Origin of the sequence: Prevotellamassilia timonensis (assembly GCF_900106785.1) — a bacterium.
GTDB classification, from domain to species: domain Bacteria; phylum Bacteroidota; class Bacteroidia; order Bacteroidales; family Bacteroidaceae; genus Alloprevotella; species Alloprevotella timonensis.
This window is the reverse complement of record NZ_LT629843.1, coordinates 173,015-349,035: the sequence shown is the minus strand read 5'-3', so window position 1 is coordinate 349,035 and position 176,021 is coordinate 173,015. Positions and strand designations below refer to the sequence as shown.

Annotated in this window: 128 protein-coding genes, 7 tRNA genes, 1 rRNA gene and 1 pseudogene (1 of these 137 cut by a window edge); 95 read left to right on the top strand and 42 right to left on the bottom strand. The window is 53.1% G+C overall.

Annotated features, from left to right (window positions below):
* From rrf to rplQ, 31 genes are all read left to right on the top strand, one after another.
* Positions 1-81: ribosomal RNA gene (gene rrf, locus BQ5453_RS14770) — 5S ribosomal RNA — on the top strand; the annotation flags it as partial.
* 429 nt (positions 82-510) lie between these two features.
* Positions 511-1,392, top strand: coding sequence for a hypothetical protein (locus tag BQ5453_RS05465; protein ID WP_022101018.1), 882 nt, complete (start codon positions 511-513; stop codon positions 1,390-1,392).
* 593 nt (positions 1,393-1,985) lie between these two features.
* Entirely contained in the window at positions 1,986-2,603 is a 618-nt protein-coding gene (gene rplC / locus BQ5453_RS05460; RefSeq protein ID WP_022101017.1) for a 50S ribosomal protein L3, read from the top strand.
* A 3-nt stretch (positions 2,604-2,606) separates the two neighbouring features.
* Positions 2,607-3,236 carry a 50S ribosomal protein L4 gene (rplD, locus tag BQ5453_RS05455; RefSeq protein ID WP_022101016.1) on the top strand — a complete coding sequence of 210 codons (630 nt, stop codon included), beginning with the start codon at positions 2,607-2,609 and terminating at the stop codon, positions 3,234-3,236.
* Between the two features lie 15 nt (positions 3,237-3,251).
* Complete coding sequence (rplW, locus tag BQ5453_RS05450; RefSeq protein WP_022101015.1) at positions 3,252-3,542, top strand: 50S ribosomal protein L23; 291 nt, start codon at positions 3,252-3,254, stop codon at positions 3,540-3,542.
* A 7-nt stretch (positions 3,543-3,549) separates the two neighbouring features.
* The gene (gene rplB, locus BQ5453_RS05445) at positions 3,550-4,374 is read left to right on the top strand and encodes a 50S ribosomal protein L2 (protein ID WP_022101014.1); all 825 of its coding nucleotides are present in this window, start codon (positions 3,550-3,552) and stop codon (positions 4,372-4,374) included.
* A 33-nt stretch (positions 4,375-4,407) separates the two neighbouring features.
* Complete coding sequence (gene rpsS / locus BQ5453_RS05440; RefSeq protein ID WP_022101013.1) at positions 4,408-4,677, top strand: 30S ribosomal protein S19; 270 nt, start codon at positions 4,408-4,410, stop codon at positions 4,675-4,677.
* A 44-nt stretch (positions 4,678-4,721) separates the two neighbouring features.
* Entirely contained in the window at positions 4,722-5,120 is a 399-nt protein-coding gene (rplV, locus tag BQ5453_RS05435) for a 50S ribosomal protein L22 (protein ID WP_022101012.1), read from the top strand.
* 5 nt (positions 5,121-5,125) lie between these two features.
* Positions 5,126-5,854, top strand: coding sequence for a 30S ribosomal protein S3 (gene rpsC, locus BQ5453_RS05430; protein ID WP_022101011.1), 729 nt, complete (start codon positions 5,126-5,128; stop codon positions 5,852-5,854).
* 22 nt (positions 5,855-5,876) lie between these two features.
* On the top strand, positions 5,877-6,302 hold the full coding sequence (gene rplP, locus BQ5453_RS05425; RefSeq protein WP_009348414.1) for a 50S ribosomal protein L16: 426 nt from the start codon (positions 5,877-5,879) through the stop codon (positions 6,300-6,302).
* A 2-nt stretch (positions 6,303-6,304) separates the two neighbouring features.
* A complete protein-coding gene (gene rpmC / locus BQ5453_RS05420) occupies positions 6,305-6,499 on the top strand; it encodes a 50S ribosomal protein L29 (RefSeq protein ID WP_022101010.1) in 195 nt (64 codons plus the stop codon).
* 2 nt (positions 6,500-6,501) lie between these two features.
* Positions 6,502-6,768 carry a 30S ribosomal protein S17 gene (gene rpsQ / locus BQ5453_RS05415; protein WP_074027642.1) on the top strand — a complete coding sequence of 89 codons (267 nt, stop codon included), beginning with the start codon at positions 6,502-6,504 and terminating at the stop codon, positions 6,766-6,768.
* A 2-nt stretch (positions 6,769-6,770) separates the two neighbouring features.
* Positions 6,771-7,136, top strand: coding sequence for a 50S ribosomal protein L14 (rplN, locus tag BQ5453_RS05410; protein WP_022101008.1), 366 nt, complete (start codon positions 6,771-6,773; stop codon positions 7,134-7,136).
* 20 nt (positions 7,137-7,156) lie between these two features.
* Complete coding sequence (rplX, locus tag BQ5453_RS05405; protein ID WP_022101007.1) at positions 7,157-7,477, top strand: 50S ribosomal protein L24; 321 nt, start codon at positions 7,157-7,159, stop codon at positions 7,475-7,477.
* Positions 7,477-8,028, top strand: a complete 552-nt coding sequence (rplE, locus tag BQ5453_RS05400) for a 50S ribosomal protein L5 (protein ID WP_022101006.1) — start codon at positions 7,477-7,479, stop codon at positions 8,026-8,028. The genes rplX and rplE overlap by 1 nt, the downstream gene beginning before the upstream one ends.
* A gap of 9 nt (positions 8,029-8,037) precedes the next feature.
* Positions 8,038-8,340: a 30S ribosomal protein S14 gene (gene rpsN / locus BQ5453_RS05395; protein WP_022101005.1), complete on the top strand. Its 303-nt coding sequence runs from the start codon at positions 8,038-8,040 to the stop codon at positions 8,338-8,340.
* Positions 8,341-8,408: 68 nt separating this feature from the next.
* Positions 8,409-8,804, top strand: coding sequence for a 30S ribosomal protein S8 (rpsH, locus tag BQ5453_RS05390; RefSeq protein ID WP_071122416.1), 396 nt, complete (start codon positions 8,409-8,411; stop codon positions 8,802-8,804).
* 15 nt (positions 8,805-8,819) lie between these two features.
* The gene (gene rplF / locus BQ5453_RS05385) at positions 8,820-9,389 is read left to right on the top strand and encodes a 50S ribosomal protein L6 (protein ID WP_022101003.1); all 570 of its coding nucleotides are present in this window, start codon (positions 8,820-8,822) and stop codon (positions 9,387-9,389) included.
* A gap of 17 nt (positions 9,390-9,406) precedes the next feature.
* Entirely contained in the window at positions 9,407-9,751 is a 345-nt protein-coding gene (rplR, locus tag BQ5453_RS05380; protein ID WP_022101002.1) for a 50S ribosomal protein L18, read from the top strand.
* Positions 9,752-9,759: 8 nt separating this feature from the next.
* Positions 9,760-10,266 (top strand): 30S ribosomal protein S5, encoded by a 507-nt coding sequence (gene rpsE / locus BQ5453_RS05375; protein WP_022101001.1) that lies wholly within the window; start codon positions 9,760-9,762, stop codon positions 10,264-10,266.
* Positions 10,267-10,272: 6 nt separating this feature from the next.
* Positions 10,273-10,449, top strand: a complete 177-nt coding sequence (gene rpmD, locus BQ5453_RS05370; protein ID WP_022101000.1) for a 50S ribosomal protein L30 — start codon at positions 10,273-10,275, stop codon at positions 10,447-10,449.
* Positions 10,450-10,470: 21 nt separating this feature from the next.
* Positions 10,471-10,917 carry a 50S ribosomal protein L15 gene (gene rplO / locus BQ5453_RS05365; RefSeq protein WP_022100999.1) on the top strand — a complete coding sequence of 149 codons (447 nt, stop codon included), beginning with the start codon at positions 10,471-10,473 and terminating at the stop codon, positions 10,915-10,917.
* A 14-nt stretch (positions 10,918-10,931) separates the two neighbouring features.
* The gene (secY, locus tag BQ5453_RS05360; protein WP_022100998.1) at positions 10,932-12,281 is read left to right on the top strand and encodes a preprotein translocase subunit SecY; all 1,350 of its coding nucleotides are present in this window, start codon (positions 10,932-10,934) and stop codon (positions 12,279-12,281) included.
* A 15-nt stretch (positions 12,282-12,296) separates the two neighbouring features.
* Positions 12,297-13,091, top strand: a complete 795-nt coding sequence (gene map, locus BQ5453_RS05355) for a type I methionyl aminopeptidase (protein WP_022100997.1) — start codon at positions 12,297-12,299, stop codon at positions 13,089-13,091.
* Position 13,092: 1 nt separating this feature from the next.
* Positions 13,093-13,311 (top strand): translation initiation factor IF-1, encoded by a 219-nt coding sequence (gene infA, locus BQ5453_RS05350; RefSeq protein WP_022100996.1) that lies wholly within the window; start codon positions 13,093-13,095, stop codon positions 13,309-13,311.
* A gap of 10 nt (positions 13,312-13,321) precedes the next feature.
* Positions 13,322-13,438, top strand: a complete 117-nt coding sequence (gene rpmJ / locus BQ5453_RS13725) for a 50S ribosomal protein L36 (protein ID WP_007368863.1) — start codon at positions 13,322-13,324, stop codon at positions 13,436-13,438.
* Positions 13,439-13,466: 28 nt separating this feature from the next.
* Positions 13,467-13,847 (top strand): 30S ribosomal protein S13, encoded by a 381-nt coding sequence (rpsM, locus tag BQ5453_RS05345; protein WP_022100995.1) that lies wholly within the window; start codon positions 13,467-13,469, stop codon positions 13,845-13,847.
* Positions 13,848-13,856: 9 nt separating this feature from the next.
* Positions 13,857-14,246, top strand: a complete 390-nt coding sequence (rpsK, locus tag BQ5453_RS05340) for a 30S ribosomal protein S11 (protein ID WP_022100994.1) — start codon at positions 13,857-13,859, stop codon at positions 14,244-14,246.
* A gap of 35 nt (positions 14,247-14,281) precedes the next feature.
* Positions 14,282-14,890 carry a 30S ribosomal protein S4 gene (gene rpsD / locus BQ5453_RS05335; protein WP_022100993.1) on the top strand — a complete coding sequence of 203 codons (609 nt, stop codon included), beginning with the start codon at positions 14,282-14,284 and terminating at the stop codon, positions 14,888-14,890.
* Between the two features lie 20 nt (positions 14,891-14,910).
* Positions 14,911-15,903 carry a DNA-directed RNA polymerase subunit alpha gene (locus BQ5453_RS05330; protein WP_022100992.1) on the top strand — a complete coding sequence of 331 codons (993 nt, stop codon included), beginning with the start codon at positions 14,911-14,913 and terminating at the stop codon, positions 15,901-15,903.
* A gap of 8 nt (positions 15,904-15,911) precedes the next feature.
* Positions 15,912-16,397: a 50S ribosomal protein L17 gene (gene rplQ / locus BQ5453_RS05325; protein WP_022100991.1), complete on the top strand. Its 486-nt coding sequence runs from the start codon at positions 15,912-15,914 to the stop codon at positions 16,395-16,397.
* A gap of 498 nt (positions 16,398-16,895) precedes the next feature.
* Here rplQ and BQ5453_RS05320 read toward each other — a convergent pair.
* Together BQ5453_RS05320 and BQ5453_RS13715 are read right to left on the bottom strand one after the other, a co-directional pair.
* Positions 16,896-17,363 (bottom strand): annotated as a pseudogene (locus BQ5453_RS05320) (alanyl-tRNA editing protein); the annotation flags it as partial.
* Between the two features lie 376 nt (positions 17,364-17,739).
* On the bottom strand, positions 17,740-17,910 hold the full coding sequence (locus BQ5453_RS13715; protein WP_022101343.1) for a DUF362 domain-containing protein: 171 nt from the start codon (positions 17,908-17,910) through the stop codon (positions 17,740-17,742).
* A 201-nt stretch (positions 17,911-18,111) separates the two neighbouring features.
* Between BQ5453_RS13715 and porT the strand changes: the two genes are divergently transcribed.
* The gene (gene porT / locus BQ5453_RS05310) at positions 18,112-18,846 is read left to right on the top strand and encodes a type IX secretion/gliding motility protein PorT/SprT (protein ID WP_022101342.1); all 735 of its coding nucleotides are present in this window, start codon (positions 18,112-18,114) and stop codon (positions 18,844-18,846) included.
* A 1,329-nt stretch (positions 18,847-20,175) separates the two neighbouring features.
* Here the strand turns inward: porT and BQ5453_RS05305 are convergent.
* From BQ5453_RS05305 to BQ5453_RS05240, 14 genes are all read right to left on the bottom strand, one after another.
* Entirely contained in the window at positions 20,176-21,873 is a 1,698-nt protein-coding gene (locus BQ5453_RS05305; protein ID WP_071122413.1) for an InlB B-repeat-containing protein, read from the bottom strand.
* Positions 21,874-22,023: 150 nt separating this feature from the next.
* On the bottom strand, positions 22,024-29,514 hold the full coding sequence (locus BQ5453_RS05300; protein WP_143033302.1) for an InlB B-repeat-containing protein: 7,491 nt from the start codon (positions 29,512-29,514) through the stop codon (positions 22,024-22,026).
* Between the two features lie 370 nt (positions 29,515-29,884).
* Positions 29,885-34,039: a leucine-rich repeat domain-containing protein gene (locus BQ5453_RS05295; protein ID WP_071122411.1), complete on the bottom strand. Its 4,155-nt coding sequence runs from the start codon at positions 34,037-34,039 to the stop codon at positions 29,885-29,887.
* Between the two features lie 884 nt (positions 34,040-34,923).
* Positions 34,924-35,442, bottom strand: a complete 519-nt coding sequence (locus BQ5453_RS05290; RefSeq protein ID WP_071122410.1) for an OmpH/Skp family outer membrane protein — start codon at positions 35,440-35,442, stop codon at positions 34,924-34,926.
* Positions 35,443-35,460: 18 nt separating this feature from the next.
* Positions 35,461-38,115, bottom strand: a complete 2,655-nt coding sequence (locus BQ5453_RS05285) for a BamA/OMP85 family outer membrane protein (RefSeq protein ID WP_071122409.1) — start codon at positions 38,113-38,115, stop codon at positions 35,461-35,463.
* Between the two features lie 119 nt (positions 38,116-38,234).
* On the bottom strand, positions 38,235-38,951 hold the full coding sequence (locus BQ5453_RS05280) for an isoprenyl transferase (protein WP_071122408.1): 717 nt from the start codon (positions 38,949-38,951) through the stop codon (positions 38,235-38,237).
* Between the two features lie 37 nt (positions 38,952-38,988).
* Positions 38,989-39,816, bottom strand: a complete 828-nt coding sequence (gene porG, locus BQ5453_RS05275; RefSeq protein ID WP_235860036.1) for a type IX secretion system protein PorG — start codon at positions 39,814-39,816, stop codon at positions 38,989-38,991.
* On the bottom strand, positions 39,807-41,180 hold the full coding sequence (locus tag BQ5453_RS05270; RefSeq protein ID WP_071122407.1) for a DUF6242 domain-containing protein: 1,374 nt from the start codon (positions 41,178-41,180) through the stop codon (positions 39,807-39,809). The genes porG and BQ5453_RS05270 overlap by 10 nt, the downstream gene beginning before the upstream one ends.
* A 225-nt stretch (positions 41,181-41,405) precedes the next feature.
* Positions 41,406-43,244 carry a M6 family metalloprotease domain-containing protein gene (locus BQ5453_RS05265; RefSeq protein WP_071122406.1) on the bottom strand — a complete coding sequence of 613 codons (1,839 nt, stop codon included), beginning with the start codon at positions 43,242-43,244 and terminating at the stop codon, positions 41,406-41,408.
* Between the two features lie 212 nt (positions 43,245-43,456).
* Complete coding sequence (locus tag BQ5453_RS05260; RefSeq protein WP_022102854.1) at positions 43,457-43,921, bottom strand: NfeD family protein; 465 nt, start codon at positions 43,919-43,921, stop codon at positions 43,457-43,459.
* Between the two features lie 662 nt (positions 43,922-44,583).
* Positions 44,584-45,531 (bottom strand): ribosome small subunit-dependent GTPase A, encoded by a 948-nt coding sequence (rsgA, locus tag BQ5453_RS05255; protein WP_022102855.1) that lies wholly within the window; start codon positions 45,529-45,531, stop codon positions 44,584-44,586.
* A gap of 125 nt (positions 45,532-45,656) precedes the next feature.
* Positions 45,657-46,217: a ribosome recycling factor gene (gene frr / locus BQ5453_RS05250; protein ID WP_022102856.1), complete on the bottom strand. Its 561-nt coding sequence runs from the start codon at positions 46,215-46,217 to the stop codon at positions 45,657-45,659.
* Between the two features lie 171 nt (positions 46,218-46,388).
* Positions 46,389-46,799 (bottom strand): phospholipase, encoded by a 411-nt coding sequence (locus BQ5453_RS05245; RefSeq protein ID WP_071122405.1) that lies wholly within the window; start codon positions 46,797-46,799, stop codon positions 46,389-46,391.
* A gap of 395 nt (positions 46,800-47,194) precedes the next feature.
* Complete coding sequence (locus tag BQ5453_RS05240) at positions 47,195-48,451, bottom strand: 3-phosphoshikimate 1-carboxyvinyltransferase (RefSeq protein ID WP_071122404.1); 1,257 nt, start codon at positions 48,449-48,451, stop codon at positions 47,195-47,197.
* A gap of 521 nt (positions 48,452-48,972) precedes the next feature.
* Between BQ5453_RS05240 and BQ5453_RS05235 the strand changes: the two genes are divergently transcribed.
* A tRNA-Pro gene (locus BQ5453_RS05235) sits at positions 48,973-49,047 on the top strand.
* Between the two features lie 125 nt (positions 49,048-49,172).
* Here BQ5453_RS05235 and BQ5453_RS05230 read toward each other — a convergent pair.
* Positions 49,173-51,194: a cation:proton antiporter gene (locus BQ5453_RS05230; RefSeq protein WP_235860035.1), complete on the bottom strand. Its 2,022-nt coding sequence runs from the start codon at positions 51,192-51,194 to the stop codon at positions 49,173-49,175.
* Positions 51,195-51,477: 283 nt separating this feature from the next.
* Between BQ5453_RS05230 and BQ5453_RS05225 the strand changes: the two genes are divergently transcribed.
* Positions 51,478-52,488 (top strand): aspartate-semialdehyde dehydrogenase, encoded by a 1,011-nt coding sequence (locus BQ5453_RS05225; RefSeq protein WP_071122403.1) that lies wholly within the window; start codon positions 51,478-51,480, stop codon positions 52,486-52,488.
* A 729-nt stretch (positions 52,489-53,217) separates the two neighbouring features.
* Here BQ5453_RS05225 and BQ5453_RS05220 read toward each other — a convergent pair.
* The 6 genes from BQ5453_RS05220 to BQ5453_RS05195 form a co-directional block, all read right to left on the bottom strand.
* Positions 53,218-54,123, bottom strand: a complete 906-nt coding sequence (locus tag BQ5453_RS05220; RefSeq protein ID WP_071122402.1) for a cation diffusion facilitator family transporter — start codon at positions 54,121-54,123, stop codon at positions 53,218-53,220.
* Between the two features lie 562 nt (positions 54,124-54,685).
* Positions 54,686-57,871 (bottom strand): family 20 glycosylhydrolase, encoded by a 3,186-nt coding sequence (locus tag BQ5453_RS05215; RefSeq protein ID WP_143033301.1) that lies wholly within the window; start codon positions 57,869-57,871, stop codon positions 54,686-54,688.
* Positions 57,872-58,176: 305 nt separating this feature from the next.
* Positions 58,177-59,079, bottom strand: coding sequence for a carbohydrate kinase family protein (locus BQ5453_RS05210; RefSeq protein ID WP_071122400.1), 903 nt, complete (start codon positions 59,077-59,079; stop codon positions 58,177-58,179).
* A 27-nt stretch (positions 59,080-59,106) separates the two neighbouring features.
* Positions 59,107-60,255: an MFS transporter gene (locus BQ5453_RS05205; protein ID WP_071122399.1), complete on the bottom strand. Its 1,149-nt coding sequence runs from the start codon at positions 60,253-60,255 to the stop codon at positions 59,107-59,109.
* 133 nt (positions 60,256-60,388) lie between these two features.
* A complete protein-coding gene (locus tag BQ5453_RS05200; RefSeq protein ID WP_071122398.1) occupies positions 60,389-62,227 on the bottom strand; it encodes a glycoside hydrolase family 32 protein in 1,839 nt (612 codons plus the stop codon).
* A 13-nt stretch (positions 62,228-62,240) separates the two neighbouring features.
* The gene (locus BQ5453_RS05195; RefSeq protein ID WP_071122397.1) at positions 62,241-64,574 is read right to left on the bottom strand and encodes a TonB-dependent receptor; all 2,334 of its coding nucleotides are present in this window, start codon (positions 64,572-64,574) and stop codon (positions 62,241-62,243) included.
* A gap of 691 nt (positions 64,575-65,265) precedes the next feature.
* On the opposite strand from BQ5453_RS05195, the gene BQ5453_RS05185 reads away from it, so the two are divergent.
* The 5 genes from BQ5453_RS05185 to BQ5453_RS14765 all read left to right on the top strand — a co-directional run bounded on the left by BQ5453_RS05185 (position 65,266) and on the right by BQ5453_RS14765 (position 76,073).
* Positions 65,266-66,000 (top strand): (Fe-S)-binding protein, encoded by a 735-nt coding sequence (locus BQ5453_RS05185; RefSeq protein WP_071122395.1) that lies wholly within the window; start codon positions 65,266-65,268, stop codon positions 65,998-66,000.
* Entirely contained in the window at positions 65,993-67,378 is a 1,386-nt protein-coding gene (locus BQ5453_RS05180; RefSeq protein WP_071122394.1) for a lactate utilization protein B, read from the top strand. The genes BQ5453_RS05185 and BQ5453_RS05180 overlap by 8 nt, the downstream gene beginning before the upstream one ends.
* Complete coding sequence (locus BQ5453_RS05175) at positions 67,368-67,988, top strand: LutC/YkgG family protein (protein WP_071122393.1); 621 nt, start codon at positions 67,368-67,370, stop codon at positions 67,986-67,988. Before BQ5453_RS05180 ends, BQ5453_RS05175 begins: the two co-directional genes overlap by 11 nt.
* A gap of 725 nt (positions 67,989-68,713) precedes the next feature.
* Positions 68,714-72,562 (top strand): choice-of-anchor J domain-containing protein, encoded by a 3,849-nt coding sequence (locus tag BQ5453_RS05170; RefSeq protein WP_161942400.1) that lies wholly within the window; start codon positions 68,714-68,716, stop codon positions 72,560-72,562.
* Between the two features lie 379 nt (positions 72,563-72,941).
* Complete coding sequence (locus BQ5453_RS14765) at positions 72,942-76,073, top strand: hypothetical protein (protein WP_071122391.1); 3,132 nt, start codon at positions 72,942-72,944, stop codon at positions 76,071-76,073.
* A 574-nt stretch (positions 76,074-76,647) separates the two neighbouring features.
* Here BQ5453_RS14765 and BQ5453_RS05160 read toward each other — a convergent pair.
* Both BQ5453_RS05160 and BQ5453_RS05155 read right to left on the bottom strand, forming a co-directional pair.
* A complete protein-coding gene (locus BQ5453_RS05160; RefSeq protein WP_071122428.1) occupies positions 76,648-79,350 on the bottom strand; it encodes a calcium-translocating P-type ATPase, PMCA-type in 2,703 nt (900 codons plus the stop codon).
* A gap of 216 nt (positions 79,351-79,566) precedes the next feature.
* Positions 79,567-80,145, bottom strand: a complete 579-nt coding sequence (locus BQ5453_RS05155) for an outer membrane beta-barrel protein (protein WP_071122390.1) — start codon at positions 80,143-80,145, stop codon at positions 79,567-79,569.
* A 393-nt stretch (positions 80,146-80,538) separates the two neighbouring features.
* On the opposite strand from BQ5453_RS05155, the gene priA reads away from it, so the two are divergent.
* The 10 genes from priA to BQ5453_RS05105 all read left to right on the top strand — a co-directional run bounded on the left by priA (position 80,539) and on the right by BQ5453_RS05105 (position 95,846).
* Positions 80,539-83,028 carry a replication restart helicase PriA gene (gene priA / locus BQ5453_RS05150; RefSeq protein ID WP_071122389.1) on the top strand — a complete coding sequence of 830 codons (2,490 nt, stop codon included), beginning with the start codon at positions 80,539-80,541 and terminating at the stop codon, positions 83,026-83,028.
* A gap of 302 nt (positions 83,029-83,330) precedes the next feature.
* On the top strand, positions 83,331-84,437 hold the full coding sequence (locus BQ5453_RS05145; protein WP_071122388.1) for a sulfotransferase family protein: 1,107 nt from the start codon (positions 83,331-83,333) through the stop codon (positions 84,435-84,437).
* Between the two features lie 101 nt (positions 84,438-84,538).
* Positions 84,539-86,086, top strand: coding sequence for a T9SS response regulator signal transducer PorX (gene porX / locus BQ5453_RS05140; protein WP_071122387.1), 1,548 nt, complete (start codon positions 84,539-84,541; stop codon positions 86,084-86,086).
* A 125-nt stretch (positions 86,087-86,211) separates the two neighbouring features.
* Positions 86,212-87,093, top strand: coding sequence for an RluA family pseudouridine synthase (locus BQ5453_RS05135; RefSeq protein WP_071122386.1), 882 nt, complete (start codon positions 86,212-86,214; stop codon positions 87,091-87,093).
* A 552-nt stretch (positions 87,094-87,645) separates the two neighbouring features.
* Positions 87,646-88,266 carry a transposase gene (locus tag BQ5453_RS05130; protein ID WP_071122385.1) on the top strand — a complete coding sequence of 207 codons (621 nt, stop codon included), beginning with the start codon at positions 87,646-87,648 and terminating at the stop codon, positions 88,264-88,266.
* 1,105 nt (positions 88,267-89,371) lie between these two features.
* Positions 89,372-89,875, top strand: coding sequence for a TlpA family protein disulfide reductase (locus BQ5453_RS05125; protein ID WP_071122427.1), 504 nt, complete (start codon positions 89,372-89,374; stop codon positions 89,873-89,875).
* A gap of 157 nt (positions 89,876-90,032) precedes the next feature.
* On the top strand, positions 90,033-91,823 hold the full coding sequence (locus BQ5453_RS05120; protein ID WP_071122384.1) for a DUF6029 family protein: 1,791 nt from the start codon (positions 90,033-90,035) through the stop codon (positions 91,821-91,823).
* Positions 91,824-91,875: 52 nt separating this feature from the next.
* Entirely contained in the window at positions 91,876-92,691 is an 816-nt protein-coding gene (locus BQ5453_RS05115) for an Omp28 family outer membrane lipoprotein (protein WP_071122426.1), read from the top strand.
* Between the two features lie 117 nt (positions 92,692-92,808).
* Complete coding sequence (locus BQ5453_RS05110) at positions 92,809-93,513, top strand: T9SS type A sorting domain-containing protein (protein ID WP_143033300.1); 705 nt, start codon at positions 92,809-92,811, stop codon at positions 93,511-93,513.
* A gap of 62 nt (positions 93,514-93,575) precedes the next feature.
* Positions 93,576-95,846: an Omp28-related outer membrane protein gene (locus BQ5453_RS05105; RefSeq protein ID WP_071122382.1), complete on the top strand. Its 2,271-nt coding sequence runs from the start codon at positions 93,576-93,578 to the stop codon at positions 95,844-95,846.
* A gap of 458 nt (positions 95,847-96,304) precedes the next feature.
* Here the strand turns inward: BQ5453_RS05105 and BQ5453_RS05100 are convergent, their stop codons facing one another.
* Positions 96,305-97,003, bottom strand: coding sequence for a peptidylprolyl isomerase (locus BQ5453_RS05100; RefSeq protein WP_022103123.1), 699 nt, complete (start codon positions 97,001-97,003; stop codon positions 96,305-96,307).
* 273 nt (positions 97,004-97,276) lie between these two features.
* Complete coding sequence (locus tag BQ5453_RS05095; RefSeq protein WP_071122381.1) at positions 97,277-97,993, bottom strand: glycosyltransferase family 2 protein; 717 nt, start codon at positions 97,991-97,993, stop codon at positions 97,277-97,279.
* 154 nt (positions 97,994-98,147) lie between these two features.
* Here BQ5453_RS05095 and cysD point away from each other — a divergent pair, with 154 nt between their 5' ends.
* The 12 genes from cysD to BQ5453_RS05040 all read left to right on the top strand — a co-directional run bounded on the left by cysD (position 98,148) and on the right by BQ5453_RS05040 (position 115,369).
* On the top strand, positions 98,148-99,059 hold the full coding sequence (gene cysD, locus BQ5453_RS05090; RefSeq protein ID WP_071122380.1) for a sulfate adenylyltransferase subunit CysD: 912 nt from the start codon (positions 98,148-98,150) through the stop codon (positions 99,057-99,059).
* 44 nt (positions 99,060-99,103) lie between these two features.
* Complete coding sequence (locus BQ5453_RS05085) at positions 99,104-99,655, top strand: CvpA family protein (RefSeq protein WP_071122379.1); 552 nt, start codon at positions 99,104-99,106, stop codon at positions 99,653-99,655.
* A 1-nt stretch (position 99,656) separates the two neighbouring features.
* Positions 99,657-101,102 (top strand): Fe-S cluster assembly protein SufB, encoded by a 1,446-nt coding sequence (gene sufB / locus BQ5453_RS05080; protein WP_022103127.1) that lies wholly within the window; start codon positions 99,657-99,659, stop codon positions 101,100-101,102.
* 80 nt (positions 101,103-101,182) lie between these two features.
* The gene (locus tag BQ5453_RS05075) at positions 101,183-102,055 is read left to right on the top strand and encodes an aldose 1-epimerase family protein (protein ID WP_071122378.1); all 873 of its coding nucleotides are present in this window, start codon (positions 101,183-101,185) and stop codon (positions 102,053-102,055) included.
* 157 nt (positions 102,056-102,212) lie between these two features.
* A complete protein-coding gene (locus BQ5453_RS05070; protein ID WP_022103129.1) occupies positions 102,213-102,761 on the top strand; it encodes an OmpH family outer membrane protein in 549 nt (182 codons plus the stop codon).
* Positions 102,762-102,850: 89 nt separating this feature from the next.
* Entirely contained in the window at positions 102,851-103,555 is a 705-nt protein-coding gene (locus BQ5453_RS05065; protein WP_071122425.1) for an ABC transporter ATP-binding protein, read from the top strand.
* Positions 103,552-104,394, top strand: coding sequence for a CvfB family protein (locus BQ5453_RS05060; protein WP_022103131.1), 843 nt, complete (start codon positions 103,552-103,554; stop codon positions 104,392-104,394). Before BQ5453_RS05065 ends, BQ5453_RS05060 begins: the two co-directional genes overlap by 4 nt.
* A gap of 738 nt (positions 104,395-105,132) precedes the next feature.
* Positions 105,133-107,901 (top strand): DNA gyrase/topoisomerase IV subunit A, encoded by a 2,769-nt coding sequence (locus tag BQ5453_RS05055; RefSeq protein ID WP_083361127.1) that lies wholly within the window; start codon positions 105,133-105,135, stop codon positions 107,899-107,901.
* An 854-nt stretch (positions 107,902-108,755) separates the two neighbouring features.
* Positions 108,756-111,134 (top strand): hypothetical protein, encoded by a 2,379-nt coding sequence (locus tag BQ5453_RS05050; protein WP_071122377.1) that lies wholly within the window; start codon positions 108,756-108,758, stop codon positions 111,132-111,134.
* Positions 111,135-111,167: 33 nt separating this feature from the next.
* Complete coding sequence (locus BQ5453_RS14330) at positions 111,168-111,338, top strand: hypothetical protein (RefSeq protein ID WP_154668738.1); 171 nt, start codon at positions 111,168-111,170, stop codon at positions 111,336-111,338.
* Between the two features lie 1,300 nt (positions 111,339-112,638).
* Positions 112,639-113,418, top strand: coding sequence for a 3'(2'),5'-bisphosphate nucleotidase CysQ (gene cysQ / locus BQ5453_RS05045; RefSeq protein WP_022101655.1), 780 nt, complete (start codon positions 112,639-112,641; stop codon positions 113,416-113,418).
* 388 nt (positions 113,419-113,806) lie between these two features.
* Positions 113,807-115,369, top strand: a complete 1,563-nt coding sequence (locus BQ5453_RS05040; RefSeq protein WP_143033299.1) for an SLC13 family permease — start codon at positions 113,807-113,809, stop codon at positions 115,367-115,369.
* A 1,011-nt stretch (positions 115,370-116,380) separates the two neighbouring features.
* On the opposite strand, the gene BQ5453_RS05035 is transcribed toward BQ5453_RS05040, so the two are convergent.
* From BQ5453_RS05035 to surE, 4 genes are all read right to left on the bottom strand, one after another.
* Positions 116,381-117,349: a coiled-coil domain-containing protein gene (locus BQ5453_RS05035; protein WP_071122375.1), complete on the bottom strand. Its 969-nt coding sequence runs from the start codon at positions 117,347-117,349 to the stop codon at positions 116,381-116,383.
* A 144-nt stretch (positions 117,350-117,493) separates the two neighbouring features.
* The gene (locus BQ5453_RS05030) at positions 117,494-117,964 is read right to left on the bottom strand and encodes a hypothetical protein (RefSeq protein ID WP_022102010.1); all 471 of its coding nucleotides are present in this window, start codon (positions 117,962-117,964) and stop codon (positions 117,494-117,496) included.
* Between the two features lie 150 nt (positions 117,965-118,114).
* Positions 118,115-119,245 (bottom strand): lipid-A-disaccharide synthase, encoded by a 1,131-nt coding sequence (gene lpxB / locus BQ5453_RS05025; protein ID WP_071122423.1) that lies wholly within the window; start codon positions 119,243-119,245, stop codon positions 118,115-118,117.
* Between the two features lie 189 nt (positions 119,246-119,434).
* Entirely contained in the window at positions 119,435-120,190 is a 756-nt protein-coding gene (gene surE, locus BQ5453_RS05020; protein WP_071122422.1) for a 5'/3'-nucleotidase SurE, read from the bottom strand.
* A 258-nt stretch (positions 120,191-120,448) separates the two neighbouring features.
* Here surE and BQ5453_RS05015 point away from each other — a divergent pair, with 258 nt between their 5' ends.
* The 4 genes from BQ5453_RS05015 (at position 120,449) to BQ5453_RS05000 (ending at position 124,630) form a co-directional block, all read left to right on the top strand.
* A complete protein-coding gene (locus BQ5453_RS05015) occupies positions 120,449-121,216 on the top strand; it encodes a ParA family protein (RefSeq protein ID WP_022102007.1) in 768 nt (255 codons plus the stop codon).
* A 2-nt stretch (positions 121,217-121,218) separates the two neighbouring features.
* A complete protein-coding gene (locus tag BQ5453_RS05010; RefSeq protein ID WP_022102006.1) occupies positions 121,219-122,115 on the top strand; it encodes a ParB/RepB/Spo0J family partition protein in 897 nt (298 codons plus the stop codon).
* A gap of 141 nt (positions 122,116-122,256) precedes the next feature.
* On the top strand, positions 122,257-123,132 hold the full coding sequence (locus BQ5453_RS14535) for a DUF5683 domain-containing protein (RefSeq protein WP_235860034.1): 876 nt from the start codon (positions 122,257-122,259) through the stop codon (positions 123,130-123,132).
* A 73-nt stretch (positions 123,133-123,205) separates the two neighbouring features.
* Complete coding sequence (locus tag BQ5453_RS05000) at positions 123,206-124,630, top strand: lytic transglycosylase domain-containing protein (RefSeq protein WP_071122420.1); 1,425 nt, start codon at positions 123,206-123,208, stop codon at positions 124,628-124,630.
* 505 nt (positions 124,631-125,135) lie between these two features.
* Here the strand turns inward: BQ5453_RS05000 and BQ5453_RS04995 are convergent.
* Positions 125,136-126,782, bottom strand: a complete 1,647-nt coding sequence (locus BQ5453_RS04995) for a fumarate hydratase (protein ID WP_071122374.1) — start codon at positions 126,780-126,782, stop codon at positions 125,136-125,138.
* 271 nt (positions 126,783-127,053) lie between these two features.
* Between BQ5453_RS04995 and BQ5453_RS04990 the strand changes: the two genes are divergently transcribed.
* Positions 127,054-129,888 carry a beta-N-acetylglucosaminidase domain-containing protein gene (locus tag BQ5453_RS04990; RefSeq protein ID WP_161942399.1) on the top strand — a complete coding sequence of 945 codons (2,835 nt, stop codon included), beginning with the start codon at positions 127,054-127,056 and terminating at the stop codon, positions 129,886-129,888.
* A 609-nt stretch (positions 129,889-130,497) separates the two neighbouring features.
* Here the strand turns inward: BQ5453_RS04990 and dacB are convergent.
* The 3 genes from dacB to BQ5453_RS04975 all read right to left on the bottom strand — a co-directional run bounded on the left by dacB (position 130,498) and on the right by BQ5453_RS04975 (position 132,388).
* Positions 130,498-131,733, bottom strand: a complete 1,236-nt coding sequence (dacB, locus tag BQ5453_RS04985) for a D-alanyl-D-alanine carboxypeptidase/D-alanyl-D-alanine endopeptidase (RefSeq protein WP_071122372.1) — start codon at positions 131,731-131,733, stop codon at positions 130,498-130,500.
* Between the two features lie 471 nt (positions 131,734-132,204).
* Positions 132,205-132,277: transfer RNA gene (locus BQ5453_RS04980), tRNA-Phe, on the bottom strand.
* Positions 132,278-132,315: 38 nt separating this feature from the next.
* Positions 132,316-132,388, bottom strand: a tRNA-Phe gene (locus BQ5453_RS04975).
* A gap of 163 nt (positions 132,389-132,551) precedes the next feature.
* Between BQ5453_RS04975 and BQ5453_RS04970 the strand changes: the two genes are divergently transcribed.
* Positions 132,552-133,454, top strand: coding sequence for an AraC family transcriptional regulator (locus BQ5453_RS04970; RefSeq protein ID WP_071122371.1), 903 nt, complete (start codon positions 132,552-132,554; stop codon positions 133,452-133,454).
* A 71-nt stretch (positions 133,455-133,525) separates the two neighbouring features.
* Positions 133,526-133,984: a copper resistance protein NlpE gene (locus BQ5453_RS04965; RefSeq protein WP_071122370.1), complete on the top strand. Its 459-nt coding sequence runs from the start codon at positions 133,526-133,528 to the stop codon at positions 133,982-133,984.
* A 987-nt stretch (positions 133,985-134,971) separates the two neighbouring features.
* Here BQ5453_RS04965 and BQ5453_RS04960 read toward each other — a convergent pair.
* Together BQ5453_RS04960 and BQ5453_RS04955 are read right to left on the bottom strand one after the other, a co-directional pair.
* Complete coding sequence (locus BQ5453_RS04960) at positions 134,972-135,832, bottom strand: 4-hydroxy-3-methylbut-2-enyl diphosphate reductase (RefSeq protein ID WP_071122369.1); 861 nt, start codon at positions 135,830-135,832, stop codon at positions 134,972-134,974.
* A gap of 329 nt (positions 135,833-136,161) precedes the next feature.
* Positions 136,162-136,956, bottom strand: a complete 795-nt coding sequence (locus BQ5453_RS04955) for an energy transducer TonB (RefSeq protein WP_143033297.1) — start codon at positions 136,954-136,956, stop codon at positions 136,162-136,164.
* 351 nt (positions 136,957-137,307) lie between these two features.
* On the opposite strand from BQ5453_RS04955, the gene BQ5453_RS04950 reads away from it, so the two are divergent.
* A complete protein-coding gene (locus BQ5453_RS04950) occupies positions 137,308-137,892 on the top strand; it encodes a type IV toxin-antitoxin system AbiEi family antitoxin domain-containing protein (protein ID WP_071122367.1) in 585 nt (194 codons plus the stop codon).
* Positions 137,889-138,752, top strand: a complete 864-nt coding sequence (locus tag BQ5453_RS04945; protein ID WP_071122366.1) for a nucleotidyl transferase AbiEii/AbiGii toxin family protein — start codon at positions 137,889-137,891, stop codon at positions 138,750-138,752. The genes BQ5453_RS04950 and BQ5453_RS04945 overlap by 4 nt, the downstream gene beginning before the upstream one ends.
* A gap of 637 nt (positions 138,753-139,389) precedes the next feature.
* Here BQ5453_RS04945 and BQ5453_RS04940 read toward each other — a convergent pair.
* Positions 139,390-139,971, bottom strand: coding sequence for a hypothetical protein (locus tag BQ5453_RS04940; protein WP_071122365.1), 582 nt, complete (start codon positions 139,969-139,971; stop codon positions 139,390-139,392).
* Positions 139,972-140,412: 441 nt separating this feature from the next.
* Here BQ5453_RS04940 and BQ5453_RS04935 point away from each other — a divergent pair, with 441 nt between their 5' ends.
* The 9 genes from BQ5453_RS04935 to BQ5453_RS04895 all read left to right on the top strand — a co-directional run bounded on the left by BQ5453_RS04935 (position 140,413) and on the right by BQ5453_RS04895 (position 146,678).
* Positions 140,413-141,168: a hypothetical protein gene (locus BQ5453_RS04935; protein WP_071122364.1), complete on the top strand. Its 756-nt coding sequence runs from the start codon at positions 140,413-140,415 to the stop codon at positions 141,166-141,168.
* A gap of 81 nt (positions 141,169-141,249) precedes the next feature.
* Entirely contained in the window at positions 141,250-141,627 is a 378-nt protein-coding gene (locus BQ5453_RS04930) for an ISAon1 family transposase N-terminal region protein (protein WP_143033257.1), read from the top strand.
* Between the two features lie 34 nt (positions 141,628-141,661).
* Positions 141,662-142,705, top strand: a complete 1,044-nt coding sequence (locus BQ5453_RS04925) for a transposase (RefSeq protein ID WP_074027632.1) — start codon at positions 141,662-141,664, stop codon at positions 142,703-142,705.
* Positions 142,706-142,874: 169 nt separating this feature from the next.
* Positions 142,875-143,252, top strand: coding sequence for an ISAon1 family transposase N-terminal region protein (locus tag BQ5453_RS04920; protein ID WP_143033257.1), 378 nt, complete (start codon positions 142,875-142,877; stop codon positions 143,250-143,252).
* Between the two features lie 34 nt (positions 143,253-143,286).
* Entirely contained in the window at positions 143,287-144,330 is a 1,044-nt protein-coding gene (locus BQ5453_RS04915; protein ID WP_074027632.1) for a transposase, read from the top strand.
* A gap of 33 nt (positions 144,331-144,363) precedes the next feature.
* A complete protein-coding gene (locus BQ5453_RS04910; protein ID WP_143033295.1) occupies positions 144,364-144,912 on the top strand; it encodes a hypothetical protein in 549 nt (182 codons plus the stop codon).
* A gap of 665 nt (positions 144,913-145,577) precedes the next feature.
* Positions 145,578-146,123, top strand: coding sequence for a hypothetical protein (locus BQ5453_RS04905; protein ID WP_143033294.1), 546 nt, complete (start codon positions 145,578-145,580; stop codon positions 146,121-146,123).
* Between the two features lie 27 nt (positions 146,124-146,150).
* Positions 146,151-146,336: a hypothetical protein gene (locus BQ5453_RS04900; RefSeq protein ID WP_071122361.1), complete on the top strand. Its 186-nt coding sequence runs from the start codon at positions 146,151-146,153 to the stop codon at positions 146,334-146,336.
* Between the two features lie 138 nt (positions 146,337-146,474).
* Positions 146,475-146,678: a hypothetical protein gene (locus tag BQ5453_RS04895; RefSeq protein ID WP_022101276.1), complete on the top strand. Its 204-nt coding sequence runs from the start codon at positions 146,475-146,477 to the stop codon at positions 146,676-146,678.
* A 362-nt stretch (positions 146,679-147,040) separates the two neighbouring features.
* Here BQ5453_RS04895 and BQ5453_RS04890 read toward each other — a convergent pair whose 3' ends face one another.
* Both BQ5453_RS04890 and BQ5453_RS04885 read right to left on the bottom strand, forming a co-directional pair.
* Positions 147,041-148,201: an IS110 family RNA-guided transposase gene (locus tag BQ5453_RS04890; RefSeq protein ID WP_071122046.1), complete on the bottom strand. Its 1,161-nt coding sequence runs from the start codon at positions 148,199-148,201 to the stop codon at positions 147,041-147,043.
* 1,787 nt (positions 148,202-149,988) lie between these two features.
* Positions 149,989-151,503: a sulfatase-like hydrolase/transferase gene (locus BQ5453_RS04885; protein WP_071122359.1), complete on the bottom strand. Its 1,515-nt coding sequence runs from the start codon at positions 151,501-151,503 to the stop codon at positions 149,989-149,991.
* Between the two features lie 114 nt (positions 151,504-151,617).
* Between BQ5453_RS04885 and pyrE the strand changes: the two genes are divergently transcribed.
* The 14 genes from pyrE to BQ5453_RS04815 all read left to right on the top strand — a co-directional run bounded on the left by pyrE (position 151,618) and on the right by BQ5453_RS04815 (position 164,401).
* The gene (gene pyrE / locus BQ5453_RS04880) at positions 151,618-152,250 is read left to right on the top strand and encodes an orotate phosphoribosyltransferase (protein WP_071122358.1); all 633 of its coding nucleotides are present in this window, start codon (positions 151,618-151,620) and stop codon (positions 152,248-152,250) included.
* Positions 152,251-152,855: 605 nt separating this feature from the next.
* Complete coding sequence (locus BQ5453_RS04875) at positions 152,856-155,081, top strand: S9 family peptidase (RefSeq protein WP_071122357.1); 2,226 nt, start codon at positions 152,856-152,858, stop codon at positions 155,079-155,081.
* Between the two features lie 106 nt (positions 155,082-155,187).
* A complete protein-coding gene (locus tag BQ5453_RS04870) occupies positions 155,188-156,228 on the top strand; it encodes an asparaginase (protein ID WP_071122356.1) in 1,041 nt (346 codons plus the stop codon).
* A gap of 97 nt (positions 156,229-156,325) precedes the next feature.
* Complete coding sequence (locus BQ5453_RS04865) at positions 156,326-157,444, top strand: ABC transporter substrate-binding protein (RefSeq protein ID WP_071122355.1); 1,119 nt, start codon at positions 156,326-156,328, stop codon at positions 157,442-157,444.
* Between the two features lie 3 nt (positions 157,445-157,447).
* A complete protein-coding gene (locus tag BQ5453_RS04860) occupies positions 157,448-158,437 on the top strand; it encodes a FecCD family ABC transporter permease (RefSeq protein ID WP_071122354.1) in 990 nt (329 codons plus the stop codon).
* A 416-nt stretch (positions 158,438-158,853) separates the two neighbouring features.
* On the top strand, positions 158,854-160,110 hold the full coding sequence (gene hflX / locus BQ5453_RS04855) for a GTPase HflX (protein WP_022101425.1): 1,257 nt from the start codon (positions 158,854-158,856) through the stop codon (positions 160,108-160,110).
* Positions 160,111-160,342: 232 nt separating this feature from the next.
* Positions 160,343-161,551, top strand: coding sequence for a sugar MFS transporter (locus tag BQ5453_RS04850; protein ID WP_022101424.1), 1,209 nt, complete (start codon positions 160,343-160,345; stop codon positions 161,549-161,551).
* 153 nt (positions 161,552-161,704) lie between these two features.
* Positions 161,705-161,777 (top strand) — tRNA-Gly (locus BQ5453_RS04845).
* 84 nt (positions 161,778-161,861) lie between these two features.
* Positions 161,862-161,945, top strand: a tRNA-Leu gene (locus BQ5453_RS04840).
* Between the two features lie 17 nt (positions 161,946-161,962).
* Positions 161,963-162,035 (top strand) — tRNA-Gly (locus BQ5453_RS04835).
* A gap of 8 nt (positions 162,036-162,043) precedes the next feature.
* A tRNA-Leu gene (locus tag BQ5453_RS04830) sits at positions 162,044-162,128 on the top strand.
* Between the two features lie 310 nt (positions 162,129-162,438).
* Complete coding sequence (locus tag BQ5453_RS04825; RefSeq protein WP_143033293.1) at positions 162,439-162,804, top strand: hypothetical protein; 366 nt, start codon at positions 162,439-162,441, stop codon at positions 162,802-162,804.
* Between the two features lie 281 nt (positions 162,805-163,085).
* Complete coding sequence (locus BQ5453_RS04820) at positions 163,086-163,442, top strand: LytTR family DNA-binding domain-containing protein (RefSeq protein WP_022101791.1); 357 nt, start codon at positions 163,086-163,088, stop codon at positions 163,440-163,442.
* Complete coding sequence (locus BQ5453_RS04815; protein ID WP_071122352.1) at positions 163,439-164,401, top strand: phosphodiester glycosidase family protein; 963 nt, start codon at positions 163,439-163,441, stop codon at positions 164,399-164,401. Before BQ5453_RS04820 ends, BQ5453_RS04815 begins: the two co-directional genes overlap by 4 nt.
* Before the next feature lie 185 nt (positions 164,402-164,586).
* Here BQ5453_RS04815 and BQ5453_RS04810 read toward each other — a convergent pair whose 3' ends face one another.
* Both BQ5453_RS04810 and BQ5453_RS04805 read right to left on the bottom strand, forming a co-directional pair.
* Entirely contained in the window at positions 164,587-165,600 is a 1,014-nt protein-coding gene (locus tag BQ5453_RS04810; protein ID WP_071122351.1) for a glycosyltransferase family 2 protein, read from the bottom strand.
* Positions 165,601-165,714: 114 nt separating this feature from the next.
* Positions 165,715-167,226: an oligosaccharide flippase family protein gene (locus tag BQ5453_RS04805; protein ID WP_071122350.1), complete on the bottom strand. Its 1,512-nt coding sequence runs from the start codon at positions 167,224-167,226 to the stop codon at positions 165,715-165,717.
* A 211-nt stretch (positions 167,227-167,437) separates the two neighbouring features.
* Between BQ5453_RS04805 and purL the strand changes: the two genes are divergently transcribed.
* Complete coding sequence (gene purL / locus BQ5453_RS04800) at positions 167,438-171,142, top strand: phosphoribosylformylglycinamidine synthase (protein WP_071122349.1); 3,705 nt, start codon at positions 167,438-167,440, stop codon at positions 171,140-171,142.
* A 374-nt stretch (positions 171,143-171,516) separates the two neighbouring features.
* Positions 171,517-176,021, top strand: partial view of a glycosyl hydrolase family 95 catalytic domain-containing protein gene (locus BQ5453_RS04795; RefSeq protein WP_083361125.1) — the 5' portion only. It continues 1,177 nt past the right edge of the window; the window shows 4,505 of its 5,682 coding nt (coding positions 1-4,505); the start codon lies at positions 171,517-171,519; its stop codon lies beyond the right edge, outside the window.

Below are 176,021 nucleotides of genomic sequence, written 5' to 3'. Positions count from 1 at the left end.
CTTCCCATTCCGAACAGAGAAGTTAAGCCCAACCGCGCCGATGGTACTGCACACCCGCGGGAGAGTAGGTCGCCGCCAACTTTATTTTCACAGCCTCTTTCAGTGTCACAACTGAGAGAGGCTTTTTATTGTCCCAACATCTCTGAGCGTTTGCACATCTGCACACTCATCTGCACTTCCCCAAGCACAAAACGCTACCACTAATGGGGGCGACGCGTCCCGCGTCGGGAAAAGATGCAGTTATTATTTAGTAGATCTTTAATTAGCCCGACGCGGGACGCGTCGCCCCCATTAGTGCTTGCGTTTAGAACTAGCGTTTAGAGGTAGCGTTTAGTGCTTGCGCTTTCATTCAGATTGACAGGTTAAAGGCTGTTTCAGGACGCAAGCATTGCTTATCTGTACATTTGCACTTCTGCTTGCGACAGCGGGTACTGGTGTTTGCTCATCATTTTGTATATTTGCAGTGGCATTACACATTATATTATTATCATTTACTGACGTAACAAAGCAATGAAACATTCAACTATACCTTATTATATAGCCACGGCCATGGTGTGGCTCTGTGGTGTGGCGGGCGTCAAGGCCCAGCCGCAAGGCTTTACGTTTAACATGATAACTCCGCGCAGCTTTGTGGTGGCCGGTTGTAATTGGCCGGCCATGCGGACAAAGCCGTCGGCCAAGGCTGCCAAGGTGGCCGTGAAGCGTGCTTACAAGGACGATTTGTTTGCGCTGGCTGGTGCGGGCAATGCCAAGTGGTATAATATTGAGACGGTGGGGGCCAAGGGGCAGCATGTGAGTGTATGGGCACTGAAGAGCCTTTTCCGTTTGCTGCGTGTCAAGCCTGTTGAGACGTGTACCATGCCTCCGGCTTATGAGGTGGAGGGCCCCGACGGCATGGGGGTGGTTGAGGGCCCAGACGCACAGTTCCAGGTGCGTGAGGCGGGCAAGTACCGTATGTTGCCCTTTACGGTGGGTCACCCTTCGGGCAGTGACAACTGGACTGTGCAGTTTATGGTGGCAGGCACCGACCCAAGTTATACGTATGTGATACCGGCCTCGTTCGTGGTGAGCCAGGTGGCCGACAAGAAGCCGTCGATGTCGCTTGAACGTGATGTGGAGAACGGGCGTGTGACGTACGAGGTGCTGTATATGAATGTGCCTGCCACGGTGCCGGCTGGTGAGCGTGACGGTTACATCATGAACTATTTGCTGGAGTGCCCCGATGCGGAGTTTGCCAAGATTGTGTCCGTGGCGATACCTGCCGACGGACGTGTGCGTGATGTGGCGCTCTACTTCATGGGAAGTGACGGCAGGCGCCATGTGTATCATTATGATGGGAGTTTGCCCACGTCGTGTGCTTATAGCACGTTCCGCTGGGAATTTAAGGAATAGGTGTGGCGGCTGCCTGGCGCTTGTTGTGCGCGGGCGGTGGCCTGGTAGCGTAAGGGTGGTTCTGACAGTTCTGTTTTTAGAGTTCTGCTATTCTGAAATGGGGATTTGCAGGCGCTCAGAAGTGTCTTTTTGAAAGTTTGTTCGGTTACACGGCACGCTATACTCCCTCCCGAACTTTCAAAAACACACTTTGGACAGTGTACAAAGAGCTATTTCAGACTTATTAGAACCACTCTGAATGTGCAGCCGCGGGCAGCCTCGATGGGGGTGCTTGCGGCTGTGTGTTGTGGTGTGTGGGGCGGTGTGTGGGGCGGTTTTTGAGGTGCCAGGGTGTTAATTATTGTAATTGTGGCGTGGAAGGGTGCGTGTTTGGTGCTTAAATCGTTGATTTTAAGAGAAAAAAGTGGGAAATGTTTGTGGTGTAACAAAAAAGTGGTAACTTTGCACACCGAAAGTAGGAAACATAAGAAAACTGCTTTGTTTTGAGGGAGTTGCGACTCCCAGGTTAGTAATAACCCTCCGACCCATACCTGAGACGGGACATTGGGCGACGGAACATAAAACAATTTTCATATTATTTTCATAAGACTGAAATGCCAGGATTATTAGGAAAAAAAATCGGAATGACATCCGTTTTCAGTGCCGAGGGCCAGAATGTGCCATGCACTGTTATCGAAGTAGGTCCTTGCGTGGTAACGCAAATTAAGACCGTCGAGAAAGATGGCTATGCAGCCGTTCAGGTTGGTTTCCAGGAAGCTAAGGAGAAGAACACTTCTGCTCCTTTGATGGGCCACTTTAAGAAGGCTGGTGTTACCCCCAAGCGTCACTTGGCTGAGTTCAAGGGCTTTGATCAGGAATTGAACCTGGGTGACACTCTTACAGTAGAGCTGTTCAATGACGCTGCTTTTGTAGACGTGATTGGTACCTCTAAGGGTAAGGGTTTCCAAGGCGTTGTGAAGCGTCACGGTTTTGGTGGTGTAGGCCAGAGCACTCACGGTCAGGACGACCGTCTGCGCAAGCCCGGTTCTATCGGTGCTTGTTCTTACCCCGCCAAGGTTTTCAAGGGTCTGCGCATGGGTGGCCAGATGGGTGGCGACCGCGTGACTACTCAAAACCTGAAAGTGTTAAAGGTAATCCCCGAACATAACCTGCTCCTTATCAAGGGTTCTGTTCCCGGTTGCAAAGGTTCAATCGTAATTATCGAGAAGTAAGCAATGGAAGTTAGTGTATTCAATATCAAAGGTGAAGATACCGGCCGCAAGGTGACACTGAACGACAGTGTATTTGGCATTGAGCCGAACGACCACGCTATCTACCTCGATGTGAAGCAGTATCTCGCTGCTCAGCGTCAGGGTACAGCTAAGTCGAAGGAAAGAAGTGAGATGAGCGGTTCAACCCGCAAGCTCGGCCGTCAGAAGGGCGGTGGCGGCGCACGCCGTGGTGATATCAACTCACCCGTACTCGTAGGTGGTGCACGTGTGTTCGGTCCGAAACCCCGTAACTACAGCTTCAAGCTCAACAAGAAGATGAAGGCTCTCGCACGCCGCAGCGCTCTTAGCTACAAGGCTCAGGAGAATGCTATCGTAGTGGTTGAGGACTTTACTTTCGAAGCTCCTAAGACAAAGACTTTTGTTGAAACCTTGAACAACCTTAAGGTTGCTGACAAGAAGGTTCTCTTTGTTCTTCCCGGTGCCGATAAAAATGTATATTTGTCAGCTCGCAACATTCAGAACGCTAAGGTGGCTATCGCCTCTGACATCAACACTTATGGTGTGCTCAACGCCGCTTCAATGGTTGTGACAGAAAGCGCTCTTTCAGCAATCGAGTCTGTCTTAAACAAGTAATAATAGCAACAGAAAATGGCATACATTATCAAACCCCTCGTGTCTGAAAAGGCCAATACGCTTACTGACAAGCTGAACCAATTCAGTTTTATCGTGCGTCCTGAGGCTAACAAACTTCAGATTAAGGCAGAAGTTGAGGCATTGTATGGTGTGAGCGTGTTGAGCGTGAACACAATCAAGTATGCTGGCAAGTCTAAGGCCCGCTACACTAAGGCCGGCCTCGTGCGTGGCCGCAGCAATGCTTTCAAGAAGGCTATCGTAACCCTCAAAGAGGGCGAAACCATCGATTTCTACAGCAATATCTAAATAAATAATGGCAGTACGTAAATTTAAGCCCACTACACCGGGCCAGAGACACAAGATTATTGGTACGTTCGAAGAAATTACTGCATCCGTACCAGAAAAATCTCTCGTTTACGGTAAGCGCATCTCAGGCGGCCGCAACAACACTGGTAAGATGACTATGCGTTATCTTGGTGGTGGCCACAAGAGAAAGTTCCGCTTCATCGACTTTAAGCGTGAGAAAGATGGTGTACCCGCAGTTGTGAAGACAATCGAGTATGATCCTAACCGTTCGGCTCGCATCGCATTGCTCTTCTATGCTGATGGTGAAAAGCGTTATATTATCGCTCCTAATGGATTGAAGGTTGGCGACCAGCTCATGTCTGGTGCCGAGGCTGCTCCCGAAGTTGGTAACGCACTTCCCTTGCAGAACATTCCCGTCGGTACCGTTATCCACAACATTGAGCTCCGTCCTGGACAGGGCGCTCTGCTCGTTCGCTCAGCTGGTAACTTTGCACAGCTTACTTCACGTGAAGGCAAGTATTGTGTGATTAAGTTGCCCTCAGGCGAAACTCGCCAGATCCTCAGTGCTTGCAAGGCTACAATCGGTAGCGTTGGTAACTCAGATCATGCTCTCGAATCTTCAGGTAAGGCAGGTCGCTCACGCTGGTTGGGACGTCGTCCGCACAACCGTGGTGTTGTAATGAACCCTGTTGATCACCCGATGGGTGGTGGTGAAGGCCGTCAGAGTGGTGGTCACCCACGTTCACGTACAGGTTTGTATGCTAAGGGCTTGAAGACAAGAGCTCCTAAGAAGCAGTCGAACAAGTACATCATCGAAAGACGTAAAAAGTAACAAGCGTAACAAGCACTAAAACAAGAAGAATTTATGAGTCGTTCTCTTAAAAAAGGCCCGTACATCGCAGTCTCTCTCGAAAAGAAGGTTCTTGCCATGAACGAAAGCGGTAAGAAAAACGTGGTGAAGACATGGGCCAGAGCTTCAATGATATCGCCCGACTTTGTTGGTCATACCATTGCTGTTCACAACGGAAACAAATTCATCCCTGTTTATGTTACTGAAAACATGGTCGGCCACAAGCTCGGTGAGTTCGCACCCACCCGCAAGTTTGGCGGTCATGCTGGTAACAAGAAGAAGTAAGCAGGACCTTTCAATCCACAGATAATAAAAAGAAACAATAAATAATGGGAGCAAGAAAAAGATTAGCGGCTGAAAAAAGAAAGGAAGCCCTGAAGACCCAATATTTTGCTAAATTGCAAAATGTTCCCTCCTCACCCCGCAAGATGCGCTATGTTGTTGACATGGTTCGCGGCATGGAGGTGAATCGCGCCCTCGGCACACTCAAGTTCTCTAAGAAGGCTGCTTCTGAAGTACTCGAAAAGCTGTTGCGTTCTGCAATCGCTAACTGGGAACAGAAGAACGATCGCAAGGCTGAAGATGGCGAATTGTATATAACCAAGATTTTTGTTGACGAGGGTGTTACGCTCAAGCGCATGCGTCCGGCTCCGCAGGGTAGAGGTTATAGAATTCGTAAACGTTCAAACCACGTAACTTTGTTCGTGGGTACTAAAACAAATGACTAATCGATATGGGACAGAAAGTAAATCCGATAAGTAACCGACTTGGTATTATTCGCGGTTGGGATTCTAATTGGTTCGGTGGCCGTAACTTCGGTGACAATATCCTCGAAGACAGCAAGATCCGCAAGTATCTCGACGCTCGCTTGGCTAAAGCCAGTGTATCTCGTATCGTTATCGAACGTACTCCGAAGCTCATCACCATCACTGTGTGCACCTCACGTCCGGGCCTTATCATCGGTAAGGGCGGCGCTGAAGTTGACAAGTTGAAGGAAGAACTGAAGAAGATTACCGACAAGGACGTTCAGATTAATATCTTCGAAGTGAAGAAGCCTGACCTCGATGCTAACATCGTGGGTAAGAGCATTGCCCGCCAGGTTGAAGGCAAAATCGCTTACCGCCGCGCTATCAAGATGGCTATTGCCAACGCTATGCGCATGGGCGCTGAGGGTATCAAGGTGCAGATCTGCGGCCGTTTGAACGGCGCTGAAATGGCACGTAAGGAAATGTTCAAGGAAGGCCGTACTCCGCTGCACACGCTGCGTGCCGACATCGACTACTGCCAGTGTGAGGCTCTCACCAAGGTGGGTCTGCTCGGTATCAAGGTATGGGTTTGCCGTGGCGAAGTTTATGGCAAGCGCGACCTCGCTCCTAACTTCACTCAGGAGAAGGAGTCACGTGGCAACGGCAACTTTAACGGTGGCCGCAAGTTCCGCAACAAGAGAAACAACAATCGCTAATCAGATTTTCAGTTAGAGTATTATGTTACAACCGAAAAGAACAAAATACAGAAGACCGCAAAAAGGCCGTTGCAAGGGTAACGCACAGCGTGGCAACCAGCTTGCTTTTGGTAGCTTCGGCATCAAGAGCCTCGATACGCACTGGCTTACCGGTCGTCAAATCGAAGCAGCCCGTATCGCTATGACACGCTACATGCAGCGTGAGGGTCAGAGCTGGATTCGTATCTTCCCCGACAAACCAATCACCAAGAAGCCTGCCGATGTACGTATGGGTAAGGGTAAGGGTGATCCCGTGGGCTACGTATTCCCCATCACTCCGGGCCGTATCATCTTCGAAATCGAAGGTGTGCCTTTCGAAGTGGCCAAGGAGGCTCTCCGCCTGGCTGCTCAGAAGCTGCCCGTTACTACTAAATTCGTTGTTAGACACGACTACGACAAAAACGCCTAAGCATGAAGATTTCAGAAATTCGTCAAATCCCCGCAGCAGAGCTGTCACAGCGCATTGCTGAAGAGGTTGCAAAATACAATCAGTTGGTGCTCAACCACAGCATCTCTCCTCTGGAAAATCCTTCACAGATCAAGGCCGCTCGTCGCACGATCGCGCAGATGAAGACAGTGTTGAGAGAAATCGAACTTAACAAGTAATAATGGTCCAGATGGAAGCTAGAAACTTAAGAAAAACAAGACAGGGTGTTGTTATTAGCAACAAAATGGACAAAACCATTGTTGTGGCTGCTAAGTTCAAAGAGAAGCACCCCATTTACGGTAAATTCATCTCCAAGACAAAGAAGTATCACGCTCATGATGAGAAGAACGACTGCAACGTGGGCGATACAGTGCTCATTATGGAGACTCGTCCCTTGAGCAAGACTAAGCGTTGGAGAGTTGTTGAAATTGTAGAAAGAGCTAAATAATTATGATACAAGCAGAATCAAGATTGACAGTTGCCGACAACAGCGGCGCACGCGAGGCTCTCTGCATCCGCGTTCTCGGTGGTACGAAGCGTCGTTACGCTTCAGTCGGTGATGTGATTGTCGTTTCTGTAAAGAACGTGATCCCGTCGAGTGATATTAAGAAAGGTGCCGTATCAAAGGCTTTGATCGTACGTACTAAGAAGGAAATCCGTCGTGCTGATGGTTCCTACATCCGTTTTGATGACAATGCTTGCGTTCTCCTTAACAATGCAGGCGAACTGAGGGGTAGTCGTATCTTCGGCCCGGTGGCTCGTGAACTCCGCGCTGTCAACATGAAGGTCGTGTCTTTGGCACCTGAAGTACTTTAATCAAGATTTCAAAGAAAGTAATGAGTAAGTTACATATCAAAAAAGGCGACACCGTTTATGTAAACGCCGGTGAAGACAAGGGCAAGACTGGTAAGGTTACCAAGGTCCTCGTAGAAAAGCAGCGTGCTATCGTTGAAGGCGTTAACATGGTGTCTAAGAGCCAGAAGCCAAGCGCAAAGAACCCCCAGGGTGGCATCGTTAAGATGGAGGCTCCCATTCACATTTCTAATCTGAACGTAGTTGACCCCAAGACTGGCAAGCCCACTCGCATCGGTCGCCGCAAGAACGATGAAGGCAAGTTGGTACGTTTCGCTAAAAAATCAGGAGAGGAGATTAAGTAATGAATACAGCACAACTTAAGAAGGAATATGCAGAGCGCATTGCCCCGGCTCTGATGAAGCAGTTCAACTATTCTTCATCAATGCAGATCCCCGCACTGAAGAAGATCGTTATCAACCAGGGTCTTGGTATTGCTACCGCTGACAAGAAGATCATCGACGTGGCTATCAACGAACTCACTGCCATCACTGGCCAGAAGGCTGTGGCTACGGTGTCAAAGAAGGACGTTGCTAACTTCAAGCTTCGTAAGAAGATGCCTATCGGTGTAATGGTTACACTGCGCCGTGAACGTATGTACGAATTTTTGGAGAAGCTCGTACGCGTGGCTTTGCCCCGTATCCGCGACTTCAAGGGTATTGAAAGCAAGTTCGATGGCCGCGGTAACTATACGCTCGGTATTCAGGAGCAGATCATCTTCCCTGAAATTAACATCGATACTATCGACCGCATCCTTGGTATGAACATCACCTTCGTGACTTCGGCTCCGACTGATGAAGAGGGCTATGCTTTGCTCAAGGAATTTGGTCTCCCTTTCAAAAACGCTAAAAACTAATTCGAAACTATGGCAAAAGAGTCAATGAAGGCACGCGAGGTTAAGCGTGCCAAGCTCGTCGCTAAGTACGCCGCCAAGCGTGCAGCGCTCAAGGAAATTGTCAATAAGTCGAATGATCCCGTGGAGGCTTACGAGGCTGCTCGCAAGCTCCAGAAGATCCCTCGCAACGCCAATCCTATCCGTCTGCACAACCGCTGCAAGATTACGGGTCGTCCTAAGGGTTATATCCGCCTCTTCGGTTTGTCTCGTATCCAGTTCCGCGAAATGGCTTCTAACGGCTTGATCCCCGGCGTAAAGAAGGCCAGCTGGTAAAGAACAACAATCCACTTATTATTTAATATTGTCGGGGTAGCCCCGATTAATTAAACAATTCAATTAAAATGACTGATCCTATAGCAGATTATCTTACGCGCTTGCGTAATGCTATCCAGGCAAAGCACCGTGTGGTTGAAGTGCCTGCGTCAAACTTGAAGAAGGATATCACTAAGATCCTCTTCGATCAGGGTTATATCCTCAACTACAAGTTTGAGGAGGATGGTGCTCAGGGCACCATCAAAATCGCCCTCAAGTACAACCCCCAGACTAAGGTGAACGCTATCAAGAGCCTCACTCGCGTTTCAAAGCCTGGTATGCGTAAGTATACTGGCTACCGCGAAATGCCCCGTGTTATCAACGGCCTTGGTGTTGCCATCATCTCTACTTCGAAGGGTGTAATGACAAATAAGGCTGCTGCCGACTTGAAGATCGGCGGCGAAGTTCTTTGCTACGTATACTAATAAAGGAGGAACAAAATGTCTAGAATAGGTAAATTGCCGATTAACATCCCTGCAGGTGTAACAGTTACCCTGAAGGATAATGTAGTGTCTGTAAAAGGACCGAAGGGTGAGCTCAGCCAGGCTGTTGATCCTTCCATCATCGTCACAATCGAGAATAACGAAATCACTTTCGCTATCGATGAAGCTAACGACACTGTTGAACAGAAGCAGAAGCAGGCTTTCCACGGCTTGTACCGTGCCCTGGTAAACAACATGGTTGTTGGTGTTTCTGAAGGTTACAAGAAGGAAATGGAACTCGTAGGTGTAGGTTACCGTGTGTCTAACCAGGGCAACCTCGTTGAGTTCGCTTTGGGTTACACTCACAGCATCTTCCTTCAGTTGCCGCCCGAAATCAAGGTTGAGACGAAGTCTGAACGAAACAAAAACCCGTATATCTCTCTCGAGAGCTGCGACAAGCAGTTGCTCGGTCTTGTATGCGCAAAAATCCGTTCTTTCCGCAAACCTGAACCTTACAAGGGTAAGGGTATCCTCTATGTGGGCGAGCAGATTCGTCGTAAGTCTGGTAAGTCCGCTGGTGCTAAGTAATTTAAATCTCTAAGATTATGACTACGAAAAAAGAACAAAGACGCGTAAAAATTAAATATCGGGTTCGTAATAAGATCTCTGGCACTGCTGCTCGTCCCCGTTTGACTGTATTCCGCAGCAACAAGCAGATCTACGTACAAATTATCAACGACGAGACCGCTTCAACTCTCGTATCAGCCTCTTCACTCGGCATGGAGACCATGCCTAAGAAGGAGCAGGCTGCCAAGGTAGGTGAGGCAGTAGCTGCCAAGGCTATTGCTGCTGGTATCACCGAGGTCGTTTTCGACCGTAACGGCTACCTCTACCATGGTCGTGTTAAAGAAGTTGCTGATGGTGCCCGCAAAGGCGGACTTAAATTCTAATTAAGATTATGGCAAACAGAGTAAACGTAAATACAGAAGAGTTAAAGGATAGACTGGTTGCTATCAATCGTGTTGTCAAGGTTACCAAGGGTGGCCGTACTTTCACTTTCGCTGCTATTGTAGTGGTTGGTGACGGTAAGGGTGTCATTGGTTACGGCCTGGGCAAGGCTGGCGAAGTTACTGCCGCCATTGCCAAGGGTGTTGAGGCAGCAAAGAAGAATTTGGTCAAGGTTCCCGTTCTCAAGGGTACAGTTCCCCACGAGCAGGCTGCTCGCTTCGGTGGTGCCGAGGTGCTTATCCTCCCCGCCTCTGAAGGTACCGGTGTTGTGGCCGGCGGCGCTATGCGTGCCGTGCTTGAGAGTGCAGGTGTGAAGAATGTGCTCGCTAAGTCGAAGGGTTCTTCAAATCCTCACAACCTCGTTAAGGCTACAATCTTGGCTTTGAGTGAAATGCGTGATGCACGCACGGTGGCTCAGCACCGCGGTGTATCTTTGGAAAAAGTATTCAGAGGATAAAGAATTATGGCAACGATTAAGATACAACAGACGAAGAGCCGTATCGGTGCTCCCAAGGACCAAAAGCAAACTCTCGATGCGCTTGGTCTCACCAAAATGAACCGTATCGTTGAAAAGGAGGACACTCCCCAGGTACGCGGTATGATTCGCAAGGTACACCACTTAGTAACGGTCGTAGAATAATTTTCAAACAAACGAAGCTTTATGAAATTACATACTTTAAAGCCTGCTAATGGTGCTACCAGTTCACGTAAGCGCATCGGCCGTGGTCCCGGTTCGGGCATGGGCGGTACGTCAACACGTGGCCACAAGGGTGCCAAGTCTCGTTCAGGTTATAGCAAGAAGATTGGTTTCGAAGGTGGTCAGATGCCTTTGCAGCGTCGTCTTCCCAAATTTGGTTTCAAGAATATCAACCGTGTTGAGTACAAGGCTATCAACCTTTCAACTCTTCAGGCTCTTGCCGAGGCAAAGAACCTTGAAAAGATCGGTGTAGCTGAGCTTCACGCTGCAGGTTTTATCTCTTCTAACCAATTGGTGAAGATACTTGGAAATGGTGAACTCAAGGCCAAGCTGGCTGTAGAGGCTCACGCATTCTCTAAGTCTGCCGAAGCTGCCATTACTGCAGCAGGCGGCACCGCTACAAAAATCTAATCAATCCTACTTCGATGAAAAAAATAATCGAGACCATCAAGAACATCTGGAGAATTGAGGATTTGCGTACGCGCCTCCTCATCACCATTCTCTTTGTTGCTGTATACCGTTTCGGCTCGTTCATCGTGCTCCCGGGCATCGACCCCGCACGTTTGCAGGCTCTGCAGAGCCAGACGAGCGAAGGTTTGATGTCTTTGTTGAACATGTTCTCGGGTGGTGCTTTCTCAAACGCTTCGGTGTTTGCACTGGGTATCATGCCTTACATTTCGGCATCGATCGTCATTCAGCTTCTCGCCATGGCTGTGCCTTACTTCCAGAAGATGCAGCGCGAGGGTGAGAGTGGTCGTAGAAAGATCAACCAGATTACACGCTGGTTGACGATAGCAATCTTGCTCTTCCAGGCTCCAACATATCTGATTAACCTCAAGGCTCAGACCGCGGGTTCGGGTGCTTTCCTCGTTGGAGACGGATTATGGTTCATGATCTCGTCTACGATTATCCTTGCGGCAGGTAGTATGTTTATCCTGTGGCTTGGCGAACGTATCACAGACAAGGGCGTTGGCAACGGTGTGTCGCTGATCATCATGATTGGTATCATTGCCCGTATGCCGAGTGCTTTTGTTGCAGAATTCGTTACTGCGTTCAGCGGTGCCGAAGGTGGTGGCTTGATCAAGTTCCTCTTCGAGATTATCGCTCTGCTCTTTGTGATGGCACTGGCCATCATGCTTGTAAAGGCCACCCGCAAGGTGCCTGTGCAGTACGCTCAACGAATTGAGGGCAACCGCGCCGTGGGTGGTGCACGCCAGTACATCCCCCTCAAGCTCTTCGCAGCTAACGTGATGCCTATCATCTTCGCACAAGCTATCATGTTCATTCCCCTGACTCTTGCTCAGACCGTTTCGAAAAACGGTGGTAGCTGGGCACTGAATCAGTTCTTGGATCATACGAGCGTTCTCTACAATGTAGTGTTCGTCATTCTGATTGTATTGTTTACTTACTTCTACACAGCCATCACTTTGAACCCCGTTCAGATGGCTGAGGATATGAAGCGTAATAATGGTTTCATTCCGGGTGTCAAGCCCGGCAAGCCCACAGCCGATTACCTGGACGATGTGATGTCACGCATCACTTTCCCCGGCTCTCTCTTTATCGCTTTGATAGCCATTCTGCCTGCATTTGCCGGTTTGTTTGGTGTGAAGCAGGAGTTTGCCCAGTTCTTCGGTGGAACATCTTTGCTGATCCTTGTGGGTGTAGTATTGGACACACTGCAACAGATTGAAAGCCACCTCTTGGTGCGTCACTACGACGGACTGCTCAACTCAGGACATGTTCGCACACGTTCAACGAAGGTAGCTGCCTACTAAAATTCTTTAGTCTGAATGATTTATCTGAAGACCGACGATGAGATAGAGCTGTTGCGCAAGGCCAACTTGTTGGTAAGCGCAACGCTCACTGAAATAGCTAAAATTGTTGAGCCGGGTGTCACAACCCGCCAGTTGGACACCCTGGCTGAGCAATTTATCCGCGACCACGGTGCGGAGCCCACTTTCAAGGGCTTCCCCAATCCGTACGGCGGACCATTCCCAGCCTCAATCTGCACCTCTGTCAACAATGTGGTGGTGCACGGCATACCAAATGACGAGCCATTGCATGATGGCGACGTTGTGTCGGTGGATTGCGGCACATTTATTGACGGCTTTTGCGGTGACTCTTGCTACACTTTTTGTGTGGGCGAAGTCAAGCCCGAGGTCAAGGAGCTCCTGCGTGTGACAAAGGAGTCGCTTTACAAGGGCATTGAGCAGGCTGTTGTGGGACACCGCCTCGGCGACATTGGCCATGCAGTGCAGCAGCATTGCGAGCGTCACGGATATGGTGTAGTGCGCGAGTTTGTAGGTCACGGCATCGGACATGAGATGCACGAGGACCCTCAGGTGCCTAACTATGGCAATCAGGGCACGGGCAAGCAGTTGAAAAACGGTTTGTGCATAGCCATTGAGCCAATGATAACGATGGGCAGTCATGAACTGGCCATGCTTGACGACCGCTGGGGCGTAATAACCCGCGACGGCAAGCCGGCCGCTCACTTCGAGCACACCATAGCCATTCACCATGGCAAGGCTGACATCATGTCATCGTTTAAGGAAATTGAGGAAATAGAAAGACAAAAACATTAGTATGGCAAAAGAAGCTGCTATCGAACAAGACGGGACAATCGTTGAAGCATTGAGCAATGCTATGTTCCGTGTAGAATTAGAGAACGGACACGAAATTACCGCTCACATCTCAGGCAAGATGCGCATGCATTACATCAAGATATTGCCTGGCGACAAGGTGAAGGTAGAGATGAGTCCGTACGATCTTTCGAAAGGAAGAATTGTGTTCAGATACAAATAAACAAAACATAATGAAAACAAGAGCATCATTAAAGAAACGGTCTGCAGATTGCAAGATTGTACGTCGCAAAGGCCGTCTGTTTGTGATTAACAAGAAGAACCCTAAGTTCAAAATGCGTCAGGGTTAACCAAGTTCCGCAATAAACAAAAAAAAATATGGCAATAAGAATTGTTGGTGTAGACCTCCCTCAGAACAAGCGTGGTGAGATCGCCCTGACCTACATCTACGGTATAGGTCGTAGTAGCTCGGCAAAAATCTTGGACGAAGCCGGCATTGACAAAGATATCAAAGTGAAGGACTGGACTGACGACCAGGCTGCCAAGATCCGTGAGATCATCGGTGCCGGTTACAAGGTTGAAGGTGACCTCCGCTCTGAAATCCAGCTTAACATCAAGCGCCTCATGGACATCGGTTGCTACCGTGGTGTTCGCCACCGTAATGGTCTCCCCGTACGTGGCCAAAGCACAAAGAACAATGCTCGTACTCGCAAGGGTCGCAAGAAGACCGTTGCTAACAAGAAGAAAGCTACTAAATAATAAATAGATATGGCAAAGAAAACAGTTGCAGCAAAGAAGAGAAACGTGAAGGTTGACGCTATGGGTCAGCTCCACGTTCACAGCTCTTTCAACAATATCATTGTGTCTCTTGCAAACAGCGAGGGTCAGATTATTTCTTGGTCTTCTGCCGGTAAGATGGGTTTCCGTGGTTCTAAGAAGAACACTCCTTACGCAGCCCAGATGGCCGCTCAGGATTGCGCCAAAGTAGCTTACGACCTTGGTCTTCGCAAGGTGAAGGCATACGTTAAGGGTCCGGGTAACGGCCGTGAGTCAGCTATCCGTGCCATTCATGGTGCAGGCATCGCAGTTACCGAAATTATCGACGTAACTCCGCTTCCCCACAACGGTTGCCGTCCTCCGAAGCGTAGAAGAGTATAACACACGTAGTTTAACGTAAAAGAAATAATAATACAATGGCAAGATATATTGGCCCTAAGTCTCGTATCGCCCGTAAGTTTGGTGAGGCTATCTTCGGTGCCGACAAGGTGTTGGCAAAGCGCAATTTCCCTCCTGGCCAGCATGGTAACAACCGTCGTCGCAAGACTTCAGAATACGGTGTCATGCTCGCTGAGAAGCAAAAGGCTAAGTACACATACGGCGTGCTCGAAAAGCAGTTCCGCAACCTCTTCGACAAGGCTGCCTCTGCAAGTGGCATTACTGGTGAAATCCTTCTCCAGAGCCTCGAGTGCCGTCTCGACAACGTAGTATACCGCCTCGGTATTGCTCCCACACGTGCGGCAGCGCGTCAGCTCGTCAACCACAAGCACATCACCGTAGACGGCCGTGTTGTTAACATCGCCTCTTACAGTGTAAAGCCTGGTCAGATTATAGCAGTACGCGAGAAGTCAAAGTCTCTTGAAGTAATTGCCGATGCATTGGCAGGCTTCAACCACAGCAAGTATCCTTGGATCGAATGGGATGAGACTTCAAAGAGCGGCAAGCTCCTTCACAAGCCCGAACGTGCTGACATCCCTGAGAACATCAAGGAGCAGTTGATCGTCGAGTTGTACTCTAAAAACTAATCAATAATTCCCTTACATTCATGGCGATATTAGCATTTCAAAAACCTGACAAAGTAGTAATGTTGGAAAACGACCCCAAGTTCGGAAAGTTTGAGTTCCGTCCTTTGGAGCCAGGTTTCGGCACCACTGTCGGAAATGCATTGCGTCGCATCCTGCTTTCCTCACTCGAGGGCTTCGCTATCAACACCATCAAGATTGAAGGCGTTGAGCACGAGTTTGCCACCGTGCCTGGGGTAAAGGAAGACGTGACCAACATTATACTCAACTTGAAGCAAGTACGCTTCAAGCAGATTGTAGATGAGTACGAAACAGAGAAGGCTACTATCACCATCTCTAACTCTACCGAGTTCAAGGCTGGTGATATCAGTAATTTTCTCAATGGATTTGAAGTGTTAAATCCTGAATTAGTGATTTGTCACTTAGATTCTAAAGCCACGATGCAGATAACAATCTCTATCAACAAGGGCAGAGGTTATGTTCCCGCCGACGAGAACCGTGAGTTCTGCCAGGACGTTCACGAGATTGCTATCGACTCAATTTACACTCCTATCCGTAATGTAAAGTACGCTGTTGAGCCTTTCCGCGTTGAGCAGAAGACTGACTACGACAAGCTTGTGCTTGAAATTACTACGGACGGTTCCATTCACCCGAAGGACGCCCTTAAGGAGGCCGCTAAAATCTTGATTTACCACTTCATGCTCTTCTCAGACGAGAAGATAACCATCGAAGACAAGAGCGAGGCTGACAACGAAGAGTTTGATGAAGAAGTTCTTCACATGCGCCAGTTGCTCAAGACCAAGTTGACCGACATGAACCTCTCGGTACGTGCCCTCAACTGCTTGAAGGCAGCTGATGTTGAAACCCTCGGCGAACTTGTACAGTATAACAAGAACGACCTGCTTAAGTTCCGCAACTTTGGTAAGAAATCGCTCACTGAGCTTGATGATTTGCTCGAGAGTCTGAATCTGTCGTTTGGAACTGACATCTCTAAGTATAAATTAGATAAAGATTAAATTCTGAAATGAGACACAATAAGAAATTCAACCATCTGAGCCGTACTGCTTCTCACAGAAGCGCCATGCTCTCAAACATGGCTTGCTCTTTGATCAAGCACAAAAGAATCACTACGACTCTGGCCAAGGCTAAGGCGCTGAAGAAGTACGTTGAGCCCCTTATCACTAAGAGTAAGGACGACACTATGAACTCACGTCGCGTAGTGTTCAGCTATCTTCAGGACAAGGTTGCCGTTACAGAGCTTTTCCGCGAAATCCGCGTGAAGGTGCTTGACCGTCCCGGTGGCTACACCCGCATCATCAAGACTGGTTTCCGCGCAAGCGATGCCTCTGAGATGTGCTTCATCGAACTCGTAGACTTTGATGAAAACATGGCCAAGACTAAGAAGAAGGCAACTCGCACTCGCCGTAGCAAGAAGGCCGCAGCCACAGCTGAAGCCCCTGCAACTGCTGAAGCTACTGAAGCCCCTGCTGAAGAAGCAAAGGCTGAGTAATATTGCGAAACTTGGCTCAAGGGTGTGTCCAAGCACCCTTGGCTCTTTATTCAATACTAAGCGCAACCTCTCAAAGTGGAGGTTGCGCTTTTTGCGTATATTGCGCTCAGGTAAAACGTAAACATGCTAACGGACGCAAGCTCTTAACGCAAGCAGTTAACGCAATCTCTTAATGCAAGCACTTAACGCAAGCACTAAACGCTACCTACAAACGCTACCTCTAATGGGGGCGACGCGTCTCGCGTCGGGAAAGGGAAAGGAGGGAAATACAAACTCTGCTAAATAAAAGCTGCCTCTTTTCCCGACGCGAGACGCGTCGCCCCCATTAGAGCTAGCGTTTGGTGCTAGAGTTAAGAGCTAGCGTTTAGAGCTAACGTTTGGTGCTAGAGTTTAGAGCTAGAGTTTAGAGATAGCATTTAGCGCTTGCGTATAGTACTTGCATTCAGTGTTTGCGCCCGTTCGTCCGTTTACGTTTAATATGACGGCAATATTTCGTTGTCAATCCTTGTTGCCGGTGGCGCCCAGTTTGAAGCGAAGGCGGAAACTGTGGCGCTCGGGGTCCCAGTTAGTGCCGAGCAGTATAAATTCGTGCAGTTCGGCCGTGCTCGCCACGTGAGCCCCTATACATGGGCACACATCATACTGCCCTATGCGCACAATGCGCAGCGTTTCGCTGGCATTGTCGGGCAGTCGGTCGAGTTTCACCCCCTCAGGCACATTGTCGGCCGTCACAAATTCGTAAGTCACAGGCAAGTCCTCGGCTATCAGTTCGTTCATTTTAGCCACTATGGCATCAACCTGCGCAGCTGTAGGTTCGGCAGGCAGGTCGAAGCTTATTTTGCTCTTCTTGCGCTCGATATGAGCGTTGCGCGAGCGTTCACAGCCAAACATGCGCACCATGGTTTGGTTGAGCAGGTGTTCAGCCGTGTGCATAGGCGGATATTCAGCCTTGTTGTGAGAGTTAAGTTCCATTGTGTTTATATGTTTAACAAGTTGACAAGTTGACGAGTTGAAAAGTTGACGGGTAAACAGGTAAGTTTGCCATGCTTCTTAAATTCCTTACCATTCAAACATTAACATAATAAGTAGCGTATGGCATACCAACTTGTTAACCTGACAACTTGTAAACCCTTTAACCGGCAATTCCGCCAACGGGTAGAAAGTGTCAAAGCCAGGGCGCACAACGCCCCTTTGCTCGTTATTAGCCCTTAGTGTTGCGCGTTTCAGCCAGTCCTCCAAGGCACCGAGGGTGCGGAGCTTTGGCACAAAAAAAAGCTGCTGCCTTGAAAAGCAAGACATGCAGCTCTTGAGTGAGTTAAGTTGACGTGTGTTGCACGACGAATTATTCGCCCGGAGCGATAGCGCCAGAGGGGCAAACATCAGCGCAAGTGCCGCAATCAACACAAACGTTAGGGTCGATAGAGTACTTTTCGCCTTCAGAGATAGCACCAGAAGGGCATTCGTCGATGCAGGTACCGCATGCGATGCAGTCGTCACCAATTACGTAAGCCATAATAGTAGAATTTAATAAATTGTTGTAATTTGAGTTGAGTTATTGTCCTTGCTCGCCACGTTGCGCACAGGGCGCAGCACGAGGTTTGCGGAGCAAAGTTACACAAATCTTTGAAAGGAGAGAATAAAGGCGCAAAAACTTTTTATTACTTTTGCACCACCGCCCGCGGCAATAAATTGCGTCACGGGCCGTTATTAAGATATGCAAATCACACTACGACACATAATCAGCCTGTTGTGCATAGTAGCCCTGAGCCATGTAGCGGCCCTGGGGCAGCAGCGACGTGTGCAGAACAAGCCCTTCATCGACGAGCGTCGCTTCCATTACGGCTTTTTTGTAGGCGCCCACGACCAGTCCATGCAGCTGCAGGGCAATGGTTACCAGGCCCCCGCCTCAGCCGGCAGTGTGGCAGGCCAGCAGTGGGTGGCACAGACCGACCAAACCAACTTCGGTTTTTCGGTGGGTGTGCTTGGCGAGTGGCGCATGTCGCGCTATGTGGCGCTCCGAGTTCAGCCGTCGCTCCATTTTGGCTCGCGCCACATCACCTTCCGTGAGCTTGGCACGGGTCAGACCGAGCAGCAGGACATGAAATCGTGCTACATCGGTGTGCCCGTCGACTTCAAAATATCCGCCCCGCGTTTCAACAACTACCGCCCCTACGTGGTGGCCGGTGTGGCGCCCATGTACGACCTCATCACCAGCAAACAGTCAAAGCTCAAGGCCAAGCCGCTTAACGTGATGCTTGAGGCCGGTTTGGGGTGCGACCTCTACATGCCCTTCTTCAAGTTTATACCCGAACTCAAGTTTGGTTTCGGACTTAACAACATACTGCAAAAGAACCGCCGCGACATAACCGACCCCTCGCAGCTAATCTTTACCCAGAGTCTCGACAAGGCCACAGTAGGCATGGTGATGCTGACATTCTATTTTGAGTAAGCAGGGTGGCAATTCTTTGCAGCACCAAACGCAAGCTCTAATGGGGGCGACGCGTCTCGCGTCGGGCATGAAAGCAAAGGCTCACAGACAGGCGTGTAATTAGTGCTGTCTGTGAGCCTTTATTAAGTGTATGAGCATGGTTATTTTTCCCAATGCGTATCGAGTCTGCTGAGAAAACCGACGCGGGACGCGTCGCCCCCATTAGAGGTAGCGTTTTGTGGTAGTGTTTGATGGTAGTGTTTGGTGCTGCAATGAAACGCAAGCACTAATGGGGGCGACGCGTCCCGCGTCGGGCATGAAAGCAAAGGCTCACAGACAGACGTGTAATTGGTGCTGTCTGTGAGCCTTTATTTGGTGTATAAGCATGGCGTTTTCCTCGACGCGTATTGAGTCTGCTGAGAAAACCGACGCGGGACGCGTCGCCCCCATTAGAGCGCAATTTCCTGACATAACAGTTCTTTACATGGCTTCAAATCCGCTTTTTAACCTATCAATCTGATAGGAAACGCAAGCACTAATGGGGGCGACGCGTCCCGCGTCGGGCATGAAAGTAAAGGCTCACAGACAGACGTGTAATTGGTGCTGTCTGTGAGCCTTTATTAAGTGTATGAGCATGGCATTTTCCTCGACGCGTATTGAGTCTGCTGAGGAAACCGACGCGGGACGCGTCGCCCCCATTAGAGCGCAATTTCCTGGCATAACAGTTCTTTACATGGCTTCAAATCCGCTTTTTAGCCTGTCAATCTGATAGGAAACGCAAACACTAATGGGGGCGACGCGTCCCGCGTCGGGCATGAAAGCAAAGGCTCACAGACAGACGTGTAATTAGTGCTGTCTGTGAGCCTTTATTAAGTGTATGAGCATGGTTATTTTCCCAATGCGTATCGAGCCTGCTGAGAAAACCGACGCGGGACGCGTCGCCCCCATTAGAGCGCAATTCCCTGGCATAACAGTTCTTTACATGGCTTCAAATCCGCTTTTTAACCTGTCAATCTGATAGGAAACGCAAGCACTAATGGGGGCGACGCGTCCCGCGTCGGGCATGAAAGCAAAGGCTCACAGACAGACGTGTAATTAGTGCTGTCTGTGAGCCTTTATTTGGTGTATGAGCATGGCGTTTTCCTCGACGCGTATCGAGTCTGCTGAGAAAACCGACGCGAGACGCGTCGCCCCCATTAGAGGTTGCGTTTTGAGGCAAGAGCTGGTGAGGTGCGGAAAAAACTGTTGCGGGAGAAAGAAAAAACAATAACGGGAGATAGAAATTACTGTTTGATTGACAGATAATTCTATCTCCCGTTATTGTTTTATAGTAACGCTACATCAGTGTCGTTAGCGGACGATGCGCACCTTTCGGCCGCCAATCAGGTATAAGCCGTTAGGCAGCGCCTTGACGTCAGACAGCGTGGCCTGGCGCATGATAAGACGGCCCTCGATGTTGTACACATCGGCACGCCCCGTGCTGCCAAGCGCCTGCATGATAGCCGTTACCTTGGTAAACTCACCCGTCACCTCCACATCATGTGCTGGCATTGTGGCCGGTATTTCGCTCCAGCCCATAAATATGTAGCCCTCCTTGGTGGGAGCTTCTTCGGGGGTGATGGCAGTGCCATAAGTCACGTCAATTTGCTTGTACACCTCACCGTCCACCTTGTAGACGAGTTTGTAAGTGTTCACCGTAAAGCTACCCGTCACCTCCACATCATTTGCAGGCATCGTAGCCGGTATTTCGCTCCAGCCGCTGAAAGTGTAGCCCTCCTTTTCGGGAGCAGCCTCGGTGGCGGGGGCAGTGCCATAAGTAACCTCGGTGGTCTTGTACACCTCACCGTCCACCTTGTAGACGAGTTTGTAAGTGTTGGCCGTAAACTCACCCGTCACCTCCACATCGCGTGCAGGCATCGTAGCGGGTATTTCGCTCCAGCCGCTGAAAGTGTGGCCTTCTTTGGTGGGAGCCTCTTCGGGAGTGATGGCAGTGCCATAAGTAACCTCTGTGGTCTTGTACACCTCGCCGTCCACCTTGTAGACGAGTTTGTAAGTGTTCACCGTAAAGCTACCCGTCACCTCCACATCGTGTGCCGGCATCGTGGCGGGTATTTCGCTCCAGCCGCTGAAAGTGTGACCCTCCTTGGTAGGATTGGGCTCGGGGGTGACAGCATCACCATAGGTTACTGGCACCATTGTGTACGTCATGCCGTCCACATTGTAGATAAGGTTGTAGGTGTTGATTTGCCACTGCGCAGTGAGTGTGAGGTCGCGTGCCGGCATGGTGGCGGGCAGTTCCTCGTTCCAGCCTATGAAGCTATAGCCCTCGCGTGTGGGCGCGTCGGGAGCCGTGATGGCGGTGCTGTAGTCCTGCGTGATGGGCGCCACCTCGCTGCCACCGTTGGCGTCGAAGGTGATGGTGTATTGGTTGATTACAAACTCACCCGTCACCTCCACATCGTGCGCCGGCATGGTGAGCGGCAGTCCTGTCCAGCCGCTGAAAGAGTGGCCCTCGCGTTCGGGGTATTCGATGGGAGTGAGTGTTGTGCCGTATGGCACCTCCTCAGTATAGTGTTCCTCGCCACCGACTATGTATGTCAGAGAGTAGCTGCGTGCAGCGTTGAGCACCAGCGGACTGCCGGGTCGGCCGCCTAAACCTTGCGACTCGAAGGTGATGTCACCGCTCTCGGGCTGCAGGTTGAGCACCTCGCCCGTGTCGGTGTCGCGCAGGCGCAGAACGATGTTCTCGCCCTGCGGCTGATTGCTGCGCACGCGCAGGTAGAGCCATTGCGCCTCGTCCTTGGTTTGCACCTCGGCCGTGCCGCGGCATTCGTCGCCCACAAAGGCCCCCACCTGGTAGTGGCTGAAGTCGGTTATAGGCGTGCCGTCAAATACGATGTTGGCGTAGAGCGTCATGTCGTATTTGTAGTCGTGCGGATTGACCGTCCATGGCGCATCGCTGCCGCTGTTTTGGGCGCGTGCGCCGAACACGCTGAGCAGCAGTGTGGCTATGAGCAGCCACAGGCTTTTCGTGTGTATATGTGTCATGTTTGTGTCTGTATTTATTGTTGGTTGACTGGTTTACGGGTTAACGGGTTGACAGGTAAGTATGTTTTGCATTGTCAATATGCAGATAGTGTAACGGCATTTGGCAAGATGTACAAACTTACCCGTCAACTCATCAACTCATTCCCCAGTTTACTTCACCACTTGCTTGCGCACGGTGGTAGAACCGTCAAGTCCGGTAGTCTTGATAATGTAGAGTCCCGGCTGCGTCACGTTGTTCACACGCTGTCCGCCCACGGTATAGATGCCGTTTGGCAGGTTGGTGTGCGAAGTCACGTTACCGTCAATGCCAGTGGCCGTGCCATCGATGTGCAGCACATAAGGCACTCCGGTAGTGCCGAGCATGTCGGCCGCAAAGGTCGTCGTGTTGCTGATAGGCATCATTTCGCCCGAAAGTGCGTCGTAGGCAGCAAAGTTAATGGTTTCGTTGCCCAAGCCGTACACAGCGAGGAAAATCATGCCGTCGGCCTCGATGTTGGCAATGCCTCGGCATTCGCCCTCGCTCAGAGCCACCACCTGGCTGCCCTCGCTCAGTGTGGCGCCACTCAGTGTGGCCACAATGGGCATCATGTTGGGGTAGCGGTGTCGGTTAAGCTCGTAGGGCGCAGCCTTAGCCTGCAGGCGGTGCTGACCATAGAGCGCTTGCGCGTTGGCCACCGACGATACGGCATTGTAAGCAAAGCTCTTGTCAGAGCCCGACTTGTACAGATAGCCGCGTCCGGGCTGCATGAGCTGCAGTGAACCAGTCCATTCGCCGTCGGCAGTGTAAGTGGCAAATCCGCCATCGAGCGTTTCGATGCAGTCGTCGGTGTCAGGTTCGAGCAAGGCAAGCGCATCGTTGAGCGACAGCGCCGTGCCGAGCGGATAGCCGAGCCAGTTCCAGCCGCGCACCAGTTCAATTTGTGTGGCGGTGGGGTTATACTGTTCGCCGGCGAAAGCCTTCTCGGCCGTGGCCGGAGCGAGCAGTTTCATTGTTTCGGCAGCATTGATGCTAAGCAGGTTGCCCACCAGTCCGAGGTCGGGGTCGGCAATGGCCTCCCGCTCCTGCGTCACGATGCGCGTAGCCACACCGTTCAGTTCGGTAGTGGCAAGCGGCGATGCCAAGTCATGCGAGTTCCAGTTCCAGCCCTCGGCCAGCAGCAGTTTCACGTTGCTCTGTCGAATGGTGTAGTCAAAAGTCTGCACATCGCTCTCGTCGGCATTGATGCCCATGGCCATAGCCTTGATGGTGACAGCATCGTTGATAACGATGGGTCGCTCATACTTGATGCGTGTGGCAGCGTCGCAGGGACATGAGCCATCGGTGGTGTAGTAGATGGTAGCCCCCTCGCTCTCGGTAGTGAGTGCGATGGTCTGTCCGCGATATACCGCCGTGCCGCTCAGTCGTGAGGCACGTGGCGCCTTTACTGCGTTGAGCAGTGCGGGATCCACCACATTAACCATGGTAGTAGCCTCGAGCCCGGCGTCGGGCATGGCATACTTGATGGCTGTGGCACCCGGCAGTTGTGCGTTGATGGTAAAGGTAGCGTGTCCGTCGGCATCGAGTGTAAGTTCGGTGGCGTCGGTAGCCGCAATGAGGTCAGAAGCCGAGCCAAGCGTGATAGTCTTGCCAGCGGCAGCCTCGGCAGGCTGTGCTGCCACACTTACGGTGAGTTGTGCGTTGTAGGCAATGTTCACCACATTGTCCACCACAATTTCGCGCACCTTCTTCTCCACGTCGAGTTGCTGTTCAAAGTTGTCGGTCATGCCAATGCCGGCATAGCTCTGCACGTTGCGCGACACGATGATGCGAGCCTCGTCGTAGTAGCCCAGTCGGTCGGTGGCCAGTCGCAGGCGCGATGCGTACTGCTGTTCGCTGCCCTCAATGGCCGCTTCGGCGTTGAGCAACTCAATTTGTGCGTCGGTAATGAGCACCTCGGTGTCGGCCGACTTACACTTGATGTAGATGTTGTCGGCATTGAGCGTGGCGGGGTCCATATATTTAGAGAACTGCAGTTCCACGCCGTCCTCGTAGGCGCGTGCGCTCACCACCTCGGGTTGTGAGTTTTGCACCATGCCAATGTTCACGTCCATTTGTGGCGGTGGCACTGGCAGCCATTCCGACTGTGCGGGCTGGTAGCCCTCCTTTTCAAATCGCACTTGCCACAAGCCTTGTGGCACGTCCCACTGGTACATACCGTTTTCGTCGGTAAAGAGCGGGTTCTGCTGTGCATATTCCTCAGCGTTCCACAGCACAACGTTCTCGTGCAAGTCGCCGTACATGTCCTCCACCGTCTCCTTGTAGTAGCAGGTGGCAGTTACGCCTTGCAAGCGGTTAGACGACACACCCTCGTAGACGTAGCCTGAGGGGTCGACAATCGGGTTGACACCTGAGTGAGTGGGGTCTTTGCGCTTGTGTTCCTCGCCGTACTTGCCGCCGCACTTGAGTTTCTTGATGGCAATCTTGTATTGCTTCCAAAGCGTGTTGAACTTCTGTTCAATGCTGAAGTACTTAGAGCATTCGGCATAGCCGTTGAGTATGCCAGAGGTGAACCACAGGCCGAGTTCGAGCGGCGGGTACTCCCAGCTTACGAGTGAGGCAATGTCAACTCCGATGGCACCCGCTTCGGCACCGAGAATACGCTTGTAGTTGTTGATGAGGTCGCAGCCGTCGGCAAAGATGTTGTCGCGCAGCGCGATAGCAGCCTCTTCGTTACCCTTGCAAGGTATACGCTTGATGATAGCGTCAAGCAGACCAATCCAGTCGTTTATATCTTGACTGGCCGCATCGAGGTCGTCGTAATAGGTGAGCAGTTCGAGGAACACGCCGAAGCCGCCAATCAGCTTGCCGCCAACCTTGGCATACTTGCCAAGCTTGCTGCCGCCCTTAACGGGAGACTTAGGCAGTTTGTCGAGTGGCTTCTTAACAAGGTTGTAAGTCTTTTGTGCCACTTTCTGCATGCTCTTGAAATCACCGATCTGCTTTTCAAGCTTCTTGGCGTACTGGGCCAGCTTTCGCATCTCGGCTTTGTATAGTTTGACCGTTTCAATGTTGGCTTCGCGCTTTGCGGTGAGCTGTGCTATGAGTTCGGTGTTGTCAGCATTTTGCGCAATTTGATAGTTGATGTTAACGTTCTCGTTGATCAGATCCTTTATGAGCTTTTTTCTGAATGCAATCGCTTGGTGAGTGTTAACAAGTTCCTGTTGGCGTGCAGCGATTTTGCCAGTCACTCTGGCCTTTGCCTTGTCGAGTGCGCTGACAATTTTGGCGTAAGCCGCTTTCAGTCCTTTTTCGTATACGCAGCACAGGGCATCCTTGATGTCGAGCGTCAGTTGTGCGTTGGCGCGCCATTTTGGCAGTGCATCGTCGGCGTTGGTGCCAGTACCTAAAGCCACCAGTCTGTTGGTGAAGGTAATCATCGTGTTGATGCAGTCGGTCCAGTCGTTCACGCCCTCGATAAACTCGTCAAGCTTTCGGCTCTTGGTGGCAGCGACAGTGTCTGTTACCTCAATTTTGTAAAGCTTAGAGTTGGCTGGGTCAATGAAGGTGGCACCTCTGTCGGCCAGCAAATAATATATTTTGGTGCTGTCGCTCATCTGAAGTGCAGTGTAATGCTGTGCAATGAGCTGCGCCTCGTCCACAGTGGCGAGTGTTTGAGAGGTAATGGTGTATTGCTTGCCATTATTCTCAAACGAAGCGTTGATGTCGCCCTGGGGCACTTGTGCCTTGATGATGTCGGGGTTGAAGCCAAAGTCGTAGAGCAGCGAGTCGGCCCCGGTGGTTTGCATATAGGCCCCCCAATCGGCATATTCGGCATCAAAAGCCGCGGCACGGCTGTCAATTTCGTCGAAGAAAGTATCCGACGGTTCCACGGGCTCGGCATCACCCACCACCTTGCTTACCGCGGCACTGAGTTGCTCCTCGTCCACCTCATCACTTTCGAGCAACGCCTCGAGGTCGCTGCAAGCCTGTTCTTCAGCCGTGGTTTCGGGGTTGAGCAGTTCGTTTTTGAGCTGCGTTACCTGCTCCTTGGTGTCGTTGAAGTCGGCCTCGACAAAGGCTGTGGCATCTTGAATGAAAGTGCGCGAGCCAACGATGGGGCTGAAGAAGTTGTAGTCGACACTGATGTTGGAGGGCAGTGCGCTGGTGTCGAAGTTGTGCGAGCCAACCCATTTGCCCTGCTGTGCGCTGTAACGGCACGGCACTTCAACCACCTTGCCATTGTTGGTAAACACGTTGACAACCACGTCGCTGATGCCAGTAGAGTCGGGCTGGGTGAAGGCCACTACAAAGGTGAAGAGCGCATCGCCTGCAAACGAGTAAGAGCTGGCGTCGGTGGTGTTGTTGGCAAAGTTCCAGGTGATGGTGTTGTTCTGACCAAGCGTGTAGAACGACATGGCCACCGACTTAACCTCGGTGTATTGCTCGTCGTAGGTGCAAGTTTTGGTCTCGGTAGCCATTTCCATGCCGTTGCTGGTAACAATCTTGGCACTGATGTTGTGGTCGGTAAGGTTGTAGGCCGATGCTATGAGGCAGTTGGCCGACCAATAGCCGTTGGCCAGAGCCTTGGTGCTGCCTATGAGTTCGGTGCCATCGTAAATTGACACCTCGGCGCGCGACTGTGCCACACCGCTCACTACAATCTCGCGGGTGCGGGTGCGCTCGGGCACACGTATCGACACGTCCTGCACGGCATACTGTGCCGAACCGATGGGCTGCACCATGTCCTTGCCCTTGAGGCGGAAAGCCACTGAGGCGTTGGGGGCGAAGGTGCCGCTCTGGGTGGGAATGACGCAGAAGCGCACGCGGTCGGTTATGTGACTGTTGTCGAGCGGCACGGTGATGGTGCGGCCGTTGAGCTGGTAGTACGACACTGTGGAGCCAATCATGAGCGAACCGTCCACCATGTTGGTGCCCTCGGGCAGCTCAAACTGCAACTTGACACCCGACACATTGTCGCGGTAGACACTCTTAAAGTCCACTTTGGCTGTGAGGGTGAGGTAGTTGCCAGCCACGATGCTGCTCTTGTTGGCAGTGAACGAGGTGTTGGCGCCGGTGTAGTAGAACTTGCTCTCGTCGAAGTAGGGCACCACGGCGTTTTTGGCCGGTGTGATGAGGCCGCTGCGCACTGTGACGCGGTTGGCCACATAGTCGGTGCCGTTGATGAGGCCCGCCTGGTCGAACTGGCTGAGGTTGTACACAGAGTTGAAGAAGTCGCTCTGTCCCATGGTGACGAGGGTGTATTCTCCGTCCTTGAGTCCGCTGATGGTGAGGTCGGCGGCGGGGTAGGTGTAACGGTTGAGCAAGTTGCCCTGTGCGTCGTAAAGAATGGCCAGCACGGTGGGGTTCTCGGTGGTGGTGTACACGGCGCGTATGCCGCCCAGCTGGGTGATGGGCACCTCGACGGTGAGTGCAAGGTCGGCCGTGATGCGTCCGCCTGTGGTGACAGGCATAAAGGCATCGGTCTTGCTGCTGGCCGTGATGGTGAGCGAGTCGCCCTCGTTGACGTCCTCGAGCAGCACGATGTCGGGGTACTGCACGTTGAAGTGGGTGATGGCGCGCTGTGCGGTTTGGTTGTAGATGGTGTAACTTACGTTCTGGTAGTCGTCGTAATAGTCCTTCACCTCAGGCTGCACGCCCTGTGCCACGCTGTTGGTGTAAGCGTAGCGTGTGGTGATGCGCGCGCCCTGAATGGGCTTGAGCAGCACGTCGGGCAGTTGTGCCGCGGCCACGGCCTGCAGACTGTCGGGCAGGGTGTCGGTGCGGCTCACGTAGTCGGTAAGGGCGTAGGTGAGCACCGATGGTGCGCCGTTGCCGCTGAGGGTGTACTGTCCGCGTTGGTCGGTGCGGGCGGTCACGGCCTTGGTGTAGCGGCTGTTAAGCGTCTGGCTCATGGTGACGGTCACACCGCTCACGCCCTGCTGGGTGGTGCGGTCGATGACGCGGCCCGTGAGGGTGAGTGCCGGCAGCGGCTGGAGCGCAATGTGCAGGGCGTTGTCGGCCTCGACCACCTGGTAGAGGGTGTCGGCGGGCAGCGCATACTGCATGGCCACGCTCTGCGGCACGCTCACGGCACACATGACGGCGGTGCCGGCCACCTGGTTGGTGAGCTCGTTGCCCTGTGCCAGGTAGTTGCCGCTGGCGTCGAGCCAGTTGACGGTGGACTGCGCGGTGATGTCGGTGGTGCCGGCCGTGATGGTGGCCGCCACGGTGCGCAGCTGCTTCATGCGGTCGAGGTTGAACGAGATGCTTTGGCTCTCGAGTTCAATCTTTACGGTGTCGGTGCGCGCCAGTTCGGTGCCCTGCTGGTTGCGGAGCACGGCCACATAGCGTGTGTCGCGCATGAGGGTGTTGAAGGTGTAGTTGAGTCGGTCGGTCACCACGTAGCGGTAGCGCTGTCCCGTCTTGACATTGATAAGCTCGAGGGGCATGTTTTTGTAACGGCCATCGGCGCATGCCTCGGGCAGATTGACCTCAAGACTTGCCACATTGTGCTGCACGGGCATGATGATGATGGTGCCGTTGCTGACGTAGTCCTTCCAGCCCTCGGCCTGTTCGTATATCTCGACCGAGGCTTTGGGCACGAACACGATGAGGCCCTTGTTCACGCCGTCGAACACGTAGCTGTCGAGTGTGGGGGGCGTGGTGGCGAGGCAGGTGAGTTCGGCCAGTGCGGTGGCGCCATTGAATGCGCTGTAGCCAATGCGTGTGATGCACGATGGCAGCATGATGCGCGTGAGGTGGTCGTTGCCATACCAGCATGAACCAGGCACGGTGGTGATGCCGTAGGTGCGGCTGAGGTCGACCACGGCGCAGGTGCTGAAGTTGTTGGCTATCTGGAAGTCGTTGTTGTTGACGTTGCCGGCCACGATGATTTTGCTCAAGGCCGAGGTGTTGCCACCTGTCACATCGTTGATGGCCTGGCTTGCGTTGCCCGGCGTAAAGTCGTCGATGATGGCTATGCCCTCGTCAGCGTCGTAGGCGTTGCGGCCCGGATTTTTGGGGCTTGAGGGGTTGTAGCGGTAGTGGCCGTAGAGCTGCACGGGTGCCGCGGGCATGGTGTAGTAAAGGTTGCGCGCGGTGGACAGGGTGTCGCCTGTCGCGTTGGTCCAGCACACAAACTCGAAGTTGGTGTTGGCGTAGGCGGTGAGGCTCACCTGGGCGCCAGCCAGGTAGTTGCGTCCGCCACCACTGAATGAGCCTGCCCCAGCGGGTTTGGTGCTGGTGCTGAGCAGGTAGGTGGGTGCCTCGCCCTCGGGAAATGCGGGGAGCGAGGGGCTGCCGGGCTGGTATTTGAACACGGCGGTGATAACTACATTGTGTGCGGGCATGGTGTAGTAGAAACTGGTTGAGGTGGAGAGGGTTTTGCCCTCGCCGTCAACCCAGTACTGGAACTTCATGCCGTTGTTTTGGCTGGCGCTCAGATAGACGCTCTGGCCGGCGGTGTACTTGTTGCCGCCCGTGGTGTTGAGCCCCGATGTGGCGGGCGAGCTGACCACGCGCAGTGTGTAGTAGTGCGTGGTGTCGCTGTCCGTGGTGGGGAAGTTTGGCAGTGGCGGATTGCTTGGGTCGTACCCTTCGGTCTGCGCCAGGGCAGTGAGGGTGCTGAGCCATGCCATTATGATGAATAATAATCTGTTCATATATTTATTGTTTTTGGTTGACGGGTTTACGGGTTAACGGGTTGACAGGTAGGTTTGTCTGCCTGCTTGTCCGTTAGTTCGTAAACTAATTGAAGCTTTGGATTTAGGTTCGCACGGTCTGTTAGGCACTGCGAAGAAACGCTACCTCTAATGGGGGCGACGCGTCCCGCGTCGGGATAGAGATAGAGATAGGGGTCAGACACGAACGCTACTGCTGCTAATAATAGTTGCATGTTTTCCCGACGCGAGACGCGTCGCCCCCATTAGAGGTAGCGTTCGGTGCCTTTGGCCGCACCCGTCTAAACCCGAAACTTGAGTAAACTAACTTACCCGTCAACTTGTAAACTCGTCAACTTGTAAACCAATTATCCTACTTGATAACCTTCTTTCCACCCTTGATGTAGAGGCCCGGTGCCGTGGGGGTGTTCACCTTGCGTCCGTCGAGGGTGTAAGTGTCGTCGTTGCGGTCAGCCTCGTTGGTAGTGGCGGCATTGATGCCCGTGGCCACAGCGTCGAAGTGGAGCACAAAGCGGTCGGTGCTGTCGCCGGCCTTGGCTGTGAAGCTGTAGCCTGCGGTGCCGTTGAGCTGCAGCTTGGTGCCAGTGAGGCGGTCCTCAAGTGTGATTTGGCCGTCGGGCTGATTGCTGAGGCCGATGGTGTAAGTGCCATCGGTGCCGAAGTGCAGACCGAGCAGGGCCTGGCCATTGTTGAGCGGACGCTCGTTGATGGCGTAGCGTGTGGCGCCGTTGATGGTGAAGATTTGCGACACGGCAGGTTCGGTGCCGGTAAACTTGGCGGCATCGCGGCTGAGGTCGTACTGCATGGTGGCAGCCTCGTTGATGACTACGCGGGTGCGGTCGGCCTGCTGTCCGTCCTTGGCCAGTGTGATGTTGAACACGGTGCGCTGTGCGGCGGTGTGGGTGTTGCTGTCGTAGGCAGCCCTGATGCGCTGCGGTGCGCTGGCCGGCTCTTCCTCTACAAGTGTGCGGGCGTAGCGGTCGGTCTGGCGTCCGTCCTTGAGGAAGGTGATGTTCTCCTGGTCGACGGGGCGCTGCACGAAGAAGGCCTCGGCGGGTGCGAGAATGTAGCTGTCGTCTACCGGACTGTAAGCCTCGTAGTTCTGGTTGTTGCTGTTCCACACCATGAAGGGCGCCCCGAAGTCGAGGAAGCGGGTGTCGAAGTAGCTTGGGTAGGGATTGCCAATGAGGTTCCAGCTGCGGTTGTGCTCAAACTCTGCGAGGTGCTCCTCAAGTGCCACGGTGCGGTTGTCGGCATTGAATATTTGCTGACGGTTGACGGTGGTGGTGAGGGGGCGCACGGTGAATTGGGCGGCGTAGTAGTTGCCGTTTTTGTCGTCAGGCTTGTAGCACTGCATGATGTAGCCCTTGCCAGCTTGCAGCACATCGTCGGCTGAGAGGTTCTGCCATACGGCAGCGGTGTTGCCTGCTGCGCGCTCGGCACCCGAGTGGCCGCGTATTACCCATGAGGTGGTGCTGTCGACGGGTACAATGTCGCTCACCTTGACATCGAAGGGGAATGACACGAACTGCCAGCGGTTGGTGGCGTTCCAAAGGTTGATGGTGACGTTTTCGGCACGCATCTCGCCCTTGACAATGAGGCTGGTTGGGCGGAGGTATCTATAATTGTCATTGTAGTAATACCCATCTCCCCCCTCGTAAGCGTACTTGGTATACGGCGAGAGCACCATGCTGAAGTCGTTGACAGCGAGTTTGCTGCGTCCGCTGATGGTGAGGTTGCCGTGCTGGTAGTCGGTGTTGTCGTGCGAGTCGGTAATCTCGTTATTGGTGACGGTAAGTTCGATGTCGGGACGGTAGTCGGGGTCGAGCTCGTCGCGCAGGGTGAAGTAGAAGTCCTTGTTAACCTTGACGTACTGCGGCATGAAGTCGGAGGTGCGGAAGGTGTAGAACTGGTTCCAGCCTGTGGCCAACTGATACTCGGAAAGGCTCCATACGGGCACGTAGAGTGCGGCCTTGGTGAGGTCTGTGCCAGTCAGGGGACAACCGCCGTCGGTGTTGGGGGGCATGACAGAGCGTGCCTCGATGGTGACGAGGCTGTCGCAGTCGTCGAAAGCAGACTGAGAGCAATATTCCAACGAACTGGGAAGTACGATTTCTGTGGCCTTGTTGTTAGCTAATGCATACACTTCAATGCGTGTCAGTCCCTCGTTAAGGTTTATTTGACTCAGATTACGGCAGCCAGCAAATGCGCCGTTATATATATTGCGTAGGGTAGAGGGGCAGTTGAGGGTGTCGATGGCTGTGTTTTGGAAAGCATAAGCCCAAATGTCGATAAGTTCCTCGTTGAGTGTCACTTTGCTCAGATTTGTATTTTCTGCAAAGGCTCTTCCGCCAATCCATGTGGTTGATTTGGGAAGTGTTATTTCGCGGAGGTCGCAGCTTCTGAAAGAATAATCGCCAAAGCCTGTTATGCTGTCGTGCAGTTCGACACTTTGCAGAGATTTACAACCGTCGAAAGCATACCACGGAATCTCTTTAAGTTTGGTGGGTATCTTGACTGTACGCAAACTGCGGCATTCTGCAAATGCGTAGCGGCCTAATGATGTAAGACTGTCTGGCAGATGCACTTCTTGCAGTTGCTTTATTTGACGAAAAGCAGCTTCCTCGATGGTCTCGACATTGTCGGGGATATTGACTGATGTCAGTGAGGTCCTTTGGAAGGCATAGCTGCCAATCTTTTTGAGAGTGGGCGGCAGCACCACTTTGTCGATGGCCCCACGCTCGTTGAATGCATAGCTTGGTATTTCGTCAATCAGGGCTTTTGACAGGTCGAGCTCGGTGAGGTTGGTCATTTGCCCAATCTTGCTCCAGTCGTCAGCGTTGAGCTCGCCCTCAATGATGAGTTTGTTCACCTCTTGCAGATAGCCGGCCTCTTCTACTACTACATGGCCAAGGTCGCCAGCGGCAATTTTGCCTGTGCTGACAGTGATGCCTTCGTCGCCACCGATGAGCACGTTGTAGTCGGTGTTCCATGCACTGACAAGGCGGTAGGCGTGGAAGCTCTCGCGGGGGATAACTATTCTGAGGTGACGGTATGCTGTGTAACCGTCTTCATAGTAACTGTCAACACCTAATGACCCCAATGTGGGCGGCACCTCGGCATTGACCTTGATGCGCTGCAGTTGTGGGCAGTCGTTCACAATGTAATCGCCCATGCGCTCCACATTGGCGGGGATTTCGAGGTCGGTAATGGCGCGGTAATCAGACAATCCCCCGTCGTTGATGTGGCGTAAGGTGCGGGGCAGGGTGAGTGTGCGCACTTTGTTTTGGTTGTAACGGTTGTCGTAGAGGGCCACGACGGCATAGGTAACGCCGTTGTAGCGCACAGTGGAGGGTATGACGAGGTTGGTTACATCGGCATCTTCGGTTTGCAGGCCGGTGCAGGCTGCCACCTTGTGCTCTTGGTCGAGGTAGTAACCCATGTTGTCGATGGTGTAGCGTTGGCTGGTGTTGAACGCCCAGTCGTCGATTTTTTGGTTGCTCGACACTTGTACGGCAATGCTCGTTTCGAGCGCGTTGAATGCAGCCAGGTAGTCGGCACTTGTTGAGGTGTTGACATCGATGGCGCGGCCAAGGGCTACGGCTTCGGATATGTCGACATAGGCGCCTTCGTTGAGGATAGAGTCGGCTACAACGATGTCTTTTTGAATGAGCGGATAGTACGATACGGCTTTGCGCACATCGTTCAGTGTGGCGGCCATGGTGTTGTAGAGTGCCTCGTCGTCGGGGGCAGCGTTATAGTTGTCGAGCGCTGTTTGCAGCTCTTGTTTGAGGCCAGGGAAGTCTGCAAGGGCACCAAGGTAGGCTGTGGCGTTGGACTGGGCATCGTCGGTGGCTATGTCGCTGATGGCGGCGTAACAATAGGCTTCGTCTTCAAGATCGTATTGATTTCCGTAACGTGTGTTGTATGATGCTTTTAGCACATGGCGACCTGCGGGCAAGTCTATTTGATAGAGTTCTCTCTCGGTTGAACTCCAGCGATCTCTACTGATGATGGTACTGTCATTCAGTGTGACTTGGAATGTGCCGTATGCATTGTAGTTATTGCAGGCATAGTTGAAGGTGAGCTTGGTGGGGCGGCTGCAGATGATCTCCCACGACTGTTGGGTGGTGGTGCCGGCTTCTTTATTAGTAGAAAGCCAACTATTGTGCTTCAACAGTTGCTCATACGGAATGGTATCGGGCAGTACCTCTTCGGTGTCGCCCGCCCCGCCATTGTCGATGGAGTCGGTGGGTGCGGTGGTGCCTTGGTCGGGCAGCACGGGGCTGACTACTTCGGAACTGTCAGCAACGGCGAGGCGCGGTGCACGGCTGGCCATGACCTGCACGGGGCAGAACATGAGGCCGAACAGGGCGAGGGCGCCCACGTGGCGGGCGCAGGCTGCGAAATAACTGCTTGAGGCTATGCCCACGGCGGGCGTGCCTTTACTTAACGGTAACACTTGCGTAGCCTTGTGACTACACATCTTGGCGTTTGTTTTTCCCATAGTAGTGTGTGTTAGTGTTAGGAAAGTTATGTTTGTTGTTCTCTCTATAATTATTATCTCTATCGGGCACTTAACTGGTGTGTATGTGCCACATATTGTCAAGCACAAATTTACGGGAAATAAACAAACGTTTCAATAGCTTAAAGGCGTAGTGTGCGTAAGTGGTCGATTTTCGGGTTTAAGTGGCGCGTTTATGGGTATGAGTGGCAAAGTTTTTTTGATTGTAGCCATACGACACGGGCAGACATGTACCCGTCTGGTTGTCAGCCTGTTGGTGCATGTCTGCCCGTTGTCATTATTATTGATGATGTGTGTGGGTGGGGTTGGTGCTTGAAGAAACGCGATCACTAATGGGGGCGACGCGTCTCGCGTCGGGAAAGCAGGCCTCAATTATTAGCAGTAGAAGCGTTTGTATTTAACTTTTGTTTCTATCCCGACGCGAGACGCGTCACCCCCATTAGAGGTAGCGTTTGTTGGTAGGGAGGCGGGGTTGGTGCTTGAAGAAACGCGATCACTAATGGGGGCGACGCGTCTCGCGTCGGTAAAACAGGCCTCAATTATTAGCAGTAGTAGCGTTTGCATTTAACTTTTGTTTCTATCCCGACGCGAGACGCGTCGCCCCCATTAGAGGTAGCGTTTATAGTCAGATTGACAGGTTAAAATACTATGTTAATTCCAATCGTGCAGTTGTTCGATGTACTCGTACAAGTCAATTTCATTCTTCTCATATTGATCTGATGTTTCGATTGGAGATTGCACCCGAACGGGTATAAAATAGGCGTGCGGTGTGTGAATTATACCCTATCGGGTGTAAAATAGCATTTGGCGGCATGGGGCTTGTGTGCCTCATGCCGCCAATGACGGGGGAGAGAGTGTGGGGGGGATTAGCGCACGTCGTAGCCCAGCTTGCTGAGTACCTCGTTGCTGATGTCGATGCTTGGTGAGGCAAATATGATGCCGTTGTCGGACGCGCGGTCGAGAATGAGCTGGAAGCCCTTGGTGGTGGCTATGCTCTTGACGGCGTTGTAAATTTCGTCCTGTATAGGCTCGATGAGGCTTTGGCGCTTTTTGTAAAGCTCGCCCTCGGGCCCGAAATATTTCTTTTTAAGGTCGGCCGCCTCTTTTTCCTTGTCGACGATGGCCTTTTCGCGCTCCTTCTTTTGTGCGTCGCTTAGGAAGACGCTCTCGTTTTGATAGTTCTTGTAGAGCGTTTGTGCCTTGTTGTTGAGTGCTTCGACCTCTGCTTGCCACGACTTGGAGGTTTGGTTGAGTTGCTCGTTGGCACGCTCGTAGGCAGGTATGTTGCTGAGAATGTACTCCATGTCGACGAGGGCGAACTTTTGTGCGCTGGCACTGAATGAGGTGCACAGGGCGATGAGCAATAATAAAGCTAACTTTTTCATGAGCGTAAAAGTGTGTTGTTAGAATTCCTGGCCAATGATGAAGTGGAACTGTGAACCGCCTGCGCGCTTGCCCGAGTATCCGCTGATGTACTTTTGGAAACCATAGGCCCAGTCGATACCCATGAGGCCCACCATGGGGAGCAGTATGCGCACACCTACACCGGCAGAGCGCTTCATGTTGAGGGGGTTGAACTTTTTGACGTCGGTCCAGGCATTACCTCCCTCGATAAATGCGAGTGCAAAGATAGAGGTTGAGGTTTCGAGCATCAAGGGGTAGCGCAGTTCGAGTGTCATGCGGCTGTAGGCGTAGGCGTCGCCGTAGTAGGAGTTGTTGCCCGAGAGCGAGCCGTTTTCGTAACCGCGCAGTCCGATGGTCTCGGTGGCGTAGCCTGTAGAATAGCCCGACATGCCGTCGCCGCCCACGTAGTAGGTTTCGAAAGGCGACTTTTTGTGGCGGTTGTAGGCACCGAGTATGCCCATTTCGAAGCGTGTCATGAGCACGGGTGCCTTGACGGCGCTTGAGAGTGCTGTGAAGTTGCGGAACTTGAGTTTCCACTTGTGGTATTCAATCCAGCGGTACTTCTCTTGCATCTCCTTTTGGTAGTTGGCGCTCTGTGGGTTGGTGGCCAGATTTTTGTAGTTGCGCCCGTCCCAGAGCGAGTAGGGTGGTGTGAGTGTGGCCTGTAGCAGGAACTCAGAGCCCTTGCGCGGGTAGAAGGGGTGGTCGGTAGAGTTGCGCTGCAATGAGAGCGAGAGGTTGATGTTGTTGCAGTTACCGTCGGTTATGAGGAAGTATTGCCACGACTTGAGCATGTAGCGTGTGTACGACAGTTCGGCCATGAAGGTGAAGTAGTCGTCGGGCCAGCGCAGACGTTTGCCGAAGCCAAGGCTGAGGTTAATCATCTTGACGTACTTGTCGGGGTCGTAGGCGTCGGTGTAGTAGTTGGAGCTTGTGCCGTAGCCGTAAGCGTAGTTGTAGAGGTTGTTGTAGTAGTTTTGGTTGATGTAGTTGGAGTTTACATCACTCTGCTTGCTGTATGATATGTTGAAAGAGAGCTGGTTGGGGCGTTTTCCGCCGAGCCATGGTTCGAGGAAACTGAGTCCGTAGTTTTGGTAGTAAGTACCGTTGGTTTGCACTTGCAGCGAGAGCGTCTGTCCGTCGCCCTGCGGTATGAAGCCGGCGCGTTTGTAGCCCTTGCGGAAGAGGTTCTGCACTGAGAAGTTGGTGAACTTCAGTCCTACGCGTCCCACGATACCGGTCTGTCCCCAGCCTGCCGAGAGTTCGATTTGGTCGCCGCCCTTTGAGGTGAGTGGGTAGTTGAGGTCGACGGTGCCGCTCACGGGGTCGGGCTTGATGCCGCTTTGGCCAAACTGTGACTGCAGCGCTTCGGGGTCGAACTGGTTCATTTGTGCGAGGTCCTGAATAGAGCGCTTGATGCTCTCCATTGAGAAGAGGTCGCCCGGTTTTGTGCGCAGTTCGCGTCGTATGACGTTTTCGTACACACGTGTGTTGCCGGCGATGCGCACATGGTTGAATGTGGCCTGCTGGCCCTCGCGAATGCGCATTTCGAGGTCGATGGAGTCGCCCACGACGTTTACCTCGACGGGGTCGAGGCGGTAGAACACGTAGCCGTTGTTATAGTAGAGGTTGCCCACGGCGTCGTCGTCGCTCGTAAGGCGTTTCTCCATGAGTGTCTGGTTGTAGACATCGCCCTTGTTGAGCTGTAAGATGCGCTGCAGGAGGTCGGAGTTGTACACGGTGTTGCCCACCCACGAGATGTTGCGCACATAGTACTTGGTGCCCTCGTAGACGTTGAGGTGAATGTTGACGTGCTTTTGGTCGATGGTTTGCACGCTGTCGGCCGTGATGAGTGCGTCGCGGTAGCCCCATTCGTTGAGTTTTTCAATGAGCAGCCCCTTGTCCTCGTCATACTTTTCGGGCAGGAACTTCTTTGAGCGGAACATGTTGACAAAGCTCTTTTCGTGCGTCTTTTTCATGGCGCGCTTGAGTTTTGCCACGTGCTTGGGGTTGGCTCCGGTGATGAAGATTTTGTGCACCTTCACCTTTTCGTTCTTGTTGATGTCGATATCCACCAGCACGCGGTTGTCGCCCGTCACGTCCTCGCGTTGTGTGATGTGCACCTCGCAGTTTTTGAAGCCCTTCTCCACAAAGTGCTTCTTGATGTAGTGCTCGGCGCGGTTCACCATGTCGGTGGTGATTTGGTTGCCGGGCTGAAAGCCGATAATCTTTTCGCAGTCCTCGCGTTCCGACTTTTTGACGCCGGTGTATCGTATGCTCGATATGCGTGGTTGTGCGGTGAGTTTGATGTGCAGGTAAGCTTTGCCGTCGACAATGCTGTCGGCCACAATCTCAACGTTCGAAAAGATTTTTTGGTTCCAATAGCGTCGCACGGCCTCGCTGATGTCGGGCCCGGGAATTTCGTAGGTGTCGCCCACGTTGAGGCCCGATATGTTGAGCAGGTAGTCGTTGTCGTAGCCTTTCATCTCGTCCACGGTGAGGCCTCCCAGCACATAGCGAGGGTGGTTGGCCGTGTAGGTGATGACGGGCTTGTTGTCGTTGTTGTCACCCTCTGCGGTCTGTGCTTGTGCGGCGGTGGCCAGCGGTGCGGCCATAGCCATCAAGATGAGCAGTTTGCGTGAGTTGTATTTCATTTATCGTTGTGTTGTTGCGTAAGGTGAGCGCGTGTGTGGCTCGTTGGGAGCTGTAAGCGCTGTATGTTGCGGTGGCGGCGGGCAGAGCAGGGCATGGTATCACGCCGGGTTGTGACACATCAAGCCTTGGTCACTTGTTCGCTTGTTTTTCCGTAGCGCCGTTCGCGGTGGTTAAACCATTCGATGGCCTTTACGAGGTCGGCCTTGTGAAAGTCGGGCCAGAAGGTTTGGCAGAAGTAGAGTTCGGTGTAGGCACACTGCCACAGCAGGTAGTTGCTCAGCCGCACCTCGCCGCCTGTGCGTATGAGCAGGTCGGGGTCGGGCATGAAGTTGGTGCTGAGGTGGTCTGTTATGGTTTGCTCGTTGATGTCGGCCGGTGTGAGTTTGCCCTCGGCCACTTCTGTAGCAATGCGCTGCACGGCATTGGTCATTTCCCATCGCGAGCTGTAGCTCAGGGCAATAACCATGGTCATGCCCGTATTGACAGATGTGCGCTGTTGCAGACCGAGTATCGACTCGCGCACCACCTCGGGCACGCGGCTGAGGTCGCCAATGATGCGCAGGCGCACGTTGTTGTTCATAAAGAGTTCCTCCTCGAGCGATGTCAGAATGAGCGACATCAGTGCAGCCACCTCGTTGGCCGGGCGGTTCCAGTTTTCGGTAGAGAAGGTGTAGAGCGTCAAGAACTTTACGCCCAGATTGGAGCAGGCCGTGGTAATTTCGCGCACGGCCACAACGCCTTGTTGGTGTCCCATGCTGCGGTCGAGACCGCGTGCTTTGGCCCAACGTCCGTTGCCGTCCATGATGATGGCTATGTGGGCAGGTATCTTTTGCATAAGTTTCTCTTTGTATAGGTTAGGGGGTGTGAGTGCCTCAGTCCCTGTTGCACGTGGGGCACTTTGGGTTGAGGTCGTAGGTGAGGGTGAGGGAGAGGGTTGAGTAAATGTCTTTGTTGCGGAACATTTCGCTCTTGATGCCCAGAGGCGCTTCGAGTCCGTCGAGTTTGTCGCTCAGGCTGAAGTGCACCAGCCAGTCGAGCCCCAGGTTGAGGCGTGGCCCCAGTTTGTATTTAAGTCCTGCGCCGAGTGGAATGTTGGCTGTAAAAGCCTTTCCTGCGGCGCCGTAAGTCAGTCCGAAGCCCATTTGCACATAGGGCACGATGCGTGAGTAGTGGCGGTAGTCGCGCTCATAGCCGTAGGGCAGGAAGTGCAGTTCGTAGAGTGCCGACAGGTCGTATATGGCACTGCTCACCTGGTAGTTGAGCCGTTCGGCCCCTGCAGCCCCGGTGTTGGCTGGATAAAAGGCTTTGAGCCCGGCGGTGCTGCCCTTTGCTTGTGCAAAGCTGAACTGCGTTTTGAGTGCCATGCGCGGATTGAAGGGGAAGCGTGCCACCGCGGCGGCAGCCATGCCTATGTTGTCCTTGACATCGGTAAAGTTGAAAGCGCCGCCAATGCCGGCTCCCAGTTCCAGACGGTACACGCTCTCGTCGGCCTGCACTTGTGCGCGGGCTTGGGTGGGGGATGCGAGTGCTGCCACACACAAACACACCAATGCGGCCAACACCGCAAGGTGCTGCCGCATGACGATGAATATGTGATTAGTTGTGGCCAAAACAAATATAGATGATGCAGATGTGCAGGTGATGCGCTCGCTATGCTCGCAGATGTGCAAATGTGCAGCCGTTGCGCTTGTTATTCCCACCCGAGGCGGTTGATGCGTCCTTTATACACCACACCGGTGCCACCGCAGATGAGCCAGATGTAATTGTTGGCATCGGTGGTAACGGCCAGCGAGGTGGCCCCCGTCAGCGTGGGGTGTGTCAGCACATCGGTGCGCCATGTGCGGCCGTTGTCGCGGCTCACATAGAACGGGGCAACTACCCCTTCGGCGCTGAGGCCGGCGAGCACCGTGTTGGTGTCGTAGCCAAAGAGTGTGTGCTGCTGCACAACGGGACAGGCATAAGCGCCCAACTCGCTGGTTTGGGGCAAGTTGTACCACGGCGTGAAGAAACCGCCCACCGAGTCGATGTCGTGTTTCCACACATTGGCCTTGCCACCTTCAATGCCCACCATGACGAGCATCTGGGCCGGTTTGTTAATGCGTGAGGCCACCGTGGCCGAAGCCACATTGTTGCCCGCAGGTAGCTGTGCGTCGGTGTCGATGGCAGACGGCGCCCAGTCCGTGCCATTGGCCGAGGCCCACATCTGTGCGTTAGAAATGGCATAAATGCTGTCGGCCGTGCAGCCCGCTATGGCGCTGAAAGTGTGGTGTGTGGTGGCCGTTTGCCAACCCTCGGCAGCGTTGGCCGAGTGCATGAGTGTGCCGTTGGCCAGCGCATAGAAGTGGCCGTCGAAGTGTGTCACGCTGCGCACATCAAAGCCCGTGGTGCTGATGTTGGCCGCGCTGCCGTCAAAGTCGGGGGCCATGACAGACGTCTGCACCACCTGCACCTTGCCGTCGGCGCGCTGGCCAAACACATAGAGCGTGTTGCCCGCAGTGAGCGCGCGGCTCTTGACAAACGAGGCCACATCGCTCAGCGGATTAGCTGCCACCTGCTGCCATGCCGTAGAGTCGGCCTCCTGGCGGTGCACGCGAATGTCGAAGGTGTAGGTGCGCTTGCGCTCACCATAAGTGTCGTACACCGAAACCTCGCGTTTTACGCTGAAGTCGGTGCTGTCGGTATAGGTGTAGAGCGTATCCTTGCCCGAGTAGAGGCTCTTGATGGCCAGTGTGCCCGTGCTGCTAATGCCGCTTGAGCTGGCAAACACCAGTTTGTCGGTGCGTGTGCCGGTAGGCAGAGAATCCTCGTTGAATATGCGGTTGTTCACCTGGTCGATGGTCAGGTTGTAGGCAGCCCCCGTCACCGTGTAGGTGTAGGTAGTGTCGCGGCCGGCTGCATTGATCATATGCACCTGGCGTTTGAGAGTACCCATTGTGGCCGAGGTTATGAGGCAGTCGCGTGCCGAGTCGCTCTCGGTCACTTCGCTCGACGTGTCGCAAGCCGTGGCCAGTGTGAGTCCGGCTGCCAGGGCGAGTATGAGGCTGAATATGCTGTTCTTCTTCATATATTATAATGTGGGGTAAGGCGGCTGCTTGCCAATACAATAATGTATACTTGCAGCGTAGTGCCTACTTTATCAAGTTGCAAAAATACGTACAAAATCTTACTTATCCGTCCTTTCGGTTATATTTATCTTGTTTTAACGCGAGGACAAACGTGTGTGACGCACTGTTGAACAACTCTTGTAAATAACGGGCCTGCGGCAAGTCAGAGGCGGCAGCCGTTGGTGTCAGCGTTTGGCCACCTTCACCCCGTTTACAATGTAAAGGCCCGGTGCGGCAGTCTCCCACGAGGCTATGCGGCGTCCGCTCATGTCGTAGATGGCTTTGGCCGGTTGGCGTACCACGGTAGCAGTCTGCCCGATGCCAGTTATTGAGGCGTCAAGATAGCCGAAAGTGATGCTGCCGTCGGGTTGTACCGCAATGTTGTAAATGGGTCGTTCAAGCAACTTGCTGCTGCCGTTGTACAGCGTGGCGGCAGGTGTGTCAGCGCTGGGGAACTGTGTCACCCCCTTGGTGCCGGGAAAGAGGTCGGCGCGGTAGCCGGCAAACAAAGCATTCATGTTCATGCTCTCGCTCGTGGTGTTGCCCTCCTTTATGCCGTCGGCCGGCACAAACTGCATGCGCTGGTGGTTCTTCTGGGTGTTGACGCGGTTTCCGTTCCATGCCTGGCGGTCGTAGTCAATGTGCGTGATGAGCATGCCAGTGCCCATGGTCTTGGTGTGCCAGGTGTTTGTGGTGCGGTTTTCAAACATATAGTACTCGTTAGCATACTCGGGGTTGCGCACCACGTAGGCGCGGGCACCGCCCTCGTTGCCTTGCGAGCCGTCGAGAGCCAGCAGGCGGCAGGCCTGTGCGCTGTCGGTGAGTTCCGTCACATGCAGCCAGCCCAGATAGCTGCGCTCGTGGGCAGTGTAGCCTATGGGGCGGTAGCCGTTCTGGTAATATTGGCCGTAGTCCATGATGTCCCAATAGCCCATGGTGTTGAAAGCCGAACTGTTCTGCGTGTTATAATAGTCGGGCAAACCCAGAGCGTGACCAAACTCATGAGCAAAAAGACCCACACCATCTATGGCGGCTCCCGTCACATCGTTCTCGTCCTTGCCATAAGTTTGCAGCAATTCGTTGCCCATAAAGTAGGAGCGCACTTGGTATTTGTTGTCGTTCACACTGAAACTGCTCTGCTGAAACTTGGCCCACAGGTAGTTGCTGTTGCCGTCCTCAAACGACGATTGCTGCCCCGGCCCCGCAAACATGAGCACAACCATTGGCACATCGGTGCTGCCTGGGGTGCAGTAAGAGCCAAAGTCCACCACTTTCGAAGCCTCGGCCAGCGCGTCAATCACAAATTGCCGGGCATTGGGGTCGGTGCTGCCGCCGTTGCCGTCCTTGCCGTAGTAGACATAGCCGCTGGGCAGTTTGACGTGGGCCACTACCTCAAAAGTAGGGGTAAACAAGCTGTCGCTCTGTGCCACAAAGTAGTCGCGCACCGAGCCGCGTGCAGCGGGTTCGTCGCGGTAGCCCGTTTCGTTAAAGAAGCGTGTCACCTTGGCAGTGGTAATGGTGTCCTGAAATGCGCGGTCGGCAAAGTCAACCATCACCACGGGCAGTGTGGGGCTGCCAATGCTCTGCACGGCGCCCAGTGCACTCTTGCCATATTCGCCCAACCCGTCGGGCGTGCTGGTGGTCAGGCTCTTGGCACTCATGCCCCCCTGACGCACCACGGGGGCCACGGGCAGTGCGGCGTTGAGCAGTGCCTCGGTCTGTGCCGTGCTCAAGCGTGGTTGTGCCGTGCTGCGGGCCGCGTAGCCGGCAAGGGTGGTGCCAATGGCGAGCTGTCCGTCAGCGTTCAGCGTGGCATAGTAGTAGTGTCCGTCGGTGCCGGGCAGCACGGCGGTGCCATCGAGGCTGTAAAGCGTGTAGCGCCCGTTGCCCACGGCATTGATGGTGACCACCTGTCCGTTGGGCTGTTGGTGGCTGATGGTGCGACGTACGGGAGTGGTGGCTTGCATGGCAGCTGTGGCACAAGTGGCAAGCGCAAGTGACAGTATGGTGTGTCGGAGTTTCATTTGTAGTATTATATATTATATAGGCGTATAACACCTGCTTGTTCGTTACGCTTTGGCGTAATTAGCAAACAGGTTGACAAGTTAACGGGTAAGTTGGTCCAGTTTTCTGAGCTTCTTGCCAGTCTTACTTTAGCATAATAAGTAATGTATGACATACTTACCTGTAAATCTGTCAACTTGTTACCACGTTAACCAAGAATGTTGCCAACGTGTTATTCGTTAGTTTTTTCAACAATGATAGTTGCTTCGCTGACACTTACCACGCGCACGGGTGTGCCAGGATTTATAAATTCGCCCGATGACTTCACCTCGACCTGTTTGCCGCCTATGGTGGCGTTGCCCACAAGGGCCAGTCGCGTGAGGGCTTTGCCGGTGTCGCCGGGCTTAACCGACAGCTGGTCGGTGGTGGCGTTGGTTGATGTGATGGCGGTGTGGAGGCTCATGCGGTCGAAGGTGCGCGAGTGGGCCACAATGTAGAGCATGATGCCCAACACGGCCAAACCGATGACTACGGCACCGCAGGCCCAACCAAAGCCGTAGTCGGTGTAGATGAGCACAACGTCGGCCAGGGCACAGATTATCGAACCGATGCCTGCCAGGCCGAACCCCGGGGTGATGAATATCTCTATCAACCCGAGTATGAGCGTAAAGGCTGCGAGTATGATGATAACAGTCATGGTGGGGGGAGGTTAAGGGGTTATAAGGTTATGAGGTTATGAGGGGAGGGGTTATGAGGTTATAAGGTTATGGGGTTATAAAGTTACCTTTGCTTGTGTTAGGGGGCTAAGGAGGTTATGAGGTTGGAGGTTATGGGGTTATAAGGTTATGGGGTTATAAAGTTACCTCTGCTTGTGTTAAGGACTATGGGGTTAGAGGCAATTGGCAAGTCTGTCATATATTTACTCATATACTCAAGTTTCGGATTTAACAAGGGCGGGCTGAAAGCCCAATGGAGCGCATAGCCCAGGGCAAGCGAAGCGACACCCTGGGGCTTCCGCATAGTAGAGTCTCCGCGCCCTGTAAGGGCAAAAGCTTTAACCCTTTATGTTGTTATTCTTACTTGATAGCTGATTTAGCGGTCTTTAAGTGGAACATCGTATGTATGTCTTGTCCAACATCTGCGCCATGTCTTAAAGCTTTTGCCCTTACAGGGCGCGACTGCTCCAACACGCGATACCCAGGGTGCCGCTTCGCTTGCCCTGGGCTATGGGCTCCATTGGGCTTTCAGCCCGCACTTGCTAAATCCGAAAGTTGAGTCATATATATCTGTCAATAATGCAGAGCAAACTTACCCGTTAACCTGTCAACCCGTTAACTTATCACCCCGTCAATTCAGCAATCAATAAGCCGCCCGGTACTTACCCTCGTCCTGGTCGTCCATCATCGACAGATACGACGCATAGCGCGATGGGGCCAGACGGTGTTCCTCGAGCGCCTGCAGCACAGCGCAGCCCGGCTCGTGGGTGTGGGTGCAGTTGTTGAAGCGGCAGTCGGCCGATATGGCAAATATGTCGCGAAAGTAGTGCGCCACCTCGTCGCGTTCGATGTTGAAAGTGCCAAAGCCCTTTACCCCCGGAATGTCGATGAGCGCACCCCCGTCGGGCAGTTCAAACAACTCGCTGTAAGTGGTGGTGTGCATGCCCGTGCCGTGGGCGTCAGATATTTGTGCCGTGCGCACATGGGCGTCGGGAATAAGCAGGTTGAGCAGTGTCGATTTGCCCACCCCCGAGTGGCCGGCCAGCAGCGTGGTGCGCCCTTGCAGCGCCTGGCGCAGCGGTTCAATGCCTTGGGCGTTGAGGGCCGACATGCGGTAGCACTCGTAGCCAATGTTGGTGTACAGCGCCTGCCAGTAGTCCATCACCTCGCGCTCGGCAGGGCTGAGGTCGTCCTCCTTGTTAAAGGCAATGCACACCGGCACGCGGTAAGCCTCGGCCGAGGCCAGAAAGCGGTCGATAAAGGTAGTGCTCGTTTCGGGGCGTGCAATGGTCACCACGAGCAGAGCCATGTCCACGTTGGCGGCCAGAATGTGGCTCTGTTTCGACAGGTTCGAAGCCTTGCGAATGATGTAGTTGCGTCGCTCGTCAATTTCGGTGATAAAGGCTGCCGCCTCCTCGCTGCCCTTGGCGGGTTGCTCCTTGATGGTCACCCCATCGCCCACGGCTACGGGGTTGGTAGAGCGTATGCCGCGCAGGCGGAAGTTGCCTTTCACCTTACACTCAACGGCACGCCCGTCGTCGGTGCGCACCAGGTACCAGCTGCCTGTGCTTTTGATTACTTTTCCGTGCATGAAGTGTGGGGGAATAAACAGTTAAGAGTTTAAGAGTCAAGAACACGGGCCTGGCTGGCAGTGCCTCTGTGCTGAACTCTTAAACTCTCAATTTATTTGTTAGTCACATCGCGGTGTGTTTGTAGTTACACCGTCATGATTTCCTTGTTCTTGGTGGCAAGAATTTCCTCGATGCTCTTCACCTTCTTGTCGTGTATCTTTTGCAGATTAGCCTCGGCGTCCTTCTCCACGTCTTCGGGCAGACCGTCCTTCAAGGCTTTCTTCAGTTTGTCGATGCCTTCGCGGCGTGCGTTGCGAATGGCCACTTTAGCCTCCTCGGCCTCCTTGGCACACTGCTTGGTGAGCTGCTTGCGTCGGTCCTCGGTGAGGGGAGGGATGCCCAGACGGATAACCTCGCCGTTGTTTTCGGGCATGATGCCGATGGTAGAGTCGATGATAGCCTTTTCAATAACGGGGAACATATTCTTCTCCCAAGGCTTGATGGCGATGGTGCGTGAGTCGGGGGTAGTGATGGCTGCCACATTGTTGATGGGCACCATAGAGCCGTATGAGTTGACGCGCAGGTCGTCAAGGATATGTACGTTGGCCTTGCCGGCACGGATTTGGGCGAGCGTGTCTTCGAGGTGCATCACGCTCATGTCCATTTTCTCCTCGCTGTCGCTGAGGCATTTCTTTACGTCGAGCATATTGTCAGTGTTTGTTGTGAATGTTACGTGTGTTGTGTGGCTGCTGTTGTGCAAACTGAGAGCAGAACCTCAGCTATTGTTTGGGTGTTATGCCGAGGTGCAGCCTATTTTCTGCAAAGATAGTGCAAACTGAGTGATATTGCAAAGTAAAGTGGTGCAAAAAGCGTCGGCCTATCCCTCCACCAGCATGATAGCCTCGTCTTTCAGCTCGTCAGGCAGGTTAATGCCGCGCAGTTGCAGTGAGCGCAGCCAAGCCGCCACCTCGTCGGGGCGCATGGTTGTCATAACCTCCTCAAACTGCGCAGCCTCGTCGGGAGAGTAAGCGTTTGAGGCACGCCCCTTGTAGGCGTCAAGCTCCTCATCGTCAAAGTATTCAATGTCGGGAGCCAGCGCGTCGGCCATGAGCTGCTCCTTTTCGCACACAGCGTGTTTGCCGCAGCACCCCTCGGGGCGCTTGCGTATGTGGGGCATTTCGCTTATTTCGCCACGGCGCAGTTTGGCCTGCAGCGTGCGGTTGCGCAGCCAGCCGGCCACAAGGGCCACAAGGCAAAGGCCGAGGAGCGAGAGTAACAATATTTGCATGGTGATAATAAGTTGTTGAAGTTTCGGATTGAGTTCCGCAATAAAAGACGCTGCGAAGAAACGCAAGCACTAATGGGGGCGACGCGTCTCGCGTCGGGATAGAGATAAGAGTTAAATACGAGCGCTACTACTGCTAATACTAATAATAGCTGCATATCTTCCCGTGAGACGAGGCTGCAGGAAAATGCCCGACGCGAGACGCGTCGCCCCCATTAGTGCTAGCGTTTAGTGCTAGCGCTTAGTGGTAGCGTTGGGTGGTAGCTCTTGGTGGTAGTGTCTGATGCTTGAAGAAGCGCAAGCACTAATGGGAGCGACGCGTCTCGCGTCGGGAATTTTTCAGCAGCATCGTCTCGCGTCGGGGCATTTTTCTGCAGCCCCGTCACCCCGTCACCCCGTCAACCTAATCCTTCAAGGTCCTCCCAGTAGCGCGGGTAGCTCTTGCTCACCACCTCGGGGTTGGCTATCTGTACCCCCTCACACACCATGGAAGCCGGTGCAAAAGCCATGGCCATGCGGTGGTCGTGATAGGTAGCAATGGGTTGGCCGTTGTAGTGGGGCGTGCCATCGGCGTAGCTGTCAATGTAGAGCACATCGTCGGCCTCAATGCCCAGTGCAATGCCAAACTTGGCCAGTTCGGTTTGCAAGGCCGCCATGCGGTCAGTCTCCTTGATGCGCAGTGAGCGCAGTCCGCTAAATCTGAACGGGCGCCGCAGCATGGCACAGGTCACCACCAGCGTTTGCGCCAGGTCGGGCTGGCCAATCAGGTCAAGCTCATAAGTCTGGCCCTCGGGCAGCAGCGCGTCGGCACACTTTGTCAGCACCACAAGCTCGTGTTCAGTGTCGTAGGCCGTGTGCACACCCAGCGGCTCAAAGTAGCGGCTCACGGCACTGTCGCCCTGCAAGCTCTCCTTGTAGAGCCAGGGCAGTGTGATGGTGGCACCGGCATCGGGCGTGAGCGCCATCATCTCATACCAGTACGAGGCCGCGCTCCAGTCGCTCTCCACCGGGTATATCACATCGCTCAGGTAGGCGTGTGGTGCCACATGCAGCGTGTGCGCGTCAGTCCATTCAATGTCGGCCCCAAAGGTGCGCATCATGCTCACCGTCATGTTGATGTAGGGGCGCGATATGATGTCGCCCACAAGTTCGAGCGTAAGGCCCTGGGCCATGGTGGGCGCCACAAGCAGCAGGGCCGATATGTACTGCGAGCTCACGCTGGCGGGCAAACTGATGCGGCCGCCTTGCAAGCTGCGCCCCTTGACGTGGAGGGGTGGATAGCCCTCGTTGTCCACATAGCTGATGTCGGCCCCCAACTGCCGCAGAGCGTCAACAAGCACCTTGATGGGGCGTTGGCGCATGCGCTCAGTGCCGGTAATGGTGTGCTCCTCGCCACGGCAAATGGCAAAGTAGGCCGTCATAAAGCGCATGGCGGTGCCAGCGGCCATGATGTCCACCGTGGCAGGTCGTTGCGTCAGGGCACGCCACATCACATAGGTGTCGTCGCAGTTCGACATGCGCTCCACACTCGAGTCGGGGCCGCTCAGCGCGCAGAGCAGCAAGGCACGGTTGCTGATGCTCTTCGACGAGGGCAGATTGATGGTGGCCCGCAGCGTGGCAGGCAGATTGGGCGAATATGTGGTGGGTCCTTCCATAGTATCTTTATATATAATATATATGCGTGCGTGTTGGCAGAGCCGGGGGCGTGCGAATGGACTCAAGCACCAAACGCTACCTCTAATGGGGGCGACGCGTCCCGCGTCGGGAAAAGATGCAGCATTTGTTCATTGTTGTTGCTGTTCGGCGAAAAGTAAACATACGAACAGACTCAAGCACCAAACGCTACCTCTAATGGGGGCGACGCGTCTCGCGTCGGGAAAAGATGCAGCTATTATTTAGCAAAGTTCGCATTTTCCTCCGTTCTCCACCCCGACGCGGGACGCGTCGCCCCCATTAGTGCTTGCGTTTTCTTGCAGCGCGTTGAGGCCTTACCAGGTGGCAATGTCTCGTAAACCCATCGCCCCCTCGTCAACTAATCAATGGTAGCAAACACCGCAAAGTTACTCTTTTTGCCCCAAAATGCGGCAAAAAGACGCGGTAATTGCGGTTTTTACACAAAAAAATGCGGTAAAAGTTTGCAGGTTAAGAGGAAATGCGTACTTTTGCACTCGCAATTCGGGGTGTAGCTCAGCCCGGTTAGAGTACGCGTCTGGGGGGCGTGTGGTCGCTGGTTCGAATCCAGTCACCCCGACTTTGAATTGTACGGCAGTCAGTTGTTCACGCAGCTGACTGCTTTTTTTGTGTCAAGGCGCCAAGCAAAGCGGCCTGCGGTGAATGTACTCACCGCAGGCCGCTTTGGCGTAAGCCCCGTTACCACTAACTGCGCCTCGTAAACGGTTGCTGCGGATAAACCATCAGCACGTTGCGCGACGAAAAGTAACGCTCAATCTGGTCGGGCAGGCGGTCGAGGTAGTTGTGGAATGAGATGGTGCCGCGCCGCGCACACACAAACACCACCAGGTGGTCGGTGCGGGCGTTATGGGCCAGGGGCACAAGGTCGTTCCACGACCGGTACTCCGTGCCGAGCAAAGGCACCCCATTGTGCTTGCTGCCCACATAGTGCTCAACCGCCGTCAGCGTGTCGGCCGTAGAGTAGGCATTGATGCCACACGTAAGCTGGCGCGCAAGCAAGGCTATGCGGTCGAGCCAGCCCCCAAAGCCCTGTTCATACTCCGCCTTGGGCGGCACGAGCAACTGTATGCGCTGCATGGTGTTGAGCGGCATTGTGGCACGGAATATAAATATCTGGCGGTCGACGGCACCAAGCAGGTCGGTGCTCAACTTGCCATAAAAGGTGTCAGACAGGCGCTCCTTTTGGTGCAGTCCGAGCACAAGGTCGCTCACCGCACGCTCCTTGATGGTGTGCGATATGCCGCTCGCCACATTCACCGACCAGCGTTGGTACGTTTGTATGCGCATGTTGGTGGCAGCAGCCAGCTTAACCGCGTGTTCAAGCTGCTCCTCGCCCGACTGGCGCGCCGAGGGATTGTTGTCGAGCACCACATTGAGCGCTATGATGGGCGCCACCGAGTGCGGCGTGCGCAGCATGAGCGACAGGTCAACCAGCGCCTGCACCATCGAGGGGTTGTGCAGCGCCATGAGTATGCGGTCGGGAGCCTTGCCCGCCGGCTGGGCCACAACCGTAGTGACAGTGGCGGCCGAGCGTTGCGCCACAGCCACCTTGCGCGCCGTGTTCTCGGTAATGAGCGAGCTTACCACACACGTCACCAGTATGAGCACCATGGCCCCGTTCAGCACATCATCGCCAAGCAGACGGCTGCCGTCGGGCAGTATTATCTTGTAGCCCACAAGCACCACCGCCAGTGTGGCCGCAGCGCGCGAGCCGGTAAGACCAAACATCAGGCGGCGTTCGCCAAGGCTCATCTTAAAAGCCTTCTGTGTGACAAAACAAGCCAGCCACTTGCTGCCAAGCCCCACCGCCACCATGACGGCGGCCACCACTATGGCACCCTCGTGCTCAACCAGCGCACCAAGGTTGATGAGCATGCCCACACCTATCAAAAAGAAGGGTATGAACAAGGCATTGCCCACAAACTCGATGTGGCTCATCAGGGGCGACGAGGGCGGAATAAGCCTGTTGAGCACAAGGCCCACCAGGAAGGCACCCAATATGCCCTCCATGCCTACAAACTCCATCAGGCCCGCACCCAGAAACACCAGGCACAGCACAAACACATACTGCACCACGCTGTCGTCGTAGCGGCGGAAAAACCACCGCCCTATGCGCGGAAAGCTATATATGATTATGCCGCCAAGCGCCACCACCTTGACCAACAGCCACAGCCAGTAAAGCCCCGTCACGTGCTCCTTAAACACACCGCCCACCACGGCAAGCACCAGCAGCGTGAGCGTGTCGGCCACTATGGTGCCACCCACCGCTATGCTCACACTGTCGAGCCGCGACAGGCCGTAGCGCAGCACAATGGGGTAGGCTATCAGCGTGTGCGAGGCATACATGGCGGCCATCAGCACCGCAGCGGCCGCACCATAGCCTAACATCGAGTTGGCAGCATAACCAATGCCCATCGGTATGACAAAACTGAGCAAACCGAGCGTGGCGGCACGCCCCTTGATGCGCTGCACGTCCTGCAGGTTCATCTCGAGCGAGGCAAGGAACATGATGTAGTAAAGCCCCACCTTGCCAAACAGCTCAAAGCTGGTGTCGCGCTCAAGCACACCGAACCCGTGGGGGCCGATGAGCACGCCGGCAAATATCATGCCCACTATCGAGGGCACGCGCAACTTGTCGAGCAGCATGGGCGCAAAGAGTATGATGCCCAGCACAATGAGGAATATCCAGGTAGGGTCTGTTATCAAGGTCTGTAATTATTAGATTTGCCCAATAAAAGGCATAAAATGTGTGTATGATGCTGCAAAGTTGCGAAAAAAACCGCCATTTACTGCCAACTGACGCGCACAAATAGGACGGACTGACCAAAAATAGCAAAAAATGTTGTACATTTGCACACCTAACGTCGGCTGACGTTATGCAACCAATCATAAAACAGACAATTACAAAATGTAACATACCGCCCCGCTGTGCGGGTTGTGATGAAAGCAATAACCACAGTTTGGCGGCATAAAACACACCACAAGCAATATGAACGTAGCAATCGTTGGCGCAAGCGGCGCCGTAGGCCAAGAGTTTCTGCGCGTGCTGGCCGAGCGCGATTTCCCTATCGACAATTTGCTGCTCTTCGGCTCAACCCGTAGCGCAGGCACCAAATACACCTTCCGCGGCAAGGAGTACACTGTTAAACTCCTGCAGCACAACGACGACTTTAAGGACGTTGACATTGCCTTTACATCAGCCGGTGCCGGCACCTCAAAGGAGTTTGCCGCCGACATCACCAAGTATGGCGCCGTAATGATTGACAACTCTTCGGCCTTCCGCATGGACGACGAAGTGCCCCTCGTTGTGCCTGAGTGCAATGCCAAGGACGCCCTCACACGTCCGCGCGGCATCATTGCCAACCCCAACTGCACCACTATCATGATGGTGGTGGCACTGCAGGCCATCGAGAACCTGAGCCACATCAAGCGTGTGCACGTGGCCTCATACCAAGCCGCGAGCGGTGCTGGCCAGGCTGCCATGGACGAACTGGTGGAGCAGTACCGCCAGGTGTTGGCCGGACAGCCCGTCACCGTCAACAAGTTTGCCTACCAGCTGGCCTTCAACGTCATTCCACAAATCGACGTGTTCCAAGACAACGGTTACACCAAGGAGGAGATGAAGATGTATAACGAGACACGCAAAATCATGCACTCCGACGTGCTCACCTCAGCCACCTGTGTGCGTGTGCCCTCGCTCCGCTCTCACTCTGAGGCCATCTGGGTGGAGACAGAGCAACCCCTCGACATTGACACAGTAAAGCAGGCCATATCGGGTGGCGACGGTCTGGTACTGATGGACAATCCCGAAAAGAAGGAGTACCCCATGCCCCTCTTCCTGGCCGGCAAGGACCCCGTATATGTAGGTCGTATTCGCAAGGATCTGGCCAACCCCAACGGCCTCACCCTTTGGCTCGTGAGCGACCAGATACGCAAGGGTGCCGCCCTCAACGCCGTACAGATTGCCGAATACCTCATCAAGGTGGGCGATGTAAAGTAAAGATCGCTGTGTAAACATACTATCGGACTCAGCACCCAACGCAAGCTCTAATGGGGGCGACGCTATTGCACTCAAGCTCCCAACTCAAGCACTAATGGGGGCGACGCGTCCCGCGTCGGGAAAATGCAGCATTTATACACGAAACAAAGGCTCACAGACAACACTAATATCTCGCTTGTCTGTGAGCCTTTGTTTTAATGCCCGACGCGGGACGCGTCGCCCCCATTAGAGCTTGCGTTTTGTGGTAGCGTTTGGTGGAGGGCGCTAGCGTTTGTTGCTTGAAGAAACGCAAGCACTAATGGGGGCGACGCGTCTCGCGTCGGGGAAAGTGCAGCTATTATTTAGTAGAGCTTGTATTCTTTTCTTTCATTATCCCGACGCGAGACGCGTCGCCCCCATTAGTGCTTGCGTTTTGTGGTAGCGTTTGGTGGTGGAGGGTGCTAGCGTTTGTTGCTTGAAGAAACGCAAGCACTAATGGGGGCGACGCGTCTCGCGTCGGGGAAAGTGCAGCTATTATTTAGTAGAGCTTGTATTCTTTTCTTTTATTATCCCGACGCGAGACGCGTCGCCCCCATTAGAGCTTGCGTTTTGTGGTAGCGTTTTATGCACAACGGGAGAGCGTTTTCCTATAACGACAGAGCGGATTTTCAGTCAGATTAACTGAAAATCCGCTCTCCCGTTATTGAAAAAACGCTCTCCCGTAACTGATAAACCAATCCGCTGCTGCCGCTACTTGAGCGGCTCAACGTGGGTGGTGATGATGGTTTGCGGACCAAACTTGGCACGCAGGCGGGCCTCAATTTGACGTGTGGCGTGGTGCGCCTCCACCAGGGGGGTACTGCCGTCCATGCGGAAGTGTACGTCGATGGCGCGGTTGCTGCCTATGCGACGGGTGCGCAGATTGTGGGGCGCACTCACACCGGGCTGCTCGAGTATGGTGTTGATGATGAACGACTCGTCGGCTTCGGGCAACGACTTTTCAAGCAATTCCTGTATGCTGGGCACAAACAGTTGCACAGACACCTTGATGATGAACACGCTCACTACTACGGCGGCTATGGGGTCGAGCACACGCCACTCGGGTCCTAACACAATGGCGCCGCCTATGCCTACGGCGGTGCCTATGCTCGACAGGGCGTCGCTGCGGTGGTGCCAGGCGTTGGCTATGACGGCTTGCGACTCTACGCGGCGGCCTACGCGGGCGGTCCATTGGTAGATGAGCTCCTTGGACACTATTGAGAGGAGTGCGGCTACAAGGGCTATCATGCCGGGTTGGGCAAGTGTGTGGCCTTGGCACACGTGCACTATCTGGGTGGCGCCGCTCCACAGTATGCCTATGCCTACGGCCATGAGCATGAGGCCTATAAGGGTTGAGGCGAGGGTCTCGTATTTGCCGTGGCCAAAGTCGTGGTCGGCATCGCAGGGTTTGCCTGATATGCGCACAAAGAGTATGACCACTACGTCGGTAATGAAGTCGGAGAGTGAGTGTACGGCATCGGCTATCATGGCTGCACTGCCGCCTACTATGCCGGCTACAAATTTGAAAACGAGCAGCAAAAAGTTTACTACGCTGCCCCATAGCGTGACGCGGAATATTTGGCGCTCGCGCTGTTTTTCGGTTGTTGCGCTTGTCATTGTTGCATTAGGGGTGTGTTTGGGGTGGGGAGGCAAAAAAACTTTGCACCCACGCATTCTTTATTCACGGGTGCAAAGTTAATGTATTTATGGGTAGGGTGGTTGTGCGGACTGACGCTTTTTTAATGTGCTAATGTGTTACAATATGTTGTTAATATGCTAATGGGCTGATGCAGTAGCGTGGCTCGTTAATTGCTTAGCGCTGTAAAAAACGCAAGCACTAATGGGGGCGACGCGTCTCGCGTCGGGAAAATGCAGCATTTATACACGAAACAAAGGCTCACAGACAGCACTAATTACACGCTTGTCTGTGAGCCTTTGCTTTAATGCCCGACGCGAGACGCGTCGCCCCCATTAGAGGTAGCGTTTGGTGGTAGCGTTTGGTGGAGGGTGCTAGCGTTTGTTGCTTGAAGAAACGCAAGCACTAATGGGGGCGACGCGTCCCGCGTCGGGGAAAGTGCAGCTGTTATTTAGTAGAGTTTGTATTCTTTTCTTTCATTATCCCGACGCGGGACGCGTCGCCCCCATTAGTGCTTGCGTTTCTTTTACAGCGCTAAGTTAATCACCGTACCACCTTTCGGCCTTTGCTCGATATGTAGAGGCCCTTGGTGGGGCGTGCTACGCGTCGGCCGCTGAGGTCGTACCATTGTTCGGGGGTGGTGGCGGTGGTGATGGCGCCTATGCCGGTGGCAGTGTTGTCGACAGTTTCGGTGGGGCTGAAACTGAACCAGCAGCCGTTGTCGTCGAAGCGGTATTCGCCGTTGGTCTTTGAGCCGTAGCCCCAGTTGTAGAGCTTGTAGCCCTCTTTGGCTTTGGTCTGGTTGATTTCGGCATGGTTGGCATCGCTCACAAATATGAAATAGCCCGATTGTCCGCTGTCGAGCAGTTTCCAACCCGCTTCGGGCTGTGCGGCCACCGCGTTGAGGGCAGTGTTGTTGCTTGATGCGGGCGATATGTAAAGGCCGTCGTGGCGGTTGACAATGTCGAAGGTGCCGTCGGTGCGGTCTACAAATTTCCATTCCGAGGCTTGTGTGCTGGCGTCGGTCCGGCTTGTGACGGGCTGTCCCTCGCCCAGCGAGGTGGGGTAGTAGTTGGGGAAGCGTGCCGAGCTGAACTTGTAGTAGTGGCTCGTGGTGGCGTTGCTCAGCGTGGGACTGCCGTTGGGCTGAGGCTCGGGGCTGATTAGCTCGGTGTTGACGAGTTTGAAACTGTATTGGCAGCCGGCGTCGTCGGTGCGGTAGTCGTTAGGCTTGACGTTGGTGTTGTAACCCCAGTTGTATACGCTGAAGGGCGAGAATGTAGTTTGGTTGAATTGCGACGTGCCGCTAAATATGATAAAGTAGCCTTCGGTGTCGGCCTCCTTTATTTGCCAACCGGCTGTGGGCCGCTCCTTGGCCGTGTTGAGGGCCTTGTTGTTGGCTGAGGCGGGCGATATGTAGGTGCTGTCGGCACGGTTGATGATGTCGAAAGAGTTGGCGTTGTCGGTACGTGCCACGAACTTCCACTGCGATGCTTTGGTGGCGGTGGTGTTGCCCACGATGGGTTGTCCGGCACCCTGTGAGGTGGGGTAGCGGTTGCCGCGCAAGGGCGTGTTGAACTGGTACCAGTAGGCTATGCTGTCGTTGCTTGCCTTGGGGCGCGGGTCGGGTGTGGGGTCCTCGGTGAAGGGGTCGAGTGTGCGGTCGGGCGAGTAGGTGATGCCCTCGAGCGCATTCTTGCCCTCGGTGTCGGTCAGCACAAAGGTGTACTGCCACTTGTCGCGTGCGGTGCCGCCCGAGTTGGCGTGTGGCAGTTTTAGGAACACCTTGTTCCATCCCTCGTTAAGGTGAACCTTGACCACGGGGCGTGCGGTAAAGTTTTCGTTGGTCAGGCCCAGTGTAGTGTTGTCCTGCGGTATGTCCTTGTCGGGCTGTTGCCAGGTGGGTGCTGCAATCTCCTGCCCGTTGAGCCACACTTGCGAGCCGCGGCGGTCCCACTTGCCGGCCGGTGGCATCTTGTCTCTGCCCGAGCGCGAGTAGGTGTAGAACTCAATTTGCGCACCGGCGTCCTGTGCCACTGGCGAGTATACGTAGGTCCAAGCGTAGCACGTCTGGTTGTTGGCAGGATTGTTGAGCACGCCGCGCACGGTGCCGTGCCAGATGTGGCGCAGGTATACGCCGCCACCGGTCACTTGCTTGGCGGCATAGTCTGTGCCGTTGTAGCTGTAGGTGGTGGGCATCACGGCATCGAGTTTGGCGGCCTGTTCGGGCGGGAAAGCTTTGGTGGCGTCGCCGTCGTTGGGGAAAGGCTCAGTCAGGCGCCAGCGTATGTTGCTCTGCTTGACGTAGGGAATGGGCGCGCCTTGCAGCGAATGTGCTTTGTGAAACAGGAAGCGGCGCTCAAAGTCGGCAAACTCCTCGTACTCCTCGCCTGTGTTGGGCAGGCGGGTGCCGCCAGCCTCGATGTATTGCTTGCCGCCGCCAATCCAGCCGCGCTCGGCCGAGGCCAGCACGTTGGCGTATTGGTTGTTTTGGCGTATGATGTCGTCTTCGGTGGCCACTTTGGTGTCGTTCCATGCGGCTGATATGGTGCCGGCAATGTCGGGGTTGCCCTTGTCGGCATAGTAGATGTTGCTCTTGTAGATGCCCACGAGGTCGGCGTAGACGTCGAAGTGGTTGATGTAGTTGTAGCGGCAGTCGATGTTGGGCAGTCCCTTTACGGCAGTGCCACTCGTGGCCCACATTTGTGTCATGTCGGCTATGTCCTTGGTCACGGCTTTGTTGTTGAGCTTGTTCCAAAGCACCACTTTGCGGCCCAGCGTGTTGCGCACGAAGTCGGTCATCTCCTCGAGGAAGCCGTCCTTGATGGTCACTTCGTCGCCGCCAATGTGTATGTAGGGGGCTTTGGAAAATACCTCGGCGGCCTCTTTGAGTATGACTTTCAGAGCCTTTTTGCCCTCGTCGGTTTGCATGTCGAAGCCCATGGCGTTCTTGAACACGTCGCTGTGGCCCGGCATGTCAATTTCGGGTATGACGGTGATGCCGCGCTCGGCAGCATAAGCCTCCACCTCCTTGCACTGCTCCTGGGTGTAGTACTGGCCGGGGTAGCGCACACCCTTGGTGTAGCTGGTGAGTTGCGGGTAGGCTTTTACCTCGAAACGCCAGCCTATCTTTTCGGTCAGATGCCAGTGAAACACGTTCACCTTGAAACGGGCGTAGAGGTCGATCTCCTTTTTCAACTCGTCGACCGAAAGGAATGAGCGGCCTACGTCCTGCATCCAGCCACGCACCTTGAAGGCGGGCCAGTCGGTCATGCTGAGGGCCTCGAGGGCGGCGGGTGCGCCCGTGTCGGTGTAGCCCTCGGCCAGTTGTTGCAGCGTCTGTGCGGCACGTATCACGCCGGTGGGGCTTGCAGCGGTGATGTTGATGGCGTTGGCGGTGATGCTAAGCTTGTAGCCCTCGTTGGGGAAGTTGGCCACCTCGTAGTCGTAGGCGCCCTCGATGGCATTGGCCAGGGTGACGGTGACTGTGGCGGCAGCGCTCTCGCCCGCGGCGGCAATGGTGCAGCCGTTGGCGGTGAAAAAGTTCTTGAGATAGGTGCAGCCGGTGGGGTCGGTGATGGCCACGGTGCGCTGCAGGGCAAACGGTGCGGCCCCGGCAGTGAGCTCAATTTGGTGTGGACGGGGCAGGAGGTCGCCCACCTTGGCATTGGCGTTGAGGGCCAGCAGGCTGCCGCTGGCTATGGCAAGTGTGTAGAGAAGGTGTTTCATGCAGTAAGCAGGTTGTGTGTCGGTGTTGTCAGTATTATAGATATGTGCGGTGGTTAACGGGCGCGGGCGCAGCGGGCAAAAAGGCTCGCTGCGTTTGGCTCTCCCTCCGATGTGCAAAGGTACGGGCTTTTGGTTGGAGTGCAAGGCTTTGGCGGTATGTTATGTAACATATATTGTGACAGCGGGCGGGGGCTGCGGGCGGGTGCGTTGGCATGGCTTTTGCTACAATAAAAAAGCCTTGCGGCCGGGGCACGTGGCTCCTGCTGCAAGGCTTTGGTTGGTAAAATCAAAAGCGGAATGTGTGGCTACCCTTGCTTGACGCTGTCGGGCAGTATGGGCATGGCGCCCGGCTGGGTGCACACGTAGGCACTCACCTTGACGGCGCGGGCATGGGCCTGGCGCACGGGCATGCCCTCGATGAGCGATGCTACAAGAGTGCCGGTAAATGAGTCGCCTGCACCGATGGTGTCGCTCACCTCAACGCGCGGTGTCTCCATGAACGAGGTGCCGCCCAGTGGGCAGTCGGGGGTGGCGGGGGTGAATATGTAGCTGCCGTTCTCGCCACAGGTGAGTATGACCATGTCGAGGTGGTAGTCGGTGAGCAGGGTGCGGCACTTGGCCTCGAGGTCGGTGCCTTGCAACCCAAACATGCGGGCCACTACCACGAGTTCCTCGTCGTTGATTTTAAGCACATTGGCGCGCTCTAACGACTCGGTGATGACCTCGCGGGTGTAGAAGTTCTGGCGCAGGTTGATGTCGAATATCTTGTACTGGCCGGGGCCGTCGGGCACGGTGTCGACAAAGCGCAGAATGCTCTGGCGCGACACTTCGCTGCGCTGTGCAAGCGAACCCCAGCACACGGCACGCGTTTGGCGCGCCATGGCCTCCATTTCGGGGGTGAAGGGTATGTTGTCCCAAGCCACATTGTCGGGGAAGGTGTAGTGGGCCACGCCGCTCTCGTCAATCTCGGCTATGACGGTGCCTGTTGGCTGGGGCAGCGAGGGCATGATAGCCTCGAGGTGGCGTTCGGCAAACACGTTGCGTGTTTCGGTGGCCAGCGCGTCGCTGCCTATGGCCGACACTACGCGCACGGGCAGACCAAATTGTGATACGTGAAAGGCGAAGTTGGCGGGTGCACCGCCTATTTGCTTGCCTGTGGGCAGCACGTCCCACAGCACTTCGCCGAGTCCTATTACATATTGTTGCATGGTGATATGGTTGTTGAGGTAAGTAGATTATGCTTTAATGCGGGTGGTGTAATATACAAGGTAGAGCACGGCGGCGGCCATTACGGCTACGGCGCCCCACTGGCTGGCCACGGCGTCGCTGGCATAGCCCATGGCGAGGGGGAACACGGTGCCACCGAAGAGGCCCATGATCATCAGGCCCGAAACCTCGTTCTGCTTGTCGGGGCAGGCTTTAAGGGCTTGGGCAAAGGTGATGGGGAAGATGTTGGAGTTGCCAAAACCTACGAGGGCAATGCACACGTAGAGGGCCGTTCGTGAGTGCAGCGTGAGGAAGCCTGCCATGGCTACTGCCATCAGCGCTACGCTCAGCGCAAAGAATGTGCGCTCGCTCACCTTGCGCAGAATGAATGCGCCGAGGAAGCAGCCCGCCGTGCGGAATATGAAGTAGAGGCTCGTGGCAAATCCGGCTTCGGTGAGTGTGAGGCCAAGGTGCTCCTGCAGGAGTTTGGGCGCTGTGGTGTTGGTGCCCACATCGATGCCCACGTGGCACATGATGGCCACAAAGCAGAGCAGCACAAAGGGGTTGGCCAGCAAGGCAAAGCAGGCCTTGAAACCCGAGGCGCGGTTGGCCGGGGCCTCGTCAACACGGCTGGCACCAAGCGCCAGGGTGGCTATGATGGCAATGGTCATGTAGATGGGGAAGAGTACACGCCAACCCAGCCCGAAGGCGTTTTGGCTGGCACCCCATGCGGCGATGATGGGGGCGAGGAACGAGGCTATGGCCTTGACAAACTGGCCAAAGGTGAGCACGCTCGACAGGTTGCCGCCCGTCACCACATTGCTCAGCAGGGGGTTGAGCGATGTTTGCATGATGGCGTTGCCAATGCCGAGGAGCGAGAATGACACGAGCATCAGTGTGTAGCCCTCGCCAAACAGGGGCATGAGCAATGATGCAAAGGTTACTATGAGACTCAGCACCACTGTGCGGCGGCGCCCAATCTTGTTCATGAGCACACCGGTCGGCACGCTGAATATAAGGAACCAGAAGAATACGAGCGAGGGAAATAGGTTGGCCTCGGTGTCACTCAGCCCGAGGTCTGCTTTTACGTAGTTGGAAGCGATGCCGACAAGGTCGACAAAGCCCATGGCAAAGAAGCAGAGCATGATGATGCCCAATATGATAGATTTCTGTTTCATGAGATGAGAGATTGTTGGGGGAAGGAATGGGGCAGAATTTAGAGGACAAGGAGGTTAAAAGGCTCAGCCGCGGGCCACCGAATGGCCTGTGGCAGCCCTTTTAACCTCCAAGTTCTAAAGCTTTATAGCCAGCCTACTTGATGTTGTAGGCTTTGGCATTTGCCACCTTGCCGCCAAAGAAGCGGAGCTGGTTGTATGGTTCGTTGGGGAATACGAGGTTGGTCATGGCAATGCGGCCACCGTCCACAAAGAGTTCAACTGACGACTTGTCGACAAATATTTGCACGTGGTGCGTGTCGGCCTTGACGGGCACGGGGGCCCAGGTGCCAAGGGCAAAGGCATTGTGGTAGTTGACAGTCACCTCTTTGTAGCGTTTCAAGCTTTGTGCATTGTCGAGCTGGTGCGGTTCCACCTTGTTGCCAAACTCGGTAATGCCGCTCTCGGCACGGTCCATCACAAAGCGCTGTGCCTTGACATCGTAATAGATGCTCACCTTTTCGCCCTTGGCGTTGGCAATTTCTACGCCACACTTGTCGGCTGTGCCAGCCTGGAGGTCGAAGTCGAGTTCAAAGGCGCCCTCGTTGTCAATTTTGGCCTGCTTTTCGCCCTCAAACGAGCCCAGGTCGGTAGCCTTGTTGCGCAGGGCCTCAGTTTCCTTGACCGGTGCAGCGCTCACCAGTTGCTCGCCGTTGTCGGCCGTGTAGAGCTTGAGCTCGCGCGGCAGTGCGTTTTGTGAGCGGAACTGCTGTGTGGGCGTGAGGTTGGCATACTGCCAGTTGCTCATCCATGGCATGGCAATGATGCGTCCCGGTGTGTTGGAGTAGGTCACTGTGGCATAGTGGTCCTTGCCCCAGTCGAGCCACTTCACATCGTTGGGTGCGGTGTCGCACGTAAACTTGTGGCCGTCAAACTGGCCTACAAAGTACATGGTGCCGCTGCCGCCGTATGCAAAGCCCGGATTGATGTTGACAATCATCACCCACTTTTTGTGCTGTGCGTTGCCGTCAACTGCCATCTCGAAAAAGTCGGGACACTCAAACTGGTTGGGCTGCGGGCCGTAACCGGCGCCCCACTCGCTCATGTAGCTCCACTTTTTAAGGTCTTTCGATTCGTAGAAACGCATGTTCTTGTCGGCGCTCACAATCATCACCCATTTGTTTTGCGGTGCATACCAGAACACCTTCGGGTCGCGGAAATTCTCCAGCCCGTCGAAGGGTGTAAGCACGGGGTTGCCCTCGTATTTAGTGTAAGTGCGACCGTTGTCGAGGCTGTAGGCTATGCACTGCTGCTGGCGCTGGTGGTTGCCGGGCAGATTCTTGTGCGAGGTGTAGAAAGCAATGATAGCGTCCTTGCCAAAGCCTGCCGTATTGTTGTGGTCAACCACGCACGAGCCCGAGAATATGTGGCCCATGGTGTCGCGTGCAATAGCCGGCTGCTCGTGTGTCCAGTGCACGAGGTCCTTCGACACCGAGTGTCCCCAGTGCATGTTGCCCCACTTTGAGCCATAAGGGTTGTACTGGAAGTAGAGGTGGTACTCACCGTCCTTGTACACCAGTCCGTTAGCGTCATTCATCCAGCCATACGCAGGTGTGTGGTGGTAGATGGGGCGGAACTTTTCGCGGTTGGCAGTGTCAAAAGTGTCGGCCAGCTCAATGTGTTTCCAAGCCACGGCGTTGCGTGCCAGGTTCTTGATAACGAGCGAGTCCTTTTCGGCCCCGGCGTGCAGTGGGAAGGGCACTGTGTAGTCCACCTTGTTCACGGCCAGACGTACGTCCATCGGGGTGCCGTTGAGCATTACTTGTGCTTCGGGCTGCTCCTCCTCGATGGGCAGAATAGCGTATTTGGGAGCATGGTTGATATTTACTATGGTGAGTGTGTCGCTTGGCTGGTTGAGTGTGAACGAGCCGTTGCTTGAGGCGCACGATGCCGCAAGGGCGGCGCCCATGATGATAGATGCAGAAAGATATTTCATGATGAGGTATGTGTTAGAAGTTAATTTTAGCAGCAAATTCTACAGTGAAGGGGCGGATATACGAGCCCGCCATCCATGCGCCGTTGTACTGTGCGGCCTGCTCCTTGTCCACCAGTTCGGCACCGGCAATAGAGCCCTTGGCACCCGTCTGGTTCAGGAAGTTGATAACCGTGCAGCCCAGTTGCACGTGGCGGTTCACCTTCCAGTCAACACCGCCAAACGTCTCCCATCGTCCGTTAAAGTAGTAAGCGTTCTTGATGTTGGCGTAGGTCTTTGAGAAGTAGCGGAATGAAGCCCACACCCTCAGGGCGTCGCCCAGGAAAGTATAGCTCGGGTCGAGTTCGACAAGCACCTTAGGAATTTCCGTCACAATGTTGCCAGTGGCATTGATGCCGCTCACCGTGCCATCGCTGAAGGTCACGCTCGTTTCATACTTCTTGTAAGTAGGCTTTTGATAAGTGAACAAGAAGTGGAACTCAAAGCCCTTGAAGGGTTTCACCACAGCGTCGGTAGTCCAGCCCAGCGTCTTGATGTCGTAAGTCAGTGCCGAGGCCTTGATGTCCGACGGGTTGTTGGGGTTGATAAGGTTGAGCGTAGAGTTATTGTTCGACTTGGCAATGTATGAGAAGAGCGAAGTGAGGCTCAACCACTTGTTGTTGTAGTAGATACCAGCGCGTCCGAGCGGAATGGCTATTTTGCCCACGTTAGGCAATTCGGCCGGTGCAAAGGAGTTCATGGCCGGGCGCTGCGTGTTGTAAGTAAAGTCGCCCGTAAGGCCAAACTCGTGTGTAATCTTGTAAGTCAGCGCTGCGGTGTACACCTGGTTCAGCCAGTCATAGCTGTAGTCGGCAGGTGCTATCACGGTGCCGTCGGCAGCGGTGGCACCCAGGTGGTAGTTGGCAAAGCGTCCCACATATTTGCCGTCGGCATTGCGCACGGCAGCGTTTACGCCCTTAGAGCGTTGCCACTCCAGGCGTGCGCCATAGTAGAGGTTGAGTTTCGGAGTCACGTCCCAGTCGTGTGTGGCATACACGGCCAGTTTGTTCTCATCACCCTTGTAGTATTCCGAAGCGTTCTGGTTAAAGTTGTAGTAAGCCGTAGAGCCGTAATACTTCTTCTCGGCCAGGGCAGCAGGGTGATACAGCAGTTCGGGCGTGTCCTGCACCGTGTGGTCATACATCGTGGTGCACGAGGCATAATTGTTGTGATAGTGCCATTGGTCAATGCCCACGCGCCACGTCATGTTCGACAGCTTACGTTTCAGTTCCGACGTCAGGAAGGTTTCGTCAATGCGTCCGCGGTTAAAGCACGACATACGGCTCTGCATGTGTCCGGCATAGGGCGAGAGCGTGCCGTCTGCCCCCTTGGTGTAATAGCCGTCAGCAGTCTGCACCTCGCTCAGCGACATCGGCGTCTGATACAGGTAAGAGCCCAGTGCGTGGTCATACTTAAAGCGCACGTCCCACTCCAGCCCGTTGTCCCAGCGGTAATTGTTGAGCAGTGTTATCTGGTTGCCGCGGCTTGCGGTAGCATCGTACAGCGAGATAGTCTTCACCTCGCCTGTGCGCATGTCCATGTAGGGAATAGTGCTCACGTTGGGCAGGTACGAAGTCGTGCCGAGCTTGAAGCCCGGAATTTCACTCACCGAGCCGTCGCCATTATATATAAAAGGCGCGCCGGTAGTGGCATTCGACAGCCAGTGTGAGTTAGAGTAGTGGTAAACGGCCGACAGGCGTCCGCGTCCCTCGTTGTAGAGCTTGGTAAGAGCAAACTTATATATCTCCGTGCGGTCCTGGTACTGTGCAAAGCGCAGCTTGAACGAGCCCGGGTCAAAGTTCTGATACACGCTGCCCGAGTAGAACCACCCCTTGCCCAAGGCACCGTTGAGGTTGAAGTCGAACTGCTGTTTGCCAAAGTGGTTGGCGTTGTAGTTAAGCGTGCCGTTAAACATCTTGGTCTTGTCCGTACCAAGTTGGTCAAACGAGTTCACGGCATAGCCAATGTTACCGGTAGTGATAGCCGTCTCCGAAATTTTGAGCAGGCCGGAGTGACTCAGCGAGCCGTCGCCGCGCCAGTGCGTGTTCACATTGTGCGGGTTAGAGTTAAACACAACGGGCAGCCCGTTTTCGAGCACATTCACATCGCCGCCCGGCAGTCCGATTGAAATTTCGCGTGGTCCGTTGGCCGATGCTGCGTTAAGCATCACATTGCGGTTGCCCTCCTCTTTATTGCCCTTTGCGGCCACCGAGTCGGCGGCTTCGGGTGTTTGCGCCAAAGCGCCCGCGCTAACGGCTGCCAACATGGTGATGAGGCTTGCGCGGTGTAACCGTAGTTTATTAGCGTACATGGTAAAAATAGTGTGTGTAGAAAGGTTTGTACTGCTTGCCGGGCTTGTAACATTTGTGTCATGCCACCCGGCGTTTGATGTTGCAAAACTACTGATACACACTACCCTTGTGCAAATATAAATGTTGCATCGGTGGCAACAAATGTTGCATCGCAACAAAATTGTAACCTAATGCAACATTTGTGCTGATGCTTGCTGCTAAAAACATGTTTTGCAGCATACACTTTGCAAAATGTACGCAGAAATGTAAAGCAGTGTGTGCAAAAAACGTGCCAACAGTGCTTTGCGCAAACATTGTCGTTACTGTGCAAAACACTCCCTCTGAGTGTTAATGAAATTTGCAAGCCGCGAAAAGTATGACCCCCTTGGCACACGTCGGCCCAAAAATAGCTAATTTTGTAGCTCAGCCGCGCATACTATATATATAGGGTGGTTCTAAAAATTCTGTTTTTAGAGTTCTGCAATTCTGAAAATGTGATTTGCACGCTCTCGAAAGCGTATTCTTGAAAGTTTGTTCGGTCACATAGCCCGCTATGCTCCCTCACAAACTTTCAAGAATACACTTCCGATAGCGCACAAATCCCTATTTCAGAATTATTAGAACCACCCTATAAGGAGTGCCCATGCGCGTGCCATTACTTAACTGAAGTTTCGGATTTACTTAACTCAACCAACACAAAAACTACCCCCGATGCAAGTAGCTTTATTCATACCCTGCTACGTCAACGCCGTATTCCCCGAAGTAGGCATGGCCTCGCTCCACCTGCTTCAGCAGTTAGGCGTCGATGTGGTGTACCCCGAGCGTCAAACCTGTTGCGGCCAGCCAATGGGCAATGCCGGATTTGAGGACGAGGCCGCCGGCCTGGCGCGCCACTTCGAAGAGGTGTTTGCCGGCTACGACTACGTGGTGGGCCCGTCGGCCTCATGCGTGGCGTTTGTGCGCGACCACTACGGTCGCCTGCTGCCCGACCACCAGTGTCACAGCCAGCAGCACGTGTACGAAATATGCGAGTTCGTACACGACGTCGTACGCCCCACCAGTCTCAACGTCAGTTTCCCCCACAAAGTCAGTTTGCAAAACAGCTGCCACGGCGTGCGCCTGCTCGGCCTGTCGTCGCCCTCAGAGCGCAACGTGCCCTATGTCAACAAGCTGCGCGACCTGCTCGGCCTGGTGCGCGACATCGAGGTGGTCGAGCCCGAGCGCCGCGACGAGTGCTGCGGCTTTGGCGGCATGTTTGCCGTTGAGGAGCACGCCGTGTCGGGCCAGATGGGCCGCGACAAGGTGATGCGCCACGTGGCCACCGGCGCCGAGTACATAGTAGGGGCCGACTGCTCGTGCCTCATGCACCAAAACGGCATCATAGCCCGCGAGGGGCTCAACATCAAGACGCTGCACATAGCACAAATACTTTCAGGAAATGTCTAAACACGCACAACAAGCCAAACAATTTCTGCGCAACAAGAAGCAAGCCGCCTGGCACGACGAAACCCTGTGGCTTGTGCGCGAAAAACGTGACCGCATGGCCCACCAGGTGCCCGAATGGGAGCAGCTGCGCGAGGCCGCACACCAGCTCAAGCAATACAGCAACTCCCACCTCGACACCCTGCTCACCCAGTTCGAGTCCAACGCCACACGCAACGGCGCCATCGTACACTGGGCCAAGGACGCCGCCGAGTACTGCCAGATAGTAGAGCAAATACTCCGCGACCACAACGTCAAGCACTTGGTCAAGAGCAAGTCGATGCTGGCCGAGGAGTGCGGGCTCAACCCCTACCTCGAGTCGCATGGCATCGAGGTGCTCGAGAGCGACCTTGGCGAGCGCATACTGCAAATGCTGCACCGCAAACCCGTGCACATCGTGTTGCCCGCCATAGCAGTGAAAAAAGAGGAGATAGGCGAACTCTTCACCCGCGAGATGGAAGGTTGCGAACCCGGCAACTGCGACCAAACCTACCTCACCCATGTGGCACGCCGCAACCTGCGCCGCAAGTTTATCGAGGCCGAAGCCGCCATGACCGGTGCCAACTTTGCAGTGGCCGACACCGGCGAGTGTGTGGTGTGCACCAACGAGGGCAATGCCGACATGGGCACCTCGCTCTGCACCAAGCGCCTGCAAATAACCGCTTTCGGACTCGAAAAGATAGTACCCAGCCGCCAGGCCCTCGGCGTGTTCACCCGCCTGTTGGCCCGTTCGGCCACCGGCCAGCCCTCCACCACCTACACCTCACACTACCGTTCGCCCCGCCAGGGCGGCGAGCTGCACATCATCATCGTCGACAACGGCCGCAGCCGTCTGCTCGCCAACCCCGCCCATCGCCAGGTGCTCAACTGCCTGCGCTGTGGCGCCTGCATGAACACCTGCCCCGTTTACCGCCGTTCGGGCGGCTACTCCTACACCTACTTCATTCCCGGTCCCATAGGCATCAACTTAGGCATGGTGGCCGACCCCGTCAAGTACAAGGACAACGTGTCGGCTTGCTCGCTGTGCTACTCGTGCCAAAACGTGTGCCCGGCCAAAGTCGACCTGGCCGACCAAATATACCGCTGGCGCCAGCAGCTGCGCGACACAGGCTCTGAGAGCAAGGGCAAGCACCTTGTGAGCCGCGGCATGAAGCTCATGTTTGAGCACCCCGCCCTCTACCACACCGCCCTGCGCTTTGCGCCGCTGGCCAACCACATTCCACACTTCATGGTTGAAAATGCCCTCAACGCCTGGGGCGCCGAGCGCGAGATGCCACAGTTCAAGGGCAAGACTTTTGAGGATTTGTACCACGCCGAAACCAAACAACGTCATGACAAGTAGCAAACAAACCATATTGGAGTCAATACGCTCCCACACCACCGAGCAATTTGCGTGTCCCGACCTCACTGCCCTCGAGGCATCGGCCGTCAGCTATCCCGACCCCGTGGCGCAGTTCAAGGCATCGCTTGCCGCAGCCGGCGGCCGTGCCTTCGAGCTGGCTCCCGGCCAGAGTGTCGGCCAACTTGTGGCCAATCTCTACCCCCAGGCAACCCGTGTGGCCAACACGGTGGCCAACCTCAGCGGTGCTGAGGCTCTGCCCGGCCAGCCCTTCAACCCCGACACCGTCGAGCAGCCCGGCCAGCTCAACGGCACCGATGTGGCCATCATAGCCTCGGGCCTCGGTGTGGCCGAGAATGCCTGTTGCTGGATAGCCGACACGGTGCGCCACCGCGCCATCTACTTCATAGCCGAAGCCTTGGTCATTGTGCTCAGCAAGCATCATATTGTGAGCAACATGCACCAGGCCTACCACCAGTTGCCCGACCCCACGGCAGCCCCCTTTGGCTGTTTCATCTCAGGCCCTTCCAAGACGGCCGACATTGAGCAGGCCCTTGTGTTTGGCGCCCATGGCGCACGCGAGGTGACGGTGATCATTACAGATGCTCGCTGACGCACGACAGTGGTGCGAAATGATATACTTTTAATATTGTAGTCCGGTAAAACGTGGATACGCGAACGGACTCAAGCGCCAAACGCAACCTCTAATGGGGGCGACGCGTCTCGCGTCGGGCATAAAGGCAAAGGCTCACAGACAGGCATGTAATTAGTGCTGTCTGTGAGCCTTTATTTATGGCCTTTTTCTCCGACGCGAGACGAGACTGCTGAAAAATGCCCCGACGCGAGACGCGTCGCCCCCATTAGAGCTTGCGTTTGGCGCTTGTGTCCGTTCGCCTGTTTAAGGGTGACCGAAAAACCTGTTACGGGAGGTAGAAAAAACAGTTGCGGGAGACAGAGATTTTCGTCGGATAAACGAAAATTTCTGTCTCCCGCAACCGTTTCGCCCTCCCGGCTCCGGCCATGCGCCGCCCTGCGGCACCCCCATTGGCGCTTGCGTTATCAACGCAGATGCGCCACACACACCAGGGCAGCACCACGCGCCATGCACAAATTCCCGAGGTGAGCAAACTATCACCAATGTTGCATAAATAGCGCATATATATGCGTTTTGTGACAAAATGATATATTAAAAGCAAGTTTATGCGCACTTTTGTGCGGCAGAATATCCATTATTTCGTAATTTTGCAGCATGTAACAAACGCATTATCAGCATTTTATATTAAGAGTTACAATTACCAGGATAACAAACTACACAAAAACAATAATTCAATTCATTACATGAGGAAAATCTTATTCGTGTGCCTTGCCGGGGCAGCACTTGCCGTGCCGGTATGCGCACAAACGCAGACTGCCAAGCCTACGTACAAGACCTTCAAGTACGAGGACGGCGCCATCATGAACGCCATGTCCGACAACGGTCAGTGGGGCGCCTTCAGCGCACAGGCCGAGGACGGCGCGTCAACCACCGTGTACAGCATTGGTGCACGCCTGGTAAACCTTGGCACCACCGCGAGCCTGTCGCTCACCGACGGGCTGCTGGCCGACACCGTAAAGTCGAGTGCCGCACTCGATGTGACCAACGACGGCAACATGGTGGTGGGTGCGCTCAACAGCAAGCCCGCCTACTACACGGTCGACAGCAAGGCATGGCACTTTGTAAAGTACAACGGTCTGGGTGGCACCATCAGTTCGGTCACCCCCGACGGCCGCTATGCCGTGGGTACCGTTTACCCCAGCGACAATGAGTACGAAGAAAAACCCGCCCTGTGGAACCTTGCCACCGGCGACACCATTGCCACCGCCAATCTGCCACAAAAGGACATGTCGCACGCCAACATGGGCCAGAACCGCTTTGTAAGCATCTCGGCCGATGGCAAGACCGTGCTCGGCTGCATGTCGTTCTCATACCTGCCCTCGGGCGACAACCCCGGCGGCTGCTTCTATTATGTGTACAACGTAGACAAGCAGAGCTACAAGGTGATAGGCTTTACCGAGAGCGACACCGACGACTGGACACCCAAGGCCAACAACCTGCTCTTCATATCGGGCGCACTGCTCAGCAACAACGGCAAGTATGTGACCGGTTCGGCCTACTATCTGGACAAGAACGGCAGCAGCTCTGCCGCCGAAGCCGCCGACGAGTTTACCTGCCCCTTTAAGTACGATGTAGAGAAGGACGAGTTCACCTTCTACAGCGACACCTACAGCCAGGCCTACGCCGGCTATGCCGTTGACAACAATGGTGAGGTGTATGCCGCAGGTCCCGACGGCAATCCCTACCGCGACTTTGGTGTGCGTTCGGGCAACTACTGGGTGAACTTTACCCAGGGTTTGAAGCAGCACTACAACTTCGACGTGCTGAAGAAACTGGGCTTTGACAACTCGGGCACCCCCGTGGCCATCAGCGACGACTCACGCACCATCGGCGTGCTGGCAGGTTCGGCCGACAGCTATGTCATCACCCTGCCCGAACCCTTCTCCAACATTGCCGCCACCACCAACCTGCTGAGCGCATACACAGCCAGCCCGGCTGCCGGCAGCACCTTTGCCAAGCTCACCACCATGAAGCTCACCTTTACGCGCACCGTGCAGACACTCATGCAGGCCAACAAGATTGAGGTGCACGACATTGTGGGTGGAGGTGCTACCGTGGCCAAGGCATTTGGTTTCCAGACCGATGCCGCCGACCCTTACAGCGTAAACATCAGTTTCCGCAACGCCAACCTGGCCAACGATGGCATGCCCTACGAAATTGTAATTCCCGCCAAGGCCATCAGCATCAAGGGCGACGCCACACGCTACAACGACGAGATACGCATCACCTACAACGGCCGTGCCAATGTGCCGCTCGAGGTAATGACCACATCGCCCAAGGAGGGCAGCGCACTGGGCAAGATTGATGCCTCGACCAGCCCTGTGACATTCAATTTCGATGCCGAGGTAAAGCTTGCCGGCGACTCTCCCCGCGCACAGCTCTACCAAAAGGGCCTCAATACCCCCGTGGCCAGCTTGCTGCTCGGTGCCGACGGTTCAAAACTCTACGCTTATCCCGCCACCCAGCAGAACCTGCTCAAGGACGTTGACTACCAGATTGTGCTGCCTGCCGGCGTGGTGACCGACATCACCGGCAATGCCGCATCGGCCAACAAAGCCGACACCCTCAATCTGCGTGGTGCCTACGAGCGCGAAATATCATACGACAGCAACATACTCTACAGCGAGAACTTTGACAACGGTGTGGGCAACGTGATGCTTTACGACGGCGACACCAATACCCCCGATGCCGAAAGCAAGGGCTTTAACTTCAATGCAGCAGGCAATGCCTATGCGTGGGTGCCCGTGCGCGACGACAACGGCACCACTGGCTATTCGGCAGCATCAACCTCGCTCTACACCCCCGAGGGCACGAGCGACGACTGGTTGGTAACACCGCAAATTAACGTGATGGACAAGCTCTGCACCCTCACCTTCAAGAGCCAGAGCTACCGCAAGGCAGCCCATGACAGCCTCAAGGTGGTGGTGTGGCCCTGCGACAACATCTACTCAGCCCTCAACGACGAAATAGTGGACCGCATGAAGCGCGAGGGCACCGTGGTATACTTTGAGCGCGAGTCGGCCGGCAAGAGCGAGGCCAAGCTCAACGGCGACTGGAAGGAGAACACCATCAGCCTTGAACAGTTTGCCGGCAAAAACGTGTACATAGCCTTTGTCAACCAAAACGAGGCTCAGAGCTTCGTGTTCATCGACGACGTACAGGTAACACACGACCTGCCCTTCTTTGCAGCCTTCGACACCGAAGATGCCGTAGTGGGCAAGACCTCGGCCAAAATCAAGGGCAGCATTGTCATTAACGACAGCACAACCTACAACACCCTGCACCTCACCCTCAAGGACGGCCAGGGCAAGGTGGTGGACGAGATTGACGAAACCGGGCTCAGCCTGGCCAAGGGCGACAAGCACGCCTTCAGCTTTGCCAAGGCACTGCCCCTCACCATCGGTACGGTTAACCGTTACAGCGTCGACTTCAAGCTGGGCGACAAGGAGAACACCGTGAGCAAGAGCATCAGCAACCTGAGCTTTGAGCCCGTCAAGCGTGTCACCCTCGAGGAGTTTACCGGCATGGGCTGCACCAACTGCCCGCTCGGCATACTTGGCATTGACAATTTGCACAAGACCTATGGCGACCTGTTCATTCCCATGGCCCTGCACTGCTACACGGGCGACCAGTTGGGCGCTGGCGTAACAAGCTATGCAGCCTACCTCAACCTTACCGCAGCGCCCTCGGGCTGCATTCAGCGTGGCGACATCACTTATCCTATCACACAGGACAAGACCACGGGCAAGTACAGCTTTACGCCCGGCGACAACACCACCTACGATGTGACATGGCAGAGCGAGGTGCAGAAGCAGCTTGCCACACCGGCCCCGGCCGAGGTCACTGCCACTTGCGAGCTTGCTGCCAACGGCAAGAGCCTCAAGGTGCCCGTGAGCGTGAAGTATGCGCTCAACGCCACCGACCTCAACCTCAAGGTGTTTGCCGCAGTGCTCGAAGATGGCCTTGTGGGCTATCAGTCAAACGGCTTCTCGTCAGTGTCCGACCCCGTAATAGGTGAGTGGGGTGCAGGCGGCAAGTATGGCATGGCCACCGTTACGCCTTACACCTTCGACCACGTGGTGCGCGGTTTCTATGGCGAAACCTTCACCGGTACACCCGAACTGCTGCCCGCCACCATCGAGGCTGGCAAGCCTTGTGTCACCACCCTCACCATACCTGTGCCCGATGTAGTGGAGAACCCCGCTGCCACCAGCGTGGTGGTGATGCTCTTCGACGGCAATACCGACAAGCTTATCAACGCCTACCATGCCAAGCAGGGTGAAACCCCTGACGGCATAGACGATGTGCTGAACGACAACACTACGGCCGCTGTAAGCGTGACGGCTGCTGCGGGACGCGTGGTAGTGACCTCGGCACTCGATGCACGTGTGCAGGTGTACACCATCGACGGCCGTATGGCCGCCCAGGCTGCCGGCAAGGGTGTCATCACCCTCACGCCTGCTGCCACGGGCATGGCCATTGTGCGTGTGAGCACCGCCAATGGCGTAGTGACCAAAAAGGTTATACTTTAACATATAGTTAGCGGGGCGGCACAAGCGCACTATTGCTTGGGTTGCCCCGCTAACGGCTAATACAGCATATTTGGTTGACGGGTTGACAGGTAAGTTCGTCAAGCACGTTTGTAGTTAAGCGAAGCTGCTGAAAAATGCCCGACGCGGGACGCGTCGCCCCCATTAGTGCTTGCGTTTCTTCAACCATCAAACACTACCACCAAACGCTACCACTAAGCGCTACCCCTAAACGCTAGCTCTAATGGGGGCGACGCGTCCCGCGTCGGTTTTTTCAGCAGCCTCCAAGCACGTTTGTTGTCCAGGGCAAACTGTCGCCCCGTCAACTAATTCTGCCAATGCGCAATACATACATTATTATTAACTTTAATATTTCAACCGTATGGGTAAAATCTACTCAACCATGGCACATGCCCTGACCAGGGTGTTTGCCTTGTGCCTGCTCCTTGTGGCAGGCATGTCGGCTGCACAGGCTGCCGACACCGTAGAGTATGGTGCGCTCGAACTGAACAAGGCTTACGAACTCAAAGGCCTCAACACTTCGACCGGCCACTACACTGCTACTGCCGACGGCATTCTGACCGTCACCAGCTCGGGCACGGGAAATTTCATTCCCTACAGCGACGCGGCGTGTCAGACTCCAATATCGTACAATAACATTCAGGAGAGTCTGCCGGTGTTCCACTTCTACTACAACCTCAACGTGGTAGCCGGCCAGACAGTGTACTTCATGTACGATGGTCTCAACACTGTGACCTCAACCCTCACTTTCAACACAGAGAACTCACTTGAACGCACTACCACCGTGCCCGAAGAGGGCAGCACTATTATGTGCACCAGCACATCGCAGTGCTCGTTTGGCTTCAGCAATCAGGTAAGCTGCTCAAAGGTAGAAATTGTGGCCGGCTCGGTGAGCAAGCCCATCGATTTCAATATCAACAGCAACAGAGTGTTCTTCAGCTTGAAGGAGCCTGTGTACGCACTCATGGCCAACGGCACACTCAAGGAGGGTGACACTTTCAGCGTGCGTCTGTCGGGCCTTTGCCTCAGCGGCAACGAAAGTGTGAAGTACGGCACAGACGGTGTGCTCACTGCCAGCTTTAAGTGCGGCGCCAAGCCTGTGGCCCTGGTGTCGAAGAGCAACTTCAGCACCGACCACGCCTTCCGCTCGTTCTGGGCCAAGGGCGATGCCGACGGCATTGTAACACTCACCTTCGACGGCGACATTGTGGTGGCCGACGGCAAGGTGACGCTCAACTATGGCGACACCAGCTCGGGCGCTGAGGCCAGCGCACGCTACACCGAGGTGCCCCCGTTCAGCGTGGAGGGTAACAAGCTTGTGATTGACCTTACCGACAAGGAACGCACCCCGCAGACCATGCTCGGCATTACTACCGTGTACGACAAGATGCTGCTCACCGTGAGCAGCGTGTGCGACAAGAAAGGCAACCCTGTGTATACCGCCAGTTCGGGCTCGCGCGGCACATTTATGTGCAGCATGCCCTATAGCGTTGAGACGGTCAACGTACAGACCGAAATCATGCCCGAGAGCGGCAGCCGTTTGGGCGACACCAAGCAGATTGAGGTGTATGCCACCGACTACAAGAAGTTCAGCTTTAGCGGTGTGCGCTTTACCTACACCGACACCGATGGCAGCACCAAGGTGGCCACAGTGGCCAAGGAGGCTTGCACCGAGACTGCCGACACCGACATTGATGGTGCCTACACCCTTTCGGTGCCTGTGCCCGCCGAGGTGAGCGGCAAGCGGAATGTGTACATGAGCTTGATTGACCTCAAGGCTGCCGATGGCAAGGACTACAGCGCGCTCTTCTCGGCCAAGTACAATGGCTTTGCCGTGCTCGACATGACTTATCAGGCCTCGGCTGAGGCTGCACCGGTAAGTTTGAAGGGTGCCTCGCTTGGCGAATTTGTGGCTGGTGCCCCCGTTGTAATTACTACTAATTACGACAACGTGACCGGCAACGACAGCATTTCGTATGTAACCTATGATGTGTTCGACCTTAACGCTGCTGAGGGCGATGAGGCATACGTGGTGACTAAGACGCACATCGAAAACCACACCGACGCCGGCTGGGAAGGCCAGGTGGTGGGTGCTGACAACACCAAGCTCTATTTGGGCCACACCTACCGCGTGGTAGTGACAGGCTACCAGCAGATGGGCAAGAATTTCAACCCCTACCGCGACATTGTGGTGGGCAGCGATACGCTCTACTTCGCAGGCTCTGAGCCCGACTATGTGTACAGCGACATCACGCTCGACAGCTTTACACCGGCCGACAGCACCATCAGCAGTGCCGACAACTTCAAGCTTACGCTCAACTACAGCGGTCTTGTAAAGATTAAGCAGGACGAGACGGGTATAGCCGGTGGACAGATGCGCGACTTCATACCTTTCACCGCTTACGAGGCTGTTGAGCCCGACAGCGAGGGATACTCTAACCAGTGGGTGCTCAGCATCGACCCCACAACGGCTGCTGGCATTGAGGACCGCTTTGTAACCATCAACGTGGTGGCCGAGGACCAGAACGGCCAGCGTGTGCGTGGCAACAGCGGATTGCGTGAGAATACTCTGCGCGCCATCGAGTTTACGCTCGACTATAATGGTGCCGAACTCACCGTATTGCCCGTACAGGGTGTTACTGAGAACCTTGACTCGCTTTATCAGTTTGACGTGACTGCCCCCGATGTGATAGGGCTTGGCAGCATTGACCTTGCTGAGGCTCACGTGTTCGACATGCTCAGCACCGTTGATGTGCCGGTAGTATCGGCCACCTTTGTATATGACGACCCCGAGGTGCAGGAGATTGCTGACTACATCAACAATGCCTCTTATGAGGAGGCTGTTGCAAAGTATGGCCAGGAAGCTACCGACAAGGCTTATTTTGCCACTACCAACACCATGCGCCTCACGCTCGAGGAGCCTATCAAGGCGGAGGGCGGCTACACGCTCGTCATTCCTGCAGGCTACTTTACTTCGGGCGAGCAGTTTGATGGCGTGGTGTCAAAGTCTTACGAGGGTTTCTTCACGGTAAAGGGTGAGGACGTACCTGTTGAGGTGAACTACACTACCGACCCTGTGAACGGCAGCACAGTAGCCAGCCTTGGCGATGTGACCATCGACTTTGTTGATTATGAAACGGACGGCGTAGGTACTGGCTCAGGCATGATTACCATCAAGAAGAATGGTGAGCAGATTGACCGCGTTGACGCTTTGGCCGATGATGTCAACTGGGGCAAATATACTATTCCGGTAAATCAGACTGAGAAGGGTATATACACTATCGAAATCCCCGAGGGCTACTTCCTCGACCCCGAGGGCAACAATATTCCTGCCATAACGCTTGAATATGGTATTGGCATGGCTACTGGCATCAACAATGCCAAGACTGATGCCAAGGCTGGTGCCACTTACACATTGAGTGGCGTGCGCGTGAGCGGCAAGCTCCCCGCAGGTCTCTACATCAAGGGTGGCAAGAAGGTTGTTGTGAAGTAAGCTCTGCTTGCGATGATGCCGTGTTTGGCATCAGTTGAACTATAAACATTCCCCAACTGCGCGTAACTGTGCAGTTGGGGAATGTTGTGCTAATGGGGTGGGGCCGTGCTTGCTGATGTGGTAGTGTGCTACCTCTAAGTGCAAGTTCTAAACGCAAGCACCAAGCGCTACCTCTAAACGCTACCTCTAAACGCTACCTCTAAACGCTACCTCTAATGGGGGCGACGCGTCTCGCGTCGGGAAAATAAGGCAAAGGCTCACAGGCAAGCGTGTAATTAGCTGTCTGTGAGCCTTTATTCAGTGTATGAACATTGCATTCATTTTCCCGACGCGAGACGCGTCGCCCCCATTAGTGCTTGCGTTTGGTGGTAGCGTTTGATGCTTGCGTTTGATGCTTGCGTTTGGCGTTTGTAGAGGTAGCGTTTGTGTTAGGGGAGCAGCATTTATGTAATGTGCCAATATGATAATGGGCTGACGTCGGAGCGTTACTACTTATAACGCTACGGCGTCAGCCCTTATGTTCATTTTGAAAACTTGTGTCCTTGTGTTCTCCGCGTTAAGCGGCTAACACTGCTTACTTGCGAATGGCGTGCCACAGTTCGCGCACCCAGAGCACCAGCGACGAGCCAATGATGATGATGACCCAGTCGATGGGCTTGAGTCCTGTTACGTTGAAGAACTGCTGTATGCCCGGTATCTCGACCATGATAACCTGTCCTATCAAGATGATAAGCGCAATGACGAGCAAGCCCTTGCAGCCCTTGAAGTGCAGTGCGCTGCGACCAGTGTGGAAGGCGCGTGCGTTGAACAGATAGAAGAAGTGCGTCATGACGAAGATGGTGAAGAGCAGGGTGAGCTCGTAGGGTGTGACGTGGCCCTTGGCACTCAACTGCAGATTCCACAAGTCGGTGAGCTGTGTGATGTCGGCATGCTGGAAGATGTAGAGCAGGGCGAGCAGCATGACAAAGAAGAAGCCACCTACGCCCACAATCTCGCCAAGCATTTCGCGGTTGAGAATGAAAGCCTTGCGGTCGCGCGGCTTTTCAAGCATTACGCTCTCCGACGGTGGCAGCGAGGCCAGTGCCATGGCTGCAAAGGTGTCCATGATGAGGTTTATCCACAACATTTGTGTGACCGTCAGCGGCGACTCTGTGCCCATAAAGGCACCGCACAGCACGAGCAGACAGGCCGTTACATTGACTGTAAGCTGGAAGAGCAAGAAGCGCTGAATGTTTTGGTAGAGCGAGCGTCCCCACATCACAGCCTTGCCTATTGACGAGAACGAGTTGTCGATGATGGTGATGTCGCTGGCCTCCTTGGCCACGCTTGTGCCGTCGCCCATCGACAAACCTACATGGGCCGCCTTTAGCGCGGGGGCATCGTTGGTGCCATCGCCCGTTACTGCTACCACCTGACCCTTGCGCTGAAGGGTTTCAACCAGTCGCTTCTTGTCCATAGGACGTGCGCGGGCAATAATCTTGAGGTCGTTGATGCGTGCCTCAAGCTCCTGGTCGCTGAGTGCGGCAAACTCGGGGCCGGTGATGATGTGGCTGTCGTTGTCGGTGTCCTGCCACAGTCCGATTTGGCGGCCAATTTCCTTGGCAGTGCCCGGGGTGTCGCCCGTTACAATCTTGATGCTGATGCCAGCGTTGATACACTCCTTGACGGCGGCGGGCACATCGCTGCGCACGGGGTCGGCAATGGCTGCGGCAGCCACAAAGTGGAGTGAGGTACAGGCCACTTTGCCGTCCTTGATGGGTTCTTCGCCCTCGGCCACTTCGGCCCAGGCAAAGCCCAGTGTGCGCATGGCGCGGTTCTGCCAGCTGAGCAGTTGTGCGTTAAGCTCGTCAAGCTTTACTTCGGCCGTGTGGCACAGCGCATACACAATTTCGGGCGCGCCCTTGACGTAGAGCATGCGCTTGCCAGGCACGGCGGCCGACTGCACCACAGTAGCCATGTATTTGCGTTCGGTGCTGAAGGGCAGTTCCTCCACCACCTTGGCCCCTTCGCGCAGGGTGCGGTAGTCGGTGCCGTGGTCGTTGAGCCACAGCAGCAGCGCGCCCTCGGTAGGGTTGCCCAGCACATTGGGTTTGCTCTTGTTGCTGAAGTCGAGTTCGGCAGTAGAGTTGGTGGCAATGCCCTCGGCTATCATGGCCTCGGCAGCCTGTCCGTAAACCTTGAACTCGTCTACGTGCATTTGGTTCTGTGTGAGTGTGCCCGTCTTGTCGGTGCAGATGACGGTGGTGGCACCCATCGTTTCGCAAGCGTGCATCTTGCGCACCAGGTTGTTGGTCTTGAGCATACGGCGCATGCTGTATGCCAGGCTCAGTGTGACAGCCATTGGCAGGCCTTCGGGCACGGCCACCACAATCAGTGTGACGGCTATCATGCAGGTTTGCAGCAAGTAGGCTATAAAGGCGGCAATGCCTGCGCTGGTGGTGAACAGCTCCATGCCCGGCACATTGGTATCGCCAATTTCAAGTCCGCCCACGAAGCACATGATAACGCGGCCCACCACAATGAGGGCTGCTATGCCGTAGCTCACCTTGGTAATGAGGTCGCCCAGTCCGTCGAGCTGCTCGTTGAGCGGTGTTTTCACGCTCGAGTCAATTTGTACTGCCTCGAACACCTTGCCCTGTTCGGTATGGTCGCCTACGGCAGTGACCTGCATCAAGCCGTGGCCCTCCATCACCTTGGTGCCCTTCAGCACATGGTTGGTGGCAAAGGTGGCGTTGGTGTCGAAGTCCTTTTCGTCGGTGCTTTTGCGGCAGAGCGGTTCGCCGGTGAGGGTCGACTCGTCGACGGCCAGCGACACGGCTGTGATAAGGTCGCCGTCGGCCGGCACTTCCTCGCCCGTGTTGATTACTACCACGTCGCCCACCACCACATCGCGGCGTGCAATGTGTGTGGCGTTGCCATCGCGTATGACCTCAACCATTTCGTCGTCGTTCACCTGGTTGAGAATGGTGAATTCCTTGTCGGCCTGCAGTTCAAAGTAGAAGGCAAGTCCCGTGGCCAGGAATATGGCTACGAAGATGCCCACCGGCTCGAAGAATACCTCGGCCCCTTCGCCCAGACCAAAGCGCTCGTACAGCGAAATGCCGATGCTCAGCGCGCCGGCTATCATTAGTATGATGATGAGCGGGTCGGTGAATTTCTCGAGAAATTGTTTCCAGAGAGGTTCCTTTTCGGGTGGTGTGAGCACGTTGGCGCCATGCTTGGCGCGGCTTTCGGCCACCTGTTGCGGGGTGAGTCCCGTGATGTGTTGTTGTGTCATGTTGCTTGTTATAAGGTTTTTGTTATATTGCGTTTGTGCTGCAAATATACATGATAAAAGGGTTTGTCTCGCCCCAAGTTGCAATGTTTTGGTCGTAATTGGCACAAAATGGCCGTTTGGGTTGCCATGTTGCGGTGGCGCACAACGCAAACACGGCACCACTTGCGTGTAGCAAGCAGTGCCGTGTTATGCCTTTATGTATGTAACAGTAACAACTTAGAAGTTGTAGAGGATACCAAAGTTGAGGTTGTTGCCTGAGAATTTGAAGCCGAAGCCGTCTTCGCCGTATGAGCAGAGGTTATCGTCAGCTTCTTGGTAGCCGAGGAAGCCCATGTGAGCAACGAAGTCAACGTTCTTGGCCAAAGAAACCTTTACACCGGGCTGAACACCTATGCGCCAGCCTACCTGAGCGTCGCTATCATAGTCGTGGCCCATTATTTCACCCTTAACCTTGTAAGTGTTGATACCGAAGCCCATGTCGAGGAAGAGCTTAACGGGACCGAACTTTACAAAGCTCCAACGAGCGTACGGGTCAACCTCAAAGCTGTTAACCTTAGTCTTTGAGAGAGTCTCGCCGTCATATTCGCCCTTGCCATAGTAGTCATGGTTGAAGCCAATGCCGATACCGAGGTCCCACTTATCTGAGAGGTTGTAACCAATCTCGGGTTTGATATTGAAATTAGTGTGGTTGTCGTCAGCATTGCGCCAGAAACCTACTCCACCACCTACGTAAACCTGTGCACTTGCTGCCAATGAAGCGGCAGCGAGAGCTACTGTTAAGAATACCTTTTTCATTGTAGTGTCAATTTTAATAGTTACGGCCACGGTCGCATTTCGTGTGGCGGTTTTGCGCCATGTGTTGCACCGTTGCCAACTGATTGTTGGCGCAAATGTACGACCTTTTGGTATACGTTGCACGTTTTTTGCAGAAAAATAGGGTGTTAGGCGTGATTTTGGACAATTATTTGGAATTTTTGAATAAGTGAAAGCGGTTTGAAAGGAGTTGAAAGAGTGTGAACGGCGTTTCCCCCGTTCGGTGTTGCGCTATATGCTTGCGCCAGCGTGGCGGCATATTTGTGCAGAATGTACTATCTTTGCACCAGTGGCGTGCTGCGCGCCATGCCATTAACCCATTAACCTCCTAACCCATTAACCCTCTAACCTCCTAACCCCCTAACCCCTCTTCACATGTACGCCCAGATACTTCTGCCCCTTGCTGTCGGGACCACCTTTACTTACACCGTGCCGCCTGAGTTGGCCGCACGGGTAAAGCCCGGTGTGCGTGTGGTGGTGCAGTTTGGCGCACGCCGCTACTACACGGGCATCGTGACGGCCTTGAGCAACACGCCCCCCGAGGGTGCGGGCCAGCTCAAGGCTGTGAGCGATGTGGCCGACAATACCCCCGTGGTGCTGCCCGCACAACTCAAGCTGTGGCAGTGGATAAGCAGTTATTATATGTGTACGCAGGGCGAGGTGATGAAGGCGGCGCTGCCGTCGGGGCTGAAACTTGAGAGCGAGACCACACTGCTGCGCAACGATGACTATGTGCCGTCGGCCGAGGAACCCCTCACGCCCATAGAGGCTGACATCTGCCGTGTGCTAAGTGCCGATAAGGGCTACAACATATTGGCCATAGAGAAAGCCCTTGGGCAGCGCGCCCTGATGCGCCCCATAAGGCACCTGATGCAACTGGGCGCTGTGGTGGTGCGCGAAAGCATGACACATAGTTTCAAACCGCGCACCGAGGCCTATGTGCGTCTGGCCCCCGCACTGTTTACGGAGGTGGCACTCCACCTCACGCTCGACGCCTTGCAGCGCGCCCCGGCCCAGCATGCCCTGTTTGTGAACTATCTCGACATGGCCGGTGTGACTGCGGCTGTAAAGTTGGGCAACGCCCAGATGCTCAAGCCCGTGACACGCCACGACCTGTGCCACGCGCCCAATGCCGCCACAGCCCTTGCCGCACTCAAAAAGCGCGGCGTGCTCGAGGTGTATGCCGTCGAAACCAGCCGCTTGCGCCCCTCTGTGGCCGAGCGGGCAGGGCAGGACGCCCCCATGCTTGACAAACCGTTGAGCACTGAGCAGCAGCGTGCCCACGACGAGATAGTGGCGGCCTTCGCCACCAAGGAAGTGTGCCTGCTGCATGGTGTGACATCGAGCGGCAAAACCGAGGTGTACACCCAGCTGATAAAGGAGACACTGGCGCGTGGCGAACAGGTGCTGTACCTTGTGCCCGAAATAGCACTCACCACCCAGCTCACCTCGCGGCTCGAACGTGTGTTTGGTACACAGATGGGCGTGTATCACTCCAAGTTTCCTGACGCCGAGCGTGTGGAGATGTGGCAGCGCCAGCTCACCCCCGAGGCTTTCCCGTTGGTGGTCGGTGTGCGCTCGTCGCTGTTTCTGCCTTTCAGACGGTTGGGCCTTGTCATTGTAGACGAGGAGCACGAAACGAGCTACAAGCAGCAGGACCCCGCCCCCCGTTACCATGCCCGCGACACGGCCATTGTCATGGCACACCAACTTGGAGCCAAGGTGCTGCTCGGCACGGCCACGCCAGCCATCGAAACCTACCACAATGCCCTGAGCGGCAAGTACGGACTGGTGCGCATGGCCCACCGCTATGGGGGCGTGGAGTTGCCCGAAATAGTGGTGGAGGACGTGAAGGAGTTGCGGCGCAAGCGCCTGATGAAGTCACCCTTCAGCCCGCGGCTTGCCACCGAGGTGCGCAAGGCCATTGAGGGTGGGGGGCAGGCCATACTCTTTCAGAACCGTCGCGGCTATGCCCCCGTGCTCGAGTGCAAGGCTTGTGGCTGGACGCCCCGTTGCACACGCTGCGACGTGAGTCTTACCTACCACCAGCGCTTGGGCAAACTGGTATGCCACTATTGCGGGGCGCAGTACAGTGTGCCCACCCAGTGTCCGGCCTGTGGCGGCACCGAGATGCGCGACATGGGCTATGGCACGGAGAAGATAGAAGATGAGGCCGCCAAGGCTTTCCCCGATGCACGCATGGAGCGCATGGACCTCGACACCACACGCTCGCGCACAGCCTACGAGCGCATTATACACCGTTTTGCCTCGGGCGACACCAATCTGCTCATTGGCACACAGATGGTGACCAAGGGCCTTGACTTTGACCGCGTGCAGGTGGTGGGCGTGCTCAATGCCGACCAAATGCTGGGACAGCCCGACTTCCGTGCCTACGAGCGTGCCTACCAAATGATGAGCCAGGTGGCGGGGCGTGCCGGCCGCCGTGGCAGCCGCGGACTGGTGGTGGTGCAGACCAAGCAGGCCGACAACCCCATCATCGACTATGTGAGGCGTTCCGACTACGAGGCCATGTACCGCCAGCAGCTGGCCGAGCGTCAGGCTTTTGGCTATCCGCCCTTCAGCCGCATCATAAGCATCTACCTCAAACACCGCAATGACGCGGTGGTGGACCACGCGGCACGCCACCTTGCAGCCCTGCTGCGCCCCCACTTTGCCGACGGCATGTTGGGCCCCGACCGCCCGGTGGTGGCGCGTGTGCAGATGCAGTACATACGCAAAATAATGCTCAAGGTGCCGCTGCAATTCACCCCCACGAGCGTGCGGCGCACTCTGCTGGCAGCCCGCGATGTGGTGCACGGTTTCGATGTGTACAAGAGCGTGACCATATATTTCGACGTGGAGTAATGCCCCTCCTCCCCCCGCATACCCCGCGTGCCTGTGGCGTGTGCATTATTGTGCAGTGACACATACTCCTACACGCAAAAAAGTACTACCTTTGCACCCATATCTTACCCGTTGGCGGAATTATTGGTTAACGGGTTTACAAGTTGACAGCTTGACAAGTAAGCAAGCCATACACTGCCTATGGCTGGCAAGAGGCTTAAAAAACTCGGCAAACATACCTGTCACCCCGTCAGCTTGTCAACTCGCTTGCTAATTCCGCCAACGCGTATATATCTTATATAAAAGCAACAACACACTCTACAATGGGTCTTATAGAATTCAACAAACTCCCTATCAATACGCTCGTAGGAGCAGATTGGAAAACCTTTAAGGAACTTACAGCCGGCCGCGAGGTCGATGCCCCCTGGCGTGGCAAATATCGCCTGACCAAGGCCGTGTGCCGCTTGCTCTCGGTGCTCGCCCCCGTGCAGGAGCGTCGCTATCAAAAGCTCTTGGCCAACGAACCGCTCAAGCACGACCCCGTGTTCATACTCGGCCACTGGCGCTCGGGCACTACCTTTGTGCACAATGTGCTCTCGTGCGACAAGCGCTTTGGCTATTGCACCACCTATCAAACGGTGTTTCCGCACCTGATGATGTTCGGCCAGCCTTTCTTTAAGAAGAACATGTCGTGGCTCATGCCCGACAAGCGTCCGACCGACAACATGGAGCTGGCCGTCGACCTGCCGCAAGAGGAGGAGTTTGCCATTTCTAACATGTGCCCCTACACCTTCTACAACTTCTGGTTCTTCCCCAAGTACATGCAGGAGTATTGCGACAAGTATCTTATATTTAAGGACATCACCCCAGCCGAACTGAATGTGTGGGAGGAGACTTTCCGCAAGCTTATCAAGATTTCGCTGTGGAACACAGGCGGCGAGCAGTTCCTTTCGAAGAACCCGCCCCACACGGGCCGTGTAAAGGAGTTGGTAAAGATGTTCCCCAACGCCAAGTTCATCTACCTCATGCGCAATCCCTACACGGTGTTTGAGAGCACACGCTCATTCTTTACCAACACCATTCAGCCGCTCAAACTTGAGGAGTTCAGCAACGAGGCCATTGAGCAGAACATACTCACCACCTACCGCAAGCTGCACGACCAATATGAGGCCGACAAGCACCTCATTCCCGAGGGCAACCTCATCGAGGTGAAGTTTGAGGACTTTGAGGCCGATGCCCTTGGCATGACCGAAGAGATATACCGCACACTCTCGCTCCCCGGTTGGGACAACGCCAAGACGGCCATAGCCCAGTATGTGGGTTCGAAGAAGGGGTATAAGAAGAACAAGTACCAATACGCCGACCGCACACGCCAGCTTGTGGAGGACAACTGGGGCGATGTGCTCGACCAGTGGGGGTACAGAATTTGATGCGCTGATGTGCAAATGTGCAGATGTGCACATTTGCACATTTGTACATTTATGAGCACGGCGAGCATCGCCAATGTCCATTTTTATCATACACACACACAATGACCGCACGTTTGCTTTGGGTGGACGACGAGATAGATATGCTCCGCGCCCACATCATCTTTTTACAGAAAAAAGACTATGAGGTGGTGACGGCCAGCAATGGCCCCGACGCCATAGACCTTTGCCGCGAGCAGCGCTTCGACTTGGTGCTGCTCGACGAGAACATGCCCGGACTCTCGGGGCTCGAAACGCTCATGCAGCTGAAGGACATCGCGCCCAACCTGCCCGTGGTGATGGTGACCAAGAACGAGGAGGAGGACATCATGGACCAGGCCATCGGCTCAAAAATTGCCGACTACCTGATAAAGCCCGTCAACCCCAAGCAGATACTGCTCACGCTCAAAAAGAATATACACCAACGCGAGATTGTGCAGGAGGTGACACAAACTGGCTACCGCCAGGACTTCGGGCGCATCGGCATGCAACTGAGCGAACAGCTGAACCCCGACGAGTGGAAGGAACTCTACCGCCGGCTGGTGCATTGGGAGCTCGAACTGGCCTCGACGGGCAGCGCCATGGACGACATGCTGCGCATGCAGAAGGAAGAGGCCAATGCCACCTTTGCCAAGTTTATAAAACGGCATTACGCGCATTGGGTGCAACACCCCGACGAGCGTCCGCTCATGAGTCCCGACCTGTTCAAGCGCTGCATATTCCCGCGCCTCACAGCCGGCCGCAAGGTGTTCCTGCTCGTGCTCGACAACCTGCGCTACGACCAATGGCGCGCCATATCAGGCGAGCTGGCCGACGACTTCGACATCGACGAAGACCTCTATTACACCATACTGCCCACAGCCACACAGTATGCGCGCAATGCCATATTTGCCGGACTCATGCCGCTGCAAATAAAGCAGATGTATCCCGACCTGTGGGTGGACGAGGAGGAGGACGAAGGCAAAAACCTTAACGAGAAGGCATTGATAGCCCACCAGCTCGAGCGCTTCCGCCGTCGCGAGCAGTTTACCTACCACAAACTCAACGACTCGCAAGCCGTGAGTCAGTTGCTGACGCAAATAAAGCAGTTTGCCGCCACGCCCCTCAACGTGCTCGTAATCAACTTTATCGACATACTGAGCCATGCACGCACCGAAAGCCGCATGGTGCGCGAGTTGGCCGGCAGCGAGGGTGCCTACCGCGGCATCACCCAATCGTGGTTCAAGCACACCCCCATACGCCAACTCTTCAGACAGCTGGCCGAACTCGACTACGACCTCATCATCACCACCGACCACGGCAGCATCAAGGTGGACCAACCCTCCAAAGTGGTGGGCGACCGCAACGTCAACACCAACCTGCGCTACAAGTTAGGCCGCAACCTGTCGTACAACGCCAAGGACGTGTACGAGGTGCGCGAGCCAAAGGCCCTCCTCCTGCCACAGCCCAACCTCAGCACAGCGTACATATTTGCCACGGGCAACCGCTTCTTTGCTTACCCCAACAACTACAACCACTACGTGCAGTACTACACCGACACCTTCCAGCATGGCGGCATATCCATGGAGGAGATGCTGGTGCCGCTCATCACGCTGAGGCCAAAACGAAGATAATTAACGGGTTAACAGGTAAGTATGTTCTGTATTATATAATTAAAGACAAAAGGAAACGTACAAACCTGACAAACTTACCCGTCAACCCCGTCCCCCCCCATCAACCATACCAAATACATATCCCCATGCAACTGCAATATACCACATACCACGTAAAGCAGCCCATGCAGCTGCTCCAGTTTATAGAACACGCCCTCAACGGTGTGAGCCGCAGCCGCGCCAAAGCCATACTGAGCGGAGGCGGTGTGCGCGTCGACCGCAAAAACACACGACAGTTCGACCTCGAGCTGCGTCCCGGCCAGGTAGTCGAAATATCAAAGCGCAAGCCCAAGGGCGAACTGCAATCAAAGTTTGTAAAGATTGTGTATGAAGACCCTCAGATAATTGTGATAGAAAAGGCCCCCGGCATATTGTCAATGGCCACCTCGCACCACGCCTTTTGTGTGAAGCAGGTGCTCGACTACTACTTTCACCGCACACACCAAAAGTGTACCGCCCACGTGGTGCACCGTCTCGACCGCGACACCTCGGGCTTACTGGTGTATGCCAAAACATTGCAGGCCGAGCAGATATTGGAGCACAACTGGCGCGACATTGTGACCGACCGCCGTTATCTGGCCCTTGTGTCGGGCGAGCTGCCACAAAAGCAGGGCAGTGTAGAGAGCTGGCTCAAGGACAACAAGGCATACTTCACCTACTCTTCGCCCGTGGACAATGGCGGAAAGTATGCCCTGACGCACTACCGCGTGTTGCGCACTGACGGCAAGCACTCGCTTGTAGAGCTCAAGCTCGAAACGGGACGCAAAAACCAGATACGTGTACACATGCAGGACCTCGGACACCCCGTGTGCGGCGATATAAAGTATGGCAATGGCGACGACCCCATAGGCCGCCTGGCCTTGCACGCCTACCGTCTCAACTTCTACCACCCCATGACGGGTGAGCCGCTCCGCTTTGAAACACCTGTGCCCAAGGGCTTCAGACTGGGTACAGCACAGCAAAAATAGCCAGCGTCAAGCGCAAAGTGCTACCACAAAACGCCACCTCAAAACGCTAGCTCTAATGGGGGCGACGCGTCTCGCGTCGGGAAAATGAAAGAAAAGAATACAAAACAAGCTCTACTAAATAACAGCTGCGCTATTCCCGACGCGAGACGCGTCGCCCCCATTAGTGCTTGCGTTTCTTCAAGCACCAAACGCCGCCAAACGCTACCACAAAACGCAAGCTCTAATGGGGGCGACGCGTCTCGCGTCGGGAAAATGAAAGAAAAGAATACAAACTCTACTAAATAACAGCTGCACTATCTCCGACGCGAGACGCGTCGCCCCCATTAGTGCTAGCGTTTCTTCAAGCACCAAACGCCACCAAACGCTACCACAAAACGCAAGCTCTAGTGGGGGCGACGCGTCTCGCGTCGGGAAAATGAAAGAAAAGAATACAAGTTCTACTAAATAACAGCTGCATTATCCCCGACGCGAGACGCGTCGCCCCCATTAGAGCTTGCGTTTAGTGCTAGCGTTTTGTGCTTGCGTCACTTTTAATCTTAAAATATAATACCTATGTACATAACACGTGGCGACCTGCCTCACTGGCATATAGAGGGTAAAATATACTTCGTTACATTCAGATTGGCAGATTCAATGCCCGCAGATGCCACCATGGAGTACAAAAGAACTGTTAGCGCATGGCAAAAAGCACATGGTAATGTACTGACTACTGAAGAGGCAAATGAATTAGAAAGGTTGAAGTTGCAAACAATCAACAGTCTGCTTGACAGATGCCTTGGTTGTTGCATGCTTAAAATAGTAGAGGCGAGGAAACTTGTAGAACACGCGTTTCACCATTTTGACCATAGCCGTTATCACATACACGATTATGTGATAATGCCTAATCACGTACATCTAATACTGCAAACTATCAATAACTTTAGCATTCAGTCTGTAATAGCTTCACTAAAATCATACACTGCACATAAACTTAACGAGTTGCTCAATGTCAATGGCAAAGTATGGCAATCAGAGTCATTTGACCGTATAATTCGCAATGAACACCATTATTGGAAAGTAGTCGACTACATAGCACGCAATCCACGCGGATTACATAGCAATGAATACAGCTTATATCTGACAGACGGTTATCCCAACTTCAAGCCAATGTCTAATTATGCCATTCTGCGATAAACGCTATCATCAAAACGCTACCACTAAACGCAAGCTCTAATGGGGGCGACGCGTCTCGCGTCGGGAAAATGAAAGAAAAGCAAACAAGCTCTACTAAATAACAGCTGTATCTTTCCCCGACGCGAGACGCGTCGCCCCCATTAGTGCTTGCGTTTCTTCAAGCGCTAAGCGCCACCACCAAACGCTAGCATAAAACGCTATCATCAAAACGCTAGCTCAAAACGCAAGCTCTAATGGGGGCGACGCGTCTCGCGTCGGGAAAATGAAAGAAAAGAATACAAGCTCTACTAAATAACAGCTGCACTATTCCCGACGCGAGACGCGTCGCCCCCATTAGAGCTTGCGTTTCTTCAAACACCAAACGCCGCCATCAAACGCTATCATCAAAACGCTACCACCAAACGCGTCGCCTCCATTAGTGCTTGCGCTTTGTGCTCCTATAACTCCCCTACACACCTTTTTTGCTATTTTACTTGCATCTTGCACTCTTTAATAGTAATGTGTTGATACTCATAAAGTTACGTAGTGTAGGTAATGCTGAAATCTGCTTACACTTTTGCCTGCACTGCCTGCACTTCTTGCACTACCTGCACTCCAACCTGCACTCCCTGCACAACCTTGCACGGGCAAGCATGTATACGTCATGCAGGTAGGGAGTGACCGGCATAGGGAGCCCGAAAATAATGTCGGAGCAAATGAAAATTCGCCCTCCCTATGCTCTGTAATCGCCCTCCCTATGCTGAAAAAACGCACTGCCGTAATTGATGCGTGCAGATGGTAGTGCATGTAAAATTAGAGGCTGCCTACACATTTTTATCCGTTGATTATCAAGCTTTTGTTATGCAAAAGTGCAAGATGCAAGCAAAACGGCAAAAAAATAAATTACCAGAGCTAAAGCGGTGTATAATATAATAAGGTGTAGACAAAACCGCACAAAAACACTTTACATGACCCCATAAATACCCTTAAACGTTGTGTTTCAGCTTTTTTCAATGCCATAGTATTTGCCAATACAACTAAAAGGCGTAATTTTGCCGCGATAATGCAATCAATCATGCCCCGACAAGTGTCTACTTGCCACGGCATCAACCAAAATTCAACCAAAATGAAAGTAACTAAGCTATTGTTGGCCTTGCTCCTTTTTGTAGGGGTAACGGCAAGCGCCTTTGCGCAGCTGCCTTCTGTCAAACTGAAGGATATTAACGGTAAAACCATTGATACTGCAACGCTCAGCAACGATGGCAAACCCTTCATCATCAGTTTCTTTGCCACATGGTGCAAGCCCTGCAACCGCGAGCTTAAAGCCATAAACGAGGTCTATGCCGACTGGCAGGACGAAACCGGTGTGCGTGTGGTGGCTGTGAGCATTGACGAGGCACAGAACGCACAGAAGGTAAAACCCATGGTCGATGCTGCAGGCTGGGAGTACCAAGTGCTGCTTGACCCTAACTCTGACTTCCGCCGTGCCATGGGCGTGAACATGATTCCCCACGTATTTGTGATTGACGGCAATGGCAAGATAGCCGAAAGCCGCAGTGGTTACACTGAGGGTGGCGAACAGCACCTCATCGACAAGGTGAAGGAACTCATTGCCGCCAGCAAGAAGTAATTTCAGTTTGGAGTTTTGTTTAGTTTTGAGTTTTGAGGTTATAAGGTTATAAAGTAACCTCTGCGAGCTCAATAGCCAAAGGTAACTTTATAACCTTATAACCTCAAAACTCAAAACTTCTCCCCCCCCCTCTCCCTCAAACACGACGCATCATCACATGAAACATTACGCCGCCATCACGGCATTAGCTCTGGCCTCGGCCGCCATGCCGCTGCATGCACAAAATGCAGACGGACAAGACAACGACGCCAAGAAATTTACGCTGCATGGCTCACTGCAAACCGATATCCTTACAGCCGCCAGCGAAGACAATAAAATAGGCACCGGCACATACGACGACAAGTTTATGACCAACACGTATGCCGAGTTGCACTTGCTCAACAAGTATTTCCAAGCGGGAGCCCGCCTGGAATATCTTGACCACCCCCTGCCCGGTTTTGAAAAAGACTTCAAGGGCTGGGGCGTGCCATATTTTTACATCAAAGGCAATTACAAGTGGGCCGAACTCACATTGGGCGACTACTACGACCAGTTTGGCTCAGGACTCATATTCCGTGCTTACGAAGAGCGCTCATTGGGCGTAGACAACTCGTTGCGTGGTGCGCGCCTGGCACTCAAGCCCTTCAAGGGCGTGAGCCTCAAGCTCATAGCCGGACAGCAGCGCTACTACTGGCACCACCGCAACATGGACAGCTGCTCGCCCTGGACCTACGGCGGCGACCTCGAACTGAGCGTAGACCAATGGGTGCGCCGCATGGACGAGTCGGGCACACGCCTCACCCTCGGCCTGTCGGCCGTGAGCAACCACAAGGGCAAGGCCGAAAAGGACATTTACAGCATACACCCAACGGGCGAAACCGACCCCGCGACGGGCGACGAGGTGATAGCAGCCTACAAACTGAATATGCCCAAGGACGTGGCCGCCTTCGATGTGCGCGCCAATCTGCAAAAGGACAACTACAACTTCTTGGCCGAGTACGCCTGGAAGAGTCAGGACCCCTCAAGCCGCAACAACTATATATATAAGCGTGGCAAAACGCTCCTGCTCTCAGGCTCCTATTCAAAGCGCGGCATGAGCGTGCTGTTGCAGGCCAAGCGCAGCGAGGACATGGCCTTCCGCTCGCGTTCAACCATCGATGCCATCACCCCGTGCTACATCAACCACCTGCCGGCCTTCTCCATGCAGCAAACCTACACGCTGGCCGCACTCTACCCCTATGCCACACAGATGACACCAGGCGAGTGGGCTTTCCAGGGCGAAGTGGGCTACAACTTCAAGCGCCACACCGCGCTGGGCGGCAAGTATGGCACCAATGTCAAGGTCAACTTCTCCAACATTCGTGCCATCGACCAGCACGTTGACAACCTCAATGGCGGCGAGCTTATGGGCACTGACGGCTACAAGTCGCACTTCTTTAAGTTTGGCGATGCCGTCTACTTCCGCGATGTGAATGTGCAGATTGAAAAGAAGGTGAGCAAACCGCTCAAGCTCAATTTCATGTATTCATACCAGCGCTACAACCAGAAGGTAGTTGAAGGCCACGGCTACGACGCCATCAAGAGCCACATCTTCATAGCCGAGGGCAAATATCAGTTCAGCCCCAAGGTTACACTGCGTGGCGAGGCCCAATATTTGCACACACGTCAGGACCAGAAGGACTGGTGGTTCGGCCTGCTCGAGCTGAGCGTGCTGCCCAACTTCATGTTCACCGTGAGCGACCAGTTCAACGCCCATGTGCCCATGCACAATGCCGATGGTTCGGAAAACGAGGCCGGTGGCACCAACAAGGTGCACTACTTCATGGGCAGCGTGACCTATACCCATGGTGCCCACCGCCTGCAAGTGGGCTACGGCAAGACACGTGCCGGCTACAACTGTTCGGGTGGCGTGTGCCGCTACGTGCCCGCATCGAAGGGCTTGCAAGCCAGCTACACGTTTAACTTTTAAGCGATGCACCGACATGGCAAGCACGCTCACCTATTTAACAAAAGCATACACAATGAAACTCCATCATATCATACTTGGCATGGCCATGGCCGCAGGTTGCCTTACAGCCTGCGACGAGGTAGACAGCGACAAACGCTTTATTGGGCCTGTTGTCCCCGAGGCGCGCAAGAATGTGCTCGTCGAGGATTTTACGGGGCAGAAGTGCGTCAACTGTCCATCTGCAGCCGACATGGCGGCCTCGCTGCAACAACTCTATGGTGCCGAACATGTGGTGGCCGTCTCTATTCATGGCGGTTCGCTCTCGCGCGATGAGGCTACTGACAAGTTCGGCCTGGCTAACGCCACCAGCAAGGCGTACAACGAACATTGGGGCGTGAGCCAATGGCCTTCGGGCATGATAGACCGTACGGGCGGCTTGCAAGGTCCGGACAAATGGGCTGCCGCTGTGCTTACACGCATCATTCAACAGCCTGCTGCCGAGTTGAATATTGCCAATATAGCCTATGACGCAGCGAGCAAGACACTCAACCTCGATGTCAGTGTGACGGCAAACGAGTCTGTGACGGGACGTCTGCAAGTGTGGCTCACCGAAAGCGGCATCGTACAGCAGCAGTATATGCCCGACGGCACCAAGAACAACCAGTACGTGCACAACCATGTGCTGCGTGCCTCGGTAAACGACCCCTATGGCGACCAGCTTACATTGGCTGCCAGCGCCACAGACACCAAGCACTACACCTACACGTTGCCCGATGTGTCGGCACTGAAGAACAACACACCGTGGAACACGCAGAACATGAGTGTGGTGGTGTTCTTTTACAACGACCAACAGGGCGTGATGCAGGTGATTGACCACAAGTTGCAATAGGCATACGCGTAGGCGAGTAAGTTTGCTTTATAAACAGGCTTTGGCTTTATGAGCCAATCAGACGCCACGCCGTTGGTAAAATCCGAATACATATATATAACAAACAATACACACATTATGAAGAAGTTATTAGCGCTTGCGGCTTTGGTACTTGCCTGCACTGCAAGCATGAAAGCACAAGTAAAGGTTACTTGCAACGGCAAGGAGGTGGCCACCAACGAGGTGGTGACATTCTATGCCGATGTAGACGAGGGTGATGGTTCTGGCGAGGTTTTAGCCCGTGAGCCCATGATCGTCAACACTGGCGACGAGGCTGTCGACCTCAAAGTGACAGTAGTCATTGACCGCAAACTGGCGTCGGAAAACATTTTCTCGTGGTGCGGCATCACAGGCTCATGTGGTGAAATGTCCACTTTTACCGAAACACGTGAAGCTCCACTTGCTCCCGGTCAAGGCACAGACATGTCCTTGCACGCCAATTTTAAGAGCGGCAATTACATGACGGCTAATGCCAATGTGACTGTAATGGCAGACAATGAATATGTAACAAGCTTTGTGTTACGCTACGTCTATGCCGACCCCACAGGCATCAGCCAGGTAAAGGCCGACAACAAGGGACTGCAGGTGAACGGCAACACACTCAGCTATGCCTTTGGCTCGGCAGCACCGCGCACTATCAGCCTCTACGCCACCGACGGACGCCTTGTAAAGCGCGCCGCTACCACTGCCGCCAATGGCACAGTCAGCCTGGCCGGTTTGCAGCGCGGCCTCTACCTTGCCACAACAGGCATGGGCAGCAGCGTCAAAATCATGGTAAAGTAAATCTGACAAGCCGCAATATTAAACGGCAATAGTTGAACAACTAATTACATAACTAATAATATATGAAGCAATTTGTACTCACACTGCTTTCTGCCGCTTTTGTGGCTGGCAGCGCAGTTGCACAAGTGGCAACAACTCCCAAGGCGCTTAGTGGTCTTAAGAGCACATTGCCCGCAACCCGTATGAGCCAGCGCGCAGGCATGGCCACACCGTCAGCCAAAATTGGCTTGGCAAATGCCACCGGCCGCATGCACGTCATGGCCGACGATGAAACCGTTACCCGCAACCCCAAAGAGCTCAGCTACCAGGTGACCGGTAATGAAATTAACAGCTATATGGGCATCGGCAGCACTGGCTTGTCGCTTTCAACTCTTCAAAAAGCTGGCATCACTGGTATAGGTTATGCCGCTGCTTTCCCCGCCATCGTAACCGACCGCTTTGCAGGCAACAAAGTGGGCCTCATCAACTTTGTGGCATGGATGGGTAAGTACACCGATGCTAAGGTGTTTGTAGGCACAATGGCAAACGACCAGGGCGACATCAACGTGTTGTGGTCGGCACCTGTCACTGTCAAGACACCGACTCCTGTCAAGCAGAATGGTAAGACCGTGTACCAACCTCAGGCTACTTCGGTAGTTTGCGACTATGTTATTCCTGATACCCTCAAAAGCGAGCTCTTTATTGGTTGGGTGGCCGGCGGCACAGCTTACGACAGCAATGACCCCTTCGTCAGCCAGGAAGGCAAACCATTGGGCATGATTTACTACCCTGACTTTACCAACACCGGTTATGGCGCGTTCATGATGGGTTCAACAGGTAATGACGACGTGTTTGCCGTAACCATGATGAGCGGCCAAAACTACTACTACAATGCCCCCATTTGGGTGCAGACCACTGGCAAGGGAGGTTTGAAAACCAACGATGCGGCCATTCTCGCCATTGACGATGCCCGCAACTTTGCTGGCAAAAATGGTGAAGCCACAGTGCAACTGATGTCGCTTGGTACCGACTCTATCAGCAGCATTGAGTATACCGTTGAAAATGGTGGTTCTACCAAGACATACACAAAGAGCTTTGCCGGTGAGTATGGTTTGCAGTATATGAGTGCTACGCAGCTTGCTCTGCCCATGGATATGCCTGCCACTGCAGGACGCTCTGAAGCCAAGTTTACTATTACCAAGGTGAACGGTGTGGCAGACGACTATACAGCAAAGACTGAAAACGAGGGTCCGCTCCCCGTTATTGCACTGCCTGCCGAAACGTACAAGCGCATTCCCGTTGTAGAGGAACTTACCAGCACAGCATGTGGTTGGTGTCCTTACGGTATAGCCGAATTCAACCGATTGGCCGATTCGATCGATGCCAAGAAAATTGTGAAGGTTGCCATTCATGGTCCCTATAATGGAGACGCCGACCCGCTTACTTGCAGCGATTACAGCGCTTTCTTCAGCAACTTCAGCAGTTCTCTGCCCACCGTGTTGCTCAACCGTCAAATCAGGCTCCACCCCGCCGAGGGATTACTGCAGGCTTGCCGCTACATGAACAGCTTGCCTTGCGAGGCCAGCCTCTCTGTAAAGGGTAACAATGGCTTGGCCGGTCCTAACGTCAGCACGACTGTTAAGTTCAACATTGATGTGCCTGCCAACCAGTATGCCTTGGCATACGTGCTCACCGAGGACGGTGTAAGCGGCGTAAACCAGGTTAACAACTTTGCTGCTGTAAAATATATGTACACCTACCAGGGTCAGACTGGCTACAAGAGCTATATTGAAGCCTGGAAGAAGGATCCCTACTTGTGGGCTCTTGCTTCTGCCACATTCAACCCCAAGACTGCTACCTCGAAGTTTGACATGAACCACGTGGCACGCGCCTTTACCGAGGCTGGCGCAAATGAGGCTGGCATTCTGCCCGCACTCAAGGCTGGCGAGGAGTGGACTAACAGCTACAACCTGAAGTGGCCGAAGAACCTTACTCCCGCTGTGAACAAGGGCAACTGCTCGGTGGCTGTTTACTTGGTAGACGCTTCAACCGGCAAGATTGTGACTGGTTGCCAGACTAAGCTTGGCGAGACTAACACCGTAGATGAGACCATGACGGGTATCAACGATGTGACTGTTGCCAACACTGCTGCTGATGCACAGATTTCAACTGTTGATGGTGCATTTGTGGTGAAGGCTCATAATGCTACTGCACGCGTGTTCGACGCTCAGGGCCGCCTTGTGAGCAGCGCTACTGTTGATGGTGAGGTTTCATTGCCCACCTTCGGCACTGGCTTGTTCATCATTCGTGTGGACCAGGCTGGTCGCAGCACTACGCAGAAGGCTTTGTTCTGATGCGCTAATGTGACAATATGATAATATGATAAATGGCAGACGCCGTAACGTTACTACTTGTAACGCTACGGCGTTTGTTTGTTTGCGCATCTGCGCATTGGCGAATAACTTATTATTATTGGTGTTCATAATGCTGCTCCCTTAGCACAGAGTGCGACTGCTAAGCGCTACCACTAAACGCTAGCTCTAAACGCTACCACCAAACGCTAACTCTAATGGGGGCGACGCGTCTCGCGTCGGGAAAATTGCAATGTTCATACACTAAACAAAGGCTCACAGACAGCAGTAATTACATGCTTGTCTGTGAGCCTTTGTCTTAGTTCCCGACGCGAGACGCGTCGCCCCCATTAGAGGTAGCGTTTGGTGATAGCGTTTAGTGGTAGCGCTTAGTGTTAGCGCTATTCTACGTGCATTGTTCGGTTCCTCAAGTCATGCTCCTCACCAACGGGCATGGCTCGCTATCGCACCACTGTGGCGCGCTCAATGCGAATGTCGTCGAAGGGACGGTTGTTCTCGTCGCGTCCGGCCCACTGAATGAGGTCCGTCACATCGTAGCCCTCCACCACCTGGCCAAACACCGTGTACTGCCCGTCGAGGTGGGGTGCCCCGCCGTAAGTGCGGTATGCCTCCTTGATGGCCGGTGTGAGCTTTACCTGATGGTTGGTGGTGCTGTCAAGGTATTGTTGGGCACGGTCGAGCATGTCGTTGGTAAAGATGCTCCCCGTCACGATGTAAAATTGCGAATATGATGAGGCCTTTGTGGGATTGGTGTCGTCGCCCTCGCGGGCCGCAGCCAAAGCCCCGCGGCAGTGAAAGTGCGTGGGGTAGAGAATTTCGGCCGGCAGAGTGTAAGGTTCTGGCGAGTCGCCAAGCCGCTGGCCTGGTGCGGCATGCCGGCTGGCCGAGTCGCCAGCCTGAATCATAAAGTCGGGAATGACGCGGTGGAAGAGCAAACCATTGTAGTAGCCCTCGCGCACCAATTTCATGAAATGGTCGCGGTGGCGCGGTGTGTCGTTGAACAATTTGACACGAATGTTGCCCTTTGTCGTTTCGAGCAGCACCTCGTGCTCCACCGTGTCGACAGGTGTTTGTGCTTGGGCGCCGAGGCCACACAAGGCGGTGGCCATCACTGCTATGAGGTGGGAAATGCGTTTCATGTGTAATGCTTAAAATTATGGGTCGAGGGGGCGACGGGTCTCGCCGGGATAGAGAAAGGATATACGCACTCTACTTAATAACAGCTGCATCTTTCCCCGACGCGGGACGCGTCGCCCCCATTAGAGCTTGCGTTTCTTCAAGCACCAAGCGCTACCACCAGACGCTACCACGAAACGCTACCACTAATGGGGGCGACGCGTCTCGCGTCGGGATAGAAAAAGGAGAGAAATAAGGCTTTGCAAACTTACCCGTTCACTAATTCCGTCAGCGCGTTAAATCTTGTCCAGCCCTTTTGTAAACTTGAGCCAATAATACTTCAGCGGGTTCTTATATTTCAGCTGTTTCCATGGGCGGCTTTGGTGCGGACGGTGAATGACCGGCAGCGAGGTGAACAGATAATTGTGCAGCCCGTGCTTGAGCGACTCGTGCGATATGGTGACGTCGAACCAGTTCTTTTCGGGATTAAGCTCCGTAAACGCATAAGCGCGCAGTAGGGCCGGTGTGAGCAGCGAGCAGCAAAAACTGCAATGCCGCTTGGTGTCGACAACGCGGTTCTCCATACCCTTGGCATAGAGGTATGGATAGTTGATGTCGCCATTGTCGTCCACCGTAACTGATGCCGCTATGCCACACTGCTCGTGCGCCGTGGCCCCGTCAACTAATCCCTGCAGTGTGTCGGGACGCACAATCACATCGCTCTCGACGATGCATACCCCCGCATCAGCCGCCAGTGCCTCGCGCTGCACCGTTTGCAGCACCAGCAGATAGTTGGGCGAAGGGTGCGACGTGAGGTCGCTCAGGTTGACCAGTCTGAACCCGTAGCGCTTGGCGGCCTCCTCGAGGCGAGCCGTATTCTCGGGTGTTGAAAAGTCGTTGTATACCGTATAGGTGTGGGCTATGCTCAGCTGGCTGGCCATAATGGCCTCGATGGTGAGCAGAGTAGACTCTATGGAGTCCTTAACCGGAGTTATGATGTGTAATTCCTTCATTGCTTGGAGTAGCTCGTTTTAAGTAATGGTACAAAGGTAGTCGTTTTTTATAGAAAAAGACGTACCTTTGCACGAAATAGATAGTGACAAACGTAGGGGTCAGCCCATCGGCCCAGCCCCCGGCGTTTGCAACGCAATAATAAATATAGACACAATGACCGAAAATTATAGTTTGAGCCATTTGAAGGAACTCGAGGCAGAGTCGATTCACATCATACGCGAGGTGGCAGCAGAATTTGAAAATCCCGTAATGCTCTACAGCATAGGCAAGGACTCGAGCGTGATGGTGCGCTTGGCCGAAAAGGCCTTTGCCCCCGGCCGTCCGCCATTCCCCTTGATGCACATCGACTCAAAGTGGAAGTTTAAGGAGATGCTCCAATTCCGCGACTGGTATGCCAAGGAACACGGGTGGAACCTCATTGTGGAGAGCAATATGGAGGCATTCAAAGCCGGTGTGGGCCCGTTTACCCACGGTTCGAAAGTGCACACCGATCTGATGAAGACCCAGGCCCTCAAGGCCGGCCTCGACAAGTACCACTTTGACGCAGCCTTTGGCGGTGCACGCCGCGACGAGGAAAAGAGCCGTGCCAAGGAGCGCATCTTCTCCTTCCGCGACCAGTTTCACCAATGGGACCCCAAGAACCAGCGCCCCGAGTTGTGGGACATCTACAATGCCCGCATTCACAAGGGCGAGAGCATACGCGTGTTCCCGCTCAGCAACTGGACCGAGCTCGACATCTGGCAGTACATACGTTTGGAGAACATACCCATCGTGCCCCTCTACTTTGCCAAGGAGCGTCCGTGCGTAGAGATTGACGGCCAGCTCATCATGCCCGACGACGACCGTCTGCCCGAGCAGTACCGCGACAAGATAGAAATGCGCAAAATACGCTTCCGCACCCTTGGCTGCTGGCCCTTGACCGGTGCCATTGAGAGCGAGGCCGACACCATCGAAAAGATTGTGGAGGAGATGATGACCACCACCAAGAGCGAGCGCACAACCCGTGTGATAGACTTTGACCAGGACGCCTCGATGGAACAGAAAAAGCGCGAGGGATACTTCTAACTCCGCGCCCCCTCTCCCCATTTATATAGCAAACTACCATTACAATGATAGACGCATTTATAATAATAGTAGTGCTGTGGGCCCTGTTTAGCGGTTGGCGCGCCGGCTTTGTAAAGGAGCTTGTGTCGACCGTCGGCACCCTGGCCGGTTTGCTCATAGCTGCCACCTGTTACTCAGCCTTTGGCGAATATCTGGCAGTTAATGGCACAGAAACCAACATGGTGACCAGTATCATAGCCTTCTTCCTGCTATGGATAGCCGTGCCCATTGTGCTTGGTTTCGTGGCCAATGTGCTTACCGCGTCGCTCAAAGGCATGAAACTTGGTATGCCCAACTCCATACTTGGCGCCGCAGTCAGCGCGCTGAAGTATGTCGTTATATTGAGCTGCGTGCTCAATGTGATGCAGAGCCTGCACATACTCAACCAGGAAAAGGCCGAGTCGTCGACACTGCTCGGTCCTGTAACCGGCGCCCTGCGCGCTTGTTTTGATCACGACGATGCGGCTAACGGCGGCCAGCAGGTGCTGCCTGCCGACAGTGCGGCCACAGCCCAGCCCGACACCGTCTGGGTGGACATGACAAAGAAGAAAAACTGACATGGCTAACGACAACGAACTGGTAAGGGAACTTACCGACAAGAAATACGAATACGGTTTTACCACCGACATACATACCGAGGTGATAGAACGCGGACTCAACGAGGACGTGATACGCCTTATTTCGGCCAAGAAGGGTGAACCCGAATGGCTGCTCGACTTCCGCCTCAAGGCATTCCGCTACTGGCAGACACTCGAACAGCCTGACTGGGGGCACGTCAACCTGCCGCAAATTGACTATCAGGCCATATCGTACTATGCCGACCCTACAAAGAAACAAAAGGACGAGGGCAACAAGGAGATTGACCCCGAACTGATGAAAACCTTTGACAAACTTGGCATTCCGCTTGAGGAGCGCATGCAGCTGGCCGGTGTGGCGGTTGATGCCGTGATGGACTCGGTGAGTGTGAAAACCACCTTTAAGGACAAACTGCAGGAGAAGGGCATCATATTCAGCTCCATATCTGAGGCCGTGCGCGAAAATCCCGAATTGGTGCGCAAGTACCTCGGCTCGGTGGTGCCTTATCGCGACAATTACTTTGCAGCGCTCAACAGTGCGGTGTTTTCCGACGGTTCGTTTGTCTACATACCACGTGGCGTGCGCTGCCCGATGGAGTTGTCCACCTATTTCCGCATCAATGCACGCAATACCGGACAGTTTGAACGCACCCTCATTGTGTGCGACGATGGTGGCTATGTGAGCTACCTCGAAGGGTGCACCGCCCCTATGCGCGACGAGAACCAGCTGCACGCCGCCATTGTGGAGATTGTGGTGAACGAAAATGCCGAGGTGAAGTATTCGACCGTGCAAAACTGGTATCCTGGCGACAAGGAGGGCCGTGGCGGTGTGTACAACCTCGTGACCAAGCGTGGCCAGCTGCGCGGCGCCAACTCCAAACTGTCGTGGACGCAGGTCGAGACGGGTTCGGCCATCACCTGGAAGTACCCGTCGTGTGTGCTCATGGGCGACAACTCGCAGGCTGAGTTCTACTCGGTGGCTGTGACGAACAACCACCAGGAGGCTGACACTGGCACAAAAATGATACACATTGGGCGCAATACGCGCAGCACCATCATATCGAAGGGTATTTCGGCCGGCAAGAGCCAAAACTCTTACCGCGGCCTCGTAAAGGTGGGCAGCAAGGCGGCCGGTGCGCGCAATTACTCGTCGTGCGACTCTTTGCTGCTGGGCTCGGAGTGTGGCGCACACACCTTCCCCTACATTGACGTGGCTAACCCAGACTCTACCGTGGAGCACGAGGCTACCACCTCTAAAATATCAGAGGACCAGCTGCTCTACTGCAACCAGCGCGGCATACCTACCGAGGACGCGGTGTCGCTCATTGTGGGCGGCTATGCCAAGGAGGTGATTAACAAACTGCCTATGGAGTTTGCTGTTGAGGCTACCAAACTGCTCAGCGTGTCGCTCGAGGGGAGTGTGGGGTAGTGTGCGCGTTAATATGCTAATATGTTAATGTGCTAATATGCTAATGGGCGGACGCCGTAGGCAACTAATGTATACAAATCATGGTACAGATTTCAAACGGAATAATAACAGCTTCCATCAGTGAGGTGGGGGCCGAAGTGCAAAGCCTGCGCTGCTGTAAGAGCGGGCGCGAGTATATGTGGCACGGCGATGCCAAATGGTGGAACGGCCATTCGCCCATACTCTTCCCCATTGTGGGCGGATTGTGGAACGGCACATGCCGTATCGATGGCGCAGAATTGCAAATAAGCAAACATGGCTTTGTGCGCCGTGCCACTTGGCGCGCCATTGATGTGCAGACAGACCGCGCCACCTTCGAGATATGCAGCACCGTGGGCACATTCAAGGTGTTCCCCTATGCCTTCAGACTCACCGTTACCTACACGCTCGACAACCGCACCCTCAAGGCCGACTTCAGTGTACACAACCCCTCGGGCTGCGACCTGTGGTTCCAGTTAGGCGGTCACCCCGCCATCGTATTGCCCGATTGGGACGAGTCACACACCATAGACGGCTATTTGCAGCTTGAGGGCAACCCAACCCATGTGCTGCGCGCCGGCGAGCAAGGTTGCCTTGAACCTGACACTTACAGTGTGCCGGCTGATGCCGATGGCTTGATACCCATCTCGGTGGAGACATTCAGTCACGAGGCCCTTATCTTTGAAAATCATGAGGTGACAGCGGCCACCGTACTCGACCGCAACCGCCAGCCGGTGGCCCGTGTGGCTTGCAATGCCCCGGCGTGGCTCTTTTGGAGTCCGCAGGGTGTGCACACGCCCTTTGTGTGCTGCGAACCATGGTATGGCTTGTGCGACCACCAGGGTTTCAACGGTCCTGTGAGCGAGCGCCCCTACATCAACTGCGTTCACGGCGGCCAAACTTGGCAGGGAGAATATAGCATATCAGCAATCTGACAGGTAGATTAGCACATTAGCGAGCATGCCAAGCAACACATTGACAACGCATTCGCGCATCAATTTAGTTTCTTTTTTGCCTTTTCGCTTTGCCCATCTCCCGTCATACACTAACTTTGCGGCAAAATCATCAAACAAAACAACACATAACACAGAAATGTTTAAGAAACTCTTATTACTCGTGCTCTTTGTAGCACCTCTGAGCCTCTGCGCTCAAAAGTTTGCACACTTCGACTATGGCACCATCATGCAAGCCATGCCCGAGTTCAAAACAGCACAAGCAAGCATCGAGGCCCTCGGCAAGCAGTACCAGAGCGAAATCGAAGGTATGCAGAAGGAACTCCAAACAAAGGCCGAGAAGTATCAGAAGGAAGATACCGACGCTACTCCCGCCAACATAAAGGAGCGCCATCAGCAGGAACTGCAGGATATGTACCAGCGTTTGCAGCAGGCACAGCAGGACAACACTGAAAAGTTCCAGCAGGAGCAGCAAAAGAAAATGCAGCCCATCATGCAGAAGGTGATGAACGCTGTCAACACAGTGGCACAAGAGGGCGGCTACGTCTATATCATCGACAAAAACGCCTCGCAGCAGGCTGGCATCGTAATCAACGAGACACTTAGCACCGATGTTACTTCGGTAGTAATGAAGAAACTCGGCATCACGGCCTCTGCTACAACAGCCGCACCCGCTGCTAAGAAATAACACATAACAGTCTTACAACAAGACATATAAGCATGATCGGCACGCAGACTTTATGCCTGTGTGCCGATGCTTTTAAGCCCCTAATGCACATGATCACACTACGCAACATACACAAGTCGTTTGGCAAACTCGAGGTGCTCAAGGGCATCGACCTCGACATCGCCCCGCGCGAGGTGGTGAGCATTGTCGGCCCGAGCGGCGCAGGCAAAACCACCCTGCTGCAGATTATGGGCACACTTTACAAGCCCGATGAAGGCACGGTAAACATTGCCGGCTGCGATGTGCTCGCACTCTCGTCAAAAAAACTCTCGCGCTTCCGTGCCGAACACCTGGGCTTCGTGTTCCAGTTCCATCAGCTGCTGCCCGAGTTCAGCGCACTCGAAAATGTGATGATACCCGGCATGATAGCCGACAAACCGCGCACCGAATGCCGCAAACGCGCACTCGAACTGCTCGACTACTTAGGACTGGCCGAGCGTGCACAACACAAACCCGCACAACTCTCGGGCGGCGAAAAACAACGTGTGGCAGTGGCTCGCGCCCTGATGAACAACCCCGATGTCATACTGGCCGACGAGCCGTCGGGCAGCCTCGACACGCACAACAAGCAAGAGTTGCACCAACTCTTCTTCAAACTGCGTGACGAACTGGGACAAACCTTTGTCATCGTCACACACGATGAGGAACTCGCCTCGCTCACCGACCGCACCATTCACTTGCTCGACGGACGCATCAACAGCCAGCCAACCGACGCAACCCCCACAATCACCAACACCCCCAACACAGCCTTATGATAAAACTCGGCCAATACAACACCCTGCGCATTACACGCTTTACCGACCACGGCGCCTACCTCGACGGCGGCACAGTGGGCGAAATACTTATGCCCAAAACCTATGTGGAGCGCAGCATGCGTCCGGGCGACGAGGTAGAGGTGTTTGTCTACCTCGACCAAAGTGAGCGCCTTGTGGGCACACTCGAAACACCCCTGGCGCGTGTGGGCGATTTCGCATTCCTCAAGGTGGCATGGGTCAACGAGTATGGCGCCTTTCTCGACTGGGGCTTGATGAAGGACCTCTTCGTGCCCTTCCGCGAGCAAAAGATGCCCATGCAGCAAGGCCGCAGCTATTTGGTGCACGTGCACGTCGACCCCGAAACCCAGCGCATTGTGGCTTCTGCCAAGGTGGAGCGCTACCTGCAGCCCGCAAGGCCCACCGACTACCACCGCGGACAGGAAGTGGAGGTCATAGTACAGCAAAAAACGCCCCTCGGCTTCAAGGTGGTGGCCGACAACCGCTGTGCGGGACTCATTTACGACAACCAGATATTCGAGGCCGAACCCCATGCCGGCGATGTGCTGTCGGCTACCGTGGTTAATGTGCGCCCCGACGGCAAGCTCGACCTCTCGCTGCAACGCATTGGCAAGGGACGCTTCCGCGATTTTGCCGACCAACTGCTGCACGAACTGCAACAGGCCGGAGGCCGACTGCCCTTTACCGACCGTTCGGCCCCCGAGGATATTCAGCAACGCTTCGGTGTGAGCAAAAAAACCTTCAAGCGCGCCGTGGGCACCCTGTATAAAAAACATGAAATAATATTGACCGACGATGCCATTATGGTTGCTAATAGGTAACGAGCGCGTCGCTATATTAAATAACCTTAATGGGGGGGGTAAAAAGTCGTATAAATACTTGCAACATAACGCATAGTGTATTATCTTTGCACACGTAATGTAATTACAACAGCGGCAGCCCCCATAGTGGGCAGGCCTGCATACTACGATAGTTTTTTCATCTCTATATAAGTTCTGTGAGGTAAATATGCGTTGTGAAACGCGTATTTACCATTTTTTTTTGTGCAAAAGGCCATCAATATCACCCCCTTGTGCGTGGCCGCGTAGCCCGTAACCGCAAAAAATTAGTAACTTTGTACGCCAAATGGGCCGACTGCCCGTTGAAGCGGAACCCCTTAAGTAGGCGTTCATACTGATTGTATAAATAATTGAAGTTTCGGATTTAACAAGGGCGGGCTGAAAGCCCAATGGAGCACTCAGCCCAGGGCAAGCGAAGCGGCACCCTGGGTATCGCGTGTTGGAGCAGTCGCGCCCTGTAAGGGCAAAAGCTTTAACCCTTACAGGCAGGGTGCTCAAAATTAGCATCAATCATTGTTATTGCTGTTCGATGAGGATCTCAAAAGCACGTTTAATGCTTTTGCCCTTTCAGGGCGCGACTGCACTAACACGGGGAACCCAGGGTGCCGCTTCGCTTGCCCTGGGCTGAGTGCTCCATTGGGCTTTCAGCCCGCCCTTGCTAAATCAGAAACTTGAGTAAATAATTTTGAACACCTACTTACCACACAATCATACAACACGATGAGCGACGAAACAAAAGACATGGACAACGAATTGAACGATGCTGCCACTGCACCCCAACAGGGCGCACAGGACGATGCCACAACCGACTATGCCGATGCCACAACGGCCCACTCAGACTATCACCCCGGCGGGGTGAAGGACGACGAGGGCAAGTTGCAACTTACTGGCATGTATCAAAACTGGTTTCTTGACTATGCCTCGTACGTCATACTTGAGCGTGCCGTGCCACACCTTGGCGACGGCCTCAAACCCGTGCAGCGCCGCATTCTGCACTCGATGAAACTGCTCGACGATGGCCGCTACAACAAGGTGGCCAACGTGGTGGGACACACCATGCAGTTCCACCCGCACGGCGATGCCTCAATAGGCGACGCGCTGGTGCAGCTCGGACAAAAAAACCTGCTCATCGACAGCCAGGGCAACTGGGGCAACATACTCACCGGCGACAGTGCAGCCGCACCGCGTTACATCGAGGCACGCTTGTCAAAGTTTGCGCTCGACGTGCTGTTCAACCCCAAAACCACAGAGTGGAAAATGTCGTACGACGGCCGCAAAAAGGAGCCCGTGTCGCTCCCCGTCAAGTTTCCGCTGCTCCTGGCCCAAGGTGCCGAAGGCATTGCCGTAGGATTGTCGGCCAAAATTCTGCCCCACAACTTTGGCGAGCTTTGCGAGGCCGCCATCAAATATCTGCACGGTGAGGAGTTCCACCTCTACCCCGACTTCCAGACGGGCGGCTCCATCGATGTGTCGCGCTACAACGACGGCATGCGTGGCGGAGCCGTCAAGGTGCGTGCCAAGATTGAAAAACTCGACAACAAAACCCTCGTCATTCGCGAGGTGCCCTACGGCAAGACTACAAGCACCCTTATCGACTCCATACTCAAGGCCAACGAAAAGGGTAAAATCAAAATACGCAAGGTGGAGGACAACACCGCCGCCGAGGCCGAAATACACGTACACCTCACCCCCGGCACCTCGAGCGACAAGGCCATCGATGCCCTGTATGCCTTTACCGATTGCGAAACGAGCATCAATCCCAACTGCTGCGTCATCGACGAGAAAAAACCAAAGTTCCTCAGCGTGAGCGATGTGCTGCGCCGTTCGGTGGACCACACGCGCTCGCTGCTCGAAAAGGAACTCATGATACGCCGCGGCGAACTGATGGAAAGCTTGCACTTTGCCTCGCTCGAACGCATATTTATCGAAGAGCGCATCTACAAAGACCGCGCCTTTGAGCAAGCCAAGGACATGGACGCCGCCGTCAGCCACATCGACAGCCGCCTCGAGCCTTACAAACCGCAGTTCTACCGCGAGGTAACGCGCGACGACATCTTACGTCTGATGGAAATCAAGATGGGCCGCATACTCAAGTTTAACAAAGAAAAGGCCAACGAGCTCATTGCCCGCATGAAGGAGGAGGTGGCACGCATCGACCACGACCTGCAAAACATGGTGGAGGTAACCGCCAACTGGTTCCGCCTCATACGCGACAAGTACGCCCACGAACACCCCCGCCGCACCGAAATACGCTCATTCGACAACATTGAGGCCACCAAGGTGATTGAGGCTACCGAAAAACTCTACATCGACCGCGAAAACGGCTTTATGGGCACCAGTCTCAAAAAGGACGAGTTTGTCGAGAACTGCTCGCCCATCGACGATGTCATCATCTTCTACCGCGATGGCACCTACAAGGTGACACGTGTGCAGGACAAAGTGTTCATAGGCGAAACCGAACGCATGAAGGCCGAAAAGAAAAAGAAGGTGGAGGTGGTGCACATAGCCGTGTTTAAGAAAGGCGACAAACGCACCATCTACAATGCCGTCTACCGCGATGGCGCCACCAATGCCTGCTACATCAAGCGCTTTAATGTGACAAGCGTCACCCACGACCGCGAGTACGACCTCACCACCGGTACCCCCGGCAGCAAGATTCTCTACTTTACGGCCAACCCCAATGGCGAGGCCGAAACCATCAAGGTTACCTTCAGGCCCAACCCCAAGCTCAAGCGCATCAGCATGGACCGCGACTTTGGCGAGATACTCGTCAAGGGGCGACAGAGCCGTGGCAACCTGCTCACACGTGTCGATGTGCACAAAATCACGCTCAAGGCCCACGGTGCCTCAACCCTTGGCGGCCGCAAGGTATGGTTCGACCATGATGTGCAGCGACTCAACTACGACGGCCGCGGCCAGTACCTTGGCGAGTTCCACTCCGACGATTACGTGCTCGTCATTTTGCAGAGCGGCCAGTTCTACACCACCAACTTCGACCTCAACAACCACTACGAGCCCACGGGCATACTGCGTGTGGAGAAGTTTGACGAGCACAAGGTGTGGACGGCGGTGCTTTTCGATGCCGACCAGCAGAATTTCCCCTACGTCAAGCGTTTCACTTTAGAGCGCTGCACGCAGGCCCGTCCTCAGAGTTTCCTTGGCGACAATGCTAACTCGCGCTTTGTGCTGCTCACCGACCAGGTATATCCGCGCTTGCTCGTCACCTATGGCGGCGGCGATGCTTTCCGCGACCCCATGGAGCTTGATGTGGAGCCATTCATCGGTGTAAAGAGTTACAAGGCCAAGGGCAAGCGCATCACCACCTGCACGGTCGATAAAATTGAGGAACTCGAACCGTTGCGCTTCCCCGAACCGGCGGAAGCTGGGGCTGATGCCGCCGCGTCCGATGATGATGCCGGCGACACCACCGCCACCAGCGACACCCCGAACGACGCCACGCCCTCGCTTTTCGACGAATTGCCAGATTGACGCAACGCTATCACTAAACGCTACCTCTAATGGGGGCGACGCGTCCCGCGTCGGAAATCAAGTCAAAGGCTCACAGACAGGAGTGTAATTACTGCTGTCAGTGAGCCTTTATTTAGTGTATGAACGTTGCAACTTTCCCGACGCGAGACGCGTCGCCCCCATTAGTGGTAGCGTTTAGTGGTAGCGTTTAGAGATTGCGTTTAGTGGTAGCGTTTAGTGCTTGCGTTTTGTGATAGCGTTTAGAGATTGCGTTTAGAGGTAGCGTTTGGTGCTTGCGTTTTGTGCTTGCGTCCGTTCGCATGTTTTCGTTTCCCCAGACGCAAATCATTGTTACTACACGTTTGCCTGCACTTATCTACACACCGTCTGCCCCCTCATTATACACGGCAGCACCTGTTAGCTTGATTGGTTATACCACTTACGTTTTTCGCCATTGGGGGAGCGATTTTTTGGTTAGAGCAACTGAAAAGTCTACCTCCCGTTATCGTATAACCGCCCTCCCGTACCAGTTTTTCTCCTTTCACCATCGAAAAACACACCTCCCCATAGCACAAACCGCGTCCCCGTCCACTGACGCGCCTTTTTTCCCGAAAATCGAAAAAAATGTATCAAATGTCACTCCATTGAAGCCAAAATCCCCGTTTGATTAACACTTATGCTGAAAAATTTAGTACGTTAACATACTTTTACCCCCCCCCGTTTGGTATTTTGGGAAACGCGCCATATATTTGCAGCACATTTACCGGAGGTGGTGTTATGACCTATTAATACTATCCAACTGGTGCAAAATGCTTCTTATCCTAATGCAGCATAAGAGAATGAAAAAATGCTAACCAATTTATAAGTTAACTGATATGAAGAAAATTACTTTTTTTGCTACATTGCTTGCTATGCTTGTGAGCAGTGTGCAGTCTGCCTTTGCTGATGATGCAAAGTGGACAGGCAAAGGTATCAAGAGCGTAGACGCGGCTGTGACCAGTCTTAGCGACTTGACCGATGGTTACTATTTAGTGCGTAATGCAGGTCACTCTACTTTTTTGCAAGAGCAGGGCAATGGTAACCTTTATCTGTGGAATGCTAATAACTACAGCAGTGATTTGACGAGCATCAATAATGTTTTTAGTGGTAGTGCTACGAACATGAATTCGGTAGTGTATTTGGCTAAGAATTCAGAGGACGGTACGTACACCATGCAATTCAAGTCGGGTAAGTATATGCCTGCGTTTGGTGGTGCTAAAACCTCATCAAATGAAACTGCTACCAAGTTGACTATCGCTATTTATAAAGAGGGCGAACCTTATTTCAATTTCAAGGACGGAAACAACCTTTATGCTAATGGCAAGGGCGGTAACTACCAGGGTCAAGGCAATGGTGATGGTAATTTTGTAGGTTGGAAAGATCCTTCAGATAAAAACGGCAACAGTTCTTACCAATTCTACAAGCTGACACTCGATGATGCCTATACGGTAAATTACAAATACACTGTTGACGGTCACGTGGTGTTGGCAGTGAATGGTGCCTCAAAAGTTAAAGGCTCAGCACCAAGTGCCGATGCATACCCTTGCCTTACCATCACTGGCTATGACAAGCAGACCATTACCGAGAGCGGTGATGTGGTTGTAAATTGCACCATGGCCCTTCCCGTTGAGGCTTCGACTGCGGCTGCTCCTAAATGGTATGCAGTGAGACTGCACAATGGCAAACGCATGATAGTGGCAGACGCTGCAAATTCAGAGGTGGCTTGCAATGATGTAGAACTTAGTCTTCCCGAACTGCCCGATGCCAACCAGTGGGCTTTTGTGGGTGACGATTTGCTCACTTCTTTCAAACTCTACAACAAGGGTACACAAAAGTATCTTAAGACCTCGGCACAGGACGCAATTTCTACTTTGGTAGATGAGGCCGATGCTACGGCGTTCCATGTAATGGCAACCCGAATTCAGGGTATGGAAAATGGTTTCTGCATCTCAAATGGTTCATGGTATCTGAATTTCCAAAATCCTGAAGGCTCTAATAAGCCTGGTGTGTATGGTTGGGGTGACAATGACCAAGGCTCAACTTGCACAGTTTACGCCCCCGAAAGTTTCCCCTTGAATTATGCAGCTCCGTACGTAAATGTACCTGAAGGTGCAATAGGTGGTCCTCAGTATCTTGAAACAAAGGGTAACCTTATTGCACTTAAAGCTGCTTATAATGCAGTAGAGGCTGGTGCTACAGACGAAAATGTGCAGAAGCTCGTTGATATTAACAAGCAGATTGCAGCTTCGCCAGCGGGTACAACTTTGACCGAGGGTTACTATCGCCTTGTTAACCGTCAATACAATCAGTACCTGCATATCAATGGCAATAACATGAACCTGCAGAATGGCAAGGAAAAGGCTATTGGTTCGGTAGTATACTTCAAGTCTGTCGGCGACAATCAGTACAGCATGATGATTGAGGGCAAGTATCTGGGTAAGGTAACAAAAAGCCAAGCTATCAATTTGGTGGACGAGGCTGACAAGGGTACCTTCAGTGTAACTTCTTCAAACTTCATCACTTTGTTGCAAGACGTAAGCGTAGAAAATGAAAAGAACTTCCACTACATTCACGTAAATGGCAGCGCATTAGGTTGGGAAGCTTCTGCTCCCGCCAGCCAGTGGTACGCTTTCCCCGCTACTGATGTGGAAATTGACATGACTGCTCAGGGTGACAACACATACGCTTCGGCTTATCTTCCTTTCAGCGTAAGCGCAGTTGACGGCGCTACTGCCTATGTGGGTGCACTCAATGCAGATAAGACTGCCATCGACATGAAGGGTGTGAGCGGTGTTCCTGCCAACACTGGTTTTGTACTTGTGGGTAATGGTAACAAGGCTACTCTTACTATCGGTAATGCTGCTGCCATTGAGGGTGTAAATGCTCTGACTGGTACTAACACTGGCGTTACATTTGCAGATGCCACACCTCGTGCCAACTACCTCGTGTTTGGTGTGAATAATGACAAGGTGGGCTTCTACACTCCTTCAAATAGTGTCCCCGCTATTCCTGCCAACAAGGCTTACATCAACGCAAGCGAACTCTCTAACCAAGCTATTGCCCTCAACTTTGGCAATACTGTAACTGGCATCAACGCTGCTACTCTCGTCAAGGGTGAGAACAATGCTCCCATCTACGACCTCAGCGGTCGCCGCGTATGGGCTCCTGTTAAGGGTGGTCTTTACATTCAGAATGGCAAAAAAATTATCAAGTAAACCTTTCACGCATTCATTATAACAAGTATAACAATGAAAAAGACTTATAACAAGCCACAGGCACAGGTGGTAAATCTTTATGGCGAGGACGTAATGACTAGCACTTCTCCTGTTTATGACGTTGACGCTACAAAGGAAACCAACGTGGTAATGTCTGATAGCAAGGGTTGGAACAGCGATAGCTGGACCGCCGACGAAGACTAATCTCACCGTGTGAGGTGTATAGAATGACATTCTCACATGCACACAAACATAAAGGCCGGAGGTAAGCGGCGCAATAACAGTCCTTACGCTCCAGGCCTTTATTCCCACTTGCGGGGGAGTAGGTAGCCCCCGCGAGTTTAAGTTAATGTAATTTTTTTTATTTGGAGAGCCGTTCGAAGTGATTCGCGCGGCTCTTTTTTGATGGGTGCTTAGAGTGACAGGAGGTGCATGGCCAGGTGTCAGCACAAGCTGTTCAAACAGATGCAAGTGCTTGCTCAAGCAGCGGGGCGTAAGGTTTATTCGCAATCGACCAAATGTCGCAATTTGTAGACGAATGTGCGTATTTTAGAGCCTTTCAGAGATGATGGAGTTGCTTGTTGGCCGCTAACGCGGTAAACAAAAGGACATAAGGACATAAGAACAGAAGATATTACGTTTGTGTTAGCCGCTTAGCGCGGAAAACATAAGGAACATAGGTTTTCATAAGATACATATAAGGCCGCTGCGCGGCTGACGGCCACGGACTAACGTCCGGGTGGTCTCAAGAGACATAAGGGCTGACGCCGTAGCGGGACTTGGCAGCCGCTAACGCGGCAAACAGAAGAACATAAGGACAGAAGGACAGAAGGCGTTTGTGTTAGCCACTTAGCGCGGAAAACATAAGGAACATAAGTTTTCATAAGATACACATAAGGCCGCTGCGCGGCTGACGGCCACGGACTAACGTCCGGGTGGCCTCAAGAGACATAAGGGCTGACGCCGTAGCGGGACTTGGCAGCCGCTAACGCGGCAAACAGAAGAACATAAGGACATAAGGACATAAGGGCTGACGCCGTTGTATTACATATTGTAACGCTACGGCGTCAGCCCTTATGTTTCTTGAGGCCACCCGGACGTTAGTCCGTGGCCGTTAGCCGCGCAGCGGCCTTATATGTTACTTATGTAGCTTATGTTCTTATGTTCCCGCGGTAAGCGGCTAACACAAACGTCATATCTTATGTTCTTCTGTCCTTCTGTTCTTATGTTTACCGCGTTAGCGGCTGCCAGAGCACACCTCGGCAATAAAAACAAGCGAGCTTGTTTTGTATTGCACTCGGTTTGCACTATCTTTTGATAAGATAGGCTGCACCTCGGAATAAAGTTCAAGCAAGCTTGACTTTATTCGCTCGGTTTGCACTATCTTTTGATAAGATAGGTTGCACCTCGGCAATAAAAACAAGCGAGCTTGTTTTGTATTGCACTCGGTTTGCACTATCTTTGCACAAGTGAGTTATAATGACCTAATTTTGAATACACGCTTATGATAGACCATATAATAAATACCGCCCTGCGTGCAGGCCGAGCCATCATGCAGATATATACCCACCCCGACCTCGACTGGCAGGTGGAACGCAAAGCCGATAATTCGCCACTGACACTGGCCGACCGCGAGTCGCACCGTGTTATAGCTGAGGCCCTGGAGTCGAGTCCGTACCCCCTGCTCAGCGAGGAGGGCGCACACTTGCCCTACGACGAGCGTAAAGACTGGCGCACGCTGTGGATAGTGGACCCCCTCGACGGTACAAAGGAATTCTTAAAGCGCAACGACGAGTTTACGGTGAACATTGCCTTGGTAACTGATGGTGTACCCGTGCTTGGCGTGATCTATGTACCTGCCAAAAACCGCCTGTTCTGGGGCGAGAAAGGACAGGGCGCCTTTACAGCTGAGGTAGAACCAGAAACGCTCCATGTGGGCGAGGCCGAAGCTTTACCCCTAAAAGGGGCCGACACGGGCCGTCCTTATCGCGTGGTAGCTTCGCGCTCGCACCTTTCTGCCGAGACAGAATCATTCATCAACGACCTGCGCCGCTATCACCCCGACCTTGAATTGGTAAGTGCCGGTTCGTCGCTCAAACTCTGTCTCGTGGCCGAGGGCAAGGCTGACATCTATCCGCGTTTGGCCCCCACCATGGAGTGGGACACCGCTGCCGGACATGCCATAGCCCTGGCGGCCGGTTGCCAGGTGCTCGACGCACAAACCGACTTGCCCCTTACCTATAATAAGGAAGACCTGCACAACCCCTGGTTTGTGGTGAAGTAGGTTATGAGGTTATGGGGTTATGAGGTTAAAAAGTAACCTTTACTCAAGTTCCGGATTTAGCAAGCGCGGGCTGAAAGCCCAAGTATTTACTTAGCCCAGGGCAAGCGAAGCGGCACCCTGGGTTGATATGAAAGCAAAAGTTACGCCCTGTAAGGGCAGAAGTAACAGAGCTTTTTTACTTTTGCCCTTACAGGGCGCAATTGCTTCAACACGCGATACCCAGGGTGCCGCTTCGCTTGCCCTGGGCTAAGTAAATACTTGGGCCTTCAGCCCGCCCTTGTTAAATCCAAAACTTGAGTAACTTTTATCTTCATAAGCTGCGCCTCGGCCGCCCATTACCTCATTACCCCATTACCATATTGCCATATTAGCACATTAACATATTAGCATCTTCACATTGCACGCACTATTTGTAATAATCGTATTGTTCTTTGTCATCACAGCATTGATAAAGGACAGAATGCGTCCGGGATTGATACTCTTCTCGGGCGCCGTAGTGTTCATGTGTGCCGGCATATTGTCGCCCAAAGAACTACTCGAAGGCTTTGCCAACAAAGGCATGATAACCGTTGCCATGCTCTTCCTTGTGAGTGAAGGCGTGCGCCGGTCAGGTTTGCTCGAAGCACTCCTGCGTCGTTTGCTGCCACACCAGCAAGGCGCAGGCGAGCGGCAAGTGCAAGCACGCATGCTGCCGGTGATAGCCTTTATATCAGCCTTTCTCAACAACACCCCCGTGGTAGTGATATTCGCCCCCATGATAAAACGTTGGGCCGAAAAGTATGGCGTGGCCGCCACCAAACTGCTCATACCCCTGTCGTATGCCACCATATTAGGCGGAGTGTGTACACTCATAGGTACCAGCACCAATCTTGTGGTGCATGGCATGGTGATAGATGCCGGCTACGGCGGGTTCAGCATGTTTGAGCTTGGCAAGGTCGGCATCATCATAGCCGCAGCAGGGTTGCTTTACATCTGGGCCTTCTCGTCGAAGTTGCTCCCCGCAGCCCGCACCGACCGCAACGAAGAGACGCAGCCCAGCGAGTTGGGCCGCGGTCTGCACCGCATCGAGGTGGTGCTCGGTGCCCGCTTTCCCGCTATCAACCGCCGCATCATCGACTTCGACTTCAAGCGCAAGTATGGTGCCGACATATTAGAGCTCAAGCGCGGCGGTGTGACCATGATTATGCACGACATGCGCCGCGAACGCTTTCACGAAGGCGACACCCTTGTGCTACTGGCCGACAATGACTTTATGCAGAACTGGGGCGACTCGTCATTCTTCCTCATGGTGTCGAATGGCAAAGAGACCGACTACAAAATGCCCCGTTGGAAGTGCTGGCTGTCGGTACTCCTCCTCTTCCTGATGATAGTGGGCGCCACAGTCGGCGAGTTGCCCGCAGTGCGCCAGGCCGCTCCGCGCATGCACCTTGACATGTTCTTCTTTGTCAGCGTTGTTACAGTTATCATGGCCTGGCTCAACATATTTCCGGCCCGAAAGTATACCAAATTCATATCGTGGGACATACTCATCACCATAGCCTCGGCCTTTGCCATAAGCCGCGCCATGCAAAACTCCGGCATGGCCGACCTCGTGGCACAGTTTGCCGTAGGATTGAGCCACAGCTGCAGTCCCGTGGTGTTGCTCGCCGTGGTGTTTGTCATTACCAATGTGTTTACCGAACTCATGACCAACAATGCTGCCGCCGCGCTCGCCTTTCCGCTGTCGTTGAGCATTGCGCAGCACATGGACGTAAGTCCCATTCCCTTTTTCGTAACCATCTGCATGGCCGCATCGGCCAGTTTCAGCACCCCCATTGGCTACCAGACAAACTTGATAGTGCAGGGTGTGGGCAACTACCGTTTTGCCGATTTTGTGCGTATCGGACTGCCGCTTAACATCATATCGCTCATCATTACCGTGCTCGTGGTGCCGCTGCTTTGGCCGTTCTAACAGGCCGTTTGCGCGCAAATGTTGCATTCGTGCGTACAAATGTTGCATGAGTACGCATTTACGCATCAATGCAACATATGTGTAAAGGGTAGGGCGGGGTGTCGTTGTATCTTTGCATCGTGAAAATGAGACAAGTAGCCGGTGCGCTTGTGCTACACAACAAAGCACGCGTGGCCAGACACACTCTCTCCATTGACCAACACAAAAACGCAAAGGAACTACGACACACACGACTAAACTTCATACCACGGTATGGCCCCTGCGTGTAACACACAAAAGCAGTAGCGTGCGACTTGTTTACGTTTTCATTAAAACTCGAAAGTAATGCGGATTGATCCTTACAAAGGTTGCTATCTCAAGTCTGCGAAGATGACAAGATAAAAGCTGGGTCAATTCATTTCTCATAGATAGGTTAGGTTAAATACTCGGGTAAAAAGGTTGTTAAGGAAAGAAGATAAGGGTGCGTAGAGTCATTTCCCGAGTAGTGACTGCGCTGCCCGACATATAACGGCTCCGACGACGTGATGTTGTCGGAGCCGTTTTGTATTATCTAAGCACGGGGGCGCCATCGTGCTGGAACTGGTTGCCGGCACTGTCCGGTAAAACCATTCTGATATTATAGCTCACGGATCACACCGATTGCACGGATTTTTTCGCTCATGCAACGTGCTTTAGCACCACAGAGATGACGGATTTGACGGATTTTGTGAGCATTGCATGCTCACTTCGCCATTAGCTCGTTGCTGCGACTAGGTACCTTACTACATAATCTGTGCTAACGTATTTCGCCATGGGTACGTTACGGGCCAATAGCGAAGTGAGCATGCAATGCTCACAAAATCCGTAAAATCTGTCATCTCCATGGTGCTAAAGCACGTTGCGTGAGCGAAAGAATCCGTGCAATCGGTGCGATCCGTGAGTTATAATATCAGAATGGTTCAACCGGACAGCAATAGTATCACATAAGCGCGGGGGGCGCCATCGTGCAGGAACTGGTTGTCGGCAATAATTTTACGACAATCCCAATAATGCTTTCAACTCATCAATGCGACAGTTCATACTTTGCGCTATAACCTCCAAGGACACGCCATTGTGGTACATTGCTTGTGCCATTGAACGTATCTGCGCATTGGCATCTGATAGCTGCGAATTTACATCTGATAGCTGCGAATTTACATCTGATAGCTGTGCGTCCAAATCCGACAGTTTTGCCTTTGCTTCCATCAGCAGTGTGTCACGATCCTCGATAGCTGAGAAATATTCGTCCTCGTCGTTCATTTCCTGTCGCAAATCGGCATTCATGGTGGCAAGGCCCAAACGGTGGAGCAAGTGCATCATGTCGGGGTCGTCTTCGTACAATTTGCCGTCAAGGTTGATAACGTGCTGGTTTTTGTCCGCTACCAGTGTTTGGTCGAACACGCTCAACACCTTGTCGAGGCGGTTGTTGATTTTGCCATGCAGCAAAGGTATCTGCACAATAATGCTGTCGTGTGTGAGACTGTTGATAAAGGGGTCCGTGTCGCAGTTTGCCACCTCGCGGCCATCATAGTCAAAAGCCTTGTGATTAACGTACACCACAGGCTCTTCGATGTCGCCCACACGGTGGCCAAGCAGATACACGGCCACCATGGGCATGGCGTAGCATCGCTGCTCTTCTTCCTTCAGCATGTTTTCCTCGGCATTGTATTGGGCTGCCAGGTAACGGCGGAAGCGCAGAGTTTCGGTGTTGAGCCAAGTCTTTTGCAACTCTATCAATATCAAGCGCTCTGAGCCGTCGCTCTCGCGCACCTTTGCGGCGAAATCTATTCTGAACATCGACAAATTGTCACGTGTGACATTGGGGTGCTCATGGCGCCGCATCTCAACAGTAAGTACCTCCTTCTTGAGCAAGGCCGAGAGTACGGTGCGGGCTATGCGTTCATCTTCCATCATGAATTTGAACACAGAATCGTATATGGGGTTGGCTACTGTTATTTTCATAATTACTTTACGCTTTGGCGAAATTAGTAAATGAGTGGACAAGCTAACGGGTTAACAGGTTGACGGGTAATGAATCTGTAAACTTGTTACCCCGTTAACTTATTATGGTAGGACACGGTCTGGCCCTTATTCACGCCCGTGTATTCAGCGAATGGCGCTGAGCATGTTGGCTAGTCCGTCGGCCGCCTGCTGCAGGGGTTTGGCAACCATGCCCTTCATGAAGAAGTTTACCTCGGCACCCACGGTGACGCGCAGTTTGCAGGCCATGTCACCATGCGGCAACAGTTGTATCCACACATAGAGCTGCACGGGCGAGCCTTCTGAGGCGAACTTGATGCACTTGGGCTCCTCGCGCTCTACCACGCGCAGGGTGATATTGCCCATGGGCGAACTGATGTGCAGGGCATCGGTTTCGAATGTAAGGCCCTCGGCATACTTTTGCAAATCGCCTAATTTGTCGGCCGGCACTTGCTGGCTGATGCGTTGCTGCACTTCGGGATTGCTCAAGGCCTCCTTGATGGCGGCCAAATTGTTGAGATCGGCAAAGCGGCTGAACACCACTGCCTGATTTTGCGGTACGAGCTTTACTTCGCTCTCAAATTTTGCTAATGACATATTAGGGAGTTAGGGGGTTAATGGGTTTGAGGGTTAATGGGTTAGGGGGCAACTTGGTCAAGTTCTCACTTTCCTTTCCCTTTTGTCTTTACCACAATAAATAGTAAAAGACATGCTTACTTGTCAACCCGTCAATCATTCAACAGATATTTACTTGCCCAAGCGTGTGAGCATTTCGGCGGCAGCCCGTTGTGGTGCGCCAGGCTGTCCGAGACGTTTTGCCACATCGGCATATCCCTGCAGCTGGGCTTGGCGCACAGGGGATTTGTCGTCCAACAACTGAGTGAGATGTGCACGGAGAGCCGTTACGTTCATGCCATCTGCCACCAATTCGGGCACTACCTCGCGTCCGGCTATAAGGTTGACCAACGAGATGTAGGGCACCTTGAGGAAATAGGGGCGCACACGCGATATGAACCAGCCGCAACGCATGTAGTAACACACTACCTGCGGCACACGGAACAGTGCTGTTTCGAGTGTGGCGGTGCCGCTCGTAACGAGGGCGACCTGTGCATGCGAGAGCAGCTCGTAGGTGCGGCCGCTGACCAGTTGCACATTGTCGGGAGTAATGTCTGCGGCGTGCATGATGTCTTGATAAAACGCTGGTTCGACGCCCGGAGCCATGGCTACCACAATATGATGGGTCGAAGCCCAGGGGCGCACAGCGCACAGCATGCGGCTGAGGTTGTCGGTTATCTCCTGCCGGCGCGAGCCAGGCAGCAGGGCAATGGTGCGGCCGTCGGGCACGGGGGTGCCATGCGTGTGGCAGTAGGCTGACACCTCGTCCACAGTGGGATTGCCCACATATGATATGGGATAATGGTGCTTGCGCTCAAAAAAGTCGACCTCGAAGGGGAGTATCGAGAACAAGCGGTCGACATCGCGGCGTATGGCATTGATGCGGTGTTCCTTCCAAGCCCATATTTTGGGTGATATGTAGTAGAACACAGGACAAATGGCGCGCTGTTTGACATAGCGTGCCATTTTGAGGTTAAAACTCGGGTAGTCCACCAATATCAGCGCATCGGGCTGCCATGCTTCAATTTCGCGCTTGCAACGGGCCATGCCGCGCAGAATGGTGCGCAGGTGCAAGGCCACTTGCACAAATCCCATGTAGGCCAGTTGGCGATAGTGGCACAAGAGGGTGCCGCCCTCGGCCTGCATCTGTTCGCCGCCATAATAGCGGAACTCGGCACCGGGGCAATGCTGCTTGATGGCACGCATGAGGTGGGCTGCGTGCAGGTCGCCACTGGCCTCGCCGGCTATGATGAAGAATTTCATTGACTGTTTGCTCATTGCATTATATTACGCGTTGGCGGAGTTAGTTGACGGGGTGATGGGTAAGATGGTTGATGGGGGGGCTAGCTGGTTGACGAGTGAGTTTGTCAGTTTCTTACGATTCTTTGCTTTCTGTCCTTAATACTGTAAATTATGCAGAACATACTTATCTGTAAACTCGTCGGCCCGTCATCACAGCACCTCTCTCAGCACGTCAACCAGTTCGCGGGCGGTGACGTCGAGTTGCGTGGGTGTGACGGCCACATAGTTGTGAGCCAGTGCCCAGCGGTCGGTGTCGGTGGCTTCAGGCTCGAGTTCCTTGCAGTCGCCAACCAGCCAATAGTAGTCGCCGCCATAGGGGTGGGTGCGGTGTTCCACCTCGTTTTGCCAGCGTGAATGGGCCATGCGGCACACTTTGATGCCCTTGAACTTGTCGGCTTTCGGGAAATTGATGTTTAAGCACGTAAGTTCGGGCAGCCCTACGGCAATGGCCTTGAACATGAAGTCGACCAAATAAGGGCGCAAGGGTTCGAAATCGGCGTCCATGCTGTGGTCGCACAACGAGAAAGCCACAGCGGGATAGCCCTGCAGCGCACCCTCGGTGGCCACGCCCATTGTGCCCGAATAGTGGGCATTGACCGACGAATTGTCGCCATGGTTAATGCCGCCTATCACGAGGTCGAATTTGCGGTCGTTGAACAGGTTGAGCGCCATCTTCACACAGTCGGTCGGGGTGCCTGAGCAAGCGCATACGGTGAGGCCCTCCTCCTGTCGCAACACCTTGTAGGTGAGCGGTCGCGACGAGGTGATGGAACAGCTGAAGCCCGAACGGGCCGAATCGGGGGCCATGACGAGCATGTCGGCATAGGGACGCAGGGCTTCGATAAGGAAATTGATGCCTGGCGCGTCGACGCCGTCGTCATTGGATATGAGCAGATATGGACGCATTGTAAACAAAGGTTTCAGAATGATTTGTATGCCACACAGCGGCAACGGCTGTTGCCACCGTGCCGCTTATCTTGTGCAAAGATAGTGCAAGGTGAGTGCAGGACATCAAGTATACTTGAATGTTATGCCGAGCCGCAGCTTATCTTATGCAAAAGTACGAAAAATAGCTAATGGTTGGAGGAGTTCGCTGTTTTTTTCTTACCTTTGCAACCTATTATAGCACTGCTATTCTTAACCTCAAAACCATAAACAACCGACATGAGTAAGATCATTGCTTTGGCCAACCAAAAGGGTGGCGTGGGCAAAACCACTACTTCGATGAACCTGGCAGCCTCGCTCGCCACACTCGAAAAACGTGTGCTGCTGATTGACGCCGACTCACAGGCTAATGCTTCGTCGGGCCTGGGCGTTGACCTGAGCAAGGTGGACTGCTCCATCTATGAGTGCCTCATTAACGGCAACGATGTGCATGAGGCCATTTACACCACCGACATTGACAGGCTCGACATTGTGCCCTCAAACATCAACATTGTGGGGGCCGAGGTTGAGATGTTGAACTTTGACAAACGCGAGTTTGTGATGAAAAACCTGCTGCGGCCGCTCGACAAGGAGTATGACTACATACTCATCGACTGCTCGCCATCGCTCGGTCTCATCACTGTTAACGCACTGACTGCGGCCAACTCGGTTATCATTCCTGTGCAATGCGAATACTTTGCACTTGAGGGCATATCAAAACTGCTCAACACCATCAAGATAGTAAAGAAGAAGCTTAACCCCGAGCTTGAGATTGAGGGCTTTTTGCTCACCATGTACGACAGCCGCCTGCGCCTGGCCAACCAAATATACGACGAGGTGAAACGACACTTTCAAGAGTTGGTGTTCAAAACGGTTATTCAGCGCAACGTCAAACTGTCGGAAGCCCCAAGTCACGGACTGCCGGCCATATTGTACGACGCCGACTCCACCGGGGCAAAGAACCACTTGGCACTGGCCAAGGAGGTTATTAAGAAGAACGAAAAATAAGTATGGCAACACATAAGAAATATCCAGCATTAGGACGCGGGCTCGACGCACTCATCTCGACCGAGGAGGAGGTTCACACCAGCGGGTCGTCGAGCATCAACGAAGTGCCGGTGTTCAAAATCAAGGCTAACCCCAACCAGCCGCGCCGCGAGTTCCAGCCCGAAGCACTGCAAGAGCTGGCCGAGAGCATACGCCAAATAGGCATCATACAGCCTATCACGCTGCGGCAGATGGAGGACGGCACTTACCAAATCATTGCCGGCGAACGACGCTGGCGTGCAGCACAACTGGCGGGGCTGACCAACATTCCGGCCTATATACGCACCGCCAACGACGAGAACGTGATGCAGATGGCGCTGGTGGAGAACATTCAGCGCGAGGACTTGAATGCCATCGAAATAGCTCTGGCCTACCAAAACCTCATTGAGCAGTATAGCCTGACTCAAGACAAACTGTCGGAAAAGGTGGGCAAGAACCGCGCTACCATAGCCAACTATCTGCGACTGCTCAAACTGCCCGCACAGGTGCAGGTGGCACTGCAGAACAAGGAGGTGGACCAAGGACACGCACGTGCACTGCTGGGGCTGGACAAACCATCGCTGCAGGTGAAGCTCTTTAACGAAATACGCGAAAAGGGCTACTCGGTGCGACAGGTGGAAGAGATGGTCAAAGCGCTTAACAACGGCGAAACGCTGAAAAGCGGACGCCACACACTCAAAAGCAAAACAGCCACCAAACGACTGCCCGAGGAGTACACCGAACTGCGCAACCGGCTGTCGGAACGCTTCAGCACAAAGGTGCAAATGACGTGCTCGCAACAGGGCAAAGGCAAAATCAGCATTCCTTTTGCATCGGAGGAGGAACTTGAGCGCATTATCACGCTGCTCGACAAAATCTGATAGAGATACGCCATATATTAAGTGGGTGTTCGGGCTATGTGACCGAGAACAAGGGGGCAGATACGTCCCGATAACGCACTTTCAATGCGGAAATGACACCTGCTGATGTATAAATTAATATAGAACACCTACTTATAGTCAATGAGTTCGCATACACTACGGAGCGTGGTGCTGATGGTGATGCTCGCATGCTCACAAGCACTGGCGCTTTATGCAAAAAATACGGCCAAAGTCGGAGCCTCAAACGGGGTTCCGGCTTTAGCCGTTTTTGCTGCCGCACGCACCGGTTGCCCTGCCATGCGCCCCGACACAGTGAAATCGCCCGACGAACTGGCCCGCGAACACAGCACCGATGCCGATGCCGACTTTGACCGCATGGCGGCCGAATTGGCGTCGGACCCCGACTCAATGGTCATGCCCGTGGACACGGCCAGACTGCAACACACTGCCGATTCGCTGAAGGCACCCCCCGCCACACTGCCCGCCAACGGCAAGGGGGGCAAGCCCAAGGTGTTCGTGCCTAATCCCACCAAGGCGCTGTGGCTGTCGCTGGTGTGTCCCGGCGCCGGACAAATTTACAACCGCAAATACTGGAAACTGCCTTTCATATACGGCGGCTTTTTGGGTTGCGCCTATGCCCTGATGTGGAACCAGATGATGTACCGCGACTACTCGCAGGCTTATCTCGACATCATGGACGACAACCCTAACACCAACTCGTACCTTGACATGTTGCCACCACGTTACGACATTACGGGGCGCGAGGACCAATTTAAGAACATATTCAAACGCAAAAAGAACTTTTACCGCCGCTACCGCGACTTGAGCGCCTTCTGCTTTGTGGGCGTGTACCTGCTCTCGGTAGTCGACGCATACGTTGACGCACAACTCTCGGTGTTCGACATCTCGCCCGACTTGAGCATGCGTGTCGAACCGGCTGTCATAGGGCAGCCTGCCTTGCTCGGCTCATCGTCGGGACGCTCGGCCTACGGCGTGGGCTGCAGCTTGACGTTTTAAGCTTCACGCTTTAACGTTTGGCAATTTAAGGCACACCATGCGCCAACAACACAAAAGATACACACTTTTTTTGATGAAACGCTTAAAGACATTGATTGTAGCACTGGCGGCCGGCTTTATGTCTGCCACAGCGCAAAACGAAATTACCGTACACAACGACCAAAACGGACGCGATGAGGTGATAGACCTGCCCGAGGGCATGTCGGCCGACTGCGACTCGCTGCTGGGAGAGTGGATGGCCAAAAAGTATCTCTACCCCGACACCACGTGTGTCAACCCCGACTACAACCCGACCTTCACCGCCGAGGAGTATCAGGAGCATCTGCGCCGCCTGCCGGTGGTGATGGAGATGCCTTACAACCAGGTGGTGCAAAAGTTTATCGACCAATACAGCGGACGCCTGCGTCGCACCGTGTCGTACGCTTTGGGCGCCGGAAACTTTTACATACCCATATTTGAGGAGGCGCTCGACTACTATGGCTTGCCGCTCGAACTGAAGTATCTGCCCGTCATTGAGTCGGCACTCGAGCCCCGCGCCAAGAGTTCTGCCGGTGCAGTGGGCTTGTGGCAGTTCATGCTGGCTACGGGCAAGCGCTACGACCTCAAGGTGAACAGCCTTGTCGACGAGCGACAGGACCCCTACAAAAGTTCGTGGGCCGCAGCGCGCTACCTGCGCGACTTGTACAAGATATACAAGGACTGGAGCCTGGTAATTGCCGCCTACAACTGCGGCCCGACCACGGTGAACAAGGCTATTCACCGCGCCGACGGGGTGCGCGACTACTGGACTATCTACCCCTATCTGCCCAGCGAGACACGCGGTTATGTGCCGGCATTTATTGCGGCCAACTACATCATGAACTATTACTGCGAGCATAACATTTGCCCGATGAAGACGAAAATTCCCGTCACTACCGATACCATCATGGTGAGCCGCGACTTACACATGAAGCAGGTGGCCGACCTTTGCAACATCGACATCGAGGCCATACGCGCACTCAATCCGCAGTATCGCACCGACCTCATACCAGGTTCGGCGGGACTCATGTCGCTTTGTTTGCCCACCGAAACGCTCAACACGCTTATCGACCTGAAGGACTCGGTGTACAACTACAACGCTGACGAACTGATGAAACGCCGTGCCACCGTGGAGGTGGACGAAAAACTTGACAACCGCAGTGTGGCCTCGCGCCGCCGTTCTCGCTCGGCCTCAACCGACAGCAAGGCATCGCAAAGTGCGTCATCGTCAAGGTCAGAGAGCAGGTCGTCAAGCAAGTCATCGTCGAGGGGCAGCAGGTCGTCGTCAAAGTCGTCAAGCAAGTCGTCAAATAAGAGCCGCAAAAAGTCTCAAGAAAGGGAGAAGAGCACCACGGTGAAGAAGGGCGACACGCTCTACGAGATTGCAGCAAAGAACGGTACAACCGTTGAAAAGCTGAAGAAACTGAACAAAATAAAAGGCAACACCATCAACCCGGGCAAAAAGCTGAGGGTGAAATAAACGCAAGCACCAAACGCAAACACCAAACGCAAGCACCAAATGCAACCACTAATGGGGGCGACGCGTCTCGCGTCGGGAAAATGCAATGTTAACACACTGAATAAAGGCTCGCAGACAGCACTAATCACATGCTTGTCTGTGAGCCTTTGCTTTAATTCCGCGGGACGCGGCTGCAGAAAAACTGACGCGAGACGCGGCTGCAGAAAACCGACGCGAGACGCGTCGCCCCCATTAGTGCTTGCGTTTGGTGGTAGCGTTTAGTGCTCGAGTCCGTTCGCATATTTACGTTTTGCCGGATAGCCATATTCTAACAGAGAGTAAACTTCATTACATAGAAACCCTAAAGCACAAATCAGGAGTTGAACCGCCAGGCATTATATAGCTTGACCTATGTTCAACTCCTGATTTGTGCTTTAGGGTAAGTTCTATGGCAATGGGGGGAAAGCCCCGTCTTGCCAATCAAAGTGCGCCGTTCAAAAAACAGCGCCGTTCAAACGTTGTCGGTTTAGTGGCAGCAGTTGCAAGGCTTGAGCTGCTTGAAGAAGTCGTTGCCCTTGTCGTCCACCAAAATGAAGGCGGGGAAATCCTCAACGGTAATTTTCCAGATAGCCTCCATGCCGAGCTCGGGGTACTCCACGCATTCAATGCTCTTGATGCTGCTCTGCGACAATACGGCAGCCACGCCACCAATAGTGCCGAGGTAGAAACCGCCATGCTTTTGGCAAGCATCGGTCACCACCTGTCCACGGTTACCCTTGGCAATCATAACCAACGAACCGCCATGCGACTGGAACTCGTCCACATAGGGGTCCATACGGTTGGCAGTGGTGGGGCCCATTGAGCCACAAGGATAGCCAGCGGGTGTCTTGGCCGGTCCGGCATAGAGAATGGGGTGATCCTTGAAATATTGGGGAAGGTCCTCGCCGGCGTCAAGACGTGCCTTGAGCTTGGCGTGGGCAATGTCGCGTGCCACGATGATGGTACCCTTGAGGCTCACACGTGTGCTCACGGGGTACTTGGTCAGTTCGGCACGCACGGCGTCAATACCCTTGTCAAGGTCAATTTCAATACCCTTTCCGCCCTCGCCCGGGTTGCGCAGCTCTTCCGGAATGAGTTCTGAAGGATTGTTATCCATCTTTTCGAGCCAGATGCCGTCCTTGTTGATTTTAGCCTTGATGTTGCGGTCGGCCGAGCAGCTCACACCCATACCGATGGGGCAGCTTGCACCATGGCGGGGCAGACGTATTACGCGAATGTCGTGTGCCAGATATTTGCCACCAAACTGTGCGCCAAGACCAATTTTGTGTGCCTCGTGCAGCAACTTCTCTTCAAGGTCAATATCGCGGAAAGCGCGGCCCGTTTCATCGCCCGTAGTAGGCAGGTTGTCGTAATATTTGATAGAGGCCAGCTTCACAGTGAGCAAGTTCTTTTCAGCACTTGTACCACCAATCACAAAGGCAATGTGGTAAGGCGGGCACGCAGCTGTACCCAGACTCTTCATCTTCTCTACCAAGAAGGGGAGCAGTGTGCCCTCGTTCTGAATGGTAGCCTTAGTCATGGGGTAGAAATACGTTTTATTGGCAGAGCCACCACCCTTTGCCACCATTACAAAGCGGTATTCGTCGCCCTCAACGGCTTCGATGTCAATTTGTGCAGGCAGGTTGCAACGGGTGTTCACCTCGTCGTACATGTTGAGCGGAGCGTTCTGCGAGTAGCGCAGGTTGTCCTGGGTATAAGTGTTATATACGCCAAGGCTGAGAGCCTCTTCGTCCTCAAAGTCAGTCCATACGCGCTGTCCCTTTTCGCCATGAATGATGGCGGTGCCGGTGTCCTGGCAGAAGGGGAGGATACCCTTAACAGCAGTTTCGGCATTGCGCAGGAATTGCAGTGCCACGTACTTGTCGTTTTCCGAAGCCTCGGGGTCGGTCAATATTTTAGCCACCTGCAGGTTGTGCTCACGACGGAGCATAAACTCCACATCGTGGAAAGCCTGTTGTGCCAACTGTGTGAGCGCTTCTTTGCTCACTTTGAGGATAGTTTTGCCCTCAAACTCGCCGGTGCTCACACCCTCGGTGCCGAGCAATCGGTATTCGGTAGTGTCCTTGCCCAACTGGAACATAGGAGCATACTTAAACTCTGGAGTTGTTGCCATAGTTGATGGATATATAATAGATATGTTATGTTTAAGTGCTGCAAAGATAGTGCAAACCGAGCGAATAAAGTCAAGCTTGCTTGAACTTTATTCCGAGGAGCCGCCTATCTTCTGCAAAGATAGTGCAAGGTGAGCGTAGAACATCATGCCAACAACCTGTGCATTTTTGCATTTTATTAAAGGCGCTTCGCCGTTGTCGTCCTTTATGAAGAAATATTCGTACCTTTACACACGAAAACATTATTATTCACTACAAATCTTCCCTTACACAATGAATTCGTTGAAAAGAATCTGTTTGATGTGGCTTTGCGCCCTGGCGGTGCAAGTGGCCGCATGGGCCCAGCAGGTGCAAGTGTCGCCTGTGCCACAATCGGTGAACTGGGGCGCAAAGGCCTTTGCTTCGGCAGGAGCAAAATACGCCATTAACAAGGCCGCCACAACCGACGCATACGCCGTGGCCCTGTTGCAAGACAAACTCACAACAGCCGATGACGGCCTTAGCCTGACAATAGGCAAAAAGGGCGAAGCAACGGTGAGCGCCGTCGAAGCCAACATACCCTCAACAGCCGAGGGTTACTACCTGAAAGTGGCCGCCGACGGTATTGTGGTGGCCGGCGCCGACGACGCTGGCACATACTACGGTGTGCAAACGCTGCTGCAAATATTGGCACAACCCGAGGTGATGTCTGTCGAAATTAAGGACTACCCCGCCTGTGCGCAGCGTGGCGTGATTGAAGGCTTTTATGGCAACCCTTGGAGCGACGCCGACCGCAAGAGCCAGTTTGACTTTTATGGCAAGAACAAACTGAACATTTATGTTTACGGACCCAAGGACGACCCTTACCACCGTACAAAATGGCGCGAGAACTATCCCGACGACAAGGCAGCCATTATTCGCAGCCTGGCCGAATCGGCCAAGAAAAACCACGTAGACTTTGTGTGGTCTATCCACACAGGCGGTTCAATATCAAACTCAGAGGCCGACTTTAAGGCAGTGGTCAACAAGCTCGAGCACGTCTACTCATTGGGCGTGCGCAACTTCTCCATCTTCTTCGACGACTTTGGTGCAGCCGACGCCAACCTGCAAGTGGCCGAATGCAACTACGTTTGGGATAACTTCATACTGAAGCACGACGACTTGCACAAGCTTTCAATGTGTCCTACAAAGTACAACGCCGCTTATGCCGGCAACAACAATGCCGATGCCTATCTGCGCGGCTTGGGCAACGGATTGCGCAAGGGCATCGAGGTAATGTGGACCGGTGCCGGTGTGGCCGACATGATTAACCAACGCGACCTGGACTTCTTTAAGACGGCCACTAACGGCCTGGATCCTTTTATTTGGTTGAACTATCCGGTTAACGACTATTGCATCGGCCACATGCTCATGGGCAAGTTCTACGGCAACGACCAGGGCGACAACGCCTTTGGTGCCAAAATGACGGCATTCACGAGCAACCCCATGGAGTATGCCGAGGCATCGAAGGTGGCACTGTATGGTGTGGCCGACTATGCCTGGAACATGAAGGACTACAACCCTGAGGCCAACTGGGAGCGTGCCATCAAATATTTGATGCCGACCAATGCTGAGGCTTACCGTGTGTTCTGCGAACATAACGTCGACCTCGGCACAACGGTGCACGGCATGCGCCGCGAGGGCGAAAGTCCTAACTTCGACGCCACTGGCACTATTGAGGCACGCAAAGCACAGTACGACAAAATGGTGGAGGCTGCCGATGCGCTGCTTGCCGACACCTACAACCCCGCACTGATTACCGAAATTACACCGTGGCTCTTGAAAATGAAGTACATGGGGCAGCGCGGACAGAAAATGGTGGAGATGCAGCAGGCGCTGGACGATAACAAGCCTGACCTGTTCCTGCAGAACTACCGCGACATTACAGCCATACAGGCTAAGGAGGATGCACTCATTTCGCGCAACTTCGAGGGCACAATCAAGAGCGCACGTCCCGTGGTGGCGAGCCAAAAGATAGAGCCGTTCCTCAAAACAAAGCTCAACCAGCTGGTGCTCGACTACAAGAGTCGCTACACCGAAGGCTGGGAGGTGTTCCCGGCACAGGTGCTCGAGTCGGGCAACTACTACATTAAGTATAACGGCAAATACCTCTACGACAAGGACGCCTCAGCCGACAAAACGGGCGACTATCCCGTATGGGCTGACGAAATTGACGATGCGCAACCGCAAAAGTGTGAATGGACCATCACGCTCGACGCCAACACCGGACGCTACAAAATTGTCAACACGCAAGACGGACGCTACTTGAACGAGAATGGCGCCTTCTGGGCTGACAAGACAATCAATCCTTACGATGCCGACTGGCACAGTTACACAATCTATCGCGTGAACGGCAAATATGCCATTCAGACTACCGCAAAGGTTAAAAACCGCTTTATGGCTGCCAACGACAGCCGCATTATAAAGCGTGACACGCCGCTGAGCAAGGATAAGAACAATGCGCCTATTCTGCACATCGACGATGCCATCTTCGAGATTGTGCCGGTGCAAGGCACCACCACCGAACACCCTGTGATAAAGAGTGGCAACAGCTACTACATCAAGAACCACAATGGCGAATACCTTACCACAACGCCCCAACTCGCGGCATTGAGCAATCCTACCTTTGAGGCCAAGGCCGAGAGCGCAGGTGCACGCCAATATCAAAAGTGGACGGTAAGCATCGACAATACTTCGGGCCGTTGGAAGATTGCCTATAACAACCAGAAGTTCCTCGACGAAGAGGGCCGAATTAACCAGAATGCCTACTATTCGGACTGGAACTCGGTAATCCTTACAGAGCGTGCCGGACTATGGGCCATCATGAGTGTGACGCCCAACGCCGTTCCCCAATACTGGGGCATCACGCCCGACAACACAATCAAACGTGTGGACGCCGCCCTCAACGACAGTTATGTGTTTACCTTTGTCGATGCAGCACAGGACGACGAAATCACAGCCCTTGGCCAGGTGGTTACCAATCCTGCCGCAAAGGCAAACAATGTCATCTACGATTTGTCAGGACGCAAGGTGAGCAAGCCTTCAAAGCACGGTGTTTACATCGTTGCGGGCCGAAAGGTGATTAAGTAAACTCACCCCGCTGCAGACGCTACCTTACCCATAAATATCACTGTTTGGTAAAACATCAAACGCTACCTCTAATGGGGGCGATGCGTCCCGCGGTAATCAAAGCAAAGGCTCACAGTCCAGCATGTAATTAGTGCTGTCTGTGAGCCTTTATTTTGTGTATGCACCTTGCGCTCAAATGAAGTGTATGCACCTTGCGCTCTAATGGGGGCGATTCCCTGGCACAACAGTCCTTTACATGGCTTCTAATATGCTTTTTAACCTGTCAATCTGATAGAAAACGCAAGCACTAATGGGGGCGACGCGTCTCGCGTCGGAAAATTGCACTGTTTATACACTAAACATAAACTCACTGACAGCACGAATTACACGTCTATCTGTAAGCCTTTGCCTTAATGCCCGACGCGAGACGCGTCGCCCCCATTAGAGGTAGCGTTTAGTGCTTACGTTTAGTGCTTGCGTCTGATAGCATGTTTACGTTTTACCACACAACTATAACCCATAACATACCACAAAGCAAGAGACCATTGAGTCGCTGCCATACGCACAAGTGCGTCGGTTGTCAACTCAATGGTCTCTTCCTATTATATTGCTGTCCGGCAAATGATGCCACTACCTGCACAATGCCCGGCACACCCTGTCTTGAAAATTGCGCCCCGTGCTGCTGTAACGCACACCCTGGTTCATGATGCTGAAACAGAGCACATTGCCCGTGGCAGTAGTCAGATAACCCGAAAGCGTGCTCACACCCTCCACAGTGCCCGTTTTGGCATGCACATTGCCCTCGGCGGCCGAGTGGCGCATACGTTTGCGCAGCGTGCCGTCCTCGCCAGCTATGGGCAGGGCGGGGTGCAGGTGGCGGTATATGTCATCGTCGTTGTAAGCATAGCGCAACAGGCGGCCAATGGCCTCGGGTGTGAGATAGTTGTAGAGCGACAAGCCCGACCCGTCGGCTATCTGGTAGTGCGAAGGCTCGAGTCCAATGTGCCTGAACAGCGCATTGTAGTGCGCCACAGCCTGCTTGCGTCCGGCACGCGGCTTGCCCCCCTGTGCGGCAAGCTGGTAAAAGAGCGATTCGGCGGCAGAGTTGTTGCTCTCCTTGAGCATGGGCAGCAACACCTGGTCTATGTTGCGCGTGCGGGTGCATACAAGCGTGGCATCTGACGGCACGGTGCGCTCCTCGGTGGTGCCGTCCCAGTCAATGCCCTCCTCACGAAAGATGCGGCGCAGATTGTCGGCAAAGGAGTCGTGGTTGCGGTAGAGCAGCGGTGTGAGCGGCACGCAATCGTCGTCCCAACACCAGCCCCAGCCCATGCGCTTGTCGTCCTTCATGCTGAGGTCAAGCCCAATGGGCGATGTGATACGGGTGATGCCGTGCGCCTTCAGGCTTTGCGCAAAGGCGCGCAAGTCGTCGGCATCAATCAGTGGGTCGTAACCACCGCGCACATACACACGTCCCACAAACACACTGTCCGTGTCGCTCGGCAAGTGGTCGGCATAGAGCCTTGTCTGATAGTTGTAGGTCACGCCAAGGTCGTTGAGCGCCACAATGGCCGTAACGAGTTTCTCGTTCGATGCAGGTCGCATGCACTGTCTTTCGTTGTGTGTAAACACCAGGGTGTCGGCCGTGAGGTCATACACATAAATGCCCACCTGCGTGCGTTCAAATATATCGTTGTCGAGCAGTTGGCGCAAGCGGTCGGGCAGCGACAGTTGCAAGTCGGTATTGTCGGCTATGGTGTCGGTCACCACCGAGTCCTCGGGCATGATGCTGTCGGTGCGCATAATGCCAGCGTGCATGGGCAGTATGCTCACAACGAGCAGTAAGAGTGATATAAAGCGTTTCATTATTTTGCCTGACTATTACTCAACTTTCGGATTTTGCAAGTGCGGGCTGAAAGCCCAATGTAATCCATAGCCCGGGGCAACGCCCTGGGTCGCCCACAAGAAGAAACGTTACGCCCTGTAAGGGCAAAAGTATGATGAAGTGGTTTTACTTCTGCCCTTACAGGGCGTCGCAACCTTGTTCATTTTTACCCAGGGCGTTGCCCTGGGCTAAGTAAATACTTGGGCTTTCAGCCCGCCCTTGTTAAATCCGAAACTTGAAACTATTATTGGTCCATATACCAAAAAGAGATTTATCTTTACGATAAACCTCTTTTTGTAGTGGTGCCACCAGGAATCGAACCGGGGACACAAGGCCAGATATTTCAACGTCCAGTCCTTTGCTCTGCCAACTGTGGTATAGTGGCATAAGAACTAAACAAAAGAGGTATACCAAAAAAGAGATTTACCTTTACGATAAACCTCTTTTTGTAGTGGTGCCACCAGGAATCGAACCGGGGACACAAGGATTTTCAGTCCTTTGCTCTACCAACTGAGCTATGGCACCAAAATGTTGCAAATCATGCAATTGGCATTTATTAGCAGTGGTGCCACCAGGAATCGAACCGGGGACACAAGGATTTTCAGTCCTTTGCTCTACCAACTGAGCTATGGCACCTTGCTGATTTGCGAGTGCAAAAGTACGAAAAACTTTCATTCGCTCCAAGCAAATGCCCCTTTATTTCTAACAAAAACGTAAAAAGGAATAATATTTGCGCCAAAATCCGATATTATGAACAATAATCCATATATTTGCAAGCACAACCCCTATCAATACACGCATGACCCAACAAAGCTACTCACCCATACGCACACTCAGCATAAACGATGCCCTGGCCACAACCAGCGGCATAGGGCTTGGCAAAGAATTTACCGTGCTCGACGACATCACCCTCGACGACCTGGTTGAAGCCCCCGCACAAGTAGGCTTTCTGCTCATAGCCCTCTGCACCGAGGGACAGGTGGACTTTACAATGAATGGCCGCCAATGCCACATGGAGCCGGGCGACCTGCTCATCAGTTTTGGCGAACAGATATTTCGCGATGGCAGCTCCAACGGCAATTTTCACGCCAAGGCGGTGCTCATGTCGCGCACATTTGCCCAAAACTGCCTGGTGGGCATGGACAAGATGTGGCCTTACCTGCTATTCTTGATGGAGCACCCGGTGCTCACCATGACCGAGAGCGAACAACTGTGGCTGCTCGAGTGCTACCAGCTGATACGTAAAAGGCTCAACCGCCCCACACCAGGACGCTACATGCGCGAAGCCACCGTGTCGCTGGTGCGCGCCTTTTACTTTGAAATATGCAACCTGCTCGATGTGCGTGTGCCGCAGTCAAACTCCAAGACGCAGAGTCGCGCCTACGCCATATTCGACCAGTTTATCAAACTCGTGTCGCAACACTTTAAGCACGAGCGCAGCGTTGAATGGTACAGCAGCGAAATGTGCCTCACGCCCAAATACCTGTCGGAAGTGGTGAAACTGGTGAGCGGCAAAACGGCCGGACAGTGGATTAACACGCTGGTGATTATCGAAATAAAGTCGCTGCTGATGAACACCCCGCTCTCTATCAAGGAGATTGCTATGGAAATGAACTTCCCAAACCAGAGTTTCCTTGGCAAATACTTCAAAAACACGGAGGGCATTTCGCCCAGCGACTTCAGAAAGGGCATGCCGGGCTGATGGCTCTTTCACGCTGAGGCAACGCTGTTACAATGATAATAAGACAACCCCTAAAAAATAATCACAAACCTATGAAGAAGAATTTGGTAATAGCGGCTGCCGCAGCCGCTGCGCTGTGCATGGCATCATGCCATGGCAACACAAAGAGTAATGATACAAGCAAGGACAGTTTGAGCACTGTTGCGAGCGATTCGCTCAATGCGGGTGTGGCCATCGAGTCGCTGGCAGGCACCTACGAGGGCACACTTCCCGCTGCCGACTGTCCGGGCATTCGCACCGTACTGACGCTCAACGCCGACAGCACCTACCAGTATTCGGCCGACTACTTGGAGCGCAAGGACGGCCACGACGAGGCGAGCGGCACATTCAAGGTGTTGGCAAACAATGTGGTAGAAATCGTTCGCCCCTCGAGTGGCGAGGCTACATATTATAAGGTGAAGGACGCCAACAGCATCATCATGACCGACTCGCTTGGCAATGAGCCTGAGGGCGAAACCGCCAAACTCTATGTGCTGACCAAGAAGAAGTAGTACCAAACGCTGTCTCTAAGCACAATCATCAAACGCAATCACAAAACGCTACCTCTAAACGCAATCTCCAAACACAAGCGTCAAGCACAATCACCAAACGCAATCACAAAACGCTACCTCTAATGGGGGCGACGCGTCCCGCGTCGGGATAAGATGCAACTATTATTTAGTTATTGCTGTCCAGTGAAACCATTCTGATATTATTGCTCACGGATCGCACCGATTGCACGGATTTTTTTGCTTGTGCAATGTGCTTTAGCACCACGGAGATGACGGATTCTACGGATTTTGTGAGCATTGCATGCTCACTTCGCTATTAGCTCGTTGTTGCGACCAGGTACCTTACTACATAATCTGTGCTATCGTATTTCGCCACGGGTACGTTACGGGCCAATAGCGAAGTGAGCATGCAATGCTCACAAAATCCGTCAAATCCGTCATCTCCGTGGTGCTAAAGCACGTTGCACAAGCAAAAAAATCCGTGCAATCGGTGTGATCCGTGAGCTGTAATATCAGAATGGTTTTATTGGACACCAATATGTTCTTATAGTATAGGGAGAGCGAATTTCGGGCATAGGGAGAGCGGATTCTCTGTTGCTCCGACACTTTTTTCGGGCTCCCTATACCGTAATTCTCTGCTGGCACCCATCACAACACGCCTGCACATACGATGGAGTGCAGGTAGGGCTGGTGTGCAAATGAGGGTGTGTCAAAACTCAATTTGTGCGGGCTGAATGCCCAATGATTGTACATAGCCCTGGGCAAGCGAAGCGGCACCCAGGGTTGGCGTATATAGAAACAGTTGCGCCCTGTAAGGGCAAAAGTAAATGATAATCATCACTTTTGCCCTTACAGGGCGTCGTTGCATCACGTTACGAATAACCCTGGGTGCCGCTTCGCTTGCCCAGGGCTATGTACAATCATTGGGCTTTCAGCCCGCACAATTTGGGTTTTGATACCCCCCTCATGAACACATCAGCACCATTCTCAATCGCGCGCCCCCTTCAGCACCTCGGCGCATCTTTCCATCAGCCATTTCGGGGTGGAAGTGGCGCCACAGATGCCCACACTGCGTGCACCCTCAAACCACTCGGGGCGTATGGCCTCGGGAGTGTCTACAAGATAAGTGCGCGGGTTCACCTTGCGACAAGCCTCGTGCAGCACACGTCCGTTAGAACTTTTGAGTCCGCACACAAACACTATCACGTCGTGGCGTGAGGCAAAGGCGCGAATGTTTGGCAAGCGGTTGGCCACCTGACGACAAATGGTGTCGAAGTAGCGAAAATCTTCAACCCGTTCCATGTGCGCTGTAATATAGTCCACAATCTGCCGGAACACCTCAAGCGGTTTGGTAGTTTGAGAGAACAAGGCCACGGGGCGCGAAAAATCTATCTGCGCCGCTTCCTCCACACTCTCTATCACCAGCGCCTCGCCATTAGTCTGTCCCACGAGGCCCAGCACCTCGGCATGTCCGCGTTTGCCGTAGATAACGATTTGCGGGTGCGGATTTTCGGTATACACCTTTTTGATACGCCGTTGCAGTTGCAGTACCACCGGACAGGTGGCATCTATGATGCAGATGCCACGCTCACGTGCCAGTTCGTAGGTGGCAGGAGGCTCGCCATGTGCACGCAGCAGCACTTTAGTGCCTTGTGGCAGGTGGTTGAGCGCCTCGTGGTCGATGGTTTGCAAACCGGCCTTTCGCAATCGCTCGCATTCGCTGCCATTATGCACAATATCGCCCAAGCAGCAGAGCGCTGCCGACTGGGCCAATTCTTCTTCGGCCTTGCGTATAGCCGTTGTTACACCGAAGCAAAATCCTGATGATTCATCTATCTCTATGTGCATGGAGGGGTTAGGGGGTTAGGGGGTTATGAGGTTAGAGGGTTATGAGGTTAAAAAGTTACTTTTATTCAAGTTTCTGATTTAACAAGGGCGGGCTGAATCATCGTGCAAGGCGAATGCAATCAAGTTTCCTTGAATTGCTGAGCCGCAGCCGATGATGTCAATAAAAGGCCCCAAGCACCGAACGCTACCTCTAATGGGGGCGACGCGTCTCGCGTCGGGAAAATATGCAGCTATTATTAGCAGTAGTAGCGTTCGTGTTTAACTCTTATCTCTATCCCGACGCGGGACGCGTCGCCCCCATTAGAGGTGGCTCATATAAGCGCAGCCCATCACTTAAAGTCCACCGGTATTGTAATCTTAACAGGTGTAGGGTCGCCCTTGTCATCTGTGCCAGGTTTCCATTTAGGCATACGTTTTAGCGCGTCCATGGCAGCCTTGTATATTTTAGCGTCAAAGGCATTCTTCACCTCAAGGTCGGTAGTATGGCCCTTTTCGTCCACAATAAAGCAAATTGTGACAGAGCCCTTTTCATTGCGGTCAATACACTCCTGCGGATAAACGATGTGCTGGTCGAGCCAGCGCATAAAGGCACGCAGTCCGCCCGGAAACTCAGGCATCTGCGACACCTGTTCGGTAGGCACAATCTTCTCCTTGGCTATGGGCAGCGACTTGTCGTGAATGCCCGTAGTGTCCACAATCGGTGTGGTAATAACCTGCTGCTCGGGGTCGTAGTCTATGGGACCGTCCTGTCCGATGGTTTCGAGTGGAGGCAGTCCGTCAACAATTTTTGGCCTTGCCGACTTGGCACCCGGTGCCGTGCGCACCGTGGGAGCCTGGCGCGCTGTGGCCAGAAACTTCACCTTGTAGCCCTCCTTCAGTTCGGCAGGCTTTTTGGCAAAAGCGTCCTCGGCCTCCTTCATGCCGCGCATAGCCATTATGTGTGCATAGAGGGCCAGCGACCCCTGCGCACCCAGCAAGGCGCCCAAGGTGCCGAGCACAATGATGAGCACACGCCGGTAGCGGGCGCCCGTCTGCTCGCGCAGCTTGTAGGCGCCATACGCTTTGTTGCGGCCCTCAAACACCATGTCGCACCATTCCTTTGAATATATGTCTGACGAATGCACTGTTGTTGCCTCCTATTCGTTATTGTTCAGTCGGCGAAGTTACTGAAATCTGCGCGCAACGCAAAACGATAGATTAAAAGACTTGTGCCGCGTAATGATAATATGTATTAAAATGCCTGCGCTACCCCAGGTGCGCACTCCCAACTGCACCCTGCGTAATGGGGGTGTTTGTCCATGTTTTGCCTATGCCATGGGGATTTTGCCACCAATGCCCATTGCCAACAGTCATATTTGGGTTTGACGGGAATGTAAGATGTTACGGAGTTTGTCTGCATTCTCCGTAACTTTTTACACAGAACATTCTTTTTTCTCAATTAGTATCGTACCTTTGCATACAAAACAGGTTTCGACATGAATAAAGGCTCAATCATTGATACACTGCAACAACAAGGTGGGTTCATAACCACTGGCGAAGTGAAAAGCCGTGGTGAATATGAGCAACTCCGTCACGCTGCAGAAGAGGGGAATTTGGTGCGAATCAGAAAAGGGGTCTATGCAGAAACGTCCGCCTTGGCAAATAATATGATAGATGTTGAGCGGATCGTTCCTCGCGGAGTGCTTTGCCTATATAGCGCATTTTCCCATCATGGACTGTCTACGCAAGTTCCCTCGTCAACTTGCATCGCCATTGATGCCAGGCGCAAAGTACGTCTGCCTGACTATCCAATCATAGACCTTTACTATTGGAAGAAAGAATATTTGGAGTTTGGCATCATGCAAAAGGAGATATCGGGATATGATGTGCTTATTACAGACCTGGAACGGACAGTTTGCGATGCTGTGAAATACAGAAACAAGATAGGGCTTGATGTCTGTGGCGAAGTTATAGACAGCTATCTGAAAAAAGATAATCGTAATATCTCACTCCTGCATGAGTATGCACAGAAATTGAGAGTTAAAAACATATTGACTACATATTTGGAGACAAGATTGTGACAAAGAATATAGGGCGGTCTATTAAGACACGTTTGCTTAACCTTGCCAAAGAGGAGAAGCAAGAGTATATGAAGGTGCTGGTTAGATATTTGCATGAGCGCTTGCTGTTTCGCATATCTGCAAGTCCTTACAAAAGTAATTTCCTGCTGAAAGGCAGTTCTTTATTGTTTGCATTGGATGGTTTCAAAGCTCGTCCAACAATCGACATCGACCTGTTAGGGGAGTGCATCAGTAATGAGAGAGAAAGTTTGAAAGAAACATTCGAGAAAATTTGCAACATAGAATGCGAAGATGATGGCGTTACTTATGATGCAACTTCGCTTGAATTAGAACCGATTGCCGTTGAAAAGAAATATCCAGGCACTTGTGTAAAAGTGGTGGCTCACTTAGATACGATTGTGCAACAGATATCTGTTGATATAGGCTTTGGCGATGTGGTAACGCCTTACCCGCTTTCTTTGGATTATCCGTTGTTACTGCCCAATGTTCCAGCTGTGGAACTATACGCTTATTCTTTGGAAACATTAATAGCGGAGAAATTTCACGCAATGGTCGACCGTGACGAAAGCAATAGTCGCATGAAAGATTTCTTTGATGTGTATCAGTTGTTTGCCAACCATATAATAGACCGAGAACTACTGTCGGAAGCCATTGTCTGTACATTCAAAAACAGAAATACCCCTTACAGAGCAAACCTTATGCTTTTTAGTGATAAGTTCGCTACAGATACGACACGCAATGCTTTGTGGAAGGCTTTCTTGAAGAAGATACGTTGGAAGGAGCGGCTTGAATTCTCTGTTGTAATGAAGTGCATTAAAGAGAACCTGCAAGAGTATTGGAGTGAAGCAATACTTGGATAAGTCATAAGATGCAAAAGGCAAATAAATAAGGCTACTTGCCTATGCAATGTGGCTTTTTTATTGATGTTTGCCTATGCAATAGGAATAAATTGCCCTTGTTTTGCCTATGCAATGTGACATTTTTATCAATGTTTGCCTATGCAATAGGAACAATTTACCCTTGTTTTGCCTATGCAATGTGATATTTTTATTGCTGTTTGCCTATGCAATAGGAATAAATTGCTCTTATTTTGCCTATGCATTGTGACATTTTTACAGGCAGGGCGGCCGCCCCAGCCTCAGCTTATGTGAAAAACCACGGCGCCAGCCTTATGTTACTTATGTAGCTTATGTACTTATGTCTCCCGCGGTAAGCGGCACAAGGGCGAACTGCCCTTAAAAACACAGAACAAAGTTTATTACTCCAAATGTCGGATAATATATATTCCTGATCAGTTCACTATAATTGATTTGGGTGGCGCATTGACGAAGTCGGGTGATACATTGCTGTCCGGCCAAACGCCTAAGCACCACATCGTAATGCTTAGGCGTTTGGCCGGACAGCAATGTATCGTTATCTACAACTTGAAAAACATCAATATAGCTACGGCGTCAGCCATCATCAGCACATCAGCATTCCTCGCACGTTTTGCAAGCCTTATTTATTTTTTCGTCTCACATTAAACTTGATGCCCCCAGCTTTGCCAGCGTGGTACGCCATGTCGCTTTTGCCGTCGTGCGTCAGTTTGTACACTTTGAGCATTTCACCCTCGGCAAACAAGTCGCAGCTGAAAGTATCCCCCACGCTGAGTTGCGCATTACGGCTCCTTGTTACCTCAAACATATTGTTGCCCAAACACCGGAACGTACAGCTGCGGTCGGGCAGCCAGCGCACTATCACCTCGTCGCCAACCTGCAGTTCATTAGACAAGCACGCTTTGCTGAAAAACATTTCGCTCTGCGATGCAATCGTATGTCCCCCTTTTACAGAAATACCCCCCCGGTTGCAAAAATCTGCAAAATCGTCAAATCCCAAGAAATTAGCGATCACGTTCAGCGTATTTTTGCTGGGTTTGCTTTCCTGGTCGTGAATATACCCCCACATGCGTTTGAGTGTGGTAGTACTGATATATTCGTGGCATTCGGCAAGCAGCAGTTCGCTCAGATACGCAAAGTCGTGGTTGCGTTTCATTTTAAGCTCGGTCCTTTCCTCTAAGGCATGTAGCAGTTTATCTTTCATTTTAGCAAAAATTCAGTGTCTCTATGGGTCGAAAAAGTAGAAGCCTCTCCCGTACCCATCGTTTGGCGGTGTGTTCCTCACCCATTTGTTATGCAAAAGTAGCAATTTGTGCGCACAAAAAGCATACGAGTCTTAAATAGGACAAAAAGGACAATATAGGATAAAGCGGAAGTGTCGTATATTTGCAAGCAGATATTAAATATTAAAGTTAACAGAAAACGTAAAGGAAAGCAAGGTAGTTGTAGCCCTCTCCTTTAAGGTTGAATCGGGCACACACTTGTTAATTGGCATTTATATATAGTAATAAACAAGCGGAAGGACAAGCTAAGAAACAATCAGAAGAACAGACTAAAGAACAAGCAAGAAACGATAAGGCTATAGATAATAAGCAGAGAGTGTTATTATGCTATTGTTCCTGCTTATAATATAATTCAAATTGACATGAAAAGAAATTTCGTATGTGAGTTCAGAAAGTACGATAAGATTAGTACAATTTTTGATTTGATAGGAGGAGACCTTGAACCCAAACAAACGACGGCTCTTGGGTATCTTTTTAATAAATCGCGTTCTGCTCTTAATGCTTTTCTGAAACTCATTGGTGTAAAGGTGACATTTGACAAATGTATTGTCGATTGTGAAGCCCAATGTAAGGAAAAAGACAACAATGGCAGAATTGACATTTTGCTTCGCTTGTATCAAGACGAGCACCCAGTAAAAGCAATTATCATAGAGGCAAAAAGTGTCAAAGCTAAGACCTCTGAAGTTGCTGCCAATAACCAAGTACAGAAGTATGTTAGCTTTCCTCAATTGAAAGGCTTCTCTAATAAAGAAACTGTTACATTGACACAAGACGTTAAAACGTTGGTTGAAGGCAGTACTTCTATTACCTGGCTTGATTTGGTTAACGAACTGTCTAATGTCCAAGGAAAAGAACCCATAATTAAAGATTTTATTAACTACATTCTAAACATTAAAGGAAATATGAAACATTACGAAGAAGAGATCGTCTCTATTCCCGCAGGAAACTCTTACGAAGCTGTTGTAAGTTCTGGCATATATGAGTGTCCGGTAGAATATAAAAGGAATCCCCAAAATCCTCTATTCATAACGTTTAGAGAAAAGGGTGGCGGGGCTATGAAGACATTGTATAAATTGGGCGCACCCGACAAACCCTGTGGAGGGCTGTGCAGATGCTAACCCAAAAACTGAGTTGCCAAACGATACATGATTGCCCAAAAGTAGTACCTTTGCACTATGAATCAGAATGGCAATAAAAATATGTATGAGGGCCTCGCCTCATATTTCCTCCCCGAAGGAGTTCTTAAATATTTCGAGGTGACAGACTTTGCAACACAGCGTACTCTGGACAAGGATGTTCTTTACACAACAGAGCTTCACATCTATCTGGATGAGCGCGACAATCGCACACCAGACATGAAGGATTCCGTGAGCAATGGTTTTGGGGAAGAATCATGTTTACTTGACTATCCAGCCCGAGACAAGAAGGCGGTACTTCACATACGAAGAAGGCGTTGGACAATGCCGGATGGCACAACAAGAAGTGTTGACCTTGACAAGGAGTTTGAACTGAAGCATAAGGGCACTCGATACGCGAAGGACTTCGCGCTTTTTTTAAAGAGGGCGAATGGACTCTGAGACGATAACCGCTCGTCAGATTGGTTATACGTACATGATTAACAGCTCCACGTTTGCCAAAAGATACAAGGACGCCCTGAGTAACTTCGAGACGTGGGAGCAGAAGGATCACGCATCCAAGTGGATTCTTATTCCGCAAAACGTAGGTAAGGAGCAAGGCATAGACGAGACCTCCCTCCAGGGCGAACTGTACACTATCGTTCACAACAAGGATGCCCATGGTCGCAAGGGTGCAATCATAGCAGTAGTCAAGGGAACGAATCCTGCTGACGTACTGAAGGTTCTCATGCAACTACCTGCAGATAAGCGTGAAATGGTTGAGAATATCACGATGGATCTCTCAGATTGCATGCGTGTCATAGCCCGAGAGGCATTCCCTAAAGCCACAGTCATACGTGACTGCTTCCATGTCGTAAAACGCGGTGGAGAGGGCTGCGAAGAGATACGCCTGCGCCTGAAACGAAAAGCCGTAAAGGAGGCGAACAGACAGAAGGCAGAGTTTCGCAAATACCTCGAAAATCTGGCAGCGCAGAGAAAGGCTTACCGCGAGCGAATGAGGAAAAGGCATGGGAAGAACTGGAAGAAGAGCAAGCGCGGAAGAAAGCCTATGAGGCTGAACACTCGCTTTGAACCCAAAAGGCTTGAAAATGGCGAGACTCTTGTAGAGGCACAGACACGATGTCGCAAGCAATTGTCCATGAGCCGAGAGAAGTGGAGCGCAACGCAGAAAAAGCGTGCGAAGATACTTTTCGCACTCTACCCAAAACTTGAAGAAGCATACAATCTGATCAACTCCCTTAGAGCCATATTCAGAAACAAGAAACTCACAAAGGAGACTGCCAAACAGAATTTCAAGGGGTGGTATGAGAAAGTGGCTTCCTGCACTCTGCGTGAAATCAAGTCCGTACGCGATACCATCAGATTCTATGAGGATGAAATCCTGAACTACTTTGACGGACGTAAGACTAACGCTTCAGCTGAATCGTTGAACTCAAAGATCAAATGCTTTCGTGCACAAGTAAAAGGAGTCATAGACATACCATTCTTCATGTATCGTTTAGCAACAGTTTTGGGTTAGCATCTGCACGGCCTACTCCACAGGGTTTGTCGGGTGCGCCNAATTGGGCGCACCCGACAAACCCTGTGGAGGGCTGTGCAGATGCTAACCCAAAAACTGAGTTGCCAAACGATACATGATTGCCCAAAAGTAGTACCTTTGCACTATGAATCAGAATGGCAATAAAAATATGTATGAGGGCCTCGCCTCATATTTCCTCCCCGAAGGAGTTCTTAAATATTTCGAGGTGACAGACTTTGCAACACAGCGTACTCTGGACAAGGATGTTCTTTACACAACAGAGCTTCACATCTATCTGGATGAGCGCGACAATCGCACACCAGACATGAAGGATTCCGTGAGCAATGGTTTTGGGGAAGAATCATGTTTACTTGACTATCCAGCCCGAGACAAGAAGGCGGTACTTCACATACGAAGAAGGCGTTGGACAATGCCGGATGGCACAACAAGAAGTGTTGACCTTGACAAGGAGTTTGAACTGAAGCATAAGGGCACTCGATACGCGAAGGACTTCGCGCTTTTTTTAAAGAGGGCGAATGGACTCTGAGACGATAACCGCTCGTCAGATTGGTTATACGTACATGATTAACAGCTCCACGTTTGCCAAAAGATACAAGGACGCCCTGAGTAACTTCGAGACGTGGGAGCAGAAGGATCACGCATCCAAGTGGATTCTTATTCCGCAAAACGTAGGTAAGGAGCAAGGCATAGACGAGACCTCCCTCCAGGGCGAACTGTACACTATCGTTCACAACAAGGATGCCCATGGTCGCAAGGGTGCAATCATAGCAGTAGTCAAGGGAACGAATCCTGCTGACGTACTGAAGGTTCTCATGCAACTACCTGCAGATAAGCGTGAAATGGTTGAGAATATCACGATGGATCTCTCAGATTGCATGCGTGTCATAGCCCGAGAGGCATTCCCTAAAGCCACAGTCATACGTGACTGCTTCCATGTCGTAAAACGCGGTGGAGAGGGCTGCGAAGAGATACGCCTGCGCCTGAAACGAAAAGCCGTAAAGGAGGCGAACAGACAGAAGGCAGAGTTTCGCAAATACCTCGAAAATCTGGCAGCGCAGAGAAAGGCTTACCGCGAGCGAATGAGGAAAAGGCATGGGAAGAACTGGAAGAAGAGCAAGCGCGGAAGAAAGCCTATGAGGCTGAACACTCGCTTTGAACCCAAAAGGCTTGAAAATGGCGAGACTCTTGTAGAGGCACAGACACGATGTCGCAAGCAATTGTCCATGAGCCGAGAGAAGTGGAGCGCAACGCAGAAAAAGCGTGCGAAGATACTTTTCGCACTCTACCCAAAACTTGAAGAAGCATACAATCTGATCAACTCCCTTAGAGCCATATTCAGAAACAAGAAACTCACAAAGGAGACTGCCAAACAGAATTTCAAGGGGTGGTATGAGAAAGTGGCTTCCTGCACTCTGCGTGAAATCAAGTCCGTACGCGATACCATCAGATTCTATGAGGATGAAATCCTGAACTACTTTGACGGACGTAAGACTAACGCTTCAGCTGAATCGTTGAACTCAAAGATCAAATGCTTTCGTGCACAAGTAAAAGGAGTCATAGACATACCATTCTTCATGTATCGTTTAGCAACAGTTTTGGGTTAGCATCTGCACGGCCTACTCCACAGGGTTTGTCGGGTGCGCCATAAATTGCTTGACGTTTTAGAACTTGACCTTGACGATGAAGCAAGCATTGAAAAAGTCGATGAAGCAAGCATTGAAAAAGTCGGTAAACAATTAAATCTAAAAGATAGACTTGATCGTTACAAATCTTTTGGAACTCCTACTAAAGGTGTAAAGAGGGTCTATGTGTTAGATATTGATGATGCAATAACATTGCCGATTCCTGTCACTCCTATGGAAAACAATACACCTATAATCAATTACAAAATCAGCGATTTTATAGGAGAATGTAATACTAATAAAGGAGAATATCGAATTGTTTCGCCTTTTAAGATTGATGGTCACACGCTTCATGTACCTAACTCTAGAAAGAATTGCATCCTTAAAAAAGAAGATGGAACTTTGGTAAAAGATTTTTCTTGTAACAAAGAACCTATCGAGCTAAATAAGGAATATGTATATGAATTATTTGTTCAAGGTGACAAAAGGTCTATAAGATTGAACAAAATACGTCTTAGTTATGAAGCTGGCTCGTGGAAAATGTTCTACGATTATAAGAAGTGATGAATTTACAATAGTGTAAGTTTAGTAAGTAAGCACCTCATTCAAGTTGTATTGCATGGGGTGCTTACTGTTTTAAGCCTGATGGGAGTTTGGATTCGAAGCTGTGATTGCATGGCCCTAAAAAGGATAAAAAGGACTATACGAGATAGCGCTTAGATGCTGTATATTTGCAAGCAGATAAAGTACAACAGCATCGATGGATTTCTTCGCAACCTGGCATGCAAGGTGTATGAGAAATCTCAGATAAAACAGAGATCCCTAAAACTCCTCCTCGTGTGTGAAGACTTTAAGCTTTATGCACAAAGAGACAAAACGCTAATCTTATGAATACACAAATTACCCCCCCCCGTCCTAAGTTGGTAAATTGAGGTGTAGACAAAGTTGAGGCCTCAAGAAAGATTATTGGAACTCTTATTGGGCAGGGGCAAGCTGCTCGAACAGGGTTCTACATTAGGGAGGACGCTTCTGTTGACAGTTCTTCTTGCAACAAATCAAAGACAAATTGGAGACCGAAAGCTTGCGGTTCCTTTGCATACCCATTCTGTCCTTTGCATTATGGCGAAGATATTTGCGGGTGATAAAATGCCAAATAGGGCAATCCCTTTCGGTAAATAAAAACAACATGCCGGATATCCCTAAGGGTGACGGCAAAAAACAGAAAAAACATGAGCGTAGTATCAACCGTAGATTATAGAATTGTAGGTGACGAAGAAGTACTTGAAGGAATATATGAAAAGTGCCAGCAGATTATAGATTCTAATGATAGGCCATCATTGGCTCTTTTGTTGGATACTCTCAATATATCGTATTCGTATATGCCTTCGAGTACAATTTACAGCAGTGAATACTCAGATGGGGTGTTGAAAATCACGACAGACGAAAATTGTAAGGGACCATCAGACTTCCGCCATCTTCTCTGTGATAACTATGAGGATCTGAGTGTTTATTTTTGGGTAGACATTGAGGACTACGGATTTTTTACAAATGATGAAGAAAGCATAGCTCGCAATGTTGAACTTGGTGAAGTCATGACAAATGACGAAACCTTAGATTATGTAAATGACATACTGAAGGAATCTGAAAGCCTGAAGGATTTGCAATTTGACACATTCGAGGATTTCCAAGAGTGGTACGAAGCGCATGAAGACGAAGCTATTGACGAAGGAATAGAACTACAAATAGCGGAAGTTTCTGAAGATTTCGAAGATTGATAGTATCCTCCTTAATGCCTTTTCGAAATGGCTAAGGGCATTAAGGAGGAAAATGTTTTTGAAAACGGCAGAAACTACTTCAGAGGGGTTATTGTATTAACATCAACTTTTAAGTACTTGGGTGGCTTGCTGATGCGATGGGCCTTGGCAGTGATGACAACTAATATAGCTGATGCGCCTCGGCGTATAGCAGGAAATAAGGAACGATTATAGGACTTAAAATGAAATGGGACTTCTGCCTTGCTGCTGTGTAAATGGTAACAATAAAGCGGAAGTTCCATTTCAGCTTAATATAAGATGGTGCTCAAGGTTATATTATAAACAGGTGTTCAACCAATCAAACAATTTTATATGTTAACATTCATATTGATGGTAGTAGCAGGCATCGTGCTGTTTGTGGTATTGGGCGTATTGGGTTGGCTGGGGACAGCAATAGATGCTGTGTTCAGTTTGCTGACGGAGGGGGTTGGTAATTGCTTTGGGTGTGTGATAGAATTGGTGCTCATGCTGGTGGTGCTGGGCCTTATTATATCGGCGATTAGCTTGATATTGTGATGGTTGACAGTTCGTATGGCGCGAAATCAATGAGTTACGTTATTTTATAGGGTGACGCATTGACTAAGTTAGGAGAGCCGCTTACCGCGTGAACATAAGAACACAAGTTTTCTCTAAAAAAGGATTATGAGTATCCTAAGTAACACACGAAATCCCAATATTCGTTTTCTATACAGCGCAAATATCCAGTCTCTCCAAAATTGAAGAGACGACACGTATGTAAAAAGGTATTTTTCTCTTCTAGCTCGAAGCTATACGTGGGCATCCACAAGTATCCAAGGCTTTGGCTAATTTACAAGGACGGAGTCGAACTACCAGAAACTTAATAGCCTTGCAATGGAAACTTATTGTTACAGCTTGCACTAAGCAAGCTGAGTACAATCTTTAGCAACAGACTTTTGGGGTTCAAAGTCCTTGTATGAAACATTGAATTTCAGAATGTGCCAAATGCACACAAGTATTTTTCTGGCCACAGCTACCACTACTTTCAACTTGAATTTCTTCCTCACTTGTGTGTGAAATGCGTAAAACTTAGAGAAGTAACAATCTTTCGTTCTTGATGCAGCCCATGCGCATTGAACACTGGCAATTCTGATGAATCTGTTCCCGTGAGTAATCTTGTTCGATTTGATTTTCTTGTTACTTTCGTCATTTCTTGGGTTGAAACCGCACCAAGAGACGAGATGTTTGGCACTCGGGAACGCATTTACGTCTGGACCTATCTCGGCAAGGACTGTCAGGGCGGAACGCTCGCTTACACCTGGGATTGTCTGAAGGTTCTTCATCTGTTCCTCAAACTCCCTGTTGCAGATTTCCCGCATTTTTTCAATGCATTTGTTCTTGTTATCCTCCAATAAGGCTGATTCTGCAACATATTGTGCAAGCATGTCTATTTCAGCTTCGGAAACGACACCTGTAAGTGCTGCCAGTATCGTATCCTCGCCATGCTTGTTTATAATGCGTTTGTGTACGAGCATAAGTAGTTCTTGCGGTGAAGTTACACCTTCAGATATACGCTTGACAACATTTTTGTAACTCTTGCAATCTGTATTGGACACATAGTTACTCAAACGAATATTACAGCGCTGCAATATCGCATCAATCTTGGAATACTTTCTTACTAATTCCGCATTCAACTCGAATATTCGTCTGTCGTACAAGCGGAGTTGTTGGATTAAAGGAGGTGGAATAAAGCTTCCACGAATTAGTTCCTTCATGACGCATTCCGCAATCCATTGAGCATCCTTGACATCACTTTTACGCCCAGGAAGTTGCTTAATAAAGTAAGGATTAACCAACTTGAGTTCAAATGAATCAACAAGTACGCGCCAGATGGGAATCCAATACACACTTGTGCTTTCCATTGCGACTTCGCTGACTTCGTTTTCTGCCATAAAATCGCGCATGGAATCGAGTTGTGGAGTCAAAACGCCGTATACGCGTTCTATTTTCTCCCCGTTTTCTCGCAAAATACAGAGATATACACTATCTTTGTGCACATCAAGCCCTGCTACAGTTTTCATAAGCTTTTAATTTAATTAGGCGTTAGAGCCTGTTTTCCCACAAATATACGGGATTTTGGCAACATTTGCCAATATAGGAAACTGAAGCGGGCTTGATTTATGTTTTGCTGCGGTCCCTTTTTTATCTCGTGGGCATGTGATTGGAAATTCTCATCTTAATTTACATAGGAAACACACAAGGCCGCTGCGCGGCTGACGGCCACGGAATAACGTCCGGGTGGCCTCAAGAGGCATAAGGGCTGACGCCATAGCGTGCCCTGGCAGCCGCTAACGCGGAGAACATAAGGACAAAAGGACAGAAGAACAGAATACGTTTGTGTTAGCCGCTTACCGCGTGAACATAAGGACACAAGTTTACATAAGATACATATAAGGCCGCTGCGCGGCTGACGGCCACGGACTAACGTCCGGGTGGCCTCAAGAGACATAAGGGCTGACGCCATAGCGTGGATTGCTAGCCGCTAACGCGGAAAACAGAAGGACATAAGAACATAAGGACATAAGTATATCGTTTGTGTTGGCCGCTTACCGCGGGAACATAAGAATATAAGCTACATAAGAAACATAATTTGCGTCTGGGAAAACGAAAACAAGCGCTACCACCAAACGCTACCACCAAACGCAAGCACTAATGGGGGCGACGCGTCCCGCATCGGGATTTTTAAGGCAAAAGTTCACAGACAAGCGTGTAATTAGTGTTGTCTGTGAGTCTTTATTTGGTGTATAAGCCTTTGCTTTAATGCCCGACGCGGGACGCGTCGCCCCCATTAGTGATAGCGTTTTGTGCTTGCGTTTAATGGTGCGGGACCTTTACCATACTACAAAAACTTTACTTGCCGAGTATCTTACATCTTACACTGATACGCTGTAACTCATTGGCTATCAATGCTTTGCTTAGTGTAAGATGCTGCCAAATCCACCTACACAAACCTACACGCATCCTACACAACCCTCACGCTGCCACACGGCACAGGCATGGGAGGAAGATATCACGGCATAGGGGAATAGAAAAGTCAGTTGCTCCGACAGATTCTCCTACGTCCCCGTGGCGTAAATCCCACCGCATACGACAAAACCGGCTGCGAGACAGCGGGGTGAGGCGTGTAAGATGTATGCAGGGGTGTGTAAGATACTTTGAAATCATCTTACACTCTTGAAATCTCTGTATATCAACTTGTTACGCACAAAAAGTGTAAGATGGCAGTAAAAATACACGCACTCTTTTACAAGAGGGATGACGGGGAGAGGGCAAATATTTGTGTACAAATTGTACACTTTTTTTGTTGGGTGCAATGCCTTGGTGTTACCTTTGCAGTACTTTAATTCAACTTTACTTTTGTACTAAACCAAATTGTATTGACTACCATGAAACAAATGCTTAACAGAATGCTGCGCTATGCCGATGCCATTGTGAAACGTGGCGTTGACAAACTGATAGACACTATTGCGCATAACCCGGAACCACAAACTAAAAACGCTGAGACTCAAGCCAAAAACGCAAGCACTAATGGGGGCGACGCGTCCCGCGTCGGGAAAATATATAGCTATTATTTAGTAGAGTTTGTATTTCCCTCCTTTCTCTATCCCAACGCGGGACGCGTCGCCCCCATTAGTGGTAGCGTTTTTTTGCAACGCGTTTTTAAGCAACTTAAAAATGCCTCAAAATGGTCTCGCCAAAAGGTATATTTTGAACGCCCTGCCTGTAAGGGCAAAAGCATTACTATACTATGTGCTTTGGAGTTTTACCAGGCAATAATAATATCCATACTTTTTTTATGCGCCGCGCTTTATTTCCCCCCTCTCACCTCGCCAAGCAGGCGCTGCAGACGTTGCAGCAGTTTGGGGCGCTCCTTGGCAATGTCGGTTTGCTCGTAGGCGCTCTTGCTCAGGTCGTAGAGCTGCGGGGTGGGGCGGTAGCCCGTTTCAATCTTTGGCCCCCAGGTAATCATGGGACCGCCGTCGGAAGGTGAGATGTATTTGTAGTGCTGCGTGCGCAACGTCAGGCTGCGGTTGCTGGCCATGCTTATGGCATAATCGCGCGGACGGGTGTCGCGGCCCAACCAGGTGGAGATGTGGTTCTGGCTGTCGTGTGCCTCGGCGGGCTGGAGTGCAACATCGGACAGTGAAGCCAATGAGGCCGGCATGTCGATGAGCGAACCAAGGGCATCGCTTGTCATGCCTTGGGCCGCCCCCTCGGGCCAATAAACGATGAAGGGTACAGCCGAACCACCCTCGTAGGCACTGTATTTGCCGCTGCGGTAGGGGCCGCTCGGCTTGTGGGTGCCGCAAAGCTCGATGGCGCGGTCCTGATAACCGTCGTCGAGTACAGGGCCGTTGTCGCTTGTGATGATGATGAGCGTGTTGCGGTCGATGCCGCGCTGGCGCAGTGCATCGGTAATTTGGCGCACCGTCCAGTCGAACTGCATGATGGCCTCGCCGCGCAGACCCATTACACTCTTGCCTCGGAAACGCTCGTGAGGCATACGTGGCACATGCACGTCGTTGGTGCACAAGTACATAAAGAAAGGGGTGGCGCGGTGTGAGTCGATAAAGCCAATGGCGTGGCTCACAATGCTGTCGGCAATGCTCTCGTCGCGCCACAGAGCACGACCGCCGCCCTTCATGTAGCCAATGCGCGATATGCCGTTGACGATGCTCATGTCGTGACCGTGGCTGGGCCGCAGTTTGGTGAGCAGTTCGGGATTGTTGCGCCCCGTGGGTTCGCCCTCGAAGTTGTGCTGGTAACTTACGCTGATGGGGGCCGAGGCGTCGTAGTTTGCCACACGGCCGTTTTCGATGTACACGCAGGGCACGCGGTCGGCGGTGGCCGCCATGATGTAGTGGTAGTCAAAGCCGAGGTCGCGTGGTGTGAGGTCGATGGCGCCGTTCCAATCCTGTGCGGCTGTGCGGCTGCCCAGGCCCAAGTGCCATTTGCCTATGGCGGCGGTGGCGTAGCCTGCGCGGTGCATGAGGTCGGCCACGGTGGTTTGGCCAGGTTTTATAATCATGCCGGCATTGCCCGCTGCCACATCGGTGCCGGTGCGGCGGAAAGGGTATTCGCCAGTGAGCAGCGCGTAGCGCGAAGGGGTGGACGTGGAGGCGCAGGCGTGCATGTTAGTCATGCGCACCCCGTTGGCGGCCAAACTGTCGACGGTGGGGGTGCTCACCCGTGTGGCACCATAGCAGGACAGGTCGCCATAGCCAAGGTCGTCGGCCACGAGTACAATGATATTGGGTTTGAGTTGCTGTGCAGCGGCACACAAGGGGAGGGCTGCCAGCAAGCTTGTAAGTGGTTTCAGCATAATTGGACGCAGAAATAAGTATAGCCCAAAAGTACAAATAAATAGGCATAAAGGGTGCATACACGCCCGAAAATTGTACCTTTGCAAAAGTAAGACATTAAAAAACATACAGATATGAGTACGCTCGAAAAGATTTTTGCAGAGAAACTGCTTAATGTAAAGGCTATTAAGTTGCAACCCGAACAGCCCTTCACTTGGGCCAGTGGCTGGAAGTCGCCTTTCTATTGCGACAACCGCAAGACTTTGGCATTCCCCGCTTTGCGCAGCTTTGTCAAGTTGGAGTTGAGCCGCATCGTGGCAGAAAAGTATCCTGAGGCTGATGCCATTGCGGGTGTGGCCACGGGTGCCATAGCCCAGGGCGCATTGGTGGCCGATGCGCTTGGTCTGCCCTTTGCCTATGTGCGTTCGAAACCCAAAGACCACGGTATGACAAACCTGATTGAGGGTGACCTGCAGAAGGGCATGAAAGTGGTTGTGATAGAGGACCTCATCTCGACCGGCGGCAGCAGCTTGAAGGCTGTTGAGGCTTTGCGCCAGCATGGTTGCGAGGTGATTGGCATGGTGGCCAGCTACACCTATGGTTTCCCCGTGGCCGAAGAGGCTTTCAAGGCAGCTAACGTGGAACTTACCACGCTCACTAACTACGAGGCAGTGGTTGAGGTGGCTCTCGGCACCGGCTATATCAAGCAGGAGCACGTGGCCATGTTGCACGAGTGGCGCGCCAACCCCAGCGAATGGGGAAAGTAAGGCGCTTGGGGCGCAGAAGCGCGCTGATGTGCTAATATGTAAATGCTCGCTTAGCGCTCTGATATAATAAAATGTGCAGATGAAATGCGCTTGTAAACGTCATGCCATCTGCACATTTAATAATTTTACTCAACTTCCGAATTTAGTAAGTGCGGGCTGAAAGCCCAATGGAGCACATAGCCCAGGGCAAGCGAAGCGGCACCCTGGGTATCGCGTGTTGGAGCAGTCGCGCCCTGTAAGGGCAAAAGCCTTAAACCATGGTGCAGTTATTGAACAAAATATACATACGATGTTCCACTCTACGACCGAGGCTTCAACTATCAAGTAAGGATAACAACATAAAGGATTAAAGCTTTTGCCCTTACAAGTAGGGGGCTCAAAATTGGCATCAAAGGCGAGACCGTTTTGTGGGGGATTTTATTCATTGTTATTGCTGTCCGATGAGATTCTAAAACGCACATTTAATGCTTTTGCCCTTACAGGGCGCGACTGCTCCAACACGGGGAACCCAGGGTGTCGCTTCGCTTGCCCTGGGCTATGTGCTCCATTGGGCCTTCAGCCCGCTTTTGCTAAATCCGAAAGTTTAATAATTTTACGAATTCACCATGAAACGATTTCTACTCATTATAGCCAGCCTGTTTGTGGGCGGCATATTCCTTGGCGGTTCGAAGGCTGTGGCGCAAAATGACCAGCAGCTCACGCTCGAGGACATCACAGGCGGCAAGTATAACCCGCAATATGTGTATGGCGTAAATCCGATGAAGGACGGCGAAAGCTATACGCAACTTTCTGACGACAGCAAACGCATCATACGCCGTTCCTTCAAAACGGGTAAGGAAATTGAAGTGCTGTTTGACGCCGACCAGGCACGGGGCGATGCCAAACTGAAGGCCATTGACGGCTACATCATGTCGCCCGACGAACGCCGCATATTGCTGCGTACGCAAACTAAGCCCATTTACCGCCGCTCATACACTGCCGAATATTACATATATGATGTGCAGAACAAAAAGTATGAGCCTCTGTCGGACGGCGGGCCGCAGCAAATGCCCCTTTTCTCGCCCGATGGCAATGTCATAGCCTTTGTGCGCGACAACAACCTGTTCCTCGTAAAGCTGCTCTTTGGCAATGCCGAGAGCCAGGTGACGAAGGACGGCAAATTTAACGAGGTGATAAATGGTCTGCCCGACTGGGTGAACGAGGAGGAGTTTACCACAGCCCGTTCGTTCGACTTTTCGAGCGACTCGCAGATGCTTGCCTGGGTGCGCTACGACGAGAGCAAGGTGCCCGTTTACAGCATTCAGGAGTTTAAGGGCGCTTATCCCACCCGTCAGGAGTATGACGAATATCCCGGTGCCTACAACTACAAATATCCTGTGGCCGGTGCCAAAAACAGTGATGTGACGGTGATGACCTTCGACATCAAGAACCGTGTAACCCGCACACTCAAACTCCCGCTCGACTCCGACGGTTATGTGCCACGCATACACTTTACGAGCGACCCCGCCAAACTGGCTGTGGTCACCCTCAACCGCCATCAAAACCGCATGGACATCTACATGGCCAATCCGCGCAGCACAGAGTGCAAACTGGCTGTGCGCGAGGAAAATGCCAAGTATGTGCCCGAGACCGCTTACGGCAGTCTCAAGTTCTATGGCGACCACTTTGGCTACATCAGCGACCGCTCGGGCTACAAGCACATTTACTGGTACAACCTCAATGGCAAGCTTGAGCGTCAGGTGACCAGGGGCAACTACGACGTGTCGGCCTTTTATGGTTATGATGCGCAGAACGGCCGCTTCTACTACGCGTCGCACCAAGAGAGCCCGTTGCGCACCGCCGTCTATTCGATAGACAAGAGTGGCAAGGAGCGCAAGCTCTCTACCGAGGTCGGTACAAACAATGCCACCTTCAGCACATCGATGAAGTATTTCCTCAACATCTATTCATCGGCCACCCAGCCCCCCGTAACCACCCTGCGCGATGCTGCCAACGGCAAGGTTATATCGACTATGGTTGACAACAAGGCACTGAAGGATAATGTGACACCGCTGCTGGGGCAGAAGGAGTTCTTCACCTTCAAAACCTCGGAAGGCGTGGAGCTGAACGGCTGGATGATAAAGCCCCGCAACTTTGATGCCTCAAAGAAGTATCCCGTCATCATGTACCAGTACTCGGGTCCCGGCTCGCAGGAGGTGACCGACTCATGGAACATGGGCTTCTACCCCGGCGGACAGTGGGAGAGCTACATGGCCAACCAGGGCTTTGTGTTTGTGTGTGTAGACGGACGCGGCACAGGCTCGCGTGGTGCCGACTTTGAAAAGTGCACCTACCTCAATCTTGGCGACAAGGAGTCGAAAGACCAAGTGGAGGCCGCACTTTACCTTGGCTCGCTGCCTTATGTTGACAAGGACCGCATAGCCATCTGGGGCTGGAGCTTTGGTGGCTTCAACACGCTGATGTCGATGAGCGAAGGCCGCAAGGTGTTCCGTGCCGGTGTGGCTGTGGCCGCTCCAAGCAACTGGAAATACTATGACACGGTGTACACCGAACGTTACATGCGTACCCCGAAGGAGAATCCAACGGGCTATGCTGTCAACCCCATAGAGCGTGCGGCTAACTTGAGCGGCGACTTGTTGCTCATTCATGGCACGGCCGACGACAATGTGCACTTCCGCAATTTTACCGAGGTGAGCGAAGCCTATGTGCAGCAGGGCAAGATGTTCCGTCAGCAAATATACACCAACCGCAATCACAGCATATTTGGCGGCAACACCCGCCTGCATCTGTTCAAAACCATCAGTGATTACTTTGTTGAGAAACTGAAGTAAGTAATTGGTGCATACAACGGCAAAAGCCCCAATCATTAGCCAAAGTTTAACGCCTGACGCTAATGATTGGGGCTTTTCTGTGTTTTTTTCGTATTTTTGCAGCGTTATGGATAATCCGAGCACACCACACATACTCATTATATACACGGGCGGCACCATCGGCATGATTGAAAATCCCGAAACAGGTGCGTTGGAGAACTTTGATTTTGAACAGTTCAAGCTCCATGTGCCCGAACTCCGCCAGTTCAATTACCACATCGATGCCCTGGCCTTTGACCCGCCGATTGACTCGAGCGATATGGAGCCGCGCTATTGGATAAAGATGGCGCACATCATAGCCGACCATTACAACCATTATGACGGTTTTGTGCTGCTGCATGGCACCGACACCATGGCCTACACCGCGTCGGCCTTGAGTTATATGCTCGAAAATCTGGGCAAGCCCGTCATCATTACCGGTTCGCAGTTGCCGATAGGGCAGTTGCGCACCGATGGCAAGGAAAATTTGCTGACGAGCATCGAGATAGCTGCGGCACGCGACCAAATGGGGCACCCCGTGGTGCCTGAGGTGTGCATATTTTTCGAGAGCCGCCTGATGCGTGGCAACCGCACTACCAAAATAAACTCAGAGGGCTTCAATGCCTTCCGTTCGTTCAACTTGCCGTCGCTGGCTCATGCTGGCATTCACATCAAGTACGAAACGCACCTTATTCGTCGTCCGCGTCCCGACGCGCCCTTCCGTCCGCACTATTTGCTCGACAATAATGTGATGATTCTCACACTCTTCCCCGGCATTCGCAAGGAGGTGATAGACACCATGCTCAGCGTGAGCGGGCTGCGTGCGGTGGTGATGAAAACCTTTGGTGCGGGCAATGCACCGCAGAAACCGTGGTTTGTCGAGAGCATTCGCAAACTTGTCAACCGCGGCGTCATAGTGGTCAACATCACGCAGTGCTTCAAAGGCACGGTTGAGATGCACCGCTACGAAACGGGGCTGCAACTGTTGCAGGCCGGGGTGATAAACGGCTACGATTCTACTGTTGAGGGCATGATAACCAAACTCATGTTCTTGCTCGGACATGGCTATTCGCACAACGAGATAGTCAGACTGATGAATACCAATATTGCAGGCGAAATAACGGTGTGATGCTCGCAGAGCCCGCAGATGTGCAAATGCTTGTGGCGTTCGCAAATGTGCTGATGTGCGGATAATGCGCGCCATATTGTCCTAACACGTAACAACGATGAAATACCTTTACATACTTATAACCGCGTTGCTGCTTGCAGCGTGCAACGTTCCCGCCACCCGCAGCGGCGAGGGACAACCTGTCAGCCTCAGTCATGCCACATTGCTCGGCATGGCTGAGGCTGACAGCTTTGTGGTAGCTACTGTTAAAAATCCGTGGGACACTACCCGCACACTTGCCACTTACGTCATGGTGCCCGACTCGTTGCCCATGCCCCGCCACTTGCCGCAGGGCACTGTGGTGCGTACACCGCTGCGCCGCGCCGTGGTCACTTCGGCCGTACATCTGGCGTTGCTGGCCGACCTCGACGCATTGGACGGCGTGGGCGGTGTGACCGATGCCGGCTACATAGTGAGCCAGCGCATAAGGGACTATTTGCAGCACCACCCCAATGTGGCCGACATGGGGCAGAGCATGCAGCCCAATGTGGAACGTATGCGCATGGACAAGGTAGACGCTGTGCTGGTGTCGCCCTTTGAAAATGCCGGACATGGTGCGCTCGACAATGCCGGCATACCCCTCATAGAGTGTGCCGACTACATGGAAACGTCGCCCCTGGCCCGTGCCGAGTGGATGCGCTTTTATGGCCGATTGTTCGGGGTGGGGCAGCGTGCCGACTCACTGTTTGCCGTAGTGGAACAGGCTTACCTCGCTTGCAAAAAGCGTGTGGCCCGAGGGGGCAGTGGCTCTCGTCCCACGGTGATGAGCGACCTCATGCAGCGCGGCACATGGTACCAACCCAGCGGGCGCAGCACCATGGGGCAGTTTATAGCCGATGCCGGAGGCCGCAACCTGTGGGCCGACCGCACAGAGAATGGCAGCGTGTCGCTCAGTTTTGAAAGCGTGTTCCAACGTGCAGCCAAGGCCGATGTGTGGCTCGTAAAGTACGGACAGCAAACCGACCTCAGCTATGCACAGATGCTGCGCGATATGCCGCAAGCCGCACAGTTTGCCCCGTGGCAAAAGCATCGCGTCTATGCCTGCAACACCTTCAGCGTGCCTTTTTATGAAGAAGTGCCCTTCCACCCCGAGCGCCTGCTGCAGAACCTTGCCGACATATTCGGCGGCCGTACCCCGCAGGGCAGTGATGTTTATTACACCCCTGTAAAGCAATAGCCCATGAGAGTCTCCATATCCTTGCTCCTCATGTTATCCCTCCTCGTCCTGTTCACCGGCAGTGTGAGTTTGACACCTGTGCAGGTGTGGCAGTCGCTTTGTGGCGGAGGCGATGAGGCTGTGCGCTACATCGTGTTCGAATCGCGTATGCCGCAAATGCTCACCGCCATATTGGCAGGTGCCGCCCTGGCGGTGAGCGGACTTGTGATGCAAACCCTCTTTGCCAATCCGCTGGCCGACCCCTCGCTGCTTGGTGTCAACAGCGGCGCCTCGCTTGGTGCCGCCATAGCCCTGCTGGCGTGTGGTGGCAGTGTGGTGGTAGGCGGTGCCGCCCTGTCGGGGGTGATGCTCACCATTGCCGCCTCGTTTGTAGGCGCGTGTGCCGTCATATTGCTGCTCAGCGTGTGCAGCCACTATTTGCGTGGCACATTGGCGTTGCTTGTGGCCGGTGTCATGCTCAGTTTTGGCATATCGGCCGTCATTTCGTTGCTCAACTTTTATGCCACGGCCGACGGCGTGCGCTCCTATGTGGTGTGGGGCATGGGCGACTTTTCGGGCCTCACTATGCAGCGCATACCCCTGCTTGCCGCGTTGGTGGCAGTGCCCTCGCTCATGCTGCTGGCCGCAGCCCGTCCGCTCAATGCCTTGCTGCTCGGGGCCGATTATGCCACCAATCTTGGCATACGCGTCAAGCGTGTGCGCACCATTCTGCTTCTGCTCACCGGACTGCTCACTGCGGCAGTCACCGCCCTGTGCGGCCCCATATCGTTCATAGGCTTGGCCGTGCCGCATATTGTACGCCTGCTCATGCACACTGCCGACCACCGCCGCTTGTTGCCCGCCACCTTGGTTATGGGTGCCAACGTGGCATTGCTCTCATTGTTGCTCACCCATTTGCCCGGCGAGCGCGGCACACTCCCCTTGTCGGCCATCACCCCGTTCATAGGCGTGCCGGTTGTGGTGTACATTTTGTTGCGCCGGCGCAGTGGGTGAGTGCTGTTCATACATTAAATAAAGGCTCGCAGACAGTTCTAATTACACTTTCTGTCTGTGAGCCTTTGCCTTAATTCCGACGCGGGACGCGTCGCCCCCATTAGAGGTAGCGTTTGGTGCTTGAGTTCGTTAACATGTTTACTTACGTTTCACCGTACAGCAATGTAAGGTGATCTCTCGATGCTTTCCATGCTTTTATCTTTTATACTTACAATTATTGGCAAAAGTAGCGATTTTATCTTTTATAATGAATAAAACTCTCAGATTTAGTGATTTTGTTCATTATAGAAGATAAAATCTGAGGCTTTGCCCGCATAGCAGTTTGTGGCGAATAAAACAGTAATAGGCGCGGCATAAAGCGTAATTTGCTGAAAATGTGTAATTTTGCACACCTCATTTAGATGAAATAGTATATTATGCAAGGATTTATTGAAACCGAAGAAATAAAGGCCGAAACCGCCATATTGGTAGGTTTGATAACCAAAAACCAAAATGAGCGCAAGACCAACGAATATCTTGACGAACTGCAGTTTCTGGCCGAAACGGCAGGGGCAGTCACCGTCAAGCGCTTTACGCAAAAGCTCGACGGCCCCTCGTCGGTAACCTATGTGGGTAAGGGTAAACTCGAGGAGATACGTGCCTACATCGAAGCCGAGGAGGACGCCGAACGCGAAATAGGTATGGTGATTTTCGACGATGAACTCTCGGCCAAACAGTTGCGCAACATTGAGCGCGCCTTGGGTGTGAAAATTCTCGACCGCACCAACCTCATTCTCGACATCTTTGCCATGCGTGCCCAAACGGCCAATGCCAAAACACAGGTAGAGCTGGCACAGTATCGCTACATGCTGCCCCGTCTGCAACGACTCTGGACCCACCTCGAGCGTCAGGGCGGTGGCTCAGGTTCGGGTGGCGGCAAGGGTTCGGTAGGCTTGCGCGGACCGGGTGAAACGCAGCTCGAAATGGACCGCCGTATCATTCTTAACCGCATGGCGCTGCTCAAACAGCGTTTGGCCGACATCGACCGCCAAAAGAGCACACAGCGCAAAAACCGCGGCCGCCTCATACGTGTGGCGCTGGTTGGCTACACCAATGTGGGCAAATCAACACTTATCAATCTGCTGGCAAAGACCGACGTGTTTGCCGAGAACAAATTGTTTGCCACGCTCGACACCACTGTGCGCAAGGTCATTATCGACAACCTGCCATTCTTGCTGGCCGACACCGTAGGGTTCATACGCAAATTGCCCACCGATCTGGTAGAGTCGTTCAAGAGCACCCTCGACGAGGTGCGCGAGGCCGACCTGCTGGTGCACGTGGTTGATGTGTCGCACCCCGACTTTATGGAGCAAATTGAGGTGGTGAACAACACCCTGCGCGATTTGGGGTGTGCTGAAAAGCCGCAGTTGCTCGTGTTCAACAAAATGGACGCCTACACCTGGACCGAAAAGGACCCCGACGACCTGACACCCGCCACTCGCGAGAATGTGTCGCTCGACGAACTCAAACACACGTGGATGGCAAAAATGGGCGACGACTGCATCTTTATATCAGCCCGCGAACGACAAAATATTGACGAACTCAAAGAGCTGTTCTATGCACGCGTCAAACAGTTGCATGTGCAGAAATACCCTTACAACGACTTCTTGTTCGAGCACTACGAGCAGCAATAAGCTGTTGCGATGGGGCATTGTTACGGTTACGGGAGGGCGATTTTCCGGTTGCGGGAGGGCGGCGTGCCGATTTCTCCGACAAAAATTCCGTCCTCCCGCAACCGTAAAATGCCCTCCCGCCACGTGTGGCAGCACCCCTTGCCAGCGGCAACACGCTTGGGCAATGGCGGCAATGCGCGTCCGCCACGTGGCAGAACTTTGAAATGCAAAATACTTAACAACCCATTATTTAGTGAAACCTTTAGTAAAGCGGCAGTATATTCTGCCCTTCGTGCTCATCACCTCCCTCTTCTTTTTGTGGGGGGCGGCACACTCCATTCTCGATGTGCTCAACAAGCACTTCCAGACCGTCATACCCGGCATGAACCATGCCCATTCGTCGATGGTGCAAGTCATGTTCTACCTGGGCTATTTTGTAATGGCCATACCCGCGGGCATTTTGATTGACCGCCGCGGCTACCGCACGGGCGTGGTTGCGGGTTTGCTGCTCTACGGCTTTGGCGCCCTGTTGTTTTGGCCCGGCGCACAGGTCATGTCGTTCAACTTCTTCCTTGTTTCGCTCTTCATCATAGCTTGCGGACTGGTGTTTCTTGAAACGGCAGCTAACCCCTACGTCACCGAACTTGGCGACCGTGAGACTGCCCCCTCGCGCCTTAATCTGGCCCAGTCGTTCAACGGCCTTGGCTGCGTGTGCGGCCCTCTGTTTGGTGGACTCCTGTTGTTTTCCGACGGTGGCGGCAACGAGCGCATAGCCCTGCCCTATGTGGCGATGGCGGTGGTGGCCCTGCTCGTGGCTGTTGTGTTCACACGTGTAAAACTGCCCGAAATTAGTCATGCCGACACCGACACTGGTGCTCCCAATGCGGCACAAGGCCATGTGCTGACCCGTTTGTTCAAGAACAAAGCCTTCATGTTCGGCCTCTTTGCCCTGTTCAGCTACGAGGTGTCGGAGATATCCATCAACAGCTTCTTTATCAACTATGTGGCCGATGGTGGCTGGATGACCCCGCGCGATGCCAGCATCGCCCTGTCGTTTGGCGGACTCGGCCTGTTTATGCTCGGCCGTGTGGTGGGCAGCATCGTCATGCAGCATGTGGGCAGCGAGCGCGTGTTGCGCTTGTGCGCCATAGGCACCTTTGTCACTACCTTTGCCGTAGTGCTCAACCTTGGCGTGCTGTCCATGGCGGCCCTTGTGCTGGTGTATGTGTTCGAGAGCATCATGTTCCCCACCATTTTTGCCCTGTCGCTGCGCGGGCTCGGTCCGCTCACCAAGCGTGCCTCGTCGTTGCTCATGATGACCCCCGTGGGTGGTGCCGTCGGCCCTCTGCTCATGGGGTTGGTGGCCGATGCGTCCACCATGTCGGTGGCTTTCATCGTGCCGTTGGTGGGTTTTGCCAATGTGGCTGCCTTTGCTTTTGCTCGCAGCAAACATACGTGCTGAAAAGGGCCTCCCCAATGCTGTGCAGATGGGGTAAATAGGGCAAAATAGCAATTTGTGCGTAAAAAATGGCCGAATAATTTGGCCCGTATTACAAAAGTGCGTATCTTTGCACTCGCTAAACCGCCACAAGGCAGTGAGGCAATGATACGCAATGCGGAAATAGCTCAGTTGGTAGAGCACAACCTTGCCAAGGTTGGGGTCGCGAGTTCGAGTCTCGTTTTCCGCTCTCAAAATCGAAGCGCAGTCGTTCCATTCGTAAGGAAAGACTATTTCGAGCGAAACAAACTTTTATACATTCAAATTACAAACTGGAGAGGTGGCGGAATTGGTAGACGCGCTACTTTGAGGGGGTAGTGACAATTGTGTCGTGGGAGTTCGAGTCTCCTCCTCTTCACTTGTTTTTGACATGTTGCGGAAATAGCTCAGTTGGTAGAGCACAACCTTGCCAAGGTTGGGGTCGCGAGTTCGAGTCTCGTTTTCCGCTCTCAGGTCGCTCGAATGGTGGAATGGTAGACACGAAGGACTTAAAATCCTTTGGGCAGAAATGTCCGTGCGAGTTCGAGTCTCGCTTCGAGCACACTATTGTTATACTATTAAGCCGCCACGTTACAAGCGTAACGCGGCGGTTATTTGTTTATAGGGCCAAATGGGTGGGGGAGAGGTGCGCACCTTGCGTGCAATTTACCCGCCGCTCGGCCGTGGAGTCGGGGGCTGAGGCTGAGGAAAGGTGCGCACCTTGCGCGCAATTTACCCCCGATTTTTGTCAACTTGTACAATAAGCCGGGCATCTTATACATGCAGTGAAGAAATAATTGGAAACCGAAACGGACATCACTAATTTTGCGCTGTCAAATAACAAATGTATCACATTAAAACGACAGAAAATTATGAAAAAGTTTTTCTTCACAATGGTGCTCGCTGCTACTGCATGCACCGCAACTTTTGCTAACACAACAGTACAACACGACAATGGCGATGACAATGTGCTTGCCACCACTCTGCAACAAGTAAAGCAGAGAATAGCCGGTGCGCCATCGGGCACCACCTATGGCGTGGTGAGTGCCAAAAACGGCAATGTAGTGGTAAACACGCCCCTTGGCAAGTACACCATCAAGCGCGCAAGCGATGGCACCTACTCGTTTATGGGCATGACGGCCCGCATCGTTTCAGTGCGAAATGGCGTATACACCATCAAGACATCACTCGGCACATGGGTGGTTGATGTGCCCAAAGGTACGGTAAGGAAAAAGTAACAGGGTAGTGCACGCTGGCCGGTGGTGATTATAAATGGCGGCAAGTAGTATGAAGGGGCGATGCTGACAGTTAAGGCATTCGCTTATAGTATATGCTTTGGCGAAATTAGTAGACAGGTTGACAAGTGAACGGGGTAACAGGTAAGTTTGCCAGGTTTCTTACTATTTAGACTTTAGGAGGATAAGTAGTGTATGGCATACTTACTTGTTAACCTGTCAATTTGTTAACCCGTTACCAAGAATTCCCCAACGGGTATAGTATAGATTTTGAACACCTGCTTATGGAATGGCTTAAAATATCTACATCAACAGAACTTGTGCGTATCCAAACAGAGGATATAGCGTTCATATCTGCCGATGGCAACTATTCGGACGTATATCTTACCAATGGCAAGCCGCACAAGATGACCTTCAAGCTGCATTTCTTTGACGAGAAACTGCAGTTGCTTGCCGACAAAATGTTTGTACGTGTGGGCAAGAGCCTCATTGTCAACCGCAATTACATTTATGTCATCAACACGGTAAGTCAGGAACTGTTGCTCTCTGGCAATCGCTTGAGAGTTGACTTTAAGCTGAAAGCATCGAAAGAGGCACTCAAACAGTTGAAAACTTTAATGGAAAAGGAGGACTGGCAATGACAAACGACAAGTGCATGAATGATAAGACAGTTATCATAATAGATGAAAAGCCTGATGTCATTCCCGGACAGCCCGAAGGCGAGGTGCCTGTCATTACCATTGAGGATGGTGGCTCGCCTCAAACCGCACGACCTGCCAAAATGCGGCGTGGACGCAAATGGCCCACACTTGTGGCTGCTGCCATAGTTGCCATAATGGTGTGTGCGTGTGGTTTTGGGGGGTGGAAGGTTTACCGCTATTTTTATGATTTTGGCGTGCCTGTCGGCATATCGCCCTCACGGAATTTGGAAAAACTTGAGCGGACATCGGCAACCAAATCGGTAAAAGGCCGGATAGAGGTGACCAGCGACTCGATACTGGGTGTGGCCATGACCTTTTACAAAATAGATAACCTTAAAGCCGAGATTGTGCTGTCGCCACCCGACACTGCCGATACCAGCCTTATGCTTAGCACCCGCTGCGCAGATTTTACTGCCGAGGGACAGTATCTGGGCTCTCTCGTAGTGGACGGCAGGGTGTTGCAAACCGACCGCTCCCGTGCGGGCTATTGTGCCATGGCTAACGGCAATGTGGTGATAGGCGTGTCGCGCAGCGAGAAGCTGAAGGACTATTGTGCCGAGCGGGGCGGGGCTTTCTTCCGCCAGTTTGTACTTGTGTCCGATGGTGTGTTGCCCAGTCGTTTTGTGCTGCATGGCAAGGTGGAGCGCAGGGCCTTGGCGCGCATGTCCGATGACAGCATCTGGTTTGTCGAAACGCGTCATAAGGAAACCTTGTGGGACTTTGCTGATGCGCTGCGCGAGTATGGCTTTGTTGATGCCATATATATAACAGGTCGTTCAAACCGCTCGTGGTATCGCTCAGACGATGGTGCCATTCACCATATCGGGGCGGGTGATGAAAGCTCCAATGTCGCTAACACAAAGGCCACTGTGCCCTGGTTGGTGTTTAAGTGTAAATAACAAGTATGGCGTTGATGCTTGTCGTAGAATAGTAATGCAGAGTGCATTGTTATTCGGTTGCGGCAATCATCAACGCCATTTTAAGTAGGTGTGCAAAACTGGCTTCAAAAACGGGGAAACTTTTTTGGGGGCTGAAACGTGCTGCAAGAAACGCAAGCGCTAATGGGGCGATGTGGTGAGAAAGCCTACTTGTTGTGGCGCCATGTGCGCCACTTGTGCAGCAGCCACCATTGAGCGCGCAACATAGCAAAACTGTGGAACGGCCAGTAAAATGGGTGCAACTTGATGCGCCAGGCGATGAGGTTGCGGCTGAAGGTGGGCAACACCCGCGCCATGCGTTGTAGCACCTCGCGGCGTTCGGCAGGCGTAAAGTGAGCTTTGTTGTCGAGCAGAAATAGGTAGCTGCCAATCATGTTGCACCACCGCTGCGTTTCGCACAAGCGTAGCGCCTCGGCAGCGTGGTGCGGAATATGCCCTTGGGCCGCCTCGGCCTCGATGGCCCGCCTCTTGTCCAGGTCGGCCTCAAGACACGCAAAGCGGCGCATGGAGCAGGCACGGGTGGTGGAAGCCGGGTTCTGGCGGTAATAGTAGCGCCCCTGGCACATCACCACGCGGCGGGCATTAAGGTAGTGCAGGTGCGTCACATGATCGTCGGTGTAGAGTATGCTCGATGCGTCGTAGGGGAAGCGCTTGTGCAGCGTGGTGCGCACCACATACACCCCGTGAATGGCCCAGTTGTCAAGGCTCAGCATAAAAGCTTCCTCGCCCGTCAGTGCCTCTTTGCCACCAGTGTGCAGAGGGTGCTCCACCTCATGTCCGTCGTCAGGGTAGTACTTTATCAAGCGCATCACGGCACAATCGTTTGCCGGGTTCTGTGCCAGCGCTTCGAGAGCTTGCTCAAGTGCGTCGGGGGCCAACCAGTCGTCGCTGTCCACAAAGGTGGTAAATTCACCCGTGGCAATTTGCAGTCCCAGGTTGCGTGCCGCGGCTTGTCCGCTGTTGTGCGGTGTGCGCAGTAGCGTGATGCGTGCGTCGCGCTGGGCGTAGTCTGCCAATATCTGTGGCGACTGGTCGGTTGAGCAGTCGTCAATACATATTATCTGTATGTCGCGCAACGTTTGTCCGCACAGCGAATCGAGGCATTGCGGTAGATATGGTGCGGTGTTGTAAACGGCAACGAGTATCGATATTTGAGGCATATTAGCAAGTAGTGATAGTTGGTGGTGGACAAGTGGTATGCTGTCAAGTGGGCAGCTATTCAGTGGGCTGCTATTAAGAGGATGTTATTCAGCGAACAGCTATCAAGAGAACGGCTATTCAGTGCGCCCCCTCTTAAACCGTTGCATTACCTTGGCCACCATGCCCGTCTCCTTGTTGAGCTGGCGCAGCGAGAGCCAGATAGAGGTCAGCGCCACTACGGCGCCAACCATGCAGCGCGGTGCAAGCGGCAGTTCGAGGGCGGCATATACCGCACCGCATAGCAAGGCAAACTGCACCGCATAGATGTGCCAGGCTTGGCAGCGGAACTTGTAGCGGAACTTGTAGCGGTAGTAGCCATGTATGAGCAGCAGGTCGAGCAGCCCCATGACCGACAAGGCCCAGCCCGTGCCGTTGAGACCGTAGTAGTGGTAGGCCACAGGCACTGCGGCGGTGAGTGCCACATCGTATATCAGCTCCATGGCCATGTAGGTGCGCGAGTGGCCCGCAGCTAACGGCAGGTATGCAGCCGGCAGGGTGAAGGCTCTGAAAAACATGTAGAACACGGCACAGGTGGACATGCCCACGGCTGTGGCAAATTGGGCCGAAAACAGCAGCCGCACCACAAAAGGCATTAACAGCACAAACACTACCAGCACAGGCGACACCAACAGGGCGCACACCTCAATTTGTTTGTTCACCGCATCGTTCATCAATGTGCGCTGGTGCATCACGGCCGACAGGCGCGGGTAGTAGTCGTTTTCAACCGCCAAGAATACCAGCGAGGTGTAGCTCACTATGAGCATGTAGCCGCAGTTGTAAAAGCCCACCACGTCCATGCCGCCATCGCGCAGCAGCAGAGCACGCATGGCGTACTCGGCCCCCTGGCCAAAGGCGCCCGACACAATGTAGGCCACGCCCAGCTTGATGAATGGCACACCACGCCCCAGCGCCTTGCGGCTGAACAACGGGCAGTGCCAGGGCATCACGCGGGTGGCGTAATATAGGTGTATGGCCATGATGAGCAAGTTGCACAGCAGCAGTGCCGGCACGATGGCCGCCATGCCCCACAGGGCGTAAAGCGGAATGTACACCACCACCGAGGCCACAGCCGCCAGCATCGACACAAAGGCCACACGCTTTAAGCGCTTAAGCCCCTTGAGTATGGCCATTTCGCCGCCCGTCACAGCCAGCATGCCCACCATGGGCGAGAGCAGGGCAATGCTCAGGGTGTAGTCGTGATTGCCAAAGGTAAGCCAGCTGATGAGCGGGCTCAGCATGAGGCATACTGCCGTGCCAAACAGAGCCGTTATCATGCACCACACACGTACCGACTCCACACTGCGGCTGGTGGCTGCAGCATCGCCCGCGGCATGGCATTCGGCCACGTCCTTCACGGCGCTGAACGACACGCCCAGATTGGTGCACTGGCTCACCAAGCTGGCCATGGTGTTGTACAGATTGATGAGTGCAAGGCCCGACGGGCCAAGGAATAGTGCCACCACTTTGGTGCGCACCACACCGGCCAGCATCGACAGGCCCTGCACACTGCCAAACAGACCCGTGTATTTTAACACGTGTCCGAAACTCGTTTTGCCTTGTGTGTTGCCTTGTGTACTATTGCTCATGACACTCGTTTTGCTCGCAAATATGTTGATATGCAGATGTGCAGATGGGGCCGTTAACCAAGAATTTCGTCAACGGGCGTTAATGATATAAACGGAGGGGTGCGCAAATTTACGCTTTTTTGTAGCAGCGTCCAACAAAATACTTTGCGCACTCCGCTTTTTTCCCTAAATTTGCAGCATTATCGAAAATCATCAAAATCCTTACCACGATATGATATTGTTTTTTACAACTCCGCAGAAGAGCGTGATTGCCACTCAGGTAGATCACAAGCTCTCTGAGAACGAAGTGGAAGAACTGTGCTGGCTTTATGGCGGTGCCAAGCTTGAAGAGGCTGACGCGCTGAAAGGCTGGTTTGTAGGCCCCCGCCGTGAAATGATTACGCCTTGGAGCACCAATGCCGTAGAGATTACACAAAACATGAATCTCCGCGGCATTGCGCGTATTGAAGAGTATTTCCCTGTCAAGAGCGAAGAGGCCGATCACGACCCCATGTTGCAGCGTATGTACAATGGTCTTGATCAGGAAATTTTTACGGTCAATATCAAGCCTGCTCCCATTGAGTACATATCAGACCTCGAGAGCTACAACGAGCAAGAAGGCCTTGCACTTTCGCCTGCCGAAATTGAATATCTGCATGGCGTAGAAAAGCAGCTCGGCCGCCAGCTCACCGACTCTGAGGTGTTTGGCTTTGCACAAATCAACTCAGAGCACTGCCGTCACAAAATATTTGGTGGTTCGTTCATCATTGATGGCAAGGAAATGCCTTCGTCGCTCTTCGCCATGATTAAGAAGACGACCAAGGAGAACCCACACCATATTATTTCGGCCTACAAGGACAATGTGGCTTTTGCCCAAGGCCCTGTAGTGGAACAATTTGCCCCGGCCGACCACGCTACAAGCGACTGGTTCCGCGTTAAGGATATAGAGAGCGTTATCTCAATCAAGGCCGAGACGCACAACTTCCCCACCACCGTAGAGCCCTTCAATGGTGCGTCAACCGGTACGGGTGGCGAAATACGCGACCGTATGGGCGGTGGTGTCGGCTCATGGCCAATAGCCGGTACGGCAGTTTACATGACAGCCTATCCGCGCCTTGACGGTGGTCGCGAATGGGAGGACATTCTGCCCGTGCGCCAGTGGTTGTACCAGACTCCCGAACAGATATTGATCAAGGCCTCGAATGGCGCCTCAGACTTTGGTAACAAGTTTGGCCAACCCCTCATTGCCGGTTCGGTGCTCACCTTCGAGCATCAGGAGAATGGCGAGAAGTATGGCTACGACAAGGTTATCATGCTGGCAGGTGGTGTGGGCTACGGCACCAAGCGCGACTGCTTGAAAGGCACCCCGCAGAAGGGTAACAAGGTTGTTGTGGTAGGTGGCGACAACTATCGCATCGGTCTCGGTGGCGGCTCAGTAAGCTCTGTCGACACCGGCCGTTACAGCAGTGGCATCGAACTCAACGCCGTGCAGCGCGCCAACCCCGAAATGCAGAAGCGTGCCAACAACCTGGTGCGCGCCTTGTGCGAGGAGGACGTCAACCCCGTAGTATCTATCCACGACCACGGTTCGGCAGGCCACGTTAACTGCTTGAGCGAGTTGGTTGAGGAGTGCGGTGGACAAATCGACATGACCAAGTTGCCCATTGGCGACCCCACACTCTCGGCCAAGGAAATCATTGCCAACGAGAGCCAGGAGCGCATGGGCTTGCTCATACAAGAGGAGCACATCGAACACGTGCGTCAAATTGCCGAGCGCGAGCGCGCCCCGATGTATGTGGTGGGCGAAACCACTGGCGACGCACACTTCTCGTTTGTACAGGGCGACGGCAAGCGTCCCTTCGACCTCGATGTGGCACAAATGTTCGGCCACTCACCCAAAACGGTGATGGTAGACGAAACCGTTGAACGCAAATACAAGGACGTGACCTATGATGTCACCCACCTCGACAGCTATATTAACCGCGTGCTGCAGCTCGAGGCTGTAGCCTGCAAGGACTGGCTCACCAACAAGGTTGACCGTTCGGTAACGGGTAAGGTGGCTCACCAGCAAACACAGGGCGAAGTGCAGTTGCCGTTGTCAGACTGTGGCGTGGTGGCACTCGACTACCGTGGCCGCAAGGGCATTGCCACCGCTTTGGGTCATGCGCCCCAGGCTGGTTTGGCCGACCCCGCAGCCGGTTCGGTGCTCTCAGTGGCCGAGTCGCTCACCAACATTGTGTGGGCACCGCTGAGCGAGGGACTCGACAGCGTGTCGCTCTCGGCCAACTGGATGTGGCCCTGCCGCAGCCAGAAGGGTGAGGACGCCCGTCTGTACAAGGGTGTTGAGGCCCTCAGCGACTTCTGTTGCGCACTCGAAATCAACGTGCCCACTGGCAAGGACTCGCTTTCGCTTTCGCAGCAATATCCCAATGGCGAGAAAATCATTTCGCCGGGCACCGTTATCGTAAGTGCCGGTGGCGAGGTGAGCGACATTCGCCAGGTGGTGTCACCCGTGATGAAGAACGATGCCAAGAGCACCTTCTATCACATCGACTTCTCGTTTGACCAACTCCGTCTTGGCGGCTCAGCCTTTGCGCAGAGCCAGGGCTATGTGGGCAGCGATGTGCCCACGGTTAAAAACCCCGACTATTTCCGCGAGGCATTCAACGCCGTGCAGCAGCTCGTTAAGAAGGGCTGGATAATGGCCGGTCACGACATCTCGGCAGGTGGCCTTATCACCACCCTGCTCGAAATGACCTTTGCCAACACCGAGGGCGGTATCGACGTCAACCTCGACAAGTTCAAGACCGACGACTTGGTACGCGTGCTCTTTGCCGAAAATCCCGGCGTGGTAGTACAGGTGGCCGACAAGCACAAAAAGGACTTCAAGGCCCTGCTCGACGATGCCGGCGTGGGCTATGTCAAGATAGGTAAACCCGCCGAGGAGCGTCAAATCATGGTAACCCTTGGCGATGCCACCTACCAGTTTGGCATTGACTACCTGCGCGATGTGTGGTACGAAACATCATATTTGCTTGACACCAAGCAGAGCATGAACGGTTGTGCCAAGCAGCGTTACGAAAACTACAAGCAGCAGCCGCTTGAGTATCATATCCACCCCGAGTTCACAGGCAAGTTCAGCCAGTTTGGCCTCAATCCCGACCGCCGCGAGCCTTCAGGCATCAAGGCAGCCATCATTCGTGAGAAGGGTACCAATGGCGAGCGCGAAATGGCCTATGCCCTCTACTTGGCAGGCTTCGATGTGAAGGACGTGATGATGACCGACCTTATCAGTGGCCGCGAAACCCTCGACGAGGTGAACATGATTGTGTTCTGCGGTGGTTTCTCTAACTCCGACGTGCTTGGCTCGGCCAAGGGTTGGGCTGGTGCCTTCCTTTACAACCCCAAGGCCAAGGAAGCCCTCGACCGCTTCTATGCCCGCGAGGATACCCTTTCGCTCGGTGTGTGCAACGGTTGCCAGCTTATGGTAGAGCTCAACCTCATCAACCCCGACCACAAGAAGCGTGCCCACATGTTGCACAACGACTCGCACAAGTTTGAGAGCGCCTTCCTCGGTGTGACGGTACCCACCAACCGCAGCGTGATGTTCGGTTCGCTCTCGGGCGACAAGCTCGGCATCTGGGTGGCTCACGGTGAGGGCAAGTTCAGCCTGCCTTATCCTGAGGACGACTACAACGTAGTGCTCAAGTATTCGTACGATGCTTATCCCGGCAACCCCAATGGCTCGTCATACAGTGTGGCAGGTATTGCCAGCCCCGATGGCCGCCATTTGGCCATGATGCCGCACTTGGAGCGTGCCTTCTTCCCCTGGCAGACAGCCTACTATCCCGAAAACCGTCAGGCCGACGACATCACTCCGTGGATGGAGGCCTTTGTCAACGCCCGCAAGTGGGTTGAGGCCAAGTTGGGAAAATAAAAAGGGTTGACAAGTTGACGGGTTGACGAGTAAGTATGTCCGGCACTACCGAAAGGCAAAGTGTGGAAATCTGTCAAACTTACCCGTTCCCCCTTCACCCTGTTCCGCTGTCAACTAATAAATCCTATAAATAAGCGCATTGCATCTCATTTTGTATTGCAAAATGGGGCGTGATGCGCTTATTTGTCAATAGTAAGTACACAGCTTTGCGCTTGTTTTATCAGATGTGGCTTAAAGCCCGTACCTAAGTATTTGTATATCAAACGCTTTTTCGTAATTTTGCCGAACTTTTAAGACAATCATGCGTAAGCGTGACATTTGAACTTCAGATGAAAACAACAACAATCTAATAATTACCAATCACAACAAACTCTATGAGAAGATTTTCACTTTTCTTATTTGCGTTGTTCGCCCTGCTGATGGGCGTCCCGCCACAGGCTGCCTTTGCCGAAGCCGGTGACGTGGTGACCAACCTCAGCAATTTGAGCAATAGCAAAGTTTACAACATCAAGAGTGTGCGTGGCTATCTGCTGTATAGTGCAAACTATACGGACAAGCTGGCTGGTAGCGCAGGTTCTGGCGTCAAGGATGCCGGTACTGCCAGTGCCACAGCCGCCGCACAGCAGTTTGCCATCTACACAGTAGGCGGCAAGCACTTCCTTTACAGCGTGGGTGCCAAAAAATTCGTGTCGTCGAACGGCAATTACGAAAGCACACCCAACACAGAGCTGTCAATTGCAGCTACGGGCAATGCCAACTATCCTTGGGCGTTAAAGCTCGGTTCAAACACCATCAATATGCAAGCAAGTGGCGGTGAAGCGTCTGGCTGCGTAGTTAACAGCTGGGCTACTGCCGATGATGGTAACTGCCTGGCGATTGTGGAGGCCACACTTGACGAGGCTACAGACATTGAGTCGCCGATGCAAACGACAGAGATGCTTCAAATTAAGTATGCAGGCTGTGTAGAACAACTTAAGATTGCCAATGGAATAAAGTTTTTCTATCATGACGTCTCAAGCACTATAAATGGCTTGCCCACTACGGCTCCCACCATTAAAGAAGAACTCGAAACCGCCATTGCCAATTTGCAGACCACAATCGATGGCTTGAACTCTGCCGAAGGCGTGCTTGGCACCGACCTCAACGGCAAGACACTCTTCATCGGCAACTTGCTGCACAGCAAGATGTACATGAGTGCACAGGTGAAGAACGGCAGCAATGTGCTCGGCTCTGATGAGAGCGGTTGGCAGGCCAACCACGCCTGGGTATTTGAAAAGGCCGACAAGGACAACACCTATTATATAAAGAATGCCGAGTCGGGCATGTATATAGGTGCAATTCCTGCTAAGAATGACGTATGCGTCCCCCTCGTGGCCGACAAGGCGTCTGCACAAGTTTACACCGTGGCTTATGCCGGCAAAAACGGTTATTGCAACATCTATGTTGAAGGCGGAGAAGCCAACCGCAATGCCTTGCACATGGTTAACTGGAACGGTGTGGTACGTTGGGAAACAGCTGCCGAAGCCTCAAAATTCCGTTTGGAAGATGCAACCGATGTGCTTGCCGCTTACAACAAGTACTACACTGTCAAGGTGGCCTCGGGTGGCTATCTTAACGCTGAGGACAACAATGTAGTGTTGAAAGGCTCTTCAGTAGCCGGTCTCAATTATTGCTGGCACGTGGTGAAGATGGCTGACGGCACTTACCGCTTCATCAATGCCAAGAATGCAGGCAAGGTGCTCGCCAGCAATGGCAGCGAGGGTGATGCCCGCGCCACCCTGCAGAGCCCGGCCCTCACAAACTACGATGCCACTTATACCACTTACTTTGACGGTTCTATCAAGCTCGACGGCAGCGGTGTAAGCCAGGTTAAGTTGGCTGGCTCTGCCCACAACTACTGGAACAAGCGCGGCGACAACCTCGGTCTTTGGAACAGTACTGCAGCCGGTGACGGCGGTGACGCAGGTTCAAACTTCACATTCGCCGAAGTACAGCCCTCTGACGACATTCTCTATGCCGAGTACAACACTGTACAGCCCGGCACACGTCCTACCGACATCAGCAAGTATGCCCTGTGGTACAATGTGCCCGTGGCCAAGACCGGTGTGAGCGACACCTGGATGGAATACGCCCTCCCCTTGGGCAACGGCCAGCTTGGCGCCACAATACGCGGCGGCATCTTCAAGGACGAACTCCAGTTCAACGAAAAGACCCTCTGGCAGGGCGGCACAGGCAATGGCGGTGGCGAGAACAACTCGCGCGGCTGGTACCAGAACTTCGGTTCTGTAATGGTGACCGACATGAGCAAGGCATTCTCATTTGCCGACGACACCAAGCCTGTGAAGGACTATGTGCGCTACCTCGACATCATCAATGGTGTGGGTGGTGTAAACTACAAGAGCAGCGACGATGCCACCACTTACAGCCGCCGCTACTTCACTTCAGCCACCGACAAGGTGCTCGTGGCACACTACGAGGCCAAGGGTACCGACAAGCTCAACCTGAAGGTGACTTTCATGCCCGACAACCAGATTGGTGCCGGCAGTGTGACTTACGCCAATGGTGGTGCAACCTTCAGCGGCAAGATGACCCTCGTGTCGTACAATGCTGCCTACAAGGTACTCGCCAGCGATGGCGCAACCATCACAACCGACAATGAGGGCATTCACGTGTCTGGCGCAGAATGGGTGAACGTGTTCCTCGCTGCCGCCACCGACTTTGATGCCACTAAGGCCGGCTGCAAGAGCGGTGCCACTGCCGACGACATTGCCGCCACCGTGCAGGGCCGCCTCACTGCAGCTACTGCAAAGGACTACACTACCTTGCTCAATGACCACGTGGCCAAGTTCAGCGGCTACATGAACCGTGCCGACCTCAACATTGCCGAGGCTTGCACAGACAAGACTACTGAGGGACTCCTCACATATTACAATGCCGCCGCTGCCAACAAGAGCACTGCCGATGCTTACTACCTCGAGAGCCTCTACTTCCAGTATGGCCGTTACATGACGGTAGCAGCCAACCTCGACGGTTCAATCCACGCCCCCAGCAACTTGCAGGGTATCTGGAACGACCGCTCGAACACCGACTTCTGGCACTGCGATATCCACGCCGACATCAACGTACAGATGAACTACTGGCCCGCTGACCCCACCAACCTCAGCGAGATGCACCTGCCCTTCCTCTACAACATCATCGACCTGGCTTCGGCTCCCAATTCTCCCTGGGTAGCTTTGGCACAGAAGGTCAAGAGTGGTGCCAAGGGCTGGACGATAGCTGTTGAGAACAACATCTTCGGTGGCACTTCAACCTGGGAAAACAGCAACATGAAGGCACTCGGTGCCTGGTATTGCGACCACCTGTGGCGCTACTACAAGTACACGCTCGACCGCGACTTCCTTAAGAAGGCACTTCCCGTAATGTACCAGAATGCCCTCTTTACCAAGAGCATCGCTACAAAGAATACCGATGGCCAGTATGTAATTACAGGCGAATGGAGCCCCGAACACGGTGAATGGAACCAAATCACAGCCTTTGCCCAGCAAACAGCTTATCAGGGCTTGAAGGACTTGTTCGAAGGCTATGCCGAACTCGGTAGCGAATCACCCGTTACTGCAGCTCAGATGGCTGAGCTCGAAGACCTTTACAACAACTTTGACAAGGGTGTGTGGATTGAGAACTACAATCCCGGCGGTGTAAATTGGTCAGAGGCCAAGCCCTGCATCTCAGAGTGGAAGAACCTTCCCCTTTCAGATCCCGATCACCGTCACCTCTCACACCTCATGTGCCTCTACCCCTTCAACCAGGTAAGCGCATTTGCCACAGACGCTGACAGCGTGAAGCAGTTCCAGGCAGCTTACAACGGCATGATTGCCCGTAAGGGCGACGTGACCGGTTGGTCAATGGGCTGGCAGACAAACACCTACGCCCGTTGCCTCGATGGTGACAAGGCTCACTACAACTTGCAGCGCGCTTTGAAGCACTCTGGCTCTTACGGTGTACAAATGAGCAATTATGGTGGTTGCTACTACAACCTGTTCGACGCACACTCACCCTTCCAGATCGATGGTAACTATGGTTGCACCAGCGGTGTGGCCGAAATGCTGCTCCAGAGCTACGACGACGTCATCACAATCCTTCCCGCCCTGCCTTCGGCATGGAAAAAGAATGGTAGTGTGAAGGGTCTCAAGGCCCAGGGCAACTATACGGTTGACATCACTTGGGCTGGCGGCAAGGCCACCGATGTGACCATCACCAACAACTTGCCAGCCGACCGCACAGTTGCAGTGCGTATGGGCAACGAAGTGACCACTTATGCCATACCCTCTAAGGGCACGCTCCACCTCAGTCAGGCTGTGCTCAGCGGCCAGGAAACGCCGCAGGGCTTAAAGGTATCGGGTGCCCCCGCAGCCGGCAAGTGGGCCGACGACACACAGTGGTATATGATAAAAGTGGCCGATAATGCACAGCCCAATGCGGGCTACTTGACAACAGCCAATGTGCAGAACGGCAAATTGTGCACCGACGCCAGCCTGCTGCCCACTACCGACGAGGCACTCTGGTGCATTGTGGGCAACGAAAACACTGGCTACAAATTCTACAACAAGGCTGCGGGCACATCACAGTGCTTAGGTTTTAACGATGGTGCCAGCATGTATGCCGCCACAAGCGCAGAATCAGGTGCCACATTGGTCTATAACATGGCCTCTTCAACAAGTGTAAAGGCTGGTTCGTTGGCAGTGTGTGTCAAACTGCACGGACAGGCTGGCAATGCGTGGTGGAACAGTGCAACGGCCGCTGGTGACAAGATGCTGAAAGCCGAGGTTGATGCCAACTCAACCACGGCCACCATTGGCAACGCCTTCTACTTTGTTCCCGT

Coding starts and splice junctions, on each gene's coding strand:
- BQ5453_RS04960 (WP_071122369.1), bottom strand. CDS start 135,832: ATGCACATAGAGATAGATGAATCATCAGGATTTTGCTTCGGTGTAACA.
- cysQ (WP_022101655.1), top strand. CDS start 112,639: ATGATAGACCATATAATAAATACCGCCCTGCGTGCAGGCCGAGCCATC.
- porX (WP_071122387.1), top strand. CDS start 84,539: ATGACCGCACGTTTGCTTTGGGTGGACGACGAGATAGATATGCTCCGC.
- rpsQ (WP_074027642.1), top strand. CDS start 6,502: ATGGTCCAGATGGAAGCTAGAAACTTAAGAAAAACAAGACAGGGTGTT.
- BQ5453_RS05015 (WP_022102007.1), top strand. CDS start 120,449: ATGAGTAAGATCATTGCTTTGGCCAACCAAAAGGGTGGCGTGGGCAAA.
- cysD (WP_071122380.1), top strand. CDS start 98,148: ATGACCGAAAATTATAGTTTGAGCCATTTGAAGGAACTCGAGGCAGAG.
- BQ5453_RS05215 (WP_143033301.1), bottom strand. CDS start 57,871: ATGAAACACCTTCTCTACACACTTGCCATAGCCAGCGGCAGCCTGCTG.
- BQ5453_RS05050 (WP_071122377.1), top strand. CDS start 108,756: ATGAAGAAAATTACTTTTTTTGCTACATTGCTTGCTATGCTTGTGAGC.
- rplC (WP_022101017.1), top strand. CDS start 1,986: ATGCCAGGATTATTAGGAAAAAAAATCGGAATGACATCCGTTTTCAGT.
- rpsN (WP_022101005.1), top strand. CDS start 8,038: ATGGCAAAAGAGTCAATGAAGGCACGCGAGGTTAAGCGTGCCAAGCTC.
- BQ5453_RS05295 (WP_071122411.1), bottom strand. CDS start 34,039: ATGGGAAAAACAAACGCCAAGATGTGTAGTCACAAGGCTACGCAAGTG.
- BQ5453_RS05055 (WP_083361127.1), top strand. CDS start 105,133: ATGAGCGACGAAACAAAAGACATGGACAACGAATTGAACGATGCTGCC.
- BQ5453_RS05110 (WP_143033300.1), top strand. CDS start 92,809: ATGAAGAAGTTATTAGCGCTTGCGGCTTTGGTACTTGCCTGCACTGCA.
- BQ5453_RS04875 (WP_071122357.1), top strand. CDS start 152,856: ATGAAACGATTTCTACTCATTATAGCCAGCCTGTTTGTGGGCGGCATA.
- purL (WP_071122349.1), top strand. CDS start 167,438: ATGATATTGTTTTTTACAACTCCGCAGAAGAGCGTGATTGCCACTCAG.
- secY (WP_022100998.1), top strand. CDS start 10,932: ATGAAAAAAATAATCGAGACCATCAAGAACATCTGGAGAATTGAGGAT.
- BQ5453_RS04900 (WP_071122361.1), top strand. CDS start 146,151: ATGGCTAAGGGCATTAAGGAGGAAAATGTTTTTGAAAACGGCAGAAAC.
- BQ5453_RS05035 (WP_071122375.1), bottom strand. CDS start 117,349: ATGAAAATAACAGTAGCCAACCCCATATACGATTCTGTGTTCAAATTC.
- BQ5453_RS05105 (WP_071122382.1), top strand. CDS start 93,576: ATGAAGCAATTTGTACTCACACTGCTTTCTGCCGCTTTTGTGGCTGGC.
- BQ5453_RS04920 (WP_143033257.1), top strand. CDS start 142,875: ATGTATGAGGGCCTCGCCTCATATTTCCTCCCCGAAGGAGTTCTTAAA.
- rpsE (WP_022101001.1), top strand. CDS start 9,760: ATGGCAAACAGAGTAAACGTAAATACAGAAGAGTTAAAGGATAGACTG.
- rpmC (WP_022101010.1), top strand. CDS start 6,305: ATGAAGATTTCAGAAATTCGTCAAATCCCCGCAGCAGAGCTGTCACAG.
- lpxB (WP_071122423.1), bottom strand. CDS start 119,245: ATGAAATTCTTCATCATAGCCGGCGAGGCCAGTGGCGACCTGCACGCA.
- BQ5453_RS05170 (WP_161942400.1), top strand. CDS start 68,714: ATGAGGAAAATCTTATTCGTGTGCCTTGCCGGGGCAGCACTTGCCGTG.
- rplP (WP_009348414.1), top strand. CDS start 5,877: ATGTTACAACCGAAAAGAACAAAATACAGAAGACCGCAAAAAGGCCGT.
- BQ5453_RS05225 (WP_071122403.1), top strand. CDS start 51,478: ATGAACGTAGCAATCGTTGGCGCAAGCGGCGCCGTAGGCCAAGAGTTT.
- BQ5453_RS04925 (WP_074027632.1), top strand. CDS start 141,662: ATGATTAACAGCTCCACGTTTGCCAAAAGATACAAGGACGCCCTGAGT.
- porT (WP_022101342.1), top strand. CDS start 18,112: ATGCAAATCACACTACGACACATAATCAGCCTGTTGTGCATAGTAGCC.
- BQ5453_RS05085 (WP_071122379.1), top strand. CDS start 99,104: ATGATAGACGCATTTATAATAATAGTAGTGCTGTGGGCCCTGTTTAGC.
- BQ5453_RS05285 (WP_071122409.1), bottom strand. CDS start 38,115: ATGAAATACAACTCACGCAAACTGCTCATCTTGATGGCTATGGCCGCA.
- BQ5453_RS05125 (WP_071122427.1), top strand. CDS start 89,372: ATGAAAGTAACTAAGCTATTGTTGGCCTTGCTCCTTTTTGTAGGGGTA.
- frr (WP_022102856.1), bottom strand. CDS start 46,217: ATGCTCGACGTAAAGAAATGCCTCAGCGACAGCGAGGAGAAAATGGAC.
- BQ5453_RS05210 (WP_071122400.1), bottom strand. CDS start 59,079: ATGCAACAATATGTAATAGGACTCGGCGAAGTGCTGTGGGACGTGCTG.
- BQ5453_RS05160 (WP_071122428.1), bottom strand. CDS start 79,350: ATGACACAACAACACATCACGGGACTCACCCCGCAACAGGTGGCCGAA.
- BQ5453_RS04820 (WP_022101791.1), top strand. CDS start 163,086: ATGGAATGGCTTAAAATATCTACATCAACAGAACTTGTGCGTATCCAA.
- BQ5453_RS05195 (WP_071122397.1), bottom strand. CDS start 64,574: ATGTACGCTAATAAACTACGGTTACACCGCGCAAGCCTCATCACCATG.
- BQ5453_RS05030 (WP_022102010.1), bottom strand. CDS start 117,964: ATGTCATTAGCAAAATTTGAGAGCGAAGTAAAGCTCGTACCGCAAAAT.
- BQ5453_RS05465 (WP_022101018.1), top strand. CDS start 511: ATGAAACATTCAACTATACCTTATTATATAGCCACGGCCATGGTGTGG.
- BQ5453_RS05070 (WP_022103129.1), top strand. CDS start 102,213: ATGTTTAAGAAACTCTTATTACTCGTGCTCTTTGTAGCACCTCTGAGC.
- BQ5453_RS05330 (WP_022100992.1), top strand. CDS start 14,911: ATGGCGATATTAGCATTTCAAAAACCTGACAAAGTAGTAATGTTGGAA.
- BQ5453_RS05280 (WP_071122408.1), bottom strand. CDS start 38,951: ATGCAAAAGATACCTGCCCACATAGCCATCATCATGGACGGCAACGGA.
- BQ5453_RS05185 (WP_071122395.1), top strand. CDS start 65,266: ATGCAAGTAGCTTTATTCATACCCTGCTACGTCAACGCCGTATTCCCC.
- rplX (WP_022101007.1), top strand. CDS start 7,157: ATGAGTAAGTTACATATCAAAAAAGGCGACACCGTTTATGTAAACGCC.
- BQ5453_RS04860 (WP_071122354.1), top strand. CDS start 157,448: ATGAGAGTCTCCATATCCTTGCTCCTCATGTTATCCCTCCTCGTCCTG.
- BQ5453_RS04950 (WP_071122367.1), top strand. CDS start 137,308: ATGAATAAAGGCTCAATCATTGATACACTGCAACAACAAGGTGGGTTC.
- BQ5453_RS05075 (WP_071122378.1), top strand. CDS start 101,183: ATGGTACAGATTTCAAACGGAATAATAACAGCTTCCATCAGTGAGGTG.
- BQ5453_RS05260 (WP_022102854.1), bottom strand. CDS start 43,921: ATGACTGTTATCATCATACTCGCAGCCTTTACGCTCATACTCGGGTTG.
- BQ5453_RS14765 (WP_071122391.1), top strand. CDS start 72,942: ATGGGTAAAATCTACTCAACCATGGCACATGCCCTGACCAGGGTGTTT.
- BQ5453_RS04970 (WP_071122371.1), top strand. CDS start 132,552: ATGACCCAACAAAGCTACTCACCCATACGCACACTCAGCATAAACGAT.
- rplE (WP_022101006.1), top strand. CDS start 7,477: ATGAATACAGCACAACTTAAGAAGGAATATGCAGAGCGCATTGCCCCG.
- BQ5453_RS05060 (WP_022103131.1), top strand. CDS start 103,552: ATGATAAAACTCGGCCAATACAACACCCTGCGCATTACACGCTTTACC.
- rplN (WP_022101008.1), top strand. CDS start 6,771: ATGATACAAGCAGAATCAAGATTGACAGTTGCCGACAACAGCGGCGCA.
- dacB (WP_071122372.1), bottom strand. CDS start 131,733: ATGAAACGCTTTATATCACTCTTACTGCTCGTTGTGAGCATACTGCCC.
- BQ5453_RS04905 (WP_143033294.1), top strand. CDS start 145,578: ATGAGCGTAGTATCAACCGTAGATTATAGAATTGTAGGTGACGAAGAA.
- sufB (WP_022103127.1), top strand. CDS start 99,657: ATGGCTAACGACAACGAACTGGTAAGGGAACTTACCGACAAGAAATAC.
- BQ5453_RS05155 (WP_071122390.1), bottom strand. CDS start 80,145: ATGAAAAAGGTATTCTTAACAGTAGCTCTCGCTGCCGCTTCATTGGCA.
- BQ5453_RS05305 (WP_071122413.1), bottom strand. CDS start 21,873: ATGACACATATACACACGAAAAGCCTGTGGCTGCTCATAGCCACACTG.
- rpsD (WP_022100993.1), top strand. CDS start 14,282: ATGGCAAGATATATTGGCCCTAAGTCTCGTATCGCCCGTAAGTTTGGT.
- priA (WP_071122389.1), top strand. CDS start 80,539: ATGTACGCCCAGATACTTCTGCCCCTTGCTGTCGGGACCACCTTTACT.
- BQ5453_RS05130 (WP_071122385.1), top strand. CDS start 87,646: ATGTACATAACACGTGGCGACCTGCCTCACTGGCATATAGAGGGTAAA.
- pyrE (WP_071122358.1), top strand. CDS start 151,618: ATGAGTACGCTCGAAAAGATTTTTGCAGAGAAACTGCTTAATGTAAAG.
- BQ5453_RS05240 (WP_071122404.1), bottom strand. CDS start 48,451: ATGGAAGGACCCACCACATATTCGCCCAATCTGCCTGCCACGCTGCGG.
- BQ5453_RS04895 (WP_022101276.1), top strand. CDS start 146,475: ATGTTAACATTCATATTGATGGTAGTAGCAGGCATCGTGCTGTTTGTG.
- BQ5453_RS05095 (WP_071122381.1), bottom strand. CDS start 97,993: ATGAAGGAATTACACATCATAACTCCGGTTAAGGACTCCATAGAGTCT.
- rplF (WP_022101003.1), top strand. CDS start 8,820: ATGTCTAGAATAGGTAAATTGCCGATTAACATCCCTGCAGGTGTAACA.
- BQ5453_RS13715 (WP_022101343.1), bottom strand. CDS start 17,910: ATGGCTTACGTAATTGGTGACGACTGCATCGCATGCGGTACCTGCATC.
- BQ5453_RS04915 (WP_074027632.1), top strand. CDS start 143,287: ATGATTAACAGCTCCACGTTTGCCAAAAGATACAAGGACGCCCTGAGT.
- BQ5453_RS04810 (WP_071122351.1), bottom strand. CDS start 165,600: ATGCCTCAAATATCGATACTCGTTGCCGTTTACAACACCGCACCATAT.
- BQ5453_RS05245 (WP_071122405.1), bottom strand. CDS start 46,799: ATGCAAATATTGTTACTCTCGCTCCTCGGCCTTTGCCTTGTGGCCCTT.
- BQ5453_RS05010 (WP_022102006.1), top strand. CDS start 121,219: ATGGCAACACATAAGAAATATCCAGCATTAGGACGCGGGCTCGACGCA.
- BQ5453_RS05290 (WP_071122410.1), bottom strand. CDS start 35,442: ATGAAAAAGTTAGCTTTATTATTGCTCATCGCCCTGTGCACCTCATTC.
- rplQ (WP_022100991.1), top strand. CDS start 15,912: ATGAGACACAATAAGAAATTCAACCATCTGAGCCGTACTGCTTCTCAC.
- BQ5453_RS05220 (WP_071122402.1), bottom strand. CDS start 54,123: ATGACAAGCGCAACAACCGAAAAACAGCGCGAGCGCCAAATATTCCGC.
- BQ5453_RS05175 (WP_071122393.1), top strand. CDS start 67,368: ATGACAAGTAGCAAACAAACCATATTGGAGTCAATACGCTCCCACACC.
- BQ5453_RS04930 (WP_143033257.1), top strand. CDS start 141,250: ATGTATGAGGGCCTCGCCTCATATTTCCTCCCCGAAGGAGTTCTTAAA.
- BQ5453_RS04990 (WP_161942399.1), top strand. CDS start 127,054: ATGAATTCGTTGAAAAGAATCTGTTTGATGTGGCTTTGCGCCCTGGCG.
- rplV (WP_022101012.1), top strand. CDS start 4,722: ATGGGAGCAAGAAAAAGATTAGCGGCTGAAAAAAGAAAGGAAGCCCTG.
- BQ5453_RS04865 (WP_071122355.1), top strand. CDS start 156,326: ATGAAATACCTTTACATACTTATAACCGCGTTGCTGCTTGCAGCGTGC.
- BQ5453_RS04890 (WP_071122046.1), bottom strand. CDS start 148,201: ATGAAAACTGTAGCAGGGCTTGATGTGCACAAAGATAGTGTATATCTC.
- BQ5453_RS14330 (WP_154668738.1), top strand. CDS start 111,168: ATGAAAAAGACTTATAACAAGCCACAGGCACAGGTGGTAAATCTTTAT.
- rplR (WP_022101002.1), top strand. CDS start 9,407: ATGACTACGAAAAAAGAACAAAGACGCGTAAAAATTAAATATCGGGTT.
- BQ5453_RS04995 (WP_071122374.1), bottom strand. CDS start 126,782: ATGGCAACAACTCCAGAGTTTAAGTATGCTCCTATGTTCCAGTTGGGC.
- rsgA (WP_022102855.1), bottom strand. CDS start 45,531: ATGCACGGAAAAGTAATCAAAAGCACAGGCAGCTGGTACCTGGTGCGC.
- rpsC (WP_022101011.1), top strand. CDS start 5,126: ATGGGACAGAAAGTAAATCCGATAAGTAACCGACTTGGTATTATTCGC.
- BQ5453_RS05300 (WP_143033302.1), bottom strand. CDS start 29,514: ATGAACAGATTATTATTCATCATAATGGCATGGCTCAGCACCCTCACT.
- BQ5453_RS05200 (WP_071122398.1), bottom strand. CDS start 62,227: ATGAAATATCTTTCTGCATCTATCATCATGGGCGCCGCCCTTGCGGCA.
- rpsK (WP_022100994.1), top strand. CDS start 13,857: ATGGCAAAGAAAACAGTTGCAGCAAAGAAGAGAAACGTGAAGGTTGAC.
- rplD (WP_022101016.1), top strand. CDS start 2,607: ATGGAAGTTAGTGTATTCAATATCAAAGGTGAAGATACCGGCCGCAAG.
- BQ5453_RS04885 (WP_071122359.1), bottom strand. CDS start 151,503: ATGCTGAAACCACTTACAAGCTTGCTGGCAGCCCTCCCCTTGTGTGCC.
- surE (WP_071122422.1), bottom strand. CDS start 120,190: ATGCGTCCATATCTGCTCATATCCAATGACGACGGCGTCGACGCGCCA.
- BQ5453_RS14535 (WP_235860034.1), top strand. CDS start 122,257: ATGAGTTCGCATACACTACGGAGCGTGGTGCTGATGGTGATGCTCGCA.
- rplW (WP_022101015.1), top strand. CDS start 3,252: ATGGCATACATTATCAAACCCCTCGTGTCTGAAAAGGCCAATACGCTT.
- rplO (WP_022100999.1), top strand. CDS start 10,471: ATGAAATTACATACTTTAAAGCCTGCTAATGGTGCTACCAGTTCACGT.
- hflX (WP_022101425.1), top strand. CDS start 158,854: ATGCAAGGATTTATTGAAACCGAAGAAATAAAGGCCGAAACCGCCATA.
- BQ5453_RS04965 (WP_071122370.1), top strand. CDS start 133,526: ATGAAGAAGAATTTGGTAATAGCGGCTGCCGCAGCCGCTGCGCTGTGC.
- BQ5453_RS05205 (WP_071122399.1), bottom strand. CDS start 60,255: ATGAAACAGAAATCTATCATATTGGGCATCATCATGCTCTGCTTCTTT.
- BQ5453_RS04935 (WP_071122364.1), top strand. CDS start 140,413: ATGAAAAGAAATTTCGTATGTGAGTTCAGAAAGTACGATAAGATTAGT.
- rpsH (WP_071122416.1), top strand. CDS start 8,409: ATGACTGATCCTATAGCAGATTATCTTACGCGCTTGCGTAATGCTATC.
- BQ5453_RS05265 (WP_071122406.1), bottom strand. CDS start 43,244: ATGAAACTCCGACACACCATACTGTCACTTGCGCTTGCCACTTGTGCC.
- rplB (WP_022101014.1), top strand. CDS start 3,550: ATGGCAGTACGTAAATTTAAGCCCACTACACCGGGCCAGAGACACAAG.
- BQ5453_RS05180 (WP_071122394.1), top strand. CDS start 65,993: ATGTCTAAACACGCACAACAAGCCAAACAATTTCTGCGCAACAAGAAG.
- BQ5453_RS05145 (WP_071122388.1), top strand. CDS start 83,331: ATGGGTCTTATAGAATTCAACAAACTCCCTATCAATACGCTCGTAGGA.
- BQ5453_RS04815 (WP_071122352.1), top strand. CDS start 163,439: ATGACAAACGACAAGTGCATGAATGATAAGACAGTTATCATAATAGAT.
- BQ5453_RS05135 (WP_071122386.1), top strand. CDS start 86,212: ATGCAACTGCAATATACCACATACCACGTAAAGCAGCCCATGCAGCTG.
- BQ5453_RS05120 (WP_071122384.1), top strand. CDS start 90,033: ATGAAACATTACGCCGCCATCACGGCATTAGCTCTGGCCTCGGCCGCC.
- rpmJ (WP_007368863.1), top strand. CDS start 13,322: ATGAAAACAAGAGCATCATTAAAGAAACGGTCTGCAGATTGCAAGATT.
- BQ5453_RS04940 (WP_071122365.1), bottom strand. CDS start 139,971: ATGAAAGATAAACTGCTACATGCCTTAGAGGAAAGGACCGAGCTTAAA.
- BQ5453_RS04870 (WP_071122356.1), top strand. CDS start 155,188: ATGGATAATCCGAGCACACCACACATACTCATTATATACACGGGCGGC.
- BQ5453_RS04805 (WP_071122350.1), bottom strand. CDS start 167,226: ATGAGCAATAGTACACAAGGCAACACACAAGGCAAAACGAGTTTCGGA.
- rpsM (WP_022100995.1), top strand. CDS start 13,467: ATGGCAATAAGAATTGTTGGTGTAGACCTCCCTCAGAACAAGCGTGGT.
- BQ5453_RS05100 (WP_022103123.1), bottom strand. CDS start 97,003: ATGAAACGCATTTCCCACCTCATAGCAGTGATGGCCACCGCCTTGTGT.
- BQ5453_RS05270 (WP_071122407.1), bottom strand. CDS start 41,180: ATGAAGAAGAACAGCATATTCAGCCTCATACTCGCCCTGGCAGCCGGA.
- rpmD (WP_022101000.1), top strand. CDS start 10,273: ATGGCAACGATTAAGATACAACAGACGAAGAGCCGTATCGGTGCTCCC.
- BQ5453_RS05065 (WP_071122425.1), top strand. CDS start 102,851: ATGATCACACTACGCAACATACACAAGTCGTTTGGCAAACTCGAGGTG.
- infA (WP_022100996.1), top strand. CDS start 13,093: ATGGCAAAAGAAGCTGCTATCGAACAAGACGGGACAATCGTTGAAGCA.
- BQ5453_RS04825 (WP_143033293.1), top strand. CDS start 162,439: ATGAAAAAGTTTTTCTTCACAATGGTGCTCGCTGCTACTGCATGCACC.
- map (WP_022100997.1), top strand. CDS start 12,297: ATGATTTATCTGAAGACCGACGATGAGATAGAGCTGTTGCGCAAGGCC.
- BQ5453_RS05000 (WP_071122420.1), top strand. CDS start 123,206: ATGAAACGCTTAAAGACATTGATTGTAGCACTGGCGGCCGGCTTTATG.
- BQ5453_RS05115 (WP_071122426.1), top strand. CDS start 91,876: ATGAAACTCCATCATATCATACTTGGCATGGCCATGGCCGCAGGTTGC.
- rpsS (WP_022101013.1), top strand. CDS start 4,408: ATGAGTCGTTCTCTTAAAAAAGGCCCGTACATCGCAGTCTCTCTCGAA.